This window comes from Lysinibacillus sp. OL1 (assembly GCF_004332175.1).
Classification (GTDB): Bacteria; Bacillota; Bacilli; order Bacillales_A; family Planococcaceae; genus Lysinibacillus; species Lysinibacillus capsici.
In genome coordinates, this window is sequence record NZ_SJDS01000001.1 from 403,700 (window position 1) to 634,385 (window position 230,686).

Below are 230,686 nucleotides of genomic sequence, written 5' to 3' on the forward strand. Positions count from 1 at the left end.
TATTTTCTTTGCGCCATTGGACATAGCGTAAAATTTGACCTGCTCCACCAACCCAAGAACCAACTACGACTAATGTAAGACCTAAATAGAAAATCCAATGTGCCTTTAATGGTGCATAGAATGTATAAAGAACAGTTGCTTTATTCAATAACACCATCGTTGCGGCAGCAGCTGTACCGATCGTCATTAACCAGAAACCAATCCAGCCAAGTCTTCTCTGAGTATCAGTGAATGTACCAGAAGTTCGACTTACACTTGCAATTTGGAAGCCGTAAATAAAGAATGTAGTTAATATAAGACCGAGTAATACACCATGAACTGTTAATACTTGATAATAACCAATGCCTGCTGGTAAAGTAAATTGACCAGAACGTACAAAAACCTGTAATAAACCTGCAAGACCACCTAATAACAATGCGATAAATGCCACGTAAATGTGTGCCATTGCTAGCTTTGCATCTCGACGATCCACTTTTGTCATTGAATTAGTGTGACTCATTTGAATCCACCACCTTTAGCATAGAGTGCATCATCGTATGTCCTGTACCACAATACTCATTACATACGATTAAAAACTCGCCGACCTTATTGACTTCTGTTACATATTCCGAAATATAGCCAGGCTCAAGCATCATATTGATATTCGTACCTGCAACCTCAAAACCATGCATAACATCCTCGCTTGTCGCGATAAATTTCACTTTCGCACCAAGTGGAACCTCAATTTGTGGAGGATTATAATTGAATGCAGAAGCAACTACTACCACTTCGTAATCCCAATCTTTACCTTCAACCTTATGGACACCTGGATTATCAAAAGGCGCTGTCTCTTTCACTTTCTCGTAATCTAGTGTTTTTTTACCATTGTTTGGATGGGAGCCTTGATGAAATGCTCCGATACCGAGAATGATCAGGAATGCCACTAAAGTGGTAACTCCAAACACAAGCCAGTATTTCTCATACTTATGTATGTGCATATATTTCTGTCCCTTCTTCGTAGATTAAAACCGTCCAATGAACAAATCGAAGCAGTACACCCAAAGTAAAATGATGATAATACCTACTCCAAAAACTGCATAGAGTGAACCTTTTAAATTTTCATCTGACTTCTTTTTATTTGCCATTTTTGCTCCTCCTACGCTTTTTTATTGTTGTGTTTCTTACTGTCATCATATAAAAATCCCCTACATTTTGATGTGAAAAAAATCACACTTCTAGGGGAATTATGTGAAAAAAGTGTGAAGAATTTAAGAGAGAAAAAAAACAAGCCATCTCAAAAGTCATTGAGATGGCTTGTTTAATGATTATAATAAACTTTTTTTAATAAAAATAGTAGATTTTAAGGAAGGAGAACAGTCCTTCTTATTCCTTTTGAGCGAACGGCAAATCTTACAAATAAATGCTGAATGTCTTGCATATAATGTCTTATTTGTAACAGACTAAAACCTACTAAGCGCTATTCCGCTTCTTCTTCAATTGTTAATAGAACTGTTAGGGCACCGACGCTTGGGACCGAAACTGGGAGTGCAAATGCCTTTTCAAAGCCATATAATTTTGTATTGCCCACCATCACCGTTGGCGGAGTGATATCAATTTCTAAGCTTTCTTGCCCAACAGCTGTACATAAATTTCCTGCAATCATGTTACCAAATTCCCCTGTAAAAGATTCTAGCATTTCTCCTTCAAGCGGCATACCAAACATGGTACTACCGATCCCGCTGAACACTTCGGGAGAGGAGTCAATGATGACGCGTCCCTTTAAATCTCCGATTAAGCCAATTAATACGCCCATTTGTTGCTGTTGAAAGGGTTCAGAAATAATACTAGGCGACTTTACTTCTATATCCATAGGAAGAATGGTTTTTAAAGCGTGAATTGTCCCGTTTAAAATAGTTTGAAAGTACTTCGAATTACTCATCATTACCGCATCCTTTTTCCGACTTTTCTACATCTTACCATGTAAAAAGGGTAAGATGAAAGTATGTCTTGACGAATTCACATGAAATTTATAATATATTAATGAGAATGATTTTCAAATTCAATGTAAACGTCTGAAAACTTAACGAAAAATAACTAAGAAGGAGCGGTTCGCAATGACTTTCGTATTAATTGGAGCAGCTGTAGTGATCTATATTGGAGTTGGAAAATACGTCATGAACCAGGCAACTGCACATTTGAAATAAGAGCTAATACTTGATAAACATGTTTAGGCATGGTCCGAATATTCGGACCATGTTTTTTTGTATTTCTAGGAATGCAGCGCTAGATTAAATATTCTTTCAGAATAATTTAATTAAGAGGAATTTTTATTTTTTTCTGAAAACTATTGAAATAACTAAGTTTTTTCTGTTAAGATTTTAAAAAATGGAATCGCGTTTCATATTTTGGAACGGAGGGGGAAATGAGTTTGAATATTTTAGAAGTAAGCGATTTGAAAATAGGTATTCAACAAAATAAAAAAGATATTGCCATTGTGAATGGAGTATCATTTCAACTTGAAAAAGGAAAAACTTTGGGGATTGTAGGGGAATCAGGGTGTGGAAAAAGCATGACATCACTTTCACTTATGGGATTGTTACCTGCTGGGGTTAACTGGCAAGGTGGAGAAGTTTACATAGATCAAAAACAAATTAATAAAAAATCGAATAAGGAATGGCGAAAGATTCGTGGGAAAAAAATTTCTATGATTTTTCAAGAACCAATGAGTTCGCTCAATCCAGTATATAAGGTTGGTTCACAAATTATGGAAATGATTCATAGTCATGAAAAAATTTCAAGGAAAGAAGCTCATGAACGTGCCGTTGATATGCTTCGTCTCGTAGGTATTCCTCGACCAGATAAAGTAGTAAATGAATATCCTCATCAATTATCAGGAGGAATGCGACAAAGGGTTATGATCGCCATGGCATTGGCTTGTGGACCAGAAATATTAATTGCAGATGAGCCTACTACAGCATTAGATGTGACAATCCAGGCTCAGATTTTAGATTTAATGAGAGACATACAAGAAAAATTAAATATGTCCATCATTTTAATTACCCATGATCTTGGTGTAGTAGCAGAAATATGTGAGAAAGTAATTGTGATGTATGCTGGTGAAATTGTTGAAGAGGCAACAGTGCTAGATTTGTTTAATTATCCGCTGCATCCATATACAAAGGGGTTATTAAATTCATTGCCTGACATTGAATCAGAACAAGAGTACCTTCCATCAATTGAAGGGGTGGTGCCATCACCATCCGATATGCCTTCAGGTTGTAGATTTTTCGATCGCTGCGAATTTGCAACAGATCAATGTAAAAAGAAGCCTGATCTATATACAACCTCTATGGGTACCAAAGTTAGATGTTGGCTGTACGAAGAGAACGAAGTAGGAGGGGGAATTGTCAATGGGCAGTCCATTGTTAGAAGTTAAACATTTAAAGAAATATTTTTCAGTTAAAGGATCACGTTCAGGTCATTTAAAAGCAGTAGATGATGTTTCATTTTTTGTAAATGAGGGTGAGGTTTTAGGAATTGTCGGAGAGTCTGGGTGCGGGAAGTCCACTATGGGTAAAACATTAATTCAACTTCTAACACCTACTGAGGGTGAAATTTTACTGAATGGAGAAAATATTGCCACTCTTAGCCCAAAAGAGGTACGTCAAAAGCGCCGTGATATGCAAATCATCTTTCAAGATCCTTTTTCTTCCCTTAATCCTCGTATGAAGGTGTTTAAAATAATCGAAGAACCTTTGGTGAATTTTGGAATAGGTACAAAGGAAGAGAGAAAACAACGCGTTTATGAAGTAGCCAAACAGGTTGGACTTACACAAAAGCAGTTAGAACGTTTTCCACATGAATTTTCGGGTGGTCAAAGACAACGGATTGGAATTGCTAGAGCATTAGTGTCCAATCCAAAATTGATTGTTGCAGATGAACCAGTATCTGCTCTGGATGTTTCCATTCAATCTCAAGTATTAAATATTATGAAAGATTTAAAAAAGGAAATGAACCTTACCTACATTTTCATATCACATGATTTAAGTGTAGTGCATCATTTTTGTGACCGCATAGGGGTAATGTACTTAGGTAAGTTAGTGGAAATGGCAGATAAACACGAATTATTTAATAATCCTAAACATCCATACACAAAAGCTTTACTATCGGCATTACCAAAATCTCATCCTTCAAAAATAAAGGAGCGAATTGTGCTAAGTGGAGATGTTCCCAATCCTGCTAATCCACCATCGGGCTGTACATTCCATACACGATGCCCAAACTGCATGGAAATATGTAAAGTGACACCTCCAAAATTAAAAAAAATTGGCGATAAGCATGAAGTTTCCTGTTTACTTTATGAAGAGCAAATGGAGCGATTAACATGAGCAAAACATTGGAAAAAGGTATTAATATTTTAACGTTATTTACTGAAGAAAAACCTTCTTGGCGGTTAGACGAGCTAGCGATCGAAACAGATATTCCTAAACCGACTTTACATAGGTTTTTAAAAACATTTACAGATTTAGGCGTATTAAAACGTCCTTACGTTCAAAGCGGTGGACAGTTAGTATTGAGTGATCATTATCTACTTGGGAATAAACTCATTGAATTAGGTGCAATTGCTGCAAATTCAATTGAAATTCGTTCTTTGGCTATACCATATATGAAGATGTTGCAACAGAAGTTTGACTTGGCTGTTCAACTAAGCATACTGGATGAAACAGATGGTCTTTATATCGAAAAAATCGAAAGTTTAAAACCAGTTTTATTATATACACGGGTGGGGAGAAGAGCACCTCTTTATGCAGGCGCTTGTTCACGAATACTTTTATCCTTTCAATCAGAAGAAAAAATTAGTGAGGTACTTCAAAAAACTCGTAAAAAATATGCTAGTGGAACACCTGTTACTGATGAAGAGATATTCGAACTAATTGAATTTGGAAAAAAAAATGGCTATGCCTACAGCGTGTCAGAATTGGAAGAAGGCACTGTATCAATAGCCGTACCGATTTTCAATAGCGAACGCAAAGTAGAATACTCGATTAGTATAGCGGGCATAGAGACACTCATACCAAAAGAAAAAATAAATGCATTTTTAGAAGGTCTGTGGGAAACGGCAGCTTCAATATCTGCTGAACTAGGTTATTCGATGCCATATCCTTATGGCGTATAGATAGCACAAATACAAAAGGGGATGAACAATGTATGAAGAAACAAAAATGGATTGCGCTATTACTTGTTTGTATGATGGTTGTTTTAACAGCATGTAGTGGCGGTACATCATCAAAAGACGAAAGTAAAAATAGTAGCAAATCATCTGGTGATAATCCAGCAGCAACACGTGGAAATGAATTAGTTATTCGTGTGGCAGGAGACCCACAAAACTGGGACCCAATTGATACATTTTTACTTGCTTGGAGTACAGTAGCAACATCGATATTTGAAGGATTAGTAAGTCGTTCTTTAGATTTAGAAATTCAACCAGGGTTAGCGGAATCATGGGAATATATAGATGATAAAACGATTGTGTTTAAATTACGACAAGGTGTTACCTTCCATAATGGCGAACCGTTTAATGCGGAAGCAGTTAAATTTACATTTGATCGTCTACTAGGAGAAGAAGGTCAACAAGGACCGCAATATTCAAACTATACGTCGATTGACAATGTTGAAGTGACAGGTGACTATGAAGTCACTATGCACCTAAATGCCATTGACCCAGTATTATTGACTAAACTTTCAGGATATGGTGCTGTCATCGTACCACCTAAATATATCCAAGAACAGGGTGCAGAGAATTTTGACATGAAGCCGGTTGGTACGGGTCCATTTAAAATGACTGATTATCAACGTGATAAACAAGTAGTTATTGAGCGATATGAAGATTATTGGAATAAAGATGCTATTAAACTAGATAAAGTAACATTTAAAGTGATTCCAGAAACAGCGACGGCACTGGCAGAATTACAAACAGGAAATATTGATATTATGACACGTTTAGAGGTTTCGCAAGCAGCAACAGCAGAAGGAACTGATTTCATTGAATTAAAGGATGTGTCCACTCCTACAGCGTATTCAATTCGTTTTGATACAGCACAAAAGCCTGTAGATGATGTACGTGTTCGTCAAGCGATTAACTATGCCATTGATAAGGAAACAATAGTGAAAGAAATTTTAGGTGGCTATGGCAACCTCATTAGTTCGTTCCAAAGTAATCTATCTTTTGGCTATAACAAAGATTTAGAGCCATATCCATATGATCCAGAAAAAGCAAAAAAATTACTTGCCGAAGCTAAGGTTCCTGAAGGTACTACTCTTGAATTCTTTATTCCAGGTACGGATGGAACTTTTAAAGAAATAGCCCAAGCAGTAGCATTTTATTTACAAGAAGTGGGATTAAAAGTTTCTATTAATAGTGTGGAAAATACTACATTCCAATCAGAGTTAATACCACAAGGGAAAGCTGGTCAAATGTATAAAAATGGCTGGGGTGGTTGGACTTTAGATTTTGATAATACAGCTTATTTAATGTATCACGAAGGGGAATTCTGGAATCCATCCTATAAAAATGAAAAAGTTGAACAATTATTAACGGCAGAGCGAGCAACGATTAATAATGAGGAGCGTCAAAAAATCTTTAAAGAGCTGACAGAAGTGTTATATGAAGATGCTACAGAAGTTAATTTATATTCTGAGGTTGAAATATACGCAGTGAATAAACGAATAAAAGATTTCCAACCACCTCATGATGGCCGCTTTAGATTTGAAGGTGTCACTGTCGAGTAAGTAAAAAATTATGAGATAGTATGCTTGTCATACTATCTCTTTCATTTCAAATTAGGAGGATGGAATTATGCTTTCCTATATACTACGACGTATATCGCATACAGTGTTGGTGATAATAGCTGTCTCATTAATTATATTTTTCGCCATTCGTTTAACGGGGGATCCCGTAAGCATCATGTTCGGTGCTGGGGAACCTTCACAACAAGCAGTAGAGGAACTGACAGCAAAGTTGGGTTTAGATAAACCTATTTGGGAGCAATATATCATATTCATGAAAGATTTAGTAACGCTTGATTTTGGTACATCGTATCGTTCGAATAGTCCTGTTTTGGAAATGTTGTTAGAACGAGCATGGCCAACACTAGCACTTGCTTTAGGGGGGATGACTGTAGCATTGTTAATCGCTATTCCTATCGGTATCCTATCTGCAGTTTATAAAGGCAAGTCCATTGATATTTTTGGTCGTATTTTTTCTTTATTAGGTATCTCTTTCCCTAATTTTTGGTTAGCGTTTATGCTAATCTTGATCTTTGCTGTTCAGTTAAAATGGTTACCTGTATCGGGCTTTGATGGGTTTAGCTCATTGATCCTTCCATCCATTGCATTGGGTCTGATTTTATCTGGTATTTTAGTTCGATTAATTCGTACCTCTATGCTTGAAGTGCTTAAAATGCAATATGTGACAACTGCTCGAGCAAAAGGAATTAGAGAATGGCTTGTCATTATTCGACATGCCTTTCGCAATGCCTTATTGCCAACTGTGACGTTTGTTGGGTTACAGTTCGGTGGACTCTTAGGGGGGGCTGTTATTGTAGAGCAAGTATTTTCTTGGCCAGGAATCGGAAGATTAATTGTTGATTCTATTAATCAACGAGATTATCCAGTCGTACAGGGTGGGGTAATTCTCCTAGCTCTTATCATGATTGCTGTCAATCTAATTGTTGATTTATGTTATTCATTAATTAACCCAAAAATACGCACTGGAAGAGGTGACAATTAATGACACAGATAATGGAAGCAGAAACAGTCGAAATAAAAAAGGTTAGTAGAATAATAAGTATTTTAAAGTTTATTAAAAATAATCCAACTGGGATAATCGGTCTATTATTAGTTGTCACGACTATTCTATGTGCGATATTTGCCCCTTATATTGCTCCACATGATCCAGGAGCAGCTAGCTTAGGACATCGTCTAGATTTGCCTAAATGGTTAGATGATACTGGTAAATCACAATATTTACTGGGGGGAGACCAAGTGGGACGGGATTTACTCAGTAGGATTATATATGGTGCTCGTATTTCCCTTTTGGTAGGTATTTGTGGTGTGCTCATTTCGTTAGTCCTTGGAACATTTCTTGGAATTGTGTCAGGGTATTTTGGGAAATGGATGGACGATTTAATTATGAGGTTAGCTGAAGTTCAATTAGGTCTGCCATTTATTTTACTAGCAATTGTCATTATGAGTGTATTTGGAACAGGGATTGAAAAAATCATTATTATTCTTGGACTTACATATTGGGTTAGTTTTGCTAGGCTAATTCGAGGGGAGATTTTAGCTCTAAAGGAACAAGAATATATACAGGCTGCAAAGGCAATCGGAGGCACACATTTTAAAATTATCCTTAAGCACATTTTACCAAATGTTGCTTCTTCGATTTTAGTGTTAGCAACGATGTGTATCGCAGAGTTTATTTTATTAGAGGCTTCACTAACATTTTTAGGGTTAGGTGTTGAACCGACAGTACCTTCGTGGGGCGGAATGTTAGCAGACAGTCGGAATTATATGACGTCAGCTTGGTGGATTTCCGTATTTCCAGGTATTGCAATTATGTTAACTGTACTAGGCTTTAATTTACTAGGAGATTGGCTACGAGATCGCTTAGATCCAAATATGAAAGTTTAGGTGATATTGTGAACTCTAAAATATTTTCAATTTTATTTAATAAGAATGAAACCATAAAAAAGCCTTCTTTATTTATAAACTTACCTAAAAATCTTGTTCCAATCGGATTGATTAATTTTTGTGCGAGGTTAGGCTTAGAGTCAAATGAAATAGATTTTGATTTATTTCAAGCGTCTAATCAGCAGTACTCAATGGAATTTTTACAACATAGTAGTACATTTATTTCACAGAATGGGTCTATCTTTACACTCTATTATGAGACTGAGTCTTCGCTGTCAACGTTGTTAAGTACGATAGCAAGTGAAGGAGTGGCCGAAACCCATACGGATATTCCATCCTCTTATTATGAAAGTTTAAGTCATCTGTGGTCAGCCTATGGAACTGGTGAGAAGGACGAGGCACATCCACAACAGCATTTAAGTGTGAAAATTAATTTACAACAAGAAATAATGTCAAACGCCATTATAAAAGAAGTTTGCTATCTTGCATTACGTTTAGGACTGTATGCTACCTCTGTTTCTTTACCAGTTGTTACAGAAGAACATCGACATTTCACGATTGATATCAAGCAAGGAACTGCAAATTTAATGGAGTTAAGTTCTAGAAACGTTATTCAAATTTGTGGTACAAAAGATTGCTTACCGACTGTCCTACATTCCATAGCAAAAGAAAAGCATGTGTCTGAAGGTGGCTTATTTGGTGTTTGGGAGCTAAACGAAAAACAAGTGAATATAGCAGATTTATTGTATGAAACAACATGGGAAGATGAATCGGAAGCATCGTATATTTTAAATGCTTTGCAAGATGAACCAAATAAAATGCTTGATGCTGAAATCTATCTTACAGCTTCTAAAAAAAATCGAGATGAATATAGTGTAGATTTGTATAAGAAATTTTCAAATTTAAAAACAATTACAGTTCGCTCTGCATTTAAAACAGGGTTATACTGGATATTAGAGGAAGTACTTCCATCTATTTCGGGTCATTTTGAACAAGTAAAAATAATATGTAAAGATGGGGTTAATAAAAATGGGTTAGAACAACATAATCGCTGGATTATGGAACTTTACCCTGTGGATGAATTGATTGAAATGCAATATGGTATACCGAAAGAACATGTACAATTTGAGCTTTCAAGCACACAGCAGCACATCTATAGTGTCTATGTTGATGATCTATTAATTGCTGAATTAAATCCGCTGATTAGTGAATTGGATTATGTTGATGGTCAGAGAAAAGTCTATCCAACTACAGCTGGATATAGGTTATTTGAAGATGGAAAACTGGTTCAAGAAAATGCAATATTGTCAGATCGCGAGCGTTTCTATAAAACGTATATCAATGAGTTACTTCCTCAGATAGTAGGAGAATTAAATATTGATGTAACAAATCGTGATCAAGGACAATTGTTCCCTTTATTTGATCGCATCGAAATTGACTTTACTTCATCTGGAATTGAAGAAGAACTAAACGTGAAGCAAGAAGCAAACTCGTCCTTTGAAGCGTTATACGAAGACCTTTATTTTAACACGCTTGATTATTTTAATGAGCTCGGTCGCCGATTAGTTAATCAACCTTATCAAGCTCCTGGTGGTATTATTCCCTTTATTCATATAGAGGAAAATATTTATAAGCCTATTAAAAGTGTAATACGCGCATACAAATGGCATGAAAAAACCAATTTAGTTCCAGTTACAAAAAGAATTTTATTTAACCAAGAGGGGCAATTTGAAACAGTAGAAATGTATTTAGGTAATTATCTGAAAGTAATGGAAATGAATGATAATTTAAAATACAATATTAAAAATGTTTATCAACTATCCACTCGGTATCAAAATTATTCTGAGGTCAAACTAAATTATGGGGATATATCTTACAAAGGGAATGTCATTCCATTTTTTGAAGTAACTGAGCCTATTACTAGTGACTTTTATTCAGGACTTAAAAAATCGGATGAAAAGCATACGATTGTCTTTGAAGCTGGCCATCATCCAAACGAAGTATCTAGTACACCTGCAATATTAGAGCTTATGGAAGATATTATTTGTCACCATCCTGAAATCTTAAAAAAGATTAATATAATCATTATTCCGCTATCAAATCCAGATGGTTATGAAATAATGGAGAGCTTGACAAAAGAACATCCAAAATGGAAACATCATGCTGCAAGATTTAATGCGGTAGGTTTAGAGTTTGCCTATGTCAAATTCCAAGAAAGTGTATTTGGTGAAGCAAATGTTTTACCACTCATCTTAAAAAAATGGGCACCTGATATAGTGATTGATGATCATGGTATCCCTGCTCGTGAATGGGTTCAACCATTCGCAGGATATGCATGTCCACCTATTTTCCCTGTTTCTTACACGCTTCCAAGTGCCAAGATCTACGGAATTGGTCGTTATGCGGATTATGATACGAGGGAAGTCCAGGCTACAAATCTAGAACAAGTAGCTGAAAAAGTGAATATGATTTTTGAGGGTACAATATTTGCCCAAGAAAATACTTATTGGCGTGAACGCTACTATAAATATGGCACAAAGTGGGATCCGCAAAAGTACCCCATTGAAGAAATGGGAAATATAAATTTTTATCGAAGTATGGAAGTTACGCCAACATACGCATCTGTAAGTATATTACGCTACCCGCAGTGGGTGGCTTTAGATATCATTTCTGAAGTGTCTGATGAAATTGTTTACGATGAAGAATTAACTTCTTGTATTGAAGCACATAAATTATTTAATCAAGCTATTATTGAAGCAGCACTTTCTACTAAAGTAACTAAAATTAAACAATTTGGACGCTACTTTAAAAAACGTCCGATAGAAATCAGGTGACAAATATGACAAAAATATTAGTAACAGGGTTTGAGCCATTTCTTGATTATAAAATAAATCCAACAATGCAAATTGTGGAAGCATTAAATGGAAAGAAGATAGATCGCTATGATATCGTCGGACGAATTCTATCTGTAGATTTTCAGCAATCAGCGGAGCAATTAAAACAACATATAGAAGAAGTGAAACCACAAATCATCATTTCATTAGGGTTAGCAGGAGGTCGTTTTAAAGTAACACCAGAGCGCATTGCCATTAATGTGAAGGACGGAGAGCCTGATAATAATGGCTATACACCAGTTGATGAGCGTATCTATGAGGAGGGGGCAGATGCTTATCTAACAAACTTACCGATTCGCAGTATGGTAAATCGTTTGCAGGCTGAAGGATATCCAGCGGAAATCTCCAATACAGCGGGTACATACTTGTGTAATAACATTATGTATGAGGGGCTTGCTTATGCACAGCAACATAAAGGGGTTCGTGCAGGCTTTATTCATATTCCAGCATCATTTGAGCTGGCCATCCAACATGGCAAAATTCCCGGCTGGAGTATTAGAGATTTAGTAGCTGCGGTACAGCTTTGTATTGAGGAGACGGCACGTGCAACCAATCATTGATTTTCCGCATTCAATGTGGATTAGTCAACATACTATTCGTTTTGCATTCAAAGAGGAAATCTCCCACTCAAACTTTCATGCGGTCCAAACGTTTAATCGTTTTCTGAAACTGCAGCTACGACATAACCTAGTTGAAAGTGTTGCAAGCTACCATACAGTAACAGCTTATATTAAACAAAAAATAGATGTTGAACATTTAGAAATGCAGTGGCTTGAGATGCAAGCCTCCACAACAATTGATAAAGGAACGAATCGATTTTTAAAAATACCCGTCTGCTATGATGAGGAATTTGCCTTAGATTCAAAGCGCGTCATGAAATTCACAGGTTTACCTTTTGAGGACATTAAAACATTGCATATGTCCAAAAGCTATTATGTGTATTTAATCGGCTTTTTACCTGGCTTTCCTTACTTAGGCGAGCTTGATTCTAAATTATTTGTGCCACGCTTACAGAAACCAAGGGCATCTGTATCGGCAAGCTCTGTTGGGGTTGGGGGTGGACAAACAGGAATCTATCCTGTCGATTCACCTGGTGGCTGGAATATTATAGGGAAAACACCTTTGGATTTATTTGATGTTCATGGCAAAGAGCCATTTTTATTTGAACTTGGTGATGAAGTTCAGTTTTATGAAATAACCAAACAGCAATTTTGGGAAATGAAAAGCAAAGGAGTGTAGCGTTTGAAGCCACTTCTGATCGTAACAAAACAAGGGGTTTATGGTAGCTTACAAGACAAAGGAAGGTACGGCTATCGGGCATTTGGTATTCCGTTATCTGGTCCAATGGATCATCGATCGTTTAATGCAGCTCAAAGAATCTTACATCATCACCATGATCAAACGTCTTTTGAAATGTTTGTTGGTGGTTTTGAATTTGAGGCGCTTGCTGATGGTGTCTATGTATTAACAGGGGGGCATAGTACATGCTTGGTTAATCATGTACCAATCGAAATGTGGAAAACATTCCATTTAACGAGGGGAGATAGATTATCTATCAAGGGTGTCCATCAAGGCTCTATTGTTTACTTAACTCCATTAGGAGGTTTTCATACAACCGATGAGCTTGGTAGCCAATCTTGCCTCCCCCTTGGCAATTTGGGAACACGGATTACAAAAGGAAGTATTTTGTATGGGCAGGTATCATCGTCTTTAAAATATAATAGAGGGCTATATCCATCCTATCGTCCACATTTTGACAGTTCTATTACGGTTCGATTGTTTAAAGGACCACACTTTCATTTATTTACAAAAAAGAGTCAGCAACAATTTTTACAAAATCCTTTTCAATTTATCGGCGGCAATCGTATGGGCTACTACATAAAAGGACCTGCCTTACAACTTCAGGAAATGAAGGATATTCTGTCAGAAGCTACACAGTTCGGAACAATCCAAGTGCCGCAAAGTGGTGATCCCATTATCCTAATGGCTGATGCTCAAACAGTAGGAGGCTATCCTATTATTGCAACAGTTCATGAAGAAGATTTACATAAAGTAGCGCAAATGCGTATGTTTAACACAATTCACTTTGTACTGGAGGAAACATGATGTCAATTGATATCAATTGTGATCTAGGTGAAAGCTTAGATGCTTTTATCACGGGTAAGGATGAAGAATTATTAGACTATGTAACTTCCATCAACATTGCATGCGGCTATCATGCGGGTCATCATTCAATTATGCATCAAATTGTACGCAGCGCCATTCGTAAAAACGTTCACATTGGTGCGCATCCAGGCTATCCAGATCGAGAGGGGTTTGGTCGCCGTAACATGGAATGTAGCCCAGGTGAAATTTACGATATGATGGTTTATCAAATTGGTGCCTTACAAGCATTTGTGCAGATTGAAAATGGTACGCTTCATCATGTTAAACCACATGGCGCACTTTATAATCAATGCGCGAACGACCGTGAAAAAGCGTTGGCTGTAGTCCATGCAGTGTATGATTTTAATCCACACCTTATTTTATATGCCTTATCTGGTAGCCTCATCGTAGAGATTGCTAGAGACATAGGGCTTCAAGTATATGAGGAGGTTTTTTCGGATCGACGCTATAACGATAATGGCACATTAGTGAACAGACAGGAACCAAATGCCTTAATACAATCGGAAGAAGAAATGCTAGTGCATGTAAAAGGTATTTTGACTGCTAATGAAGTGTTGTCGGTCGAGTCCCAAAAAATTAAAGTTGCGGTGCAAACCTTATGTATTCACGGAGATGGCCCACGTGCGATAGATTACGCCAAAAAAATTGCAGGTCTCAGAAAGCAATTACAATAAAATGGATGCCCTAAACAAGGCATCCATTTTATTTAGATTGTTGTCACTAGCTCCACAGCTTCGAGCACAATTGGCGTACCAGCAGAAAGTGTACCTGTGACAGTATTAAACGTTATTTCAGTTGTAGAAACTGTATAGGCACCACCCTCCTGAAGAACACCATTGATATATAAGTTATAGTAACCATTTGCGACTTCTGGGAATGCTGTTGCGGCTGTACCGCTATCATTTAAAAACGTTGTTGCAGCGACTGTTGTGCCATCTGCAATGACAAGGGGTGCAGCTAAGACGTTAAAAAACCTTGTAGAACTACCTGTTACATTGACGTGAATATTAATAATGGAAAGTGCCACCCAATTCACCTCCTTTCATTTCCTTTATTTCGTTGTAAAGCCTAGCGATTCAATAATAATGGGTGTTCCTCTATACAATGTCGCATTATAAGGTACGATTGTCAGGGAGGCTGGCGTTACCGAATAAATACCGCCTTCCTGCATTACTGCATTAATATAAAGGTTAACGTAACCATTAGGTGAAAAAATTGTAAACTCAGTAACAGAATTTGCTTCATCATTCCAAAAGAGATTGGCTGGAAGAGTTGCCCCATTCGATAGATCAAGATCAGCTGTAACGATATAAAAATATCGCTGGATCGTTGGTATAATCATACCTTCAGGGACTACTTCAGGAGGAACCATGGGTATTCCGTTTGTTGCTTTTATACGGGGCCAGATAAATCGATCCTCACAGTTACATGAACAATATTTTTCAATGATTTGATGAGACTTAGGATTTATCATATGGCATCACACTCCCTTCATAAAAAATATAACTTTGCCCCGAATATGCTTACTATAAAATATGAAGTAAATATAAAAAGAACTAGTTGACCATCTATCATTTGGCATAGATTTTTTGTATAAACATGTTTTTGTAAGGATGGAAACGTTGGCATATATGCTTTAAATTAGTGTTATACTTTGCTAGTTGAATAAGGTAGAATACTAATTATGAATAATTAATGAAAAAGGGGTTACTGGTTTCATGAAAGATTTTGAACAACAATTGGAGGGGCTATTAAAGCAAGCCTCTTTGCAATACATAATTTATCAGCATAATGGTGATACAGAGCGCATGGATAAAACATCACTTTTTGCTCGAAAAATTCAGCAAAAAGAGTATGTGATTGGCTTTGCAGGCCATTTCTCTGCAGGGAAGTCCAGTATGATTAATGCGCTGTCTGGTGAAAATCTACTGGCATCTAGTCCAATTCCAACAAGTGCGAACATCGTCAAAGTTCATAAATCAGAGGAAGACTATGCAATTGTTTATATGCACAATGAAAAGCCCGTAAAATTTGAGGCTGGCTATGATTTTAAAACAGTAAAAGAGCTAAGTAAAAATGGGGATTTAGTGTCACAGATTGAGATTGGACACAGTGCCTCTACATTACCACTAGGTGTTACTGTAATGGATACGCCAGGGGTAGACTCCACAGATGATGCACACCGCATGTCAACGGAATCAGCATTACATATTGCCGATATCGTATTTTATACAATGGACTACAACCATGTGCAGTCGGAATTAAATTTCCAATTCACAAAGCAATTAATGAAATATAATCCAAATGTTTATTTAATTGTCAATATGATTGATAAGCATAAGGATAATGAATTGAGCTTCGAAGAATTTAAAGCAACTGTTCATCAGTCCTTTGCAGCATGGGGTGTTGTACCGAAGGGTGTTTTCTTTACATCATTAAGAGAGCCAGAGCATCCACATAATGATTTTGAGGCAGTAAAGAAAATCGTGATGGACAGTATGAATGACTGGCAGGAGCAGCTTGTCCAAACAGCTACGAATACATTGCGTTTATTGCAAAGCGAGCATGACAATTATTTAATGGAAGAAAGACAGGATCGTTTAGCCATTGATGAAGAAATTTTAAGTGCGGATGACTGGGCACACCATCAAGATATATTAGAGCAATACAATAAATTAAATCGTCAGGTTGAATTATTTTCAGTAGAAGCTTGGAACGAAACGTTTGAGGAGCAACGTAAGGAGTTGCTCGCGAATGCTGCAATTATGCCAGCTGATTTACGCGATCACTTACGCCTTTATTTAGAAAGCATGCAGGAAGGCTTTAAAGTTGGAGGGCTCTTTACTGCAAAGAAAAAAACAGAGGAAGAGCGAAACAGACGTAAAGAAAATGCGTATAGTGCCTATCAAAATGTGGTCCATGCACAAATCACGGGGCATTTAAAAGGTCTTATGAAAAAGGTATTGAAGGACGTTGGTGCATTAAATGAGGAACGTGCCGCTGCTATTGATGCCTATGAATTTGACTTACCTTTTTCATTGATTGAGCAGCAAGTTCAAACAGGCGCTATTTTAACAGGTGATGCTGTGTTAAACTTCGCTAACCGTATCGCAGAAGCAACAAAGCGCTACTTTATTCAGGAGACAGATAGTTGGAAAAATGCGCAAGCGACAACTCTTGAAGCTGTAGCAACAGAAACTGCCGCACCATCAAAATTAAAAATGGCGGGTATGCAGGACAAAGTAGATGCCATTAATGCGGTCCTTGAAATTGAAGGCTATCAGCAATATAGTGCAAGCACTATGCATCAAGCGAGCAATGAAATTCGTAAAGTTGCCAATCAACAGCTTACAAATTGGGAACAATCATTTAAGCAAGATTTAGCAGAAATTCGTCTATTTGACGAGTCCATGCTGCAGCCAAAAGAGCAAATCATCCAACAAGAGGAAGCTCAGCAAGCTACTACTGCAACGATTCTACCAATCGATGGTGTGATTAACCGTGCACTTCATACTGCTAATGCAGTCAAAGAGGTGCAAGGCTTTGCCGAAGTAGCCCAATACCTTGAAAATAAAGTAGAACGACTACAGAAAAAAGATTTTACCATTGCATTGTTTGGCGCATTTAGTGCTGGTAAATCTTCCTTTTCAAACGCTTTAATGGGAGCCAAGGTGTTACCTGTTTCACCAAATCCAACAACTGCGGCCATCAATAAAATTCGTCCAGTTACACCTGAGCACCCACATGAAACAGCTGATGTACAGCTTAAAACTGCGGAACAAATGCTAGAGGATATTCAAGGCTCCTATGCGGCGATTGGTTTGTCTGTATCGACATTGGAGGAAGCCTATAATCGTGCTGATGAAGGGCTTGGAGTTCAGTTAACGGACGAACGCTTAAATGTTCATAAATCATTTATTCGTGCCTATAAAGAAGGCTACCCAACCTTTAAGTCTGAATTTGGTTCTATCCTCCGCGTAGACCGTGAGGAGTTTGAAAAATTTGTAGCACAAGAAAATAAATCTTGCTTTGTTGACAATATCGACTTCTATTATGATAGTCCATTAACACGTATGGGCGTGACACTTGTTGACACGCCAGGAGCGGACTCTATTAATGCCCGCCATACAGGTGTAGCATTTGAATATATTCGTAATGCTGATGCCATCCTATTTATTACGTACTATAACCATGCCTTTGCCAAAGCTGACCGCGAGTTTTTAATTCAGCTTGGTCGTGTGAAGGATGCATTTGAGCTTGATAAAATGTTCTTTATTGTCAATGCAATTGATTTGGCAACAACGGATGAAGAACAGGAAGATGTAAAAGGCTATGTACGCTCAGAGTTACAACGCTTTGGCATTCGCTTCCCAAGACTATATGGGGTATCTAGTCTTTTAGCGTTGAAGGAAAAGGTAGAAGGTGCGGATTTAACATCAGGGATGCCACCGTTTGAAAGCGACTTCCATACATTCTTAAATGATGAATTGAGTGCATTAGCCGTTCAAGCTCTTGCAGAGGAAGTTGATAAAACAGAGCAACGTTTGGCGGATTTAATTGCCCAAACAGAGGAAAACTTAAAACGTAAAGATGAGCGACTAGAGGAATTAACAACACTTGAACAACATATTCAATCGAAGTACAGTGTACTGAATACGAGCATGTTAGAGAGTGAAACAAAGCAGGAGCTTGATGAGCTACTCTATTATGTTCTTCAGCGTGTTTATTATCGTTACCCTGAGTTCTTTAAGGAAGGCTACAATCCTTCTACCTTTGCTGCAATGCCAGCGCAACAAGCATTGGAGCATGCATTAAAAGAAGTAATGCAAAGCTTGCGTTTTGATTTTACTCAAGAAATGCGTGTAACAAACTTCCGTTTATCGCAGTTCATTAGCAAAAAGATGCAACAACGTTTTAAAGATGAAGTACGCGAATTGAAAGAGTTAAATCGAAGCTTCTCATTCCTAGCCTTTGAATCTTCTGAGCCAAATTTATTGGATTTTGAAGGACCGTTTGCGGATATTTCCAAATATGCTAGCGTAAAATCTCATTTCCGCAATCAAAAAGCTTTCTTTGAAAAGAATGAAAAAGTGAAGCTGAGTGAGGCACTAGAAGCTATCACAAAACCAGATGCACAAGATTATTTAGATGCACAGAAAGTTTCCCTCATGACATGGGCGATTACGTTTATAGCAGAGGAAGCCGAAAAATTACGTTACTATATTTATCATCAAGCGCTTGAACAAATTGACACAGAAAGATTAGCCTTACAAGAAGAGAGCCGTTTAGCTTCTTGGAAAGCGATTTACGCACAATTACAATACGCATGAGGTGATTCTAATGGGAAAAGTATTCAAATCAGTGGATGAAATTCAGTTTGATGGCGTCCGTTTTATCGATGCTCGTTTCGATCTTCAGGACAAAGAGGCTGGCAAAAAAGCATTCGAGGAAGGTCATGCTACTGGTGCTATCTATATTGATTTAGAACAGCAGTTATCGGATATGGACAGCAAAGAAGGTCGTCATCCAATGCCAAGCAAAGAAAAATTGGCATCCGTTTTTCAAGAACTAGGATTACGGTATGAAGATCAGATTGTAGTTTATGACCAAGGAGCAGCTCCATTTGCCCCACGCGCCTGGTGGATGCTAACATATGCTGGTTTCCCAAATGTAGTGATTGTCAACGGAGGTGCCCCTGCGCTAGAGGCAAAAATTCCTTTTACCAAGGATATTATTAAATATCCTCCAACTATCATTGAGTTTGATTGGAAAGATGAGCTTTATGCACCACGCCAAGCCGTAAAAGCCATTGTAGATGGAGAGGTAAAAGCTACTTTACTCGATGCGCGCGCTGCTGAAAGGTATCGAGGAGAAGTAGAGCCTTTGGATAAAGTAGCAGGTCATATCCCAACTGCGAAAAACTTTGACTGGGAGCAATTGAAGTCAAATGGTCAACTAAAGGCAAACGATGCATTACGTCAAAAAGTTGCAGCTGATGAACCGGTTGTGGTTTACTGTGGCAGCGGCGTAACCGCCTCTCCACTTTATGCTGTGTTAGCAGATGAAGGCTATGACAACATCCAATTATATGTAGGTAGCTTCAGTGATTGGATTACAGAATATGACGTGGAAAAAGGCACAAACGAATAAAAAGAAACGCTCACTTCGGTGGGCGTTTTTTTTATAGTGCGGTGGATAGAGCGTAAAGTAGAGGTTAGAATTTAATGTAGTGGATAACCTCTTCAGATTGGCGGATACGGAAGAAAAAGTGGAGGATAGAACGTTCAAAGTGACGGATAAAATTTAATGTAGCGGATAACCTGTTCAAAGTGGCGGATAAAAATGAAAAAGTGAAGGATAGCCCTTTTAAAGTAGGAGATAGAATTTTATACTTGATCAAAAAATCCATCAAAGTGGAGAGAGCATAGCATGCTCAGGTAGTAATACATAAAATGAGGAAATTTCTGTTTTGCAAAGCTAAATTGCATAGTTTAAAAGTCTAATAGAAAAAGGGGGGTGAGCGGGTGGTGGCTCAGGTATTGCAGCTTAAATTAGGGACGACGAAAATCATGTTGTATCGTGCATTAAAAAAATTAAAGCAGGCACTGGAACAGGAGGAGCAAGGGTGAACGATCTAAAAAAGCAGATGGATCAAATAGACATTCCAGAATCGTTACATCAGCGTAGTCTACAAGGTATTGAACAAGCAACAAAAGAGCAGCATAAGCCTTTGCACGGGGTATCTAAAGTCTTGACTGTTGCTGTAACACTTGCAACGGGTGGATTTGTGGCATTCATGGTAGGGAAGCAACACTTTGATAATGATCGGGCTAGTGCGTTAATGTCACAATTAGATCATTTATCTTCGCCAATGTACTGGATTTTGGCTATTTTGTGCGTATGCATCATACTATACATCTCTAGGAAAAAGCTTAAAGTTGGCGCTGACCAGAAAAAGACGATTGGTGTTGCCGTAGTTTTAATTTTACTGATCGGTAACAGTACGATTTTTTTACAACATCAATTCATAAAACCGATAGTGGTTCCTACTGTAATTGAAGTTACAGATAGCTTACAGAATGCTTTAGAGATACGCTATATTACAAACAAAGATGACCATCGATATGTGAAATATTTGCAGGCAGAAGATGTGCAATTACCAATAGTATATGATCAAACAGAGCAAGCAAATCTAGTCAATGGCTTTTATTACCCATTGGATACTTCTCAAGATTTACGCTATCAAAATATTCGTTTAGCTTTTTTTCAGCTTGATTTAAACACGATGAAAAAAGTGATGGCAAGTAAAACTATTTATCTTGTATTAAATGACGGGGTGAAATTACCTGCCCCAATTCATTTTACGAGGGAAACCTTCATTGATGAAAATCAGATCATGAATAATAGCTATAGTCAGTCACAAAATGATTCGGAACAAATCATATCATTTACCCTTCAGCAGGATGCAGTTTTTGATGCATTTTATGTTCCAGCTACATTAGAGGATAAAATACTGTTGAAAGAATGGCGATTAAATGATCAGCGCTACACAGCAAGTGATTTTCCTTTTTCAGTGACGAAAGGTCAACGCTTGGAGCTGACTATTCAATTGAAAGAAGCCCCCTTAGATATCAATACGTCCATAGGCTTTAGTGGCCCCGATGGTTATTTAACTAAAAGAGTATATTCGCAAGCGTATTTTACGTCGAATTTGGTGAAAAAGGTGCGTGAAAACAATGAGTGAATCTAAACAACAGGTAAAACTTTTACAATGGTTTGCAGTGGCGCTCTTCTTTCAATTTATCTATTTAAATGTTTTTAAATACGCTAATCTTCTACAAGATATCCTTGTTTATGGGGCCTATTTAAAAAGTCTTTCGTTCTATAAAGAAAAAACACCTATCAGCAAATATATGGCTTGCGCTATGATTCTTGCCTTGATGAGTACTTTCTTTTCTTCACATCTTCTCTTCTATTGGAGTACGGTTTTAATTCAAGGAATTAAATTGCTGATCATAATGGAATTTGGAAAAATTTTATTAAGCATTGAACAAAAACACGATATACAGGGTTCCACTACAAGAGTGATGAAAAAATATATAGCGATTGCCTTTGCTGTCATTATAAGTTGGACGCTGTTAATGAATGTTACAAGTGATTGGCAGATGGGATTATTGTTCCTAGGCGCATTGCTTTTATTGGCAGTAAATATACGGTTATTTGTTCATGTGTTAGCACTTCGAAAACATGTAAAAAATAAATCCTTTGTTGTTACCTACTTACAAAAATGACTCACCATTCATTTTATGCTACACTTTTTGTACAAGGGGCAAAGGGGGAGCAGGATGTTTAAACGGGAGAAAAGTATCGAGATTCAGCAGCATCGCGGTGTACAATGTGCGCATGGGAAAGTTGCGGTGCAGGGGATTGGTATGAGTGTGTACAGCTTTTTTGTGGATGGGTTACTGATTGATACGGGTTCCTACTCACTGTCGCAGGAATTTCAATCCTTTTTTAAGGATATACCGATAGAGCAATTGGCATTAACACATTCACATGAGGATCATGCAGGAAATGCAGCGTGGATTCAACACCATAAGAATGTACCTATTTATATTCATCGTGATTCAGTCGATCTTTGTGCTGAGGATGGAGACTATCCATTCTATCGTCAGGCATTGTGGGGGGAACGACCAGCATTTGTTGCCCAACCATTAGGTCAAACATTACAAACGAATGCAGCAACGTGGGATGTTATTGAAACACCTGGGCATACTACAGATCATCTCTCTTTTTACAATCGGGAAACAGGCGCTATGTTTACAGGTGATTTGTTTATCCAACCCAAGACAAAGGTTGTGCTTGATGAAGAAAATATTGTCCATACCTTGGCGTCTTTGAGGAAAATAGTAAACTATGATTTCGATGTCGTCTATTGCTGTCATGCAGGCTTTATAGAGGATGGTCGAACGAAAATACAAGAAAAAATTGCTTATTTGGAAAACATGCAAGGAAAAGTGAAACAATTATTTATGCAAGGTTATTCTGTTGAAGAAATCACCAAAACAATTTTTCCTCGTGACTATCCGATTACAAAAGTTTCGGGAGAGCAATGGTCTTCCAAGCATATCATCACGGCCTTTATGAATCATTTTACCGAAGAGTCCTTTATATAGGGCTCTTTTTTTGCTTGTTAAGATTTTCACAAATACTTTGATCTATATAATAAAAAACTTTGTGAAAAAATGTGAATAAATTGTGACGAAGTCAATGAAGACAATGGATACGCTTACAAAAGTTTGTGAAAAAATTCTCATTTACATAAGAAAAATACTATGTGAAAAGTTGAACAGGCTAAATGGCTCTATGTGTACACTTTTTAATGTGTCAACAATCACATTAATTATCTTAAAAAAATTGTTTGTGAAATGTTTAATTTGACAGAAAAATGTAATGAAAGTCATTAAACCTTGAATTTTTGAAGTTTAAAATAAATTGACAGAAAATTCGTTGACTATATTTTCACAAAGTATTATGATTCTGAAATATAATAAAAAACCAAAGGGAAAAGGATGGGATGGAATGGACGTAATGAAAAAGGCATTAGAAATGCATGCACACTATAGTGGGAAATTAGAGGTGAGCTCAAAGGTACCTGTACAAGATTCCTATGATCTTAGCTTGGCTTATTCACCGGGGGTAGCAGCGCCATGCGTGGAGATTGAAAAAAATCCTTCGCTTGTGTACGACTATACAATGAAGGGTAATATGGTAGCAGTTGTATCGGATGGGACAGCAGTTTTAGGATTAGGAGATATTGGTCCGAAAGCGGCATTACCTGTAATGGAAGGGAAGGCGATTTTACTAAAGCGTTTTGCCAATGTTGATGCTTTTCCAATATGCTTAGATACAAAAAATACGGATGAAATCGTCAGCATTGTGAAGGCGCTTGCCCCGACATTTGGTGCGGTAAACTTAGAGGATATTTCAGCACCAAGATGCTTTGAAATTGAAGATCGCCTACGTCAAGAATGTGATATTCCAGTTTTTCATGATGATCAACATGGAACAGCGATTGTTGTAGGAGCAGCGATGATTAATGCCAATCGTATTGTGAAAAAGGATGTTGCAACGATGAAAGTTGTGATTAACGGTGCTGGTGCTGCAGGCATTGCAATCTTGCGTATACTTGTACAAATGGGCTATAAGAATATTTATATGTGCGATACAAAAGGTATTATTTATGAGGGTCGTACAGAGGGGATGAACCCGATTAAAGAAGCGGTTGCTCATTTGACGAATCCAGAGAAGCAACATGGTACACTAGAGGATGCACTAACAGGTGCAGATGTCTTTATTGGCGTTTCTGTAGCTAATCTATTGACAGAGGCACATATTGCGTCCATGAATGAAAATCCAGTTGTCTTTGCCTTAGCCAATCCAAATCCAGAGATCACGTATGAAAATGCCAAAGCATGGGGTGTACGTGTTATGGGAACGGGCCGTTCAGATTATCCAAATCAAATTAATAATGTTCTCGCATTCCCTGGTATTTTCCGGGGAGCTTTAGATGTGCGTGCTACGGATATTAATGAGTCGATGAAGCTAGCTGCTGTAGAAGCCATTGCCTCCCTTGTAAGTGATAAGGAACTAAAGGAAGAATATATTGTTCCTAAGTCGTTAGACGAACGCGTAGTGGCCATCGTCTCACGCGCAGTAAGTGGGGCAGCTGTAGAATCTGGCGTATCTGAGCTATTCCAGCAAAGTACCGCACTATCTGTCTAATAAAATAAAACAAGCAGATAGAAAAAAGTTACAGGCTTTTTCTCTATCTGCTTTTTTAGCTGTGTCGAGTTAACAAAGGCTTTATCTCAAGTTTTTAGACCATGCCAACACCAATAATTCCAATGAGTATGACAAAGAAAAGAACAAATAATACGATGAAGATAATAATGGCTGGAATAAAGATGGTGAAGAAAGCCATCCAGTTCGAAATTTGGTGTGCTTCAGCGACTACACCTACAGAAATAACAAATGACCAAATCGTCACAATGATGCTTACTAAAATAGTTGGCCAAAAAATCCACGGTAATGAACCCATAAAATTAGGATCCAATAATGAATCGGGTGAAGTCATTAACCAAATAATATAAAGTGGAACCAGCACAATATATGGGATTGCTGTTAAGCTTAACCCCTTAAATAAGTCCGAGTAAGTCCCAGTACCTTTAAATAATTTCCCGAATAGCCATGAGATGAGTGCAGAAATAGCTGTGCCGATCACACCTGCGATCGGAGCAAAAATGACACATAATAGGACTAAAAGCCATGGAGAAAAATCAGGAAGAAATTCTGAATCAATTAATCCAGACATAAGGGAGCCAATATAACCAATAGACAAAACCAAAATTGCAAAGCCGATAGATTTTTCATTAATCATATAACGAGTTGTTTGCTTTGGATGCATCCAAACCGATAAAAATGGATTTAGTTTTGACCTTTCTTCTTTCGATGTCTCATTCAAATTTTCCATCAAACTACCTCCAAAATAATAGAATAATTGCTTGTTACATATAGTTAATATACGAGTGAAGTAAAGAAAAGTTTCATGGAAAATAAAAATAAGCCCACACATAAAAAAAGAGTCGTAAATGCCGACTCTTTTAAGGTTGTTTCTATTATTCAGCTAACATAATTTTCTCAAGTTCTAATGGTTCAATATATTGCTCACCTTTGTAAGCACGCATATTACCGCCTGAAATTTCATCGATTAATAAAATTTCATTCGTTTTCGCATCGCGGCCGAATTCTAATTTAATGTCATAAAGCGTTAAGCCTTTTTTAGCAAGCTCTCCCGCTACAAATTTGGAGATTTCAATTGTACGTTGTTTCAAAATGGCGTATTCTTCATGAGTTAACAGGTTTAACATCGCTAAAGCATCTTCGGAAATCGGAGGATCTAAACGATCATCATCTTTGATTGTCACTTCTACAAAAGAGTCTAAATCTTGTCCTTCTTTTACATAGGCACCATAGCGGCGCAGGAATGAACCAACGGCCTTAAAGCGGCAAATCACTTCTAAGCCATTACCGAAAACAGTTGCTGGTTTTACTGTCATTGTTGCATCTTCGAAGTTAGCATCAACGAAATGAGTAGGAACTCCTTGTTCGTTTAATTTTGAATAAAAATAAGAAGTTAAACGTAAACCAGCCAAGCCAGCCCCATCAATTGTTAAACCAACAGTATTTGCACCTGGATCAAACACGCCGTTTTCTCCTGTAACATCGTCTTTAAATTTTAATAAATAATGACCATCTTCTAATTTGAACACATTTTTTGTTTTACCTGTATACAATAATTCCACAAAAAACCCTCCAATATTTTTCATAGTACTCTAAAATTATAACACGAATGTTTTAAATATTTAACGCTAAAAATGTTCGTTTAAAACGTTTATTTTTATGTTTTATAACGGGATTGTAAATAAAAAATAAGGTGATAACGAATGTTCGTTACCACCTTGGTTGAGATTAAGAATATTCCGAAATCAAATCCTAGGAAACATTGAAAATAGAATGTTATTAATAAACGCCTTCAGTAAGCATTCCATCTGCTACTTTGATAAAGCCAGCAATGTTTGCACCAATTACTAGGTTACCTGGGAAGCCATATTTTTCTGCTGCTGCTTTGCTGTCTGTATAAATATTTTTCATAATTTGATGAAGTTTCGCATCTACTTCTTCAAATGACCAAAATACGCGGCTAGAATCTTGTGCCATTTCAAGAGCAGATACCGCAACTCCACCAGCATTCGCTGCTTTTGCAGGACCAAATAATACGCCTGCCTCTAGGAATTCATTGATTGCTTCAAGATCTGATGGCATATTAGCACCTTCACCGATGGCTTTCACACCATTCGAAATTAATGTACGAGCTGACTCACCGTTAATTTCATTTTGCGTAGCACATGGTAGAGCAATATCACAAGGAATCGTCCAAATTCCTGTACAACCTTCTGTAAAAGTAGCATTTGGTCGATAATTAACGTAAGTTGAGATACGGTCACCTTTTACTTCTTTAATTTCTTTAATGGCATCTAAATCTAAGCCCTCTGGGTCGTAGATATAGCCTGAAGAGTCTGAGCAAGCAACCACTTTAGCCCCATACTGTTGCGCTTTTTCAATCGCATACGTAGATACATTACCAGATCCAGAAACAACGACTGTTTTTCCTTCGAATGAGTCATTTGCATCCTTCAGCATTTCGTTCACAAAGTAAACAGTACCGTAACCAGTTGCTTCTTTACGTGCTAAAGAGCCACCATAGCCTGGAGTCTTACCAGTTAATACACCTGATTCATTTGCTTTTGTTAAACGCTTATATTGGCCCCATAAATAACCTACTTCACGAGCACCTACGCCAATATCACCAGCAGGAACATCGACATCTGGACCAATATGACGGTATAATTCAGTCATGAATGCTTGGCAGAAACGCATAATTTCTGAATCTGATTTACCTTTTGGATCGAAGTTTGAACCACCTTTACCACCACCGATAGGTTGCCCTGTTAAAGCGTTTTTAAAGATTTGCTCAAAGCCTAGGAACTTAATGATGGATTCGTTTACAGAAGGGTGGAAGCGAAGACCGCCTTTATATGGGCCCATGACATTGCTATATTGTACACGATAGCCACGATTCACTTGGACTTGATTGTTATCATCTTGCCATGCTACACGGAAAGAAATAATACGATCTGGCTCCACAATACGGGATAAAATATTGGCCTTAATATATTCAGGATGTTGTGCGAATACAGGTACTAATGAGATGAAAATTTCTTCAGCAGCTTGTAAAAATTCCGCTTGATGACTATTCTGTTGTTTAAGTTGCTCAAATACGCCATCTACGTATTCTTTTGCTAATTGTTCATTGCTAACAGTTGTAATTGTCATAAATAAAACCCCCATTTAGTTGATAGGTGTATCGTATATCTATTTTTCAAACTATTCAATAAAATACTTTTAAAGTTTGTGAAAAATTGAGCAAGAGAGGTTGTTTTAAAATTATATTGAAATAATTTAGTTCTAAGTGATTCATCTAATTACGAGAAAGGAATGATGCTTTATTGTGAAGGTTCTTATAGACGCTGATGCCTGTCCAGTAGTGGATTTAGCGCTATCTATATCATCTGAGTTTGAGATAGAAACTATCTTGTTTTGCGATACATCGCATCGTGTTGAACGTGATAATGTAATAACAATTATTGTACCTAAAGGTCCAGATTCGGTTGATTTTACGCTAGTGAACGCGCTTTCAAAACACGATATTGTTATTACACAGGATTATGGATTAGCAGCCATGGTTTTAGCGCGAGGGGGGTATCCGATTGATCAAAATGGACGAGAAATGTCTAATGAAAACATCGAACGTTTGCTCGATATGCGGCATGTTGGTCAAAAAATTAGAAGGGCAGGTGGGCGAACAAAGGGACCTAAAAAAAGAACACAAGAAAACAATATTTCGTTTGAAATGAAATTTCGACAAATTTGTGAACGAGCGATTTTAGCCCATAAACTGGAGGAATCTACAGGTGAAAAATGAACATAAACACGAACTATTCGAACAATATCCGCAGTTGAACGAACTAGCAAAAAAGGTTACTGTATTGTGGGAAAATACAAATTGGATGAAAAATCCTGAAACAACGCTCTTTACTATGGCTGAAGTGGATGATGCAGAAGCAACATTACAACGTTTCTCTTCTTATTTAAAAGTAGCATTTCCAGAGCTTCTAGAAAGTGATGGTTTAATTGAATCAACGATCAAGGAAATTCCTGCAATGAAAAGTGCTATTGAACAAGCATATGGTGTGGCGATTCCTGGCCAATTGCTTTTAAAATGTGATCATGCATTACCGATCTCTGGCTCGATCAAAGCACGTGGAGGAATTTATGAGGTATTAAAACATGCAGAAAGACTAGCTTTGGCAAGTGGAAGACTTAAAGAAGTGGATGATTATGCAATTTTAGCAACAGAGGAATTTCAGTCGTTCTTCCAACAATATACGATTGCAGTAGGCTCTACGGGGAATTTAGGATTAAGTATCGGCATTATGGGCAAGAAGCTCGGCTTTAATGTCGTTGTACATATGTCGAGTGATGCAAAGGAGTGGAAAAAAGCCTTACTGCGTGAAAAGGGTGCGACAGTGATTGAATATGAGGCTGATTACAGTGTAGCTGTTGAGCAGGGGAGACAGGAAGCTGAGCAAGATCCAAAATGTCATTTTATTGATGATGAAAATTCAAAGGATTTATTTGCTGGCTATGCCGTAGCTGCCAAGCGTTTGAAGGAACAGCTAGAAAGGACGAATATTTTAGTGGATGAAGCACATCCATTGTTCGTCTATTTACCATGTGGCGTAGGTGGAGGACCCGGTGGTGTTGCCTATGGATTAAAAGAAATTTACGGTGAGCATGTGCATATTTTCTTTGCAGAACCTGTCGCTTCTCCTTGTATGACGATCGGGCTGATGACAGGCTTACATGACGCAATTAGTGTAGAAGATATTGGTCTTGACAATCGAACAGAAGCGGATGGGTTAGCCGTTGGTCGCGCCTCCAAATTTGTAGGAAAAGTGATGGAGACGTATATAAGTGGTTGCTATACAGTATCAGATGAAGAGCTGTTTACATCTCTAGGATTAGCGATGGAAAGTGAAGGTTTATTTTTAGAGCCATCTGCACACGCAGGAATGTATGGAGCCATTCGTTTATTACAACAAGGTCAATCCTATCTAGAAAAGAACGCATTAGTAAACCATCTACCACAAGCCACACATCTTGTATGGGCAACTGGCGGTAGTATGGTCCCACCTACAATGCGAGCTGCTTATTTAGCAAAGGTCAAGGAATTTAATTAAAGATGATGTGAGCTATGTTTGGATGGAAGCTTGACCTCTATTAGTTATTTCCCGTTCAAGCATGGGGGAAGGCATTCGAATAGTGAGATGCCCCGCTCCAATAGGAGTCCAAAGCGCTCGTAAAATGTGTGGACCCGCTCAACCAGGAGTTTAAAGCGCTAACAAAGTGAAGAAACCCGCACAGATTGCATCCACAAACGATCAAACGCAACTTCAAGTTTAGTAGAACAAATTAAAAAACAGGTGGAGTCATTTTTCTCCACCTGTTTTTGCTGTTTAACGTTGTAGTGCTTTACGTTGTGCGGCTAAGTATACTTCTTGTGCGGCAAGGATGCCTGCTCCTGGTTCGAAATCATAGGAGAAGTCTTGTAGGGCAGCCTCAAGTAGGGAAACGGCTTGTAAAATGTCACTTGGGAAACAATAGCCCATATGACCGAATCTAAAAATTTTACCCTGTAGATGACCTAGACCGCCTGCGAAATCTAAATGATAGTGTTGCTTAAGGTGCGTCAAAAATTCACCAAGATCAATTCCTTGAGGTGTTTTAATTGCTGTAATAGTTGGAGAAGCGTATTGATCTTCAGTTAATAGCTCCATGTGTAATGCTTTCATTGCATTTCGCACCATGTTTTTCATGAGGTCATGGCGGGCAACTGTTTGCGTAAAGCCACCTTCCTGTTCGATTAACTTACACACCTCATGCAGTCCATAAATCAGTGTAATAGCAGGTGTATTAGGAGTCATGCCCTTTTCCGCCCAGCTACGATAGCTTTGAAGATTTAAGTAATAAGCAGGTGTTTGATTTTCTTCAATGACTTCCCAAGCTCTTTCGCTTACGCTGATAAGAGAGAGTCCAGGTGGGAGCATCATGGCTTTTTGAGAGCCTGTCACCAGAATATCAATGCCCCAAGCATCCATTTCAGCAGGAGCGCCACCAATACAGCTTACACCATCAACGATAACGAGGGCATCTGTTTCTTCACGGATCACCTGGGCTAGTTCAGCAACAGGGTTTAAAATACCTGTGGATGTTTCATTGTACGTCACAAAAACGGCTTTAATAGTTTGTAATGGCTGTAAAAATGCTCGAAGCTCTTCGGCTGTACAAGCCTGTCCCCATTCTTTTTCGAGCTTATGTACATGGAAGCCATATTGCTCACAGATTGAAACGAAATAGTCGCCAAAAGCTCCAACTGTGATGACGACAACCTCTTCACCAGCAGATACAGTATTAACAGCTGCAGCCTCAAGCGCGGCTGTCCCACCCGAAGGTAAAAGTAAGATGTCCTGTGTCGTACCGAAAACAGGCTTTACTAATTCAATTGTTTCTCGGTATAATTCTACAAATTCCTGACTACGATGACTAAAAATATCCTGATTCATCGCAAGTTGTACCTTTTTTGGAATCGGTGTTGGCCCTGGATGTCTTAAAATATTTTCATACATATTCATTTATCCCCTTTGCTAGAAATTCAAAATTTTCTAACTATAATAATAGCATATTTATGGTGCTAGCTAACTACTTTTTTGAAAAATGATGGAAGAGATTGTCATTGTGGTACAATTTTTAAAAAGGAGGCAGTGCGAATGGAAACATCCATGCATTATCCATTTATCTATTTCTTCTACGACACAAACCAGGTGCTAGTATATAGAATTCAAGCGTTAGAGTATATCACAATAGCAGAGGTGATGAGAGAGGGGGAATGGCAGGGGTATGAGCTTGAGCCATCTGAATCTTTTACAGCATTTCATCATGAACAAAGCACACCTCAGCAGGGATGGTCTTTCTTTATGGGGCAGGAAGAGCTCTATCAGTTGGTAGAAATTATTAATGATTATATTCAACAGGTCATAACCACTACTTCAGCACAAATAGTACATATTGTTTGCTCGGAATCTGCAGCAGGCTCCTTACGAGCGACACTTGCTCCACCGAAATATGTGATCGGGTTTCCAGAGGATTTGTCGATTGGACCATTGTGGAAACTCGATGAAAAAAGAGGACAGGCATTCCGTGATGAGTGGCTAAGAGAAAATATTAATGATGGAATGGATGATTTTATAAATCGAAATAAATTAATGAACACAATCAGAGAGATACAGGATATTCCAAGCAACCTGCTGATTTACATTTGGTGTGGGTACAATGCAGAAGAACAGTGTGGTCTTAGATTCCTACTCTATTTATTACGTAATAAAACCAATGAAGTTGTTCTTATCAACACAGGTGAACAGCGGGCTATCAACCATCAATGGAACATGGAAATGTATGATATAAAGCGAATGTCCGCAAAGGAGCGTCTAATTTTTCAGCAACAGTGGGAAAGTTTAGCACAGACAAAGGATGTTTGTCGACTATGGCTACATCGACAAATTCAAGCAGTCCAAGAGAATTATTATGATAATTTGATTATGTCAACGATTGAACAACTTCATAAGGAGCAAGGGGGTACTGATTTTATACAAACAGGTGAATTCATCTCAGAGCTATTAACAAGAATGGATGCCCCACCAAATATCTTCTTTTTAGAATATAGAATTCGCTATTTAATATATAGCGGGGTTTTTGAATTAAAGGGAATTCCTAAATCCATGCACCATTACTCTGTGAAATTACGTAAAAAACCTCTTTAGCCTAAGGGCATAAAGAGGTTTTAAACAATTAAGCAACGAAAGGTCTGTTCATACGCATTAAGCCGTAGATGGCAAAGAACAATCCACCTGTTATTACCATTAAGATTGTGTATAATACTGCCTTACCTGTTTCGCCACACCAGCGGTAGAATAGGCGATACGTGAAATACAGTGTAAAGCCTGCCGCTCCTAAAGAAGCCAGAATACCGATAAATGGAATAAACGAAACAATGATCAAGCCTGCATAAATAAGGGTATTTTTTAAAGCTGTTGCACGTATTGTTTCTCGAGTATCCCCACCAGCTGTCAGCAGGAAGAGACTATATACATTAATAATGGGAATCCAAGCAATATAGGCTACATCTCCAAAACCATTTGTTTTAGATGTCATAAAATAAATAAGTGCACTAATAATGTAGGCAATTAAACCAATAGCAAGAGCGGCTAGTATAAAGATAAAAAATAAACCACCCATGGCTGCATCTAAATCTGAGTAATAATAAGAATCATTATAGTCATAATTCATCAGAAAAACCTCCCTTCATATGAAAATACCTCCTAATCATAACAATCCTCAAATGTTAAAGCTACAACAATTTAGATGTAATATTTAGTAGAAATCGCACAAATGTACTAGAATGAAGTGGATTATTTAAGGCTTTAATGATGATTTTTTGAGTGCCTTATGATAAAAATGCAAAAAATATCCTTGGAAACATTATTATGCTAGTTTTTGAGAATCATTTTCCGTTTTATTAATTTCAAAAATTACGTACAAAAACATTACTATCCTATGATGGTAGATGCACAAGAAATGCCACAAAAAATAAAAATAGCCATCTTAACTACATTGTAAGATGACTATTTTCACGTGTATTAAATGAATTTGGCGATGTGCTCAAGTTCAATGCGGGAAGAATTGTAAGCAGGTGCGGCTGCCTTACCAATGGCAATTAAAATAACTGGGACGATATGGTCAGCTAATTCAAAGCGTTGAGCAAAGGCTTCTTTATTAAATCCACCCATTGGCACTGTATCATAGCCCATGTCTTTAGCTAGTAGCATGATTTGCATGGAAATTAGACCAGCATCAAATGTAACGATATTTTTTAACACTTCTTGGGGAAGTTGAGAATATAGATTGATTGAGTTGTTAATCATTAAATCTTTTGTTGCCTCATTGATATAGCCAAGATCGAAGTTCTTTGTATAGATAGCCTCGGCATTTTCGTACATCTTTGTATCACCTAAAACGGCAATAATTGCTGAGGAAGTTTCTACTTGTTCTTGGTTATTGGCAATAGCACGTAGCTCTTTTTTGACCGCTTCATCCTGAATTACTAAAAAGCGCCAAGGCTGTAGGTTACTAGACGATGGAGCAGACGTCGCTTCTACAAGTAATTCTTCTAATTGTTGCTGCGGGATTTTAAAGTTTTCATCGTATTTACGAACGGATTTACGCTCGTGCATAACTTTAGTTAAAGAACTTTTTGTCACTGTCATTATTTTGTCTCCTTCTTGGTATGATGCGTTTTTTACTATACGATAAATGAATTCATTTTCCAAGTAAATTGCTCGAATTAAAGAGTCTCGAATATAGGATTTAAAAGTTACAAAAAAAACATATTTTTGTAGGTATAATCCATTTATACTAGAGATGGAATAGAGCAATAATAATAGATATGGAGTGAAGGTGAATGAAAAAGCTATTAGGAAATTTAAATATTATGGCAAAAATCGCAATGCTTATTCCTGTCATCACTGTTTTTTTAGGTGGTATGACCTTCCTTAACTATTTGAACGTATCCAATGAACTTGAAAGCTCTATTGAAAATGAAATGTCTATACTCGCGGATGATGTTGCAGGTTCCGTTGAGGGCAAATTGCATGCACACATTCAGCTCATAAATAGTGCAAAGACAACAATAGAATCGGCTGACAGTATGATGACCAGAGAGCAATTTATTCGCTACGTACAGCAGCTATTGCCTTTCAATAAGGAAACGTATGGTATGGGATTATGGCTAGAGGAGGGTGTGGCAAAGGGAGAAATTTTCGGGCCTTATGCCTATAAGGAAGAAGAAAAAATTGTCTCTACGGATGCTTATGAAGATCCTGCCTATCATTTTCACGAGCAAGAATGGTATCGCAATAGTATCCAATCTAATAAGGTAGTTCATACTGCACCTTATTTTGATGAAGCTCTGGGGGAAATGTTTATCTCATTTGGTACACAAATTGTCAAAGATTCTAAGCCCATTGGCGTTATTACAGGGGATTATGTATTAGATTCAATTCAATCCATTGTTTCTGACGTGAAAATTCGAGAGAGTGGTTATGCATTTATAATTGATGATAGTGGCAAAATTTTAACGCACCCTGATGTAAATAAAGTGAATAAAGAAACGATCCAGCAGTTGTTGAACATGCCTGTGGAGCAGATTTCTGATCAAAAAAAGTTAATACATACAAGCAGTCAGGGTAGTGATTTTACCTTACAATTTATGCAAATACAAGATATGCCATGGAAGTTAGTGTTACTGGTTCCGACAACGGAGCTTTATGGCGAAATACAGGCCATGCTTCAACAGCAAATCGTGATGAGTGTCGTTCTAATTTTACTTATCGCAATTAGTATTTATTTCCTTGCTCGTTATATCCGTGGGGAAGTGAAAACGATGAATACTCATTTAGGCTATCTTGCTACGGGTGATTTAACGCAACAAATGGCCATTCATACAAAGGATGAATTTGGTGAAATGGCGCAATATTATAATGACTCTGTGGAAGCATTAGGTTCGATGATGCACCGCATTGTAGCTGAAACTGAGACAGTTGCTTCTACTGCAGAGGAATTAACGGCAAGTGTGCAAGAGGTCAATAAAACTGTCACAGAAGTTGCGATTTCTATGCAAGAGGTGGCAGAAAATACGAGTTCACAACAACAGGTGAGTGGGGCGTTAGAGGGTGTAACAACACAACTAGGTGGGAATATGAAGACCGCCATGGACGATTTACATGAAGCAGTCCAACAATCACAAAAAACCTCTGAACTCGCTACTGGCGGATCACAAAAAATACATGGTTTCGTAAATGATATTGTCCACCTACATGCACAGGTTGACAGTAGTGCCAATCTGGTGAATGGCTTGAAGGAGCATTCGATTCAAATCGAGCAGATGAGTCAGCTCATTTCGGCTATTACCGACCAAACTAATTTACTATCTCTTAATGCTGCCATTGAGGCAGCACGAGCAGGGGAAGCAGGGAAAGGCTTTGCCGTTGTTGCAGGAGAGGTGAAAGCACTAGCTGAACAAACTAGCCGTGCTTCGTTAGATATTGCAAAGGTTGTGCAGACGATTCAGGAACAAATGAATGATGCAGTAGAGATGATGGAGCAAAGTCGAAAAATAGCTCATCAAGGCATTGGCTCTGTTCAACAAGCAGGCATGACCTTCGATACAATTGCCAGTGCAACTGAAGGTCTCCAAAACACCATGCAAAAGACAAGCAAAACGACATCTGATGCTTTTGAAAAGTTGCAGGCAGTAACCGAAAAAGTACAGGCAATTAGCAAACAGGCACTTGCAACAAATGATCATACATTAAATGTATCGGCCATCACGGAGGAGCAGGCATCGACAATGAATGAGATGTCTGTAGCCTCAGAGCAATTAGCGCAACTTGCTCAAAATCTGCAAGAAGAAGCAACTAAATTCACGATTTAGTGCTAAGGTGTACATCTAGATTTAGGTGTACACCTTTTTAAGATCTAAATGAAAAAGCTTCCCATTTTACATTTTTCTTAGGTGCAGCCGATTTGAAATGCTTGATCATTTTTTCTGGTCCACATATATAAATACTAGTTTGTGGAGAAACGGATAACTCATTAACAGAGAGTCTATTGCGCTGTGTTGTATCAATAAATGTGACAGTAAAATGGTCATTTGCTTGTGCATAATCCTCTAAAAAATCTTTGTAGATGACATTGTCTTGCCCGTGAAAAGAATAATATAAGTCAATTTTCTTATCAGGCTGCGTGTGTAAATAGGCAAGAAATGGGGTGATGCCCATACCACCTGCAATCCATAGCTGCTGTGCATTCCCGTTGCCGAAGTCAAAATGACCATAGGGGCCATCTACAGCAACCTCTGTATGAACCTGAATAAGGTTGTAGACCTGTTTGGTATAATCTCCAATAGCTTTCATTGTAAGATTGATTTGTTGTCCACACCCTCCAGAAATAGAGAAGGGATGCGGTGCTTTTTCGATACCCTCTTGAAAGACTTTCAGAAAGAGAAATTGTCCTGGTCGATAATCCAGCTGTTTTGTAAGCTTCAACTTAATTTCCAATATCTCAGGAGTCAGCCTTTGAATGGATGAAATCTGACCTTTATAGGGAAAGAACATATCCTGATACATTGTCAGCATATAAAGGGCTGACATAAATCCAATCGTAGTTGTTAATGCTGTAAAAATCCCTAAAGCTGAGGGTTGTAATAAATCATAGTGGCTAGAAAAATAAGCATGATAAATACCCAGTGTATAGGGCACAAGTAATAATCGATGAAGCCAGCGCCAATGCTCGTACTTCAGGAATTTTGCAATAAAGGCAAGAATGATTAGGAAGATAAAGCCGTATTGAGCAAGCTCGCCAAGATCTTTTGCGAATTCGTTGAGTGGTGTTTGTTGTGTTAGCTCTTCATCAGGAATCATTTTTTGTAATTGCCCGTGAATAAGAATCAATACAAGTGAAAGGATTGCTAGTAATTTATGATAAAAATAGACATGCGCTAGACCACTAAACCAACGCTCCAACTTTTTTATTCTTGTAGCTAATAAGAATACAAGAAATAAACAAGTTATGGCTAAGCCTCCAATGACATGACTTAGTGTGTTTAACGGATGGATCGGTGCCATGGGTTTGCTAAAATACCAAAGCAAAGCACTACCACACAAAATGATGAAAATAAAAAGTATTCCTTTATAGGCTCTCATATTTAACCTCCATCCCTATGTTTATCCATAATTTAACTAGCTATACAATCAGATAGGAAAAAAGTTTCGAGCGTACGTTCGGAATGTACGTTCCCTTTTGTGTCGAATTATGTTACATTAAGAAGGAAAAATAAGAGAAAAGGAGTGGAAGTAATTTATGCAAGGGAATACCCATATCGTAGGGGGCATTACAGCAAGTCTTGCCTTTGCACAGTTTTCAAATGATAACCCACTTGTCTTAGTTGGTGCAGGGGTTATTGGTGCGTTACTTCCAGATATTTGTCATAGAGGTAGTAAAATAGGTCGAACATTTCCCCTCATCGCGAAGCTAGTAAATACAGTATTTGGACATCGTTCCTTTACACATAGTTTGTTGTTTTTAATAAGCATGATGGTGTTATTACATATGTTGATTCCTTATCGAGCGATATCTATTGGAATAATTATCGGGATGGCTAGTCATATCATACTTGATATGTGTACAAAAAAAGGGGTTAAACTATTTTTCCCTGCGACTGTCTCCATTCGTTTTCCGCTGACAACGAAAACTGGTAGCAAGGTAGAAGGTGTCGTACTGATGTTGTTATCGATGCTATCCATCTATTTGAGCTATGAATTAATTGTAAGATTTATTGATGCGATATAAATAAGATAAGCCCCAGTAATCGTTTACTGGGGCTTTTGATGTTAGTCTGCCTGTACCTCTTCAACAGTTTGCTCTACCTCGGCACGAGTCATTTTTTCTCGCCCTTCTTGCATTGCCTTTAGTGTTTTGTGGGCTAAGGCAAGTGGTAGGCGACAGAACAGCAGAATAGTACGTTTGTTGATATCCTTCATATATAAATCTGCTTTGGCTAAATTTTCTTCTGCATACGCAAATAAATCCTCGCGTGTCCATCCCTCTGGTACGAAACTTACACCACGTTCATCTAAATCCTCATGCTGATTACGTAAAATGTTGACAGCCTGCAATCCACGGCCATAGCCTATTGCTAGCTCGCGATCCGTTTGAACGCCTGCACCCCATGCCCAAAGCTCAGACAGCATCGTCCCTACAAGCCCAGCCACGTAGTATGTATAATCGTCTAAATCCTCACGTGTGCGGACCTGCCAATTCGCCTTTGCCCATTTTGCCATCCCAAAAGCCATTTCACTTGTGGAAGCCTGTACAATTTTTCTGGATTCCTCAGGGCAAAATGTCAGCCAATCTGCTAAACGAAGGGATACTTCAGGTAATAGCTCTGCATAAGGTGCAAGTAATGACTGATAGGCTTCGTTATTGAAATTGTCCTTTAGTAATTCACTCGTAGCTGACAGTAAATCAAATTTTACATCATTAGAAAGTTCTTCATGGTCTTCAATTTCATCAATGGCACGCATTGCTAAATAGGCTGCAGCTACTGATATCTTTAAATCATTTTTTAAAAATGTAATAGGTATATAAAACGTGCGGCTTGTATCTTTCAAAACCTGCATCGCTTCTTTGTAAAGTCTTTTTTGCTCGTTCACTTGTATTCCTCCGTTCAAATGGTTCCACATCTATAGTATATCGTATCGTAAAAATAGGGAAAGATAAAACAGATTGTTCATATTTAGAGAGATATTCTTTGAAAACGTTTACTAAAAGTGATATAGTTTAATAGTAAACTATTTAAACCTATACTTTCATTGTGGACGAAAGTATAAGTTAAACCACATTTCAGAAGAGAGGAAGTTTAGAAAAATGGGACGTTTAGATAATAAAATTGCGATGATTACTGGTGGCGCATCTGGTATGGGTGCAGCAATGGCGAAATTGTTTGCACAAGAGGGTGCTACGGTAATTGCAGCTGATATTAATGAAGATAACCTAGCAAAAATTTCGGAGCTTGATCATGTAGAGGGGATGAAATTAGATGTTTCCTCTGACGAAAACTGGGCAGAAGTGACGAAAGCCATTGTGGAGAAATATGGTCGCATTGATATTTTAATTAACAATGCTGGTATATCATCCGAAAAAGGACCAGATCAAATTACACAAGCGGATTGGTCAATCATGCATAATATCAATGCTTTTGGACCTTTCTTGGGCATTAAACATGTCTCTAACTATATGAAAGAAGCTGGAAAAGGCTCTATCGTTAATACATCCTCTTATACAGCGATTATTGGTGCAGGCTTTAATGCCTATACAGCTTCTAAAGGCTCTTTACGTGCGATTGCTCGTGCAGCGGCATCTGAGCTTGGTGCTTTCAATGTTCGTGTTAATACAGTATTCCCTGGTGTCATTGAAACACCAATGACTGCTAAATTATCAGAAGCAAAAGAAGCAATGGATATGTTAGTAAGAACAACACCAATGGGCCGCCTTGGTCAACCAGAAGAAGTAGCGAATGCTATTTTATTTTTAGCATCTGATGAAGCTTCTTACATTACAGGTGCTGAGCTTGTCATTGATGGTGGCTATTCAGCACGCTAATTAATCGTTTTAGGAAAGTGAAAGTGCCTGCTCAAGCAGTGCATTTTCACTTTTTTTTGCATTTCAAGATTTAAATAGTGGAACGTCCAATTTGGACACTCCCATCATTATTTCACGAGCCATCCCAAACGCCTTGCATTTTATTTAGGAATACAATTTTCCCAATATGATAGGCATCGTGCATAGTTAAACTCCTCCTTTCATGCACTAGTAAGCGTTCTCCTGGAATCTGCCTATATAAATCTTCGTTAAATTTCAAAAACAGCATTATACTTTAACAAAGCTTTATTTTTTTAGTAGAATGATGATAAAGCTTTAGATATGCAATAGAACATTCAGCTACCCAATAGAAAAAATTTGATATTTTCCATGATTTTTTCATGAAAGTTTACGAAGTTATTGCACAATCATTTCAACAGCGTTAAAGTTTAGAAAGGGCGAAAATGTCATTATACAATTTGGGGGATTGTACGGAGCGTTTTGCTTTTGTACAAACAAATTAATTGGTCAGGATTTTGGCACACAAAACTCCTTGCAAAATCCTTCGTACCAAAGAGGGCATGTACTTTAAAAGTTGCCTTAATCATCGCGTAAACTGCAAATATGACAAAGTTGCGTAATAAAAACAAAGGAGAATTGTATGCCAAAGGCTATAGGTATTGATGCAGGCGGCACATTGACAAAGGTTGCATATTTAGATCAACACAATGAACTTGTTTTAACAACCTTTCCGTCTAATGATTTACAGTCTGTAAAAAAATGGATTATTGATCATCCAGATATTGAGGATATTGGTGTTACGGGGGGACGTACAGAGCAATTACTTGATGTCATTAAAACAATGAAATCGATTCATTATATAGTGGAATTTGAAGCAACATTAAAGGGTGTCCGATTTTTATTAAATAAAGAAGGCTACTTTTTTGAGCGTAGCATGATTACCAATATTGGGACAGGCACTTCCATTCATTACATGGAGGGCAATACCCATATTCGCGTTGGCGGGACAGGCGTTGGTGGAGGGACATTAATTGGATTGTCAGCGCTTACAACAGGGATTACAGATTACAATGAGATACGAGAAATGGCTGACAATGGTCATCGAGAGAGCATTGATTTATTAGTTAAGGACATTTATCAGGGAATGGATACACCTATTGATGGTCATTTAACTGCAAGTAATTTTGGGAAAGTGGGCATTACACGGTCCATGAAACATCCAGCAGAGGATATTATAGCGACGGTTCAGGGTCTAGTAGGCGAAGTAATTACAACACTTAGCATTCAATATGCGGAGGAAAAAAAGGCACAGCATATTGTTTATATTGGATCAACTCTTAGTAATAATGCTCATCTTGCCCGTGTGATTGCAAATTATACACGCACAAAGAAGCACACACCTGTTTTTATTAACGATCATGGTTTTTCAGGTGCTGTTGGAGCATTGCTGAACATTACAGAATATACAATTGTCTAAGGATAATGAACATGACTAATGCACATTAGTCATGTTCATTTTTTTACAATTTGCGAAGAAACTGATCTACATAGTAACGCCTCTATTTGAACAAATTATGTACAGGAGGTGATGTTACGTGGGGAAACGTAATAATCGAAATAACAGTAAAACCATGAATATGCGAACACATAATCCTTTTGGGACATACAAAAGCAAGGATCTTGATCGAAGTAATAGCAATAATAACAATCCGAATGACAACTTAAATGAAGAATTCGCAGCAGAATTTGATGCGAAAGCTAAAAATAAAAACAATAAAACGAATCATGATAAAAACCAGCAGTTCAATAAAACGAAATAGTGGAGGTACAAATCATGGCAAAAAAGAGAAAAACAAGCTTTAAAAAGAAAAAGAAGGAAGATACACATAAAAAGAATGATCGTGAGGAGTACTCAGCAGAGTTTAACCAAGTCATTCATAATAATCCTCAACAACCAAAGCAATAAAGACAAGCTGCTCCAAAGCTTTTTGGAGCGCTTATTTTTTTAAAGGAGTGATTCGAGTGAGGAAGTTGTATTTATTTGGGGTTGTGCTTGTTTGTCTTACTGTGTTCATACAAACAGCAATGGTCGCAAATGCACAACAAGAAACACCCGCCTATGCCAAATGGGGACAACTGGCCATCAAAGAGGTAAAGGCAAAATATCCTTCAGCCAAAATTATCGATTATTTGCATGAGGGTAAAGAAGTACATGGGGCGTCAACAATCGAAAAGTTTAAGCTTTGGCTCAAGCAACCCGATAAGGAATTTGGTGTCTATGTAAGAATTAGTTATCAAAGTGCCACACAAAAGGTAGAAAAAATTGAATTACAAGAAAGCACGTCATGAAAAAAAGGATGCCCAGAAAAGGCATCCTCATTCATTTAACCTTCAAGCTTTTGAATAAATGCACGCATCAAGCCTGGTAAATCAGGCCATGCATGTCCACTTACTAAATTGCCATCTGTATGAAGATTGGCATCAATATAAGTAGCGCCAGCCACTTGCACCTCTGGCTTGCAAGCAATATAGGCTGTCAGCTCACGTCCTTTTAGCACTTCAGGAATCGTTGCGAAAATTTGTGCTGCGTGGCAAACGGCTGCAATCGGTTTATTCGTTTCAAAAAAGTGAGATACGAGTGGTGGTACATGCTCATTTAAACGAATGTATTCTGGCGCACGACCACCAGGAATAATCAATCCATCAAAATGGGTTGGATCAACATCAGCAAAAGAAGCATGTGCCTCTAAACCATAGGCAGGTCGCTCGATGTATGTATCGACGCCATCTACAAAATCGTGTAGTACAGTTTGTAATTTCTTAGCTGACGGTGCTGCGATTGTGACATCATAGCCTGCCTCAAGACAACGATAATAAGGATAAAAAATCTCTAAAGCCTCTACTGCATCTCCTGCAAGTATTAAAACTTTTTTCCCCATGATTCCATCTCCTTTACATTGAAAGTTTATTAACTTTTATTCGACACATGCAAAAAATTTCCTGCTGCTGGTCAAGCCATCTTGCCAAATTACTTCCTTTACAAAGAAAAAAATGAAGCGTATAGTATTTATTTAGCTAGGTAAATAATTTTAGGAGGTAGATAGTGATGAATCCAATTTTCCATGCTTTATTCCAAAAAAATCGCTATTTAACTAATTGCTTAAATGAAGTGCTGAAGCAGCATCATTTATATAGTTCTCAGTGGACCATTTTATATTGCTTACATAAAAATGGACCGATGACATTGACGCAAATTTGGAAATATTTAAATGTGGAAGCGCCAAGTATCACCAGGGCGATTACAAGGCTTGAGGCATTGGGCTGGGTACAACGATTAGATGGTGAGGATAAACGAGAAAAGATAGTGACTTTATCCACACAAGCAGAGGAGCGCCTACCAGCCATTACAGCGACTATTCGAGCGTTTGAGGAGGAAATGGTAGGTTCTTTAACTGCTGAAGAACAAGAGCAATTTCTGAAGCTATTGGAAAAAATGAAAGGTTGATGGACATGCAGCAAGAAGAGAATACACAAATATGGACGAAGCGTTTCATTAGTCTATTTTTAACGAATATCTCAGTTTTTTTTGTATTTTATGGACTTGTAACGACTTTGCCGCTTTATGCAATAGGGGAGCTACATCAGACAGATAAAGAGGCAGGGCTTCTGTTGTCTGGCTTTTTATTGTCAGCTATCATTGTACGCCCGTTTTCAGGAAAACTGTTGGATGTATTCGGGAAGAAAAAACTGTTAGTCCTCTCAATCATGGGCTATTTTATATGTACCGTCTTATATTTATTTATTCATCCATTCGGACTTTTACTTGGTCTACGTTTTATACAAGGGATTTTCTTTAGTATTATTACAACAGCTGCAGGATCTTTAGCAGCTGATATCGTTCCAGCTAAACGAAAAGGAGCAGGCCTTGGCTATTTCACGATGTCTACAAATCTAGCTGTCGTTATTGGTCCATTTATCGGACTATTATTAATACAATATAGTACCTTTAACGTATTGTTCATCGTTATGAGTATCTGTATTCTAGCAGGAGGAATTCTAGCGTTAACGGTCAATACTGATGATTTACCGAAACCTGCACATGAAGGAAAACTAACCTTTAAATTTGATGATTTGTTTGAGCGAAAAGCGTTACCTGTTGCTGCGATTGCTAGTTTAGTAGCCTTTTCGTATGCCAGTGTTTTATCCTTTTTATCGGTCTACGCACAGCAAAAGGATTTAATGGCTGTGGCCAGTCTTTTTTATGCGGTGTTTGCTGCATCCATGCTAATTACGCGTCCGTACACAGGTAAACTGTATGATACGAAGGGCCCGCAATTCGTTATTATTCCTGGCATTATTTCCTTCGCCATCGGGCTCGTTATGCTCGCTTTTGTAGAAGGGCCCGTATTATTTTTGAGTGCTGCTATTTTTGTAGGCTTCGGCTATGGTGGTGTGACGACAAGCTTGCAAGCATTAGCCGTTCAATCCACAGCCATCCAGCGAAGTGGTTATGCTACAGCAACCTATTTTACGATGTTTGACCTTGGGATTGCACTAGGTTCCTATATTTTAGGAATGATAGCCGTGCAGGCAGGCTATGCTTCAGTCTACTTGTCAGGTGCAGGCTTACTAGGAGTTGTCTTTATTATTTATCTATTACGACTTGCAAAGATGAAACCGAAAAAAGTAGTGAATATATAGTAAAACAGTTGGGTCTGTCCCAACTGTTTTTATGATTATAGGCAATCAGGTAGCGTGGCTGTTTTTGACCAAAATAAGAGAGTAACTAGATAGAGGTTTCATGGGCGGTTGGCACAATTTTAACCTATCTCATTCAACTTATGGAAGAGAAAGGAGTTGATGCCTTTGACTATTTTTGAAGCAATAATGGTTGCGATAAGTCTTTCAACACTTATTGTTTCTGTCCTTGCATTGTCATTTACTTTTACACAAAAAAAGTAAACCGCCCCTGCCTCGCCAGCATGTGAGATGGTTTACTTTTATCACTTTGCAAATCGCCTTTGAAGCGATTCGTCTTGTTACTAGGACCATTGGTGTTCCAGCACCAATGGTCTTATTTACTTATATACATCTTCACTAAGGATTATAACATGGATAAACAGTTTTTTTCAAATAATGTAAATTTAATTGTCATGGACTACAATGATTTTTAGGAAACAAAATATATGGAGCCTAAATGGATTAAGTTGGTAAAACAACTACAATCAATTGCATAGGCAGGACTAACTTATTCGAAGGATATTTATGACTTGGAAAGGTTTGAATCATTAAGAGAAATAAGCGTTGCTATTATAGCACACCATACAGAGAGCGATAAGACAGTTATACGTGATTTATTTGCTCATGAGACGGGTTATGCGACCCCAAAAATAGATATTCGGGCGGTGGTTTTTAGGGACAATAAAATAGGAATGGTTAAAGAAAAAATGGATGGTGATGGTCATTACCAGGTGGCTGGGGCGACATCGGCTTTACACCTAGTGAAGTAGCCATCAAAGAAACGAAAGAAGAATCAGGATTTGATGTAAAAGCAATCAAACTCATAAGTGTATTAGATAAGAAGTGCCACCCTCATCCACCATCTCTCTACCATGTCTATAAAATGTTTATCCAATGTGAAATCATTGAAGGACGGGCAGAAGAAAGCATGGAAACTAACGCTGTTGCGTTCTTTGCTGAAAATGAACTACCCTCTCTATCAATGGCTAGAAATACCGAATCACAAGTAAAATTAGCTTTTTGTCATTTAAATAATCTACATTTACCTACCTATTTTGATGGATATCTCAAGCTGAATAATATGAATTGTCTATTTGACGATTAAAGGAGAGCCGCTCAAACCAGCTCTCCATTTTTTATTGTATTCGTCGATTTTTTCGAATTTGTATTTGACATAAAGTGTGCATAAAGGAAAACACTAAGAAAATCTTAAGAATTGATGTCTGAGTTTGTTAAGATTTAATTAGTATTATATCCTTATACGAATCCTATAGGGGTGATTGACATGAACCTAAAGCGGTGGAGGAGTGAATGTAGTTGAACATTTTGATTTGTGATGATGATAAAGAAATTGTTAGGGCGATTAGCATTTATTTAGAAAATGAGGGCTATCAAGTATTCAAAGCTTACAATGGGATAGAGGCAATCGATCTTATTCGAGATCACATTATTCATCTTATTATTATGGACATTATGATGCCCAAAATGGATGGGATTACGGCGACGATGAAGATTCGGCAAGATAATATGATTCCATTAATTATGCTTTCTGCTAAATCAGAGGATTATGATAAAATACTGGGATTAAATATCGGAGCGGATGATTATATGGCCAAGCCGTTTAACCCATTAGAACTTGTGGCTAGAGTGAAATCGCAGCTCAGAAGGTATACGACCTTTGGAAGTCTTGAGAGGAGTAGTGCTGTATTTCAAACGGGTGGTCTTGTGATTGATGATGAACAGAAAATCATTACTGTTGATAAACAAGAGGTTCATTTGACACCAGTGCAATATAAAATCTTAAAGCTTCTCACAGCCAATGCTGGAAGAGTATTCACGATTGAAGAAATTTATGAAAAGGTATGGAATGTCAGGGCTATTAATCCTGAAAATACGGTTTCGGTTCATATTCGAAAGATTCGAGAAAAAATTGAAATTAATCCAAAAGAGCCGAAGTATTTAAAAGTTGTATGGGGAGTTGGGTATAAGGTTGAGAAAGTTGAGAAGTATTAGTCATGCACTTATTACGAAAGTAGTTGTGTTTCTAATTGCTGTCGCTTGTTTAACTGGTATAGCGAGAGTAATGTTTAACATGGAATTTAATGAGATTCATCTTAGTAGTATAAATCAAGATAACTATTTTGAAAGCCGAGCATTCGCTGATGAAAGTTACAGCATTATTGCTCCTTTAGCGCAATTAATTGGAAAATACAAAAGTGAAGAATATATTTTAAGTGGTAAGACACTAACAGGGGAGGATAGTAGAAGAATCGAAGAGGAATTATATTATGATTTCCGCAATTCTTACAGATATAATCCTAATTTGAGTGAAGAGGAAAATAAGCACATCTATCAAGAAAAATATGCAAAAGACATTGCTAGAACAAAAGAAGAAAGTATGACAGAACAGGTAAGAAATTTTTATCAATTACGTAGTACGCTCGAAGCCTATGAAGGAATTGTTTTTTATGCGAGTGACGGTGAACATAAGTTCTCCAATAGTGATCTCACAAAGAAAGAGCAATTTGAATCCTTTGATGCCTATATGTTATTTGAAGATTATCAACAAAAGCTTTACCCAAATGAAGTGAAAGAAAGTCAATACTTGGATTACTTTACACACGAAGTTAACATGTTGAACCCACAAACAGATGTTATTTATGTGGCCTTTAAAGATTCTTACCTACAGCAAAAAATATCGGAATGGGAAAAAGATAAAGCGGCTGCCCAAGGTTTTCTGAATGAATGGATAGTATTTCTAGCAGGGTTTATTTTAAGTTTTGTGTATTTAATCATAGTTATTGGAAGAACGCCATTGGATAAAGAAGAAATTCATTTCCATGTCATAGATAAACTTTATAATGACCTTAATATTGTGCTTATCGGTTGCTTAACAGCGATGTGGATCGCCATGATTGTTGAAGTCTTCCGTGATATGTACATGTTCTTCACCGTGCCTATATTTATCATTGGCTTACTATTGATTTTATCACTCGTAAAGCATATTAAAAACAGAACGTTATTTCAGCATACACTCCTCTATCAACTTTTCAAAAAGCTATTTATTTTGCTGAAACATGTTTTTGACAGTGGCAGTACAGGCGTCAAAATTGTGCTGCTAATTATTGGCTATCCATTAGTAGTGGCGGCTACGTTTTTTATGTTTCCTATTACGATGGGGATTGCTGCCTGGTTGGCAATGAGAAAGGTGAAGTCGTTTAACCGCATTAAAGAGGGCGTAGAGCAAATTAAAAATGGAGATCTTCATCATCGAATTGAAGTTGACGGAAAAGGGGAGTTTAATCAACTTGCAGAAAATATTAACCGTATTACTGATGGGTTAAAAAAGGCAGTGGATAGTGAAATCAAGAGTGAGCGTTTAAAAACAGAACTTATTACGAATGTTTCGCATGATATTAGAACGCCTTTAACGTCAATTATTACGTATGTTGATTTATTGAAATTAGAAAACGATCCTAAAATGATTGAAGAATATGTAGATGTGTTAGATCAAAAATCGAAAAGACTCAAGCTTTTAACGGATGATTTATTTGAAGCGGCTAAAGCATCAAGTGGTAGTATACCTGTTCAGTTAGAACGGATTGATATCGTCTCATTACTAACGCAAGGAATTGGAGAAATGGATGAAAAAATTGAAGCCTCGTCATTAGATTTTAAGTTAGCCCATCCAACAGAAAAAGTGTATGTGAAGGCTGATGGTAAACTCCTATGGCGTTCCATCGAAAACTTATTCTCGAATATTTTTAAATACGCACTGCCTACATCAAGGGTATATATTGGTGTTGAAGATGTAGGGAATGAAATACTTGTGACATTTAAAAATATTTCAGCATATGAATTAAATATTTCAGTTGATGAGTTAATGGAACGCTTTAAACGAGGTGACGAATCAAGATCAAGTCAAGGTAGCGGATTAGGGTTGTCGATTGCTGAAAGCCTTATTCACATCCAGAATGGCAAATTCTTAGTTCAAGTAGATGGTGATTTATTTAAGGTCATGATTTATCTACCTAAATTTCCAAATGAATAATGTAATAAAGGAATAGGATACATGCGAGTCCTATTCCTTTTGTGTACGTAAAGAAGATAAAAAAAGAGAGCGGCATAAGCCAACTCTCCCTTAACTTAGTTAAAATTCTTTTGTAAAAATGCCTTTGTACGGTCGTTTTGAGGGTTTGTAAAGAAGTTGTCTGGATGATCGGATTCGATAATTTGACCACCATCCATAAAGACGACCTTATTTGCTACCTCTCGTGCAAAGCCCATTTCGTGTGTTACCACAATCATCGTCATCTGATCCTCTGCTAGGCTTTTCATAACCTTTAATACTTCGCCTGTCAGCTCAGGATCTAAGGCAGAGGTAGGCTCATCAAATAATAAAATTTGAGGATTCATCATAAGGGCACGTGCAATTGCTACCCGCTGTTTTTGACCACCAGAAAGATTGGCTGGATAAGCCTTGGCCTTGTCGGCAAGACCAATTTTTTGTAGTAAATCTTGACAGCGTTTTGTAATGGCTTCTGTCGATTCTGTTTTTAATAAGCTCGGTGCCATTTCAAGGTTTTGCTGAACGGTTAAATGGGGGAACAGGTTAAAGTGTTGAAAGACCATCCCCATTTTAGCTGTGATTGCTTTGATGTCTTGTGGCTTTGTATATCGACCATCTTGCACTAAATAATCGCCATCTACTACAATACTGCCACCATCGATTTCTTCTAAATGTATTAAGCTTCGAAGCATTGTACTTTTCCCAGATCCAGAGGGACCGATAACTGCAATGACATCATTCTTCTCTACTGAAAATGTAATTTGTTTCAGAACCTCCACCTGATCGAAAGATTTCTTCAAATTTGTTACTTCCATTAATGCCATATGTGTCACCTCTATTCGAATTTAAAGCGTTTTTCTAGCCATTTAAAGAACACCGTCAAGACAAGGGTCATGACTAAGTAAATTGCACCAGCAATAAAGAACGGTGTAATTGTGAAGTCCCGATTGACAGCCGTTTGCGCAAAATGTAGTAATTCGGGAACAGCAACTGCATAAAGTAGGGCTGTATCCTTAATTAGTGTAACGGATTCATTTGATAATGCGGGTAAGGCGACACGAAACATTTGTGGCAAAATAACACGTGTCGTCGTTTGCCATTTGGATAAGCCGAGTACCTGGGCTGCCTCATATTGTCCTTTATCGATGGCAAGAAGACCACCACGGAATATTTCTGCAAAGTAGGCAGCATAATTTAAAATAAAGCCAAGACAAGCGGCCACAAAACGATCCAATACTAAATATTCACCGATTACTGGCAGCATAGGTAAACCAAAGCAAATTAATAATAATTGTAGTAATAGTGGTGTACCACGCATGATATAAATATACGTATGTGCAAGCCAAGCGAGTGGTTTTATCCGACTTTTTACGGCGAGTGTTAGTAAAAAGCCAAATGGAATCGATACCAGAATGGCAATGAAGAACAGTAAAACTGTCATTTTTGCCCCTTCTAGCATCGGTAATATCATAGTTTGCCAGTAATCCGCCATAACGATGTCCCTCCAAAAAGAGTAAGAGTTCCGCTAAGGAAACTCTTACAGTTGATGTATCCTGTCATTATTTTAATACTTTATCTTCACCGAACCATTTTGTTGAAATGTCAGCCGCAGTACCGTCTTCATTCATTTTGTCTAATGCGGCTTGTAGTTTTTCTAATAAGGCTTCATTTCCTGGTTTCACACCAATACCGTATTGCTCAGGTGCGAGTGATTCCTCTAATAATTTGAATGTGTCAGGCTCTTGTGTCATGTAATATTCTGCAACTACAGCATCAATTACCACAGCATCAACACGGCCTGTTTTTAAGTCTGATAATGCTAAAACATTATCCGCAAATTCTGTAATTTTTTTCACTTCTTTGTGAATTGGGTTACCGTTTAATGCATCTGCTGCAGAAGAAAGGGATTGAATACCTACTTCTTGTCCAGCTAAATCACTTAGCTTCGTAATCTTTGAATCTGCCTTTGTTATTACAACTTGAGAGTTTTCAAGATAAGGCTTTGTAAATAAAACCTTTTCCTTACGTTCATCTGTAATGGTATAACCGTTCCAAATTAAATCAATACGTCCACTTAATAATTCAGCCTCTTTTGTTTTCCAATCGATTGGCTGGAATTCTGCTTCAACGCCCATATGCTCTGCTGCAGCGCGAGCTAAATCAATATCGAATCCAACGATTTCGTTTTTATCATCGCGGAAGCCCATTGGTGCAAATTTATCGTCAATTCCAATAATAATTTTTTCTTGATCTGCTGCTGTTTCGTCTTTTTCTGCTGTCTTTTCTTTTGAAGTCCCGCATGCTGCTAAAACGATGACAGCTGTCAGCATCATAAATAAAGTCAATACACGTTTCATTTTAGTTTCCCCCTATAATCTAACGCTTTCGTTTGCTAAACTACTAATGTGTTAAAGGATAACATCGTACTCTAGCAATGTCAATATCGTTTTGGATTAATCAGAAAATGAGCGGCGTTTTCTAGCATTTTTTGAATATCATAAAATAATAAAATTTGGGGATAGTAAGTAACTAAAGAATAGGGAAAAGAAAAAGGGACTGCTCCTATAGAACAGTCCTGTGAAATGAGGCTAACTATTTTTACTTTGGATTGCTTTTCGTGCCAAGGCATCGGCCGCTTTGTTTTGTGAGTCGGGCACCCATTTGATAAAGAATAAATCAAAGCTAGTAGCAAGCGCTAAAGCTTTTTCTAAATAAGGTTTAAATTCCTCATTTTTCACATATTCTTTTTCCATAGAAGCAACAACGATTTTGGAATCTGAACGCACCGAGACAAGAGGGGAGCCTAGCTTTTGTGCTTCTTCAAGACCACGAACCAATGCCGAAAATTCAGCAATATGGTTGTTTGTTTCCCCAATATACTCGCTAATTTGGATCTGGTGACCTTCACCTTTAATAAATATTCCTATACCACTTGGCCCAGGATTTCCTGCACTGGCAGCATCTATATAAACCTCTAACATATCATCCCTACTTTGTGATTTGACTTCTCTATAATTGTACAACAAGGCTATGGGCAAAGCATCCTTGTGGGGCAAATCGTGTTTGAAAAAAATACGTAGGAAGTAAACAAAATAGTTGCTTGTTGAAATTGAACGCTTCATAATAGTAGGAAGTGAATTTTGGACGTGAAAGGAGCGAGAGTTCAACATGGATAAAGTGACGGTTATGAAGGATATTGATGAACTGCATGATACGTATTGTTCGGATTGCTTAGTGATTAAGCAATTACGTAAAGAACGTGGTAAACCAGGGGCTCATCGTTTCTGCATTGAAGCCTGTTCAGTTGGAGAAAAGCTACAGTTCCTAGGGGAAGAACTTTTAAAAGTTTATAGCAAATAAACACATGAGAAAAAGCTACATGTATTAGCAAAATGCTAGTACATGTAGCTTCTTTAATTGTCAAGATTATTTCGTTTCAGCATAGCTGCTTAGATCTTGATAATACTTTGTAAGAGAGGAAGCCGAAATATCAAATGTCGCAGCGATTTCTTTTACCGTCATAGAAAGGGACTCAAACAGCTCCTTTTCCTGACCATAACGAATCGCACCAGCTGCAATGGCCGCTTCTTTACGCGCAGTCGGTTGACCTTCGATTAAATAGTCTTCTAAAAGCTCAAGCATCGGTGCTGTTTCACGCTCATTTTGCTCTAGGAAGTCTTTTACTTGTGTCAGGACATTGCTCTCAAAGTTTGAGAATTCCTCACCTTTATAGCCATTTGATACTAATAACTCCCAAAATGCTAGGTGCTCTTCTTTTAAGAAGGAGCCAACCTTCTTCTCTGAAGCCTCAAAGCGCTTCTTAAATTCTTCAAAGACCTTCGCATGATCCTCTGGGAAGAAAATCAGTGTAGACACAGCTAAATAATGAGCCGATTTCTTTGTGCCATCTGGTAAAATGAAGGCAAATACATGCATACCTTCAGGAATCGGTTTGTTATTTTCACGTCGAATATAAAGCTCATCATTTGTAAGTATATGATTAGCCTTGAAATATTTTTCCTCAACAACAGACACCGTACCAATAAATAAAGTAGGCTGAGACCAATCTTCAAGTACTTTGACTGTAGAAGGTCTTACCGCTTTTTTCTTCGTTTTCTTCAAATAATTTTTCCAAATAGATGGCTCTTGATGGAAGAAAAAGTCGTCTAAAGCAATGGCTTCAATAAGCTCTCGCTGTAAAACGCTCTCTAATTTAGGCTGCCATGTGCCCACATGCTCAATATAGGCACGAACATCTTTACGTTCTGGATATTCTAAGTAAAATGTTTGTAGCACACGCTCTAATTCTTCGATTTGTACTGCTTCCACTGTTACTTGTTGTTTGCCTTCACAACATTTTTTATATTTTTTGCCGCTACCGCATGGGCATGGATCATTACGTTTTACCATAATTAGAACACTTCCTTTAATCATTGTTAATCGTATATTGCTAAATAATTTGCGTACTCTTAATAATAACGGTACTTTTGTATGAAGAAAAATAATTGTCTATTTTGAAATATCTAAAAAATATAGAGGGACGCCCTGATTCTAGTATATGTACGTATTTTTCTACTTAGAACTAAAAAAAGAAAACGATCTATACCTTGAATAGGCAGGACCGTTTTCTAGTTAAATTATTGCTGAACCGCTTCGATTTCCACTGTTAGACGTTCAAGCTCATCAATTAAATGGCCAATGTAGGCAATTGTATCACGAAGTGGTTGGTCAGTCGTAATATCAACACCAGCCATTTGCGCTAACTCCACTGGTGATTTTGTACCGCCAGCCCGAAGAACTGCTAACCAATCTTCAACAGCTGGAGCGCCCTCTTTTAAAATACGTTGAGACACTTGTGTGGAGATGGTTAACCCTGCACTATATGTGTATGGATAAAGGCCCATATAATAGTGCGGCTGACGCATCCATGTGAGTTCAGCACCTTCAGAAATAGCGACTGTATCGCCCCAGAAATCTTCCAACACGGAACGTTTTAATTGATTGAGGATGGTTGCATTAACTGCTTCTCCAGCATCAATTAATTCATATACTTTGCGTTGATAGGCAGCTTCTAGTAAATGTGTAACAAAGTTATGATAATATGTTTTCGCTACAATATTGGAAATTACCCAACGTTTAAAGCGTAGATCTTCATTATGTGTTAGTAAATAATTTGCTAACAGCATTTCATTCATTGTCGATGGCGCTTCAATAAAGTATAGAGATGGACGACTATTAAGATATGATTGATGTTCATACGTATTTGCAAAATGCCCAGCATGACCAAGCTCATGAATAAGTGTAAAGACTTCATTCATTTGTTCATTCCAGGACATTAAAATATAAGGATGGCTACCATACGGGCTTGAACAAAATGCCCCTGTAGATTTTCCTTTGTTTGGCGCATAGTCTATCCAACGTTCATTAAAGGCTCTCTCCATTAATTGATTATAGTCATTCCCCATAACGGCTAAAGCCTTTTCAACATATTCTTTTGCCTCAGCCATCGATAATCTTGGATCATAATCAGGGTCAAGTGCAATTTTTAAATCTGCAAATGTCATTTGGTCGATTCCGTTGGCTTTTTGAATTAACGTTGCATAGCGACGCATATGTGGGGCAAGCTCTTTAGTGATTAAATCAATTTGACGATTATAGAGTGAACGATCGACATCCTGATCAAATAGTAAATAGTCAATGACAGAATGAAAGCCTCTTAGGTCAGCCATTGTTTTTTCTTGTTGAATATGTGTGTTATATACTTGTGCCGTTGTATGCTGGTAATCGCGTAGCTTGCTTGAAAAGGCTTGAAAGGCAGCACGGCGTACATCTGTATTTGCTTCAAACTCCCAGTCATTTTCGTACAGCACAAAGCTAAGAGGATGCTTTTCGCCATTGGCTTCAAATTCGCCAAAATCCATGTCCACTAATTTTGTCGTATTGTACGTTTTATATGGCGCATCAAATGTGGCACTGAAGGCTGCCAGCGCTTTTTCCACTTCATGATGGAGCTGGTGTGGTTTTCGTTTTAATAATTCCTCTAGATATCGTTTGTAAAGAGGGCTTAATGTCGCTGCTTCTTGTAAAACAGCTTCATCCAATGCCAGTAACTCGCTGCGCACGAAGGATAGTGCACTGCTGACTTTTCCGATAGCTGTACCAAACTTTGCCGCACGCATTTGTGCTACATCATTTGTGCGATCTGTCTCAAGATTTAAGCTTGCATATGTGCCAATCGGAACAAACTTTTTTTGTAGCTCTTCAAAGGCTGTTAACACGTCGATTACTTTTTGTGCATTTGTAATCGTACCTTTGTATTGTTGCTCGAAGCTAAGTGCATCTTCCACTAATTGTGCTAAGGTAGGTTCAAAATCAGCCTCATTGCTCAATAAATCTGTTAAATCCCAAGTTTCCTCTACTGCAACATCTTTTCGTAATGGTAAAACTTTCATTTATGGACACCCCTTTACATATAAGTGATTTCATTATAACGAAACTATTTCGGAAAGTGAAATAATTTCATAGAATAGTTGAAATATTCTTACTCTAAATCGTTTCTCATGAAGGATGTTTGAAATATTGTCGGTCGGGAACAATGAGTGTATAGCCAACATCTTTTATGACTCATACTAATGGCTAGAACAAGACATATTGGAGGAGAAATTGATTATGACACAAAACTTAAACAAACAATTAAATAAGCTAGTGGCGACGTGGTCTGTGCTTTATACAAAGCTACACAATTATCATTGGTATGTCACAGGTCCAGCCTTCTTTACACTGCATGCAAAATTTGAAGAGCTATATAATGAAACAACATTGAATTTAGATGAAATAGCAGAGCGTATTTTATCAAAGGATGGCAAGCCAGTGGCAACATTAAAAGAGCATCTAGAGCTATCCTATGTAGATGAAGCAACAGGTGAAGAAACGACAGAGGACATGGTTGCAACGACAATCTCAGATTTCCAAAAGCTGATGAAAGCTTTAAATTCTACAATGGAGCTAGCTGCAGAAGAAGGAGACGACCGTACAGAGGATTTACTCAATGCCATGTATCAGTCTCTTGAAAAGCATACATGGATGTTAAAGGCCTTTCTTGACAAGTAAAAATTGACAATTTGCATGCTGAAGAAGAAATTCTCTCCAGCATGCTTTTTTTCTGCCCTAAACTTATTATGTCAAATCAGCAACGTAGTTTAAGGCAATTTAACAATTATTACAGTTTAGTAAATTGGGTTTGTTTGTGTGTAGTGCGGGTAATTACCTAGTAAGCCATACAACATAGGAGGAATTGAACATGATGAATGAACAAAATCCAAAAATTGAGGTGGCCCATACAAGGGATGAAATGCTTCACATTTTAGAGAATATGCGAATGGAAGGTTATCACCAAGACGATATTCATATTATTGCGAGAGATCCCCAACAGTTTGAGGATGTAAAATGGGATGCCGATGTGCAAACGCATGAGGCTGGAAATTGGGTAGATCAATTTAAATCTTGGTTTACAGGCGACTCAGCCGTTACAGAGGGTTTAAAACGATTTAATCTGTCAGAGGGACAAATCGCTTACTATGCGCATCTTGTAGAACAAGGAAGTATTGTCTTATATGCAGAACATGAGGATGATGTTGATACACTCCAAACATATCCAGAGACAGCTGAAGAGCAAGAGGAGCGTTTAAGAAATCAACAGCGTATGGCAGAGGCAGAGCAATATAGAAGATTTTTATAATGAATCAAACTAACGAGATATGACTATTCCTCGCTAGTTTGAATATAGACAAAGTCGATTGTTTCGACTTTGTCTATTATTTTATCTAGCATTTCTTGAAAAGAAGGGCTATTTTTTAAATGCCATCTTTATATTTAGAAATGTTATTTTTCGCATTTAGTATTGAGAGAATAGGATCACTTGTTTTCTTTTTAAAAGGTTGCGAAAGCAGGTCTTGTAAATTAGTAGATTCTCTAATATCAAGGCTTTGTTTGGTTTCCATGAGGAGAACCCTTTGTCCTGTTGGTTTGACAAGGTATTGACGTACATAGCCATTTTCGTATCTGACCTCAGTTTTCGATTTGTTCTTTTTTTCGTCTTCCTCTTCACGGCCACCGACATGTCTCATTAAATCCAGTAGGTTTTGTGTTTGAATTGGTTGATTATCCTTGTTTGGTAAATAATATGACGTATGTAAGGTTTGAAATTGCATGTATGAATCTCCTTTATTTTCGTACCTGTAAAAATTAGTCTATTTTACATGCAATCGTGCTATAAAATCAATACATAGTAAAAGGAAGCTTGAGAAATAACGCTCAGCTTCCTTTTTTATTCATATGCACTATATTATTGTATGACTTTTTCCTGTGCATCCTTTTTCATAAAACGTAATACATGGAAATGCTCTAATTGTGCTACTAAATTCCCTATAAGAATGAAGCTGCCACCAATCATTAATTTCATTGTTATGCCTTCTCCGATAAACATCATGGCAAACATAGCGGCAAAAATTGGTTCTAAGGAGAATATAAGACCTGTATGTGTAGCAGAAGTATACTGTTGTGCAACAGTTTGACCCACAAAGCAAAACGCACTACAGATGATGCCAAGCCCTAAAATTGCAATCCAGGATATTGCTGAATTTGGCATTGTCGGTGTTTCGAATAGAAAGGTTAACACAAGTGCATAAATACCAGCAAAGCCAAGCTGATAAATTCCGTATGAAATGGACTCTACATTTCGTGTGAATGAGCTATTTAAAAGTAAATAAATTGAATAACATAACGCAGCAATTGCTACTAATAAATCACCTTTATGGAATGTGAATGAGCCGTGTGCTGTTAAAACGGTAATACCAATCATGGTACAAATGATCGCAAAGCTAACTGCTCGAGAAGGTAATTTTTTTTCAATAAAGCTGCTAAAAATCGGCACTAACACGACCGTTAGGCTCAAGATGAAGCCAGCATTTGAAACAGAAGTAGATTGTAAACCAAATAAACTTAACGCGAACACAATGAATAATAAAAATCCTTGAATAGCCGCATATTTTAATGTTTTACCATTTACTTTGATCATCCGTTTGTAAAAAATAAGTCCTGCTACGAAAAATGCGATGATACAACGTAATGCCACCACATTATAAACTGCCAACGTTTCTAGCCCCATGACCATAAAGGTATAAGAGAGCCCCCAAAACATTGTGACAATAACCATCAATACATTTGCTTTTCCTTGGATACTCATTATGTTCACCTACCATCTGTGTACTAAAACAGTTTTATACTAAAAATTACTATATATCTTGTGTTGTGATTAGTAAAACGAATGTTTATAATGAATAGGATTAAAAAAATTCATGTATATAGAGGGATTGCGGATGAGCTTAGTGAAATATGAGATTTTAACAAAGGTGGCAGAGGTGGCAAGCTTTACAAAAGCAGCTGATGCGCTAGGGTTAACACAATCTGCTGTGAGTCATGCCGTGTCGAGTTTAGAAAAAGAGTTTGGCTTTGCGCTCATTCATCGAAGTCGTGTGGGTGTGACATTAACGAGTGAGGGACAAACAATGCTAAGGGCAATGCGTCAGGTTTTGGATGCTCAAGAATTATTGCAACAGGAAGCAGCTCACATTCATGGCGTGACACGAGGTAAGGTTCGAATTGGTGTGATATCGAGTATTTCTTCCAATTGGATGCCAGAGATTGTTCGAATTATGGATAATCAATTTCCAGGGATACAGGTGGAGTTACGAGAGGGAGATTACTATGAAATTGAACAATGGCTTTTAAGTGGTGAAGTAGAAGCAGGATTTTTGAATGGTCAAAAGTCAGAGCAATATCAGTTCACTGAGCTCCAACAAGACCCATTATTATGTATTGTTTCGGATAAAAGTCCATTGTTTGATAAGACAGAAATTGATATCGTAGATTTAGAGGATATGCCATTTATTATGACTTCCTATAAAGGGACAAATGATGTCAAGGTGCTATTAGAGCAATATCATGTTAAGCCGAATATCCGCTTTGAGCTTTCCGAGGAGGTAGGGATTCTTTCCATGATTTCCCATCATTTAGGGATCAGTATTTTACCTCAGTTGGTTATTCAAAATTTACCGCCAACATTGAGAGCGATTCCATTAAAGCAAGGTGGCTACCGAACAATTGGTATTGCCATGAAACACCATGCTTCGCCCGTCACAAAGAAATTTGCAGAGATATTAAGTGCTTGGCTAAAAGAACAAAACAGCTCCCTAAAATAGTGGCTATTGAAGCCTATCCTTACATTACGTTAAAATAGTATTTGTATATATTTCAGAAAATAGGTGAGTGTATGGGGACATTACAGGGCAAAACCGTACTCATTACAAGTGGGGGAACACTTGAAAAATGGGATCGTGTACGAGGTCATACGAATTTATCAAAAGGCACAATGGGGTGTTATTTAGCAGAGGCGGCGCTGGCTGCTGGCGCTAACGTAGTATACATGCATGGTTACTTTGCACAGCTCCCAGAAAACCAAAATGATATGACATTGATTCAATTTGAAGGCATAGAGGATTTAGGACAAAAGGTGCGTCATGCAGTTCAACAACAACATGTCGATATCGTCATTATGGCGGCTGCGGGCTCTGATTGGGTCATTGACAAAGTATATGATCAATCAGGTAATTTAATGGAGGAAACGGGGAAAATGCCTTCTGACGAACCACCTATTATTCATTTTAAAAAAGCACCAAAAGTATTAGGTCAAATTAAGGGATGGCAACCGAATGTAACGTTAGTAGGCTTTAAGCTCGAAGCAACGAATGATGAGGAATTCTTGTTAGCTCGTGCCAGACTGCGTATGGAAACAGCCAATGCACAATTTATGGTAGCAAATAGCTCTCAGTCTTTATATGGGGGGGATGAACCTCATTGGATTGTACCTGCTGATGGACAGCCTCTTAAAGTAATGGGCAAGCAAAAAACAGCAGAAGCTTTAATGATGTATTTACAAAATCAATAAATATGAACTGTGTAGAGAAATATTTCTACGCAGTTTTTTCTTGTCTAAAAGGTTAGCATCCTATAATATTTACTTAACGGTCGGTAAAAAAGGAGGGTAATAATGGGAAATAAAGAACAAACTTTTCAAAAGATTATAGAAATTGCTTATGGGATGTTTGCGGAAAATGGATTTGAAAAAACAAGCTTAGCAATGATTGCTACAGAGGTCGGTATTTCAAAACCAGCCATTTACTATTATTTTCAATCAAAAGATCAATTAATCGCTTTCATATTTGATGAATTGTATAAAGAAATTCAACATGATGTCGCTGTGGAGTATAAAGAGCTTTCTTCTGCTAATTTTAAGGAGGAATTACTTAAGCTAGGCTATAAATCTATTGAGGCACAGGACAAGGACCCTTATTTTAATAAAATATTTAATCAATATGTACTATTAGCGGCCCGCGATGAAAACTATAAAAGACAATTAGTAGAGCTAGAAACAAGCTTTTTAACGAGCTTTGTTGCTATCCTACGATATGGCGTACAGCTAGGCGTGCTAGAGGATACTCCCCATATAGAAGCGAAGGCACAGATGCTAGCCCTCGTCTATGATAATATCGGTAATTTCATGTTAACAGGCAACCAATTGAACTATAGGGCTATTTGGAAGGAGGCAGTGAATAGCGTTATCCAAGGGGGCAAAGATGACAAAAAGAAATGATGATCGGCGCATTGAAGGTCTTGATTTTGCAAGAGCTCTCGCCATGCTTGGCATGTTCATTGTCAATTTTGGCGTCATAACAGGTTCTACAACGAATGGTTCAACATGGTTAATGGCCTTCCAACATCTTTTCGAGGGACGTGCTTCGGCCGTATTTGTCATGCTAGCAGGAATAGGGACAGCCTTAATGACTCGTCAGGCTAGAGAGAGTAAGGACCCAATCCTTCTTCGTCAAAATCGACTTACTTTGTGGAAGAGGGCGCTTTTGTTATTTACGATAGGGATTATATTATATGCAATCGGCTGGACAGGAGATATCTTACATTATTATGGCGTGTATATGTTTGTTGCTGCTTGTTTGATTGCCCAATCCAAGAAAATGATGATCTTCATAATTGGTGCCATCCTTATCCTTTCACAATGGCTTCAAATTCAATTTAGTTACCTTGCTGGTTGGCATCCAACATATGTGCTACTAGAGTATCTTGATTTTTGGACACCAGCTGGATTTATAAGAAATTTGATGTTTAATGGCTATCATCCACTATTCCCCTGGATTTGCTTCTTTCTGATAGGGATGGTAATGGGCACATTAGATTTAACAAATCATACATTAAGAAAAAACTTACTGGTGATAGGCTTATTGCTAGTCATCGTGACTGAGACTTGTTCAACGTTATTCATTAAGATGACAACCATTCATTTATTAGATGTAGAGAGTGCATTGTATTTATTTGATACAGGACCGATTCCACCGAATATGATGTATGTCCTCTCTAATTCGGCTTCGGCTATTGTTATCATTGTTGGCTCCATCTATCTTGTAGAGACATGTAAAAATAAAGTTATTCAATCTTTCATATTAACTGGACAAATGTCTTTAACGCATTATGTTGGCCATGTTGTTATAGGCATTGGAATACTAATTATTTGCCAAAAGCTGGAGAACCAAACACTTGCTTTTTCCATGCTGTATGCCTGCTGTTATTTTTTAGGATGTGTCGTGGTTTCTGTATGGTGGAGGACTAAACATCATCGAGGCCCACTTGAATTCATGATGAGGAAATGGAGCTTGTAATAAATTAATGGATTGCCATCTATTTCTCACTGACTAGGCATAAAATACTTTAGGTATAGGGAGTCTTTTAATCTAAACGACATATTGCATAGTATTCAACTAGGTTTTCTAATATTTTGTATTGACATTCCTATAGCAGAATTATAGAATTATTTTCAAGAAACGCAGTACTCTTATCAAGAGAGGTGGAGGGACTTGGCCCAATGAAGCCTCGGCAACCGAACAACAGGTGCCAAATCCAACAGATGGTGTCTGAGAGATAGGAGGGGCTATCAATCAGTTTGATGCGTTGGCCTCTTTATGAACAATAAGGATAAAAAAGAAGGGGTGTATCGTATGGCTCAGTCAGTAAAAGTAGATGATAAGAAACTAGAGGCAATTGCGAAGGCGATTCAAAATCTTGAATTTGGTGAAGTGCATATTACGATTCAAGATGGTGTGATTGTGCAAATTAATAGGCTTGAAAAGCAGAGATTTCCGCAGAAAAAATAACAATGATTTCAGTAGAACTTATGTCAAACGGCCACCTATAAGCATGAAGGATTTCCTGTGCTTACAAGTGGCCCTTTTTTTGTGTAAAGGCTAGCTATAAAAGCTTTTTGGTATGGGACCGATATGACGGCGATGATAAAGCAAAGGCTCTTTTTGAGCATTTGTAATGTCTACGACCTGCCCAATAAAAATGGTATGGTCGCCAGCATCGATTTGCTGAAATGTTTTACATTGTAAATTAGCTGCTGTATCATGTAAAATCGGTAGTCCTAAAGAGGAAGTTGACCATTTTGCTTGTGCAAAGCGATCAGGGATTTTACTGGCAAATAGTGTACATAAATGCTCTTGATCACTCGCTAAAATATTGACCGCAAAATTTGGCGAAGTCGTGAAATAAGGATGGAGCTGAGATTTTTTATCGAGTGACCACAAAATAAGGAGCGGGTCGATTGAAACAGATGCAAAGGAATTGACGGTTAAGCCAATCGGTTTTGTGTCATGACATGTCGTGACAACTGTTACGCCTGTAGGATAATTACCTAATGCCAATTTAAAAGCAGCTACTAAATCTGTCATTCAAATCACCTCTTTATGAAATTAGTGAACGGAGTTTGTAGGTAAACGAAACTTTTTTTCATATCCTACTAGTAACTCCTTTTCTTGAGTAAATTTTAAACTAATCAAACATACAGGTAAAGGTAATGGGGAAAGAAAGGGGAATGGCCATGACTTTATATTTTGATCATTTGGTTCATCAAGTGGAATCACCAGAAAATATAAAGGTTTTCTTCAATAAACGAAATGTCCATACAGTGAATGGTGGGCAGCACACGATGTGGGGGACTTATAATACGTTAAGCTACTTTGGCTTAAGCTATATTGAACAAATTGCTATCTATGATCGTGATTTATTTGAGCAAGCGGCACAATACCCATATTCCCTACATTATACGTTTAAACGTGATCAAGAGCGCCAGGGATTTTCTCGAATTGCTCTGCGCACAAAAAATATTGAGGAAGAGGGTCGACGCTTGCGAGCATTGGGCTATGAAGTATATGGACCAGATGCATGTAGCAGAACAAGACCAGATGGCACTGTGGTAGAATGGAAGCTATTGCATTTTGGTAAGCCAGATCTGCCAATTGATTTTCCATTTTTGATTGAATGGGCGGAGGCAGATGAAGAGCGTTTGGTTCAATTAAAGGCAAGTGGTGCCATTGATGTCAAACAGGCTATAACCATGGAATCCGTCCAATTCTACGTCAAGGACATGCAGGCAACAGTACAACTGTGGCAAGAGGTGTTACAGCTACCAGTGCCTACGCAATATGAGCAGTATATGTCACTACAGCTACCGAATATGCGTTTAGATTTCTATGAGGAAGAGAGCGCGATGACAATGACACTTGGTCATGTCAAAGAGGGACCATTTGGTGTGACATTAAAGGATTCTAAACGAACAAAGGAAACTTTAGTTTGCCCTGGTGCTTTTTATTGGATAAATCGATAAGGAGAAAAGGCTGGAACATCACTAACAGGGACCTTCATTAAGCCGAATAATCTTTACATTAACAAACATGATAACTAGAAAAACCGAACTATTCCGAAACACTTCGTAAGCGTTTTAGTGGATAGCTCGGTATTTTTATGGGCTGAAACACTTTTGCTCTCGCCTTTTTACATAAGTATTGAAAAACAAAACCATCAATAGAATTTATTATGCTGGCTACTTGCTTTCCTGTGGATTTAGCGTTATAGAGGAGACCCTGGAGCGAAATCACCCCCTCACCTTGCTAAAAAGTTTTAGCAGTGACATGATCTTTAATTCAACAATATGGAAAAATCCACTTCATCAGAGAAGTGGATTTTCGTTGCCAATTATTATTCAATTGTCATTTTTTTCGGTGTTTCTGTACCTGTATACCAATCAAATTCAATTTCAAATGAATGCTTGTCGCCCTTTTTTGTATAGGAGTATTCGATTTTGAGCTGTTCACTTGGGCTGACAACTGTTGGCTCTGTGTCTTGAACAAAAGTGAATTCACCATTTTCTTTAAGCTTTTTTGCAATCGTTTCCAGTGTTGCTGCAAATTCTGCTACACTTTGTCGTTCTTTATGCTTCAAAATAACTTCAGTCATGGGTTTATTTTGTTTTTGCATCGAGATCCCTCCTTACGTATTGTTACTTCTATTATAACATGGAGGGGGCATTCAGCTTATAAAACAATACAAAAAGCGGATGAAGGAAACGATGCATTTCCTAATCTGCTGCTAATCTGGAACTACATGGATAGCCCCATTATGCTTATAGTTTTACAACATTTGATGCTTGGGGTCCACGATTGCCTTCCACAACATCAAATGAAACCTTTTGACCTTCTTCAAGTGTACGGAAGCCTTCCTCCTGGATGCCCGTAAAATGAACAAATACATCTTCGCCATCATCACATTCAATAAAGCCATAACCTTTTTCATTATTGAACCACTTTACGATCCCCTGTTGCATAAGCATTCGCCTCCAATGCGCTTGAATGTAAAATAAAGTTAAATAAATGGTGCACTCATTGAGAAAATGTGAAAAAATTGCATTTTCTCTTAGAACATACAGGAATTGAACAAAGATGTCAATTGATTGACGAAATGCTTGCATATCTGGCTTTCTTTTTTTTCACAATTAAGACTATAATGGAAATGAACAACATAGAAAGTAGGATGCCAAATGACAACGAAAAATCAACCATTATCAGATTTAGAAATCGCTAGTCAAGCAGTGATCAAACCTATTACGGAAATTGCCAATGCTGCGGGTATTCCAGAGGATGCTCTTGAACAGTATGGCCGCTACAAAGCAAAGATCGACCCATTAAAAATTACTGCTCAGGGCGAGGATGCAAAGGTAGTATTAGTATCAGCTATTAGTCCAACCCCAGCTGGTGAAGGAAAGTCGACTGTGACTGTTGGACTAGCAGATGCCCTTCATCAATTAGATAAGAAGGTGATGGTCGCATTACGTGAACCATCATTAGGTCCAGTTATGGGCGTAAAAGGTGGCGCAACTGGCGGAGGTTACGCACAAGTTATACCAATGGAGGATATTAATTTACATTTTACTGGCGACCTTCATGCGATTACAACAGCTAACAATGCTTTATCCGCATTTATTGATAATCATATCCACCAAGGTAATACACTTAACATTGATCCACGACGCATTATTTGGAAGCGTGTCATGGACTTAAATGATCGTGCCCTTCGTAAGGTAGTGGTGGGATTAGGTGGTCCTGTTCAAGGCATGCCGCGTGAGGATGGCTTTGATATTACGGTTGCCTCTGAAATTATGGCAGTATTCTGTTTAGCAACAAGCATTGAGGATTTACGTGAGCGAATCGCTAGTATCGTGATTGGCTATACTTTCGAGCGTGAGCCTGTCTTTGTGCGTGATTTACAGGTAGAGGGTGCCTTAACACTATTATTAAAAGATGCCTTTAAGCCAAACCTAGTTCAAACATTAGAGGGAACACCTGCTATTATCCATGGTGGTCCATTTGCGAATATTGCTCACGGCTGTAATTCCATTATGGCGACACAAACCGCTCGTAAGCTAGCTGATATTGTGGTGACAGAAGCGGGCTTCGGCTCTGATTTAGGTGCTGAAAAATTCATGAACATTAAAGCTCGTAAGGGAGGCTTTAAACCAAGCGCAGTTGTCATTGTAGCGACAATTCGTGCCTTAAAAATGCATGGAGGTGTACCGAAAACAGCGCTTGTAGGCGAAAATGTGGAAGCACTTCTACAAGGGATTGAGAATTTAGCTAAACATGTAGATACAGTTCGTACATTTGGCGTTGAACCAATTATTGCGTTAAATCGTTTTATCACGGACACAGAGGCTGAGCTAGAAGCCGTTCTAAACTGGTGTCAAGAAAATCATGTTCGCATTGCCCGTACAAATGTCTGGGAAGAGGGCGGTAAAGGTGGTCTAGCCTTAGCTGAGCAAGTACTAGCTGTGCTAGAGGAAGAAAACAACTTCTCTCCTTTATATGATATAACGGAGTCGATTGAAGAAAAGGTACGTACGATTGTGCAAAAGGTATATGGCGGGAAAGATGTACAATTTACAGACCAAGCCAAAAAACAAATTGCCCAAATCGAAAAATTTGGTTGGGACTCCCTTCCAATTTGTATGGCGAAAACCCAGTATTCTTTATCAGACCAACCAAGTTTACTTGGTCGTCCAGAAGGCTTTACCATCACAATTCGTGAAGTTATTCCAAAGCTTGGTGCAGGCTTCTTAGTTTGTCTAACTGGCGATATTATGACAATGCCAGGACTTCCAAAAGCACCAGCTGCTCTACGCATGAATGTCGACAACGAAGGACATGCGGTAGGATTGTTCTAAATGATATTAAAAGCTGCCTACTTAAATCGGCAGCTTTTTTTTATTGATAATTTTGGTAAATTTGGTTCGTTGGAAGTGACCTAACTCATCGACTATCTACAATGCAAACATGGTATAAAAGTGAAATTTCGGATGCTTCCTGCCTCTACTCCTTGAGTGAAAATTCGCAAAAATTAATTTTTTTAAGTGATTTTAAGATTCTAGTGAAAACTAGGATCTTTTTTATGTTGCACAAAAATCACGAGAACTTTCCTTATATAAATGTATTTGGTATTTTTTATCAATAGTTCTCTGATATTGGAAAGATAGAGCGGGTTTTTACAACGAAGGACAATTGTCAAATGAATTTTTATTTAAAAAATACATTGAATTTTCTTTTTCTTTTAAATATAATTTATTTAATTCTAATTCGGAACACTGTACCGATTATAGGAACACGGAGGGATGAAGTCTTGAAAATCGCAACAGATATTGGCGGTACTTTTACTGACCTAGTTTTCACAGATGAAAAAGGAAATCTTCATTTTGATAAGGGACATACGACACCTGGTCACTTTGAGGATGGCATATTAAATGTATTAGGACGACATGTAACGGAAGATTCTTTCATTGAATCATTTATTCATGGATCGACGGTTATCATCAATACATTAACGGAAAGAAAAGGGGGCGTAGTTGGGTTAATTACAACAAAAGGTTTCCGTGATGTTATAGAAATTGCTCGTGGAAATCGACCAGACTTATATAACTTTAAATATAAAAAGCCAGAACCATTTGTAGAGCGTTATTTACGTCAAGAAATTGATGAGCGAATTGATTTTAAAGGAAATATTATGAAAGCGCTTAATACCGAGGAAGTTGACGAGATCGTATATAAATTTAAGGAATTAGGTGTTGAGGCGATTGCCATTTCCTTGATACACGGCTATAAAAATCCAATTCATGAACAACAGTTAAAAGAAGCCATTTTAAAAATTTGGCCCGACGTATATATCACACTTTCAAGTGAAACGATTAAAGAATACCGTGAGTATGAAAGAACAAACACAACAGTCCTTAATTCTTATGTAAAGCCAATTGCACATGCCTACTTAAAAAGCCTAAAAGAGAAATTAAGCACAATTGGCATTACAGACCATTTAAAAATTATGCAATCGAATGGCGGGACTACAAGCTTTGATAAAGCAATGGAGCTACCAATCAACCTCGTTGAATCTGGACCTGTAGCAGGGATGTTTGGGGCAGCTAAATTAGGTCAACTTTTAAATGAATCGAATATCATAGCTTTTGATGTTGGTGGGACGACAGCAAAATGTTCGCTTATTACAGATGGCAAAGTCAATGTTACAACAGATTACTATATTGAAAGAAATGAAAAATTTGCGGGCTATCCAATTAAAACACCTGTAGTGGATATTGTGGAAATAGGAAATGGCGGTGGCTCTATCGCACGTGTAGATCAGTTTGGCTCATTAAAGGTTGGACCAGATTCTGCTGGGGCAAAGCCAGGGCCTGTAGCATACGGCTTAGGGAATACACAGCCAACAATTACAGATGCCAATGTTTATTTAGGAAGATTATCCTTAGCAAACTTTGATAACCCAGTATCCATTGACAAAGTGGAGGAGGCTCTTGTTGAAGCAATTGCGAAACCATTTAATGTGTCAGCAGAAGAAGCAGCACAAGGTATTTTAGATATTGCAAACTCCAATATGTTAAATGCACTGAAGCTGATCTCTATTCGTAAAGGCTACGATCCTGAAGACTTTACAATGGTGGCATTTGGTGGTGGTGGTCCACTACATGCGATTAATTTAGCAGAAGAGCTTGGTATGAAAAAAGTCATTATTCCTTATGGCTCGTCCGTCTTCTCAGCATTAGGAATGATGATGACCGAATATCGACAAGATTACATTCAAACAAGTTTAATGAACTTTGACAAAGTCCATCTTGCGGCTATTCAAGAAAATATTGATCAAGTCATTGCCAATGCCTATGCAGATGCACCATTATCAAAGGATCATTATTATTTTGAAATTAATTATGATTTACGCTACAAAGGTCAAGAGCATGCTGTTAAATTAAACGCATCAGCTATTACGCTTGATGAAGAGGGGCTACTTGCATTAGCTGAAGCCTTCCACATCAAACATAAACAAGAGTTTTCTTTTGAATTACCAGCCACACCAATTGAGTTAGTCAACTTACATCTTACAATCTACGGGAAAGATGAGGCGGTTCAATTTAAAGAGCTAGACTTCTCTCATATCGACAATTCTACATGTATCAAGGCACAACGCAATTTATATGTGAAGGGAACAGGTTGGATAGAGGTCAATGTCTATGACCAACAAAAATTAGTACCTGGCTATGTCATTACAGGACCTGCAATTGTAGAAAATCCAACGTCTACGGTCGTAATCAATAATAATCAATCAATTGAAATTGATAAATACGGCAATTTAATAGTAGAGATGGAGGGGAAATAAAACATGAAAAAAGATGTTTTTGCAATAGAAATTATTCAAGATTCATTGCTAGCGATAGGCGATGAGATGTTTATAGCTCTAGCACGCTCTTCTATGAGTCCAGTTATCTATGAAGTATTAGACTATGCTTGTGGTTTAACAGATGCCAAGGGTAACTTAATTAGTCAAGGAAACGGTGTAACGAGCTTTATTGGGATGTTAAGTCCAATGGTACAGCGTGTAATTGAAAAGTTTGATAATGGGAAAAAACTACACGAAGGTGATGTCATTATTATCAATGACCCTTATGTTGGAGGTGGCTCGCATTTATCGGATGTGGGCTTAGTTCTCCCTATTTTCTACAACGGTGAAATTATTGCGTACTCTGCGAATAAAGCACACTGGACAGAGGTAGGTGGCATGGACCCTGGTTCGTTTACAAGTAATTCTAATGAAATCTATCAGGAAGGTTTACAGCTACCAGGTGTCAAACTTTATCATCAAGGTGAGTTGAACGATGCAGTCTATGAAATCATTTCTACGAATGTTCGTTTACCAGAGCTTTCAATCGGTGATATGTTTGCACAAGTAGCCGCCTTAAAAACAGGTGAAAAACGAATCGCAGAGCTTTGTCAGAAGTTTGGAGCGGAATCGGTGAAATTGTCCATTCAAAAATTATTGGACAAGGGTGAGAAAATAGTAGAGTATGAGCTTCAACACCTACCTAAAGGTGAATTTTATGCGGAGGACTATATTGAAGGGGACCCATTAAAGGGTGGACCTTATCCAATAAAAGTGAAAGTCACAATTAGTGATGAGGCGTTTATTTGTGACTTCAGAGGCTCACATCCTGCAGTCAATGTGCCAATGAACTGTTCTCAGTTTGGTTTAATGGCAAGTGTGCGCGTTATGTTCCTAGCATTACTTGGCGATATTGACGTAATTAACGAAGGTGTCTTTAAACGCTTAACGATTATCACAGATGATAATTCGATTGTTTCAGCTAAACGTCCACATCCTGTGTCGATGAATTTTGAGGCACGTATTGGGGCAGCTGATCTAATTTGGAAAGCTCTTGCGCCGCATTTACCAGAACGCTTATCTGCAGGGCATTTACAATCTGTTTGTACGTTTATTCTCACAGGAAAAAATCCTGAAAATGATGAGTCATTCCTAATTGTTGAGCCATCTGTTGGTGGCTGGGGAGCAGCGAATGACGAGGATGGGCAAAGCGGGCAATATTGTATGGGAGATGGTGAAACATATAATCTTCCAGTTGAAATTGCAGAAACAAAATACGGTATTCAAATTGATGAATATAGCTTAAATTGTGACGGTGCTGGTGCTGGTCAATTTAGAGGTGGCTTAGGTGTTCGCCGCGTTTATACAGTCAATCATGATGGTCAAAGGGTTTCTGTGAACTTAGGTAGACATCAATTCGCGCCATTCGGCTTAAATGGTGGTGGAGAAGGCTCTCACAACTATTTAATCATTCATAAAAAGGATGGAACAAAAATTGGACCAGTGGGCGTACTTGCCAATTATGAATTGCAAAAAGGCGATCGTATTGAGCTTGTGACAGCTACTGGTGGTGGTTATGGTCCTCCACATGAACGAAGCTCAGAGGCCATTGAACGTGATCTATTAAATGAATATATTTCTGTAGATGTAGCGAAAGAGCGATACGGTTATCAAAACGCTTAAAGGGAGAAATAGATGACTGTCAAGACATTAAAAAACTCATTGGATATACTAGAATGCTTTGCAACGACAGAAAATGCATTAGGTGTTCGTGAAATTTCACGCATGATGAAACTGCCGACAAGTGTCGTGCAAAGAACCATTAATACATTTACAGAAGCGGGTTATTTAATACAGGATGAACACACGAAAAAATATAAATTAGGTTATAAAATGTACCTTTTTTATGATGTGTTATCGAATTCAAAAGACCCTCACTCGACCATTTATGAATTGATGCAAAATCTTGCCAGTGAAATCAATGAATCAGTATTTCTTACTTATATGGACAATGAATACGGTGTCACAACGAAAATAGCCGAAAGCAATAAAAATGTAAAGTATGCGGTGTCTTTAGGAACAAAGACACCCCTTTACATCGGTGCTTCCTGTAAGGTCATGTTTGCTTATTTAGACGAGGACAGGCAACTGGAATTAATGGCCTTCTTTCATGAGGAACAATCGAAGGAAGAGCAGGTTTCTTTCCTAGCGTCATTAAAGGAAGAGCTTCAACAAATTCGCCAAAACAACTGGTGTGTTACCATCGGGGAGTATAATGAACATGCATTTGGCATTAGTGTACCGTTATTTAACTATAAAAAGGAAATCACTGCATCTCTTACAATTTCTGGGTTAGTATATGATTTAGATGATCAAAGGGAGAAAAATATGCTTGAACAGTTAGTGAAAGTAGCTCAGCAAATACAATCACACATTTCAAAATTATAACAACAATAGGGGAGCTGACACTATGAATAATAAAGTATTACATCCAAGGGCTTTAGAGCCTGTAACTCTACTAATGATCGTCTTAACATCTGTTGTGGGGGCAATTATTGGGATACAGCTGATTACGACTTTAGGGATTTCTGCCAATACATCAATCGTTGGGGCAATATTTGCGATGATTCTTGGAAGAATACCGATTGGCAAGCTAATTGCCTTTAAATCTGTACACAGACAAAATATTATTCAAACTGCCATTTCGGCAGCAACGTTCAGTGCAGCAAGTAGTTTAATGTTGCCAATTGGTATTCCATATGTATTAGGCTATGAAAATTTAGTATTACCATTGTTTATCGGTGTTATTTTAGCGATGTTTGTTGATGCTTTATTATTATATAAATTTTTCGATACAAAGATTTTCCCAGCAGCAGGTACTTGGCCACCAGGGATTGCAACAGCTGAAGCCATTAAGGCGGGCGATAAAGGCGGTAAGAATGCAAAGGTATTAATTGGTGGCGTGTTAATTGGTATCGTGGGATCTGTTTTGAAAATTCCAATGTCAGCTTTTGGGGTAGCGTTCATCGGTAATATTTGGGCACTGACGATGTTTGGGATTGGGCTTTTATTAAGAGGCTATTCTGTTCAATTATTTAATGTTGACTTAAATGCTTACTATATTCCACATGGCGTTATGATTGGTGCTGGGATTGTAGCACTTTTCCAAGTAGCTTTTGCCTTATTGAATAAAAAGTCGGCTAAAAAGTCAGAAGAGTTAAGCTATTCAAAAGATGCAAAAGAAATTCGACAAGCATTTGGTGTTGGGTTTATAGCATATTTAGCCATTGCTCTATTAATCGCTATTTTAGGCGGTATTATTTCACACATGTCTTTCGGTATGTTAATAGGATTCATCATCTTTGCAACGATTGCTGCATTTGTCCATGAGCTAATTGTAGGTATCGCAGCGATGCATGCGGGTTGGTTCCCTGCATTTGCAGTGGCATTTATTACACTGATTGTTGGTATTTTAATTGGTTTCCCCGCTCCAGCACTTGCATTACTAGCAGGGTATAGTGCTGCTACAGGGGTAGCATTTGCGGATATGGGCTATGACTTAAAAACAGGTTTCATTTTACGTGGTAATGGTAGTGATGTTGCATTAGAAAAAGAAGGTCGCAAGCAACAATTGATTGCTGGTATGCTAGCTTTTGCAATTTCCGCAGTTGTAGTATTGCTATCCTATAAATCTTATTTTGCACAGGATTTAGTAGCACCTGTTAACCATGTGTATGCAGCAACAATTCAATCAGGCGTTACAGGCGATGTAGCGAAACAATTAATGATTTGGGCGATTCCAGGTGCATTAATTCAGCTAATTGGTGGTTCAAAACGTCAAATGGGTATCTTATTTGCAACAGGTCTATTACTTGTCAATCCAATTGCTGGTTGGGCTGTCCTAGTGGGTATCTTACTACGTGTTATTTTCACATATGTGACGAAAGGTAAGAGAGAATCTGAAATGACAGTATTTGCAGCAGGTGTTATTGCTGGAGATGCTTTATATAGCTTCTTCACTTCTATTATCAAAATAGGGAAATAGAAAGGAGTCATGCTGAATGGCGAAAGGATTATCGTATGAGGATGGGATTGCGGCCGTTTATGGAGGAGCAATCCTTGGCGGAGGCGGCGGTGGTCTCCTAGAGGAAGGACTCAAGCTAGTGGAGGAAATCTTTGCAGCAGGCGAACCTCAAATCGTGGATATTACTGAATTAGACCAAGAAGATTTAGTTGCCTGTGTGGCAATGGTAGGTGCGCCATCAGCGGCCGATCAATATATTTCAAATGAACAGCTTTGTTGGAGCTATCGCAGTATGAACAACCATGTCAATCAACGTCTAAAGGGCATCATTACAAATGAAAATGGTGCCATCACGACGATCAATGGCTGGTTGCAGTCAGTCTTATTACAAGTACCTGTTGTGGATGCTCCCTGTAATGGACGAGCACATCCAACGGGCATCATGGGTTCTTTAAATCTCCATGAACAACAGGAATACCAATCTGTACAATTTTATGCAGGAGGAAAAGATGACTTCGCCGTCCAAGGCTTTGTGGAAGGGAATTTACACAGCACTGCAAAGACAGCACGCCAAGCTTCTATTTTAGCAGGCGGGCTAGTCGGGGTCACTCGAAATCCTGTAACGATTGACTATTTACAAAAACATGGCGCACCAAAAGCGATCACTATGGCCATAGAGCTTGGCTATCGCTTCTTAAATGGGCAAACCTTTGAAGAAAAGCTAGCCCAAGTGTTGCAGTATTTGAATGGCATGCACATCGTATCAGGCGCTGTCACAAATTATTCGTTAACAAAGGAAAATGGCTTCGATGTAGGGGAATTATCAGTGGGTGATTACCATCTGACGTTCTGGAATGAGTACATGACATTAGCGAAGGAAGGGCAGGTACAATCCAAATTCCCAGACCTCATCATGACGTTCGATATAGAAAAAATGATGCCAGTGCCAAGTGCAAGTATTAAAGAGGGGATGCATGTCGCAGTGATTCATGTAGACCAGTCTAACTTAAAATTAAGTACAACTATGCAAAACGAAGCACTATTGCGGGAAATTGATGAAGTGATCAAAGGCGTTCTATAAAGTAAGAAAATAAAACAGTAAAAGCTGCCATCATCTACTTGAATGTAAGATGGGCAGCTTTTATTTGTCCTTCAGCGGGATGGTAATACATTTTATCACAATCGTTCCTACTTCCTTTTTCACTTCATACATTGATGGCTTAAATGAATTTCTTACTGATTTGCACAACTCATCGAACGTGGTATTCACAAGCTGTAAGCAATTATCGTGTACGATTTTCATTAAAGGGAGGAGCTACGTTCATACATAATCAAGGTATTGACTAGAAGAAGGTAACAACCAGTAATGAAAAAACAATGCACTTCTGCTACAACTGGCGAAATCCTTTTGGTCATGCAACAAACTAACTTGTTGTTCACATTTTCGGCATGTACAGTTGGCTATGCGGGTTAAACAAAGAATTTCTAAGGGAAAGTGTTCACTTTTATTTGTTTAGATGATAGGTTTTCAATACGCACGTCATCTTTTAAACAGGTTATTCAATTGTAAGCCCGCTGAAGTTAATGTTAAATCTGTTAAACACACAGCTGTTGTACATTGCTGAAAAATATGAGGTACAGAACAAATAGCTGTTCTGTACGTTTATCATACAATATTCTGAAAAATTAGTCAATTGAAATGGATTTGATTTTTAATTTTTCTAGATTACCTCTTATGTAATAAAATACAGTATAATTTTGTAGGAAAGGAATGAGTAGACTATGAATCATTTAATGAATAAAGTACGTGAAATATATGAGCAATTTGATGCTAGTCATGATTTTCAACATATTGAACGTGTCTATCAAAATGCATTAGCTATCCTACATAGCGAGCCAACAGCAGATGAAGAAGTTGTGAAAATAGCGGTACTTTTACATGATGTCAGTGACAAAAAGTATACCGATAGCAAGGAAAAGGAAGAACAGCTTATTGCGGAATTACCTGTTAGTGAGGGTAAAAAGCAGCATATTCGAGATTGCATTGCTCAGGTGTCATTTAATGGTGGGAATGAGCTAGAAGCAACATCATTGGAAGCAAAAATCGTCCGAGATGCAGATCGTTTAGATGCGATTGGTGCTATTGGCATTGCCAGAACATTTGCTTATGGTGGCGCAAAAGGTCGCAAGCTTTATGATAAGGAAGAAGAAGCACGCACAAATATGTCAGAGTCAGAATATCGTCAAAACAATACCGCGTCTGTTACTCATTTTTATGAGAAATTATTACTGCTAAAAGATTTAATGGTGACGGAAAAGGGCAAGCAAATGGCACTTGAACGTCATCAATTTATGGAAAGTTTTTTAAAGCAACTCCAGCACGAAATCGGTCAATAGCACATAGCACAAAAACCGCCTTTTCAATTTGAAGGGCGGTTTTTGTGCTTCATTCGGCTATGGTCTTCGTAGTACAAAAATAATGAAGCGTGCATTTCCTATGGCAAGTAGCATTTTAGTTTTGTAGTGAATTATTGGAGGCGCAACAAATGAGGAATCCTTCATCATGCTACTCCATTACCATTTAATAGCTTAGATGGATTCATTAAAATAGGAGGATATCGCTGTTGTTAATGCTTCCCAAATGATTGTCAGGTCTGCTTGGGAAGTACGCCAATTACTGAAAGCCGCACGAATAGCTGGCATACCTTTGTAGACAGTTGGCGTCATGTATACTTTGCCTTGTTGATTTAAAGTTGTTAAAAATTGTTGGTTCATTTCAGCTGTCAGTGCCTCATGATTGACGGCGAAGCACACGATATTCAGTCGAACAGGTGCTAGCAATGTAAAGTAGGGACTGTCATCTATTTTTTGACCAAGCTGTTGTGCGAGTAATATATTTTCTTCTATTAATTGTTGGTAGCCCAATTTACCATAGGCCTGTAAAGAAAACCAAGCAGGTAGCGCACGAAAACGACGTGAATTTTCAGGTGTAAGATCACAGAAATCTGGATTTTCAAGGGAACTACCAAGATAGGCAGCATTATTTTGAAAAACGGTTGCTTGCAACGATTGATGACGGGTAAATTGCATAGCGGCATCATAAGGGACGTTCAGCCATTTATGTGCGTCAATTGTAATAGAATCTGCATAATTCATGCCCTCGACAAAGTGACGATACTTTGGTGAACAGGCTGCAAAGCCACCAAAAGCCGCATCGATATGAAGCCAGAAAGGGTACCGCCTTTTTAGCTCGCCAATTGCTTGTAAATCATCAAAGTCAACCGTATTGACGGTTCCAGCATTTGCTACAACAATACAAGGTTCATGTGGATTTGCTTCAAGAAACTGCTGTAATTTTGTGATGTCAATGGCTTCTCGCTGTTCTAGGCATAGGATAGTATGAATGGAATTTCTCCCCATGCCAAGCATAGAAGTTGCTTTGACAATACTTGAGTGGGGCGTTCCGCTCACAATCTTTATTGGAGGGATACCATAAAGACCATCCAGCGCAGTGTTTTTTCCATAGTGTTGTGCAATCCATTCCCTTGCTTGAGCAAGTCCTACAAAATTAGCCATCGTAGCTCCACTGACAAATGTTCCTCGATAATCATCGCTTAATAGCAATAACTCCTTAAGCATGTCAATTGTTGCAAGCTCCATTGAACCTGCAATAGAGCCCTTAGAATGGGATAAATTTTGATCGTAAACACTTACTAACCAATCTCCGACAATCGAAGCAGGGGTAGATCCACCTGTGACAAAACCTAAGTACCTTGAGCCTACACTACTATTTAAGCCTTCAGCAAATTGCTTTGTAAAATATTGAAGTGTTGCCTGAGCACCCTCGCCCACTTCTGGAAGTGTCGGAGTAGGAAGGCTAGAGGAATGGTTCGTTACAGCTCTATGCTCCAGATTAGTAAAAAAATTGGCTGCATGGTCAACTACCTCCATTAAAAGCGTTTTTATTTTTTCCTGATCTTGCTTCATGTTCATCATGTATCATCATTTCCCTTCTTTTTAACTTAGCTATTTCTGCCTCTACACTATATAGTGATATATATAACAGTCAAATGAAGACTATAACAGTTGGAGGTCCAATGGAAATAAAGCTGAATCGTCAGTCCGATCAATCTTTAATTGATCAAATTTCAACTATCCTTGCAGAAAAAATAAGATCAGAATTTTTACAGGAAGGGAGTCAATTACCTTCTATTCGGAGCTTTTCAAAAGAAAATCAAGTGAGCCCTGTCACGGTCAGTAAGGCATATGCCTTATTAGAAAGAAATGGTTATATTGAAGTGATACATGGCAAGGGGGCGTTTGTTCGAAACAAAGAACAAAGAAGCACAAATGAGAGCCGTAGTGATTATAATTGGCAACTAACCATTCCTGATTACATTCAACGTTCACAATCTATGTTAAATAAAAGAATGGAGTATGCGATCAAATTCTCAAGTGCTACCATCCACCCTGGGTTATTACCCTCTGTTTATTTGGTAAATGAAATTGTAGAAATATTACAGACAGATCCTCAGATTGTCGCTCGTTATGGAACGGTACAGGGGGATGAAGATGCACGAAAGGCAATTCGAGACTATGTACAAGCATATAGTAATATTGCCACAACACCAGAGGAAATTATTGTGACAAACGGTGTGCAACAAGGTATAGATATAGTGGCTAAAACATTTATTGGACCTGGAGATATTGTCATTACCGAAGCCCCTACATATACAGCAGCAATCGATGTCTTTAGAAATCGGGGGGCCCACATTATTCCCATACCAGTAGACGAGGAAGGAATGCAGACAACTCTTCTAGCGACACTCTGCCTAAGCAAACAACCAAAGCTTATCTATACAAATCCAACCTTTCACAATCCTACAGGCACAGTTTTAAGTGAAGTGAGAAGGAGCGAGTTACTGGATCTTGCCCAACAATATGGCTTTCTTATCGTAGAGGACGATTCATGGAATGAAATCTATTTTGACGATAACCCACCACCACCACCTCTGAAAGCTTTAGATACAAGGGGTCATGTTATTTATTTAAAAGGCTTTAGTAAGACGTTGGCCCCGAGCTGTAGAATCGGCGCTATCCTTTCAAAAGGTACCGTTCATCAACGACTTTTATCTGCCAAATCCAGTGCCGATTCGGGTAACCCCTTATTAACACAAAAGGCACTGATTCCATTTTTACGTTCAGACCGAATGCATGCCCATTTAGAAAAACTGCGCATTGCACTAGAGATAAGAAGGGATCAGACCATTGCATTGTTGAATAAGCATGCACCAAAGGGCGTTACGTGGATCGAGCCAAAAGGTGGACTTAATATTTGGGTGTCTTTACCTAGTAATGGCAATACGGATGAGCTGTTATGGAAGGCTCAACAAGCCCAAATTACCTTTTTACCAAGCTCAGCTTGTTATCCAGGAGAGCCACAATATCACCATCTAAGAATTAGTTACTCTTATCCTGAACCCCACGACTTAACACAAGGAATCATCAAGCTTTGTCAGCTTATGGAATCCTATTTACAGGACATGCCACCAGTTCGTTGATAGTTTGTTGTTCTTTGTTTACCTGCGGTTTGGTGTTATGATGAATAGTGGATATCAATAATCGTCTACATAAAAATCGTGTGGGCATGAACAATACCTAACATGAAAGAGATGGAATAGTGGAATGAGTCATTTAATTGTACAAAATTTAACCAAAACAGTGGGCGATAAAACGCTTTTTCAAAATATTGAATTTACCATTTATGAGGGAGAGCGGGCAGGCTTAATCGGTATAAATGGAACGGGAAAATCAACCCTGTTATCCATTTTAGCTGGGGACATGGAAGCGGATTCGATGACAGTAGATCGTCCGAATAAATACCGTGTCGCTTATTTACCACAGGAGCCTACATTTCAGGCAGGTGAAACAGTTTTACAAGCTGTCTTTTCAGGCGATTCGCCCATTTTACAGCTGAATCGTCAATATGAGGAAACGGTTGCTGCTCTAGCAAGTAACCCAACATCCGAAAGTTTACAAAAGACGTTATTTAGTCTGCAACAGCGCATGGATGAAGAGCAGGCATGGGATGTCAATGCCCTTGCAAAGACGGCCTTAACAAAGCTTGGGATTGAAACTTTTGAAAAAGAGGTACTAACGCTATCAGGCGGTCAGCAAAAACGTGTTGCATTAGCGAAGGTGTTAATTGAACCAGCGGATCTTTACTTATTAGATGAGCCCACCAACCATTTAGATGTACAGTCTACAGAATGGCTTCAAGAGATGGTCTTACGATTAAAGGGTGCAGTGATTTTCATCACCCACGATCGTTATTTCTTAGATGAATTATCAACACATATTTACGAGTTAGCAAATCAAACCTTGTATCGTCATACAGGGAATTACGGTGATTATTTAGAGGCTAGAGCTATTCGTGAGGAGATGCAAGCTGCTTCTGCACAGAAGGATCGCAATCGTTATCGTTCAGAATTAAAATGGATACGTCGTGGTGCGAAGGCGCGTTCAACTAAGCAAAAGGCTCGTATTCAACGCTTTGAAAAGCTAGAAGAAAACCTAGAACGCAAAACAGAAGATGTTTCCTTGGATATGGGGCTTGCGACAACACGTCTTGGACGTAAAGTGCTGGAGGCTGAGAAAATTTCGAAAGCCTTTGGCCAGCAAAAAATCCTTGAAAACTTCTCATTTCTACTACAGCAAGGTGATCGAATTGGCATTATCGGCGCGAACGGTGTAGGAAAATCAACTTTGTTGAACATGCTAGCAGGAGAGCTGACACCCGATCAAGGTGAAATTCTTGTTGGGTCAACGGTCAAGCTGGCACATTTCAAGCAAACATTGCCGAAAATGAATGAAAATGAGCGCATGATTGAATATATACGTGAGGCTTCAAATGATATTACCGATGCAGAGGGTGTCCGTTACTCAGCTGCTCAAATGCTGGAGCGCTTTTTATTCCCGTTGCATGCTCATGGTACTCCAATTGGAAAATTATCGGGCGGTGAGCGCAAGCGTCTTCATTTATTACGTTTATTGATGGAGCAACCAAACGTCTTATTATTGGACGAGCCAACGAATGATTTAGATATTGAAACATTAGGTGTGCTAGAGGATTTCATCGAGCATTTCCCAGGCGTGGTTATCACGATTTCCCATGATCGTTTCTTCCTCGACCGTATTGCGAAAAAGCTATGGATACTAGATGGTCAGGGACAAGTAGAGGAAACACTGGATTTATACAGTGAGTATCTGGAGAAACGTGAGCAGACAGCTGCTGTCAAAGTAGAAACGCCAAAAGTAGAAAAGCCAAAAACAGAAAAGCCAAAATCAGACAAAAAAAAGCTATCGTTTAAAGAGCAAAAAGAATGGGAAACGATTGCAGACGAGATAGAGAAAACAGAAACTGCTATTATGGAGACCGAAGAAGGAATCGCCAATGCAGGCTCAGATTTTACCAAGCTACAGGAATTAACAGCTAAGTTGGATGAGCTAAATGCACAGTATGAGCATCTAATTGAAAGATGGTCGTATTTAGATGAAATAGTTAACGGATAAGGAGCGATAGACATGAAGATTATTACCATTGAACCGACGCCAAGTCCCAATTCTATGAAGATTGTTGTTGATACAGAGCTACCATTCGGGAAGAGCTATAATTTTACAAAGGATAATAAAGACGAAGCAACAGGTGAGGCAGCTGCTATTTTAGCGATTGAAGGAGTAAAGGGCGTTTACCATGTAGCCGATTTCTTTGCTGTTGAGCGCAATGCCAAATATGCATGGGAAGGCATTCTAGCAAGTATTCGTCAAGTGTTAGGGGAAGATGTCCAAACACAAGAAGAAACGGTTATGGCCAATGAATTTTATGGAGAGGTTTATGTCCATGTACAGTTTTACAAGCAGGTACCTTTACAAGTAAAAGTTTTTGATAACCAACGCGAATATCGTATGAGCTGTGGAGACCGTTTTGTGGATGCTTTTAATCAAATTATTGAGTCAGCAGTAGATGAAAACTATATTTTCCAACGTAAGTGGATTGATTATGGGGTTCGCTACGGTGAGCTGGAGGAAATTGCTGAAACAGTCAAACAGGAGATTGATGTTACTTATTCTGCAGACCGTTTAGCGGAAATTGTTACAGCGATCAATAATGATGGTGAAAAAGCCGCTGTGAAAACGGACAAACTCAAAGTGACAGTAGAGCAATTCAAGCAACCTGAATGGGAGAAACGCTTCCAATTGCTCGATCAAATGGCTGATCCTGAGCTAGACGATCTACCGCTATTAGATTTAGCCTTACAGGATGAACAAATGTCTATCCGTCGACTAGCGACGGTGTACTTAGGCATGATTGAGGATGTGGCAGTTGTCCCTTATTTAGAAAAAGCCCTACAAGATAAAAGTGCAGCAGTACGCCGAACAGCAGGTGACTGCATGAGTGACCTTGGCTTTGTAGAATTTGAAGAAGCCATGCTGCAAGCCTTACAGGACAAAAACAAATTGGTTCGCTGGCGTGCAGCCATGTATTTATATGAGGTCGGCACAGAACAGTCCTTACCAGCATTAAAGGCTGCCGAGGATGACAAAGAATTCGAAGTGAAGCTACAAGTGAAAATGGCCATTGCCCGTATCGAACAAGGCGAAGAAGCAAAAGGCTCGGTTTGGAAGCAAATGACCGAATCCCGTCAACAATAATCAGGAAAAACCAGCAAATGCTGGTTTTTTCTATTTTGTAATGGTTGGCGTTTGCTCTAATAAGTGAATGAGGTTGCTCCTGAATAGTGATAGGTCCTCTCCAAGAAGTGAGCGAACCACTCCAAAGAAGTGGGAACCCGCTCCAAATAAAAGTAATTCCGCTCAAAAAAAGAATTGCCCTCTTCCAAACTAAAAATCTCTAACTACCTCAAAATTCAAAAATAATACTCTCATTCATTCGATAGATTGATCGAAAAACCGTGTAAAACAGAAAAAAATGTATTTTTCTAGTGATTTATTGCTAAACAAAAAGTTAAAGGCGTTCTTTGAATCATTAACATATTGTCTAGTTTCATAGAGAAAGGACAATGTTAAAATAACATAAATTCAGAATATTCTTTAAAAATAGGAGGGTCCTTTGCATGACAGTAACTAGTTTAAAGACAACAAAATCGTATGTGCGAGATCGTGAGACGGTCATCGCCTTAACACAGAAGCTCGTGCGCATTGAAAGCGTTTACCGTGAGAACGATCCGAAGGGCAATGAGCAAGAGGTGGCAACTTTTGTAGCGGCGTATTTACGAGATATTGGCATCGAGACGCATATCGAGGAGGTTGTGCCAGGGCGACCAAATGTCATTGGTATTATTGATTCGGGCAAGCCTGGGAAAACATTACTTTTCGAAGGACATACGGATGTGGTGACAGAGGGCAATCGAGAGGCTTGGGCCTATGATCCATTTGGAGCAGAAATTGTAGATGGGCGTATGTATGGCAGGGGAACGAATGATACAAAAGGGAATCTTGCTTGTATGATTACAGCTTGTCAGTCATTGCTACTAGATCAAGAGGCGTTTACGGGCAAAATTATTTTATGTATTCCATGTGATGAAGAAGGGCTTATGCTAGGCATTAAGCATTTTATTAAAAATGGCTGGGCCGATGGTGTGGATGGTGCGATTATTTGTGAGCCACAGGAAAATAATGTGTGTATTGCACAACGCGGGGCTATTCGTTTACAGGTAGATATTTTCGGTAAAATGGCGCATGGTGCGATTTCGTGGAGTGGCATCAATCCTAACTGGCGTATGGCACGTTTCATCGTAGAGCTTGAAAAGCTGGAAAAAGAGGAGCAAGCACGATTAGGGCGTGATCCAATGCTGAATTGGCCATCTATTACACCAACCATTTTACGAGCGCCTGTGAAGGGAGATGCGCAAATCAATGTCATTCCTGATCACTGTATGACAACACTCGATATTCGTACGGTGCCTGCGCAGGACCATGATGAACTGCTGGGTAAGATTGAAGCGATTATTAAACGATTACAAGCGGATGATCCTGATTTCAAAGTAGAACTGACGGTTCTTGATAACCGACCTGCAACAGCAACAGCAAAGGAAGACCCTGTTGTACAGGCTATTTATGAAGCTGTGGGAGAGGTAACAGAAAAGGAACCAAAATATAACGGTGTTCCAGGCGCGACAGATGGTACGTTTCTTCATGTGCATGGAATTCCGATTGTAACGGTTGGTGCAGGAGATCGAGAAATCCCTCATCAAATCAATGAGTATGTGGATATTGAAGAATTGGCAGAAACAACGGCCATTTACCGTTTAGCAGCATTAAAATTTTTGGCGGGTGATGCACAATGACGGCTATTAAAATAGCAGTAATACCAGGAGATGGCATAGGAAAAGAGGTTATGCAGGAAGCGTTAAAAGTTTTAAATTGTTTGCAAGAACAACATAGCTCCTTACAAATTGAAACAACCATCTTTCCTTGGAGCTCCGATTACTACGTGCAGCATGGCTGTATGATGCCTAATGATGCACTAGCAACACTTCAAACATATGATGCGATTTTATTTGGGGCTATTGGCGATGCTCGTGTGCCCGATGATGTTACTGTTTGGGAATTAATTATGCCCATTCGAAAACATTTTCAGCAATATGTGAATTTCCGTCCTATTAAATCGCTGCCTGGAATAGCGTCGCCCTTAGCTAACGGCAAAGAAATTGACTTTGTGATCTTCCGTGAAAATGCAGAGGGTGAATATTCGGACAGTGGTGGTCGACTGTACCAACAGCAGCCGCAGGAAATGACGATTCAAAATACAATCATGACGCGAATTGGGATTGAAAAAATTGTCCATGCTGCCTGTGATTATGCGAAGCAACATGGTAAAACCAAAATAACAAGTGCGACAAAATCGAATGCCATTATTCATTCGATGAAATTCTGGGACGAGCATACAGGCAAAACGGTGAAGCAAAGTTCACCAGCACTACAGCTCGAATCCATTTATATCGATGCACTCGTCGCCTATTTCGTAGAACGACCACAGAATTTTGAAGTGGTGGTAGCGTCGAATTTGTTTGGCGATATTTTATCCGATTTAGGCTCTGCTATTGTTGGAGGACTTGGTCTATCTCCATCAGCCAACCTGAACCCCGAAAAGGATTTTCCATCGATGTTTGAGCCTGTTCATGGCTCAGCACCAGATATTGCAGGCAAGGGCATTGCCAATCCAATCGCTCAAATTTGGTCGCTTGCCTTACTGCTTGGCCATCAAGGCAGACCAGATTTAGAACAGCTCATTGTTAAAGCCATTACAGCTGTGCTGCAAGAAGGCGTTGTGAAAACAGCAGATATTGGTGGACAAGCGACAACAGCACAAATGGGCGATGCGATTTGTCAGGAAATTATTAATAGAACTTTAACAGCAGGAGGTGTTTAGCATGGCAGTTGAGCAAAAGGTGGTTGTGGTTACTGGTGCAGGAGGCGGTATGGGAAAGGCCATTATTCACGAGCAATTAAAGCTGGGCAATCGAGTTATTGGACTTGATCTATCCATAGATGCCTTATCAGATATTACACAGGATGCCCTTCAATGCTTTGAAGTCAATGTGTTACAGGAGGAACGTGTACAAGACATCTGCCAGCAGGTTTTTGATAAGTATGGCAGAATAGATGGCCTTGTTAATGCACTGGGAATTGCCCAGTCAGCTACACCGATTGAAGAGGTCACTATGGATGAATGGAATCGTTTAATGGATGTTAATGTGAAAAGTTTATTTATCACAACAAAGGCCGTTGTCCCTTTTATGAAAAAACAGCAAAGGGGTTCTATTATTACAATTGCCTCAATTTCAGCAGTGAGACCAAGACCAGGCTTACAGGCTTATATTGCCTCAAAGGGTGCAGCAGAGAGCTTTACGAGAGGATTGGCAATTGAATTAGCATCTAGTCAAATTCGGGTTAATACGATTCATCCAGGACCAGCCGACACACAAATGCTTGGTCAATTTGCCGCACAGGGTGCTGATGTAGAGCAGACGAAGCAGAGTGTCTTTGTGCAATCTGTCCCATTAGGGCGATTGGTGAAGCCAGCAGATATTGCAGGAGCTGTTAGTTATTTACTCTCAGATGCAGCAAGCATGGTCACAGGGACGACATTACATGTAGATGGTGGCCGTGGATTATAGGAGGGGTACAATGAAAAAAATTCCTATGTTGATAGATGGTGAGTGGGTTCACGGTGATGCACAGACATACCTCGATGTTAAGAATCCCTCAACAGGTGAAGTGATTGCACAAATTAGCAACGCGAGTAAAGAACATGTAGAAGAGGCAGTACGTGCAGCCCGTGTAGCCTTTGAACGAGAGGACTGGCGTCAATGGAAAGCCTATGAACGTGGGCAGTTATTGATCGAATTTGCTCATTATATTCGTAAGCATGCAGAGGAATGGAGTTTACTAGAATGTCGGGATGTAGGAAAGCCCTTATCACAGGCAAGAGCAGATATTGAAGCAGCGGCTCGCTATTTTGAATTTTATGGCGGTGCAGCGGATAAGGTAATGGGAGATACAATTCCGATTGAAGATGGACTATTAAATGCAGTAGTGCTAGAGCCAGTGGGCATTACGGTACATATTGTGCCATGGAATTATCCGATTCAAATTACGGCAAGAAGTGTAGCAGCCGCTATAGCAACTGGTAATGCAGTCATTGTGAAAAGTGCGGAGGATACACCGCTAACAACACATGCCATTGCAGAATGGTTCGCCGATAAGTTGCCGAAAGGGATTTTCCAGCATATTACGGGCTTGGGACGAGAAGTTGGTCCTTATTTAACTTCACATCCCGATATTAATCATATTACGTTTACAGGTTCTGTTCCCACAGGAATTGCGGTGATGAAGGCGGCTGCTGAAAATGTTGTGCCTGTGACATTAGAGCTTGGTGGTAAATCTCCTAATATTGTTTTTGCGGATGCTAATATGGAGCAGGCATTAGAGGGAGTCGTACGTGCAATTATTCAAAATGCTGGTCAAACTTGTTCAGCAGGGGCACGTTTACTCATTGAGGAACGTATAAAAGAGTCCTTCATTTCCCGATTAGCCCAAAGGTTCCAAGTGATCCAAGTAGGACCAGGTGAAGCAGATATGGAGATGGGACCGTTACTGAATGAACAACAATATACAAAAATCACTGCATTATTACAGCAAGCAAAGGTAGATGGCTATGTTGTGACAGGTGGGGAACCATTGACATTGGCAGGCTATGAGAACGGCTTTTATGTTCAGCCAACTATACTTGATGGTGTTGATCCAAATGATCCATTAGCTCAGGAGGAAATTTTCGGTCCAGTGTTAACCGTCTTGACATTTTCCACTGTAGAGGAGGCCATCGCATTAGCCAATAGTACGGACTATGGTCTAGTGGCGGGCATTTGGTCACAAAATATCGATACGGCTCACTATGTGGCAAGTCGTGTGCAGGCGGGACAAGTATTTGTCAATAATTATGGGGCTGCTGGAGGCATTCAAATGCCATTTGGAGGCTATAAAAAAAGCGGAATTGGTCGAGAGAAGGGCTTTGTTGCACTGCGAAACTATACGCAAATGAAAAATATCGCTATACGCTATGCACCACCTAATCAACACTGAGATGGAGGGACGCATATGGAACAGCCAAAAGAAAAAGATGTGCTTTTAGAGGTCAATCACTTATCAATTAAATTCCATTTAAAAAATGGCAAAGAGGCAAAAGTTGTGGAAGATGTGAATTTTACGATTCATAAAGGAGAAACCGTTGCACTGGTTGGTGAATCGGGAAGTGGCAAAAGTATTACATCCTTAGCCATTATGCGGCTGCTGCCTATACCTCCAGGAGAAATTACGTCAGGTTCTATCACTTTAAACGGTAAAAATCTACTTACCTATAAAAATAAAGAAATGAGCCGTATACGAGGCAATGAAATTAGTATGATTTTTCAAGAGCCCATGACCTCTTTAGATCCCGTTTTTACGATTGGCAATCAAATGATTGAAGGCATACGAAGACACCAAAAGGTATCGAAAAAAGAGGCATGGAATAAAGCGCTACAGCTTTTAAAAGAAGTCGGGATTGCGAATGCAGAAAAGGTCATCGCTGAATATCCTCACCAACTTTCAGGCGGGATGCGACAACGCGTTATGATTGCCATCGCAATGTCAAATAATCCGCAGCTATTGATTGCGGATGAGCCAACAACTGCACTTGATGTCACGGTTCAGGCACAGATTTTAAAGCTGATGCTAAAAATGAAGGAAGAGCATCGATCAGCCATTTTATTCATTACCCATGATATGAGCGTTGTTGCAGAGACAGCTGACCGCGTTATGGTGATGTATGCGGGACAGATTGTCGAGGAAGCCCCAGTAAGAGAGCTCTTTTTAAATCCACAGCATCCTTATACAACAGCGCTTTTAAAGACGATGCCAAGCCTTGAAACAGATGTCAAAAGGCTACCATCGATTCCTGGTACTGTGCCACCTGCGTATGCATTACCTGACGGCTGTCGCTTTGCGCCACGTTGTCCCCATGCGCTGGCACATTGTCATCAGGAGCAACCTGCTGTTCATCACATTCAGGAGGCACATAAGGTACGCTGTCATTTATTCACGGAGAAAGGAGAGCTGGCTCATGACAGAGAAAGAAGTTTTGCTGGAAATTAATCATTTAAAAGCCTACTTTCCTGTGAAGCGTAAATCGATGAAGGAAGAGAAAAAGGTCATAAAAGCGGTTGATGATATTTCGATTGAGATTTATAGAGGGGAAACACTTGGAATTGTTGGTGAATCAGGCTCAGGAAAATCCACCTTTGGGCGAACAATTTTAAAGCTCGTTGAACCAACAGCAGGAGAAGTGCTATATAAAGGACAACCCATCCAGCATTTAAAGGGGAATAAGCTACAAAGTTACCGTAATCAAATGCAAATGATTTTTCAAGATCCCTTTGCCTCTCTCAATCCTCGAATGCGAATCGGTTCTATAATCGAAGAGCCGATGAAGCTACAATTAACCTTGACGAAGGAGCAACGCAAAGAGCGTGTGAAGGAGCTATTACAAAAGGTAGGGCTACCTGAGGATGCCATGCATAAATTTCCACATGAATTTTCTGGTGGGCAGCGGCAGCGTATTGGAATTGCACGGGCATTAGCGATTCATCCAGAATTCATTATAGCCGATGAGCCCGTTTCAGCATTGGATGTGTCGGTGCAATCACAAGTGCTCAATCTCATGATGGATTTACAGGATGAATTTCAATTAACCTATTTATTTATCTCACATGATTTAAGCGTTGTGAAGCATATTAGTGACCGTGTGGCAGTGCTGTATTTAGGTAGAGTAGTGGAGATTGGGACAAAGAAGGAGCTATATGCCAATCCGTTGCATCCCTATACACAAGCATTACTATCTGCAATACCAGTTGTTAATTTTGATGAGCCTAAGCAAGAAATACTTTTACAGGGCGAGTTACCAAGTCCGATGAATCCACCTGTTGGCTGTGTCTTTCATACACGTTGCCCGCATGTGATGGAAAGATGCCATCAGGAGAGACCGAAGCTTCACAATGAAAATGATCATCAACGAGTAGCCTGTTTTTTATATGATAAAAAATCAGAAAATTATAATTATTTAAAAAGTGAGGTGTGAAGAATGTTTGGCAATATAACGGATGTGCCAGGTGTTAAGGTAGGACATCGCGAGAACAAGGAGGGCATCACGGGCTGTACGGTGCTAGTAGTGGAAAACGGAGCAGTTTGTGGAGTGGATGTTCGAGGCTCTGCACCAGGTACTCGTGAAACAGATGCGTTAGATCCCATCAATGAAATTGACCGAGTTCATGCTATTTGTTTAGCTGGGGGTAGTGCGTTTGGGTTAGATGCTGCTACAGGCGTCATGCAATTTTTAGAGGAGCAAGGGATTGGGGTAGATGCAGGAGTAGCAAAAATACCGATTGTACCAAGTGCTGTACTCTTTGACTTGTTTATCGGTGATCCACATGCACGACCTACAGCACTAATGGGCTATGAAGCGGCACAAGCGGCACAAGTTGGCTCATTTCCAAATGGCAATGTAGGCGCAGGCTACGGAGCAACTGTAGGCAAATTAGCTGGTCCAGAATTTGCTATGAAGGGTGGACTTGGTAGTGCTTCCTATGCGGGAAAAGATGGTCTTGTAGCAGGTGCTATCGTGGCTGTCAATGCAGTTGGAGATGTCAAGGACCCTACAACGAGGAAAATTTTAGCTGGAGCAAGAGATACGCATTCTGGTCAATGGGTGGATTGCTGTGCCTATTTAGAGCAACATGCGCAATCAGAGGCTTTAGCGGGTACAAATACAACCATTGGTGTTGTGGCAATGAATGCCAAGCTAACGAAGGCTGAGGCTAAAAAGATTGCGCAGCTTACGCAAAATGCCTTAGCACGCACGATTTATCCTGTTCATACGATGCTGGATGGCGATACGATTTTTGTGCTTGGTACAGGGAATCAATCCTATGCACTTGATTATTTAGGCCAACTAGCGACAAAGGTGATGGAGGAAGCAATTCTGGCTGGCATTAAAGCCGCTGAACGATTGGCGGATGTTGAGAGTTATACAAGCATTCAAAAGACAAGCACTTAGAAAAAGGGGGAACAGCCATGCAGTGGAAAAAAAGCGGATTAATACTACTAACAGTGTTAATGGCAATCGTTATGGCAGCGTGTTCAAGTGATGGAGAGAAAACGACGACTACTTCAGGTACTACAGATGGTCAAGCGGCAACAGATGCTCCACAGGAAATTGTTGTACGTGTGAATGATGATCCAGATTTTTTAGATCCACATAAAGCGACAGCGTCCATTTCTTATCAAATGATTCTAAATATCTTTGAGGGGCTAATGGCTCCTGAAACGGATGGCTCCTTAAAGGAGGGACTTGCTGAAAGCTATGAAATTTCTGAGGACGGCTTAACCTATACGTTTAAAATTCGCCAAGGTGTGAAGTTTCATAATGGTGATGATTTAACGATGGAGGATATTCAATATTCCTTTGACCGTTTAATGGGGAAAAATGGTGGGGAAAAAATGTCCAATAGCTTTGATAATGTAGCATCTACAGAGGCGCCTGATGCAAGTACATTTGTGATTAAGCTAAAAGAGCCAAATTCAAATTTCTTGTATTCATTAACAGGCAGACAATCAGCTATTATTCCAAAGAGCAATGATGGGAAGCATAATGAAAATCCAATTGGTACAGGTCCATTTGCCTTTGTGAAATATGCACCAGGTACAAATTTAGAGCTTAAGAAAAATGAACAGTATTGGCAAGAAGGATTACCTTATTTGAATAAAGTAACCTTTGCCTTCCAATCAGATGATCAGGCAGCCATTATGAGCTTAATGGCAAACGAAGTTGATTTAACGAGTGTTCCTTGGCACCGTGTGAGCGAGGTAGAGGGAAGCTATAATTTATCACACCAAAATAATAACTCTTCTCTTATTGTTACATTTAACGAAACAAAGGCACCATTTGACAATGTGAAGGTTCGTCAAGCAATCAATTACGCCATTAGTAAAGCCGATATTATTGACTCTGTGTTTGCAGGCTATGCTGTGCCACTTGGCTCTAATATGAGTCCAGCGATGGGCGATTTCCAAAAGAAGGGCTTAGAAAGCATGTATGAGCGAGATGTGGAAAAAGCGAAGGCGTTATTAGCAGAAGCAGGATATCCGGATGGCTTTAAAACAAAAATTACAGTGTCTTCACACAATGATATTTACTCAAATATTGCCCAAATTGTCGTAGCTAATCTACAAGAGATCGGAATTGATGTAGAAATTGAAGTAGTGGAATGGGGAATTTGGCTAGATCGCGTTTACTTTGGTCGTGACTATGCAATGACAACGATTGACTTAACAGGTCGTGCATCTGCTTTTGAAGTGTTGAATGATTACATTTCTACAAACGATAGTGAAAACTTCTTCTTATTTAAAAATGAAGAATACGACAAAATTATGGCTGATGTTTTAAAGGAAACCGACCAAGCCAAGCAAATAGCGTACTATCATCGTGCACAGGAAATATTAGCTGAGCAGGCAACAGCAGTGTATATTGCGGATTATCAAATCGTTTGGGGATCTGACAAACAGGTGACGGGGCTCAAGAGCTATCCATTCTGGTTCCACGATATGTCAGAGGTCAAGTTTTCAAACTAGAAAGGGATGAGTGCTTATGATGTATATCCTACGTCGAATCATCCTGTTAATAACAACCATCCTTCTAGTATCCATTATTACATTTGGTGTTTTTCAAATTTTACCTGGTGATCCAGTTCGCACAATGCTAGGAACAGAGGCGGATCCCACTCAAATTGAAAATTTACGATCTGAGCTTGGCTTGGATCGTCCTCTTTATGAACAATATATGGATTGGATGAAGGGCTTATTGACAGGGCAATTAGGGAATTCCATTCGATTTTCCATGCCAGTAAAAGAATTACTATTTGATCGACTTCCTGTCACCATGTCATTAGCAGGACTCACCCTTATCATTGTCTTAATCATCTCATTACCTTTAGGGATGTTTGCAGCAAGAAGACAAAATAAATTAAGTGATGTGTCATTATCGACTGTAACCCAGATCGGTATGGCAGTGCCTTCCTTTTGGTTAGGGATGATGCTTATTCTTTACATTGGCCTACAGTTCAGCTTCTTTAAAATAAGTGGCTATATACCTTGGACACAAAGTGTAGCAGGGGCGCTCAGTACCCTAATACTTCCTGCCTTAACGATTGCGATTCCCCAAATTGCGGTGAATTTTCGTTATGTTCGTACAGCCATTTTGGAGCAGGTCCAGCTCGATTATGTCCGTACGATACGCAGTAAAGGGATGTCTGAACAAAATGTAATGTATAAGCATGTTTTGAAAAATTCCATGATTCCGATATTGACGGTTTTTGGGTTGATTATGGCGGAGGTTGTGGCAGGAACGATTATTGTGGAGCAGGTGTTTTCATTGCCAGGGATTGGTCAGTTATTGATTACGGCTATCAGTAATCGTGATTTTCCACTCGTACAAGGGATCGTAATGTATATTACAGTAGCTGTCGTCATGATTAATTTTATCGTGGATGTTTTATATTCTGTGTTGGACCCTAGAATTCGATTACGTTAAGAGGTGACTACCATGAAACAATTACAGCGCTATACTAAAAAAATCAATTTAGTCATTGGTCTCCTCGTCATTGTTGGCTTTCTGCTCGTCATGATTGTTAGCTTTTTTTATACACCCCATGATGTCAACGCGATGAATATACCTGAAAAATTGCGTGGTCCAGGTGGTGCCTATATGTTTGGAACAGATGAATTTGGGCGAGATATTTTTAGTCGCATTATGAAGGGGACACAAACAGCCTTTGCGGTGGGTCTATTAACGGTTGCGATTGGAACGATATTTGGTATTCTCATAGGCGGAATTGCAGGCTATGTTGGTGGCTGGGTCGATGAAATATTTATGCGTACGATGGACGCTTTAATGGCCTTTCCAGGAATCATCTTAGCATTAATGCTTGTAGCAGTATTCGGCCCAGGAATAACGAATACAGCGATAGCGCTGGGGATTATCGCGATACCTGCTATTGCGAGGATTGCCCGCAGTGGCTTTGTGCAACAACGTGACTCGGAATATGTGCTGGCAGCGAAATTAATTGGTGTTAAGCCTTATAGCATCATGTTTCGTCATATTTTGCCAAACATTTCGTCGCAAATTATTGTGGCAGCAACCGTGACTTTTGCGACAGCAATGTTAGCCGAGGCAGCACTGAGCTATTTAGGGCTTGGGGTACAGCCACCAAACCCTAGCTGGGGTAGAATGTTAAAAGATTCACAAGCCTATTTAATCGGTGCCCCTTGGTATACGTATGCCCCTGGAGGAGCCATTACGATTCTTGTTTTAGGCTTATATATGCTCAGTAATGCTTTACGAGATTTTATGGACCCGCGTTCAAAATCGTAATAGATCAGGTGCTGTCTTTTGCAACAGTTCATATGCCTTAACAGCCATCTCAATATTGAGGCGATGGGGAGCTTGTAAAAAATCAGCACCTAGTATACTTTCTAAGCGTTCTATTCGTTTGTAAAGTGTTTGACGGACAATAAACAGCTGTTCTGCAGTATCATTTTTAGCTCCATTACAGGACAGATAAACAGCTAATGTTTGAAATAAATCATGGCTACTTTTTTGGTCTAATACTAAAATTTCCTGTAAATAATCTTTTACAAATTGTAAGAGAGCTGTTTGATCCTGCTGTAATAACAATCGATAAACACCTAAATCCTTATAATAGATGGAGCTCGTCAATTGATGATGCTGCATTTGGATGGCTGATTTGGCTTCCTTATAGCCCAGATGAACACTTTCGATCGTTTGATAGACATTGCTAATACCATAGCTAAGGGTAAGTTGCTCAAAAAATTGTGCTGCTTTTCTTGCAATGATTTGTGAAATGGCTTGATCAAAAGCGTCGCGATTGTCTTTCATATAATCTGCGGCAATGAAAAAGGCTAAAATAATTATCTCGTGCTGTCTTACTGAAACAGTAGGGAAAAAGCCAAGCTTTTTCAGAATCGAACGAACATACATGGCATTTTGTAGCTGGATTTCCTGCCATTCTTCTTCAGGCACAGTATTGGCTTCATCATGTAGATTGAACACGATGACTCGGTAAAATAAATTACGACTTTCGATTGGTAAATAGCTTTGGTAGTATTGAATATCTACTGGCTGACCTTGAATTAAGGCTAGTATGAATTCATCTTCCCGGCTTTGCTGTCGCTCCTGAAGCATGCGGTTACGCATTAAAATATGGGCAATCGACATAGTTGCTCGTTCAAGATTTAACAAGGTGTAATCACTCTGCTTTGGCAGTTCAGAATGCATACATAAATAGCCCCACACTTGTCCAAGTCCATTAACAGGAATAATGACAAAATGGTCTTTACCCAAGGATAGAAGGTGCAAGGGCTCTTGTAGTTCTAACTGCTGACAATGCTCCTCCATGACACGTAAATATTTTTTAGCCTCCATAGGATAATAAAAGCTTTTTGTATCTTCTGAAACAAATAGAAAGGGAGCATTTGTATCTTGATGGAGCACTTGTAATATTTTTAAAATACCATTTGGCATTAATGATAATTCCATAAACGTTTTGGATAGTGTATCTAGCTGTGTAAGTGCCTGCTGGTGTTGATTAATTATGTACGTGTGCAAATCTTGCGTAATATCAATAAATCGTACAATTTCCTCAAAGATGATGATAGGGAAATGATGGGCATTTGCCATGGCAATCAATTCTACGGGAACATGGTCAAAATAGTCGCCAATTTCTATACAAAGACCAGCTGCCTCATTACGAATAAGGTTTTGTAAGTAGGCTATTTGTGTTTCTCGTTCTAGCTGTAAACCGACACCCGTGGTTAAAATTAATTCACCACCATTGATTAAGGTTTCAAAATCTTTAATTTCTAATATATGTGTCCACAATACTTGGCGATCTAGGCCGTGCTGCCCTGCAATAAGCTTCGCCGATTCAAAATGCTTGCGCTTGAGGACATCACGTACGAGTAGAGGATGTTTCGACATCAATTAGCACCTGCCCTTCGAATGTACAATGTCTATTTCATTATGTTAGAGAAATCAGAAAATTTCAATATTAACTAGCTTAATAGGGAAAATGGTGATAGACAAAAAGACACCGATGATACACGATTGGAGGTCATGATATGGAGCGAAACGATCAGTTTACACATACTTTACAGCAAAAAGATCATGAAAACATTTGGCATCACATGTCTATCTATAACGACAAAGCACCTCCCATTATTGAGCAGGGAGAAGGGGCATGGATTACAGATAGTTTAGGCAATCGCTTTTTAGATGGCATGTCAGGCTTATGGGCAGTGAATGTAGGGTATGGGCGTGAGCGTCTTGCTAGGGTTGCGTATGAGCAGCTAAAAAAGCTTTGCTATGCTCCTTTAACACAAAGCCATGAACCTGCCATCAGGCTCGCTGAAAAAATAAACAGCTTACTTGATGATGACTATATGATGTTTTATTCCACTAGTGGCTCAGATGCGAATGAAGTAGCGTTTAAGTTAATACGTCAATACCATCAACAAAATGGGGAAGGGAACCGCTACAAAATCATTGCTCGTTATCGGGGCTATCATGGCAGTTCACTTGGGGCATTAGCAGCTACAGGTCAGGCATTACGTAAATTTAAGTACGAGCCGCTGACACCAGGCTTCTTACATGTTGCTCCACCTGATCACTATCGTCGTCCAAAAGGGCAGTCAATTGAGGCATACAGCCTAGCACTTGCCCGAGAATTGGAAGAAAAAATTATTTGGGAGCAAAAAGAAACCATTGCGGCTGTCATTATGGAGCCACTCATCACAGGTGGTGGAGTGCTTATTCCACATCCAACTTATGTCAAAGAAGTCGAGCGCATTTGTAGAAAGCATGGAGTATTACTCATCATGGATGAAGTCATTTGTGGCTTCGGACGGACAGGTAAGCTATTTGGCCATCAGCATTTTGATATTCGACCAGATGTCATTACCATGGCGAAAGGATTAACGAGTGCCTACCTACCACTATCCATTACAGCTATACGGAAAGACATTTATGAAAAATTTAAAGAGACGGACGGCTATAGTCATTTTCGCCATATCAATACGTTTGGGGGCAATCCAGCAGCTTGTGCAGTGGCCTTAGAAAATATAAAAATCATGGAGGAGGAAGGACTTGTGCAGCGAGCAAGAGATTTGGGTATTCAATTCCTACATGATTTGCAAGACCTATTAGAGCTGCCTTTCGTTGGCGATATTCGTGGGCTTGGGTTACTCATTGGCATCGAGCTGGTTGAAGATAAACAATCTCAAACACCTGCTAAGCCTGAGCTAATCGCGAAAATCATGGCTGATTGTCAAGCAAATGGCTTAATTATTGGAAGAAATGGTGATACAGTTGAAGGCTTCAATAATATCATTACGTTAAGTCCACCGCTGTGCTGTACAGACGAGGACTTTGATTTTATGGTTGCTGTATTAAAACGAGTATTTGCAGCCAATGTCTAGCCTAAGGCGATTCCAAATGTGCGAAAAACACGAGGAATCGCCTTTAATACTGTCGTTTATGCCCTTTCTTCACCTCTTCCCAGTCAATTTCGATGTTATGCAACACGCGTGTTAGTAGACTGTGAATGCTGTTCATCTCCTCATTGGAAAACCCCTCAAGCGCACGGGCATTGGAATATTCGCCCTCCCGTTTTAAAAAAGGATAGATGTCCATGCTTTTAGCTGTAGGAAAAAGTAATTTATTTTTCTTATTACCTTGTTCAATTCGTTTTTCAATAAAGCCTTTGGTCTCCAATTTTTGAATAGCTCGTGAAGCCGTTGTACGGTCTACCTTTAATAGCTCTGCGACTTTCTCTTGAATAATACCTGGATGTTCACAAATACGGATGACATATAAATATTGCCCCTTTGTCAAATCCAATTCCTTGAATTCAATATTGCTTATCGAGTCTAATGCCCGTGCTATGGCACCTATTTCACGTAAGATTTCTTTCATGTTCGATCCTCCTGAGATTTTTGTTGTAATTGCAATAAAAATCATTCTATACTAATACTATCATCTTCAAAGTGAAATTGCACCTAGAGAAGATGATAAGGCAGGAGAAACTAGGAGGAATAGTAATGACTATAAAAAAAGTGACAACTGAAGCAGAATTACAAACAGCGTTTGATTTTAGACGAAGCGTTTTTATTGAAGAGCAGCAAGTCCCTGAGGAAGAAGAATATGATGAATTTGATGCACTGGATGCTCCATGCGCTCATATTTTGGTGTATTACAATGAGCAACCTGTTGGAACAGGGAGACTTCGAGTTGTAGAGGACTATGGCAAATTGGAGCGTATTTGTATATTAGAAGAATACCGCAAATATGGCCTTGGTAAGGAAGTTATTGTGGGCCTAGAGCAAATTGCTCGAGATAAAGGGCTAACAAAAGCAAAATTAAATGCTCAGTCCTATGCAGAAGGCTTTTATGAAAAATTAGGCTATCAGCGTGAAGGTGAAGAATTTATGGATTGTGGCATACCCCATATTTTAATGAAGAAATACTGGTAGCAGACGAAATTCACACGATTATAGAACATGCCAGACTTAGCGTCATACTTTGTAACTTTTTAATCGTTGCTTGGGTCTACTGCTGAAAGGGGGGATGTTGTTGAAGAAATGGATATGTCTTTGTATCATGTGTTTGTTGTTACTGACTGCTTGCGGTAGTCAAGTCATCATCGAATGGGTTGATTTAATCAAATGGGATGGTAAGCAATATGAAGCTGTATATGAAGTAGCGTTAGCCGATCGTTCATTCATTGATAAGGAAATAGGGGAAGTTGATTTTAAAGTGGCAGATCATATCAAAAGAACTTCCTATCGCTTTAAGGATGGCGATGCAGCCTTCCATGAGAAGGGAACAAAGCTTTATGCGATAAAGGGTCTGGACGATGCCATTGCGGTAGAGGATCAGTCGGTTATTAATGGCTATCGAATTTATATGATAAGAGCTGAAGCTCCGCCGCGACGGAATTTTGATCAGGTTCCATTAGAAGAAGTGAAGAAAATAGAATTTTACTCATCTACGGAAGAAGGCAATCGGAAAACGGCTAGCTATACAAACCAGTCTGACATGGCAGATATAAAGGCAATTTTAGTCAATAGTAAACCAGCCCCATCCTTTGAGCCAAACGGGGATACGAACCGTTATGATGTACTCCTTTATACAGACGATGCCATTGCTTTTCAATATGGCATACAATTTGATGGTACTACTTATTTTTGGTTTCCGTCAGAAAACGCGATTTTATCGAATGATATACAGCAGTTTATTTCCAAAGATTAGCATACTTCTCTAAAGAGAATTCCATGCTACTTTCTGTAATGGTTAGGCGATCAGGAAGATTCACACTTTAGCAAAATGCTCCAATTAAAGAAAGCTGCCCAAACGATAAGGCAGCTTTCCTTCATTTTTTCTTTACAACCGTACCTGCAAAGCTATCATGAGGAAGACGTTGACCATGCTGCTGCTCGAAGGCTTGGCGATCTTTTAGATAATCGAACGTACTGATAGTGTCTCGATAAGCCATGCGTTTAATAATTTGACCTTCTGATAATGGACGACCATCTTCATTTTCGAGTGTCAATCCCATTGCTTTGTAGCCAATCGTTTGTCCGTTTTTACGGAGTTGTGCATATTCTAGCGCCCACAATACCACAGTTGGCGTAACGAGTGCATGAACAGCCTCATTTTTTACTTTTTTTCGTAGGAAGTATTCAACCCCAAACGTGACAGCTGTTGAAACAGCTGTATCGATTAAAAATGCAGCTGTGCGTTTTTTTGTCATCGATTCCATATAAGCCCTCCTTTAATGACCTGTCACTAGTACATACGAACAATAAGGACAAAAAGTTTCGATTTATCCTAGATTCATATCTAATGAAAGTACAGGATAGGATGGAATTGCCCCATGCTTTGTTGTTGAAATGCCCGCATATCTGTTTGCAAAAGATAGCAGAGACATTGCATACTGTTCACAATGAGCTACCACTTGATCTACTGTTAGTTGATGATGAAGAAATTGACTTAAAATCGCGCCAATAAAAGCATCACCAGCCCCAGTTGTATCAACGGTTTGTACCTTGTTAGCAGGAGCCTTCACATGATGCTTTTTCGTATATAAGGCAGCCCCAGCAGCACCATGTGTAATGATAATAACTTCTACATATCCCTTGAATAACGTTTGAACAGCTTCCTGTTCATCTTCTAGAGTTGTTAAAAACAACAGTTCTTCCTCTGAAAGCTTGACAATATGGGCTTTTGGTAAAAAGGCTAAAATGGTTTCACAACACGCCGTCTTATCCTGCCATAAAGGAAGGCGCACATTCGGATCGAAGGATATAAGGCTTCCTGCTTGATGTGCCTGTTCAATAAGGGCAAGATGTGCTTGTTTCATAGGACTCTCTACAAGATTAACAGAGCAAAAGTGAACGATATCGTGCGCTGTTAATAGCTGCGAGGGGAGGTATTCCTGTTTGTATAAGAGATCTGCAGCATGTCGGCGATAAAATTGAAAATCTCGTTCGCCATGTTCATTTAATGAAACAAAGGCAAGACTTGTTTCACCATCTGTTGATTGACGAATAAACTGTGTATCTACACCTGCTTGCTGCAACGTTTTGATTAGGAAGTCACCAAAGGCATCCTGACCGACTTGTGTGAGAAGGGCCGCCTGCTGTCCTAGCTTTGCACAGACAGCGGCTACATTGGCAGGTGCCCCTCCTGCATGTTTAGTAAAATGTTCAATGTTGGCTAGGGAGCCGTGCTGCTGTGTCGGTGTAAAGTCAATTAATAATTCTCCAATTGTGAAGAGCTTGCCCATTATGAGACCTCCTGTGGTAGTCGCTTTTTCTTAGGAACATAAATGGTATAAAAAATACCAGCGAAAATGAGAAGGATCCCCATCGTTTGCGTAAAGCTTGGCATAAAATCAAGCAATAGCATATCTAGTAAAATGGCGACAACAGGGTCGACAAAAACCAATACGGAGACAAGAATCGTAGACAGGCTACGAATACTATCAAAAAATAAATAGTAAACAAATCCTGTATGAATAAAGCCTGTGCCGAGTATATAAAACCAATTGGTTGACGTTAATCCATCAAACAGCGAGAGGTCGATAAAAGGCAGTAGTATCACGATTCCAACTGTTGTTTGAATATAGGTTAACGCATACGAGCTAAGCTTCGTGATGGTTTTGCTTGTTAGCATTGTAAGGGCATAAAATACCGCTGACAGTAAGGCCCAGATAAAGCCAGAATGCATAAATTCTGAGAACGACACAAAATTATTGAGACCGATGATAAAAATACTACCGATAAAGCAAGTGATTGTTGCAACAAGTGCCTGAATGGTCATTTTTTCCTTCAAAAAGATAGCGCCTAAAATTAACACAAATATGGGGGCTAAATTATAGATGGAAATGGCAATTGAAATGGACATTTCCTCAAAGGCTTTAAATAAAAATACCCAGTTTAACACAATAAAGACACCGCAAATAAGCGTTTGAAAAATTTCTTTCTTATCCCATACCTCTGTTTTATGTCCACCAGTGATGAGCCACATACCACCTAGAAAGAGGGTTGCGCAAATGCATCTAACAAAGACAAGCTCTGTAGCGGGAACACCAGTGTGAACGGTAAAAAAGCCGATGGAACCAAACAGTGCCATGGAGACGGTTAGTTTAATGATTGCTGAGATGTTCATCCGAAACCTTCCTTCTATTATTTTAGTAAACTATAAGTAGTAAATACAGCTATTCACGAATTTGGCCGTTGCCATGAATAACATATTTTGTTGATGTTAATGCAGGCAAGCCCATTGGTCCACGGGCATGTAGCTTTTGTGTACTAATACCGATTTCTGCACCATAGCCAAATTCAAAGCCGTCTGTGAAGCGGGTTGAGGCATTATGATACACTGCTGCTGCATCAACATTGTTTAAGAACGTCTCGGCGGTTAATTGATCTTCTGTAATGATGGCCTCAGAATGATTTGTGCCAAAGTATTGAATATGCTCAATCGCTTCATAGACATTTTCCACCAATTTAACGCTTATTTTTAAATCAAGGAACTCTGTCGCATAATCTTCCGCCGTAGCTGGAAGAGCAGCTGCAAATTGCTGACATATTTGCTCATCACCGATGATGGCTACACCTGCATGATGAAGGGACGTTAAAAGCTGGACGCCATGTTCTTGAAACCAAGTAGGATGAATGAGTAAGCTTTCTGCTGCATTACAAACAGAAGGACGCTGTGTTTTAGCATTTAGACAGATTTTCTCTGCTTTTATGTAATCCGCCATTTCATCCACGTAAATGTGGCAGTTGCCTGCACCTGTTTCCAGTACAGGAACAGTCGCTTCATTGACAACTAAATCGATCAGCGCTTTGCCACCACGAGGAATGAGCACATCCAAGTACTCTTTTAAATGGAAGAGTTCTTTGGCTGTTTCGCGGCTTGTATCCTCAATTAATTGAACAGCATCGGTAGGGATGGATGTTTTAGCAAGCGCGCGATGAATACTTGCAACAAGAGCCATATTAGAAAACTTAGCAGAGGAGCTTCCGCGCAAAATAACTGCATTGCCTGTTTTTAGAGAGAGTGTTGCTGCATCGATCGTGACATTTGGTCGAGCTTCATAGATCATACCAATAACACCAAGTGGCACAATTCGTTTTTCAATGCGGAGCCCATTGTCTTTTTCAATACGTTCAACAATTGTACCTACTGGATCGTTTAAGGAGACGAGTAAATGAATGGCATCGGCCATTGCTGCAATCCGTTCTTCATTGAGCATGATGCGATCCAATGTAGACGCAGGGATACCTTGCTGCTCCCCTTGTGCCAAATCCTTTGCATTTTCAGCCATAATGTCAGATTGATCGATTAATAGCTGTTCTGCAATTTTTTTCAGTGCCTCATTTTTCTCGCAGGTTGTTTTAATATTTAACATGTAGCTTGCGGCTTTTGCGCGTTGTCCTTTTTCTTGAATTTCACTTGTCATTTGTCATTCCTCCTTAATTCGTTTGAATTTTCAGCCATTTGTCTCGATGAATTACCTCAATAGGGCTTTTCAGCAATGTATCAGTCCGTTTTCCCATGGCAGAGAGAAGCTCTTGGGAAGAGTACAGTACTTCGCCACGTCCTAGTAAGTCCTTCTCACTATAGACTTCTACAACATCACCATTGACAAACTCACCTTCTACACGATAGACGCCAGCAGGCAATAGACTCTTACCATTATTCATTAAGGCCTGTTCTGCACCACTGTCTATAAAAATTTTACCAGAAATTTCCGTGAGTGCAATCCACTGTTTATGATTTGTTAACACTGCGAGCTCATCATGCTCCACATAAGTGCCATCACCATGTCCTGCTAAAATATCGACGAGCTTCTGTGCACCATGACCTGTACCGATAAATACCTTCACACCTGCACGTAGCGCTGTTCGTGCTGCCAGCAGCTTAGAGGTCATGCCACCTGTGCCAACCTTTGATCCTGTTCCATCCGCAAAGCGTAGCAAATCGTCTGTAATAGCAGCTAGTCGATCAATGCGCTCTGCCTGAGGGTTTTTATTGGGATTGGCATTATAAAGGCCATTGATATCTGTTAAAATGATGAGCTGATCTGCATGGACAAGTCCACTGACGAGTGCTGAAAGCATGTCGTTATCTCCAAAGGTTAATTCACTAATTGACACTGTATCGTTTTCATTAATAATCGGTAGCATGGATCGCTCTAACAATTCCTCGAAAGTCGCATAGGCATTTTTATAGCATTCTTTTTTAGAAAAATCTGTTCGTGTCAATAATATCTGTGCAGGCATGATATCGTAAATACTAAATAAGGCACTGTACGTTTGAATAAGTAGGCTCTGTCCTACAGCAGCAGCTGCCTGCTTTCCTTTCACTGTCACAGGGCGAGCAGGGTAGCCAAGTTGTTTAAAACCCGCCGCTACAGCACCTGAAGAGACAAGTAACACTTCATGTCCCAATTTCTTCAACTCGGCGATTGCCTGTACATGGTCCATTAAGCGAACTTTATCGATTTCACCCTTCGCATTCGTTAAAGAGCTACTACCAATCTTAACAACAATTCTTTTTCTCTCCATCTCACGACCTCCATCATTGCTGAATCAAGATAAAAAAAGCCTTTTCATCCTAAAAATTAGGACGAAAAGACTTGCCTTCCGTGGTACCACCTACATTGAATATCATGCGACATTCCACTTTTCTCATAACGCTCGAGACTGCGCCTAGTTTGGCTAGGACGTTTCACGAAGTAGGTTTCATTAGTCTTTCTTGTACAATGCCTTCCAGCCGATGGGCATCGCTCTCTTTTCAAGCAGTGGCTAACTACTGGTCTTCGTTCGTTTTCTCATCTATTGACTAAAGGATGCACTACTTCTATAAGTCTGTCAAGCTGAATGGATAAATTACTTGAAAGTTTTGATAAATTAAGAAAGGGATGCGCTAAAACGCTAAAGAGGTCGCTTATTCAATTATTTAAACCACCAAATCGCAATGAAAAGGGGAAGCATAGCCAGCACAATGACAAAGAAACTCCAAATGACTTGTTTCCCTGAAGACATATTTTTGGGTTTAATGCTCATTTGTTCATACAGCTGGTTAATGGCCCGTTGCTCTTTCGCATAAAGCATTGCTTGAAATTCTTCGTAATCTTGTATATAGCTAGATGGGGCACGTGGACTGAAGCGTAAATTTCGAATGGAATCTGTAATCTCTTTGTCAGCCATCCAATACGTGATGACAGGTGCTAAGCCTGCGTTTTGTGTGGCCTTTACCTCAATGTCATGGGATTTCATTTTATAGTAAACCTGTCCATGCTCATCCTCATATTGCGTGACAATATCACTTACTGCCATTAACAATCACCTCTTATGGAAGTTATCTGGTTTATCATGAGTTTCTACTATTATAATGGATTAGGGAAGAAAAGTATCGCTTGAGCGAGCATAAATTGTGAAACCGAAATTTGAAAAAAATTTTTGGATAAAGTCATAAACTTACATCTAGTGAGAACAACGTCATGTAGTATAATGTATATAGTTTTTTAAAAGAAGTTGAAGGAAGGGAAAGTTTTGGACATCTCAACGTTATTTGCGTTTTTAGGGGCTGCGATGATTTTAACCATTATGCCAGGGCCCGATAATTTATTTGTGCTTGCCCAAAGTATTACACAAGATAAAAAAGCGGGTATTGCCACATCTCTTGGATTGTGTACAGGGCTACTTGTTCATATTAGTGCAGCAGTACTTGGTATTTCTGCGATAATTTATCAATCGACCATTATTTTTACCATCGTCAAATTTGCAGGAGCAGCGTATTTATTATATCTAGCTTGGCAATCATTTCGTGCTAAAGGAGACCCTTTTACGTTGCAACAGCAAAATACGCAAGCCTATATTAAATTATATAAAAAAGGAATATTAATGAATATTTTAAATCCTAAAGTATCGTTATTTTTCCTAGCGCTGTTACCACAGTTTGTTAATCCATCGCAAGGACATGTGGCGTTTCAAATGCTTATTTTGGGTATTGTATTTTTAATACAAGCGCTTGTATTATTTTCATTGTTTAGTATATTTGCAGGGAAAGTTAGACAAGTCATTATTGGTAAACCTGCGATTGCTAAACGACTAAATACAGTTCAAGGTATTCTATTCACATTTATCGGGATACAGATTGCCATCAGCAAACAGTAGGGAGGAATGGACATGGCTATTTTACATATTACCTTTAGCTTAGCAACGCAGGGTTCTATGAAACTTGCAATTCGTCAACATCGTTTGCAGCGAAATGAATCAGTTCTAAGTGTCCATGATGATCTCTCGATTGGACCTCTTCAAAACTTTGAAGAACGTAAAACTTGGTTAGCCACGCATATTTTAGATGATGATGACCAGCAATTGTATGATGAGATGTATGAAAACTGGAGGAAAAAAATCGCTAATTTACCTTGTGATGTGGATGTGTGGATTTGGTATAGTCACAACACACATGAACAGATAGGACTGCGCTATGTGATGAGTGAGTTAATTCATAAATGCAGTATGGTGTATGGTATTGATGCAACGGAGAATCTGAAGAGTATTCACCCCAATTTAGACATTCGCCATACAGGCGAGCTTTCCTCGGAAATGCTAATGAAGCTTCGCCCTAGTGCAAAACGATTCTCTGTGCAAGAATGTCAGCAACTCGCTAAGGAATGGGAAAACATCAAAGAACAGCCAAGTACATTACGGTTATGGAAAAGTGAACTATTGCATGTAGAGGAAGATGCAATGGATGCATACATTATCGCCAGTGCAAAAAATTTGCATTTACAGCAAAATGAAGAGTGGCTAATGCCTACGCATATTTTGGCACAGACATTTGAAACATTTGTCCATTATGTAGGAAATGATTTTGTAGAGTATCGCTTACTGACGCTCGTCGAACAGGGAGTATTTGCAATGAAAGGCGATACAACGGATATTTTTTCCTATCAGGTTAAATTACTGTAGCATAAAAAAGATCAGGGCTGCCAAAGCCTTGATCTTTTTTATATTATTTATTGTCATAAAAATCAAAGACAAATTGTTTAAACTGACGTGCAGATGGCGGTAAATAACGATTTTCTATCCAAGCCATGCCGATAATTCGTTCACATACCATATCCTCAACATGGATTTTAACAATTTTTTTCGGGTTTAAATCCTCATCATCGGGTAGTAAGGAAACGCCAAGCCCCGCACCAACAAACCCAGCGATTGTCGATACTTCATCACCTTCATAAGAAATTTTAGGCTTAATGCCCGCAGCATTTAATAAGCGATCAGCTGAGCGGCGTAATGCATAGCCTTTTTTCATTAAGACAAAACTTTCATGCTCCAATTCTTTCATTTTGATGCTTTTACGATGGGCTAATGGATGGTCAATTGGGACCATTATAAAGAGCTCATCTCGCCATAACTCCTTCCAACAAACTGGTGGCTCTGTATCGATCGCAGCTAGTAGGCACAGGTCTAACTCACCTGCCAGTAATTGTTTTAACTGTGAATGGGAGTAGTTTTGTGTGAAATGAAAACGGATATGGGGATGTTTTTGACGGAAGGCACGAATCAAGTCGGGTACAATACTCGTTCCAAGTGTATGTAAAAAACCGAGTGATACATCTCCGAGTTCGGGATTATTAAGCTCCTGTAACTCTAAAACAGCCTTTTCATATTCTTTACGCATGCGCTGGACACGATATAAAAATAGCTCTCCATATCGGTTTAGCATAATCGAGCGCCCTTGTCTGTCGAAAAGCGGTACACCTAATTCTTCCTCCAGCTTTGAAATTGAACGACTAAGTGCTGGCTGTGAAATCGCTAATGCTTCGGCAGCCCGTGTCATATGCTCTAACTTTGCAACGGTTACAAAATATTCTAATTGTTGCCACTCCATTTTTTTCACCTCTTTTCTTGTGATTTTTAAGTTATCTGCATTATAACGGGAAACAGACGGGAAGTATAGGTAGCAAAAATTTTTTAAAAGGACGTTGCAATTATTTAGCAGAATGGAAAAGTTAAGTAGCAGAAAGTGTGATAGTACAGCCGTTAAGTTGACATCATTCATGCACAATACACATTGATTTGATAAAAACTATAAATTGTACATTATGAATAAAGGGTGTTAAGATAGACACATAAAATACACAATTATTAATTTCCGTGAAGGGGATATCATAAAATGAAGTTAACAAAGCCACAACCTCTAACAATCGAGGGAGGCAATAAAGCCGTACTATTACTGCATGGATTCACAGGTAGCACAAAAGATGTGAAAAAGCTAGGAGAATTTTTATCTCAACGAGGTTACACTGTGCATGCACCAATTTATAGTGGGCATGGCGTAGAACCAGAAGCATTATTAGAAACAAAACCAGAAGATTGGTGGAACGATGTAGTAGAAGGTTATAACTTCCTACAAAAGAAAGGCTATGAAGAAATCGCTGTTGTTGGGATTTCACTTGGAGGTGTCTTTTCATTAAAGGTAGCAGAGACATTCCCAGTGAAAGCATGTGTAGCGATGTGTGCACCGATTACACGTGATAATTCAAAAGGCTTATTTACACGTTTGTACCACTATGCTCGTTTATATAAACACTTTGAAAATAAATCAAAAGATCAAATTATTTCAGAATTACATGAATTACGTATTTCACCGAAGGATTCATTGGACGGCGTAACACGTTTAACAACAGAAACGCGTGAAGAATTATCAACGATCAAAGCACCAACTCTTGTGTTACAAGGCTCACTAGATGATGACCTCTATCAAGAAAGCGCACCTTTTATTTTAAATACTGTGGAAACAGACGACAAAGAAATCATTTGGTATGAAAACTCTGGCCACATTATTACATTGGATAAAGAACGCGATAAAGTGTATGAAGATGTTTATAAATTTTTAGATCATATTGAATGGTCAGTTGCAAACTAAGAAGGGGCTGTCAGTAGACAGCTCTTTTTTTGTTGAATCTCACTGGATAAACGAAAAAACTATTGTAATTATAATAAATGCTTGATAACATGATGAAATTGTAGTGAAAAATCATTCGATTAAAATAATTTGCTATAGTCTAAAACTTCTAAGGAGCACATCAATTATGCAACAAAAAATACCTTTTTCAACTTACGCAGTCATTGGTACCATGTTATTTGGACTGTATTTTGGAGCAGGGAACCTAATTTTTCCTATTCAAATGGGTCAATTTGCAGGGACTAATTTTTGGTTTGGATTAATCGGATTTTTAGTGACTGCTATCGGCTTACCATTCCTCGGAATTTTGGCAATTGGCTTATCAGGTAGTAATGGTTTACGTGATCTAGCCAATCGTGTTCATCCTATATTTGGTATTATTTTTTCATTGGCACTGTACTTAACAATCGGACCATTCTTTGCCATCCCACGTACAGCAACTGTACCATTTGTAGTAGGGTTTGAGCCATATATTCAAGCACAGCATGCAACACTGCTACTAGCTGTATTTAGCTTTATATTTTTTGCCATTGTCTACTATTTTTCTTTAAATCCAGCGAAAATAATGGATTATATCGGTAAATATTTAACGCCTGCATTTTTAGTTGTTTTATTTATTTTAATTATTACAAGCATTACGAAGCCAATGGGCCATTTCCAGCAGCCAATTGGTGCATATATGGATGCCGCCTTTATGACAGGCTTTAAAGAAGGCTATAATACGATGGACGCCCTTGCCTCACTAGCCTTCGGGATTGTTGTCATTAATGCAATTAAAAGTGCAGGGATTACAGATCGTAAGGAAATTGCCAAGGCTACATGGACATCAGGTATTTTTGCGATGGCTTTAATGACGCTGATTTATGGTCTCATAACATATATGGGCGCTTCCAGTATTAATGCTGTCGGGACTTTTGATAATGGTGGTTTAATCTTTGCGGCAGTGGCCGATCATTATTTCGGCTCATTTGGAGCTATTTTATTGGCGGTCATCATCGTGCTCGCTTGCTTAAAAACAAGTATCGGCTTAATTACATCTTGTAGTGAGTTTTTCCATGAGGTATTTCCAAAAATTAGTTACAAATGGTTTGTGTTTCTGTTGTGTGCTGTATCCTTTACGATTGCGAATTTTGGTTTAAACAATATTATCAAATATGCTATTCCAGTTTTAATGTTCTTATATCCATTAGCAATCGTCCTAATCTTGCTCGCTCTAAGCTCATCCTTCTTTAAGAATAAGCAAACAGTGTATGCCATAGCGATGATTTTTACATTTTTCATTAGCCTGATTGACGGCTATAAAGCGCTGGTAGAAAGTGTGCCAGATGCGAAGTTAGGTATATTGGATGCAGTAGAGAAATACTATTCTGCGATGCTACCTTTTTATGATATTGGCTTAGGATGGATACTGCCAGCGTTAATAGGGGCAGTAATTGGAAGCATGATTCCGTCTCGAAAAGTTATATAATGAAAGAAACACGCACAGAAAATGTCTCTGTGCGTGTTTCCTTATGGATTAGTAAGCTGTCCAGCCACCATCAACCGCAATAACTTGTCCATTCACAAAGCTAGCCTCATCTGAGCCTAGGAAGATCGCTAATTGAGCGATTTCTTCTGGCTGACCAGCCCGCGGATTGATGGATAGTCCTAGTGCTTGTCGTGTAGCACCCGTTTGGCTCATGTTTGTCATGGAAGAGGCGATATTGGTCATCACTGCTCCTGGCGCAATACCATTACAGCGAATATTTTTATCAGCATACATAAAGGCTGTATTTTTTGTTAAACCAACTACCGCATGTTTTGAAGCTGTATAAGCAGCCCCAGCCCGTGCCCCATATAAGCCACCAGCAGAAATATTATTGACAAAGACACCATGTCCTTGCGCAAGGAAAATTTCTGTAGCCATACGCATAGAGCGCATAACAGCTGTTGTGTTCACAGCAAATACTTTTTCCCATCGTTCATCAGAAATTTCTCCAACTGGCTCCATACCATCCATAATACCTGCATTGTTGACTAATATATCTAATTGACCATAGTTCGTTTTTGTTTCATCAAATAAACGTTGTAAGTCTTCTGTTGATGCGACATTGGTCTGAATGGCAAATGCTGTTCCTCCAGCCGCTTGAATACCTTCCACAACCGCTTGGGCACCCTCTAAATTTAAGTCTGAAACGGCAACCTTAGCGCCTTCTTTTGCATATCCTTCTGCAATGGCTTTCCCCATACCTGAAGCTGCACCTGTCACAATGGCTACTTTACCTTCTAATCTCATCTCAAAGACCTCCTCATCGTAATTTCTTTATTTATTGAACATCTGTTCATTAAAATCATATAATAAAGATGAAAGCGATTTCAATATGCAAAAAAACGGGATGTGTTGAGTAATCAACACATTTGGACAATCTGTTTATTAAGGAGCTGAAAAAATTGCGTACTACGGATTTACGGATTATTAAAACGAAGCAAGCTCTCCACGATGCTTTATTGACCTTGCTTAGCCAAAAACCATTGGAGCAAATCTCCATTGCTGAAATTTGTAGAGAAGCAAAGGTCAATAGAGGAACCTTCTATTTACACTACGAGCAAAAAGAGGGGCTCTTTGAAGAATACTTTCAGGAGATAATGGAGGATTTATATCAATCCTATGAAGAACCCTATCGTGCCGTCACGACATTGGACACAAATCAATTAGATCCCAATACCATCCGTATTTTTCATCATATTGAACGCTTTAAAATGTTTTACCGTATCGTCTTTTCTAAAAATGTCCCGCTGACCTACTATTACATGCTTTTTGATGGCATTTATTCCCTACTAAAACGTGATATTACCACACAGCACATACATCAAATGGGGGATCATATCTCGATCGACTATTATAGTGCCTATCAAGCAAACGCCATCATCGGGCTCATCATCCAATGGTATCGTGGCGATTTCAGCGATAGCGTGACCATGTTAAATCAACAGCTAGCAGCTATTTTAAAGAATGTGAGGAGTGGGGGATAGAACGCTTGAATTGAAGGATAGAAGAGAAAAAGTGGCGGATAGAACGCTCAATTTGAAGGAGAGAGTAAGAAGCAATGGATAGGACGCCAAAATTGAAGGATAGAAGAGAAAAAGTAGCGGATAGAACGCTCAATTTGAAGGATAGAGTAAGAAGCAGTGGATAGGACGCCCGAATTGAAGGATAGTATAGGAAAAGTAGCGGATAGCCAGCTCAAAGTGAAGGATAGAAGAGAAAGAGTAGCGGATAATCACTCAAAGAGAAGGTCTACATCAACTTGTAGACCTTCTCTTTTCTATTAAATCATCGGGCTGGAGCTGGCTTAAATGTGACGATTAACGTAGCGATGGCTAGTGTCACGAAGATGATGATGGCCAAGGAGCTACTGTTTTGCAGGAGATTATCAGAACTACCACCAAAGATGATTGTGTAGTAGCCATCTGCTCCATACGAGGCAGGTAGCATGGCAGCGACCTGTTTGTATCCTTCAGATAGCATGGTTTTTGGAACAAGTACACCTGATGTTACTAATTGGAGTGAGAGAGCACAAATATTAAATATCATCCCCATATTCCCAAAGGCAATTACAAATACTTGGGCCAAGCTAAGGAAAGCAAGATACATTACAGATTGGAAGAGATAAATCGACAACAGGCTTTCTTGACTATCGATATTAAAAAGGTGCATCAAACCAATTGTTATGAATGGCAATGTAAAGGCTACGCCCACATTGATTAGCTGTCGTGCGAGAAACAATTGCCATTTTGATAGGCTGTCTTGAACGAGTTGTGCTGCTTGCTGGTGTTGCATAATCATAACCATCGCTCCCACAAAGGAGGAGATGATGACCATAAGTGGGACAAAGTTTGCAGCAAATCCCTTTACATCATTGGTTTTTACAATCGTACCATCGACGGCATGGTCTTTGACATTCATTACAGTCGTTTTGACAGAAGTGGTAATTTGTTGAGCAGTGTGTTGCTCGAAGGGAAGCTGAGCAAATTGTTGAGCAAAGACTGCAACGGCTTGATTTTGTTGCATTGGATAGAGGGCTTGATTGATTTCTTCTGTTAATTGCTTTGCTACACCCTCCATCATATTTTTCGCTACACTTGCATTGGCTTGATTAATCGCATAAATAATTTCAGCCTCTTTCCCTGCTTGAATTTGATTTGTAAAATCGGGTGGAATTTGCATAATCATATTAATTTGTCGTTCGTTTAATGCGCGCTCAGCTTCCTTCATCGAAGAATAGTCCTTCATTGCAAAGGGGATGGAGCCTTTGATGTTCTGTGCTACCTGTTGACCCATTTCAGAATCTTCCACAACAATACCAATGCTTAACTGTTCCGCTCTTTCATTGACACCATCATAGGCAGTCATCCAAATTGTAAAGAATATTAATTGGAAGGCAATGGTTGCAACAATGCCGATATAGGTTTCACGAACTCGCAATAGTGCTTGTAAACCTGTCATTTTTTATTCCCCCTAAAATTAAGTAAGTACTTACTTGCATTGATTAGAAAAATTTTTTCTAGGAAACGAGTCCCCTAGAAAAAATAGCAACACTAGTTTGTAAAAGTTCTTCAGTTGGTAAGTCAGACACGATAGTTCCAAGGCGAGCACGTGACATAAAATGACCAAAATTCAAAGCTATAAGCGATAACGCTGCTGCTTCAAAATCAACTTCTCTTATTTTTCCTTGTTGATGCATCTCTTGAAAATAGTGAATGAGCTCCTTTTTTATGAGGAGCGGGAGATTGGCGATTTCCTCACTAATTTCAGGAAATTGAATAGATTCCTTAAAGCCGATCATGACAAAATCTTTAATCGACATTAAAAAATGAAAATGCTTCAGTGAGAAATTTAATAAATCCTTTTCTAATTCCCACGTTACATTTTGATTGATCTCCTGCTGTAGAAGAGGATAATAAGAAAATTGCTCAATAATGGCTTTTAATAAACCACGTTTGTTGCCAAAGTGACGAAAAAGAGTGACCTCATTGACACCTGCTAATTCTGCAATGGTTTTGGTAGTTGCAGCTGTATAGCCTTTTTCACTAATCAATTGTAGAGCAGCTTCGATAATTCGTTGCGCAGTTCCTTTCGTTGTCAAGAACATACTTCCTTCCATGCAAGTAATTACTTACATCCTAGCATAGTGTACGAGGATCTGCAACACTGTGAATGAGCGTTGACAATTATATCGACTGCTGATATATTTTAAGTATATCGACTGGCGATATATTGATGGACGATATAAAGGAGGATTTGTATGACACAGGAGCATCCGCCATTAACAGAGGGCGTTTATTATATTTTATTAGCATTATTTGAGTCGAGGCATGGCTATGGCATTATGCAATTGGTGGAAGAAATGAGCAATGGAAGAGTGCGCTTAGGGGCCGGAACCATATATGGTGCGATTAAAACATTGTTGGAACGAGGATGGATAGAGGCACTTGATGGAGATGGCAGAAAGAAAGAATATATTATTACTGAAACTGGAAAAACAGTGGTGGAATATGAAATTTTACGATTAAGGGAACTTTTTGACAATGGTATCCGTATAACGAGAGGAGTTGAATAATATGCATAAATATCGATTGATGATTAATCCCTATGCAATAGAGAAGTGGGTCAATGACATGGCTAGTCAGGGCTGGCACTTAAAAAAATTTACATGGATTCGTTTTACGTTTGAGCGTGGAGAACCAAACAGCTATATTTATCGCCATGATGAATTAGAGCGATTCGGTACGCACTATGAAGAGGAATTTCTCGAATTTCTCAAATCCTCTGACATTGAACAAGTAGACCGCTCTGGAAATTTTGTATTTTTTAGAAAAGCAGCACAGGAAGATCCATTTGAGCTGTATACAGATAAAAAAACGAAAATTGGTAACCTGTCAAAAAAGATGAGGATCCTGCTTTCTCTTATTCTACTTAATTTGTTCATTGGACTGATCGGTTTAATTGGCGATTTTTCGGAGCAAACAACAGACTGGGTTGGTTTTGCGTTAAATACGCTGAATCTTGTGGTTGTTGTAGTATTTGCCCTCCCATTCTATAAGCTTATGCGTATACGTAATCGATTAAAGAGAGAATTAAATGTATTTTCGGATTAACGAAGCGTCTATTATTTTCCGGGAAATCAGAAAATAATGAAAAAGGAAGCATGATTTTATAGTAGGAGTGATGCAAAATGAAAAAAAGAATGTATCGTTTTTTTATTGATTACGAAAAGGAAGAACGCTGGGTCAATGACATGGCAGATCGGGGGTGGAATCTTAAAAAGACAGTAGTAGGCTACTTTGTTTTTGAAAAAGGGACACCAGGTCAATATATTTATCGAAATGAATTTATCAATAGAAAGTCGAAGGATTATTTTGAGTTTCTAGACGAAATGCATATCGAGTGTGTGTCTAAGTTTGGTGGGTGGGCCTATTATCGAAAACCAAAATCGGAGGGCCCTTTTGAGATATTTTCAGATGCTTCCTCGAAAATAAAATATATTAAATCCATGAATCGCATTTTTATATTCGTGCTACTGTTAAATTTAATCATTGGTATTTATAATCTATCGCTAGGTTTACGGGAATTCGTTGTAGGATCTATGAATACAAGTGTGGGGTGCATGAATTTGATTGTCGCCTTACTGCTATTCATTCCTATAGTAAAAAATGAAAATCGTAAAAAGGGCTTGAAACAAGACTTACATATATTTGAAGGATAAGGAGGAAGACAACATGACATTACAGTTACAGCATGTCACAAAGAAGTACAAGGATTTTACAGCTGTAGATGATTTAAATTTTACCATTGAAAAAGGGGAAATTTTCGGTCTAATTGGTCAAAATGGTGCAGGAAAAACAACGACATTCCGAATGATTTTAGATTTACAGGAGACGACAGCGGGGACGATTACTTGGGATGGGCAGCCAGTTAATGCCATTAACCGAGATGTCCTTGGTTATTTACCAGAGGAGCGTGGTATTTTCCCAACAATGAAGGTAGAGGAGCAGCTTTACTTTTTTGGTGAGCTACGTGGCATGAAACGAGCAGAGCTGAAAAAGGAAATAGATTTTTGGATTCAACGCTTTGAACTGGAGGAAAAACGCAAGGATAAGGCAGAAACACTGTCAAAGGGGAATCAGCAAAAGGTACAGCTAATTGCAAGCTTTATCCATAAACCTGCGTTTTTAATTTTAGATGAGCCGTTCAGTGGGCTAGATCCCGTCAATAAAGATTTACTAAAGGATGCTATTTTACTATTGAAAGAGCAAGGCACGACGATTTTGTTCTCCAGTCACCAAATGGACAATGTCGAGGAGCTTTGTGATCATTTGTGTTTATTAAAACGAGGTGTTTCTTTATTTTCTGGAAGCTTACTAGATTTAAAGAAACAATATGGTAAAACAAAGCTTGCTGTCCGTACGGATTGGTCAACAACACAATTATTGGCACTTGAGGGTGTCAAGGATGTGCGTGTAGAGAAGGAGCAAACAGTGCTTACATTAGTGGACGAAAGCTTTGCTCAAGGTATCTTTGAGCAGCTATCCAATGGGAAGTATATTGAAAAATTCAGCTTAGATTATTTATCGTTAGATGAAATCTTTAAAGATAAGGTAGGTGGCCATGTTGTCGAAGTTTAGTTTATTAATGAAGCAATTATATAAAGCTAAAATTAAATCAAAATCCTTTATCTTAATGACTTGTTTATATGTAATTGTCATGTCAGTGGCTGTCTTCTGGTCAGAAATTAAGGAATTATTCACAGGTGATGATGAAGCACAGCAAATCGCGATTATTAATAAAACCTCTGCTGATCTAAGTGGTATTTTTGTCTCGAATGGAGATATGAATTTTATTCAAGATGAGCAAGATGTATCGACCCTTGAAAAAAGAGTAAAGGCTGGCAAGCTGGATGCGATTGTGACGATTAACGACCAAAATGGTCAATTACATGCGGAAATTGCTACGTTTACACCACTGAAATTAAACGATCAATCTACATTATCATCCTTATTACAATATGCAGGACAACACTATGCCGTACAACAATTATCGCTTTCACCTGAGCAAGCGGCACAAATCATGGCAGCTCAAACAACAATTTCCACGAAAAACTTAAATGAGGCATCAACAGGTGGAAAAAGTGAAGAAGAAAAGCAATCAGGGCTAGTAGTTTCCTATGCGGTAGGGATTTTAATCTATTTCTTCATTTCTACATTCCTATCGATGATTACGACTGAAATAGCCTCTGAAAAAGGCTCACGCGCAATGGAAATGCTTTTAGTTAGTGTCAAACCTGGGACACATTTTAAAGCAAAAATCGCTGGAGTTTTATTGCTCGCTTTAACACAGATGGGTATTATTGCGATTGTGTTCCTTATCTATGCGAAGTTTATCAAAGGTGGAATGGTTTGGGATGCAGCTGCTAGCATTGTCAAGGAATTGTCCGTTGGCTATGTCATCTATGCTATCGTATTCCTACTGTTAACAGTTATCCTTTATCTTATTATCGGTGCATTATTTGGCTCTTTAGTATCGAAAGTAGAAGAGGCGGGTCAAGTATTAATGCCTGCGATGATTATTACGATTATTGGCTTCTATGTTATGCTGACAGGCATGGGGAATCCAGATACAATTATCATTAAAATATTCTCTTATATCCCACTAACTTCTGGAATGATCATGCCAATGCGTATTGGCGCTACAGATATCGGTGGCATTGTACCATTACTTTCTTTAGGAATTTTAGTCGTAACGATTGTTGTCGTATACCTATTCAGTTTATCGTTCTATAAACGTAGTGTATTGACATATAGCTCTGGCGGCGTCATTCAAAAAATTAAAACGGTATTAAAGGTAACAACATAACATAATGGCAGCTACATGGATAATGTAGCTGCTTTTTTGGTGTTATGGTGCCATTGTTAGCAAACAATGTAAAGGAATTTACGGAATCAGTCGAATTTTGGCTAGAAAGAAGCTATAATTTATAAAAGGGGATGGGATGATGTTAGCTAAATCAGAGGTGGAGGCAATTCTTGACCGATCATCAAATCAGCGTTTAGCAACAATCGAAGAAAAAGCGCAGCTCTTTCAAAAGCTTCAACAGCTGTGTCCTACTAGTAAAGAAATAGCAGAAATTCTTCACTATTGCACTGAAGTGGAAATTTTTGTTGATAATGCTCACCCTAATCAATATAGTTTGCAATATAAGGTACATCAGAATGGCTATTGTATAGCAGATTCGTATTTTTTCATCCTATAGAAAATGAAACTTTTTTACATGGTAATCGTAAGTAATTAGTAGAGATAAATTGCAGGGGGTAAAACATATGTCTGAATTCAACAATGATCTTTTAAAATCCAAGGACCCATTCGCTTCAGAAAATCCTTTATTACAGCCAAATCCACTTTTACAGCAAACAGCTGAGCAAAAGCCAGTACTTGTATCTGAGCAGGAACTATCACAAATCGCTCAAAACCAGCTAATGTTAAAGCAGGATCCAGAGGTTCATACACTTGCACAAAAAATTGATGTCAAAGATCAAATTGCCATGCTAGAGCTCGGTAAAGAAACGGCAAGTGGCATTTCAACCTTTTCTGATAAAATGCTCGCAACGATGAAAGCTAGTAAGCTGGAAGAATCGAGTGTGCTTTTAAATAACCTGAATAAAATTATGGATAAATTTGATCCACAGGATTTTGCGGAAGAGAAAAAGGGCGGTTTCATCTCCAAGCTCTTTAACAAAGGAAAAGAACAATTGGAAAGGTTCTTATCTAAGTATGACAGCATGAATAAAGAAGTGGATGTCATTTACCGTGAAATCCAAAAATATGAAGGGGAAATGAAGCGTAATACCATTGACCTTGAAAATTTGTATGATCAAAACTTAAACTACTTCCAATCATTAAGTAAATTTGTTGCAGCTATTGAAGTGAAAACAGAAGAGGTTCGTGCGTCTTTACCAGCACTTGAACAAAAGGCTCAAAGTGGTGATCAATTGGCAGCTATGGAATATGAAACAATGCTACGCGCTGTGGAATTATTAGAACAACGTCGCTATGATTTAGAAATGGCACAACAAGTATCATTCCAATCAGCACCACAAATTCGCTTAATGCAGCAAGGGAACAATCATCTAATTGCCAAGATTAATTCTGCCTTTGTCACAACGATTCCGATCTTTAAGCAGGGGCTTATTCACGCAGTGACATTGAAGCGTCAAAAGTTGATTTCTGATTCTATGGTGGAACTAGATCGCCGTACGAATGAAATGCTTGTGCGTAATGCAGAAAATATTAGTAAGAACAGTGTGAATATCGCTCGTCAAGCTGGTAGCCCAAGCATTAAAATCGAAACCATTGAAACAACATGGCAAACAATTATGGCTGGTATTCAAGAAACAAAGCAAATTCAAGCAGAAACAGCAAGAAACCGTGAAGAAGGTCGTAAACGTATTGAGCGTTTGCAATTGGAGTATGAGAAACTGAAAAAAATGTAAGGCTAAAGCTTCTTGCAGCTATTGTTGCAAGAGGCTTTTTTTATGGAAAGGGTAGGCAGATAGAGGCTCCTTCCACACAAGTGAAATGATCTTTGACAAAAAGTAAAATAGTGATTATGATAATGTTAAATGAGAATGATTATCAAATAGAAAAGGAAGCGGAAAGATGCTACACAAAGGTATTCGATTACATGTAATTATTCGTGGAGGAGTGAAAAAATAAATGGCAAATAAAATAAATCCCTCTACGTTGTCGTATGAGCCGTTTAAAGATGGAACGCTTGCTCTATACACGACAGATAGCTTAATGATTGTACCGCAAAGTCGCTATCTAGAGCTTTTGCATATGGAAGAGTTATATAATGCTATGTATAAGGATTTAGATAACAAGCAAAATGGTTTAGAACGAGAACGAAAAATGCTAAAAAAACAAAATGCACAGCTAACAGAGGATCTACAAAAGTTAAAGCAGCAAAACACGGTCTTGCAGAAAAAGGTCACTGAATATAATTGTGTGGTGGAGGAGATGAAGGTGCTCCGTCAACAAAATACAGATCTTCTCATTGAACTGAGTAAATATACAGCGATGTCAAGAGAGTCATTGACGGGGCCCTTGAAGTCGATGATTCGAGATATGCGTGAGCAAGGGGTTGGAATTAAAGAAATCCATATTCGCATCAAGCGCCAAATCAATCCAGAGATTAGCTATAGTACTGTACGCAAGTATATTTCTGAGCTAGAGTCGGAACAAAAAGGTTAACAGCTTTTAAAAGGAACTAGAAATTTGGCATTTACAGCAGCTACTCAAAGTCCTATAATGAGTCTATTCTTTAACTAGTTTAAGATTATAGGAAATCGTTAACCGATTTCAGTAAGAGTAGGAGCGTTAATATCATGTCAAATGAGAAAAAAGGAGTTTTGGCAGCCTTTTTTGCCTATGCCTTTTGGGGAGCATTCCCTCTATATTGGAAATTACTTGAGCATGTACCAAGTATGGAGATTTTATTATCCCGTGTCATTTGGTCCTTTGTCTTTACGGTGCTGGCAGTACTCGTATTTCGAATGCGTCAGGATCTCGTAGCAGATTTAAAATATTTATGGTCACATCAAAAGCATTTCTGGCAGCTTGCGGGTGCATCCTTTGTCATTTCAATGAACTGGTATTTATATATTTGGGCAGTGACGCATAATCATCTCATTGAAACGAGCTTAGGTTATTATATTAATCCGCTATTGTCTGTAATTTTCGGGGTGATTTTCTTTAAAGAATCGCTGAGTCGTGCACAATGGGTAGCAACAGGAATTGCTTTTATTGCGGTGATTATTTTAACGATCAATTACGGCTCAGTACCTTGGGTAGCTTTATTGATTGCCCTATCTTTTGCTATTTATGGTGTGCTGAAAAAGAAAATTACACTGGATGCTACAAGAGGCCTAGCCATTGAAACGTTATTGATTTTACCCTTTGCATTAGGCTATTATGTCTATCTTTTTGCTACACATCAAGCCTCGTTTTTACATGTCAATGTTAAAACAGATATTTTGATGATCTTTAGTGGTTTAGTAACAGCCGTCCCGCTTATTTTATTTGCGAAGGGGGCACAAAATATTCCTTTATATTTACTAGGATTTATCCAATATGTATCGCCAACGATTGTCTTGATTTTAGGCATTGTGCTTTACAAAGAGCCATTTAGTCAGGTTGAGCTCCTTGCATTCAGCATTATTTGGGCTGCTTTACTTTTATTTTCTGGTTCGAAAATTATAGAAACAAGAAAAGCCCATCATAAATCAGTTTCGTAAAAGACTTGTAGATTTTTCTACAGGTCTTTTTTTGTAACTTTTACCACTTCGCTTTGTAATGCACAAAACTTTTTTATTCCTTATCGGATTGGGCTGCTAGATTGTCTGCTATTTTGTTTAATCGTATCCGAAAGATCGATAAAATTCCTCCACTAACATGGTGAAAAATATAGGTAGCTTATTGAGATGAAGTGACTGTTTGAGCACTATTAAAATCGCTAGAGCGAATGGCAGAACGATTACAACACTGCGGGGTTTTTCAGCTCATGCTTTTGCCTTCTAAAAAATAACCAACAAATAATGGTAGCCATTAAGAGTGCACTGAGTAGGATGAGGCTAACAATGAATAACTCATTAACGGCAGCTTTATACTACGCTAAATGCAAGACTGCATAATGAAAGCCCATAGCGTTTATTTCACCACTCACAGTTGATGTGGCAGAGGCTGTAGGGATTATAAAAATAAATAAGAAAATGAAGGTAAACAGGCAATGGGGAGTCTTTTGTTGCATTTGGGTACTCCCTCCAAATAGAGTCTTTTTGATAGATTCGACAAAATAGGAGAAAACCTTTTGAAGGTAGGGACCTTTACTTTCCTGTTAGCATATAGTAAAATGTCAATAATTAGATAACAATGATCAATTAATGAGAGGTGCTTTTTGTGAGTGCGGTAGGTTCTAACTAGGTAAAAATTGAATGAAATAGTGGCGATGACGACAGCAGGGGATACATGTTATAAACACCCCTTATTTTGTCATGGATCTATTTCAACAACCTATGTAGATACCTACAATACTTTATTAAGCGTGGCAGATAGGATAGATACTTCAATTAGCTGAAGTGTTATTTGTGATGCCAGGAAAACGCGCCTTTTAAAGATAGTGCTGTGGGGATTCCTCACAGCTTTTTTATTTTGTTTAAACCATCATTGCTATCTATTATTGGGTAGGTATCTTCATGTATGATAAAACATTACAATGAGGAGCAAAAAGAAATGAATAATACTACACTTGAAAAATTACAATATCATGAATTAAAGGACATCGTTAAATCCTATTGTGTCAGCGGGTTAGGCAAACAGCTTTTAGATAAATTAATGCCAAGCTCAAACTTAGCAGTGGTAAAAAATCGGTTGAATGAAACAACAGAAGCTCGTGCAATATTGGATGCAGAGGGGCATGTTCCGTTTTTAGGGGTATCGAATATTGAGCATATTATGACAAAGCTTGAAAAGGGAATGCTTCTAGATCCCAGTGAGCTAGTGAGTATCTCTGATTTTTTAAGAGGCTGCCGCAACATCAAAAAATTTATGTTAGATAAGGCATTTTTTGCGCCTGTTCTTTCCTCTTACGCTCATTCTATGGCTGAATTTAAAAGCGTGGAGGAAGAAATTAATTTTGCGATCAAAGCCAATCGTGTAGATTCGGCTGCTAGTCGTGAATTAAAACGCATCCGACATCATATGGAAACGACAGAGGAAAAAATTAAAGAACGTTTAACGAAATTTTTAAATAACAGTGCCAATAAACCGTATATTCAGGAATTTTTTATTAGTCAAAAGGATGATCGCTATACGATTCCGATTAAGGCGACCTATAAAAATCATGTACAGGGTATGGTCGTTGAAATTTCCTCAAAAGGGGCAACCGTTTTTATGGAGCCAAGTGTTGTCGCTAAATTAAATGTAGAATTAGCTACCTTAAAGGCTGAGGAAGCCGTGGAGGAATACCAGATTTTAGCTTCTTTATCAGGGCTATTGATGGAACATCTTCATGCCATCACCATTAACATGGAGTTGATTAGTCAATACGATATGGTTTTTGCCAAAGCGAAGTTCAGTAGACAAATTGGTGGTAGGGAGCCACGTATAAATGATTACGGTTATATTCAACTAATCAATGGTAAGCATCCATTACTACCAGGAAATGCGGTACCCCTTCAATTTTCCATCGCGAAAGACTACCGTAGCTTAATTATTACAGGTCCAAACGCTGGTGGGAAAACAGTTGTGTTGAAAACCATTGGCCTTTTAACATTAGCTACGATGTCGGGCTTCCATATTGTAGCGGACGAAGGAACGGAAATGGCTGTATTTGATCATATCTTTGTTGATATTGGCGATAATCAAAGTATAGAGAATGCACTTAGTACGTTTTCTTCTCATATGAAAAATCTTTCCGATATTATGAGAGCTGCTAATAATCATACACTCTTACTATTTGATGAAATTGGCAGTGGAACAGAGCCAAATGAAGGAGCTGCACTAGCCATTGCGATATTAGAAGAATTTTATCAAATGGGCTGTATAACTGTGGCAACTACACATTATGGTGAAATTAAACGATTTTCTGAAATGCATCCTGATTTTATGAATGCGGCAATGCGCTTCCATGCTGAAACATTAGAGCCTTTGTACCAATTACTCATCGGCACCTCTGGAGAAAGCAATGCCTTATGGATTTCTAAAAAAATGAATGTCCGAGAAGCTGTTTTACAAAGAGCAAAGGATTATATAAATAATAAACAATATCAACTGACGATCGTTCAGGACAGTAAAATTCGAAAGCCTAAAGAAGAGAAAAAAAGCTTGGCAGCGGCTTATACATTTGCAAAGGGGGATCGTGTGAAATTATTGGACTATGATGATGTGGGATTGGTATATGAAGAAATGAATCCGTACAATAATGTCAGCGTATTCTATCAGGGGCAAATACTAGAGGTGAATGTAAAGAGGCTTGCCCTTGAATTACCTGCAACAGATTTATACCCTGAAGGATATGATCTAGAGACATTATTTGTAGACTATCAGGATCGGAAGCTTCAGCACGATATCGAACGTGGGTCGAAAAAAGCGTTACGCAAGATCCATAAACAAATAAAGAGTGATCGTCAGCAATAAAAACAAGGGATTGCACAGCCTCGTGCAATCCCTTTACTAATTAAGTTATGGAATCAATCTGTGCCTTAATCGTTCGATAGACTTCCTCAATTTTTCGTTTATAGGGCAAATCCACTAAATCCAGTGAATCTGTATAGGCCATTTTTGCAATTTCATAGGCTGTTGTTAGCTCACCAAAATGTGCATAGCAAAGGGCTTTATAGGAAAAGCATTCATTTAAGCTTAAAATATCATATGGATGATTAATATAGATCGGTCTGTGTTTATACTGTTCGAATGCAGCCTTCGCCTCCTCATATTGTCCTAGTAAATATAAGGATTTTCCTTTTTCAGCATAGTAAAAGTTTGGATCTAGCTTGTCTAAATAATCATCGTGTCTAAGCTGATAAAAACGTTCTATTTCCATCAGAGCCTGCTCATAATTATTGCTGTAATTATTACAATAATGTGCCTTCAATACAAAAATAAAAGCATCAACCTCAACACGTTCAGCAAATGCCTGATATTGCTCCAGTTTCATAAACATATGGTTGGTTTGTTCAAAATCACGATCAATCATGGCACAATAGGCACCAATTCTGTACATATTATCAATCTGATAGAACAGTTGGTTTTTATGAGCATTGGCAATCGTCTCTTGAATTAATTTTTTCCCTTCCTCATGCTCACCAATTGCAAGTTGGAAAATACTTGTATAATAAGTCATTAATAAGGCATCACGAGAATCGAGCTGATAGTCCTCTTGTTCGATAATTTCCTTTGCCTGTAAGATACGATCGTACGCCAATGTATATTGACGTTTTGCTGCTAAAATAGCCATCTCGAGGATAAAGGTTTTGAACCAATGGCTGAGTAAATTAATTTCCTTAAAAATAGTGCGGGCTTGCTGAAGCGGGACTTCCCATGTTGTTAATCCAGCTTCATACTGGGCATCTGCGTAAATATACAATAAACGGCCAGCTTCATAACTTTGAGGCAGGCCCTTCACAGACGGCTTAATTAAATCGACAATTTCTTGATGATGATGAGCATCACCACGTTTTACCTCTGCAAATAAACTTTCCACCTGCTCTAATAGCTGGCGTATGGAGGATGGGGTTACTTCTTCCAGTAATTCACTAGCTTTTACACCTAAACGTTCAGCAATATAGTCAAGGCTTTCCATAGAAGGCTTAGCCTTATCATTTTCTATTTGGCTTAACATTCCTTTAGTTAGACGATCACCGGCAAGTGCCTCTAATGTTAATTTTTGTTCTTTCCTTAATTTGCGAATTCGTGTGCCTAAAGAGTCCACTGCCTCGCCTCCTTTTGTTTAATTATATTAAACTTTCTCTTGCGTGAAAAGAGGGAGTTGTGGTATATTTTGTTTAACATAATTAAACTTTTTAATTTAGTTAAATAATGGGGGGGATTTAGATGAATGAAGCGGAAAAATTAAAAAAGGCAACCTATCACTTATGGACGTTCACGGTGAGTAAAATGATTGCCATGTTGGGTGCAAACGTCATGGCATTCGGTATTAGCTTGTATATTTTAGCGATGACTGGGTCGGCAATGAGCTTCGCTACCAATATGATTTGTTCAGTATTACCACGCGCACTTGTGGCACCCTTAGCAGGCTATGTCGCAGATAATTTTTCAAAAAAACGTACAATATTAATAGCACAGGCAGGAACCATTTTGACAGTAGGGGGATTACTGCTTTATACAGAAACAGTAGGAATGTCCGTTTATGCTATATACATAGCTACTGTTTTTAATACTATTTGCTCAGCCTTTTCTGGTGTAACGTTTTCATCAGCAATTGCCACACTTGTCAATCCAGAGAGATTACAACGTGCGATGTCATTTAACCAAATGTCAATGTCCGTAGCTGCAATTGGAGGACCAGTCATTGGTGGTATGATGTATGGATTTTTTAATATGGATGTATTTTTAATGGTGAATATGGTGGCCTATGCGATTGCCTTTTGTTTAGAGGCAACAATGGATTTTAACCTTTATAGTACAAGAGGGGAAGATACGAAAAAAGAAAAGATGTGGGAAGGGCTGAAAAGTGGTTTTCATTATATCAAGCAACGTAACGTCATTAAGACCATTATGTGGGTGGCATTGTGGATCAACCTATTCTTTTCTGCCATTGCTGTTGGAGGAACGTACATCATTATTGAATTGCTAAAAGTAGAATCCACACACTTTGGCTTTATTGAAGCGTCTGGTGCATTAGGTATGCTCTTAGCATCCCTTTATTTCGCAACAAGATCTGAAGTAAAGGTACCTTTACGCTTTTCGAAAATCAGCTTATTACTATTGGCGGGAAGTGTTGGCTTAGCAGTCATCCCTTTAGTTACTGATTTTTCCTATATAGCTATTGTGATCTTCTATCTCATCATTTACTTTATTTTCGCAATTTTCGAAATGGGGATTAATATGCCCATCGGGGTGTATATGCAAAAAATCATTGCGGAAGAGTACCGTGGGCGTGTTTTTGGGCTAATGGAGACGATGGCGATGTCCATGATGCCGATTGGTATGGTAGTCTATGGCATGTTATATGATACATTACCAGCAACTATTATTTTACCAGTAACGAGTGTCATTATTATTATCATTTCACTTGTGATGCTGCGCTCATCTATTTTAAAAGAGGCACATCCAGAGTATTATGAAAAAGCAGCTCTCCCAGAAGGTGTTGCGAACACAACAACTTAAAAGAACAGGCATGCGGTGAAATGCATGCCTGTTCTTTTACTGATCATCAATAACAATATAGGTTGCTTGAATAGGGCCATGGACACCAACGATAAGAATCATTTCGATATCGGCTGAGTTACTTGGTCCCGTAACAAAGTTGATACAGGAAGCAATTTTTTCACCCTGACGGATTTTTTCACTAATCCAACGAGCTGCCTGTGTCATACGAGGCACAATTGTACTTTTAGGAATGATAATGATCGACTTTTCAGGTAAAAAGCTAATGCTTCTCCCTCTATCTTTGCTACTAAAAAGCACGGCAGTCCCCGATTCTGCTAACGTCATTTCACTAATTGTCACGCCAATATTTGCTTTTTCAGCTTGACGGATATTTTCCTCAGGTTGCTGTGAATCCCATTCATAAAGCTGAATATTGGCTTGTGGCCATCGTTCGTTCATAAGTGCAGATAATCCGTAGTCCTGGAACCGTTTATCCTTCCATGTAATAACAGACTGACCTCCATACTTGTCAACAACGTCCTGTAAATCCTCTGGAAGTGTCGCAGTATTAGAAATGACAATATTGGTATGGATGTTGGCACACTGCTTAATTAATATTTCCACCAATTCATCCTTTGTCGCATCTTTGAGCACACGATCTTGTGGCTGATACTGCCAAGTTGGTCGTGGTAGTTCTGTCTTAGGCGAACGTCCGAGCTGCTTCGCAATATTTGCTAAAAAGGTTTCTCGACGCTGAATCATACCAGTCATTATTGCCCGCCTCCTTTTGGACGATGCTTCATCCAGTCTCTAAAGCTGTCTTTACTTGGTGCAGGGAAATCCCTTGCCTCAGTCCATGCTTTTAATGGGCCTGGCCCATTAGAAATAGTTTTGTTTTTGGTAAATGGAGACATGGCAGGTGCAGCCATTTTTGTCGCCATTTTATAAAGGGTAGGGGAGGAAGCCCCTAGTCCAAATGCCTTCATTAAAAGCTTTTCAGAGATAGGTGCCTTGCCCTCATTTTCAACAATGACCTGACGATGGCGGTGAATGAGCTGATGTAATGGAATTTTAACAGGGCATGCATCTGTACAAGCACCGCACAATGTAGAAGCATAGGGCAGTTCTTTAAAATCATCGTAGCCTCCTAAAAGTGGAGAGAGCACAACACCTACAGGTCCAGAGTAGATAGAGCCATACGTATGCCCACCAACATGACGATAGACAGGGCAAGCATTAACACAGGCAGCACAGCGAATGCATTGTAAAATAGGCTGGAATTCACTACCTAAAATAGCCGAGCGTCCATTATCAACAATAACTAAATGAAATTCCTCTGGTCCATCCGTATCCTCTTCGTCCTTTACGCCTGTTAACGTTGTAATATAGCTCGTTAGCTTTTGACCGACAGCACTTCTTGTTAATAAACTAACAAGGACCTCCATTTCTTCAAATGTAGGAACTATTCTTTCCATTCCCATAACTGTAATTTGTGTTTTTGGTAGCGCTGTTACTAAATCAGCATTGCCCTCATTCGTAACGAGTGTAATCGATCCACTTTCAGCAATAGCAAAATTACAGCCTGTAATACCAATATCGGCTGTTAAATATTCCTGTCTTAATTTTTCACGTACATAAAGGGCAAGTTCCTCTGGTTTTTCTGTTTGACTGTAGCCTTGTTTTTCCTTAAAAACATCTCGAATTTGCTCCTTATTTTTATGCAAGGCTGGGGCCACAATATGCGAAGGGGGCTCGTGATCTGCCACCTGCAAAATATATTCACCTAGGTCTGTCTCAATCACTTCACAACCAAGCGCTTCTAAAGCCGTATTTAAGTTAATTTCTTCTGTCACCATTGATTTGGATTTCACAATTTTTGCCGCATTTTTCTTTTTAGCAATGCTTTGAATATAGTCGGTTGCTTCCTGTGCAGTTTGCGCAAAGAACACATGCCCACCTCGTTTGGCAACATTTTCACTTAATTGATAAAGGTAATAATCAAGATTTGCTAAAACATGCTTGCGAATTTCCTCTCCATGAGAACGCCATTCTTCCCAATGTCCTAATTCCTCTGCTTGTTGAAGGCGACGTGTTTGAAAACGTTCTTGGGCACTCGAAACCGCACGACGCATAAACTGATTATCTAGCTCTTTCGTGACACGTTGTTGAAACCGATCATCACTTGTTTTCATGGCCATGTTTATTTCCCCCTTTTATCGGCAATTTAACACTTCTGCAATATGCATCACTTTAATTGGCTTACCCTGACGTTGAATGCGACCACCGATATTCAATAAGCAGCCTGCGTCAGCTCCTATCAAAATGTCAGCGCCTGTTTCTTCCACATTCAGTACTTTTTCATTGACCATTTCTCCAGAAATATTGCCCATTTTAACTGAAAATGTACCACCAAATCCGCAGCATCGATCCTTACCAGGGAGATCCACATAATGCAAGCCCTTGACGTTCTTTAATAATTGGAAGGGTGCCTCTGTTACACCAAGTAATCTTGTCATATGGCATGACGTATGATAAGTAGCTTTACCTTCTAGATACGCTCCTACATCTTCTATCTTTAATACGTTGACAATAAACTCTGTGAATTCATAGGTTTTAGCTGCTAATGCTTGCGCTTTTGGCTCCCATATGGGGTCTCCTTTAAAAACTTCTGGATATTCCTTCAACATATAAGCGCAGGAACCAGAGGGAGAGACTACATATTCAGCATGCTCAAAGGCTGTGATCATTTTTTTCATCGCATTTTTCGATTCTTCGACATAGCCGCTATTGTAAGCAGGCTGTCCACAGCAAATTTGATCCTCTGGAAAGTCGATGTCACAGCCAAGTCTTTCTAATACTTCAACAACTGCTTTTCCCACATCCCCTTGAAACATATCCACTAAGCAAGTGGCGAATAGTGTGACTTTCATATTTCATCGCTCCTTTTATAAACAACTGGTCATCAGATGACTTTTTGATAATTTAATCTTACAACAAATTTGAAAAAGTGAAAACGTTTTTTTTATGAATTTTCAGAAAAGAAAAACTACCTAGCTTGTACTAGGTAGTTTTTAGTGTGAATTGGATTCTGTTGTTTCGAAATATTGTAATAGCACTTTTTCAACGTTGCTTAAATGAGATGCCATTGCATGTTTGGCTAGCTCTTCGTTTTGCTGTTTAATCGCGAGGAAAATCTGCATATGTTCATCATATAATTGTTCGCTCGTTGTTTTTTGTGAATACAACCAAATTCGCCGTGTCTCTTTCATCGTTTCGATCATTAAACCAGAAATTTGATCTAAAATTGTAGTGAGTAGGGGGTTTTGAGAGGCATTGGAAATAGCTGCATGAAATTGATAATCTGCTTTTTCACCAAGCTCGCCATCACCATGTGCCTGCTTCATATCCTCTAAAATTTGTACCATTGCCTGAATATCCTGATCTGTACGTTGGAGGGCTGCACGTCCTGCTGCTCCCACTTCAATAATTTTGCGCACTTCTAGTAAATGAGCAATATCCTGTCTATTCGTTAACATAGCGGTGGATAAAGGAAAGTCAAGCTGATGGGCTGGCACACTTTTGACAAACGTTCCAGAGCCTTGTTTGATTTCAATCAATCCCATTGCTTTTAATGCAGATAATGCCTCCCGTACAGCAGAACGACTCACTTGTAATTGCTCCGCAAGCTGCTCAACTGAGTCAAGCCGATCACCTGGCTTTAGGACACCAGCTCGTATTTTTTCATGTAAGATTTCGGATACTTCTTCATAGATCTTTTTTGGTCTAATCTTTCTTAATTCCAAGGGCTACACCTCTTTTTTCGCTCATTTGCTATCATCATTATACATGAAAATAAGTCATTTACTCATGGTTTACCATGAACACTTTGTGTAGAGTAGAGGACTATCGAAATTTAAAGAAATCATAATGGAAACATATAAACATATAATAAGGTCATCTGATGACTGTATATCCAGATGATTTAAAAGATGAGTGTAAAATAAATAGTTTCTTACTATAACATGGGCGTGATAGTGTCTATGAAAAACAGAAGCTTCTTTCAACATTAATGACAAGTAATCGACACTGTCAAGAAAAAGGTAGAAAAATTAGCTATACTCCTTTTGAAAAAGGGGGAAGATTGGCGGATTTTGTTGACAGAAAATCAACAGGAGCGCATAATGCAGAAGTAGCTTGGTGGGACTTCTCAGAAATCTCATCATTTTGCCATGAAACGTTCACAAACTAGAAGGGCGCTTTTTATTTTGTTTTTTGGTACGATGGATGCAGTAACTGTAAGGAGCGAATAAAAAATATGGGATCTGATATTAACGTATTTTTAGCTTTTGGTGCAGGGTTCTTAAGTTTTATTTCACCATGTACTCTTCCACTATATCCAGCATTTTTATCGTACATAACGGGTATGACATTAGATGAGCTAAAATCAGAAAAAGGTATGCTACAAAAACGTGCCATTTTCCACACACTATTCTTTTTACTAGGCTTTTCCATTATCTTTATCATTATTGGACTAAGTGCTTCATATGCAGCAGAATTCTTCCTGAATTATCAAACATTATTACGACAGGTTGGGGCTATTTTAATCGTCGTATTCGGTCTAATGATTGTCGGATTATTGCAGATAGACTTCTTAATGAAGGATCGAAAGTTCCAATTTAAAAATAGACCATCTGGCTATTTTGGGTCTGTCTTAATTGGTATTGCCTTTGCGGCAGGCTGGACACCATGTACAGGACCAATCCTTGCATCGATTATCATGTTAGCAAGTACAAACCCAGGTGCGGGCTTTAGCTATATGTTTGCGTATTATTTAGGATTCGCCATTCCATTCTTCGTGCTATCTTTCTTCATTTCACGAATGACTTGGATTCGTACACACAGCCAGAAAATTGTAAAAATCGGCGGTTACATCATGATTGCCGTTGGGATTTTATTATTCTTTGATGGCTTAACGTATATTACACGCGTTTTACAGCCTATTTTCGGTGGATTTACAGGGTTTTAATTTGTTAAACTAAAGAGGCATACCGAACTTTAACGTGGAGGGAGATGAACATGTGCCTACAGTTTTAGTAGTAGATGATACGCTATTTATGCGTGTTGCAATCAGTAATATGTTTACAGAATGGGGCTATGAGGTAGTCGGTAAGGCAGTAAATGGTAAGGAAGCTGTGGCGATGTATCGTGAGTTACAACCAGATTTAGTCACAATGGATGTAACGATGCCCGTTATGACAGGTATTGCAGCCGTAAAAAAAATCATCCCAGAATTTCCAGATGCAAAAATCATTATGGTAACAGCATTAGGGCAGCAAAAATTAATCGTAGAAGCGATTGAGAGTGGGGCAAAGGATTTTATTACAAAGCCTTTCGAGCCAGAACGATTAAAGGCTGTTGCTGATCAATTACTTGGACAAAATTGTTAATTAGACATTAGAGGAGGATTTTTTTATGTTAAGCAGCATCCCTTCTCACTATTATGTTATAGGGTCGACCATTATGGCCATTCTTATGGGGAGCTTTGTGATGGTCATACGAATGAGAGCTTCCAAAATGCCGACAAATGAGAAGAAAATTATTATTCCACCAATAGCGATGTCCTCAGGTGCACTGATGTTTTTATTCGAGCAATTCCGTGTACCACCGATGCAAATCTTAGAGGCGGCAGCTGTAGGAATGGTATTCTCGACAATATTAATTGCTACTTCTAAATTTGAAGTAAAGGGTCGAGATATTTATTTAAAACGTTCAAAAGCATTCGCTTTTATATTAATCGGATTGTTAATATTCCGAGTGGTGGCGAAAATGATTTTAAGTAGCTCCATCGATGTCGGTGAATTAGCAGGTATGTTCTGGATATTAGCCTTTGCCATGTTAGTACCTTGGCGTATCGCAATGCTAATCCAGTTTAAACGCGTCAAAAAAACAATTCCAAAACTACACTAGTGCTGAAGCTAGTGTAGTTTTTTTATGCATTTAAGCGCTGGAGGAACAGGATAGCCTCATAAAAGTGGCGGATAAAATCTCAAAAGTAGAGGATAGAGCAGCAAAGCGCGGTTAGAAGTCCAAAAAAAGAGGATAAAGCTAGCAAAGTGCAGGATAGCTTCATAAAAGTGGCGGATAGAACCTCAAAAGTAGAGGATAGAGCAGCAAAGCGCGGTTAGAAGTCCAAAAAAAGAGGATAAAGCTAGGAAAGTGCAGGATAGCCTCATAAAAGTGGTGGATAAAAACTCAAAAGTAGAGGATAGAGCAGCAAAGCATGGATAGAGGTCCAACTAAAGAGGATAAAGCTAGCAAAGTGCCGGATAGCTTCTTAAAAACACAGGTTAGGACAATAATCCCATAGTTAAGTAAAAACGCTGCACAAAGATTTGTGCAGCGTTTACTCATTCGAATAGATGTTCGTAGGGGGAGATGTCAATTTGCATTTGCTCTAATTTTTTGCGTAAAAATTTGTGATCGCGTTTTGGTGTTGCTTGGATATAGCCGCGAATAATGAGGTCATTGTTAATGGCAGCTGCTTTTTCTTCTAATGCGAGCTCGCCAATTTTTCCTGCAATTTTTTCCTTCGCCACTTGTCTAAAAAGCTCAGGGACGGGGCTTACGAGTTCATAGAGTAATTCTTTTTCAGCTTGTCCCCACAAGTGAACAGTTTTATCTAAATAATATTCTTGCCAATCTAAATCAGATTTTCCATCCTGCTTTGGGAGTGCCTTTAAAAATTTGCGGAACATGAAGAATCCGCCAATAGCCATCAATGAAATGAGGACGACAACCCAAAATAAAATAAACCATAAAAACCAACCTTGTAACAAATCGTTCACCTCTTTGCCTTCTCTCACTCTATTATAAAAGCTTCCGAAAAAAAATTCATCCTTAATGTCCCTTTTTTAGCAATTCGCCTTTATATAGTGTGCAGAAGGGAGGTGATGCTACATGGCTAATGTTAACTTTGTGAATGCTACACTGCGTCTCAAGTATGTGGATGGCTATGATGAGAACAATGAACCTACGTTCACCACGAAATCGTATCGAAATATTAACAACACACATAGCGCGGACGATTTGTTAGCTGTTGCTTATGCTATTGCTAGTCTTTCATCACAATCACTGGCTGGCATTGCGAAACAGGAAACACACGATTTATCTTAAGGAGGGACCACAGAATGACACAAGTTCTAGAATTGCAATTTGCCACAACTGATGGGAAAACGACAACCCTTTCGATTGATGCACCGAAGCCGAATATCACGGTGACTGACATTCAGCAGGCAATGACAACGATTATGGCTAAAAATGTTTTTACCGGGCAAGGTGGTGCACTGTCAGCCATCAAGGGAGCTCGTATTGTAGATCGTCAAGTCACAGAATTTGAAGTAGTAACAGAATAATTCAACAATGGTCTTTGCTACGAGAAGTGCAAAGACCATTTTTAACGTGAGAGAGGAGGAGAAGGATGGAACAGTGGTTGAACATGATATCCGATATCGGTTTTCCGATTTTAGTGTCATTTTATTTATTGCACCGCGTCGAAGTAAAGCTTGATGCGATTCATGCTGCACTCGTTTCATTAAAATGAAATGGATTTCACAAAGATGTACGAAAGCTGTCACTTAGAAGTTCTTGTCAACGCTTACAACCTACGTTAGGATGGGGATAGTGTAGGTTAGGGAGAGTGTTGACATGAAACGTAAATTAATAGGGCTAGTGCTGCTGTTAGCCTGTGCATCTGTGCTAGGCGCATGTGGAAACTCAAAATTTAAAGCAGATTATAGTCTAGAAATACCCGATTTTGAACATGTTAATCAACGTGGTGAAACGGTTTCGCTTGAAAGCTTAAAAGGTAAGCCTTGGATTGGTATGTATATTTTCACAAACTGTGTGTCCATCTGCCCGCCCATGTCATTAAACATGGCACAAGTCCAAGAAAAGCTTCAGAAAAAAGGAGTAGAGGACTATAACATCGTTGCCTTTTCAGTAGATCCAGATGTTGATCAACCAGATGTGTTAGCGGATTATCTTAGTAAATACAATGTTCCAGATGAATCTAAATGGAACCTTCTTACAGGGTATTCACAGAAATATATCGAACAATTTGCGGTGAAAAATACAAAGATTTTAGTGAAAAACGACCCTAACAGTGACCAAGTCATTCATGGCAATCAATTTTTCTTAGTCGATAAAGATGGTGTCCTCGTCAAAATGTATAATGGTTATGCTGAAAACATTGAAGATGTACCGATTGATACGATAGCTTCTGATATCGAAACATATATTGATGAAAATTTATAAAGTAACAGTAAACCGTCTCAAATGGTTGAGGCGGTTTTTTTATGTATTTTTCTATCTGGAAAAATAATCTTTTTCTGGTTGTGAGTCGTTTATAGTGTAGAAGGAGGATGATGGCGTGTCAGATCATGAAAATTTCAAGCAGTTAATGGCTATACATACGGAGCAATTGTTTCGAATTGCTTATTACTATACAAAGGATTTACAAATAGCCGAGGATATTGTACAGGATGTGTTTATTAAGTTCTATCATCAAAAACAATATGAGGAACGAGGAGAAATGAAGGCATACTTAGCCCGCATGACAATCAATAAATGCAAAGATTATTTAAAAAGCTGGGCATACAGAAAAATAACATTTCAGCATAAATTTTTTACCAAACAAAAATCAACATTGCCGGACACACTGATTCGTCAAGATGAACAAGCACTGTTAGATGATGCCATTTTAAGCTTACCTCTCAAACCACGAGAAGCAATTGTCTATTTTTACTTGGAGGAGATGACGATTAAAGAGATTGCGGAGCTACTTGCGATTCCTGAAGGTACTGTGAAATCACGTTTAAAGAAAGGAAAGGAGCTATTAAAAATAGAGTTACAACATATTGAATGGGAGGTGCTTTTCCATGGATAAGCATACAATGCAGGTACTACAAGATGTTTCAGCACATAAGGAAGCCATTATTCATAAGGTTCGACAACAAATTCAGCAAGAGCCTGTTATGCCCAAGCCAAGATGGACATATCGTGCCGTTACGATAATGATTACCTGCTCTATTTTATTATTCATTGCCTGGCAAGCTGCAAAACCGATGGGCGAGTTGGCTACACAGGATGAAGGAGAAACACCTACATTCACGGATTTATTTCAAACAGAAGTGGAGGGAAAAGCCACAGCATTCAGTAATTTTCTTCCACTTGCTAATTATTTAAGTCAGGCAAAACATATCCAATATTATGCACCACTTCAAGGTTTAGAGGCGATGCAATCAGTAGCAACATCACTGGAGGATGTCGTTCATCTCACTGATCCTGAAAATTTACCATTTCAACCAAATATACATGAGGTCTATGCAATTTCAGCAAAAATGGAGGATGGTAGCCAACAAACGCAATTTCAATTTAGCTATAAAGAAAAATCCTCCACTGGGGTGGATTTACAATTTATTAATTTTACCGTGACAAATGTAAAGTATAATCCCTTAGCGAGCTATGTGAAGTCTAAAAATATGGAAGAATCTTTAGGGATGAAAGTTTCGAATATAGGCTTAAATTTTATGAATCCCCTGTTTTATCGGGAGATGTCACCAGAACGAGGTTATGTATATACTTATTATAATTATGATGAGACGGATAAGCGAATCTTTCAAATGACTACTAGAGCCAATGAGTTTTATTCTTACTATAACGGCTATGTCTATCATATCGGGTATCAACTTGATGGAGACCCACAGGAGGTTCAAGAAAAAATGGCGATCCTTGCAAGAGATTTTATTCTTGGCGAATAAGTCATGAGACATTTCAATTGAGCTATAATAGAATGATAGAAAAGAGGGGATGGAGGTTCGACTATGACAATTGCACAAACCTATTTACAAGTTGTTCAGAAAAGATTTCAAAGTGTGAAAGAGCTAGGGGATAAAACACTTGCCCAAATGGAAGAGGCACAATTGCACTGGGCATACAATGAAGAATCCAATAGTATTGCAGTAATTGTAAAGCATATAAGTGGAAATATGGTTTCCCGCTGGACAGATTTTTTAACGACAGATGGAGAAAAGCCAACGAGAAATCGAGATGATGAGTTTGAGGATAGTCTTCACACCAAAGAAGCAATCATCTCAGCTTGGGACAAGGGGTGGCAAGTGTTTTTAGAGGCCTTGGCGAGTTTAACAGAATCCGATTTACAGGGACATGTCACGATTAGAGGAGAGCGGCTAGCAGTCATTGATGCTATTGAAAGACAAATGGCACACTATGCACAGCACGTCGGTCAAATCATTTATATCGCCAAATTGGTAAAGGGCTCTGATTGGCAAACACTCAGTATTCCTAAAGGACAGTCACAAGCTTTTACTGAAGCCATGCTAGATAAACATCAACGCTAAAGAAGAAAGATCGTAGCCAAGTAGTAGGTGCTACGATCTTTTTTCTGCTAAATAGAGCTTGTATAAGGCTGTTTCTAGGTCGGTCGCTTGAGCGAGTTCAAATGCCTCCTGCTGACTTCTATGATTTGTGATTATCTCATAGAAAAAGTGAATTAGAAACATGAGATTAGCATTACCCTCAATATAATCATCAGGTGCTAGGTAGGAATGACAGCCACTCTCTAAAAAGGCTGTCGCTAGCTGCTGCCAGCCTAATGTACAGCCTGCCGCAATGACCTTGACACCCTGTAGCTGACAATAGGTTAAGACATCTTGAGGTTCAAAATAGATACTCCTTGGTTCATTTTCTTCATATACCTCTTCTCCTAGCTCAGGCAGACAAAATCGCCCCTCATCGCCGTGAAAGTTTAATAGCAAATAATCCATTTTGTGAGGAAGATCATTTCCAGATAAAATATCAATTAAATCATTTGGTCTGCCAATTAAATCGAGTGTCACTCCTGCACCAAAGGATTCCAGTGCTGCTCGAATGGCCATGGATTCAAAATCACAGTCAGGACCAACTACTAAATGTACGTATAATTCTGGTCTACTCATATATCATCACCTCTATTTAAGTATAGCTGAAACTTATTAGATTAGTAAATCGTATATGACAATAATTACTATAAATGTAAAGTGGTAAAGGAGGTGATAAAGTGTACAAGAGTGGTTATATTCATACACTTATTCTGGGCATTGTTCTAAGTATAAGCACACTACTACTCTTCATTTACAATGAAAGGCAGCGGGAGGAGCTAGTGCCGCTGCATACTCCCATTCAATCAATTAAAGAGGCTTGGTATTTGTCTGGAAGTAATGGCAAGGAGCAATATTTATATCCATTAAAGCAAGTATTCTACGTCGACCGCTATGAGGTGAAAGATACAGATCGCCTTCAGCAAGTTTTACAAACTAAAAAGGACCTTAGCAGTCGACCAGCAGACCATGAAGCAGTAAGTGATTTATACATACACTTCCATAATGGCAAGGAAACGGCCTTGAAAGTAATAGTCGAGGATGAACGATTCTTCCTAATGGATCAAAAAACAGGATTGTATTATGTACTGCAAGCACAAGAAGCTGAGGATTATTTTCATTTGTTAAATGAGAAAAGCAAAATGTCGTGGCTATTATTTATTGTTTATACAATTTTATTTTTTGGTCTTGTCTATATGCTTGTAAAGAAACTAATAGCCGCTAAATCCACAGAGAAAGAAAGCATTCCCTCCAATACGAGGGAAAAAAGATCACTAGCAGATTCTATTTATCCAGCCATCCTGCCCTTGGTCATCACATTCTCTATGCAGATTTATGGGGCTCAACATAGCTTACTATTACTGAGTGCGATGATGCTGACTTCAGGCATTCGAGAGTTTTTAGAAAAAAGAGGTCATTTTCTGAAAATGCTCCTACTTCTTCCGCTCTTTTGGTGTTATCTCTATGGTTTCCAAATGATTACTTCCTATTTCAACTAGTAAAATAGTGGATATTATTGTCAATAGATTAGATGCGAAATTCTCATTATTGTTAAATTTTAGCGATAGTTTAGGAGGATGAGCATAGATTTTATAGGCTAATAGGTTTAGGTAGGCTATACTCAAGTGGATTATAGAAGAATAGAGGGAATCATATGAGACTAACTGTGGAACGGAAATTGCAATTTGCTTTTGGTATTGTCCTCATCTTTTTACTGCTTATATCAGGGATTGCTATGTACTACTTGAATAATAATAATCAGACATTAGCAGAAATCGAAGACAATACGGAATTAATCCATTTATATCAAGATATCTCGTTCCAAACCGTACGAGCGAATGCGGCTATTCGTGGGTATATGTTATATGGCAAGGAAGAAATGCTCAACAATCATCATGAAATCCGAAATACCTTACATACGTCGATTAATCGACTTCAAGAAGTAGGCGATAGTAATCAAGATTTTGATCAATTTTTATCGCAGCTTGACGACTGGGAAAAGGCTATAGATGGGCAGATAGTGCCTCTTTATCAGCGAGGGGATCATCAGCAGGCACAACAAATGGCTTTACCGATTTTAGGTGAGGGCTCTCAGAAATTGGTTGTCTTTGGAAAAACGATGGCAACAGCTCAGCAAGAAGATATGCAGGCTCATATTGAGGCTACCAAGCAAAAAGGAGAAAGAAGTGGCCTGGAAATTATGATTCTAGTGGCTATTTCTCTACTTATAAGCATTATCATTGCAACACTATTTGGTAGACGGATCGCAAAAAATATTCAACAAACAGTAGTTGAAATGGATAAGTTTTCGGAAGGGAATTTGCATACATATTTACAATTTAAAACCAAGGATGAGTTTGCACACTTAGCCGATTCCTTCAATAGTATGTCAGAAAAGCTTCGACTGATGATGAAACAAGTCGGAAACTCCTCTGAGCAAGTTGCCGCAACATCCGAACAGCTAACAGCAAGTAGCATGGAGGTTACACAGGCGACAGAGGTGGTAACAGAATCTATTCATGATATTGCACAAGGTATTGATCAGCAGGATACATTAACAAGTGATGTACGAAATTTATCTGCCCATATCTTGAAGAAAATGAATGATATTTCTACAAGCATACAAAGCGTGAATCAAGCAACAGTCAACACGAAAAATATGGCACAAACAGGTCGTTCTTCGGTACATGATGTTACAGCGCAAATGAATGAAATCTCTACTAACACAAGTGAGCTAAATACACGTGTACAAGATTTAGATGACAATACAGCGGCGATTGTATCAGCAGTAAATGTCATTAAGAGTATAGCGACACAGACCAATTTACTAGCAATCAATGCCTCTATTGAAGCCGCAAGGAGCGGGGAGCATGGGAAAGGCTTTGCGGTAGTGGCAGAGGAAGTCCGCAAGCTAGCAGATGAGTCAAATCTTGCTGCAGTCGATATTGAAAAAGTAGTGGCCCAAATTACAGATAGCACGAGGATTATCGAGGAAGATATGGTTAATAGTAATGATTCTGTCCATGTAGGTCGTGAAAAGGTTAATGTGGCAAGGGATAACTTTATACAAATTGATGATGCCATTAATGATGTACAAGCACAGACCGAGCTAGTAACGGCAGCCATTCAAGCAATTCATCAAGATATTGAAAAGTTAGTGCAGGAAATGGACTATATGAGTGAAGTGTCGATAAAATCAAGCCATCATGTGCAAAGTGTTGCAGCCTCTTCAGAGGAACAAAATGCAGCTATGGAGGAGGTAGCAGCAGCCTCTACCCATCTAGCAAAGATGGCAATAGACCTGCAAGAATCCATTCAATCGTTTAAATACTAAATTCAATTGACCCCTGTCTAGTTACAGGGGTTTTATTTGTCGGTAAAGCCTGAATAATATGAAAATCTTAAAAATGTTAGAAAAAATTTTTTTCGTCCGATAAAAGCTTTGGGAGAAATGTTAAGCAGATAAAGAGAGGGAGAGGTTTAGAAAAAATCAAAAGGAGATTGATATATGAAGAAACTATTTAGCAGTTTTAAGGGCAAGCTTTATACGCTATTCGCGCTAGTATTACTTATCCCTGTCATATCTGTTGGGAGTTTGTCTTATTTATCTGCAAAAGACTCGATTGAAGAAGAAATTTTATTTAGTGCCAATGAAAGTGTAGGCATTTTAAATAAGCTCATTGACAAAACAATTAGTGAGAAAATGAGTGACATCAATGTATTTAGTAGTGAAATAGATACGCGTCAATATGAAGAAGCACAAGCTTCGATTGTGGCTAAATTTCAGCAATATACAAAGCTTAATGCAGATGTATTGAGTGTTTATATTGGCATGAATGACGGTCGATTTACACAGGAGCCAAAATTGAATGGTGCAGACTATAATCCATTAGATCGAGATTGGTATAAAGAGGCGACAGCTTTAAAAGGTGAAACCTTAATCACCAACCCTTACAAGGATGCGGGGACGGGTGATATGGTGGTAACAGTTGCTAAGCAGACGAAGGATCATGCTGGAGTTGTGGCAATCGATATTAAATTAACCGATCTTCAAAAAATTGCTGATTCAATTCGAATCGGAAAAAATGGGTATCCTTCAATTTTTGGAGAAGACAAGATGGTCATTTCACATCCTACACTTGAAGCGGGAGGAGAACTGAAAGAAAGTTTCCTTGATAAAATGTACGAAAGTCCATCAGGTACGTATGAATATGTCTTTAATGGTGATGATCGTCTATTATTCTATACGACAAATGAACTGACAAATTGGAAAATAACAGGAACGATTTTTGCTGAAGAAATTGATGAGTCTGCTTCCTCGATTTTATACCATACGATTCTAGTCCTCATAGCAGCAATTATCATCAGTTCCATCATTTTTTATTTTGTAATGAGGGCTGTCATTAAACCAATTAAAGCCTTAAAGGATAGTGCGGTTACGATCAGCAAAGGGGATCTCACGGAAATGGTAACGATTACGTCAAAAGATGAGATTGGCCAATTAGGACAAGCCTTTAATGATATGCAAGAAAGCTTACGGACACTAATACAAAAAATTGAACAAAATGCAGAGGAGGTTGCTTCTTCAGCAGAAGAGCTAACTGCCAATGCCAATCAGACAAGCATTGCAACAGAAAAAGTGGCGATTTCCATTCAGGATGTTGCAACAAGTGCTGATTCTCAAACGATTAGTGCCAATAAAAATGCAGCTTCTTTACATGAGCTTTCTACTGCCATTCTGCATATTGCTGAAATCTCCTCCGCTGTGACGGACCTTTCACAGCATGCGACATTACAGGCGGATGAAGGCGGACAAGCTGTTCAAAATACAAAAAATCAAATGCAATCCATTCATTTATCCGTAGCAGACTCCAATGCGAAAATCCAGACATTGCATGAACGCTCTCAGCAAATTACATCCATTTTAGATGTGATTACAAGCATTGCAGATCAAACAAATTTACTAGCTTTAAATGCAGCTATCGAAGCAGCGAGAGCAGGAGAGCATGGGAAAGGCTTTGCAGTCGTGGCAGACGAAGTGCGTAAGCTTGCAGAGCAATCACAGGAATCAGCTAAACAAATATTTGAGCTTATCCGAGGGATTCAGCAAGAAACGGAGCAATCTGTCAGTATTATGGCGAAGGTTACAGAGGATGTGCAAAGTGGATTGCATATTTCCGATGAAGCCATTGCAAAATTCCAAGTCATTATGACAAGTATGAATGAGATTACCCCTAAAATGGAGGAGGTCTCCTCAGCCTCTGAACAGATGTCTGCAGGTGTTCAAGAGGTAGCGGCAGTAACAGAAGATTTGGCATTCTCCGCGAAAGGCAATGCAGCGGCGTCTGAGGATGTAGCGGCATCAACAGAGGAGCAATTAGCCTCAATGGAGGAAATCAATGCCTCTGCGCAAGCACTCGCACATATGGCGGATGAATTAAAGCTACTGATTAGTCAGTTTAAATATTAAAGCACAACGCCACTCCAAAATTTTGGGGTGGCGTTAAGTGTTGATTACTAGTAGAGCAAAGTAACCGTTTTTTATAAAATTACCATTTATTTAAATATCGAAAAAACGCCACTCTAATTTTAGAAGTGGCGTTCAGTACTTTATCGATCTTCTTCTTCCCAACAGTCTGTATTTTTTAAGGTTGGGATTGATTTTGCATAGAAGACAGGATTTTTTCCTGCTCTACGTTGCTCAGTAAAGTCGTCTAGCACGAGGAAGGCAATTTTACCGAGCATCATAATGATGGCGATATTGATAAGCGCCATCAGCCCCATAAAGAGGTCAGCGAGATTCCATACAAGCTGTACCTGTGCGATGGAGCCGAACATGACCATAACTAACACTAAAATTCGATAGCAAAACATCCAAGCTTTATGGGCATCCATAAATTCAATATTGGATTCACCATAATAATAATTACCAATAATCGAACTAAAAGCGAAGAAAATGATGGAGATGGCAATAAAATAAGGAGCCCAATCACCAACATGAACAGCTAAAGAATTTTGCGTCAAAATAATACCATCACTCTCACCTTTATCATATAAGCCCGCTAAAATAATGATAAAGGCAGTGGCTGTACAAATCATAATCGTATCAAAAAAGACACCTAAGCTTTGTACAAGTCCTTGCTTAGCAGGATGCGAAGTATTAGCAGTCGCAGCAGCATTCGGTACACTCCCCATCCCTGCTTCATTGGAAAATAAACCGCGACGTACGCCCTGCATGATTGCTGCCCCAATTGCGCCACCAGCAGCTTCCTGTAGGCCAAATGCATGAGTGAAAATTAATGAAAAAACATGTGGGATTTCCGATAAATTAGTCACCACTACAAAAAGAGCTACAAGTAAATAGAAGATGGCCATAACTGGAACAAGAACTTGTGTCACCTTTACAATTCGATGGACACCACCAAAAATAATTAATCCAGTTAAAATGACAAGTATAGCCCCGATAATCTTTGGATTTACATCGAAGGCTTCGCCGACTGAAGTGGCAATTGTGTTGGATTGCACAGCATTAAAAATAAAGCCAAAGCTTAATGTTAATAGAATACTAAAAATAATGCCAAGCTTTCGCTGACCTAATGCTTTCTCCATATAGTAGGCGGGCCCACCACGGAATGTATCGCCATCCTTCACTTTATAGACCTGTGCTAAGGTACTTTCAATGAAGGCAGTGGCCATCCCTAAAATCGCGATTATCCACATCCAAAATACTGCACCAGGACCGCCTACACCAATGGCTAAGGCTACCCCTGTAATATTTCCTGTGCCGACACGTGAAGCAGCACTAATGGTAAAGGCTTGGAACGGAGAAACCCCCGAATCGCCCTCTCTTTTTTCTACAATTAAACGAAACATTTCAGGAAAAAGACGAATTTGTACAAACTTCGTACCGAATGAAAAATATAGTCCTGCTGCTAAAAGTAAGATAATGAGGATATATGTCCATAAAATATTATTTCCACTGTCAACTATTGTTGAGATCCATTCCATAAGTTGTCCTCCTTTCACAATACGCTTTAGTCTACACTGTTTTTTTATTAAAAATCAACTTTTCTAAAATAATGAATTATACTAAAATTTTGATATTTATAATTTATTAATTGAGAAAACTCATTTTATCTACTATTTTCCAATCATTGTATATTATTTTTGGAAAATTCTCTTATTTTTGTGTGAGGGAGGCGTATAATAATAGAAAAAGGAGTGATGTAGACATGAAAACAATCGGCTTAATCGGTGGGATGAGCTGGGAGTCATCTGCTGAATATTACAGACTTATCAATGAACAGGTTAAACATAGGCTAGGGGGCCTACACTCTGCGAAATGTATTTTGTTTAGTGTAGATTTCCAGCAAATTGAGCATTTTCAAGCTAACGGGGAGTGGGACAAAGCAGGTGAGGTTCTAGCTCAAGCTGCACAAGCACTGGAGCGGGCAGGCGCAGACCTAGTCATCATTTGTACCAATACAATGCATAAGGTCATTGATGTTATCGAGCCTGCTATAACCATTCCTATTTTACATATTGCGGATGCCACAGCTAAGCAAATCAAAGAAGCGGGGCTACAGAAAATAGCGCTTCTTGGTACAAAGTACACAATGGAGCAAGCGTTTTATAAGGCAAGGGTAGAAAGCTTTGCCATAGAGGTGATCGTGCCTGACAGCAACGACCGAATGGAAGTCAACCGAATTATTTACAATGAATTGTGTCTTGGTACCATTGTACCAGCATCTAAAAGGTACTATAGCCAAGTGATCGAGGAGCTTGTACATGCGGGGGCACAAGGGGTAATTTTGGGCTGCACGGAAATCGGCTTACTGATTCAGCAGGAGGATGTTAGCATTCCAGTGTTTGATACAACTGCTATCCATGCACAGGCTGCTGTGTTAATGGCGATTGAGGAGGATGCATAATATGCAGGGAAAAGTAAGACAATTGGGCATTGAAATTGGTGTGTTACCAGTTGGTCAGAAAAACTGCATCACCGATGTAGAAGGAGTTCAAGTGGGGCATGTGACATTGGATGAGCCATTAGATCAGAATGGGGCCTATGCGTGTACAGGCGTTACAGCCATTTTACCGCATGGAGGCAATGTATTTCAGCAAAAGGTGACAGCGGCAAGCTATGTACTAAATGGCTTTGGAAAAACAACGGGACTTGTGCAAGTGAATGAACTAGGTGTACTGGAATCGCCCATTATGTTAACCAATACTTTTGGCGTACCAGCTGTGACACAAGGTACATTAAGCTATATGCTTGATAGGAATGAAGACATTGGACTGACAACAGGAACCATTAATCTCGTTGTGGGCGAGTGTAATGATAGTTATCTTAATTCGATTCGAGCTTGTCCAGTGACACCTGCGCATGCCATAGAAGCCATTCGTCAAGCCTCTACAAAGACGGCACAGGAAGGCGCTGTTGGTGCAGGAAAGGGGATGATGTGTTTCGGCTACAAAGGAGGAATTGGTTCTTCCTCTCGCATCGTCAAAGTAGAATCAAATGAAGTGAACTATACAGTAGGCTGCCTAGTTCTTAGTAACTTTGGACAAGACAGGGAGTTTTTAGCCGAGCATTACAAAGTCTCAACTATGCAAAACCAATCTACTCTATCACCAACAGATGGCTCCATTATCATTGTCCTTGCGACAGATGCCCCGCTAAGTAGTCGACAATTAACACGTGTCATTAAGCGCTGTGGTATTGGTTTAGGACGGACAGGCAGTCATTTTTCACATGGTAGTGGTGACATTGTGATTGGCTTCACGACGGCACATTGTATTCCTCATACCACTGATCAGCTTATTGAGACTAGAAGTCAGCTTCGTGAGGATCATCCCATCATGAATCAATTGTTTACAGCCGCAGCGGAAGCGACTGAGGAAGCGATACTAAATTCATTATCCCAAGCTAAGACAACAACTGGCCGCAATGGTCATACAGTGCAAGCTTATTCCTTTCAACAGGCATAAAAGAAAAGGCTATTGAAACAGCAATTGTGTTTCAATGGCTTTTTTTGAGCACCAAAACAGGTTTCGTTAATTTTTTAGCATGAGCGAGCTATAAGATGAATAAAATCCTTAATTAGAGGATATAAGTGGTTTTTCGATCCGTCAATTGCTGGAATATGTATCATTATAAGAGTTTATCCATTATTTTGTAATTATTCTTTTTTTATCTAGTCAATGATAGAGAGATGTGATAACATTCAACTTAAAAAACTGAATTATCTAACTATTTAAAGGGGGGTTCTGTTATTATGAACCTTTTTCAACCGATAGCACCCTCTCTAAATGGAAGCCCCTCGCCATCACCAGTTGTCTGTGAAAACAATGAGCCGCTTATCCAGCTTACAGGTGCTCATCCTAGGATATTTATGGAGCCCATCTACTATCAGCAACAGATTTCTAATAGTTTACGAGTTATTTATGTAAGAGAAGGTGTCTATGAGCGTTTGCAACAGGCGTTAACATTATTACCTCAAGAGTATTGCTTATTACTTTATGATGGCTATCGCCCATTTCAAGTACAGCAGCATTTGTTTAGCCATTTTTCTCAGCAATTAGCAAAAAGGATGCCGCAGCTAACATCACAAGAGATTGTGCAGGCGACCAAAAAATATGTAGCATTTCCAAGTAAAGATGTAGCCCATTTAGCCCCCCATTTAACAGGGGGTGCCATCGATGTAACACTTGCAGATGTTCATGGTAAAGCCCTCGATCTTGGGACTGCATTTGATGAAATGAATGAAAAATCGGCGACCCGTTATTTTGAACAGCAAACGCATGAAAATCCACTTGCCTGTCAGCACCGACGTTTGCTGTATAACTGTATGACACTTGCTGGATTTACGAACTATGAGGAGGAATGGTGGCATTACGATTATGGCAATGTGGCATGGGCTAGACGTGTTCAAGCACAGGTAGCTCATTACGGAGCAGTACACGCAACAATTCAAAATCATAATGTAGAGGAGTTTCGATTTCTATGAAAATTTATATTAGTGCAGATATTGAAGGAATTACAGGTACAACTTCGTGGAGTGAAACCGAGTTAAATGCACCTGACTATCAGTTTTTCCAAAGACAAATGACACGAGAAGTAGAAGCTGCCATTGAAGGAGCGATAGCGGGGGGCGCAACCGAAATTTTAGTAAAGGACGCACATGATTCAGCCCGCAATCTAGACATTTCCAATTTACCAATCAACTGTAAAGTTATCCGTGGCTGGACATACGACCCTATGTGTATGGTAGCGGGTCTCGATAAAAGCTTCGATCGTGCTATTTTTATCGGCTATCACAGCAAGGGTGGCAGTGAACGTAACCCACTAGCCCACACACTTTGCACATACGCAGATGTCAAAATCAATGGCGAATATGCGAGCGAATTTCTCATCAACACGTATGCAGCAGCCTTACACGATGTGCCCGTTTCCTTTGTAAGTGGGGATGTGGGGTTGACAGAAGAGATTCAGGCCGTAAATGAACACATTGTCACGTTTGCTACAAAGGAAGGCATTGGCAATGCGACGATTAGTGTCAGTCCACAACTAACTATCATGGAAACTAAGCGACTGGTGGAGTCTTCTATGAAGGTTCCACGTGCCGCATTACAGGTAACGTTGCCAGAACACTTTAGGGTAGAAATTATTTATCGTGACCATACACGAGCCTATCGTAATTCATTTTATCCAAATGCCAAATTCAAACCGCATAATACCGTGGAGTTCATGACCCATGATTTTTATGAGGTGCTGCGTGTCCTGCAATTTTTAACATGATGGTAAGGTTTAGTGGGAGCTTTTATATCAAGTGAGGATTCTAATTCATGAAAGGTGAGAAGTCATCAAAAAGTGGTGGACCCGCTCAAAAGTTTGCTAGACCTGCTCAAAATGCAGTGGGACACGCTGTCTGAGTGGTTTGGTAGAACTGACAATTTAATCTCATAACCGTGACAACGAGTATGTACCGTTGTTTATTTCATCGATAGATGGTCGATTTAGACAGACCTAGCTTATGTTTGAATGATCCTATTGAAGATGCAATCCTACCAATAGGATTTTCATTATAAAAAGATGACTAGGGGGATGCTTGTGAGAAAATATTGGTTGCTGTTCGTATGTCTGATCGTATTATTTTGTGTAGCCTGTAATGACAAGTCAGCGAGTGAAAAAGCATCGGAATATCGAGTGGTGTATTCAGGGGAAATTAAAACGTTAAATTATTTAAAGACGTCAGAAACAAATGAATTTGCGGTAGCTGCGAATATGGTGGATGGGCTCATTGAATATGACAACTATGGGGTGGTCCAGCCAGGATTAGCGAAAGAGTGGTCTGCGAATGAGGATGCTACAGTGTGGACATTCAAATTGCGTGATGATGCAAAATGGGTGACACATGAGGGCAAGGAATATGCAGATGTTGTGGCACAAGACTTTGTGGATGGCTTACACTATGTGCTTGATGCTAAAAATGAATCGTCGACAGCTTGGATTGCGACGGTGGTGAAAAATGGGGAAGCCTTCTATAATGGCGAGATGAACGATTTCAAGGAGGTAGGCATAAAGGCGCTAGATGAACATACAGTAGAATATACTTTAGAGGCGCCGACACCCTATTTTCTTTCTATGTTGAATTATGTTTGTTTCTTCCCTGTGAATGGCAAGTTCATTGCGGAAAAGGGAGAGGATTTTGGCACAACACGTGAAAACTTCCTCTATAACGGTGCCTATATTTTAGATAAATTTGAGCCACAAAATGAACGCGTTCTTGTGAAAAATGAAACGTACTGGGATAAAGACAAGGTGCTGATTGACCGTATTCGCTATAAATACAATAAAGAAGCGGCAACTGTGGCGCCTGAGCTCTTTTTACGTGGCGAAATCGATTCGGCTAGTATCCCGACCTCCATCATTGATGAATGGTTTAAAGATGAAAAGAAAAAATCTCAGGTTCGTCAAACACAAAATAACTTCTATACCTACTTTTATGCACTCAACTTCAACCCACAATTTGACGCACAATACGAACCTGATAACTGGAAAATCGCCGTCAATAATAAAGATTTCCGCAAATCCTTATTCCATGCGCTTGACCGTGTCTCCGCGATGCTAACGGTTGAGCCATATAATCCAGCAGATTTGCTGAGCAATACCATTACACCGAAAAACTTTGTTGATGTGGAAGGAGTGGATTATACACAACTAGCACCCCTTACATCCATTTCCAATGAGGATTCCTTCAATAAAGAGCTGGCCCTAGAGTATAAAGAAAAGGCAAAAACAGCGTTAGCAGGTAAGGCCACATTCCCTGTAAAGGTTTTAATGCCTTATAACGCTGGTATGCCAGATTGGGCTAATCGCTCTCAAGTAGTCGAGCAGCAAATGGAAAAACTACTAGGGACAGATTATGTCGACATTATTGTAGAGGCTGGTCCATCGACAGGCTTCTTATCAGAGGTACGTCGTCCAGGTAAATTTGCACTCTTAGAGGCGAACTGGGGTCCTGATTTTGCAGATCCATCTACGTATACAGATCCTTTCACAGTCGATGGTACTTACAATAAACCAGAATTAGCAGAGGGCTATAAAGAGGCGAATGGTAAAACAACTTATCAAAATCTTGTGGATCAAGCGAAAGAAACAATTGACACAGCCAAACGCTATGAGCTATTTGCGAAGGCAGAAGCGTTTTTAATTGAGGAAGCCTTTGTTATTCCATATTCAGTTGGTGGTAGTGGCTATATGGCATCTAAATTAAATCCATTCGAGGCGCAATATTCGCCATTTGGTGTAACGGCAGAGAAATTTAAAGGCCAGCAAGTGCTAGAAAAGCCAATGAGTAATGAAGAATTTAAAAAAGCGCTTGCTGAGTGGGAGCAAGAACGTGCGGAAGCACTAGCCAATGCTGAAAAGTAGTAGAATTTCGTAGATGAAAAGGAGATACCGAAAAGAATAGTCGGCATCTCCTTTCGTCTTTTTGACAAAGGAGGATGGCGCGATGTTGCAGTATATAGGAAAACGACTCTTACAATCCGTTTTAACCCTTTTTATTATCATCACCATTGTCTTTTCATTATTACGGCTAATGCCAGAGGAAGGCTATTTAGGAGCGGCAGCTGATAAAATGTCACCTGCTCAGCAGGAAATTTACTTAACAAGTCTAGGCTTGCGGGACCCAATCCTTGTCCAACTAGGGAATTTTTACAAGAATTTACTGCAGGGGGATTTGGGTAAATCAGTGACTTATCGTACCGATGTCCCAGTAGTGACGATTATTGCAGATAAAATCACGTATTCTCTGCTCTTTGGTTTAGGAGCAGTCGCTATATCACTCCTGATTGGTGTGCCGCTAGGAATAATGATGGCCTATCGTAAGGGACGTTGGTTGGATCGACTTGGGACAGGCTATATCGTATTTGTTGTTGCAGTCCCTGCGGCTGTTTATTACTTAGTTATTCAAATGTATATTACAGAACTCTTTCACTTACCGATGCTGTTTGATGAATACAGACCGATTACTTGGATTCTTCCACTTACGTCAATGGCATTGGCTCCAACTGCCTCCTACGCGATGTGGATGCGACGCTATATGGTCGATGAACTGAACAAGGACTATATTAAGCTGGCTAGGGCAAAGGGCGTAAAGGAGCGGACACTGATGTTCAAACATGTATTACGTAATGCCTTTATTCCCATGGCACAATATTTACCTGCAACGATTCTGTTTACGATTACAGGCTCGATTTATATAGAGTCGTTGTATTCCATTCCAGGGATGGGGGGCTTACTTGTGGATGCTATTCAGCGACAGGATAATACGATTGTGCAAGGCCTAGTGTTAGTGTTCTCTTCCCTTGGTATCATTGGCCTTATTTTAGGGGATATTGCTATGGCACTTGTCGACCCTCGTATTAAATTAGGCAAGGGAGGGGGTGTGCGTTAATGGGGATGTATACAGATGAAATCAATAATATTTCAAATAAATCATGTGAAACCCTATTTGAATTTGCCGAAGTGGACGCAAAACAGGCGGAGGAAACGGGCTATTCAAATTATTCTTATTGGCGGTCTACATGGCAATCCTTTTTGAAAAATCGACTGGCCGTTTTTTTATTAGTTGGGGTGATCATCATTGTTGGCTTTACGATTCTACAGCCCTATTTACCTGCGCAAAAATCACCAACTGAAATTTACTTGGATGAACAAACAGGGATGCAGGCACGTAATATTGCACCTAGTGCAGAATTTTGGTTTGGCACGAATTCAATCGGTCAGGATTTATGGTCTCGTATTTGGGCGGGGACGAGAACCTCACTCTTTATTGGCTGTGTTGTCGCCTTAGTGGAGGCAGTGGTGGGCATTACAATTGGCACGCTATGGGGCTTTTCACGGAAATTAGAAGCGCCTATAACACAGCTTTATAATGTTGTCGATAATATCCCCACAACCATTGTGCTCATTTTAATGTCCTATATCTTACGGCCAAGTATTTCAACAATTATTATTGCCATGTGTATTACGGGATGGGTGGAAATGGCGAGGTTTATCCGCAATCAAATTGTTATTTTGCGTGACCGCGAATACAATCTAGCCTCAAAGTGCTTAGGCACACCTGATTATCGTATTATCCTAAAAAATCTATTACCTTATTTAATTTCTGTCATTATGCTCCGCATGAGCTTAGCGATACCCTTTGCAATTGGGGCCGAAGTCTTTTTGACGTATATTGGCTTAGGGCTTCCGATCAGTGAGCCATCCTTAGGAAATTTAATTAATGAAGGACGTGTCCTTATGATGTCACCAGATCTAAGGTATCAGCTTATTTTCCCAAGTATTGTGCTAAGCGTTATTACGATCGCATTTTATATTATTGGTAATTCCTTTGCAGATGCAGCAGATCCGAAAAACCATGTATAAGGAGAGGAAGCGAGTGACATTGAAAAAATCAAGCATATTAGGCATCCAAAATTTAGTGATTCAGTTTACGCTACGTGGTCGAATTTTAACAGCGATTCGCGGTATTTCACTCGACCTTTACAAGGGAGAGAGCTTAGCCATTGTGGGTGAATCAGGTTCGGGTAAATCCGTGCTGATGAAATCCATTATGGGCTTGCTCGATAAAAATGGTCGTATTAAGCAGGGGCAAATTATTTACAATGCACAGGATTTAGGAAAGTTCACAACAGAGCAAGAATGGCTAGGGATTCGTGGTAAGGAAATAGCGATGGTGACACAGGATCCGATGACATCGTTAAACCCGCTCAAAACCATTGGAAAGCAAATTGAAGAATGTGTGGTTATGCATCAAGGCTTAAGAGGTAAGGAAGCCTATGCAGAAACACTAAAACTGTTAACGGATGTCGGCATTACTGATGTGCAAAAGCGCTATAAGCAATACCCGCATGAATTTTCAGGAGGGATGCGCCAACGCATCGTTATTGCGATTGCCATTGCGTGTAAGCCGAATATTTTAATATGTGATGAGCCCACGACAGCTTTGGATGTAACCATTCAGGCACAAATTTTACAGCTCTTAAAAAGTCTTCAGCAAAAATACGGCTTAACAATCGTCTATATTACGCACGATTTAGGCGTAGTCGCAAAAGTGGCTGACCGTATTGCCGTGATGTACGCGGGCGATGTCATCGAGGTTGGGGAAACACATGAAATTTTCTTTCATAGTAAGCATCCTTATACGTGGGCGCTTATTTCCTCTTTACCACAGCTTGGCTCAAAAGGGGAACAATTGTATTCCATCAAGGGCACACCTCCGAATCTTTTTCAGGAAATAAAGGGAGATGCCTTTGCCCCACGAAATCCATATGCATTGAAAATTGACTTTATCGAGCGGCCACCTTTTTTTCAGGTCAGTGATACCCACTATGCTCGTACATGGTTATTAGACCCACTTGCACCAAAGGTAGAGCCTCCAGCAGCCTTACAAGCATTTTTTGCAGAGGGGAGGCAGTATGCGAATGACTGATAAAGAGGTGCTTGTAGATGTAAAAAATTTATCTGTTGTTTTTGGCAAAGGGAAAAATAAGTTTACAGCCATTGATGATGTCAGCTTTCAAATTTTTAAAGGCGAAACATTTGGCATTGTAGGTGAGTCAGGCTCAGGGAAGACAACGATTGGTCGAGCGATTATGCGCATCAATGAGGTCACAGAGGGACAAATTTTGTACCATGGCAAAAGTATTCAGGGGAAAATCCCTAAAGATTGGGATAGAGAAATTACGCAAAAAATCCAAATGATATTCCAGGACCCTATGGCATCTCTAAATGAACGAGCAAAAGTAGATTATATTGTCTCAGAGGGCTTATACCCTTCGAAAAAATATAAAGATGAGGCAGATCGACAACAAAAGGTGCGCGATGCGTTATTGAACGTTGGGCTACTTCCAGAGTTCTCAAGCCGCTTTCCGCATGAGTTTTCAGGAGGTCAACGCCAACGTATTGGCATTGCTCGTGCGTTAGTGATGGAGCCAGAGTTTATCATTGCAGATGAGCCAATATCCGCCTTAGACGTATCCATTCGAGCGCAAGTATTAAATTTATTAGCAAGCCTTCAACAGCGAAATCATTTAACGTATTTATTTATTGCCCATGATTTATCGATTGTCCGTTTTATTACGGATCGTACGGCGGTCATTTATAAGGGGAAGATTGTGGAGCTAGCGGAAACAGAAAAGCTTTTTGCTCATCCGCTGCATCCATATACAAGGGCTTTGTTATCAGCAGTACCAGAGCCGAATCCCTATAAAGAGCGGGAGAAAGTTGTAGAAGTGTATGATCCGTCACAGCATCGCTATGAGGAAAATCCCCCCTCATTTGTTGAAATAGAGGAAGGTCATTTTATTTTAGCCAATGAAGAGGAACTGACCCATTATCGTACTTCACTGAAAAGGGAGGAAAAGATATGATTTGTCCAAAGGCATTGAAAAAGGGTGACACAATTGGTCTTATTAGTGCTTCTGGAGCAACGCCACCCGAAAAGCTGCAACCTACTATTGCTAGTATCGAAAAGCTAGGGCTCAATGTGGTCGTTGGGGAGACCTGTCACGCAAGACATGGCTATTTAGCAGGCACAGATGAATTACGGGTAGCAGATGTTCATCGTATGTTTGATGATCCAATGATTGATGGTATTTTTTGTATACGTGGGGGCTATGGTGCGACGAAAATTTTAGCCCAATTAGACTTTGACTTGATAAGTGCCAATCCCAAAGTATTTGCTGGCTATAGTGATGTGACCGCTCTACATATAGCTTTTCATCAGCTATGTGGCTTTGTAACCTATCATACGCCGATGCCATCTACAGAATTTATTAGACAGGAGATGGATGACTATACTTGGCAGTCGTTCATTCAGCTGATTATGGAGAATGAAAGAAAGGCGTATTACTTAAAAAATCCCTCTCACCAGCCCATGTCTACACTGGTTCCTGGGAGCGCTTCAGGTCAACTCATCGGTGGCAATTTAACATTAGTGACAGCTTCACTTGGCACACCCTATGAAATTGATACACGAGGTAAAATTCTGTTTTTAGAAGATATCGATGAAACGGAGCAACGGGTGGATCGTATGCTGACACAATTAAAACTGGCAGGAAAGCTAGATGACGTGGCAGGCATTTTATTGGGCGCTTGGACAAATTGCGAACCTGAAAATCCCGAAAAGCCAGCTCATAGCTTATCATTACAAACTATTTTTCAAGAAATTCTAGTGCCTTTAGGGAAGCCTATGATTGCAGATTTGGCATGTGGTCATTGTTTACCAACGATGTCGCTTCCTTTAGGAAGAAGCGTCAGGATGGATGCGGACAATCAGCGTATCCATGTAGTTGGCTAGGTGGTCTATGGAGCAGAGAATTACTACACTTATTCAAGAATCGCCCTACAACATACATTTGTTTATTAAAAATCTAACAACGAATCAGTTGCTCATCAGTCATCAGCTAGAGACTTCATTTTCAAGTGCAAGTTTAATCAAAGTGCCGATTCTGTTAGCCTTGCTCTCATATATAGAAAAAAACAAATTATCACTTAATTCTACGCTTACGATTTCACCAACTGATTGGGTGGATTTTAGTGTGATTAGTGAACAAAGACTTACACAAAGCACTTTCTATGAGCTGCTAGTGTGGATGATTATTACTAGCGATAATACAGCTACGAACGTCTTAATCGATGTAGTTGGCATGGAATATTTGAATGACTATTTTCAGCATATCGGTTTACAGGACACACTGCTACAGCGAAAAATGATGGATGTGGAGCGGCTAGCAAAGGGCATAGATAATCGCACATCAGCAAGGGATATGGCGCATCTTTATACGCGTATCTATCAGCAAGAGCTTTTAACGCCTACCTACAATAAACTAGTCATTAATATTTTAAGCCGTCAGCGTATACATGACTCCCTAAAGCGCTATCTAGTAGAGGATGTGAGGCTGGCACATAAAACAGGCGGACTGAATACAGTCGATCATGATGTGGGGATATTTTACACGAATGCAGTCGATTATAGTATGGGTGTTTTTATAACAAATGTAACGGACAATGATCAGGCGCGCCAACTCATTGGTCGTCTATCAAAAGTTGTCTATGACCAGTTGGTGAAGCGGAAGGGGGAGAAGGATGAAGGCTATCGTTACAGCCATGATTGCTAGCTTGCATGCCATGCCAGATAAAGATTCTGAACTAGTCGATGAAGTGCTTTATGGGATGACCGTAGAGATCATCAGGGATGTCAATGACGCTTGGGTTTCTATTCAAACGGCCTATCGTTACGAGGGTTATTGTCAGAAGGCAGACTTACTGCAAGAGGAAGCACTTGCATCTACATGGCAACAAGATGCACAGTATGTAGTTTGTCAAAGCTTTGCAGATGTTTTGCAACAGCCACGTATTCAAAGTACAAAGCTGCTAACGCTTGTAAGAGGCTCTTCCATTCGTGTGATGTCAGACGAAGCAGTACCTGAAGAATGGTCAGCTGTACAGCTAGTGTCAGGACAAATAGGGTATGTTCGAACAAAATGGCTACAACCAAAAATAACAGCACATTCATTATCGGAGCAGCAGTTCCGAGAAAATGTGGTGGACACAGCGCTCAGCTACTTAACGGCCCCTTATCGCTGGGGTGGCAAATCGCCACTAGGTATTGATTGCTCTGGTTTATGTTCAATGGCTTATATGTTAAACGGTGTCTATATTTATCGTGATGCCCGAATAGTAGAGGGCTTCCCTATCGTTAACATAGAGCAAGCCCGAATGCAGAAGGGTGATTTAATCTATTTTCCAGGTCATATTGCTCTATACATGGGTGATGATTTGTATGTCCATTCATCGTTAGGTGGTAATGAAGTAACGATTAATAGTCTAGATGCCAAACATCCCCTCTATCGACAGGATTTAGCCACGACCATACTAGCAGTAGGTACTTTATATAACTCACAGAAGACTAGTTAAGCTTTTTTAAAGGTCAGTCCCATCTTGAGGATGATAAACGTACTGAGATGGATTAGTGCTAACACGATAAACTGCCAGAGCCCAATTAAAAATGTACTCATGCATAAATCAAACACTGCTTCACCTGGGGGCATATCTGGATAGGGCTCTAGTTGCCCATAATGCCACACAAAATAACAGGCGATAGAGGTGCCTTGTCCCACATAGACAAAGGTCCAATGGATAGAGGCTGCTACTCTTTGCCGACTACAACATAGTAAAAGGTTCGATAAAATAATAAGAGCGGGGAAAATAATAAGATAAAAGGAACCCTCTGCTATTTTTGTTGTGAAATATAGGTTGTAGCTAAGCTGAATCAATGGCAATAGCATAAGGTTAACGGCGAGAAGACTGAGCAATTGTGTACGCTTCACTGTGTTCCTATCCTTTCCGCATTTTTACACTAAGACGTTTAGACAAACGAATAAGTTTCATGAGAAAAAACGTCCATACTCCTTGATGAGTCATGGACGTTTTATGTTAATAATGATAAATATTAAGTTGCTGGCCTGCTTCAAGACGTTCTGTTCGAAGCTGATTCCACTGCTTAAGTGATGTCACCTTCACATTATAGGCTTCGGCAATCTTCATAAGTGAATCTCCATCAGCCACCGTGATGGTTTTCTTATCTTTTACAGGGCTATCATATTGCTGAAGGTCATATTTTGCGATCAATGTATTTAATTTTTCATTGTAAGCCGAATCAGTTGCATAGGAGCCTGTTAAAAACTTGGTCGCATCTGTATAGGTAGTTGTGTTGCTTTTGAAAACGCCTGCGTAAAAATCTTTATTCCATGACACGCCATTACGCATTAATTTTACATAATCCTGCATGGATGCTTCATAGGAAGGGTATTTGCGGAAGTCAGCCATGATGGTAGAAAGGTTGCCTGACCCATCATCCTCTGTGGTTTCGAGTGTGACGGAATTATTTTGGTAGCTGCCTTTCATTCCAAAAAGATTATAATTAGGGGCAGAGCCAAGTCCACTTTGCCCATGCTCACTTTCTAGAATCGCCTGAGCAATCATCACGGATGCATATAAGTCATTGTCAGCACCAAGATCTCGTGCGGTCTCTGCAATCTCACCGATAAACTCTTCCACACTTGGACGATCATCAATAACCACAGACTCTTCTCTTTCAGTCGTATTAAATAACTGTGTCACCATATAAAACGAAATACAAATAACAACAACGGCAATCATAAGTCCTTTAAAAAAGTTTAGCACGTATTTCATTGTAGCTGGATGTTGGTCGTGACCACATCTCCCTCCCTTCTATTAAAAGTTTAGTTATCTCTCATTATTACAGAGAGTGAAAGAGATGTATAGTTGAATAGACTTCATCATTAATAGAACGTTTCTTGCCTTAATTAGTTCCTAAATCTATCTTAAAATTCTGAGACATAAATTGTTTGAATCTCTCAAAATATCGCTCGGACGCTTCCCATTGAATCGTGTTTAAATAAGATAGCTCTTGTCGACCAAAAACGTTAGGAGGCTGATAGTGGCGAGCAACATAGGATTGATTTTCGAGCGTATAAAAATAATACGCTTCATCAGGCGTCATAATTTCAATGCGAGCATGTATCCTATCGCCTTCATCATCCAAATAGGTTTGACGGAAGCTATAGCATTTGGAACCATCCCACAATCCATCATGTTCATCGTCTAAATCCAGAATCGCAGGATGCTGAAGAATTTGTTGTACATCTCGCACCTCGATACTGTGCAAGTAAAGTTCTGCTACATTGATGCAGGTTAACAACATCAGCCAGTGCTGTTGTAAATCCACTAAATCCTCCTGGGGGGATGCTGTAATATCCCACCATTCAGCTTCTTCATCTAGTGTTTTTGTCAAGAGAGAGACGGATTGATCCTCATTAAGCCAAATAAAATAATGACACTGCGAGGTCAATATATAAATACTATCATTGCGTACATCTCCATCAGCATTGGTATGTGCGCGTTGGATCATAAAATAAACATCCTGTTCCGTCAAATCGAAAGAAGGTTTGTCAGGTGTCATCAGAATACATGAAGTCAGTTTCAGTATGTTTTCCGCATTGATCGAATGGTGCGTGAAATAAATAGGAGCTGCTATTGTCCTTTGAGGAACGCTTGTAAATTGAGTGAGTGCAGAACGCCCTTGTTTTAGAATTTCCACGAGTGAAGTGAAGGAAAAGCCGATGTCATCCTCATCCTCAGGTAAAAATATCTCGTCTACTAATACATCTTCAATACGGATAGGGAGTTCATGAAAAACGCCATCTCCGTGCCATATATTTACGATACAAGGAATCGACTTCTGACCCTTTACGTTGATGCGATACTCATCATCTTGAACCAAAATTGCTGCCTGAAGATTGCCATTAACGATCGTTTCGCCATGATTGTAGGAGCCACATAATATATTCTCGACTGTCAGATGCCCGTGCACATAGATTTCCTGACCACCTACAGCTATATTTTTAGAAAGTACATTGCCCATCACTATCAGCCCAATTGCCCCATCTGTCTCTAAATTATAGAGGGTGTCTACGGTTAGATGACCATTGATGAAAATGAGAATGGTCTTGTCCTGTTGTGGGAATGGCATATCCCAGTCCAAATCAAGAGAGGGAAGTGTTAAATCCCCCTCATAGTACGCTACTAGATCATCCTCACTAAAATCCTTGTAAAACTTTGCCCACCAAGAGTCTGCTGGAAACCTTTTTGCTAGTTGTGAAATCGCCAAAAACTGAAAGCCATTATGCATAGGTCACGACCTCTCTACTACAATTTTTATTATTTTCTCACAGCTAGTAATTGGCAGTCAATTTCATAGAATGGTAGAGACAAGATTAATTTCATAGAAAATGGTATTATTAACCTTTAAAACAATGAGTTGAAAGGGCGTTTTGATTGAATACAATTTTTAATGTGACACAAAAACAGCTATATGATTTTCTGCTGAATGTAGCGACAATAAGACCAGTTTTTATTTGGGGAGCACCTGGCATTGGGAAATCAGCGATTGTTGAAAATTTTGCTAGTGAATTAGGGCTACATTGTGTATCGTTATTGGGCAGTCAGCTAGCACCTGAGGATATTATTGGTGTTCCGCAGATTAAGGATGGCTACAGTGTTTTTTGTCCACCCAAAATGATTGCACGCGATGAACCTTATTGCCTTTTTTTAGATGAATTAAATGCTTGCTCACAGGAAGTACAAAAAGCGTTTTATAGTCTTATTCATGAACGCAGAATTGGAGAGTTTACATTGCCAGAGGGTACGATTGTTATTGGTGCAGGCAATCGGGCTCAGGATAACGCGATTGTTAAGCCGATGTCCTCTGCATTAATCAATCGGATGGTTCATGTTCAGCTTAGGGCATCGCATAAAGATTGGCTTGAATGGGCCTATGCACATGAAATACATCCATATGTGATTGAGTATATTCAAATGCGTCCCGATCATTTATGGAACGAACCTCCGAAAACAGAAGAACCCTTCTCCACGCCTCGTTCATGGCATATGTTAAGTGATTGTTTGTATGCATATGGCAATAGCTTACAAGAACAAACAATTGATCTATTAGCAAGTAGCTGCCTATCCGCGCATACTGCCAGTCAATTTAAAGCCTTTATCAAGCAAGTGCAGAGTAAATATGATCTTGCTAAAATTATTCAAGGAGAATTACGTTGGCCCGATCAACCTGATGAAAGAGATTTGCTTTATTTCATGGCACAATCCTTCCGTGCTCAGTTACTGAAGGAGCTTCCGAACGAGCATACGACATTGAAGGGCAATCAACGGCAATTAGCCTTTCGAGCCAAAGACTTGATCAAGGACTTATCATCCATCAGCTTAGAAATTGCACAGATGGTTGTATCAGAGCAAAAGGGTGAAGCATTGCCTGCCTGGTTTATGCTGGAGGTTATCCGAGATTTACCTCGTTTAGTAGCCAAAAAGGAAGGGTAGCTTATGGCCAAAAAGAAGAAAGCATCACAGCAGGAGCATAAAAATGAGAAAGCCATCGCACGTGGGCATGACATTGTCTGTACACATCCCCTGTTCGAGGCGTTGTGTCATGCTGTTTACATGCAATACGAAAGTATGCCCCAAAAGGATTGGGCTTACATTACAAGCGCAGGTGTTATTTATGTGAATCAGGATAAAAAAGGTCAGCCAAATGAATGGGCTTATGTGATAGCGCATTGCTTGCTACACCTTGGCTTACATCATCATCAATCAAAAGAGCAGCAGGAGCTGTGGAATATTGCCTGTGACTGCTATATAACAAAATTTTTAGCAGAGCTAAAATTTGGTCAAGCACCAAAGGAAATGAGTAATCCTCTTTTTGAGGCCATTAGCTCTGAGGAAAAATTATATGAAAGATTTTTACGCGAAGGTGTGCCAGATGATTTGAAAGGCTATAGTACAATGCCAGGTCAAGGGGACTTTGTTATATCACAAAATCAAACAGGCTATTTTTATCGAGGGAATAGTAATTTCGCTGCATTATTTGCACAAGGTTTATCGAAAGCCGTACAAAGTGCCATACGAGTAGCGGGAGGGGTAGAAAATACATTGGGAGGCACAACGAGGGTAACACAAGCACAGCGCGCAAAGGCTTGGTTTATGAGCTCCTATCCCTTATTTGGTGCTTTGGCAGCAGATTTTACGATCATTGAAGACCCACTTATTTGCACAAGAATGGATATTTCGGTCGCAGCCATTGCAGTTGAAACAAAGGAAATTTATTTGAATACGGCGGTGGGAATGACCGATGAGGAAATGCGGTTTCTCATGGCACACGAATTGCTTCATGCAGGTTTGAGCCATGCGACCCGCAGACAAGGACGTGATCCTTACTTATGGAATGTTGCTTGTGATTATGTTATCAATGGCTGGCTCATCGATATGCAAATCGGCGAGATGCCAGCATTTGGCGGGCTATATGATCCAGCATTAAAAGGACTTTCAGCCGAATCTATTTATGATCGTATAGTTACAGACATTAGGATGTATCGCAAATTAAGAACCTTTCGAGGGCAGGGCATAGGAGATATGATCGAAACGAATCCACCAGATTTTTGGGAAGGCAAGGTTGGCGTGGATTTAGATGCTTTTTATAGAAGGGCATTGAGTCAAGGGTTAAGCTATCATATGACCCAAGAGAGAGGATATTTGCCACAAGGGCTCATTGAGGAAATTCGTAGCCTAGCACAGCCTCCTATTGCCTGGGATGTGGCATTAGCCAAATGGTTTGATCGGATGTTTCAACCGATAGAGAAAGTTAGAACGTATACCCGCCCCAGTAGAAGGCAAGCATCGACACCTGATATAGCTAGACCAAGATGGATTCATCAAAGCGGTGAGGAAGATGGACGTACTTTCGCAGTCCTTATTGATACATCAGGCTCCATGGACCGTCTCTTACTAGGAAAAGCACTCGGCACAATAGCGAGCTATAGCATCGCTAGAGATGTCCCCTTTGTTCGCGTTATATTTTGTGATGCTGTTGCCTATGACGCGGGCTATCTAGCCCCTGAAGAACTATTAACGAAAGTGAAGGTAAGAGGTAGAGGAGGCACAGTGTTACAGCCTGGTATACAGCTACTTGAAGCAGCACAGGATTTTCCAAAGGATGGTCCTATTCTGATTATTACAGATGGACAATGTGATCGTTTAGCCATTAAAAGACAGCATGCCTTCGTACTACCACAGGGGGCCAAGCTACCGTTTGTGCCCAAAGGCGAGGTATTTAGAATGAAATAGTTGCAGCTATCTACAAATGTTTGAAATGATTTTTGTTGGTGAAATATAAAAAGTGAACGCATTTCATGAGCACAATTTAAAGGAGATGACAGATGATTACATTTGACAATGTCTCAAAACAATATGATAACAACCAAATAGCTGTCAAAGCGCTAAATGTAGAAATTAAAAAGGGTGAATTCTTTGTTATTATTGGCCCTAGTGGATGCGGCAAAACTACTTTGTTGAAGATGATTAATCGATTAATACCCTTAACAGCAGGCACCATCTGGATCAATGATAAAAGAATTAGCGATTATAATATCCATGAGCTGCGTTGGAGTATTGGCTATGTACTACAGCAAATCGCCCTATTTCCGCATATGACAATAGAGGAAAATATTGCGGTTGTACCAGAACTGAAGAAATGGAGTAAAACGAAAATCCATCAGCGTGTAGACGAACTATTAGCGTTGGTGGGTCTGGAGCCAGCGAAATATCGTCAGCGTAAGCCAAAGGAGCTGTCAGGAGGCGAACAGCAAAGGGTTGGCGTTGTTCGTGCCTTGGCAGCTGACCCAGAAATTATTTTAATGGATGAGCCCTTTAGTGCGCTAGACCCTATTAGTCGCACCAAACTACAGGATGATCTACTAGAGATGCAGCGTACCATCCAGAAAACCATTGTATTTGTATCACATGATATGCAGGAAGCACTGAAATTAGGAGATCGTCTCTGTATTATGAAAGATGGCGAAATTGTTCAGATAGGTACTCCACAGCAATTGCTACAAAACCCTGTAAATGATTTTGTCCAACAGTTTATTGGAGGTAAGCAGTCGGATCAATTGTTTACGATCCATGATGTGTTACAGCCAATCACAGTGACAAACGACTTTGGGCATACCATTCCTGTTGATGCCCCATTTCCGACGATTCTTGAAAAATTAGCCGAGCATGACTTGTTAGGTGTCGAAGAGAATGGCAAGCTCATTGGCATGGTGACAAGAGCTTCCACGCTTCGTTATTTAGCAGCGGATTCTAAGAAAAGAGGGCATGTGCATGGTGGCTAATGTGGTAGATGTATTTCAGGAACGGAAGGCACAGCTGCTGGCTGCATTACTAGAGCATATCCAAATCTCTTTTATTGCGCTATTTTTTGCTGTCCTCATCGCTATTCCCCTAGGTATCTATTTAACCAATAAAAAGAAAATAGCCGAGAGTATTATTGGAATCAGTGCTGTGCTGCAAACGATTCCTTCCTTAGCGTTGCTCGGCTTATTAATCCCTTTATTCGGTATTGGTAAAGTTCCCGCAATTATTGCGTTAGTCGTCTATGCGCTGTTGCCTATTCTACGAAACACCTACACGGGCATCAATGAGGTTGACCCATCACTGAAAGAAGCGGCATTAGCTATGGGAATGAATCGATCAAAGCGTTTAGTAAAGGTTGAGCTACCACTTGCTATGCCTGTTATGATGGCTGGTATTCGGACAGCAATGGTGCTGATTGTGGGGACAGCAACATTAGCCGCTTTAATTGGTGCAGGAGGCTTAGGAGATATTATATTACTTGGGATTGACCGAAATAACACGGCACTCATTCTTATAGGAGCCATTCCCGCTGCTATTTTAGCCCTGATTTTTGATGTGGCGCTTAAAAAGTTAGAATCTCTGTCCTTTAAAAAAACAATAACGACGTTGAGTCTCATTAGTTTAGCGGCACTGGTAATGATTTTCTTCCCGCTCCTAAGCAGTAAACAGCAAGATGAAATAGTCATTGCAGGAAAGCTTGGTGCGGAGCCTGAGATTCTCATCAATATGTATAAATTATTAATTGAGCAGGAGACCGATTTAACGGTGACATTAAAGCCAGGGCTTGGTAAAACTTCATTTGTATTTAATGCATTGAAATCGGGCAGCATTGATATTTACCCTGAATTTACAGGCACCGCTATTTCGGAGTTTTTAAAGGAAGAAGCCATTAATAATAACCAAGAGGACGTCTATCTTCAGGCAAAAGAGGGGATGCAGGAGCAATTTGATATGGTCATGCTAAGCCCCATGAACTATAACAATACGTATGCACTCGCTGTATCAGAGGAGCTGGCTGAGAGCTATCAACTGCAAAAAATCTCTGATCTTAAACCGATAGAGCAGAAGGTGAAAGCAGGCTTTACATTAGAATTTAATGACCGTGAGGATGGCTATGTTGGCATACAAAAACGGTATGGGATAGCCTTTACGACACTTGCAACGATGGAGCCAAAGCTTCGCTATCAGGCAATACAATCAGGTGATATTAATTTGCTAGATGCTTATTCAACGGATAGTGAAATTCGTCAATACAAGCTACGTGTATTGGAGGACGATCAAGCATTATTCCCACCATACCAGGGAGCGCCTTTACTAAGGAAAGAAACGCTGATTGACTATCCAGAGATTGGAGAAGCGTTAAATCAACTAGCTGATCACATTACAGATGATGAAATGCGAGAAATGAATTATCAGGTGAATGTAGAAGGAAAGCTTGCAGCAGAAGTAGCAAAAGAATATTTAGTAAAGATAGGATTATTAAAATAAACCCTCTACCTTTAGAGGGTTTATTTTTATCAATAATTTATTAATGATAAACATTAAAAAATTATTGATAGAGATAAAAGGGGATGTATAATAGAGAGAAAGGAGGGAGAGGTTGATAATGGGGCAAACAATTCAAAGTAAAGAATTTCGATGGATGACAAAGGGGCTTCGTACCTCTTTTACCATCATCATGGTGATGATGATTTTTGTCTTGACGATGCTCGCGATTTTTATGGTGGGAGCAATGGTGGTATCAGAGCAACAAGTGAATCATTTATTAGCAAAGGGCAGTGTGACCGCTGCCGTTCAGTTAGAAGGATTGGAAATGAAGCTGGCAGACCATGTGACAAGGGACATTCACTATTCAAAAAAAGATGTCATGACCTTTCTATTTACTGCTACAATATACATAGCTATTTTATTAATGATTATTGTACAAGTGAGGAATATATTAAGTAACTTATCAAGAGGTATTGTATTTTCACTCGCTAATAGTAAAAAAATGGAGAGAATTGCCTACTGTGTGATTGTATTGAGCTTGACAGTAAATGCATTTCGTACATATACCGTCTATCTGATTATGCAACAATTCCAATTGGAGTCCCGATTTGTAGAGACGGGTTTGATCAAGGGGATTAGCTATCATTTTACAGGCGTTCACTGGACTCTTTTACTATGTGGTGTGGTGATTTGGACCTTTGCACGTATTTTCCGATACGGTGCATTCCTTCAGGATGAATATGATGCAACAGCTTAGGAAGTGAAAACATGACCATAATTATTCGATTAGATCGTATGCTAGCGGATCGTAAAATGCAGCTGAGTGAACTTGCAGAGAGGGTAGATGTTTCGATTGTCAATCTCTCTAATTTAAAAACAGGCAAAGTAAGAGCCGTACGTTTTTCTACATTAAATGCCATTTGTAAAGCTTTGGGCTGCCAGCCAGGAGATATATTGGAGTATGTAGAGGAAGAAGATGACATCTAGAAGCAAAGCAGAAAGGATTTTTTGAATGACGGCTTTTAGTTTTTTAATGCTCGCTATCATAGCAGAGGTTTTTGCCAGTTCCTTGCTCAAGCGTACGGAGGGCTTCACACGAATTGGGCCATCAATTGGCGTAGTAGTAGGCTATGGAACGGCATTTTATTGTTTAGCCTTAACATTAAAAGTGATTCCTATTGGCACAGCCTATGCAATTTGGGCAGGTTTAGGGACAGCGTTAACCGCTATTGTGGGAGTTGTCCTCTATAAGGAACGATTTAATCGCAAGAAGGTATTAGGGATTTTATGCATTATCTTGGGTGTTGTGGTACTCAATCTTGCTGGTGGTCATTAGGAGGCTGAACAGGATGAAAGGCTATTTATTTTTAACACTATCGATTATAAGCGAGGTCTTTGCAACAACCATGCTGAAGTTCTCAGACGGCTTTACTGTTCTCGTTCCATCCTTGACGGTAGCAATTGGCTATGGTATTTCGTTTTATAGCCTATCCCTCTGCTTAAAAACCATGCCATTAAGCTTGGCCTACGCTATCTGGTCAGGTGTCGGCACAGCTTTAACCGTTCTGGTAGGCATTGTCATTTGGCACGATATTTTTACTGTTTATTCTGCGATCGGTATTGTCCTCATTATAGGAGGCGTTATCTTGTTGAATCAGGGGAATAAAGGTAAAGAAGTGGTGGAAAAGGGTCAGATCTGTGAGGATAGGCGGATAGAAATGCGAAAGTAGCGGATAGCGGGTCTAAATTGATGGATAGGATTAGCAAAGTAATGGATAGGATTAGAAAATCGACGGATAGGTCTGCCAAAACCTAGGCTTAGTTCAGTGCAAACCAATAGAATGGGGAGAATTTGATGATAAAAGCTCTAATTTTTGATTTTGACGGTACAATCATTGATACGGAAACAGCATGGTATAACGTTTTTAAAGATGCCTATGCACAATATGGTGTTGAATTATCGTTAGCAACCTATGCTAAGTGCCTTGGGACCAATCTTCAAACCTTTAATCCCTATACATATCTTGTTAAACATCATCACATACAACTGGATGTGGAGGCTTTTCAAACATCCATTCAGCAACGCCATGCACAATGGATGGAAACGGAAACGCTAAGATCTGGTATTTTAACATTGCTACAGCAGGCAAAGGAAGCGGGTTTGAAGATTGGACTTGCTAGTAGCTCCAGTCGTCAATGGATTGATGTGTATATGGATCGGCTGGGTATCCGACATTACTTTGATTGCTTTTGTAGCGCTGACACGGTGACAAATGTTAAGCCTGATCCAGAGCTTTACTTGCAGGCGCTTGAACAATTAGGAGTAGAGGCCGATGAGGCCATGGCAATTGAGGATTCACCGAATGGCGCACAAGCCGCTGTAGCAGCGGGGCTTTATACAGTGGTCATTCCGAACGAGATTACCAAGCAATTACCATTCAATACAAAACACCATACCGTTACGGCATTAGAACAATATACAATACATGATCTCCTCGCAACATAAGCTTTTGCAAAAGCCTCCCCCTCATTGGTGGAGGTTTTTTTAGTTTCTTTAGGAAGAAGTCGCCATATTTTTTGTCGCAACATATGATAACGAGAGGGCAACTTACACGGATCAAATCGTATAGTCAAACTAAGAGAGGGGGCTACGAATTGAATAGTGATAAGAAAAGAAATCACTTTTTATGTGAAGCTTTAAGTGATTTAAAGGATCTTCAGGATATTATGATGAATTTTCATTCTAAATATTTTGGTCAGCTACTTATTAAAATTGTCGGGAGTGATACGATTCCATTTTTTTTAATTACACATAGTGGTGCTCATTTAAGCTTATTGGATACAGTGAAACAGTTTGAGACAGAGTTTTTCCGCATTGAGGCTGTTGATAGAGAGCGTTGCCGTGGCACAGTATCATTGTTGCGTGCTTTTGATTATGAAGGAAACGATACAAATTCGATTGCAGATGTGGTGAGGTTAGAAAAAACAAGTACAAAGAAATCTATTGAACTCAGTGGTATATCGGCCATTCAGCTCTTAAAGCCAGACATGTTGAAGGGGAAATTTATCATAGAGCCGAAATGGTAGTACCATATTAAACTACTAAAGCTAGAGCATCTGTCTATATGCAAGGGATACAAAGTGAATGTAATAGAGAGAGAATCTAATGAAAGGAAGTTTAGCTATGACGATTATTGGTATGCTGCATCATCGACTTGATCCAACAACAGTGCTCAAGTCCTATGCCTTTGCAGCAGTTGCGAAAGCTGAAGGCGCAACATTTTTTTACTTCACACCTAAAAGTGTGGACTTTGCCAAACGTTCTATTCGAGCAAAGGTCTATGAGAATGGACAATGGCAAGAGAAAACAATGCCCTTTCCTGATGTTATCTATAATGCAGGAAGCCCTGAGAAATTATCTGTCTCGAAGGAGATTATTGACCGTTTAAAAGAGGAGATTCCATTCACAACCCATTCAATCGGGAACAAATGGAATGTGATGAAACGATTAAAGGAAGCGAAGGAATTTGAACAGTATTTGATTCCCTCTGAAATTGTAAAGGATGCCGATTTATTTCATAAGTTCGTTAATTATTATAAACGAGTGGTGTTTAAGCCAATTGATGGACGAAAAGGGAAGGGTATTTATTTTATAACGAAGGCGGGAGCCAAATATTTTGAGGTGCGAAAGGATAGCACCACGACAACCTATACAAAGCCACAATTGGATGCATTGATAAAGGAGCAACTTGCGTCTGGCACCTTTATTATGCAGCCGTATATTCAATCTGTTACAAAATCTGGTCAGGTCTATGATTTCCGCCTACATGTTCAAAAAAATGGAGAAGGTAAATGGGTAGTGACAACGGTGTATCCACGCATTGCACCGAATGGCTCCATCATACCGAATATTAATAATGGTGGCTATACCAATTATTTAGATCCTTTTTTGGAGCAGGAGTTTAAGGAAGAGGCCTATAATATTCGGCGAATGCTTGAGCATTTTTCACTGGCGCTGGCACATCATCTGGATGAAATTCAAATGGCGAAATTTGGGGAAGTTATTGATGAAATTGGCATTGATGTAGGGTTAGATCAAAATCAAAAAATTTGGATGTATGAGGTCAATTGGCGCCCAGGCTGTCCTCCTGCCTTTTACTTGGAATTAGATGTGGTCATCCATTCCATCCGTTATGCGATGTATCTTGCCAAAAATCAAAAACCGCTGAAAAAGAAAATTGTCCAACAAAAAACGAAGCAGGTGGAGGCAAAGAAAACCTTACCTATTATTGCGATTACAGGAAGTGCAGGGAAAACCACGACAAAGGCATTTGTGGGTTCGATCTTATCGAAAAAGTGGAATATATTTGAATCAAAGGATTATTGGAATACGACGGAGCATACGAAAAAGCATAAGGAAGAAATCAATGATACACATCAGGCTGTTGTATTAGAGTATGGTATGGCTTACCCAGGCATTATTACCAATCACTGTAGCATCATCCAGCCGAATATTAGTATTGTAACGAATATAGGCTTAGCCCATGTTGGGAACTTTGATGGAGATGTAAGGGGTGTTGCCAAGGCAAAATCGGAATTGATTCATGGTATGGATCAACAGGGATTACTCATTGTCAATCAAGATGATGACAATTCAAGATACTTAGAGACACAGCAATTTAAAGGGAAAATCATCACGGTAGGCATTAAAAAAGAAGCGGATTACCGTGCATATGATTTGCAATATAAAGATGTCGGCATGTCCTTTAAAATGAAGCTGCATGGGCAAGAAATAGAATTATATATTCCTATTTTAGGAGAACATCATGTATACAACGCATTGAATGCAGTGGCAGTGGCTGATCTTTTAGGATTTAGTCCACTTGATATTCAGGCAGGGCTCAACTTTAAAAAACCACCAAGACGTTTAACGATTTATAATTGCCGCGATGATATAACGGTTATTGATGATACAGTACACTCTCATCCGCAGGGGGTTCGTGCTGCGCTCGATGTACTGAAGAATATCGCGACAAATCGCAAGGTAGCCATTATTGGGCAAATGCGAGAACTTGGTGTCTTGAGGGAAGAGGAATATCGTAAGGTTGGAGAGTACGTGTATGAGATAGGCATCGATGAATTTATTACCTATGGCTTTAGGACAGATGAAATGAGTAATGCTGCCATCGCGAAGGGCATGGACCCATCCAGAGTACATCATTTTATTAATAAAGATCAATTGCATGCCCTCCTTGAAAAGCTCATTAAGCCCCATGATACCATTCTTGTGAAGGGTGCAAGTAAAACCAATATGTTTGAAACCGTGAAGTTTTTAGATCAAACGTTTAAAGAAGAATAATTGTTTACGACTGATGAAGATAAAAAAGCCCGAGTAACTGTCCACTGGCAAGCGGCAATTATTCGGGTTATTTTTTTCAAACTCTCAAAATGAATTTTATTTCCTTCGCTGCAGTGATTGCGTGATTTCTTGCTTCCTTCAAGGTTGCTCCCTCTGCAATGACATAGGCGTAACGATGACCCATCGATAAAGGTGGGGTGAGGAGGGTGCCTCTTCTCGGTTTGACATATACTTCAACGACGCCAGTTGATCTTGTCGCTCTTGCCTTGCCAATAACCTTTTCTAAAATTCCTCTACTTTCCACAATGACATATTTTGTATACACAAATTTTTTATGTCTTGGTTGCAGATTAGGCTGTTCTCCTAGCAAAATCTTCAGTGTTTCTTCTACTAAACTAAAACCTAGAGCTGCTTGTAGCATATTATTCATAGCGCCACCTGAAATTCGAGGATTGATCTCGATAAGTTTCCAACCATTTTGGGTTAATCGAAGCTCTAAGTGAAGAGCCCCATTCTCAATACCAAAGGCTTTCACGATGGAATGGAGTACCTCCTCGATGCCTGATTGGATGTCTTTAGGGGCTTTCACTAGAACACCATAGCCAGTAATGATAAATCGTTTTCCTTGCGTAATTTCTTGCTCAATTATACCAATGACATGTGGTTGTTGTTGATAAACAACCGCCTCTACTAAATATTGAGGGCCATCTAGATATTCTTCAATCATGATGGTTTCATAGGGATTTTTACTGCGTAGTGCTTTGAGGTGGTTATTGAGCTGGTCGGCATCCGTTGCTAGTAAGACATCTTTTGAGCCAGTTGATTTAGGAGATTTTACGATTAATGGAAAGGTTAAATTTTTAGCTATAGGTTCGTTCGGTTTCATGAGCGAAAATTTTGGTGAGTATGGTTGATCTTGTAAAAACTTTCTTGTTTTTTCTTTATCCTCCATAGTTTCAATGGCACTGGAGGATGTATAGTTCTGACAAAATTCATCACATAGTATTGAAGCAATATGGACAAATGGATCAACAAAACTAACGATACTTTTAATATTTAATCCAGCTTTTCCTAGTTTCTCAATTTCATCTTTCATGCTCTCGATATCAAAAGTATCAATGAGTATCATTTTATGGATGTCGGGGTAGGCTCTGCGCTGCTGAAGTTGTTTTTCATTATTTGTGAAAAGTACTGTGAAGTAGCCTAATTTTTCTGCTGCCCTTGTTGCTTCACGACTAGACCCAGATTTGTTTGTACCGATAAATACAATGGCTTTCAGGTATATCACTCCTTCTATTGGTACTTAGATACTTAATCACCTTTATATATATGCAATGAAATAGATTTCCTCTAGTTATGTATCTTGTCTACATCCAAGCAACTTTTAAAAGGTTACATATACTAGAAAAGAAAGGAGGGAGAAAAGATATGAAGCCTCTTTCGGTGAAAAATTTAGCAATGATTACGGCAGGCTATCTAGTGCACGGGTCAGAGGATACACTGATTCAGCATGGGGCTTATCGATTAAAGCAAGTGAAAAAGTCCAATACGGCCCTTTTTACAAGTAAACGTATTGTTAATTGGAAAAATCTTGAGCCACTTTCTCCTCTAGTGCTAGTGACCGATAGAGCTTATCGGCCAACTGACATTCCCAATCATGTCATTATGATACAGGTAGCGAATGCAGAAGAGGCCTATTGGAAATTTGTCCATTTTTATCGCAGCCAGTTTCATATTCCGATTGTCGCGATCACAGGTACATCAGGCAAAACAACGACAAAAGAGATGATTAAACATATTCTTTCGGCTGATCGGAAAGTGACTGCGACGACATTGAGCAGCAATTCTAGAACGGCTTCTTTGCAATATTTACTGGGCATTGAGGATGAAACCGAGGCTGCCGTTTTTGAAACAGCAGTGGGCTCACCTGGAGACGTTACGAATGCAGGGAGATATTTCAAACCGACAATCGGTATTATTACGAATATCGGAGCCCATCATTTAAATTATTGCAAAACATTAGAAGGCTATATTCAAGCAAAGGGAGAAATGCTAGATATCATTCATCCAAAAGGTACATTAATTATCAATGCTGAAGATATGAATACGAAAAAAATAGATGTTTCGAGATTTCGTGGGCGTTTGATTAGGGTAGGAAAGCATGACTCCTGTGATTTTCGCGCAAGCCATATCCATTACTATCAAAAAGGGATGAAATTTATTCTGCATCATGATAGAAAAAGCTATGACATACTTGTACCAGGGTTTGGAGAGCATCAGGTTTATAATGCTCTTGCTGCCATTGCCGCGGTCCATGATATGGGGATCCCTATTCCAGTCGCAGCACAACAGCTTCAATCATTCCGTCAATTAAAAAAACAACTGCAACTCTTTGAGGGCATTAATCATTCCATGTTATTGGATGATACATGGAGTATTACAACCACTTCCTTAGAGGCTGCCTTAAAAGTGTTGAATGAATTAGGTGACGGCAAGAAAAAGATTGCGGTTATTGGTACGATTACCGATTTAGGTTCATGGGGCTACATTATTCACGAACAGGCGGGTGAATTAATTCAACGGATTGGCGTGGATGTCCTGATTACCATTGGAGAACACGCAGGGATTATGGCTGATCATGCAGTAAAGCTAGGATTTAGCGCGCCTGTTTATACATTTAAAAATAGTACGCTAGTCTATCCGTTATTGCAGAAGATTGTGGATGAAAATACCATCATTCTCATAAAGGGAGATATGTATAGCAAACAGGTCTCTAAACTAGCAACGGAGCTAAAGCTAAAGCCTCCACCACCTGCTGATTAGCTTCTTTCCATATAGGATATTGACTGTGCCACATAGAAGAGCTTTCTAATAAGGTATAGTAATTGATCAAAAAGCAGCACGCTAGATCAAGAGAAGAAATAAGTCATCTACAAGATTGATAAAGAGAGGAGGCGTAGTACACTTGCAATCCATTAGTGTGCAGAAACTTAGAAATGTCCTACAGGGAAAGCTCATTCACGGATCTGAACAATGGTCTGTTAAGCAGGCGATCTACTATAATCGGCATGATTTAACAAAGAGCCATTCGCTCCTGTTTGTTAGTCGAAACGATCAAATCAATTGGCAAGAGATTGATCGGAAAGGTCCGTCTCTTATCATATCCGATAAATCGTCTACAGAGTTAAAAAATGCACTGGAAAATACAACCGTTTTACAAGTGAAAAGTGTTGCACAGGCATATTGGACATTTATCGAGTATTATCGTGGGCTCTTTGAAATTCCCGTTGTGGCTTTAACAGGAACTTGTGGGAAAACAACGACAAAAGAGATGTTAAAACATATTGCTAGTCAGCATTGGCAAGTGCAAGCATCCATCAGTAGTAAAAACGAGCCAAGGCAATCATTACCTTATTTAACGGGCATTGACGATAAAACACAAGCTGCTATCTTTGAATTAGGCTTAGGGAATACGGGGAATATTAAACATCAATGTATGATCTATCAGCCAACTATTGGGATCATTACAAACATTGGTGTGCATCATCTAGATGGCTGTCTCAATTTGGAGGGCTATATTAAGGCTAAGGCAGAAATTGTGGAAGGCATTAAAGAAGATGGCACGTTAATCATTAATGCTGATGATGCCAATACTAAAAAAATCTCATTGAAAAGATTTAAAGGGAAGATTATCAAGTTTGGCTTACAGGATACGGCAGATTACAAGGCTTCGAAAGTGGAGTTTGCCAATACGGGCATGAAGTTTGTTTTAGAGGTAGCGGATGAAACATACAATGTGTTTGTCCCAGGGTATGGAGAGCATCAGGTCTATAATGCCTTAGCCGCGATTGCAGCGAGCCATGAAATGGGGCTGACCATTCGTCAGGCAATCGCAGGACTAAGAACATTTAAACAGATGGCAAGACATTTAGAGTTTACGACAGGACTTGGTGACAGTACGATTATTGATGATACATGGACAAATAACCCAACATCTGTAGAGGCAGCCTTAAAAGTGCTAGATACGGTGGGAAAAGACAAAAAGGTCATTCTTGTTTTAGGGGATATAAAGCGATTAGGCAATTTTGAAGAAAAATATCATCGCGAAATCGGCTCCATGGTAGCAGTAAGAAAGATCGATACATTGATTACCATCGGCAAAAGGGCAGAGAAGATTGCCGATCAAGCGCAAAAGGATGGAACCAGCGCAGAGGTTCATACGTTTAAAGAGGTAGCAGGCGTTTTAGAATTATTGAAACCAAAGCTAGATGCGGACACGATAGTTTTAATTAAGGGACCGATGTCTAGTAGATCCATGATCGAATTTGCCAATAAACTAAAAAACGCATAGAAAAAGGGTGTCTCAACATGATTGAGACACCCCTATCCTCATTTATTTTAAGACGCGTCGAGCGCTTACAAAATTCTTTTGTGCCCACGTCGAAGAAATGTTTTGTTTTACAATATTATTAGTTGTCATACTAATATATTGGTTATTGCCTATATAAATACCCGTTTGTGTGATTTCTTGTCCACCATTATTCGTAGAGAAGAACAGTAGATCCCCTTTTTGTAATTGTGATTTTTGAATACGTGTCCCTACTAAAGCCTGTTTACTTGCTAGTTTATCTTTTAAATCAATACCATGCTTTTTAAAGACATAATAAGTAAAGCCCGCACTTGTAAAAGTCAGTGCACTCTCATTGTACGTATAGCCGAATTTTGCTTTGCTTGCTAAGCCAGTAGCAGTTGCAATAATTTTATCGGCAGATGTACTTGCTGAAGGTGCACTTACGCTGGGCGTAGAGGTGCTACCAGAGAAAACGCGCTTCGCTGTAATATAATGTTCAGTATAGTAATCTACAAATAATACTCTTGTCATTACACCATCTGAATTAGGGATGATGATACGGTGATCTCCTGCGTAAATCCCGACAAGTGAAGGTGTTTTAGAACCTTTGACACTATTAAAGAAAACTAGGTCACCTTTCTTTAAGTTAGCACGTGCCACAGTGGATCCTTGGTTCATTAATTGGTTTAATGAAGTTGCGCCGAGTGTCACACCACTTTTACGATAGATAAAATCAACGAAAGTTGGAGCTGTAAAGCGTAAGCTAGCCTCATTTGTTGTGGAACTAATCGTTACTTTGTTTTTATAGGATAGAGCATTCTCTACAATTTTATCGCCTTTTGTAGCAGGGTTGGCAGATAGCAGAGTAGGTAATACTCTACGTGCAGATACATAGTTTTCCGTATAATACGGCTTACTATTTAAATCAGAGATAACTATATTTTGTTTGGTATCAGCCATATGGATGATTTTATTGTCGCCAATATACATGCCGACATGATCGGGATCAGTTCCTGTTTTTTTACTTTTAAAGAACACTAAATCGCCTTTTTGTAATTGGTTTCTCGCTACATAAGTCCCTTGCTGAATCATATAATTTTCATTATACGTACCAAGGTCTACCCCGTTTTTCTCGAAGATGTACATTAAAAATGAAGCACAAGAAAATTTGTATGGGTATGTAGGCTTGTAAACTGAATTGCTGTATGTTGCTTGCCCCATTAAGCTTTTACCAGTCTGAATTAATTGGTCTGCTTTTGCAGCTACCGCCTGTGCGTTGTTCTGAGCATTTGTAGTCGCAGCCTCTACTTGTATTGGCTGGATCGCTGTTTGCACCATTCCAAATGAACTAAATCCAATTGTTAATGCAAGTGTTGTAGATAAAAATCGTTTATTCATGTTGCGTAACCTCCTAAAGCATCTAGTAGGATTTCTCCTGTATACCTTTGCCATGGAAATAATCGTAGCATGAAAAAGTAGGGCTTCTGGGCGGTAAATGTTACCAGGGTAACTGAAGGGAGGGCTTCAACACTTGCTATAGAAGGCTTTGTCAAGGGAATTTACAGTTTTATTACAAATGTTTCAGTAAGATGTAATATGGAACAATTCCATGAAAAAAGCTGCCCCAAAACGAGGCAGCCTACACGATTTTCTGTATCATTTCTACACGATTACCAAAGGGATCACGGAATTCAAAACGCTCGTAATGAGGAATAGGCACAGGATCGAGTATCTTGATTTGATGAGCTGCGAGTTTCTTCCGCCAATACTGAATATCCGCTACTTGATATGCAATATGCGCCTTTGTGGTCAAACGATCTAAGCCATCCTCTGTCCCTACATGGACCTCCTGTTGACCAAGCTGTAACCAAAATCCCCCACGTCCTTTAAGGGAATCAGGCTTCTCTAATTCTTGAAGTCCTAAGACATGACAATAAAAATCCTTCCCTTGCTCCTCACAACCTTTCGGAATTGTAATTTGCACATGATGTAAACCCATTATCATCTCAGACCGCCCCCTTTTTTTCTTAATTATAGAGTAATTTCTAAATATTTGAAATGGATGGGAGGATAGAATTTTAAAAGTAGGGGATAGAATTCTAAATCATCAACTGGAAGGATAGAGTTTAAACTGGTGGATAGAACTTCAAAAGTGGAGGATAGAATTCTAAAACTGGCGGATAGAACTTCAAAAGTGGCGGATAGAATTCAAAAACTGGCGGATAGAATCATCAACTGGAAGGATAGAGTTTAAACTGGCGGATAGAACTTCAAAAGTGGAGGATAGAATTCAAAAACTGGCGGATAGAACTTCAAAAATGGCGGATAGAATCATCAAATGGAAGGATAGAATTTAAACTGGCGGTTAGAACTTCAAAAGTGGAGGATAGCGCTTCAAATTTAGTGGATAAAACCTCGAAAGAGAGGGATAGAGCTCTAAATCTAATCTTTAGAACTTCAAAAGACCAACATTTCTATTCTGTTAAGATTTAATACTATGGTATAATAATAAAAACGGAATAATAGGATAGAGGTACAAATTAGATTTTTTAATTTGTTTAAAAGGGAAGATCGGTGTGAATCCGACGCTGTCCCGCAACTGTAAATGGGAGCACATTTCAAAAGGCCACTGTTACGAGTCGTAATGGGAAGGTGAAAGGTGTGATGAACATAAGCCAGGAGACCTGCCTTTATCTAGTACAGCCAAAAAACCTACGCGGATAGGGGGTGTTGAGTGTGACTAGAGAATTTCTCCTGCATGCTCATAGTACGATGATTGCTAAAAAGGGTGCTTCTATGTTTAATAGAAAGCTTCTTTCCATCTGGCAATCACCGTATTATGTCGTGTATTTGTCATAGTAGACATCTTTCTGATGAGGGAAAGATGTTTTTTTATGGAAAAAATTAAAGGAGCGGTCCACATGAATCCACAAGTTGTTGAGTACTATGAAAGCTTATTCAAATTTGAAATTATGCAAGAGCCTAAACCCTTAAAGGAGCTTGTCGAACAATATGTTGGGCATGATGCTTCACATGAGCAATCTATTTTAGCAGCATACGCAAATGTTTTGAAAGAATTAAGAGGATAGAATATGTTTGGCTACTTCGAAAAACGAAGTAGCCATTTTTATGAGTAAATAACATAATACCAATTGGAATACATTTGTTTGTCATAAAACTGCCTTTAGGACTTCATTCATATTTCACTTTTTATTTATATAATTAATCTGCTATAAATAGAGAGATTGGAGATTAAATATGAAAAATTTGCTTTATTCTAGATTTTGGCGGCTACATTTTTTCGCAGCACTTTTTATTACGCCTTTATTGCTGTCTCTCACATTAAGTGGGATTGGTTATTTGTTTTTTACAGATGTAGAAAATCGCTTATATGACGATTATTTCTTTGGTGAGAGCCATAAGGAAGAGGTCTTAACAATTGATGAGGCCGTGGAAAAAGCGGAGGCGGCATTTTCAGGATACTCTACTACGAAAGTGATTATGTTAGAGGAGCCTTATAATACGCGTTTAACTTTATCAAATGGCACTAAACAAAAGTACGTATTTTTAGACGATCACAATCAAATGGTTGGTAGTCAGGACGCCGATTATACATTTTCAAATATTATGCGAAATACCCATAGCTCTCTCTTTATTGGTGGTACCTTTGTAAATTATTTAGTAGAGCTGGCAGCTTGTTGGACGATCTTTTTATTACTGTCAGGGCTTTATATGACATTCAAAGGAAATCTCCTAAAGAAGGGCAAGTCGGAGAATAAGAGACAAAAAAGTAAGAGGTTGCATGCACTTGTTGGGACAATCATTACGATTCCGATGGTGATGTTCATTTCGACTGGGCTATTATGGTCTGCTTTTCAAGGTTCCATGCTTGCAGATATAGCGTCAGAAAATCCTACTTTTGGGTATCCATTACTCCAACAAAAGCCACCAACATCTGATGTCTCTGAAATACCATGGGCGACTCGTCAATTAGAGGCACCGACATCAGAAGGAGAACATGCCCAACATCATGGCGGTGGAGCTGTCCGTTATACGAACGATAGCCAAATGACGATTGCTCAGCTTGAAAAAGAAATCAATTCGATGAACATTGCTAAGCCTTACTCTATAATTTATCCGTCAAACGATGAGGGCGTCTATACAGTGGCGAAGGCTAGTAATTCTGGTGTAACAGGGCTAGATGTAAAACCCACAGCGGAAGCCACAATATATTTTGATCAGTATAGTGGCAAGTTTATCGATCAAGTGAATTATGACGATTATGGCCCATTAGCTAAATTCTTTACATGGGGAATACCATTACATGAGGGGCATTTATTCGGCTGGCCGAATAAGCTTTTAAACTTAGTGGTTTGTCTAGCCTTTTTAGCCGTAATCGTGTGGGGCATTCGCACTTGGATTTTACGTAGAAAAAAAGGGGAGCTGTCTGCACCACCGCAAATTTCTCATAAAATATCCATGCCATTCATTATTTTCCTTGTCATATTAGGGATTATGATGCCGCTATTTGGTGCGTCATTAATCGCTGTGGTAGTAATTGAATTTATCCTTTTAGGTTGGCAAACAAAGAAGAAGCTAAGAGCACAAGAAACTAAATAAAGCTAAGATGATACGGCACAGCGGGTTTGTGCCGTATCTTTTTTTTTGTTTATTTCATTTATAGGAACGCAATACTATACTGAAGCGGCAAAAATGTTTATAGATTTTTCAGCATGATTTTATAAAGTTTTAAGATTTGTATGGTACATTGCTAGTAGTTTCAGCTTATGGGGGTATGTAGATGTCAATAAAAACAAGGTTTTTGCTATCTTATGTGGGTGTCATCATCATTGCCATCACACTATTACTAGCAGCGGTATTTCTTTTTTCCTTTGCCATTACAGGTGATGTCAAAGCGATTGAGCATTTTTATAAAAAATCTTATGTCCAAAAGCCTTTGACGACAGTAGAGGAAAATGCGTTTCTAGATTTAAAATTACTAGCTAAAAAAAGTCCCCAGCAGCTTTTAGATCTCGAACAGCTTGAACAAATCAATGCGCCTTCGATAGAGATTGTGGTACGAAAAGATCATCAAATCGTGTATTCAACACAGAAAGAGCATAAACAATTATTGCTTCAAAGCTTACCTAGCTTTGAAGCGACCAATATTAATTCTCGTGACACCATCATGATAAATCGAGCCTTTTATACGTATGTTAAATTTGATTTTTATTTTCCAGATCAAACAGAGGGCAGTATTTTCGTATTGAGAGAGGTTAGTTCCCATGCAGAGGTAACGAGGGAACTGCTACCGATTCTTTTAGGTATTTTATTTGTCCTGTTTATGATGATTATTGGCTTTTTAAATTATTTAGTATCAAGAAGTATTATTAAACCGATATCGGCATTAAAGGAAGGGGCAGAACGAATTAAATCGGGCGACTTGGATTTTGAAATTGCGACCCACTCGAAGGATGAAATTGGTCAGCTGAATCGGTCATTCGAGGAAATGAGAGTCAAATTAAAAGAATCCATCCAGCTTCAGCTTCAATATGAGGAAAATCGAAAGGAGCTCATCTCCAATATCTCCCATGATTTAAAAACGCCGATGACTTCCATTATCGGCTATGTGGAGGGCATTAAAGATGGTGTGGCAAATACAGAGGAAAAGATGGATAAATATTTAACGACTATCTATACAAAGGCAAAGGATATGGATGTATTAATTGATGAGCTATTCTTATTTTCTAAATTGGATTTGAAAAAGATTCCCTTCCAGTTGGAAAGCATCAATCTCCAGCAATATATGCATGATTATGTAGAGGATGCAAGCTTTGATTTTATTGCACGAGATATTCATTTACAATATCTATCAGCAGGCTCGCCGCTTTTGGCAATGGTGGACCGAGATAAATTAAGACGTGTCCTGACGAACCTTTTAAGTAATAGCGAAAAATATATGGATAAGCCGTATAAGCAAATCATTATTTCCTTGCATGAGCGAGCAGAGGATGAGATTATTCAGGTAACAGATAATGGTGCAGGCATTGATCCTGTCGCATTGCCCTATATTTTTGATCGATTTTACCGTGCGGAGCCTTCACGTAATTCGCAAACAGGAGGCAGTGGCTTAGGGTTAGCCATTGCCAAACAAATCGTTGTTGAAATGGGTGGCGATATTTGGGCAAAGAGTGAATTAGCAAAGGGCACGAGCATATTCATTTCATTGAAAAAGGCTGAGGAGAAGGTGAATCATCATGAAAAAAATTCTGCTAATTGAAGACGAGGTGAGCATAGCTGAGCTTCAACGAGATTATTTAGAGATTAATGGCTTTACAGTAGATATCCAACATCATGGAGAGGATGGGCTACAGCAGGCACTTAAAGGTAATTATGATTTAATCATTTTGGATATTATGCTACCAGGGATAAGTGGCTTTGACATTTGTAAACAGATTCGAGCGGTACACAATATTCCCATTTTATTTGTTTCAGCTAAAAAGGAGGATATTGATAAAATTCGTGGTCTTGGACTAGGAGCGGATGATTATATTACAAAACCATTTAGTCCGAGTGAATTAGTGGCAAGGGTCAAGGCCCATTTGTCAAGATATGAGCGTCTGGCGAGCCATCAACAAACAAATCATATGATGTCCATTCATGGTATTACAATCGATACTTCGGCTAGAAAGGTGTTTGTTAATGGTGAGGAGATTGCCTTTACAACGAAGGAATTTGATTTACTTGTCTTTTTTGTTAGACACCCCAATCAAGTATTAAGTAAGGAACAGCTATATGAGCGAAACTGGGGCTATGAATCAGCTGCAGACGTTTCGACTGTCACTGTTCATATACGAAAGCTACGTGAAAAAATTGAACGAGAGCCAGCGCATCCCAAGTTTTTGGAAACAGTATGGGGTGCAGGCTATCGCTTCAATGTTTAAGTAAAACTACCTCGTCCTTGTGACGGGGTAGTTTTTTTAGACTTTTTTAAGAATTCGTTAATGGGCAATTTAGCATTACCGCTTACACTGAGGAAGGAAAGGCGGTGTATTAAAATTGAAAAAAAGGCAGGCAGTTATCATTGCATTAACATTTTTACTTCAAGGGTGTGCCTCAATTGATACAGAAACAATACAGCATGATAAAGGTGGGAGTGAAGTGGTGGGAACAGAATGGGCGAGTGAGTTGCTCAAGGCAGCTGAAAGGGGAGATATCGATGGGCTTCAATATGCTTTGAAACAAAAAGGGGACATCAATGTACAAGATTCAAATAATCGAACAGCTTTGATGATAGCTACCTATAATCAGGATATAGAGGCAGTTAAATTATTAATAGATGCAGGAGCAGATGTTAATATTCAGGATAATCAGCAAAATACGCCATTTCTCTATGCAGGTGCGGAGGGCTATCTGGCTATTTTAAAGATGACCATTCAAGCTGGTGCTGATCCGACTATTTTAAATCGATATGGGGGGACAGCACTCATACCAGCAGCAGAGCATGGTCATGTGGAGGTCATCGAGGAGCTATTGAGCAATACCGATATTGACGTCAATCATGTGAATCATTTAGGCTGGACAGCCCTGATGGAGGCGATTGTCTTAAATAACGGCAATCCAACACAGCAAACCGTAATACAACGACTAATTGAACATGGTGCTGATGTAAATATTCCCGATCAAAATAACGTGACACCTCTGCAACATGCAAAACAACGAGGATTTAAAGCAATCGAACAAATTCTACTTGCAGCAGGCGCAAAGTAACCCAAACTGTAGAGATGGCTCTCTACAGTTTTCTAAGTGTTGAAAAACAAAACAGTCAATTGAAAGGTAGAAATGGATTTCCGTTGCAGGCTACTTGCTTTCCTGTGGGCGAGCGCCGAATCACTTCCTCCGCTACCGCTCCATTTAGAGTTTCGCCTGTCTTGCTATCCCACGGGAGTCAAGCAGCCTTCCACTTCAACCCACTAACTTATTAGCAAAGGTTTTCAAATAAAGTGAAGGTGTTCACTACTCTTTATGAAGAGGTGTTGTCATGCATCACTTCTCCACATTGAAAATAACAACTTATCCCCTCTAAGAATACAGTTAATGGACGATTTGATCGCTATGTTACTATAAAAAAAAGTAAAGACACTTTGCAGAATGATTGATTGGAGTGGAGCCAGCGTCACTCCTAGGGGATTTAGCGTCACAGAGGAGACCCTGGAGCGAACGTAAGTGAGTGAAGCGGCTCATCGGATGCCCCCTGGAAAGGACGCTGGTGTAACGGAAATCAACCCCTCGACTTGCAAAGTTGCTTTTTCTGGCGTTGACATCATCTTTTTTCAACAACATGCAAACTGTAGAGACAGCTCTCTACAGTTTTTTGTTCTTAAATTATTTTTCCTATTTTTTAATTCTTTTTTAATAGTTTATTTAGTAGCAGTTTAGATATGGACTTTATGATAAATTTTGTCAACCAAATTACACCATAAAGGAGAGTTCAACAAATGAAATTAAGAAAACGTATTGTCCCAGCAGCATTGGCTTTATCCGTAGTATCAGCAGGTCTAGTAACCATAGGCGAGCCATTAAATGCAGATGCGGCAAGCAATAAAGCAGTAGTAGCGGAAAACGAGCAAGTAGCTAAAATTACAAACATCAAGCCATTAAATACAATGACACTACAAATTACATTTAATCAGCCATTAGCAGCAGCTGATGTAGACCTAAATCATTTAGATGCTATAAAAAAACATTTTACGTTTAATGGAGATTTAGAGATTGTCAATGTGCCACGCTTAATGACAGGCTCTAAGAGTACATATATTGTACCAACAACATTCCAAGAAGATGATTTTATCTATACATTGAGCTATAAAGAGCAACGCAATAAAGTTTTTGAGGGCACAGATGAAAAGGTATATGTACGCAATGTGGAGCAAGTTACAAATGATACATTTACATTGGAATCCTTTCAGGAGGATGGCGTAGTAGATTATGCTAATATTATTGAAGCCTATCGCGCAGGCCGTGGAGATTTAGCATTTAGCTTAGATGGTCATAATCGAGATGCTAGCGGCAAACGCTTTGATGTTATTTCTTCCTTACGTGATCGCTATGTGACGGTGAGAACAAGTGAGGGAGAAGAGTTTGTTGCTAATTATGTACCATTTACACAAGCAGCTGATGGCAGACAGGCTCCTCAATTTAGACTCCCTGCTGGCAAGGTTTTAAAACCTGGTGTGACTTACCGTGTGTACGCACAATGGGCGGAAATAGATGTAAGGAGCTTTGTAGCGAAAGAAATCGCGCCAATCACTCTGCAAACAGCGAAAGCCATGGATGAAAAATCCTTTGAATTACAATTAAGAAACGATCCGCAATCTGATTTACTTGCTGGCCGAAGTGTAGCGTTAAAAGGCAGTGATGGGAGTACATTGCAAGCACAATATCGTTATTCATCACGTAAAGGTACTGTTGGCATTTTTGATCTAACGAATGGTGGTACGTTGAAAGCAAATGTCAGCTATACTGTAATCCCATTAAACAACTGGGCTATAGCAACAGATTTAGTTCTACAAGGAAAATAAACGTTCTTTTGCTTAATAAAATAATGAATCTGTCATTTGAAGCTTAAATAAATGGAACGTATTTTATGCTAACAATGTAAAAATCTCGTCACAGCTGTGGCGAGATTTTTTTATAGCCAGCCTTTTTCACCTGCTACCTGAGCGGCTTGCTGTCTAGATTCAACTTGTAGCTTTTGAATAGAGGTAGATAAATAATTGCGAATCGTGCCCTTCGTTAAAAATAACTGCTTACTGATTTCGTTTGTGGTCAAGCCTTTTTTGACTAGCTGAAGCACCGCAATTTCTCGTTCATTTAAAGGGTTTTGCTCCTTCATAAATAAGGAGGCGGCTAAATCCTTGCTGACCACCTTTTCTCCTTGCATGATTTTTCGAATAGTAGCAATTAAATAATCGATGGGTTCATCTTTCAATAGATAGCCGTGTACCTCGCAATCCATTGCCTTTTGCAAATAACCAGGGCGTGCAAAGGTTGTTACAATCATTACCTTGCAAGGGAGGTTGGCCTGTTTAATTTTTTCAGCAAGCTCAAGCCCTGATAGATGGGGCATTTCAATATCAACTAGGCAAATATCTGGTGGCTCCTGCTGGATCAATTCCCATGCTTGTTGTCCATCTGCCACCTCAGCTATGACCTCAATATCAGGCTCAAACGCTAGTAGCGAAGTTAGGGCACCACGTAACATTTGTTGGTCTTCTGCTAGTAATACACGTATCATGTTAGAGGCTCCTTTCCATCTTGAATTGGTAGAGTGAGGGTGACGCTGGTGCCTACTGGTGTGTCACTTTCAATCAGGGCAAAGCCTTGCAGCATATGCATTCTTTCTTTTATGGAGTGGATGCCATTCCCACGTCCTTGTGACTGTAAACCGATGCCATCGTCTTTCATCACAAGTGTATAGTGTCCAGCACAACATTGAATGGCGAAATGACATTTTTTTGCCTGACTATGCTTGAGAATATTCGTAGTCGTCTCTCGTACACATAGAGCAAGCATCGTTTCCTCCACACTAGAAAGTACGATTTGAGGACATTGATTGTCAAGGGTTGTCGTAATATTCGCGCTTTGTAAAAGCTGTTGGCAATGGATAAGCTCCGTTTGCAAAGAAATAAAATTCATATCAGACACAAGCTCACGTACTTGTTTTAAGGCGGTACGGGTAGTGGCTAATATGTCATGTAGCTCAGGCTTCACGCTTGAAGGATCTCGGTCAATCAGTTTGGTCGTTAGTTCGGTTTTTACTTTAATCATTGTGAGCGTATGGCCAATTGTATCATGAAGGTCTCTAGCGATCCGTTGTCGTTCCTCTTGCTGAACAAGCTGTGTATTTACGTCTGCCAGCTCAGCCTGCAGATTTTTCGACTTTTCCACAAAATAAATGAGAATCGGGAGCACCAGTTGAAACATCATTATCGGTACTAGTACCTGTGATTCCTTTGGTAAAAGGGAATCTGTTGTCATGTACAAAACCGTCAAAAACATGACAGCGATGGCTACAATCCCACAGGCAATATGCCATTTTGATTTTGCACGTCCTAGTAAGTCGGCAAAGGTAAAGCCAAAAATAAGCATAAAAGGATCGACAATTATGCTAAGTAAGGTGATAAGGACAAAGGCTACTAGAGATGCAGTAAGAAGCCTCCAATCTCGATGCCATAAAGCAATGTAGAAGGCTATTAGGTATAAAAGGAGCACTGTTATTTTCATAGCTAAGGGAAGGGAATGAGACCCTAATACTAATGCGAATAGGAAAATGACAGAAGCTGCATCAATGATTAAATAATGCTTAATTTGTTCTCTAGGATATATTTTTATTACTAGCACCATCCTTTGTTGCTGATTACTGTGTCATCGCTTGAAGGGCTTTTTTACGAATCCATTCCATAGGGCCCATTTGAAATTTCTGTAACCAAGCGAACGCTATAACAAGTTGTAAGATTGATAGAGATAGCCAAATACCAATGACAGTGAAGCTATTGACTTGCCCACCTAAGCCAAGCCCCCAGCCATAAAAAATAATCGACGCAAGCACGTTTTGGAGGACATAGCAGCTTAAAGACATTTTACCAACATGAGCAAAGCGCTGCCAAAGCCAGTCTAGCCTCTTATATTCTACCAGTTTACCTAAAATTCCAATATAGCCAATGGATAGAAGAGGGGCACAAAGATAGCGAACAGGTAAATCAAAAAGCCCACCAGGAATAAAAATAAGCAGATTGATAGGAAAGCCAACGAATACACCGATATTAAAGAGCTTTTGTCGAGTTTGACGTCCATTGTCTGTTGGTGAAAATACCTCATTACGCATGAACTTCACGCCAAGTAAAAATAAAAAGACATTCATCGGGATAATAAATATAGCTTCTGAGCGATAAAATAAAAAGTTTGTGAGACGATGCTGCACCTGCGCAAACCATGTGCCATGTTCATAGAGCTCAGAAACGGATGCCATACCATTTAATGAAACACCAGCTCCTTGTAAGGTACTGATAAAAATAAGCAGAATCATTAGGATGTGAAAGCCACCAAAAAAATAAAAGGCTCCCGTCATGACCTTATCACCCAAACGTACAATAAAAGCGACGATGAATGCTGTGACAGCATAGCTCATTAAAATATCATACTCCATCACAAGCGTGTAGTGCAGTAGCCCCTCTAACCCTAAGAAGACGATAGTCCACAAGTACACTCCTGGCCAGGCTGTACCTCTCCGTAAGGCTTGCTGATATTTTAATTGCAGGCCTACTCCAAACATAATTGTTAACAACCCAAGCAGCTTGCCATTAACGAAAAATAATACGACCATACGTAAAAAATCATTGAAGGACCACCAACCAGAATAATCACTTGTTGTTATATACGATAAATCACCAAGATAAGCAAAAATCCAAATATTTGTGCCAAGCGTTCCTAAGACGGCAAAGCCTCTTAACATGTCGATAAAGGGAAGTCTTTGTTGTGTTTGCATAAGTTCGATCACTCTTTCTTTGTTTTCTTACCTTAAGGATAAGAAAATTTCAAGAGAAAACCTATTCACACCAGTCAAAGAATCTTGATGACAGGTGTCATAAAGTATGCTGAGACAGCACAAAAACCAGCAACGCTTTTGCTGCCGGCTCATTATTTTGTACAGGTATAGATGCGATAGTCTAAAATGTCTTCGTATTTTTCATTCATGGCAATATGCTGATCCATGATTTTATAGAATTCGGATTCCATATCTGTGGAAACTTGAAATTCAGGCTTGGATGAGATGAATTTGTTTTTTTGTATACGGATATCATAAAAACCAGCCTGTTGCAGTAGTCTTACCCAATCCTTTTTCCTGAGGAGAGACTGAAAGCCGTAAAATTGTTGGAGGTCGTCTGCAAGTTCGGTACGAAGTGTTTGAGGAATGGTAAATTCGATAGCAATGAAGCGGCCACCTTTTTTCAATAAACGATAAATTTCCTGCAAAGCCTGCTGCAAATTAACAAAGGCCAGAACCGACTCAGCTAGAATCAAGTCAAATGTCTCGTTCGCTAACGAGGTTTGTTCAATAGAGCCTTGTAGAAGTTTAACAGGTAGACGCGCTTTATGCATTCGCTGACGAGCCTTTTCTATCATGATGGGCTGAATATCGAGACCTGTGACGTTTGCTTGATAGGAAGATGCTAAATAAGCAGCCGTTTGCCCTGTACCACATCCCACATCTAAAATATGTGTGTTTTGCTCGATCTTCTCCGCTTGCAAAACAGCCTTTGATAGATTAATACCCCCAGGATGTGCGCCTCCGACCCCGAACTTAGCTAAAAAGGTAAGATAATGAGAGTCTTGAATAGTACCACCTTCTTTTTTCTTATAGTATGACAGGGAAACTAGTATGGTTCCCTTATTATTTTTAACCTCTTCTTCAAAAGTCTAATTCGCTATAAAAATTTTTACATATACTAGTGAGAAGCTTTCAGATAGGGGGTGTATAAATGCCATATTTTCAGCCGAATGCTAGAAGAGGTCCATATCCGCCAAACAATAGGCAATATTTTGGCCCACCTTTTCGAGGTAGGATGGTGCAACCATACTATTCTCCCAATCAACAACAGCAAGGTCCTAGATTAGGAAATTTACCAGATCATTTAAATACAATTATGGGGCATGCTGGGACGATTACAAATGGAGTAAATATGTTGAGACAGATGGGAGCGTTATTAAGTTTATTTAGATAAAAACTAGAAACCCTCTTAAGATCAGACTCTTAAGAGGGTTATATTTAGGTTTAATGGGCTGGTGCAAATTGCTTTTCGATAATAGAGCGATTTTTCTCTTTAAATAGCTCATTATGCGAGGACACCATGCCATGACGATAGGCAGTTGGTTCTAAATACGTTTTAATAGAATTGACTGCATTGGCGGCATCTTGGAATGTGCCAAGTAGCAAATTAATTTTTCCATCAAATGATAAAATATCACCTGCTGCAAAAATACCTGGCTGTGCTGTTTCACCTGTTGCCTTTCCTTCAACATAATAATCATCCTTTTTCGGAATGGCAATGGCCTCATCAAATGCAAGAGACGCCTCACGATTATAGCCATGACTGACGATTACCTCATCGATTTGACGCGTATAACTTTGCTTCGTTATCGTATTCTCACATGTGACTAATTGAATAGCGGTTTTATCAATATTTGCGGAAAGCTTTGTAATCGTTGTATTACACTCAATGCGCACACCTGCATCCAGTGCTTCCTGTACAGTGGCTTCGTGTGCTGATAGATTCTCTTTGCGGTAAACAACCGTTACGCTTTTGGCAATCGGACTTAATTCAACAGCCCAATCGATGGCTGCATTACCACCGCCTGAGATCATGATATCCTTATCGACAAAACGTTTATACGATTGCACAGTGTAATGTAGATTGGACATTTCATATTTTTCAGCGCCCTCAAGTGTTAGCTTTTGAGGGCTAATAATGCCGCCACCTACAGCTAACAGTACCGTTTTAGAATAATGCTTTTCACCAGCTGCTGTATGAATGACAAAAATATCATTGTGACGTTCAATTAAATCTACTTTTGTACCTGTCAAAATTGTAGGATCAAATGTTTTGGCTTGCTCGATTAATTGTTTAACAAATTGTTCACCCAAAACGGGAGGATGTCCCCCAATATCCCATATCAGCTTTTCAGGATAAAGTAATACTTTACCGCCAAGCTGTGGTTGACTTTCTAATAATTTTGTTTTTAAACCCCGTAAACCACTATAAAAGGCACTATATAAGCCAGCTGGGCCACCGCCAATAATTGTCACATCATACACATGCTGCATTTTTATTGCCACATCCTTAACAAATAGTAAAAAAGTAATTGACAAAATCTTATCAGGTAACTAGACTAATTCTAGTGATAATGATTATCATTTTTAGCTTTGAATATCATAGCATGGAAAGAAGTAAAAAGAAAGTGAGGGTCCGATTTGCGTTTAGAAGTTGAATCGATTCGTGTTGGTTATGAGAATAAAACGATTGTGCATGACTTATCGCTGCAAATTCCTGATGGCAAAATCACGACAATCATTGGTTCAAATGGTTGTGGAAAATCAACCTTGTTAAAAGCTATCACACGGATTTTAAAGCATGAGAGTGGACAGGTCATATTAGATGGTCAAAATATTTCCAAGATGAAAACAAAAGAATTAGCAAAAGAACTGGCAATCTTACCACAGAGTCCAGAAAGTGCACATGGTTTAACAGTGGAAGAGCTTGTATCCTACGGTCGATTTCCTTATCAAAAGGGCTTCGGGAATTTATCACAAAAAGATAAAGATGTTATTGGCTGGGCTTTACAGGTAACCAAAACAGAAGAATTCCGTTTACAATCTGTAGATGCTTTATCTGGTGGACAACGTCAGCGCGTATGGATTGCGATGGCCTTGGCCCAAGAAACCGACATTATCTTTTTAGATGAACCGACAACTTATTTAGATATGGCTCATCAGCTAGAAGTTTTAGAGCTACTTTACAGGCTGAATGAAGAACAGGGGCGCACGATTGTCATGGTCCTCCATGATTTAAATCAAGCGGCACGTTTTTCAGATTATATTGTAGCGCTTTCACAAGGTGAGCTTGTAAAATTCGGAACGGCTGAAGAAGTGATGGTTCCAGAAGTATTGAAAAAAGTATTTAATATAGATGCAGTTATTGGCAAAGATCCACGAACGAACAAACCAATGTGCATTACATATGACTTATTACAAACCATTTAAAAGGAGAATAACAATGAAAAAGTGGCTATTACCAATGTTTATGATGCTTGTGCTAGTACTTGCAGCATGTGGCAGTAAGGAAGAAAAAACAGAGAAGGCTGATGAAGGCTCAAAAGAGGAAGCTTCAACAGAAACAATCACATATCAATCAGAGTCAGGTCCTGTAGAAGTACCAGCAAATCCGAAACGTGTTGTTGTACTATCTTCTTTTGTAGGAAGCTTATTACAGCTTGATGTAAATGTTGTTGGTGTGGATGCATGGGCAGCAAAAAATCCCAACTTCGAAGATGCGATTAAAGATGCTGTTGTAGTTGAAAATACAGATATTGAAAAAATTCTTGAGCTAGAACCAGATTTAATTATTGGCTTAAATGGTATTGAAAATGCTGATAAATTAGCAGAAATCGCGCCAACTGTATTATTTACGTATGGTAAAGTAGACTATTTACAGCAGTTCATCGAAATCGGTAAAGTGGTGAATAAAGAAAAAGAAGCAACTGCTTGGGTAGAAGATTTTAAAACACGTGCAGCAGAAGCTGGTAAAAAGATTAAAGAAAAAATCGGTGAAGATGCGACTGTAACAGTAGCAGAGAACTTTAATAAACAGTTCTATATTTATGGCGATAACTGGGGTCGTGGAACAGAGATTTTATATCAAGAAATGGGCTTGAAAATGCCTGAGAAAGTAAAAGAAACAGCGTTAGAGCCTGGCTACTATGCTATTTCTCAAGAAGTTTTAGGGGAATATGCAGGTGACTATGTGATCTTCAGTATGTTCCAAGATCAAGATAATTCCTTTACAGATGCAGCATGGTTTAAAGATTTAGAAGCAGTGAAAAATGGTCATTTATTTGAAGTGAATGCAAATGCCTTCTATTTCAATGACCCTATCACATTAGAACATCAACTGAAGTTCTTTGAAGAGAAATTTTTACAATAATTAGTAGAGAGTAGCGAAGGCGAATGACAAAGTTTCGAAAGCTTCCATTTTGGCTTCAGGTATTGCTTGCATTGCTTGTATTAATTGGTACTGCCAGTATCTCGCTGTGCTTAGGGGCAGCGAATACAAGCATTCAAGATGTCTTTCAAGCAATTGTCGGACAAAGTGGAGGTAAACATTACACGATTTTACGTGAAATTCGATTTCCTCGTATCATTGCAGCTATTTTTGTTGGGAGTGCCCTCGCAGTCGCTGGGGCGATTATGCAAGGGGTTACACGGAACCCATTAGCTGATCCAGGGCTGCTTGGTTTAACGGCAGGGGCAAATGCTGCCCTTGCTTTAACAATGGCATTTATCCCTAAATTCTCGTATTATACGTTAATTTTAGCCTGCTTTGTTGGGGCGGGAATCGGTATGATGTTAGTTTATGGGATTGGTGCTTCTACTAAAAAAGGCTTTTCCCCTTTAAAGCTTGTTTTAGCTGGTGCGGCTGTCACAGCATTATTACAGGCAATCGCTGAAGGGACGGGCATTTTATTTCAAATTTCCAAAGATGTTTCGATGTGGACAAGTGGCGGTTTCATTGGCTCAACATGGCAGGCATTATTGATCGTACCCGTTATTATTATTGGCTTAGTGCTTTCATTTGCTTTTAGTCGTCAATTAACGATTTTAAGCTTAAATGAAGAAGTAGCAGTGGGTGTCGGACAAAATACTACGCTCGTAAAGGGTGTAATGATGTTCGTTGTGGTTATTCTGGCTGGCTCTGCTGTGGCCCTAGTCGGAAATCTAGCTTTCGTTGGCTTAATGGTACCGCATATTGTCCGCGCGTTTGTTGGGACAGACTATCGTTTTGTCTTACCAATGAGTGCCATTGTTGGTGGCTGGTTTATGGTGTTGGCTGATTTCGCAGGGCGCATGATTAACGCACCTTATGAAACGCCAGTTGTCGCTATTATTTCGATTTTAGGTCTTCCATTCTTCCTATTATTAGTGCGGAAGGGAGGACGTCAATTTGTTTAAAGAAGGTCGCAAAAAACAGCGTAAATGGTTACTCATATGGCTTGTGGTAACCTTGTTCATTTTTATTTTAGGGATTTCATTAGGTGCTGCTTCGGTTTCTATTGACCGAATTCTTCCAACCTTACTGGGCGATGGTAGTTTTAAAGAGTCCTTTGTACTCTTTTCAGTCCGTTTACCTAGAATGTTTGTGCTAGCGGCTGCAGGTATGGCATTAGCACTGGCAGGGGCCGTATTACAGGGCGTAACCCGCAATGATTTAGCAGACCCAGGAATTATAGGTATCAGTGCTGGCGCAGGTGTTGGGATTACTGTCTTTTATTTGCTAGTAGATGGCGACCTTCCTCACTTTGCCTATATTTTACCGATTGTCGGCTTTTGTAGTGCCTTAGTGACAGCACTGGGTATTTACTTTTTCTCTTATCAGCGTAATAAGGGTGTCCATCCCGTACAGTTTATTTTAGTAGGGGTAGGCGTAGCATCAGCCTTATCAGGGGTCATGATGGTATTAATATCCTCTGCTGAGCGGAGCGATGTACAATTTATTGCACAATGGCTAGCCGGAAATGTATGGGGCACAGATTGGCCATTTTTCTGGGCGCTAATGCCTTGGCTTGTACTGGGCATCCCTTACATTTTCTATAAAGCCAACGTTTTAAATGTCTTAGCCATGACGGAGCAAACAGCAGTCGGACTTGGTATGAACATTGGGCGAGAACGTTTCCGATTATTAATTGTTGCGGTTGCACTAGCGGCTGCCGCGGTATCCGTAACAGGGGGAGTAGCCTTCATCGGTTTGATGGCTCCCCATATTGCAAAACAGCTCGTTGGTCCACGCTACCAATTCTTTTTACCACTGACGCTATTCATTGGCGCAAGCTTGCTAATGCTTGCTGATACCATTGGACGTGTTGCTATTGCAAGTGCAACGGTTCCTGCTGGGATTGTTGTTGCATTTATTGGCGCACCTTATTTTCTATATTTATTGCGCAAAAATGTGTAGAAATGTATTAGTTATTGCTCACAAAAACAGTCTTTCGATTTAATAAAAATAGTGAAAAAAAGAGTTTACATCATCTGCCTTTCAAGTTTTTGAGAACCTCATTTATTGAGGTTCTTTTTTTTGTATAATTAGAACAGGAGGTGAATACATGATTCTATTAGCACGACAACCATCGGGTTCGCAAAAAATACTAGAGGTGGTGCTCCGTAGATTGCCACAGACGCATAATAACTACGCCTATTATGGTGAACGTTTGAGCCGTGTCCAAGCAGGTCTTGCGGGGGAACAGCGTGTTGATGCAGAATGGCTCGAAATCGATTTACCAACCCCACATTATTTTCTACATGATTTTCAAACCACAAATAGCTACGGATCTACCCATCAAATGGATACCATCTTTCTCTGCCCTCATTTTTTACTTATTCTTGAAATCAAAAATATAACAGGAAATCTCTCATATGATGTCCCTTTTGCGCAGTTTACACGGACGACATTGGATGGCACGGTGGAAGGAATGACTGATCCATTTGTTCAGCTGGATCGACATGTCATATGGATGAAAAAGCTTCTACTGCGAGAACGTATCGAATTACCTGTTGTCCATGCGGTAGTGCTGGCAACGAAAAATGGAATTTTAACAAAGGGTTTTGAGGGGCAACCGATATTTCATGTGAAAGGGTTACGATTTCATCTACAAAAGTGGATAGAGCATTATCAACCTAGAGAAAGAGTTGATCTTTTACAAGTAGCCAACCTTCTATTATCCCTGCACACAAAGTTGAAAAAAGAGGTAGAGGTGCCTCTTAAGGAGATGGTGAAGGGTGTGTTATGTCCACAATGTGTTAACGGGCAGCGATTATCGTATCACTATAAAAAATGGACGTGCCCACGCTGTGGATTGGAGGACGATGATGCATTGGTTCGAACATTAGAGGACTACAGGTTACTAGTCGGGCAGCAGGTAACCAATCGAAGCTTCCGCGAATTCTTTGGCATTGACTCTCCCGATTTAGCGTACAAGTTGATGCAACAACTCCCTTTGAAAGCGGAGGGTGTCAAAAAGCATCGGAAATATTGGATTAAGGAATAGCGAACTAAGCGTTACAATTCAAGCGGTCTGAATTGTAGCTTTTAGTGCTGTAGAGAGAAAGGGCGCTTGAAGTAGGTGGATAGAATGCTGAAAGTGACGGATAAGATAGAGAAAGTAGCGGATAGGCCGCGAGAAGTGATGGATAGAACAGAGAAAGTGGAGGATACGCTTCGTGTAAGTGGATAGAGTGCTGAAAGTGACGGATAGAACAAGGAAAGTAGCGGATAGAACGCGCAAAGTGATGGATAGAACAGAGAAAGTGGAGGATACGCTTCGTTTAAGTGGATAGAGCAGGATACCACTCACTCCCAAGAACGATGTTTCGCTTATTTCCTACTAGACAAATAGAGTTTTTAGGTATATAGTTAGCTAGGCTAACTAATATAAAAGGAAGTGATAGTGTGACAATTGAACAGGAATTTTTTAATCAGTACCGCTTAATGTATCGGCCGTTTATTAATCAGTTGAATGTGCAGCTTGAACCCTATCAGTTATATAGCTCACAGTGGGCAGTGCTTCGTTTCTTGAATGATAAGGGTCCACATTCATTTGTAGATATCGCGAATTTCATGTCTATAGAGAAGCCAAGTGTCACGAAGCTTGTACATAAACTTGTGGAGCTAGGCTATGTGGAAACGATGACGGGCAAGGATAAGCGTGAAAAGCTGGTACACCTATCAAAGCATGGGGAAGAGCTTGTGCTGGAAATAAAGTCGCATCTAAATCCATTTTTTGAGCAGGCTTTGGCAGGCGTGCCAAAACAAGATATTGACATTGCGACACAGGTTTTAGCAAGAATTTGTATGAATATTAATCAATAGGGAGAGCAACGTGGAAGCAGCCAGAAAGAAACTATGGACAAAAGATTTTTTAATTGTCTCACTTATTAATTTTACCATTACGTTAATCTTTTATTTATTAATGGTTACGATAGCAGCATATGCGGTGGAGCATTTTAATGCCTCTACAAGTACAGCGGGGCTTGTATCGAGTATTTTTATTATCGGGACACTATTAGGTCGTCTTGGGACAGGGCGTATTATTGGAGACTGGGGTAGCAAAAAAACATTATTTTGTGGACTATTATTATTTATGTTATCAACAATGTCTTATTTTATAGCAGGCAATTTACCGCTGCTGATGATCAATCGTTTAGTACAGGGGATTGCACTAGGGATTGCCAGTACAGCAACAGGTACCATTATTGCACAAATTTTACCAGCTGAGCGTCGTGGAGAAGGGATTGGTTATTATAGCTTAAGCGCTATTCTAGCCACAGCCATTGGCCCATTTATTGGAATATTATTAACACAGCTATTTGCAGATTATCGTATGATTTTTGCAGTAGATTCTGTGTTAGCGATTATTTGTTTCTTTATGTATTACATTGTGACCGTGCCAGATGCACCGAAAAAAGCAAAGGATACAGCTGTAAAGGCTGGGTTTAAAGTGACGAACTTTATTGAAATGCGTGCAGTACCGATTGCCTTTGTGGCACTTGTGATTGGCTTTGCTTATTCAGGTGTGATGTCGTTTATGACGTTTTATGCAAAGGAGTTAGATTTAGTATCAGCAGGTAGCTACTTCTTTATTATCTATGCTATTGTCATTTTGGCTACACGTCCATTTACAGGGAAATTGCTTGATACAAGAGGGGCAAATATCATTATCTATCCATGCTTAGTGTTGTTTGCAATAGGCATGTATGCCTTTAGCTCAGCAACAACTACGATTGCCTTTTTAATCGCTGCCGCTTGTATCGGGATTGGCTATGGGAACTTCAACTCGGTGGCACAGGCAATTGCCATCAAAGTAACACCAAATGAGCGTTTAGGACTTGCGACATCTACGTATTTTATTTTTTATGATTTAGGCTTAGGTGTCGGGCCTTATTTCTTAGGCTTATTTGTACCATCTATGGGCTACAGCTCGATTTTCTTCTCGATGGTCTTTGTTATTTTAGTGTCGATTGTGCTTTATTACCTTTTACATGGAAAACATGAAAATTTGAAACAAGCAAAAATTTTGTAGATTAGAATCATTATATTGTAGAAAAAACGTCTTTTTTCTAGTTGTTCGTAAAGAATAACTGAAAAATGACGTTTTTTTCTATTTACAAAAATAGTTGTTGCAATAGATGATGATAATCATTATCATCACAATATAAAACAAATTCGGAAGTAGGTACGAAGTATGAAAAACAAATCATTTTTGTCGGTATTAGTAGCAGGAGGCATTTTAATGGCTGGCTGTGGCAATACAGAAGAAGTAAAAAAAGAAGATAAGCCAGCAACAGAACAGGCGGAGCAAGGTACAAAAGAGGTGGATTTATCTTCTGAATTATCAGCCTATCAACAATTTGCGTTAGAGCAAATGGATCAATTTTTACTAGATACAGAGAAATTTGTGAACCTATTCAAAGCAGGCGATATTGAAGGGGCAAAGGCAGCGTATGCGCCAGCACGTATGTATTTTGAACGCTCTGAGCCAATTGCGGAAAGCTTCGGTGATCTTGACCCTCGCATCGATGGACGTTTAGCAGATATTCAAGAAGAAGGTAAGGGTGAGGAAGAATGGTCAGGCTACCATAAGCTTGAGTATGCGCTTTGGGAAGAAAATACAACAAAAGGTTATGAGGCTGTAGCAGATCAGCTTCTTGCAGATGCGAAGGAATTGCATGCACTTGTGCAAACAGTGGAAGTGACACCTGACTTAATGATTACAGGTGCAGTAGATTTATTAAATGAAGTATCAACATCTAAAATTACAGGTGAGGAAGAAATTTACTCTCATACAGACCTTTATGATTTTAAAGCGAATATTGAAGGCGCAGAAAAAATCTTTGAGATTTTACGCTCAAAATTAGAAGCAAAAGATTCTACATTAGTGGCAACACTTGATGAAAAATTCAAAGCAGTAGACGATTTATTAGCACAGCATACAACGGCTGATGGTGGCTATATATCTTACGAAGAATTAACGGAGGAAAACACAAAAGCACTGGCAGCAGCGGTGAATCAGCTTGGAGAACCATTAAGTCAAATGGGTATCATTTTGGAGTGAACATAAACAATGACAACGTCAAACGAGGAAAAATTTATAAATAAAAAAATTTCTAGACGTGATATGTTAAAGCTAACAGGTATCGGTGTGGCAGGTGTTGCCATCGGTGCCTCTGGCTTGGGTGGTGTCATGAAAGCAATGGGCTATGATGTCTTTGAGCCAGTAGCAGATAGCACGACGGCTAGCAATAAGGTCAATTTCTATGGCAAGCATCAGTCAGGTATTGTGACACCTGTACAGACGAATATTTATTTTGCTTCTTTAGATGTATTAGTGACATCAAAGAAGGAACTACAAGCGTTGTTCCAGCAATGGACACCCCTTGTTGTGCGTTTAATGAATGGTGAAGTCATGGTCGATGTATCGACAAATACAAGAGTGCCAACTGGCGATACTGGAGAGGCAGAGGGTTTAGATGCATCTAATCTATCCATTACCATTGGTGTCGGGCCTTCATTATTCGATAAACTGGGCATCCAGCATTTAAAACCAGCGGAGCTAAAGGATTTACCACATTTCCCCAAAGATCAGCTACAGAAAGAATACACAGGTGGTGATTTGTGTATTCAGGCTTGTGCAGATGATCCGCAGGTGGCCTTCCATGCTGTTCGTAATCTAGTACGAGCTGCTTCAGGTAAAGTAGCAATAAAATGGTCACAGGCGGGCTTTAACTCGTTTCCAGCTAGTGGAGGGACACCACGAAACCTCTTCGCCTTTAAGGACGGTACTGTAAATCCAGCCATTACGGATGAAAAAGACTTAAATGAGGTCGTGTGGGTGGATAAAGGCTGGTTAAAGGGTGGCTCTTATTTAATTGCACGTAAAGTTCAAATGCATCTTGAAACTTGGGATCGTACATCATTGAAAGATCAAGAGGCAACATTTGGCCGTTACCGCGACAGTGGGGCACCTTTTGGCAAAACAAAGGAATTCGATGATTTTGATGTAGAGGCAAAGGATGATAAGGGCAATTATATTATGCCTGATACATCACATGTCCATTTGGCGCGGAAATCAGGTGCGCGTATTTTGCGACGCTCTTATTCTTATGCGTCAGGCGTGATGTCGAATACAGGGACCCATGATGCGGGGCTAATCTTTATTTCTTTTCAAAAAGACCCAGCCCAATTTACAACCATCCAAAATAGCTTAGGGCGTATGGATAAAATGAATGAGTACATTACCCATCGAGGCAGTGCCGTGTTTGCTTGCTTCCCTGGTGTACAAAAGGGGAGTTATTTAGGTGAAGCACTTTTTAACGCGCTGTAGTATCGTGTTTGCCCTTATGCTGACTTTAGCTTTACCTGTGCAAGCTGCGCAGTCCTATAGTCATCTCTATATTGCGATTAGTGATGCACTGATGAATACAAAGCAGGATAAAGAGGCGGAGGCCGAGCAGGCACTTGAACAATTTGCTATTGATTGGGCTAAAGTATCTTCAGAGCAGAAAGAGGCAAAAGCAAAGGTTGATGAAATCCTTGCACAGGCTACTGAGGCAACGTCCAAGGATGAGCGTTTAGAGGCGCTATCCGCACTATCCAATGCATTGCGTGCATTAGAAAAGCTTGAAAATCCAGTGGATGAAGCGGCACAGCGAGCAGAGTTTGGACAAAAATTTAAGCCGATAATGGCAGACTTTGAAAAAGCTTTAGCAAGTGGTGATATTCAGGCCATTGATGAAGCCTACAAAGATTTTAATAGTAAATGGAATAAAAATGAGCGACCTGTGCGTGAACAAAGTATCGCAATGTACGGGCAAATCGAAACACAAATGGCATTTCTTCGTATCTCTATTTCTGCTGAGGAGCCTGATGTAGCGCTTATGCAATCTCAATTTGCTGCTTTAAAGCAAACGATTGAGGATTTTGTAGCTGGTAAAGAAACAGCCGAAGTGGTAGAGGGGGAGTATTCATTAGCGACATTAATTGCCTATATAGATGAGGCCAATGATTTTGTCAATGCTGGTGATTACCAGGCGGCTTCAAATAAAATACGTGAGTTTATTACCATTTGGCCAAGCGTAGAAATTGAAATCTCCACACGTAATGGTAGTCTTTACACGAAAATTGAAAGTGATATGCCGATTATCGCGAGTGATTTATTAAAATCCAACGTCGATCAGCAAGCTATTACCAAACAATTAAATACATTCCGTACTGAAATTGAGCTAATTCAAGGGGATACCGATTACACCATTTGGGACGCTGCGTTAATTTTATTACGCGAAGGACTAGAGGCATTACTGATTATTTTAGCCTTAGTGTCATTCCTTAATAAATCAGGACAAAACAAGATGCGCAAATGGATTTATGTCGGAGCGTTTGTCGGCGTTCTATTATCCGCCGTAGCTGCCATCCTTATGTCGACGATTTTAAATTCGGCAACGATTGATACGAATCGCGAGTTAATGGAAGGCTATGTAGGGTTAATTGCTGCAGCGATGATGATCGGTGTGGGTATTTGGCTGCATAGTAAATCAAGCGTGGTCAGTTGGAATCGCTATATTTCCAAACAAATGGGTAATGCCATTTCGAGTGGCTCTATTTTTGCAATGGCTATGATTAGCTTTTTATCGGTCTTCCGTGAAGGTGCAGAAACACTAGTCTTTTATGCGGGGATTGCACCTAAAATGGAAACGTCGCAGTTTATACTTGGAATTGTGGTGGCACTGCTCATTCTTGCTGTACTTGCAGTTGTGTTATTTAAAGCAAGTGGCAAAATTCCAATTCACAAATTTTTTGCAGTAGCAACTATTTTAATTTATGTGCTAGCCTTTAAAATTATTGGTGTCAGTCTGCATACTTTGCAGCTGACAGATAATCTGTCCACAACGATTGTTGATGGCTTACCTGTTATTAGCTTGATTGGCTTCTATCCAACGGTGGAAACAATCATAGGACAGTCTATTTTACTTGTGTTAGTGGCGGCTACTGTGCTTTATAAAAAGAAACAAGCCTAATGAAAAAGGGTAGATGAGCGTAAAACGCCATCTACCTTTTTTTATTGCCAATGAGCAGGTCGTTTTATATAGGAAGGTAATTTAGTCGAACGATCCCCCTGTGCGGCGTTGATTTGCATTTGGGTTAAAAACAGACTTGTTGAAAGATCAGCACCGCGTAAATTGGTATCTCGCAAATCAGCCCCGATGAAATCTACTCCCTGTAAATTCGCATCTTGAAGATTAGCTGCTATTAAATAACTCCCCCTTAGATCAGTCGCTCGTAAATCCTTGCCTTTTAAATTTTTGCCCATCCAATTAGCCCCACGCTGATTCAAGTTTCTAGAAGCCTTTCCCTTCACACTTTGCTGGCGAATTTGTTCGCTAGTTTGGAGCAATAGTGCATTGATCGGCATACGAATAGCTACCATATCCAATGCTAATAAGGTATCTGCATCCTGAGCTATTGTCTGCTGTAGGTGCTTCAATTGAGCAATTAGCTGTTCATAAAGCATATTATCCACCTGATAGGACAAAGCCTCCGCCACATATGCAATCATTTCGTAAAGCTGTTCCATAATAGGAAAAACACGAAACATCTTGTCAGCATGCTCACGAGATTGTCGCCAATCCTGTCCATGAAATGTCACCTGTGAAACCTGTTGACCTGCGCCTAGGCAATCAAAAACGGTACAGCCCTTAAAACCTGTCTCTCGTAGCTGACTATGTATGTGACAGCTATAGTTATCCTGCAAATTAGGACATGGCGTGCCTGCGGGTTTATTGATCGCAAAATCACTAGAAGCCACAATATTTAAAGCGGTACAGCACAAGCCAAAACAGCTTTGACAATCTGCCTGTAGACTGTGTCGGATTTTTGTACCAATGGTTTTTGTCTGATTAGACATCCTCATTTTCCTCTCTGATCTTATCCATTTAGTTACTATTTTAACACTAACAAGCTACCAGTTAAAATAGAGAGCAAACTGTATTTTGAAAGATAGTAGGGGATATGGTATTCTTCTTCAAAAGAGTTGTAAAGAAAAGTGGTGGTGGAACATGGGGTAACGGTCAATGAATTATTACAATTGCCATCTTTTCGTGGCGCAGAGGTGTTAACAGGGCGAGATAATCTGCACCGTACCGTATCATCTCTATCTGTATTAGAGGTATCGAATGTTGATTTTTATTCGAAAATTATTAACCGTGTACAGGAGGAATGGTATGCAGAGGAGCTTGTCATTAGCTCCTTTTACTCCATTCGAGATAGTGTGGAGCAGCAATGTGAAACGATTCAGCATTTACATGATTTAGGAGAGCTGGGGCTTATTTTATATTATGTCGGTATTGTATTGCCTGATATTCCAGAAGAAGTGCTTGCGTTAGCGGAGGCACAAGGCTTTATTATCATTTGTATGCCGCGAAATGATTATTCACTGCGCTATAACGAGGTTATCTATGAGGTTATGGAAGCGATTGTTAGTAATCAAGGCGTTAATGATCATTTTGTCAAAGAGACATTAGAAAAGGTATCGTTACTACCTGAGCATTTAAGAAGTGTTGAAATTACACTGAAAATGCTTTCAGATCGTTTAAAGGCGAATATTGTGCTCACCAATAGTCATTTTGACATTGTGAACCAAGTGATGTGGCCACGAAATTCATCATTAGATGTAGCGAATGTCATTGAAGAATGCTCCCAATCCAATTTTCAGAGGGAAGCAGGCAAGCTCGAGCTGCTAAGAAGTGATGTCGCCTGTGTCGTAGACTATAAAAGAGTACATCAAAAAAATGGCGAGCCGCTATTTTTATTTCTGATTAAAGAAAATACAAAATTACCTGCTAAGACAATTGAAAAAGTAAGTGAGGTTGTGCAAGTAGCCATAAATTTATGGGGAGACAAGCATGATGAGGTTAGTGAATATGCCTTAGTTAAAGCTATTATCAATGACGAAGGGGAGAAAATGAGAAGATTAGCCAATCTTCTTCATATTGATGTTTCCGCCATTCAAATGATGTGGCTTGTCTACATGCATGATTTAGCAGACGAAAAAAGAATTCGCGATGAATTAGAAGAGCAACTGTCCAAATATTATCAAACAAGAGTCATCCAATGCATTGACCATTGTATGATTGTACTGGTAGGCAATTGCTTTTATAAGTATCATGAGTTTGAGATTGCCATTGAATATAGTGAAACTACTCAGTATGATGCCCAAATCGCAGAAATTGTTTATGCACCTAAAATGAGAAATACAAAGTCTGTTCGTCAAATGTATCAATTGGTCAATCAGGTGGGGGACAAAGCCCATACGATTTATCCGATGCGAAAATTGTTTACTGCAGCGGAAGTGCGCTCCATGAAAAGGGCAATTGATGTCAGTAAGCAGGGCGAGGAAATGATTGAAGAATATTTGTCTGTAATTGAACCCATTATACGTGACCATGATTCCTTGCAGACATTGATAACCTTTTTATTAGATGCAAATGCTAGTGTGGAGCGCTGTGCAGAGCTCCTCTATATCCATAAAAACACGGTGAAATACCGCATCAAAAAAATTAGTGAGCTGATTGGCACAGATGTTACCGTATATTCGGAATTTTATGATGCCTACATGGCTTGCATGCTATATCGATTGATTAATGATTAGAATAATCTGAAATTTTGTCATTTTGAACAAAATTTCAGATTATTTTTTTCATTTGCGCAAAAGACTCAACTCTTACCTATCTTCTATAATTAAAAACATTAATCCATCACCAAATAAGGAGGGAGTCACATGCAAAATGAAAATAAAGGTCAATCTTGGTATAGCTTAGGCATTATTTGGGCTGGTGCCATGATTTGTATTCCTAGTTTATTAGTCGGTAACGCACTGATTACCAATATGAGTTTATCAAAGGCACTGGCTGTTGCTTTTGTAGGCTATGCTATTGTCGTGATTATCATGATTTTGCAAGGCATGCAAAGCAGTGATTTAGGAAAGCCCACTGTCCATATAGCAGGACAAGTGTTTGGAAAAAAGGGCTCTCGTACAATATTATCCATTATCTTAGCTATTGCTTGCTTAGGGTGGTTTGGCATTCAGGCCAATGTGTGTGGCGTAGCCTTAGCAAACTTATTAGCAATCTATCATTTGAATATACCCATTCCAATCGCTTCATTCATTAGTGGTATGGTCATGGTCGTATCCGCACTTTATGGGATGAAGGTGTTGCGTATTTTAAGCTATATTGCCGTACCATTGCTCGTCATCATTTGTCTGTATGGTTTAGGTCAAATATTAACTGGTGAGCAACTACAGCTCGTTCGGGATTATCAGCCGCAGGGCAATATGAGCTTTATGGATGGTTTAGCTGTAACGATTGGGTCCTTTGCATTAGGGGCTGTTATAGCGGGTGATTATTCGCAATTTTCGAAAAAGCGTTCAGACGTTTTCAAAGCCGCTACATTAGGGATTATTCCTGCAGGGGTGCTAATGATTGCTGTGGGAGCTGTCTTAACGATTGCCTATCAAACAAGTGATATTACAGCAGTCTTTCTGCATATCGCAACACCCTTTATTGGTGGAGTGGGTCTGATTTTAGCAACATGGAAAACCAATTTGGTCAATGCAATTTCAGGTGGTATTGCCTTAATTAATGTATTTGATGTTGCTAAAAACAAAGAACGATTAGCCATAGGTGTGGCGGGTACAATTGGCACAATCTTAGCCGTTGTAGGGATTTTAAATTATTTTACACCTATCATGTCAATTTTATCGGCGATGATTCCGCCTGTTGCAGGGGTGATGATTGCTTCCTACTGGGTCATTCATAAAGGCAAAACAGATAGCTGGCAGGAAGTTGAAGGGGTCAATCGATTAGGTGTATTTTCTTGGCTAGTAGGTGCTGTAATTGCCTGTATGCCAGTGGTATTTTCCTTATTCCCTGCATTGCCAGCGCTACCAAACCAACCGATGATTGGCATCATTATTTCATTCGTGATTTATTATGTTGGGTATCGTGTATCTGTACAAAAAACGGTCATATTGGAGGAACATAGATGAGATATTTAGATCAGGCAGCTATTGAACATATTGCCATAGGGGCAGCATTTTTAGGAACAGGTGGGGGAGGAGATCCCTATATTGGAAAATTAATGGCGCTTTCTGCTATCGAAAAAAATGGCCCTGTAAAGTTGTATTCAGTGGATGAAATTGCGGATGATGATTTTTTCATTCCAGCCGCAATGATGGGGGCGCCATCGGTTTTAGTAGAAAAATTCCCACGTGGCGATGAGTTTGTTAAGGTTTTCCAAAAGCTCGCGCAATATTTGGGAAAAGAAAAAATTGCAGGCACCTATCCAATGGAAGCAGGTGGGGTCAATTCGATGATTCCTATTGTAGTAGCAGCACAGCTTGGCTTACCATTGATTGATTGTGATGGCATGGGGCGCGCATTTCCGGAATTACAAATGGTGACATTCCACTTAGATGGGATTTCGGCAACGCCAATGGCCATCACTGATGAAAAAGGGAATATTGGTATTTTTGAAACGATTGATAATAAATGGACCGAGCGTATCGCCCGAACAGCAACAGTAGAAATGGGCGCTAGTTCTTTAGTGAGCCTCTACCCAACAACGGGTGCGCAAATTAAACAAAGCGGTGTTCATCATATAGTGACGCTTTCTGAAAAAATTGGTGAAATTATTGCCTCGAAAGACCAAGAGGTGAACGATAAGCTACAAAGCCTTTTAAAGCTTACGGATGGATATGAGCTTTTCCAAGGAAAAATAGTGGATGTTATTCGTGAAACGAAGGGTGGCTTTAACCTAGGTAAAATGAATCTTGAAGGTATTGAATCTTATAAAAATGATCAAATGAAGGTTCATTTCCAAAATGAAAACTTATTAGCTGAGAAAAACGAGCAGGTTATAGCGATGACACCAGACTTAATTTGTTTGGTGGATTATGAAACTTTATTGCCTGTTACAACAGAGAGCTTAAAATATGGTAAACGTGTGCGTGTGATTGGCTTACCAGCACATGAAAAATGGCGTACAGCAAAAGGTATTGAAACAGCTGGACCCAAATACTTTGGCTATGAATATGAGTATACGCCAATTGAGGAATTGGTGAAAAAGGAGGTAGCAGAGCATGTATAAAATTGGAATCGATGTAGGTGGAACAAACACAGATGCCATCCTTTTAGACCATAATAGCCAGCTTATTTACAGTGTGAAATCACCAACAAGCTTAGATATTAAAACAGGGATTGAAAAGTCACTGCAACAATTACTAGAGGGTGCAAATATTGACAAGACAAAAATTACTCATGCGATGTTAGGGACAACACAATGCACCAATGCCATTGTTGAACGTAAAAAGCTAGCAAAGGTTGGTGTCATTCGACTAGGTTATCCAGCGACGGCTTCCGTACTCCCTTATACAGCTTGGCCAGCAGATATGATTGATAAATTATCTGGTAATTATGCCATTGCCCATGGTGGTTATGAATATGACGGCCAATTATTGAGTGCGCTTGATCAACAGGAAATTACAAAACTACTGGAGGAATGGCGTGGTCAAGTAGAATCCATTGCGATTGTTGGTGTCTTTTCCTCTATTAAAAATGATCAAGAATTGCAGGTTCGTGAATGGATTCAAGAAGTCTATGGCGAGGAATTTCCAATTTCCTGCTCCTCATTAATAGGTTCAGTCGGGTTAATAGAACGTGAAAATGCTACAATTCTAAATGCTGCATTATGTAAGGTGATTGAGACAACAACACAGGGCTTTGTACAGGCGTTACAAGCGGAAGGCATTTTTGATGTAGAGGTGTATCTATGCCAGAATGACGGTACATTAATGTCTATCGACTACGCCAAGCAATTCCCAATTTTAACAATTGCCTGTGGACCAACAAATAGTATCCGTGGAGCATCGTATTTATCTCAAATTCAAAACACAATGGTATTGGATGTTGGTGGTACCACTTCAGATATCGGTGTATTACAGGATGGTTTCCCGCGAGAATCCTCGGTCGCAGTTGAAGTGGGAGACATTCGGACAAACTTTAGGATGCCAGATATTATTTCAGTCGGACTTGGCGGGGGAAGTATTGTTCGTGTGAACGGCAACAAAATTACAGTTGGGCCGGATAGTGTAGGCTATAAAATCAGTGAGGAGGCCCTTGTTTTCGGTGGCTCGACCTTAACGACAACAGATATCGCTGTCCGTTTAGGCTTAGCAGATGTAGGTGATTCCACGTTAGTGGCACATATTGATGAAGCCTTTGCCAAAGCCGTTCAAGAAGAAATTTCTTCGTTACTAGAACAGGCGATTGATAAGATGAAAACTTCCTCAGAGGATGTGTCACTAGTCTTAGTAGGGGGTGGTGGTATCATTGTGCCAGAAAAGATTCGGGGCGTTTCCACAATTGTAAAATCTGAATACGGTGGTGTTGCGAATGCCATCGGAGCCTCGATTGCACAAATTAGTGGTCAATATGAGCAAATTTATATTTATTCCAAAGAACCGCGTGAGGAATCCTTAAAGGATGCACAAAACAAGGCTGTGAAACAAGCCGTATTAGCAGGTGCTCTTGAGGATACCATTGAGCTAGTGGAAGTAGAAGAAACACCTCTCGCGTATCATCCAGAAAATGCAACAAGATTGAAGGTAAAAGTAGTAGGGAAAATGGTGTAACAGTCAAAGGAAGAGTCCTAGTTAAACAGGGCTCTTCCTTTTATTAATTGCTCAAATGAATGAATCACTGCATCAGGTTTAATGTCAGTAGGATTCGTGAGCCGATGAGGATTGTACCATATGCCCTTCATCCTTGCTTGCTGACAACCAGCAATATCTTTTGCTAAGTCATCCCCAACGAATAAGGCTTCATTTGGCTGAACTTGGAGCTGATGTAGAGCTAATTCAAATATGCGTTTGTCAGGCTTAGTTAAGCCTACTTCCTCAGAAATAAGAATAACATCAAAATAGCTAGCTAAACCTGTATGTGTAATTTTAGCCTTTTGTCGCAGTGTAGAGCCGTTTGTGATAATGCCAACTTGTACTTGCTTCTTAATCGTTTGGAGAACCTTCAACATATGTTGATCGATAGAAAAGCAATATGGAAACTGCTGATCCCAAAAATCTTGCATGTCATGGCGATGCAATTGAAAGGTTGATGGAAACGCATCAAAAAACGATGATAAAACATTGGTTTTATCGGCAATCCCATAGTCTCTTTTATCGTATTCCTTAAATTTTTCCAGCATGTCCTTTTTGAGCATACCCTGAATAGCACCATAGTATTTTTCCAAAATAATATAAAACAGGTTATCGACAGCATGATCTCGATTAAGTAAGGTATCATCTAAATCAAATAGTATCGCTTTCAACGAGCTTCATGTCCTTTCTTGCTCATCAAAAGGTTTACGTTTATGTTTTTCATCAATAATTTTTTTGTTTAGGATCTTTACCTTGCCAACCATGAGCAACCTCATATCTTCCACAATATACTTAGCTAGCTCTTCGTCCGATATGTCATCTCGATCAATATCAAGGCGAAAATCCTGCCCTTGTATGCCACCACCATTGGTAAATTCAATTTCAAAATCAAAGACAACTCTTTTATCCATTCAAGTACCACCTTACGCTTAGTGTTAGAGTGCTATCCATATATTCTGTGTTTAATAGGTGAATACCTTCTTTGAGCATAAGCGTAATTGTTGAGTAAACAAAATTTCCTTTTTCTTGTATTTGCCACTTGCCAACAAAAAAGTCATAGTGTAATATGTAACTAGTACACTATGACACGAGGTGTTGTGATTGAAAAGCTTTACAGGACTTTTAAAAAAAGAATGGGTACTTTATCGCTCATGGTTTCTAGTAGGGATATTTATGGGACTTATGCTATCTTGGATCGTTCCCTATATCTTACATCAGTATGTCGATCTCTTTGCACATGAGCATCAACTAGCATTTGCATTTACGATGCTCGTCCTTTTTCTAGGTGGATTCTATTCTATCTTACAATTTTTAGCATCGATGCGTTTGGATATTAAAGCAAAGGAGAGCTGGCTCCATTCAACAAGCTCTATCACAAAGCTTATCGGAGCAAAATTGGTTTGCTCATTAGTAGGTTATGTCCTCTTCACTATCCTTTTCACGAGTATAGCCATTTTCAATATTAAGGATGAGCTGATCGCGAGCGCTGGACAAATTTTATTAGTTTTAGTAATAATTGTTATTATATTGATGATTTTCCAATTAATGCTATTTATCGTTCTTTTATTCTTTTTAGCTTTTTATTTGCAATTGAAGCGCATAATAGGTCGTTTTTCAATTGTGCTGACAATGATTGTGTTTTATGTAACCACAGCTGGTTGGGCGCGGGTAACGGAGAGTCAGCTGTATCGAGCGATCTTCCTCCATGGGGAAGTTTCGCTTCAAAACATCGAACACTATCTACCAAAAGCGAAAGAAATGACGATGGAATGGATGCTTGGCTCGATATATGTCGTTGAGGAAATAGCCATTACGTTATTATTACTACTGCTGTTTTTAGCAGCATCGAAGTGGCTTGAAAGGGTGGTTTTACGATGACGATGGATTTTTCGCGTGACAAACCCATTTATAGCCAGCTTGTCGATCGAATTTGTGGAGACATTTTGAAGGGGAAGTTGGAGCTAGGTGATCGACTTCCCTCCGTTCGAGAATATGCAGTAGAAACAGGTGTCAATGTCAATACGGTGCAACGTGTATACAAGGAGTTAGAGGCAATGAATATAACGGAAACCAAACGAGGACAGGGTACATTTATTACGAGCAATGAGGAGCGCATTGAGTTATTGCGAGAAGAGATGAAAAATCAGCTGGCTGAAAATTTTTTAACATCGATTGAGGCATTAGGCTTTTCGAAGGAAGAGATGCTTGTGGTTTTGAAAAATAAAGCGTGAGGTGAAGGGATGTTACAGCTATCAAATGTATCTTTTCAATATAAGAAAAAGCCAGTTTTACAGGATCTATCCTTCTCCTTTCCGATTGGACAAATCATTGGACTAGTTGGAGAAAATGGTAGTGGTAAATCTACGCTTATGAAAGTTTTAGCTGGTTTACTGCGACCCACTGCTGGTGAGATCACACTAGAGGGTAAGCCAGTCACACGTAGAAGTGCTGACAAAATTGCTTATTTACCAGATACAGATTTGTTTTTTGAGTACTACACGGGTGAACAGCTTTTCCAGCATTATGCTTCGCAATTTGAAGATTTTTCCTATGACAAAGCCTGTATCGTCGCACAATTTTTACAGGTAGATACGCGCACAAAGCTACGCCAATTATCAAAGGGTAATCGTGGTCGTATGAAAATGGCTGCCACCCTTGGACGAGAGGTTCCTTATTATGTCATGGACGAACCATTTGCTGGGCTAGACCCAATTGTGAGAGAGCAGTTGATTAAAGGCTTAATTCAATTTACGGACATCGAAAATCAAACGATTTTGCTATCCACACATGAATTATATGAGGTAGAGCCTATTTTAGATCAAATTATTTTATTGCAGGCAGGATCAATCATGGCCTACGAGAATGTGGAAACATTACGCGATGTGGCTAATAAGGATGCAGTTGAGTGGATGAAAGGGTTTTATCGTCCTTCAGTAAAAGACAGCTAAAGGTGAAGAAAGAATCGTCAATAAAGCAATGTTGTCGTGCCAGACTGCATAATGCTCAGGCGAAATAGATTAGAAAGGGTGAAAAATATGACAGAACCGATTGTACAATTGCAAAATTTATCGAAAACTATTCGAGGAAAGCAATTAATTCAACAGTTAAACATTGATTTATATCCAGGCCAAATTACAGGATTTTTAGGACCGAATGGAGCGGGGAAAACAACAACAATCCGAATGATGACAGGGCTTATGCATCCAACAGAGGGCAATGTCATCATCGACGGGCTTTCACTGAAGGAGCATTACGAGGAAGCCATTAGTAAGGTTGGTGTGATTGTTGAAAATCCAGAAATGTATAAATTTATGTCAGGCTATAAAAATTTACTACATTTTGCACGTATGCATAAAAATGTAACAAAGGAACGAATTCAGGAAGTCATTCAACAAGTTGGGCTCGAAAATCGTATACATGAAAAGGTCTCTACGTATTCACTTGGTATGAGACAACGACTAGGATTAGCCCAGGCGTTATTGCACAGACCGAAATTTTTGATTTTAGATGAGCCGACGAATGGCTTAGACCCTGCTGGTATTCGTGAGTTTCGTATGTACCTGCGTAAGATTGCTTCAGAAGAGGGCGTATCCGTCTTTGTCTCAAGTCACTTGTTATCAGAAATTGAATTGATGTGTGATCGAGTGGCTGTGATTCAAAATGGGCAGCTGATTGATCTGCGCGATATTCATAATGAAAGCTCATCGTTTTATTATGTGGAGGCACAGCCAAAAGAGCAGGTGTCTGCTTATCTGGAACAGTGTGACTTTAACTTTGTAGCAGAGAATCAAGGCTATGTGGTGGAAATGAAGAAAGAGGATGTCCCAGCTATGACTACACAACTAGTCCAAGCGGGTATTCAATTATTTGCTGTACAGCCACATCAAAAAACATTAGAGGATCAATTCTTAGAAATGACTGGAGGCGGACAAATTGCTGAAGCTAATTCAAAATGAGTGGATGAAATTATGGCATAAAAAAGGAACATGGGCAATGGTGGCCATGCTGATTCTTGTCATTCTTGTTCCTGCTGGAATCACCAAATATTATGAAGTAAAATCCCCGACGGAAGGCTCTTGGCAGGACATAGAGCAGGATGCCATTCAATCTTATAAAGAGACGCTAGCAGGTGAAGATTTAACGGAGGAAGATAAGGCATACTTTCAAGAGCAGATGGCAATTTCTGAATATCGTTTAGCGAATGATGCACCAAGTCAAAAAGATAGTAGTCTTGCAAGCTTTATGTCCTTTACAAGCGGTATGCTTACACTTGTTACTTTATTTACAGTCATTACCGCAGCTAGTATTGTATCGAGCGAATTTTCAACAGGGACGATTAAAATGCTCTTAACGCGCCCAATGTCTCGTGCAAAAGTGTTAACGTCTAAATTACTAACAACATTCCTTTTTGGTTTGTTATTGTATGTGGTCAATGTTGTGGTAAGTGCCCTTATCGGCTTAGTCTTGTTCGGCATGGGAACAGGTGTGGAATTAGAAATGGTCAATGGACAGGTCGTTGAAAAGGCTGTATGGAGCGATTTAGCCTATCATTACCTATTATCTAGTGGCGATTTTGTGATGTCTACATTATTTGCCTTTTTGATTGGCTCAGTATTCCGCTCAAGCTCATTAGCAATCGGTTTAACGATGTTCCTTTCTTTTACAGGCGGCATGATAGTTATGTTCTTAAGCCGATACGACATCGTCAAATATATTTGGCTCACACATTCTGATTTAACACAGTATGAGCATGGTGGTGGCTCCATGATTGCTGATGTGACGTTGCCCTTCTCATTAACAGTACTTGCTATATACGCAGTAGTTTTCCTTGTCATTAGTTATTCAACCTTTATGAAACGTGATGTCACGGCATAAGCTAAAGAAGAACTGTGCCCTAATTTTGGATTAGGGTGCGGTTTTTTTGTTTAACATCACGAAATATTAAAAAAGTATTTATTTTTTTTTGAATTGCGCCTATAATAATAGCAACTTAGTGAAAACGCTTTTTTTTTTACTAAAGTGGTCTAGACAACTATACCAAAGGGGGATAATGAATGTTTGCTTTCTTACAAAAAATCGGTAAGTCGCTCATGTTTCCAATCGCAACATTACCAGCAGCAGCATTACTATTGCGTTTAGGTTCAGCGGATATGCTTGGGGCCGTACCGAATGAAGCCATCCAGTACATTGCTAGTATTATGGCCGCTTCTGGTAATGCTATACTAGGGAATTTACCAATTATTTTTGCTATCGGTATTGCGATGGGGTTTGCACATGATAGCAGTGGTGGCGCAGCTCTAGCAGGTGCGATTGCGCATCTTGTTTTAGTCGCCGTTTTAGGGACTGTTAACGAAGAATTAAATATGGGTGTGTTTGGTGGTATTATTGCCGGTATTACGGCAGGCTTATTATATAACAAATATTATAATGTGAAATTTCCAGAATGGTTATCATTCTTCGGTGGACGGCGCTTTGTACCGATTATTACGTCCATCACCATGGCAATTTTAGGTAGTATTTTAGCAATTGTTTGGGGACCAATTCAAGGTGGTATTGATGCTGTCGGTAATTGGATGATTGGTGCAGGATCACTTGGTGTAGGGATGTATGGCTTCTTCAACCGTCTATTAATTCCAGTGGGTCTCCACCATGTAATCAATACAATTATTTGGTTTGATTTCGGTGAATTTACAAATGCTGCAGGCGAAATCGTGAAAGGGGATATCAACCGCTTCCTAGCAGGAGACACGACAGCTGGACATTTCCAAGCTGGTTTCTTCCCAATTATGATGTTTGGCTTACCAGCAGCCTGTCTAGCAATGTATTTTGCAGCGAAAAAAGAAAAGCGTCCAATCGTTGGAGGGATGTTCGTTTCCATCGCTTTAACAGCCTTTTTAACGGGTGTTACAGAGCCTATTGAATTTTCCTTTATGTTCTTATCACCAGTTCTTTATGGTATTCATGCTGTATTAACAGGTATTTCATTGGCGGTGGCCTATCTCGTTGGATTCCGTGACGGCTTTGGGTTCTCTGCAGGCTTAATTGACTACTTACTCAACCTTGGTCTGGCAGATAAACCATGGCTCTTATTACCTTTAGGTTTAGGCTTTGGGGCGATTTACTTTGTGGTATTCTATTTCTTAATCAAAAAATTAGACTTAAAAACACCAGGACGTGAAGACGATGAGGATGAAGATGGCGAAGTAAATGCTATTGCTGATGATGTCGATTTACGTGCATATTATACAATTGAAGCATTAGGTGGAAAAGACAATATTAAGCAAGTGGATTATTGTACAACTCGCCTACGATTATTAGTACAGGATTCTGCTAGCGTCGATGAAAAAACATTGAAGCAAACAGGTGCAAGAGGAGTTATGCGTATTAGTAAAACCAATGTCCAAGTAATCATTGGGACATCTGTTGAGTTTTTAGCTGAAGCCATAAAAGAACGTTTGAAAAAAGGCAATCCAGCACCAGCCGATGTAGGACTTCCATCAGCTCAGCCTGTCATGGAAGAAAAGGTGAAGAATGACACGATGACATTCCGTGATTTTGAAATGCCAATGACGGGTGATTTATTGCCTTTAACAGAAGTGCCTGATGAGGCATTTTCAGCAGGCTTGATGGGCCAAGGTTTCGGGATACGTCCGACAGATGGAGCAGTCTATGCACCATTTGATGGTCAAGTAGTGATGGTGTTCCCCACAAAGCATGCAATTGGCTTAAAATCTGATACGGGCATTGAAGTATTAATTCATGTTGGCTTAGATACGGTCAAACTAAATGGTGATGGTTTTGATCTGCTCGTTACAGATGGTCAAAAAGTTAAGCGTGGGGATGCGTTATTAAAAGCAGACCTTGTACAGATTGAAGGGCAAGTACCTTCTGTCATCACACCAGTTGTCTTTACAAGCTTAATGGGGCAAGAGATTACACTTGAAAAGACTGGCTATCAACGAGCAGGCTCAACGAATATTATTACAATGAAGAAGTAACAACTAATGGGGCTGTTAGCGAAGGTATACAGAGGCAATGAGCTATTGCACACAGATGCCTTTTCGACAGCCCTTGTTCAAGAAGGAGATGTTTTTCTTGAGTTTACTCATTCGAAATATCACAGTAGTGAATGGCAATGGACGAGATGAACAGGTAGATGTATGGATGAAGGATGGTAAAATTGCGCAAATTGCTCCTCAGCTTGATATCCACGATGTAGAACAGCTTGATGGTTCAGGGAAATTTTTATTGCCAGGATTTATTGATATGCACATTCATGGATCCGCTCAAATGGATACGATGGATGCTTCTGATGAAGGGCTTCATACGATGGCTCAATCCCTTTTAAAAGAAGGAACGACAAGCTTTTTAGCTACAACGATGACACAAAGCTATGACAACATTGAACGAGCTATTGAAAATGTAGCACAGTTCCAGCCACAGCCAGATGAAGCAGAGGTACTAGGTATTCATATCGAAGGGCCATTTGTTTCAAAGCAGCGAGCAGGGGCACAGCCTCTTGAATATATTGTCGAGCTAGATTTAGATATATGGACAAAATGGCAGCAACTAAGTGGCCATAAAATTAAGCAAATTACGCTAGCACCAGAAGAACCGAATGGCATGGCAGCTGTGCAAAGTATTTCTGCTAGCGGTGTCATTGTTTCAATTGGTCATTCGGATGCTACCTTTGAGCAAATGCAACAAGCGGCTCAATTAGGTGCCACACAGGGGACACACTTATACAACCAAATGCGTCCATTCCACCATCGAGATCCAGGTGTAGTTGGCGGTGTCCTGCTGCTAGATGCGATTAAGGCAGAACTGATTGTTGATTTTATCCATATGCATGAAGGCGCTGTGGAAATGGCCTATCGCTTAAAGGGAGCAGACGGGCTTATTTTAATTACAGATGCCATGCGCGCAAAGGGAATGCCCTACGGAGCATATGATTTAGGCGGTCAAACAGTTCATGTGACAGAAGCAGGTGCCCATTTGTCAAATGGATCGTTAGCAGGCAGTATTTTAAAAATGGATGAGGCTGTACGGAATATGCATCACATTACGAATTGTACGCTGGAGGAGCTTGTCAAAATGTCCAGCTTTAATGCTGCCGAACAATTGAAGCTAGGTAATAAGGGTCAGCTTATACAAGGCTTTGATGCGGATGCAGTGATTTTAGATGAACAATTAAAGCTCCACCAAACGATTAAGGCGGGCAAGGTCTTATATGATGCAAATTCAAGTGGACAATAGTTACTAATATGCAGCAGGTATACAAACATCTTGCATGAAACGATGGAAATGAAAAGGTGATAGAACATGAATACCTATTTTCAACAAGTAAATCGATATTTAACAATGGTGGCACAGCAGGAAAGCAACCAACTTATGCATATTGCCAAGCAAATTGTTAAACGTCTCACAAAGGGAGGCATTATCCAGCTCTTTGGCTCTGGTCATTCCATGCTACTAGCACAGGAATGTTACTATAGAGCAGGTGGCTTAGTGCCTGTCAAACCGATACACATAGAATCGTTAATGCTACATCAGGGTGCACGGCAATCCTCACAAAATGAAAAAAAACAGGCTTTTTTAGCCACCTATAAGGATCAGCTGCAATTTGATGACCAAGATGTTTGTATCATCATTTCAACCTCTGCCAATAATCCAGTGCCCATTGATATGGCTATCTATGCAAAGGAAGCGGGCGCTTTGACTATTTCACTCCAATCACTGGAATATCAGCACCAGCCGTCGCGCCATCCGTCAGGCAAGCGTTTAGAGCAAGTAGTAGATGAAGTTTTGAATACGCATGTGCCATTAGGTGATGGTGTGTTAACCGTTGACCAATTGCAATATGCCCCTGTATCAACGGTGTTAGGTGCGACTTTATTAAATGCTTTATTCGCTCAAATCATTGAACTTATGCATGCACAGGGCGCTAGTGTACCAGTGTTTGGTAGCAGTAATTTAGGGGAAAATAATAACGATGCGCTCATTGATCAGTATGGTCAGCGTATTCATTTCTAGGATACAAAGGAGGATATGTGGTGAAAGTAAAAAGATTTTCCTCAATGGATGATTTATATTCACATGCAGTAGCGACCATCGTTGAAGCCAAAAATAATGGTGCCACAACGTTCGGGTTAGCTACTGGTGGAACAATGGAACCACTATATGCTAAAATCTGTAAAACAGATATTGATTTTTCACATTGTATTAGCTTTAATTTGGATGAGTATGTTGGACTTGAGGCAACTCATCAGCAAAGCTACGCCTATTATATGAACAAACATTTATTTAACCAAAAACCATTTTTAGCATCGTATTTACCAGATGGATTAGCAGTAGATCCTTTAGTGGAAACAGCTCGCTATGAAGGATTACTGCAACAATATCCCTTAGATTTCCAACTGCTTGGTATCGGTCAAAATGGTCATATCGGCTTCAATGAGCCTGGTACGTCATTTGCTTCTTTAACACATCTTGTAACACTCGAAGAATCTACTCGTCAAGCTAACGCGCGTTACTTTTCATCCATTGACGAAGTGCCGACACAGGCATACACGATGGGTATTCAATCGATTATGCGGGCAAAATGCATTTTGTTACTCGCAGTGGGAGAAGCTAAGCGTGAGGTGTTAGAGCGTTTACTGGCATCTGATTATACAGAAGACGTACCTGCAACTGCTTTATCGAAACATCCAAATGTAATGGTTTTAACAGACTTACAAGAAGAGGAGAATAAATTATGAAAACACAACAATTTACAGTAGTCGATCCTTTAGGTATTCATGCACGACCAGCGAGCCAGCTTGTGGCAAAAGCAACACCATTTGCTTCATCTATAGAAATACGAACAGAAGAAAAAGCAGCTAACTTGAAATCAATCTTAGGTGTGATGGGATTAGCCTTAAAGCAAGGTTCACAATTTACACTTGTTGTAGAGGGGGAAGACGAAGAGCAAGCATTAGCAGCACTAACGACACTCATCACGGAAATGGGGCTTGCACAATGACACGACTCACTGGTATTGCCGCTTCAGACGGCATTGCCATTGCGAAAGCATATCGTTTCGTCCAACCAGATTTAACATTCGCTAAAACAACTGTTCATGATATCGAGGCAGAGCAGAAACGTTTAGCAGCCGCTCTTGCCAAAGCAGAGCAAGAACTGATTGTCATTCGACAGCAAACATTAGAAAAATTTAGTGCAGAAGAAGCCGCAATTTTTGAGGCACATTTATTAGTGGTTCATGATCCCGAATTAATTGGGCCTATCAATCAAAAAATTGCAGACGAAGCGGTAAATGCGGAGTATGCATTGCATGAAGTAACCTCTATGTTTGTGGCATTATTTGAAGGTATGGATGACGAATACATGAGTGCCCGTGCATCAGATATTAAGGATGTGACAAATCGCATATTAGCACATTTACTCGGAGTACATATTCCAAATCCAAGCAATATTAACGAACAGGTAATTATCGTAGCGAATGATTTGACACCTTCAGAGACAGCCCAATTAGATCGCAACTATGTTCTCGGTTTTATTACCGATATTGGTGGGCGTACATCCCATTCAGCCATCATGGCTCGTAGCTTAGAAATCCCAGCAGTCGTAGGGGCAGGGGTTGCTACGACAACAATTCAGGATGGCGATACTATAATTGTTGACGGTTTGACGGGTCAAGTCCTAGTGAATCCAAGTGCCGATGTGATTGCAGACTATCAGGAAAAGGCACAAAAATATCGGGTACAGCAGGCGGAATGGTCTACTTTAGTGAATGAGCAAACCGTTTCTAAAGATGGCGTGCATGTTGAGCTAGCGGCTAATATTGGATCGCCAAATGATTTGGATGGTGTATTGCGTCATGGAGCAGAGGGAATTGGCTTATATCGAACAGAGTTTTTATATATGGGCAGAGAAAATTTACCCTCTGAGGAAGAACAATTTACAGCGTATAAAACAGTCTTGGAAGGAATGAAGGGCAAGCCAGTTGTTATTCGAACACTGGATATTGGTGGCGACAAGCACCTGCCATATTTACCTTTGCAAGAAGAAATGAATCCATTCCTTGGTCACCGTGCCATTCGTCTATGTCTTGACCAGCAGGAGTTATTCCGCACACAATTGCGAGCACTACTGCGAGCATCTGTCTACGGAAACTTAAAAATTATGTTCCCCATGATAGCGACCATTCAAGAATTCCGTGCGGCTAAAGCCATTTTGCTTGAGGAAAAGGAAAAGCTGATAGCTGGAGGGATTGCAGTAGGCTCTTCCATCGAGGTCGGGATGATGGTTGAAATTCCCTCGACAGCCGTAATGGCAGATATTTTTGCCAAAGAAGTGGATTTCTTCTCCATCGGGACAAATGATTTAATTCAATATACAATGGCGGCAGATCGGATGAATGAAAAAGTTTCCTATTTATATCAACCATATAACCCAGCCATATTACGTTTAATTCAAATGGTCATTAAAGCTGCCCATCAAGAACAGAAATGGGTAGGAATGTGTGGAGAAATGGCTGGCGATGAACATGCTGTTCCACTATTGCTAGGCTTAGGCTTAGATGAGTTCTCTATGAGTGCTACGTCAATTTTAAAAACGAGGGCCTTGCTAAAGCAATTATCTGTCCCAGAGATGCAGACTTTAGCAACAGAGGCATTACAGCTAGCAACAGCTGAAGAAGTGCTGGAAAAAGTAAAGCAAGCTGTGAAATAGGATAAAACAAAAACCCATCTACCAACAAGTAGATGGGTTATTTATTATTGGCTGAAAGAGTCAATGAATATCGGTATTTCTAATAAATCCTCCACGATGGCATCCGCTTGAACATGTTGCCATTGTTTATCTTTTTTCCAAATGCCCTTCATTCCCACATGTTGAGCACCTTTGACATCATTCACAGGATGGTCGCCGATAAAAACACATTCATGAGGAAGGACATTCAGCTTTTCGATGGCATTTAAAAACAGTTGAGGATCGGGTTTTTTCATTCCTGCCCATTCCGAAACTAAAATGACATCAAAATAATGTTCAATTGCTAATGCCTTTATATTGTCCATCTGAAAATGCCCATAGCCATTCGTAATCATGCCTAAAGCCAACTGATCCCTTTTCAATTGTTCTAGCATAGGGATAAGGTTAGGAAAAGGGACACAGCTATATTTAAATTCGTTTAGGTAATCTTGAAGAAGTTCTTCCCACGTAATATGAACAAGATGAAATTCTTCTACTAATTGCTGGTAGACGCAATCCTTCCAAACGTAGCCTCGCTTATCTAGTTGGATAAAGCGAGTTATATACTGTTCTTTTGAAATACTACCTAATACCGACTTTAATCGCTCATATTGCTGCTCAATGAAGAATTCGATAGATGCATCTCTATTTAATAATGTTCCGTCTAAATCAAATAATGCTGCTTTCATCACATCTTTTTCGCCCTCCTATTTGATCATAAAAAAAGTAGCTGAAGTTAGGCTTCAACTACTTTTTAGTTCATTAGGCATGTTTTGAAATGATTTGCTGAAGCTTTGCTTGTAGTGTCGGTAGGTCATGCATCGTAACCGTTGTGCGAACATAGCTTTCATCCATATCTAATGCTTCAGCAAAAAAGCTACCAATGCCTTTTACTTTGCGATCAATTTGCATGAAAATCTCTGCAGAATGGTTGGATTGAGAAAGGAAAACTAATTCAAGCTCATCTAAATGGCCTCTATATTGTCCAGTGGGTACAAATTCAAATTCCTGGACAAATGGATAGTAGCCGCGGAAGCGTGAAGGAGCTTGTTCACATTCAGCTTCACGTAAACGGAAACCTAATCCACGAATCGCATCTAATATATGACCTGCTAGTGCTGTTGGCTCGACACGAATATAATCCTTATCACTCGGATCGACCGCATTTTTAATATCAAGACCAGTTTGAATCCATACCTGTGTTTTACCTGCACTAATCGGTGTTTCAAATGGCAATGTTAATGAAATAGGGAAGATTTTTTCCTCGCCGGCGCCCAGTGTGAAAGGCTCTGTTACTTTGACCTTCTGCAGTGCGGCAACCTCTGTATGTTTGTGATCATTCGACTCACGGATATAGGTCGTATTGACGGATAGGTAAATCGTGTCGACCTGTTGCTCAACTTGACCGCCACGCACAATGATTTCACCCTGCATGACCTCTCCAGCACGATAAGTATCCTTCTCCAATCTTGTATCCACTGTCGCTGAACCTATACCAATACTTGCTAATGCTTTATGAAAAAAAGACATCTTTCATTCCTCCTACTGACATCGTTAGCTATACATACGCTTATGTTGAAAAAAGGTTTCAAGACTTACAAATTTTTCGTTATACTAGTTGAAAACGAAAGAGGGATGGCGATGGAGACAGAGTGGCTACGCACATTTATAGTGGCAGCACAAACTGAAAACTTTCGAGAAACAGCTGAAAAACGATTTATTACACAATCGACTGTAACGAAGCATATCCAGCATTTAGAAATGGCATTGCAAACCCCATTATTTGATCGACAGAGCAAACAGGTGACGTTAAATCAGCAGGGTGCTTATTTTCGTCTGCAGGCACAAAAAATCCTGTCCGCTTTAGATGAAGGGCTACAACAAATGGATTCCTTCGTAAAAGGCTACACCGCTAAGCTTACGATTGGCGTTGCTCCGCAAATAGCGAATTCAACATTACCAGCTATTATCACAGCATTCCAGCATCGAAAGCCCTCTACTCAGGTAGTGATAGAACTTTTAAAATCCAATGAAATTGGGGAAGCGGTATTTACTGATGTAATCGATATTGGCTTATCCAAATTAACCTCAACTCGTGAGCTTCACACAGTGATGCTCGCACAAGAACCATTGCATTTAATTGCTCCTATTGCTAAAAAGGAATATGATGCTTTCACCCTTTTACAGCAGGAAACGCTTTTCACACATGAATATGCGCCCTATTGGCAGGAAGTACAACAGGTGCTACAGCAATTTACTAGCCATCAAACAATGCATATTAATCAAACAGAGGTAATCAAGCATTTCGTCAAGCATGGTCTTGGTATTGCCTTGCTGCCTAAGAGTGTAATTGAACCAGATTGTCAGCAAAATCTTCTACATAGCTATTCAGTAAAAGAATTTTCTCATATTGTATCGGATACTTACTTGCTTACAAAGTATGTCTCGGCTGATTATGATGATTTTTTAGTAGCGTGTAATAGCGTGTATGGGTAAAGCCGTTTTCTGCACTGTTTATTCATAATGTTCCTTTATACTATTTTAGTATAAATAATAGATAGAGGGTGTTTAGATGTATAGTATATTGTCCACCATTAGTCAGTTTATTAGTGAACCGCTTACGCAATTTGTACAGGGCTATGAGCATTCTGCACTGATGATGGCCATTCTTCTTGGCTTGATAGGCGCCTTTGCTCCATGTCAGTTAACAGGTAATATGAGTGCCATTACATTTTACGGCAATCGAACACTTCAAAAGAGCAGTAATTGGCAAGAAATTATGTTTTTTATAGTGGGGAAAGTGTTTGTTTTTAGTGTGCTTGGCTTTTGTGCTTGGCTTTTTGGGCAATCATTTGAAACAAAGATGACCGTTTATTTTCCAATCTTTCGTCAGGCTATTGGGCCGATGATGCTGCTAACAGGGCTGGTGCTAATCGGTTTATTCAAATTAACCTTTCTACAACGTTTAACATCGCTGCTGCCGCCTGTAGTAAAAGAGGGGAAATTTGGCTCGTTCTTAATGGGCGCTAGTTTTTCTATTGCCTTTTGTCCCACTATGTTTGTTCTATTTTTTGTATGGTTAATGCCCCTTGTGGCAAGCACTTCCTATGGGTTGCTTCTACCTAGTATTTTTGGCGTAGCGACCGCTGTACCGCTCATCATCATGCTTCTGTTGATCTATGTCTTTGATGCCAAGCGTATTATCCTACGAAAAAGCATGAAGATGGGAAGAGCTATTCAACTAACAGCAGGTATCCTATTAATTTTAATCGGAATAACGGACACCATTACATATTGGAGTATGTAAGACATGTATAATAGAGTGAAAATGAGAAAGAGAGATACAGTATGATCGCTATATTATTATTTATTCTTGCAGGAATTGGTGAAATAGGTGGGGGCTATTTAATTTGGCTTTGGTTACGAGAGGGTAAACCATTTTATTGGGGCATTATTGGCGGTATTGCACTTGCTCTGTACGGTGTTGTTGCAACATTCCAGTCCTTCCCTACCTTTGGCAGAGTTTATGCAGCCTATGGTGGGGTATTCATCGTGTTATCTATTTTATGGGGGTGGGGCATTGATGGCAAAAAGCCCGATCATTTAGACTTTATTGGCGCAGGGATATGCTTAATAGGCGTCATTGTAATATTGCTGCCTCGCTCTTAGCATTGAAAAAAGGTTACTACAACAGAATAGTAACCTTTTGTAATCTATTTTTTACGAGCAATAAAGCGCAGACGATAATAATCAATGACCCATTCATTCTGTTGGAAACAAGTTGGCTTTAATAATTCCTCACATGTCGCATAAACCTGCTCTTTCTCATCAGCCTTTAAGTGCTGTAGAAGATTTTCACTAAACATGACCAACCAGTTGCGAAGCCCATCCTGCCCTTGAAGTGGTGTAGGGCGTTTATAGAGTGTGATATTCTCGACCTGAAAGCCTGCCTTTTCTAATTTTGATTGATATTCCTCGACGCTTGGAAAATACCAAGGGAAATAGTGGTCGATATAGGGAAATTGTAAAGTTTCCATACTTTTTTGCAGAGCCCAAATGATAGATGCAATATTGCCTTGTCCACCCATTTCAGCAACAAAGCGTCCACCGTTCTTCAGTGCACCATAGACATTTTCAATAACTACATCAGGTTCCTTCATCCAATGAAGTGCGGCATTGGAGAAAACGGCATCAAATTGCTGAGAAAAGTGCATCGCTGTAGCTTCCATCGTTTGAAAGTTAATGGCAGGATATTTTTGCTGAGCAGCTAAAATCATTGTAGCCGACGCATCTACTCCGAGCACAGAAGCTCCAAGTGCTGATATGTCATTAGCCAAATCTCCTGTACCACAACCCACATCTAAAATATGTTCATTTTTTTGCGGCGCTAGTAGATCGACTAAGCTTGTACCCAATTTTGACACGAAATCATGCTTTTCATCATATAAATGAGCATTCCATTTTGTTTTTGTTGTCATCCTATTTCATCTCCTTTAGTAGAGCATAGCAAAGGAGGTCATCCAACAGAAATGCGAAAAATCATGAATTTTGATTCCAAATTGGAATGATAGCTTTCTCTCCAACAGCTAGCTTTACACGCTATCAAATTTCCGATCCGATAAGGGATTAAAATTATTTTATACAACACATAGTCAAGGTAGTAAGAAATGGTGTTTCCATAAAAATTTTGAGTAAAATAAAAAGGTAGCTGGTGTTTTTTCAGCTACCTTTTGCTATGGTTAAAGCTTTGTTAATGTTTTGCCACTCCAGCCAAACAAGATCGTAAGAATTGGTCCAAGTAAACAGAAGAAGGTGAATGGTAGGTAATCCAGTGTGGAAATACCTAGAACACTTGCGATAAAAATACCACAAACACTCCAAGGCACAAGAGGGTTGACAACCGTACCTGCATCCTCCATGACGCGTGAAAGGTTTTTTGGTGCAAGCCCAACCTTTGCAAATTGTGCCTTAAAGGCCTCACCAGTTAATAGAATGGATAAGTACTGTTCACCGATCAATGTATTAACACCGATGCCGGTGATGGCAGCGCCTGTAATAACAGAACCAGCACTTTTAAATAAGCTTTCGACCTTCGCTAAAATGCTTTGAATAATGCCTAGTGTGAATAAAAGGCCACCCATTGTTAAGGCAAGTAAGACAAGCGCGATTGTAAATAGCATACTATTCATCCCACCACGAGTGAGCAAGGCATCTACCTCTTTATTACCAGTTTGAGAGACATAGCCATCAAACAGAATTTTGAAGACATCTGAAGCGGGAACTGGGTCAAGTAAAGAGCCAAGACCTACTCCAATAATGGACACAACAGCCAATGTAATGACTGCAGGTGCCTTGTAAAAAGTCATGATTACGAGAACAACAATTGGCAATAATGTATACCAATGAATAAGTCCTGTAGACAGTAAACCCCCTTTAAATTGCTCCACTGTCTCAAAGGATGTAGCAGCTCCTGTTGGGGAGATAATAGCATAGAGCACAAAGGAGATAAGAAAAGCAGGGATGGTTGTCCAGCCCATATTTTTAATATGCTCAAAAAGGTCTACACCAACTGTACCAGAAGCAAGATTGGTTGTATCGGATAATGGAGACATTTTATCACCAAAGAAGGCCCCAGAAACAATCGCTCCAGCTGTAATGGTTAGCGAGATATCCATAGCTCCGGCAATGCCCATAAATGCTACACCAACCGTTGCTACAGTTGTCAGAGAGCTTCCAATTGAAATACCAACGATACTACAAATTAAAAACACGATAGCAAAGAAAAAGTTTGGCGACACAGTTAAAAAGCCATAATAGATAAGGGTTGGGATCGTTCCACCCATAATCCAGCTGGAAATTAAAATGCCAATAAAAAAGAAAATAAAAACGGCGCCAAGTCCAGCGCTAGCACCAGCAATCATACCACCCTCAAGATCGCGAAAGGGTACTTTTTTCAGTAATCCATAAGCCAGTAAAAGGGCAATCACAAGAAAAATCGGGATATGCGGCGTAGCCTTTAAATAGCCAATACTATAAGCCATTATGGCGATAATTAAAATAGTGATAAAGCTTGCCTCAAGAAATCGAGGGTTACTCTTTGCTTCTATTCGAAACATGTGAATCCTCCTAATAAATACTTCTGCGCTTCAATGCGGTGAAGCCCAAAAGTATTATAGCACGCTAATATTTTTTGTCAATTGACTGAAAATTGGCGGTCTCAATGAAAGAAATAATCCCAGGCATTTTTCAAAATCAATAAACATGTCATGACAATAAAGATGACACGCATCATGCTCGTTCCACGCTTCAGCGCAAATTTGGATCCAAGGATTGCCCCAAAGATCATGACAAAGCCCATCGAAAAACCATAGAGAAAATGAACTTCTCCTAAAACTAAAAACATGATTAATGCCGCTAAATTTGAGGTGAAATTAAAAGCTTTCGCATTACCAGCAGCTTGGAGAAAATCATAACCCATCATTAATAGAATAAAAATAAAAAATGAACCCGTACCTGGTCCAAAAAAGCCATCGTAAAAACCAATAGCCGCAAATGCACCTATATAGGCTAAATGTTTGGCTGTACTAAGTACACGCTCTTGATATTGCTGTCCCCAATCTTTTTTAAACATTGTATAAGCAGCTACAAGGACGAGCATAACAAGCATAAGTGGTTTTAAAATAGCAGGGGACACAAGATGGACAGTAAAGGCACCGAGTAAAGACCCTACAAAGATAAAGGGGAGGATTTTTCCGATTTTCTTGATATCAACTTTACCTGCACGTAAAAAAGTTAGCATACTTGTACCATTACTAATGGTATTGGCCAGTTTATTTGTGGCAATGGCTGTACTTGGAGGTAAACCAACAGCCATTAATGCAGGTAAGGAGATGAGCCCACCACCTCCAACAATCGCATTTAAAAAAGATGCGATAAAAGCAAGTAGTAATAATATTGTGAGTGAAAGTAAATCAATATCCATAAATATGCTCCCATCTTTCCTCATTGCGTTTTAACATAGCGTACTGCGGAAGTCAAAAAATAACAATGAAATTCCAGCATTTTCATGTAAATTTCGTTTACAATTCCTTAACATTTCACAAGACAAACAAATAAGCAGAAAAAAGTTTATTTCAAGTATTTTTATAAAAATAAAAGAAAAAATGGTCATTTTTAAAGAAAAAATAGTGATTTTTAATATTTGATTTCCAACGTTTACAACTTGCGAAATAGCTTAAAAATAAATGTGGCAAATTTTATATTACAGTTTTGTAAAATCAACATCTTAGTGTTTAAAATTTTGTAGAATTGTGTAAATGTTTTGTTATGATGGTTCAGAAATTGACAATATTTTTTCAACAGGAGGAACAGGATGTTCAACTCAAATAAGCAAGATCCATTTTTTCAGTCACTATTAAAAATCGCGAAAAACGTGAATGAGGGTATCTATTATGCTCATAATGCCCGTATTCAAGATATAGATGCGCTAAAAGAAATTGCAGATACAATGAAGCAATACGAAACAAGTGGCGATAAATTAATCCATGAGCTAATCGTTATGCTGAATAAATCCTTTATGACGCCAATTGAGCGTGAAGATATTTTAGCATTAGCCAATAAATTAGATGATGTGATTGATGGAATGGAAGGCTGTATTGCGCACTTCAATATGTACAACCTAACAGAAGTAACAGAGCCAATGCGTCAATTCCTCACATATATTGCGAAAAGCACGGATGAAATGGTACAAGCCATGGAACTGTTAAATAGTAAAAAGCTTGTGGAAATGCGTAAACATGCTATTCAAATTAAGGATAATGAACGTGAATGTGATGAAATTTTCCGTTCTTCGATGAAGCAATTATTCATCCAAGAAAAAGACCCAATGCGTTTGATTGTTTTCAAGGATATTTATGAGCAATTTGAAGACATTGCGGACAGCTGTCAAACAGTAGCAAACACAATTGAAACAATAATTATGCGTAATGCATAAGATGGAGTGTACGAAATGGATACGATCTTATTAATCACCATATTAGTCGTTATTTTCGCACTTGTGTTCGACTTTATTAACGGCTTCCATGATACAGCCAATGCGATTGCTACCTCTGTATCGACCCGTGCCTTAAAGCCACGTACTGCGGTTTATATGGCAGCAGTAATGAACTTCGTCGGAGCGATTACATTCGTTGGGGTAGCCAAAGCCCTAACAAAAGATATTGTGGACCCATTTTCTTTAAATGCCTATGATGGCGATATTACAGGTTCTGTTGTGATTTTAGCAGCCTTATTATCTGCCATTACATGGAATTTATTAACATGGTATTTTGGGATTCCATCAAGTTCTTCTCATACATTAATAGGTTCTGTTGCAGGGGCAGCTATTGCCGCAGCAGGATTTGATATTTTGAACTATGCTGGGTTTATTAAAATTCTTCAAGCACTTATTTTTTCACCATTACTAGCGTTCGCAGCTGGTTTCCTGATGATGACATTATTAAAAGTCATCTTCAAAGATATGAATTTATATCGAACGAATAAAGGCTTCCGTACAATGCAAATTGGGACAGCAGCCTTACAATCCTTTACACACGGGACAAATGATGCGCAGAAGGCAATGGGTATTATTACCTTGGCGCTAATCGCCGGCGGCCTACACCAAGGAGATGATATTCCTTTCTGGGTACGTTTTGCTGCAGCAACTGCGATGGGTCTTGGTACATCTGTCGGAGGCTATAAAATTATCAAAACGGTTGGCGGTAAAATCATGAAAATCCGCCCAGTAAATGGGGTAGCAGCAGACTTAGCTTCTGCATCGATTATCTTTGGTGCCACATTAATCCATTTACCAGTTTCTACAACACATGTAATTTCTTCATCCATCATGGGTGTCGGAACAGCACACCGTGTTAAAGGCGTTAAATGGGGGATGGCACGTAAAATCGTTACAACATGGGTCATCACGATGCCAATCTCTGCTGTCATGGCAGCATTGATTTACTATATTCTAAGTTTATTTTTCTAGTTCGCTAAGGAATGCACAATCACAGTGCATTCCTTTTTTAAATGGATAAAAATGAAGGATGTAGCGGATAGAACCGGCAAAGTGGCGGATAGCCCGGTTAAAGTAGTGGATAGAACCGGCAAAGCTGAAGGATAGCCCGGTTAAAGTAGTGGATAGGAACGGCAAAGTGAAGGATAGCCACACAAAATTGGCGGATAGCCCGGGCAGGAAGAAAACTGCTTCGATGAAATCGGTAGCCTCCTCCCCTTGTATAAAGTGCGGATACGCTCTAAGGTAATTATAAAGAAAGTGTAAAGTTCGGAGAAAATCGTTTTTTCCGTAGTAAGGTGAATGCAGGAGGAAAATGATGAAGGAAAAATTACTACTGATTGAGGATGATACAGCGATTGGGCGCATTGTGAAGGATACGCTAGAACAGGAGGGCTATTGTGTGACATGGGCTACTACGGGCCTTGAGGGACTGGAAGATTTTCAAACGCAACCTTTCGATTTAGTGCTAGTGGATTGGATGCTGCCAGAAATGGATGGGTTAACGGTTTGTCAAAATATCCGTTGGGAGAGTGATGTGCCAATCCTAATGATGAGTGCCCGCAAGGAAGATGCGGATAAGGTGGAGGGCTTGCAGGGGGCAGACGATTATATCGCTAAACCATTTAGCTTAGAAGAATTAAAGGCACGAGTTGCCTCTCATCTTAGACGCTGGCGACGCTACCACAAACAAGACGTGATAGAAGAGCATACTGCCTATGCGAATGGTTTAACAATAGATTGGCAACGACAAATAGTATGTGTTTATCAGCAAGAAATTGCATTAACTCAAAAGGAGTTTGCCCTTGTTAGGCTGCTAGCTAAAAATCCGAGTCAAACCTTTACAAAAGAAGAACTGTATCAGCATATTTGGCAGCAAGCAACGTTAGAGGACACTCATACTGTCACAGTGCATATCAAGGCATTGCGCGAAAAGCTCAAGGATTCTGTGAAAAACCCAAATTTCATTCAAACTGTGTGGGGTAAGGGCTACCGTTTTATTGGTGAACCATTATGAAAATAAAAGCGTGGTTACTAATTATGTTTTTTATTGTAATGGTCATACCCATAGTAGGAGCTTATAGCCTTTATGTGTGGATTAATGCTTATTACCAAGATAAAAATGTGGCGGAGTACTTTGACAAGTGGACAGAGCTAAATCAGGTAAAAGATGTCGTTGACAATCCAGTGCTTTATCAAAAAAATGCCGATTTTGAGGAGATAGAGGAACTTACCAATGAGAAGCTGGCGATTACCCTCTATACGAAATCTGGCTATGTTTTATATTCCTCCAACCCTTTGCTAACGGGCTATGTAGGGAAAGAGCGTATGTTAAATGGTTTATATGATTTACAGCAAGCATACAACGCCTTTACATACAAGGAGCCTGTATATCTAAAAGGTGATTTGCTTGGCATCTATGAAATTCAATTAATACGAACAGATTGGGTAAAGGGTGTAGAAAAGCGTTCATGGCTTGTCATCGCAAGCACGATCCTGTTGTTTCTTATCATTTATTTAACTGTCATCTTGTTGCTTCATCGGAAACTGAATCGGCCATTAGGTGAACTGATGCAGCACATGCGTCATTTTGCGAAAGGTCAGCATGTTAAATCAACTCTAAGCGTAAGAAAAGATGAGATTGGGGCACTCGCCAAAACATTTGAGGCGATGCAGGTTGAAATTGAAAAGACTCGGGCTTCCTTAAAAGCGGAACAACAGCAAAAAGAAATGATGATTGCAAGTATTTCCCATGATTTGAAAACACCCCTTACAGCCATCCAAGCCTATGCGGAATCTTTACAAAATAAAGGCTTATCAGAACAGCAGGTGGCAGAATATCAGCAGGTCATCGTTACGAAGGCAGATCGGATGAAGCATATGCTAGAGGATTTAATGATGTTTACCTTACTTCAATCAACGAACTATACATTAGAGCTCATTGCTGTGGATGGAGAAGAATTTTTTGACATGGCCTTGTCTGACTATGAACCGTTATGTGAGGAAGAAGGATTTACATTAAAAGTCTTCTGTGCCGTGGATGGACTCTATGCTGTGCATCCTAAACAACTTCAGCGTGTCATTGATAATTTATTGAGCAACGCCTGGCGTTATGGGGAAAAGGGGACAACAATAGGCTTAGCGGCAGTCAATGCTGGAAATGATCCCGAATGGGGCTTTGATTTCTTGAAGTCTGCTTTAAACAAGCAAGAAGGTATGTATATAATTGTGCAAAATCACGGAAGAGGCATACCACAACAGGACATTGTTAAATTATTCGAGCCAATGTATCAAGCAGATTATGCGAGATCAAAGGCTGGTGAACGAGGAACAGGACTAGGCTTAAATATTACAAAACAAATTATTGAAAAACATGGGGGTACTGTCGAACTGCTTTCTAGAGAGAACATTGGAACAGCGGTAATTTGCTGGCTACCACCTTATAAAGGAGTAAATGAATGATGAATTGGAAAAGATCTTGCCGAGCAGCAGGCTTAATTGCTGTTATGACATTTAGCTTGGTGGGCTGTAATTCAGAGGCAACTTATACACCTCAGGAAATTATCGACCAAGCCCTTCAAGAATCGAAAGAGCCACTCACTTATTATGGCGAATATACGTTAGATATGGGAGAGCTAGGTGGTAAAGCTCAAGTGAAGGAATGGGTAAAGGATAGCAATAGACGGATAGAAATGACAGGCGATAATGGTGAACATGTTATCACAGTCAAAAATGATGCTAAAGTGATTAGCTATGATGTCACTGAAAAAACAGCCTACACAATGGATTATTCACAACCCGAATTAGACAGCTTGCAATCACCTAAAGATCAGGTACAGCTTATTTTTAATATGGTTAAAGATACGCATGATATTAAGATAGCAGGAGAAGAGAAGGTTGCAGGTAGAGATACCTATAAAATCGTCGCAAAAACGAAGAATACGGAATCGTTATTCGGCGATATTGAAGCTTGGATTGATAAAAAGACTTGGCTGACATTAAAAATGAAGACAGATAGTGCAGGGACTCATATGCTCACTGAATATTCTAAGATTAATTTTGGTGAAAAAATAGATGCTCAACAATTTACACTAGATCTACCAAAGGATGTAACGATTCAGGAAATTAGCGGACAGGATACTTCTGAATCCGTTTCATTGGACGACGTAAAGCAGCAGCTTGAAAAGTTTTTATTAGTACCAGAAGTAAATGGTCTAACGTTAGACAACATATCCATGGTTAAAGGGATAGAGGAACGACCAGAATACTCTTTCGATTATGTTTTAGATGGAGAGCTAGCCTTTTTTGTCACGATTTTTAAAGCAGATGCTAGTGTTGCAGATATTGGTCCCATTTTAAATGAAAAAGAAATAGATATTCGAGGACAAAAAGGCACTGTTATGGATGGTGAAAATTTCCGTTCCCTTGCTTGGCAAGAAAACGGCTACCAATATAGTATGGTTGGGCAAAATCCAGAATTAACAGTTGAGGATCTTTTAAGCTATGCGCAACAAATGACCGTTGTACAATGAGGTGATACTATGAAAAAAGCGCAAGGACTAAAATGTCTGGCATTATTTTTATTTACCACTATTTTCTTATATGGGGTAGGAGAAACATATGAGGTGTCTTGGCTACAATTTCACTTTACGGGACAATATCAGGATGTAGGCTTTTATTTCAGTTTTACATCCCTCATTCCAATATTAATTGGATTGTTAATGGTGGGTCTATATGAATCATTGTTAAAAAGATTCATCTAAATAATTAGGAGCAGGATCAGAGTGGAGGATCCTGCTTTTTTATGGTAGAAATAGAATTAGTATATTACAATATTTATATAAAGAGGATATAATAGGAGGTTTCTTCAGTGGCTACATTTCTACATGGCTTTGCTCAACAACTCATTTTCCCCTTGTTTATGATTTTATGCTTTTATTTCACATTAACTTATTTTCATCATCTAAAGACAGGTGATGATCGTGGTATTAAGAACACAAAATGGGCTGCAGTGGTATGTTTAGCTTTCGCTTTGGTTGCACCAGCGCTTTATAATGTGATTACGTTTATGGTCATGATGAGGTAAAGTGATAATTTTGGCACAATACGTACATAATGTAAGGTAACAGGTTTAGTCCTTCTAAAATGAGGGAATATACATTCATCCTAGGATATTGTAGGTGGTACATATGTTTGACAATTTACTATTTCAGTTACCTTTTATTATTTTTATCGGTTTGTTTTCACAGTGGTTAGCATGGCGTTTTCGCATGCCTGCCATTGTCATTATGAGTATCGCTGGGCTAATTATTGGTCCATTTACAGGGTTAGTGTCTCCTAAAGAGACATTTGGCCCTATTTTTCATACCATTATTTCTCTGGC

General features: G+C 39.3%; 228 protein-coding genes, 1 pseudogene and 2 riboswitches (2 of these 231 cut by a window edge). Of the genes and pseudogenes, 163 read left to right on the forward strand and 66 right to left on the reverse strand.

Going from position 1 to position 230,686, the window contains the following annotated elements; translation table 11 throughout:
- From EW028_RS02035 to EW028_RS02045, 4 genes are all read right to left on the reverse strand, one after another.
- Nucleotides 1-499: the beginning of a b(o/a)3-type cytochrome-c oxidase subunit 1 gene (locus EW028_RS02035; protein WP_066037680.1), read on the reverse strand. The gene continues 1,163 nt to the left of window position 1, outside the view; the window shows 499 of its 1,662 coding nt (coding positions 1-499); its start codon is at nucleotides 497-499; its stop codon lies off the left edge, out of view.
- Nucleotides 486-977: a cupredoxin domain-containing protein gene (locus EW028_RS02040; protein ID WP_004269330.1), complete on the reverse strand. Its 492-nt coding sequence runs from the start codon at nucleotides 975-977 to the stop codon at nucleotides 486-488. Before EW028_RS02040 ends, EW028_RS02035 begins: the two co-directional genes overlap by 14 nt.
- Before the next feature lie 24 nt (nucleotides 978-1,001).
- Entirely contained in the window at nucleotides 1,002-1,124 is a 123-nt protein-coding gene (locus EW028_RS25770) for a hypothetical protein (RefSeq protein WP_009370491.1), read from the reverse strand.
- 332 nt (nucleotides 1,125-1,456) lie between these two features.
- Nucleotides 1,457-1,918 (reverse strand): chemotaxis protein CheX, encoded by a 462-nt coding sequence (locus EW028_RS02045; RefSeq protein ID WP_004269332.1) that lies wholly within the window; start codon nucleotides 1,916-1,918, stop codon nucleotides 1,457-1,459.
- A gap of 483 nt (nucleotides 1,919-2,401) precedes the next feature.
- Here EW028_RS02045 and EW028_RS02050 point away from each other — a divergent pair, with 483 nt between their 5' ends.
- From EW028_RS02050 to EW028_RS02100, 11 genes are all read left to right on the forward strand, one after another.
- Nucleotides 2,402-3,415 carry an ABC transporter ATP-binding protein gene (locus tag EW028_RS02050; protein ID WP_193767300.1) on the forward strand — a complete coding sequence of 338 codons (1,014 nt, stop codon included), beginning with the start codon at nucleotides 2,402-2,404 and terminating at the stop codon, nucleotides 3,413-3,415.
- Nucleotides 3,390-4,367 carry an ABC transporter ATP-binding protein gene (locus tag EW028_RS02055; protein ID WP_066037682.1) on the forward strand — a complete coding sequence of 326 codons (978 nt, stop codon included), beginning with the start codon at nucleotides 3,390-3,392 and terminating at the stop codon, nucleotides 4,365-4,367. The genes EW028_RS02050 and EW028_RS02055 overlap by 26 nt, the downstream gene beginning before the upstream one ends.
- Nucleotides 4,364-5,155, forward strand: coding sequence for an IclR family transcriptional regulator (locus tag EW028_RS02060; RefSeq protein ID WP_066037683.1), 792 nt, complete (start codon nucleotides 4,364-4,366; stop codon nucleotides 5,153-5,155). The genes EW028_RS02055 and EW028_RS02060 overlap by 4 nt, the downstream gene beginning before the upstream one ends.
- Nucleotides 5,156-5,187: 32 nt before the next feature.
- Nucleotides 5,188-6,768, forward strand: a complete 1,581-nt coding sequence (locus tag EW028_RS02065; RefSeq protein ID WP_066037684.1) for an ABC transporter substrate-binding protein — start codon at nucleotides 5,188-5,190, stop codon at nucleotides 6,766-6,768.
- A 67-nt stretch (nucleotides 6,769-6,835) separates the two neighbouring features.
- Nucleotides 6,836-7,768: a nickel ABC transporter permease gene (gene nikB, locus EW028_RS02070; protein ID WP_066037685.1), complete on the forward strand. Its 933-nt coding sequence runs from the start codon at nucleotides 6,836-6,838 to the stop codon at nucleotides 7,766-7,768.
- Entirely contained in the window at nucleotides 7,768-8,670 is a 903-nt protein-coding gene (locus EW028_RS02075) for an ABC transporter permease (RefSeq protein WP_016991918.1), read from the forward strand. Before nikB ends, EW028_RS02075 begins: the two co-directional genes overlap by 1 nt.
- Nucleotides 8,671-8,861: 191 nt before the next feature.
- Nucleotides 8,862-11,504: a M14 family metallopeptidase gene (locus EW028_RS02080; RefSeq protein WP_227744830.1), complete on the forward strand. Its 2,643-nt coding sequence runs from the start codon at nucleotides 8,862-8,864 to the stop codon at nucleotides 11,502-11,504.
- Nucleotides 11,505-11,509: 5 nt separating this feature from the next.
- Nucleotides 11,510-12,124 (forward strand): pyroglutamyl-peptidase I, encoded by a 615-nt coding sequence (pcp, locus tag EW028_RS02085; protein ID WP_131519742.1) that lies wholly within the window; start codon nucleotides 11,510-11,512, stop codon nucleotides 12,122-12,124.
- Complete coding sequence (gene pxpB / locus EW028_RS02090; protein ID WP_131519743.1) at nucleotides 12,108-12,803, forward strand: 5-oxoprolinase subunit PxpB; 696 nt, start codon at nucleotides 12,108-12,110, stop codon at nucleotides 12,801-12,803. The genes pcp and pxpB overlap by 17 nt, the downstream gene beginning before the upstream one ends.
- A gap of 3 nt (nucleotides 12,804-12,806) precedes the next feature.
- Nucleotides 12,807-13,670 carry a 5-oxoprolinase subunit C family protein gene (locus EW028_RS02095; RefSeq protein WP_066037688.1) on the forward strand — a complete coding sequence of 288 codons (864 nt, stop codon included), beginning with the start codon at nucleotides 12,807-12,809 and terminating at the stop codon, nucleotides 13,668-13,670.
- On the forward strand, nucleotides 13,670-14,404 hold the full coding sequence (locus tag EW028_RS02100; protein WP_131519744.1) for a 5-oxoprolinase subunit PxpA: 735 nt from the start codon (nucleotides 13,670-13,672) through the stop codon (nucleotides 14,402-14,404). Before EW028_RS02095 ends, EW028_RS02100 begins: the two co-directional genes overlap by 1 nt.
- 32 nt (nucleotides 14,405-14,436) lie before the next feature.
- On the opposite strand, the gene EW028_RS02105 is transcribed toward EW028_RS02100, so the two are convergent.
- Nucleotides 14,437-14,757 (reverse strand): DUF4183 domain-containing protein, encoded by a 321-nt coding sequence (locus EW028_RS02105; RefSeq protein WP_048390025.1) that lies wholly within the window; start codon nucleotides 14,755-14,757, stop codon nucleotides 14,437-14,439.
- A 24-nt stretch (nucleotides 14,758-14,781) separates the two neighbouring features.
- Complete coding sequence (locus EW028_RS02110; protein ID WP_066037690.1) at nucleotides 14,782-15,204, reverse strand: DUF4183 domain-containing protein; 423 nt, start codon at nucleotides 15,202-15,204, stop codon at nucleotides 14,782-14,784.
- 244 nt (nucleotides 15,205-15,448) lie between these two features.
- Between EW028_RS02110 and EW028_RS02115 the strand changes: the two genes are divergently transcribed.
- From EW028_RS02115 to EW028_RS02140, 6 genes are all read left to right on the forward strand, one after another.
- On the forward strand, nucleotides 15,449-19,060 hold the full coding sequence (locus EW028_RS02115) for a dynamin family protein (RefSeq protein WP_131519745.1): 3,612 nt from the start codon (nucleotides 15,449-15,451) through the stop codon (nucleotides 19,058-19,060).
- 10 nt (nucleotides 19,061-19,070) lie between these two features.
- The gene (locus EW028_RS02120; RefSeq protein ID WP_131519746.1) at nucleotides 19,071-19,880 is read left to right on the forward strand and encodes a sulfurtransferase; all 810 of its coding nucleotides are present in this window, start codon (nucleotides 19,071-19,073) and stop codon (nucleotides 19,878-19,880) included.
- A 475-nt stretch (nucleotides 19,881-20,355) separates the two neighbouring features.
- The gene (locus EW028_RS25495; protein ID WP_227744831.1) at nucleotides 20,356-21,474 is read left to right on the forward strand and encodes a hypothetical protein; all 1,119 of its coding nucleotides are present in this window, start codon (nucleotides 20,356-20,358) and stop codon (nucleotides 21,472-21,474) included.
- On the forward strand, nucleotides 21,467-22,021 hold the full coding sequence (locus EW028_RS02130; RefSeq protein WP_131519747.1) for a hypothetical protein: 555 nt from the start codon (nucleotides 21,467-21,469) through the stop codon (nucleotides 22,019-22,021). The genes EW028_RS25495 and EW028_RS02130 overlap by 8 nt, the downstream gene beginning before the upstream one ends.
- A 54-nt stretch (nucleotides 22,022-22,075) precedes the next feature.
- Nucleotides 22,076-22,906 carry an MBL fold metallo-hydrolase gene (locus EW028_RS02135; RefSeq protein ID WP_131519748.1) on the forward strand — a complete coding sequence of 277 codons (831 nt, stop codon included), beginning with the start codon at nucleotides 22,076-22,078 and terminating at the stop codon, nucleotides 22,904-22,906.
- A gap of 406 nt (nucleotides 22,907-23,312) precedes the next feature.
- The gene (locus EW028_RS02140) at nucleotides 23,313-24,515 is read left to right on the forward strand and encodes an NAD(P)-dependent malic enzyme (RefSeq protein ID WP_004269353.1); all 1,203 of its coding nucleotides are present in this window, start codon (nucleotides 23,313-23,315) and stop codon (nucleotides 24,513-24,515) included.
- 94 nt (nucleotides 24,516-24,609) lie between these two features.
- On the opposite strand, the gene EW028_RS02145 is transcribed toward EW028_RS02140, so the two are convergent.
- From EW028_RS02145 to gdhA, 3 genes are all read right to left on the reverse strand, one after another.
- The gene (locus EW028_RS02145) at nucleotides 24,610-25,263 is read right to left on the reverse strand and encodes a Yip1 family protein (protein ID WP_016995151.1); all 654 of its coding nucleotides are present in this window, start codon (nucleotides 25,261-25,263) and stop codon (nucleotides 24,610-24,612) included.
- Nucleotides 25,264-25,408: 145 nt separating this feature from the next.
- On the reverse strand, nucleotides 25,409-26,095 hold the full coding sequence (locus tag EW028_RS02150; RefSeq protein WP_131519749.1) for a phosphoribosylaminoimidazolesuccinocarboxamide synthase: 687 nt from the start codon (nucleotides 26,093-26,095) through the stop codon (nucleotides 25,409-25,411).
- Nucleotides 26,096-26,312: 217 nt separating this feature from the next.
- Nucleotides 26,313-27,686 carry an NADP-specific glutamate dehydrogenase gene (gene gdhA, locus EW028_RS02155; RefSeq protein WP_131519750.1) on the reverse strand — a complete coding sequence of 458 codons (1,374 nt, stop codon included), beginning with the start codon at nucleotides 27,684-27,686 and terminating at the stop codon, nucleotides 26,313-26,315.
- 175 nt (nucleotides 27,687-27,861) lie between these two features.
- Here gdhA and EW028_RS02160 point away from each other — a divergent pair, with 175 nt between their 5' ends.
- Complete coding sequence (locus EW028_RS02160) at nucleotides 27,862-28,335, forward strand: YaiI/YqxD family protein (protein ID WP_004269357.1); 474 nt, start codon at nucleotides 27,862-27,864, stop codon at nucleotides 28,333-28,335.
- Nucleotides 28,325-29,653, forward strand: coding sequence for a D-serine ammonia-lyase (locus EW028_RS02165; protein ID WP_131519751.1), 1,329 nt, complete (start codon nucleotides 28,325-28,327; stop codon nucleotides 29,651-29,653). The genes EW028_RS02160 and EW028_RS02165 overlap by 11 nt, the downstream gene beginning before the upstream one ends.
- A 276-nt stretch (nucleotides 29,654-29,929) precedes the next feature.
- On the opposite strand, the gene EW028_RS02170 is transcribed toward EW028_RS02165, so the two are convergent.
- Nucleotides 29,930-31,099 (reverse strand): pyridoxal-phosphate-dependent aminotransferase family protein, encoded by a 1,170-nt coding sequence (locus EW028_RS02170; RefSeq protein ID WP_131519752.1) that lies wholly within the window; start codon nucleotides 31,097-31,099, stop codon nucleotides 29,930-29,932.
- Between the two features lie 141 nt (nucleotides 31,100-31,240).
- Here EW028_RS02170 and EW028_RS02175 point away from each other — a divergent pair, with 141 nt between their 5' ends.
- Complete coding sequence (locus EW028_RS02175; protein ID WP_131519753.1) at nucleotides 31,241-32,290, forward strand: DUF1835 domain-containing protein; 1,050 nt, start codon at nucleotides 31,241-31,243, stop codon at nucleotides 32,288-32,290.
- 28 nt (nucleotides 32,291-32,318) lie between these two features.
- Here EW028_RS02175 and EW028_RS02180 read toward each other — a convergent pair whose 3' ends face one another.
- Both EW028_RS02180 and EW028_RS02185 read right to left on the reverse strand, forming a co-directional pair.
- Entirely contained in the window at nucleotides 32,319-32,816 is a 498-nt protein-coding gene (locus EW028_RS02180; RefSeq protein WP_004269361.1) for a hypothetical protein, read from the reverse strand.
- A 350-nt stretch (nucleotides 32,817-33,166) separates the two neighbouring features.
- Nucleotides 33,167-33,793: a nitroreductase family protein gene (locus EW028_RS02185; protein WP_131519754.1), complete on the reverse strand. Its 627-nt coding sequence runs from the start codon at nucleotides 33,791-33,793 to the stop codon at nucleotides 33,167-33,169.
- A gap of 194 nt (nucleotides 33,794-33,987) precedes the next feature.
- Here EW028_RS02185 and EW028_RS02190 point away from each other — a divergent pair, with 194 nt between their 5' ends.
- Nucleotides 33,988-36,018: a methyl-accepting chemotaxis protein gene (locus EW028_RS02190; RefSeq protein ID WP_131519755.1), complete on the forward strand. Its 2,031-nt coding sequence runs from the start codon at nucleotides 33,988-33,990 to the stop codon at nucleotides 36,016-36,018.
- 37 nt (nucleotides 36,019-36,055) lie between these two features.
- On the opposite strand, the gene EW028_RS02195 is transcribed toward EW028_RS02190, so the two are convergent.
- Nucleotides 36,056-37,288, reverse strand: coding sequence for a ferredoxin reductase family protein (locus EW028_RS02195; RefSeq protein ID WP_131519756.1), 1,233 nt, complete (start codon nucleotides 37,286-37,288; stop codon nucleotides 36,056-36,058).
- Between the two features lie 157 nt (nucleotides 37,289-37,445).
- Between EW028_RS02195 and EW028_RS02200 the strand changes: the two genes are divergently transcribed.
- The gene (locus tag EW028_RS02200) at nucleotides 37,446-37,934 is read left to right on the forward strand and encodes a metal-dependent hydrolase (RefSeq protein WP_131519757.1); all 489 of its coding nucleotides are present in this window, start codon (nucleotides 37,446-37,448) and stop codon (nucleotides 37,932-37,934) included.
- Nucleotides 37,935-37,975: 41 nt separating this feature from the next.
- Here the strand turns inward: EW028_RS02200 and EW028_RS02205 are convergent, their stop codons facing one another.
- Nucleotides 37,976-38,797 (reverse strand): squalene/phytoene synthase family protein, encoded by an 822-nt coding sequence (locus EW028_RS02205; RefSeq protein WP_082148098.1) that lies wholly within the window; start codon nucleotides 38,795-38,797, stop codon nucleotides 37,976-37,978.
- 214 nt (nucleotides 38,798-39,011) lie between these two features.
- Here EW028_RS02205 and EW028_RS02210 point away from each other — a divergent pair, with 214 nt between their 5' ends.
- The 5 genes from EW028_RS02210 to EW028_RS02225 all read left to right on the forward strand — a co-directional run bounded on the left by EW028_RS02210 (nucleotide 39,012) and on the right by EW028_RS02225 (nucleotide 42,095).
- Nucleotides 39,012-39,746: an SDR family NAD(P)-dependent oxidoreductase gene (locus tag EW028_RS02210; RefSeq protein WP_131519758.1), complete on the forward strand. Its 735-nt coding sequence runs from the start codon at nucleotides 39,012-39,014 to the stop codon at nucleotides 39,744-39,746.
- A gap of 640 nt (nucleotides 39,747-40,386) precedes the next feature.
- Nucleotides 40,387-41,223: a type II pantothenate kinase gene (gene coaW / locus EW028_RS02215; protein ID WP_131519759.1), complete on the forward strand. Its 837-nt coding sequence runs from the start codon at nucleotides 40,387-40,389 to the stop codon at nucleotides 41,221-41,223.
- Between the two features lie 118 nt (nucleotides 41,224-41,341).
- Nucleotides 41,342-41,566 carry a hypothetical protein gene (locus EW028_RS02220; protein ID WP_131519760.1) on the forward strand — a complete coding sequence of 75 codons (225 nt, stop codon included), beginning with the start codon at nucleotides 41,342-41,344 and terminating at the stop codon, nucleotides 41,564-41,566.
- A 14-nt stretch (nucleotides 41,567-41,580) separates the two neighbouring features.
- Complete coding sequence (locus tag EW028_RS25775; protein WP_004269370.1) at nucleotides 41,581-41,712, forward strand: hypothetical protein; 132 nt, start codon at nucleotides 41,581-41,583, stop codon at nucleotides 41,710-41,712.
- A gap of 56 nt (nucleotides 41,713-41,768) precedes the next feature.
- Nucleotides 41,769-42,095: a DUF3889 domain-containing protein gene (locus EW028_RS02225; protein WP_131519761.1), complete on the forward strand. Its 327-nt coding sequence runs from the start codon at nucleotides 41,769-41,771 to the stop codon at nucleotides 42,093-42,095.
- A gap of 35 nt (nucleotides 42,096-42,130) precedes the next feature.
- On the opposite strand, the gene EW028_RS02230 is transcribed toward EW028_RS02225, so the two are convergent.
- Nucleotides 42,131-42,685 (reverse strand): DJ-1/PfpI family protein, encoded by a 555-nt coding sequence (locus tag EW028_RS02230; RefSeq protein WP_131519762.1) that lies wholly within the window; start codon nucleotides 42,683-42,685, stop codon nucleotides 42,131-42,133.
- A gap of 167 nt (nucleotides 42,686-42,852) precedes the next feature.
- Between EW028_RS02230 and EW028_RS02235 the strand changes: the two genes are divergently transcribed.
- The 5 genes and pseudogenes from EW028_RS02235 to EW028_RS02255 all read left to right on the forward strand — a co-directional run bounded on the left by EW028_RS02235 (nucleotide 42,853) and on the right by EW028_RS02255 (nucleotide 48,537).
- Nucleotides 42,853-43,251: a MarR family winged helix-turn-helix transcriptional regulator gene (locus tag EW028_RS02235; protein WP_004269373.1), complete on the forward strand. Its 399-nt coding sequence runs from the start codon at nucleotides 42,853-42,855 to the stop codon at nucleotides 43,249-43,251.
- Nucleotides 43,252-43,256: 5 nt separating this feature from the next.
- The gene (locus EW028_RS02240; protein ID WP_373564988.1) at nucleotides 43,257-44,447 is read left to right on the forward strand and encodes an MFS transporter; all 1,191 of its coding nucleotides are present in this window, start codon (nucleotides 43,257-43,259) and stop codon (nucleotides 44,445-44,447) included.
- Nucleotides 44,448-44,932: 485 nt separating this feature from the next.
- Nucleotides 44,933-45,591 (forward strand): annotated as a pseudogene (locus EW028_RS02245) (NUDIX hydrolase).
- A gap of 212 nt (nucleotides 45,592-45,803) precedes the next feature.
- Nucleotides 45,804-46,499 carry a response regulator transcription factor gene (locus EW028_RS02250; RefSeq protein ID WP_048390068.1) on the forward strand — a complete coding sequence of 232 codons (696 nt, stop codon included), beginning with the start codon at nucleotides 45,804-45,806 and terminating at the stop codon, nucleotides 46,497-46,499.
- Nucleotides 46,477-48,537 carry a HAMP domain-containing sensor histidine kinase gene (locus tag EW028_RS02255; RefSeq protein WP_131519764.1) on the forward strand — a complete coding sequence of 687 codons (2,061 nt, stop codon included), beginning with the start codon at nucleotides 46,477-46,479 and terminating at the stop codon, nucleotides 48,535-48,537. Before EW028_RS02250 ends, EW028_RS02255 begins: the two co-directional genes overlap by 23 nt.
- 95 nt (nucleotides 48,538-48,632) lie before the next feature.
- Here the strand turns inward: EW028_RS02255 and EW028_RS02260 are convergent, their stop codons facing one another.
- The 4 genes from EW028_RS02260 to EW028_RS02275 form a co-directional block, all read right to left on the reverse strand.
- Entirely contained in the window at nucleotides 48,633-49,379 is a 747-nt protein-coding gene (locus tag EW028_RS02260) for an amino acid ABC transporter ATP-binding protein (protein ID WP_048390072.1), read from the reverse strand.
- 11 nt (nucleotides 49,380-49,390) lie between these two features.
- Nucleotides 49,391-50,047, reverse strand: a complete 657-nt coding sequence (locus tag EW028_RS02265; RefSeq protein WP_004269380.1) for an amino acid ABC transporter permease — start codon at nucleotides 50,045-50,047, stop codon at nucleotides 49,391-49,393.
- Between the two features lie 67 nt (nucleotides 50,048-50,114).
- Nucleotides 50,115-50,912 carry an amino acid ABC transporter substrate-binding protein gene (locus tag EW028_RS02270; protein WP_131519765.1) on the reverse strand — a complete coding sequence of 266 codons (798 nt, stop codon included), beginning with the start codon at nucleotides 50,910-50,912 and terminating at the stop codon, nucleotides 50,115-50,117.
- A gap of 231 nt (nucleotides 50,913-51,143) precedes the next feature.
- Entirely contained in the window at nucleotides 51,144-51,536 is a 393-nt protein-coding gene (locus EW028_RS02275) for a ribonuclease HI family protein (protein WP_131519766.1), read from the reverse strand.
- A gap of 187 nt (nucleotides 51,537-51,723) precedes the next feature.
- Here EW028_RS02275 and EW028_RS02280 point away from each other — a divergent pair, with 187 nt between their 5' ends.
- The gene (locus EW028_RS02280; RefSeq protein WP_004269383.1) at nucleotides 51,724-51,915 is read left to right on the forward strand and encodes a zinc-finger domain-containing protein; all 192 of its coding nucleotides are present in this window, start codon (nucleotides 51,724-51,726) and stop codon (nucleotides 51,913-51,915) included.
- A gap of 66 nt (nucleotides 51,916-51,981) precedes the next feature.
- On the opposite strand, the gene EW028_RS02285 is transcribed toward EW028_RS02280, so the two are convergent.
- Nucleotides 51,982-52,965, reverse strand: a complete 984-nt coding sequence (locus EW028_RS02285; protein ID WP_004269384.1) for an SEC-C domain-containing protein — start codon at nucleotides 52,963-52,965, stop codon at nucleotides 51,982-51,984.
- Between the two features lie 227 nt (nucleotides 52,966-53,192).
- The gene (gene pepF / locus EW028_RS02290) at nucleotides 53,193-55,007 is read right to left on the reverse strand and encodes an oligoendopeptidase F (protein ID WP_131519767.1); all 1,815 of its coding nucleotides are present in this window, start codon (nucleotides 55,005-55,007) and stop codon (nucleotides 53,193-53,195) included.
- Between the two features lie 217 nt (nucleotides 55,008-55,224).
- Here pepF and EW028_RS02295 point away from each other — a divergent pair, with 217 nt between their 5' ends.
- Together EW028_RS02295 and EW028_RS02300 are read left to right on the forward strand one after the other, a co-directional pair.
- Nucleotides 55,225-55,665 carry a Dps family protein gene (locus EW028_RS02295; protein ID WP_054550810.1) on the forward strand — a complete coding sequence of 147 codons (441 nt, stop codon included), beginning with the start codon at nucleotides 55,225-55,227 and terminating at the stop codon, nucleotides 55,663-55,665.
- 190 nt (nucleotides 55,666-55,855) lie between these two features.
- Complete coding sequence (locus EW028_RS02300) at nucleotides 55,856-56,293, forward strand: general stress protein (protein ID WP_048390084.1); 438 nt, start codon at nucleotides 55,856-55,858, stop codon at nucleotides 56,291-56,293.
- 115 nt (nucleotides 56,294-56,408) lie between these two features.
- On the opposite strand, the gene EW028_RS02305 is transcribed toward EW028_RS02300, so the two are convergent.
- Both EW028_RS02305 and EW028_RS02310 read right to left on the reverse strand, forming a co-directional pair.
- Nucleotides 56,409-56,765 (reverse strand): hypothetical protein, encoded by a 357-nt coding sequence (locus EW028_RS02305; RefSeq protein WP_131519768.1) that lies wholly within the window; start codon nucleotides 56,763-56,765, stop codon nucleotides 56,409-56,411.
- A gap of 134 nt (nucleotides 56,766-56,899) precedes the next feature.
- Nucleotides 56,900-57,799 carry a DMT family transporter gene (locus EW028_RS02310; RefSeq protein ID WP_004269389.1) on the reverse strand — a complete coding sequence of 300 codons (900 nt, stop codon included), beginning with the start codon at nucleotides 57,797-57,799 and terminating at the stop codon, nucleotides 56,900-56,902.
- Nucleotides 57,800-57,932: 133 nt separating this feature from the next.
- Between EW028_RS02310 and EW028_RS02315 the strand changes: the two genes are divergently transcribed.
- From EW028_RS02315 to EW028_RS02335, 5 genes are all read left to right on the forward strand, one after another.
- On the forward strand, nucleotides 57,933-58,814 hold the full coding sequence (locus EW028_RS02315; protein ID WP_048390089.1) for a LysR family transcriptional regulator: 882 nt from the start codon (nucleotides 57,933-57,935) through the stop codon (nucleotides 58,812-58,814).
- 71 nt (nucleotides 58,815-58,885) lie between these two features.
- Complete coding sequence (locus EW028_RS02320; RefSeq protein WP_048390090.1) at nucleotides 58,886-59,560, forward strand: phosphopantothenoylcysteine decarboxylase domain-containing protein; 675 nt, start codon at nucleotides 58,886-58,888, stop codon at nucleotides 59,558-59,560.
- A 102-nt stretch (nucleotides 59,561-59,662) separates the two neighbouring features.
- Nucleotides 59,663-60,265 (forward strand): TetR/AcrR family transcriptional regulator, encoded by a 603-nt coding sequence (locus EW028_RS02325; RefSeq protein ID WP_131519769.1) that lies wholly within the window; start codon nucleotides 59,663-59,665, stop codon nucleotides 60,263-60,265.
- The gene (locus EW028_RS02330; RefSeq protein ID WP_131519770.1) at nucleotides 60,249-61,343 is read left to right on the forward strand and encodes a DUF418 domain-containing protein; all 1,095 of its coding nucleotides are present in this window, start codon (nucleotides 60,249-60,251) and stop codon (nucleotides 61,341-61,343) included. The genes EW028_RS02325 and EW028_RS02330 overlap by 17 nt, the downstream gene beginning before the upstream one ends.
- Before the next feature lie 170 nt (nucleotides 61,344-61,513).
- Nucleotides 61,514-61,609: riboswitch (SAM riboswitch) on the forward strand.
- Between the two features lie 34 nt (nucleotides 61,610-61,643).
- Nucleotides 61,644-61,835 carry a YezD family protein gene (locus EW028_RS02335; protein ID WP_036218773.1) on the forward strand — a complete coding sequence of 64 codons (192 nt, stop codon included), beginning with the start codon at nucleotides 61,644-61,646 and terminating at the stop codon, nucleotides 61,833-61,835.
- Nucleotides 61,836-61,925: 90 nt separating this feature from the next.
- Here EW028_RS02335 and EW028_RS02340 read toward each other — a convergent pair whose 3' ends face one another.
- Entirely contained in the window at nucleotides 61,926-62,411 is a 486-nt protein-coding gene (locus tag EW028_RS02340; protein ID WP_131519771.1) for a flavin reductase family protein, read from the reverse strand.
- Nucleotides 62,412-62,560: 149 nt separating this feature from the next.
- On the opposite strand from EW028_RS02340, the gene EW028_RS02345 reads away from it, so the two are divergent.
- Complete coding sequence (locus tag EW028_RS02345; protein ID WP_131519772.1) at nucleotides 62,561-63,346, forward strand: VOC family protein; 786 nt, start codon at nucleotides 62,561-62,563, stop codon at nucleotides 63,344-63,346.
- Nucleotides 63,347-63,717: 371 nt separating this feature from the next.
- On the opposite strand, the gene EW028_RS02350 is transcribed toward EW028_RS02345, so the two are convergent.
- Entirely contained in the window at nucleotides 63,718-63,996 is a 279-nt protein-coding gene (locus EW028_RS02350) for an amphi-Trp domain-containing protein (RefSeq protein ID WP_048390101.1), read from the reverse strand.
- 145 nt (nucleotides 63,997-64,141) lie between these two features.
- Nucleotides 64,142-64,342, reverse strand: a complete 201-nt coding sequence (locus tag EW028_RS02355) for a cold-shock protein (protein ID WP_004269397.1) — start codon at nucleotides 64,340-64,342, stop codon at nucleotides 64,142-64,144.
- Between the two features lie 213 nt (nucleotides 64,343-64,555).
- On the opposite strand from EW028_RS02355, the gene EW028_RS02360 reads away from it, so the two are divergent.
- From EW028_RS02360 to EW028_RS02390, 7 genes are all read left to right on the forward strand, one after another.
- Nucleotides 64,556-66,235, forward strand: a complete 1,680-nt coding sequence (locus EW028_RS02360) for a formate--tetrahydrofolate ligase (protein WP_131519773.1) — start codon at nucleotides 64,556-64,558, stop codon at nucleotides 66,233-66,235.
- 452 nt (nucleotides 66,236-66,687) lie between these two features.
- Nucleotides 66,688-68,724, forward strand: coding sequence for a hydantoinase/oxoprolinase family protein (locus EW028_RS02365; RefSeq protein WP_131519774.1), 2,037 nt, complete (start codon nucleotides 66,688-66,690; stop codon nucleotides 68,722-68,724).
- A gap of 3 nt (nucleotides 68,725-68,727) precedes the next feature.
- Entirely contained in the window at nucleotides 68,728-70,407 is a 1,680-nt protein-coding gene (locus EW028_RS02370; RefSeq protein WP_131519775.1) for a hydantoinase B/oxoprolinase family protein, read from the forward strand.
- Between the two features lie 12 nt (nucleotides 70,408-70,419).
- Nucleotides 70,420-71,172, forward strand: coding sequence for an IclR family transcriptional regulator (locus tag EW028_RS02375; protein ID WP_054550817.1), 753 nt, complete (start codon nucleotides 70,420-70,422; stop codon nucleotides 71,170-71,172).
- A 22-nt stretch (nucleotides 71,173-71,194) separates the two neighbouring features.
- Nucleotides 71,195-72,769 carry an OPT/YSL family transporter gene (locus EW028_RS02380; protein ID WP_004269402.1) on the forward strand — a complete coding sequence of 525 codons (1,575 nt, stop codon included), beginning with the start codon at nucleotides 71,195-71,197 and terminating at the stop codon, nucleotides 72,767-72,769.
- A gap of 16 nt (nucleotides 72,770-72,785) precedes the next feature.
- Nucleotides 72,786-73,829 (forward strand): S-methyl thiohydantoin desulfurase domain-containing protein, encoded by a 1,044-nt coding sequence (locus tag EW028_RS02385; RefSeq protein WP_131519776.1) that lies wholly within the window; start codon nucleotides 72,786-72,788, stop codon nucleotides 73,827-73,829.
- A 701-nt stretch (nucleotides 73,830-74,530) separates the two neighbouring features.
- Nucleotides 74,531-75,145: an HD domain-containing protein gene (locus tag EW028_RS02390; protein ID WP_112117768.1), complete on the forward strand. Its 615-nt coding sequence runs from the start codon at nucleotides 74,531-74,533 to the stop codon at nucleotides 75,143-75,145.
- A gap of 192 nt (nucleotides 75,146-75,337) precedes the next feature.
- On the opposite strand, the gene EW028_RS02395 is transcribed toward EW028_RS02390, so the two are convergent.
- The gene (locus EW028_RS02395; RefSeq protein WP_131519777.1) at nucleotides 75,338-76,744 is read right to left on the reverse strand and encodes a pyridoxal phosphate-dependent decarboxylase family protein; all 1,407 of its coding nucleotides are present in this window, start codon (nucleotides 76,742-76,744) and stop codon (nucleotides 75,338-75,340) included.
- Nucleotides 76,745-76,845: 101 nt separating this feature from the next.
- Here EW028_RS02395 and pdxR point away from each other — a divergent pair, with 101 nt between their 5' ends.
- The 13 genes from pdxR (at nucleotide 76,846) to EW028_RS02460 (ending at nucleotide 92,792) form a co-directional block, all read left to right on the forward strand.
- The gene (gene pdxR / locus EW028_RS02400; protein ID WP_131519778.1) at nucleotides 76,846-78,309 is read left to right on the forward strand and encodes a MocR-like pyridoxine biosynthesis transcription factor PdxR; all 1,464 of its coding nucleotides are present in this window, start codon (nucleotides 76,846-76,848) and stop codon (nucleotides 78,307-78,309) included.
- A gap of 124 nt (nucleotides 78,310-78,433) precedes the next feature.
- The gene (locus EW028_RS02405; RefSeq protein WP_131519779.1) at nucleotides 78,434-80,320 is read left to right on the forward strand and encodes an ABC-F family ATP-binding cassette domain-containing protein; all 1,887 of its coding nucleotides are present in this window, start codon (nucleotides 78,434-78,436) and stop codon (nucleotides 80,318-80,320) included.
- Nucleotides 80,321-80,332: 12 nt separating this feature from the next.
- Entirely contained in the window at nucleotides 80,333-81,460 is a 1,128-nt protein-coding gene (locus EW028_RS02410; protein ID WP_131519780.1) for a conserved virulence factor C family protein, read from the forward strand.
- 422 nt (nucleotides 81,461-81,882) lie between these two features.
- Nucleotides 81,883-83,115, forward strand: a complete 1,233-nt coding sequence (locus tag EW028_RS02415; RefSeq protein WP_131519781.1) for a M20 family metallopeptidase — start codon at nucleotides 81,883-81,885, stop codon at nucleotides 83,113-83,115.
- Complete coding sequence (locus EW028_RS02420; RefSeq protein ID WP_131519782.1) at nucleotides 83,112-84,200, forward strand: tartrate dehydrogenase; 1,089 nt, start codon at nucleotides 83,112-83,114, stop codon at nucleotides 84,198-84,200. The genes EW028_RS02415 and EW028_RS02420 overlap by 4 nt, the downstream gene beginning before the upstream one ends.
- Nucleotide 84,201: 1 nt before the next feature.
- Nucleotides 84,202-84,948: an SDR family NAD(P)-dependent oxidoreductase gene (locus tag EW028_RS02425; protein ID WP_131519783.1), complete on the forward strand. Its 747-nt coding sequence runs from the start codon at nucleotides 84,202-84,204 to the stop codon at nucleotides 84,946-84,948.
- A gap of 10 nt (nucleotides 84,949-84,958) precedes the next feature.
- On the forward strand, nucleotides 84,959-86,413 hold the full coding sequence (locus tag EW028_RS02430) for an aldehyde dehydrogenase family protein (protein ID WP_048390125.1): 1,455 nt from the start codon (nucleotides 84,959-84,961) through the stop codon (nucleotides 86,411-86,413).
- 15 nt (nucleotides 86,414-86,428) lie between these two features.
- Nucleotides 86,429-87,463 (forward strand): ABC transporter ATP-binding protein, encoded by a 1,035-nt coding sequence (locus EW028_RS02435; protein ID WP_004229594.1) that lies wholly within the window; start codon nucleotides 86,429-86,431, stop codon nucleotides 87,461-87,463.
- A complete protein-coding gene (locus EW028_RS02440; RefSeq protein ID WP_066037719.1) occupies nucleotides 87,432-88,445 on the forward strand; it encodes an ABC transporter ATP-binding protein in 1,014 nt (337 codons plus the stop codon). The genes EW028_RS02435 and EW028_RS02440 overlap by 32 nt, the downstream gene beginning before the upstream one ends.
- 3 nt (nucleotides 88,446-88,448) lie before the next feature.
- Complete coding sequence (locus EW028_RS02445; protein ID WP_131519784.1) at nucleotides 88,449-89,420, forward strand: P1 family peptidase; 972 nt, start codon at nucleotides 88,449-88,451, stop codon at nucleotides 89,418-89,420.
- A gap of 17 nt (nucleotides 89,421-89,437) precedes the next feature.
- Entirely contained in the window at nucleotides 89,438-90,994 is a 1,557-nt protein-coding gene (locus tag EW028_RS02450) for an ABC transporter substrate-binding protein (protein ID WP_131519785.1), read from the forward strand.
- Nucleotides 90,995-91,010: 16 nt separating this feature from the next.
- The gene (locus EW028_RS02455) at nucleotides 91,011-91,952 is read left to right on the forward strand and encodes an ABC transporter permease (RefSeq protein ID WP_131519786.1); all 942 of its coding nucleotides are present in this window, start codon (nucleotides 91,011-91,013) and stop codon (nucleotides 91,950-91,952) included.
- A 12-nt stretch (nucleotides 91,953-91,964) separates the two neighbouring features.
- On the forward strand, nucleotides 91,965-92,792 hold the full coding sequence (locus tag EW028_RS02460) for an ABC transporter permease (RefSeq protein WP_004229583.1): 828 nt from the start codon (nucleotides 91,965-91,967) through the stop codon (nucleotides 92,790-92,792).
- On the opposite strand, the gene EW028_RS02465 is transcribed toward EW028_RS02460, so the two are convergent.
- The gene (locus EW028_RS02465; protein WP_131519787.1) at nucleotides 92,781-94,418 is read right to left on the reverse strand and encodes a PucR family transcriptional regulator; all 1,638 of its coding nucleotides are present in this window, start codon (nucleotides 94,416-94,418) and stop codon (nucleotides 92,781-92,783) included. The two genes, EW028_RS02460 and EW028_RS02465, sit on opposite strands and share 12 nt — an antisense overlap.
- 140 nt (nucleotides 94,419-94,558) lie before the next feature.
- Between EW028_RS02465 and EW028_RS02470 the strand changes: the two genes are divergently transcribed.
- A complete protein-coding gene (locus tag EW028_RS02470) occupies nucleotides 94,559-95,914 on the forward strand; it encodes an aspartate aminotransferase family protein (protein ID WP_131519788.1) in 1,356 nt (451 codons plus the stop codon).
- Nucleotides 95,915-95,957: 43 nt separating this feature from the next.
- Here the strand turns inward: EW028_RS02470 and EW028_RS02475 are convergent, their stop codons facing one another.
- Entirely contained in the window at nucleotides 95,958-96,410 is a 453-nt protein-coding gene (locus EW028_RS02475; protein ID WP_131519789.1) for a MarR family winged helix-turn-helix transcriptional regulator, read from the reverse strand.
- Between the two features lie 125 nt (nucleotides 96,411-96,535).
- On the opposite strand from EW028_RS02475, the gene EW028_RS02480 reads away from it, so the two are divergent.
- The gene (locus EW028_RS02480; protein WP_131519790.1) at nucleotides 96,536-96,967 is read left to right on the forward strand and encodes a GNAT family N-acetyltransferase; all 432 of its coding nucleotides are present in this window, start codon (nucleotides 96,536-96,538) and stop codon (nucleotides 96,965-96,967) included.
- 94 nt (nucleotides 96,968-97,061) lie between these two features.
- Complete coding sequence (locus tag EW028_RS02485; protein ID WP_227744832.1) at nucleotides 97,062-97,745, forward strand: hypothetical protein; 684 nt, start codon at nucleotides 97,062-97,064, stop codon at nucleotides 97,743-97,745.
- A gap of 121 nt (nucleotides 97,746-97,866) precedes the next feature.
- On the opposite strand, the gene EW028_RS02490 is transcribed toward EW028_RS02485, so the two are convergent.
- The 6 genes from EW028_RS02490 to EW028_RS02515 form a co-directional block, all read right to left on the reverse strand.
- The gene (locus EW028_RS02490) at nucleotides 97,867-98,256 is read right to left on the reverse strand and encodes an RDD family protein (protein WP_131519791.1); all 390 of its coding nucleotides are present in this window, start codon (nucleotides 98,254-98,256) and stop codon (nucleotides 97,867-97,869) included.
- Nucleotides 98,257-98,319: 63 nt separating this feature from the next.
- Nucleotides 98,320-99,282: a carbohydrate kinase family protein gene (locus EW028_RS02495; protein WP_131519792.1), complete on the reverse strand. Its 963-nt coding sequence runs from the start codon at nucleotides 99,280-99,282 to the stop codon at nucleotides 98,320-98,322.
- On the reverse strand, nucleotides 99,282-100,166 hold the full coding sequence (locus EW028_RS02500; protein ID WP_131519793.1) for a DMT family transporter: 885 nt from the start codon (nucleotides 100,164-100,166) through the stop codon (nucleotides 99,282-99,284). The genes EW028_RS02495 and EW028_RS02500 overlap by 1 nt, the downstream gene beginning before the upstream one ends.
- A gap of 49 nt (nucleotides 100,167-100,215) precedes the next feature.
- Entirely contained in the window at nucleotides 100,216-101,466 is a 1,251-nt protein-coding gene (locus tag EW028_RS02505; RefSeq protein WP_131519794.1) for a glutamate-5-semialdehyde dehydrogenase, read from the reverse strand.
- 13 nt (nucleotides 101,467-101,479) lie between these two features.
- Nucleotides 101,480-102,574, reverse strand: a complete 1,095-nt coding sequence (gene proB / locus EW028_RS02510; protein ID WP_131519795.1) for a glutamate 5-kinase — start codon at nucleotides 102,572-102,574, stop codon at nucleotides 101,480-101,482.
- A gap of 390 nt (nucleotides 102,575-102,964) precedes the next feature.
- Nucleotides 102,965-103,348 (reverse strand): hypothetical protein, encoded by a 384-nt coding sequence (locus EW028_RS02515; protein WP_004229554.1) that lies wholly within the window; start codon nucleotides 103,346-103,348, stop codon nucleotides 102,965-102,967.
- 216 nt (nucleotides 103,349-103,564) lie between these two features.
- On the opposite strand from EW028_RS02515, the gene EW028_RS02520 reads away from it, so the two are divergent.
- Together EW028_RS02520 and EW028_RS02525 are read left to right on the forward strand one after the other, a co-directional pair.
- Nucleotides 103,565-104,188 carry a LysE family translocator gene (locus EW028_RS02520; protein WP_048390149.1) on the forward strand — a complete coding sequence of 208 codons (624 nt, stop codon included), beginning with the start codon at nucleotides 103,565-103,567 and terminating at the stop codon, nucleotides 104,186-104,188.
- 12 nt (nucleotides 104,189-104,200) lie between these two features.
- Nucleotides 104,201-104,989 (forward strand): DUF1835 domain-containing protein, encoded by a 789-nt coding sequence (locus EW028_RS02525; protein ID WP_048390151.1) that lies wholly within the window; start codon nucleotides 104,201-104,203, stop codon nucleotides 104,987-104,989.
- 43 nt (nucleotides 104,990-105,032) lie between these two features.
- Here EW028_RS02525 and EW028_RS02530 read toward each other — a convergent pair whose 3' ends face one another.
- Nucleotides 105,033-105,914 (reverse strand): LysR family transcriptional regulator, encoded by an 882-nt coding sequence (locus EW028_RS02530; RefSeq protein ID WP_016994379.1) that lies wholly within the window; start codon nucleotides 105,912-105,914, stop codon nucleotides 105,033-105,035.
- 285 nt (nucleotides 105,915-106,199) lie between these two features.
- Between EW028_RS02530 and EW028_RS02535 the strand changes: the two genes are divergently transcribed.
- Entirely contained in the window at nucleotides 106,200-106,952 is a 753-nt protein-coding gene (locus EW028_RS02535) for an alpha/beta hydrolase (RefSeq protein WP_131519796.1), read from the forward strand.
- 166 nt (nucleotides 106,953-107,118) lie between these two features.
- Entirely contained in the window at nucleotides 107,119-108,459 is a 1,341-nt protein-coding gene (gene brnQ, locus EW028_RS02540) for a branched-chain amino acid transport system II carrier protein (protein ID WP_131519797.1), read from the forward strand.
- Between the two features lie 48 nt (nucleotides 108,460-108,507).
- Here the strand turns inward: brnQ and EW028_RS02545 are convergent, their stop codons facing one another.
- Nucleotides 108,508-109,266, reverse strand: a complete 759-nt coding sequence (locus EW028_RS02545) for an SDR family oxidoreductase (protein WP_131519798.1) — start codon at nucleotides 109,264-109,266, stop codon at nucleotides 108,508-108,510.
- A 155-nt stretch (nucleotides 109,267-109,421) separates the two neighbouring features.
- Between EW028_RS02545 and EW028_RS02550 the strand changes: the two genes are divergently transcribed.
- Complete coding sequence (locus tag EW028_RS02550) at nucleotides 109,422-110,003, forward strand: TetR/AcrR family transcriptional regulator (RefSeq protein WP_131519799.1); 582 nt, start codon at nucleotides 109,422-109,424, stop codon at nucleotides 110,001-110,003.
- Nucleotides 110,004-110,304: 301 nt separating this feature from the next.
- Here the strand turns inward: EW028_RS02550 and EW028_RS02555 are convergent, their stop codons facing one another.
- The gene (locus tag EW028_RS02555; protein WP_131519800.1) at nucleotides 110,305-111,477 is read right to left on the reverse strand and encodes a YhgE/Pip domain-containing protein; all 1,173 of its coding nucleotides are present in this window, start codon (nucleotides 111,475-111,477) and stop codon (nucleotides 110,305-110,307) included.
- Nucleotides 111,478-111,535: 58 nt separating this feature from the next.
- Entirely contained in the window at nucleotides 111,536-112,123 is a 588-nt protein-coding gene (locus EW028_RS02560; RefSeq protein WP_227744833.1) for a TetR/AcrR family transcriptional regulator, read from the reverse strand.
- A 153-nt stretch (nucleotides 112,124-112,276) separates the two neighbouring features.
- Here EW028_RS02560 and EW028_RS02565 point away from each other — a divergent pair, with 153 nt between their 5' ends.
- The 10 genes from EW028_RS02565 (at nucleotide 112,277) to EW028_RS02610 (ending at nucleotide 122,220) form a co-directional block, all read left to right on the forward strand.
- Nucleotides 112,277-112,591, forward strand: coding sequence for a PadR family transcriptional regulator (locus EW028_RS02565; protein WP_131519801.1), 315 nt, complete (start codon nucleotides 112,277-112,279; stop codon nucleotides 112,589-112,591).
- A 1-nt stretch (nucleotide 112,592) separates the two neighbouring features.
- The gene (locus EW028_RS02570; RefSeq protein WP_131519802.1) at nucleotides 112,593-113,129 is read left to right on the forward strand and encodes a DUF2812 domain-containing protein; all 537 of its coding nucleotides are present in this window, start codon (nucleotides 112,593-112,595) and stop codon (nucleotides 113,127-113,129) included.
- A gap of 77 nt (nucleotides 113,130-113,206) precedes the next feature.
- Complete coding sequence (locus tag EW028_RS02575) at nucleotides 113,207-113,737, forward strand: DUF2812 domain-containing protein (RefSeq protein ID WP_131519803.1); 531 nt, start codon at nucleotides 113,207-113,209, stop codon at nucleotides 113,735-113,737.
- A gap of 13 nt (nucleotides 113,738-113,750) precedes the next feature.
- Nucleotides 113,751-114,656 carry an ABC transporter ATP-binding protein gene (locus tag EW028_RS02580; RefSeq protein ID WP_048390175.1) on the forward strand — a complete coding sequence of 302 codons (906 nt, stop codon included), beginning with the start codon at nucleotides 113,751-113,753 and terminating at the stop codon, nucleotides 114,654-114,656.
- Complete coding sequence (locus EW028_RS02585) at nucleotides 114,640-115,884, forward strand: ABC transporter permease (RefSeq protein ID WP_131519804.1); 1,245 nt, start codon at nucleotides 114,640-114,642, stop codon at nucleotides 115,882-115,884. Before EW028_RS02580 ends, EW028_RS02585 begins: the two co-directional genes overlap by 17 nt.
- A 139-nt stretch (nucleotides 115,885-116,023) precedes the next feature.
- Nucleotides 116,024-116,281 carry a hypothetical protein gene (locus EW028_RS02590; protein WP_048390179.1) on the forward strand — a complete coding sequence of 86 codons (258 nt, stop codon included), beginning with the start codon at nucleotides 116,024-116,026 and terminating at the stop codon, nucleotides 116,279-116,281.
- Nucleotides 116,282-116,348: 67 nt separating this feature from the next.
- Entirely contained in the window at nucleotides 116,349-117,518 is a 1,170-nt protein-coding gene (locus EW028_RS02595) for a toxic anion resistance protein (RefSeq protein ID WP_048390185.1), read from the forward strand.
- 223 nt (nucleotides 117,519-117,741) lie between these two features.
- Nucleotides 117,742-118,278 carry a hypothetical protein gene (locus EW028_RS02600; protein ID WP_048390186.1) on the forward strand — a complete coding sequence of 179 codons (537 nt, stop codon included), beginning with the start codon at nucleotides 117,742-117,744 and terminating at the stop codon, nucleotides 118,276-118,278.
- Between the two features lie 134 nt (nucleotides 118,279-118,412).
- The gene (gene rarD, locus EW028_RS02605) at nucleotides 118,413-119,321 is read left to right on the forward strand and encodes an EamA family transporter RarD (protein WP_131519805.1); all 909 of its coding nucleotides are present in this window, start codon (nucleotides 118,413-118,415) and stop codon (nucleotides 119,319-119,321) included.
- A gap of 994 nt (nucleotides 119,322-120,315) precedes the next feature.
- Nucleotides 120,316-122,220 (forward strand): endonuclease MutS2, encoded by a 1,905-nt coding sequence (locus tag EW028_RS02610; protein ID WP_131519806.1) that lies wholly within the window; start codon nucleotides 120,316-120,318, stop codon nucleotides 122,218-122,220.
- Between the two features lie 40 nt (nucleotides 122,221-122,260).
- Here the strand turns inward: EW028_RS02610 and EW028_RS02615 are convergent, their stop codons facing one another.
- On the reverse strand, nucleotides 122,261-123,514 hold the full coding sequence (locus EW028_RS02615; protein WP_131519807.1) for a helix-turn-helix domain-containing protein: 1,254 nt from the start codon (nucleotides 123,512-123,514) through the stop codon (nucleotides 122,261-122,263).
- Nucleotides 123,515-123,636: 122 nt separating this feature from the next.
- Between EW028_RS02615 and EW028_RS02620 the strand changes: the two genes are divergently transcribed.
- Nucleotides 123,637-124,932 (forward strand): MFS transporter, encoded by a 1,296-nt coding sequence (locus tag EW028_RS02620; RefSeq protein ID WP_131519808.1) that lies wholly within the window; start codon nucleotides 123,637-123,639, stop codon nucleotides 124,930-124,932.
- Nucleotides 124,933-124,968: 36 nt separating this feature from the next.
- Here the strand turns inward: EW028_RS02620 and EW028_RS02625 are convergent, their stop codons facing one another.
- The 4 genes from EW028_RS02625 to EW028_RS02640 form a co-directional block, all read right to left on the reverse strand.
- Entirely contained in the window at nucleotides 124,969-125,685 is a 717-nt protein-coding gene (locus EW028_RS02625; RefSeq protein WP_054550844.1) for a LutC/YkgG family protein, read from the reverse strand.
- Nucleotides 125,685-127,112, reverse strand: coding sequence for a LutB/LldF family L-lactate oxidation iron-sulfur protein (locus EW028_RS02630; RefSeq protein ID WP_131519809.1), 1,428 nt, complete (start codon nucleotides 127,110-127,112; stop codon nucleotides 125,685-125,687). Before EW028_RS02630 ends, EW028_RS02625 begins: the two co-directional genes overlap by 1 nt.
- Before the next feature lie 15 nt (nucleotides 127,113-127,127).
- Nucleotides 127,128-127,844: a (Fe-S)-binding protein gene (locus EW028_RS02635; RefSeq protein WP_115673934.1), complete on the reverse strand. Its 717-nt coding sequence runs from the start codon at nucleotides 127,842-127,844 to the stop codon at nucleotides 127,128-127,130.
- A gap of 141 nt (nucleotides 127,845-127,985) precedes the next feature.
- Nucleotides 127,986-128,717, reverse strand: a complete 732-nt coding sequence (locus tag EW028_RS02640) for a FadR/GntR family transcriptional regulator (RefSeq protein ID WP_131519810.1) — start codon at nucleotides 128,715-128,717, stop codon at nucleotides 127,986-127,988.
- A gap of 266 nt (nucleotides 128,718-128,983) precedes the next feature.
- Here EW028_RS02640 and EW028_RS25065 point away from each other — a divergent pair, with 266 nt between their 5' ends.
- The 4 genes from EW028_RS25065 (at nucleotide 128,984) to EW028_RS02655 (ending at nucleotide 130,881) form a co-directional block, all read left to right on the forward strand.
- Nucleotides 128,984-129,163 (forward strand): hypothetical protein, encoded by a 180-nt coding sequence (locus EW028_RS25065; RefSeq protein WP_193767301.1) that lies wholly within the window; start codon nucleotides 128,984-128,986, stop codon nucleotides 129,161-129,163.
- Between the two features lie 66 nt (nucleotides 129,164-129,229).
- Nucleotides 129,230-129,940: a cytochrome c biogenesis CcdA family protein gene (locus EW028_RS02645; protein ID WP_016995208.1), complete on the forward strand. Its 711-nt coding sequence runs from the start codon at nucleotides 129,230-129,232 to the stop codon at nucleotides 129,938-129,940.
- 34 nt (nucleotides 129,941-129,974) lie between these two features.
- Nucleotides 129,975-130,361: a response regulator gene (locus tag EW028_RS02650; RefSeq protein WP_004229473.1), complete on the forward strand. Its 387-nt coding sequence runs from the start codon at nucleotides 129,975-129,977 to the stop codon at nucleotides 130,359-130,361.
- 25 nt (nucleotides 130,362-130,386) lie between these two features.
- Complete coding sequence (locus EW028_RS02655) at nucleotides 130,387-130,881, forward strand: CcdC family protein (protein WP_004229470.1); 495 nt, start codon at nucleotides 130,387-130,389, stop codon at nucleotides 130,879-130,881.
- Between the two features lie 440 nt (nucleotides 130,882-131,321).
- Here EW028_RS02655 and EW028_RS02660 read toward each other — a convergent pair whose 3' ends face one another.
- Nucleotides 131,322-131,750, reverse strand: coding sequence for a DUF2621 domain-containing protein (locus EW028_RS02660; RefSeq protein ID WP_004229468.1), 429 nt, complete (start codon nucleotides 131,748-131,750; stop codon nucleotides 131,322-131,324).
- A 121-nt stretch (nucleotides 131,751-131,871) separates the two neighbouring features.
- Here EW028_RS02660 and EW028_RS02665 point away from each other — a divergent pair, with 121 nt between their 5' ends.
- The 7 genes from EW028_RS02665 (at nucleotide 131,872) to EW028_RS02695 (ending at nucleotide 135,332) form a co-directional block, all read left to right on the forward strand.
- Nucleotides 131,872-132,087: a DUF1659 domain-containing protein gene (locus EW028_RS02665; protein ID WP_004229465.1), complete on the forward strand. Its 216-nt coding sequence runs from the start codon at nucleotides 131,872-131,874 to the stop codon at nucleotides 132,085-132,087.
- A 14-nt stretch (nucleotides 132,088-132,101) separates the two neighbouring features.
- Nucleotides 132,102-132,326, forward strand: coding sequence for a DUF2922 domain-containing protein (locus tag EW028_RS02670; RefSeq protein WP_131519811.1), 225 nt, complete (start codon nucleotides 132,102-132,104; stop codon nucleotides 132,324-132,326).
- Between the two features lie 65 nt (nucleotides 132,327-132,391).
- The gene (locus tag EW028_RS02675) at nucleotides 132,392-132,514 is read left to right on the forward strand and encodes a YvrJ family protein (RefSeq protein ID WP_004229459.1); all 123 of its coding nucleotides are present in this window, start codon (nucleotides 132,392-132,394) and stop codon (nucleotides 132,512-132,514) included.
- 104 nt (nucleotides 132,515-132,618) lie between these two features.
- Nucleotides 132,619-133,227, forward strand: coding sequence for an SCO family protein (locus EW028_RS02680; RefSeq protein WP_054550847.1), 609 nt, complete (start codon nucleotides 132,619-132,621; stop codon nucleotides 133,225-133,227).
- 115 nt (nucleotides 133,228-133,342) lie between these two features.
- The gene (locus EW028_RS02685) at nucleotides 133,343-133,858 is read left to right on the forward strand and encodes an RNA polymerase sigma factor (RefSeq protein WP_131519812.1); all 516 of its coding nucleotides are present in this window, start codon (nucleotides 133,343-133,345) and stop codon (nucleotides 133,856-133,858) included.
- Complete coding sequence (locus EW028_RS02690) at nucleotides 133,851-134,732, forward strand: hypothetical protein (RefSeq protein WP_131519813.1); 882 nt, start codon at nucleotides 133,851-133,853, stop codon at nucleotides 134,730-134,732. The genes EW028_RS02685 and EW028_RS02690 overlap by 8 nt, the downstream gene beginning before the upstream one ends.
- A gap of 63 nt (nucleotides 134,733-134,795) precedes the next feature.
- Entirely contained in the window at nucleotides 134,796-135,332 is a 537-nt protein-coding gene (locus EW028_RS02695) for a DUF1572 family protein (RefSeq protein WP_016992030.1), read from the forward strand.
- A gap of 30 nt (nucleotides 135,333-135,362) precedes the next feature.
- On the opposite strand, the gene EW028_RS02700 is transcribed toward EW028_RS02695, so the two are convergent.
- Nucleotides 135,363-135,929, reverse strand: coding sequence for a hypothetical protein (locus tag EW028_RS02700; RefSeq protein WP_054550850.1), 567 nt, complete (start codon nucleotides 135,927-135,929; stop codon nucleotides 135,363-135,365).
- A gap of 101 nt (nucleotides 135,930-136,030) precedes the next feature.
- Here EW028_RS02700 and EW028_RS02705 point away from each other — a divergent pair, with 101 nt between their 5' ends.
- The 3 genes from EW028_RS02705 to EW028_RS02715 all read left to right on the forward strand — a co-directional run bounded on the left by EW028_RS02705 (nucleotide 136,031) and on the right by EW028_RS02715 (nucleotide 140,820).
- Complete coding sequence (locus EW028_RS02705) at nucleotides 136,031-136,849, forward strand: hypothetical protein (protein ID WP_054550851.1); 819 nt, start codon at nucleotides 136,031-136,033, stop codon at nucleotides 136,847-136,849.
- A 155-nt stretch (nucleotides 136,850-137,004) separates the two neighbouring features.
- On the forward strand, nucleotides 137,005-138,684 hold the full coding sequence (locus EW028_RS02710; protein WP_131519814.1) for a methyl-accepting chemotaxis protein: 1,680 nt from the start codon (nucleotides 137,005-137,007) through the stop codon (nucleotides 138,682-138,684).
- 174 nt (nucleotides 138,685-138,858) lie between these two features.
- On the forward strand, nucleotides 138,859-140,820 hold the full coding sequence (locus EW028_RS02715) for a methyl-accepting chemotaxis protein (RefSeq protein ID WP_131519815.1): 1,962 nt from the start codon (nucleotides 138,859-138,861) through the stop codon (nucleotides 140,818-140,820).
- A gap of 140 nt (nucleotides 140,821-140,960) precedes the next feature.
- Here EW028_RS02715 and EW028_RS02720 read toward each other — a convergent pair whose 3' ends face one another.
- A complete protein-coding gene (locus tag EW028_RS02720; protein WP_048390221.1) occupies nucleotides 140,961-142,358 on the reverse strand; it encodes an alanine/glycine:cation symporter family protein in 1,398 nt (465 codons plus the stop codon).
- Between the two features lie 224 nt (nucleotides 142,359-142,582).
- Here EW028_RS02720 and EW028_RS02725 point away from each other — a divergent pair, with 224 nt between their 5' ends.
- The 12 genes from EW028_RS02725 to EW028_RS02780 all read left to right on the forward strand — a co-directional run bounded on the left by EW028_RS02725 (nucleotide 142,583) and on the right by EW028_RS02780 (nucleotide 154,842).
- On the forward strand, nucleotides 142,583-143,281 hold the full coding sequence (locus tag EW028_RS02725; protein WP_131519816.1) for an aspartate/glutamate racemase family protein: 699 nt from the start codon (nucleotides 142,583-142,585) through the stop codon (nucleotides 143,279-143,281).
- 1 nt (nucleotide 143,282) lies between these two features.
- The gene (locus EW028_RS02730) at nucleotides 143,283-144,341 is read left to right on the forward strand and encodes a DmpA family aminopeptidase (RefSeq protein WP_131519817.1); all 1,059 of its coding nucleotides are present in this window, start codon (nucleotides 143,283-143,285) and stop codon (nucleotides 144,339-144,341) included.
- Between the two features lie 287 nt (nucleotides 144,342-144,628).
- Nucleotides 144,629-145,360: a M15 family metallopeptidase gene (locus EW028_RS02735; protein WP_227744834.1), complete on the forward strand. Its 732-nt coding sequence runs from the start codon at nucleotides 144,629-144,631 to the stop codon at nucleotides 145,358-145,360.
- On the forward strand, nucleotides 145,357-146,151 hold the full coding sequence (locus EW028_RS02740; RefSeq protein WP_131519818.1) for a M55 family metallopeptidase: 795 nt from the start codon (nucleotides 145,357-145,359) through the stop codon (nucleotides 146,149-146,151). Before EW028_RS02735 ends, EW028_RS02740 begins: the two co-directional genes overlap by 4 nt.
- Before the next feature lie 306 nt (nucleotides 146,152-146,457).
- On the forward strand, nucleotides 146,458-148,287 hold the full coding sequence (locus EW028_RS02745; protein WP_227744835.1) for a peptide ABC transporter substrate-binding protein: 1,830 nt from the start codon (nucleotides 146,458-146,460) through the stop codon (nucleotides 148,285-148,287).
- 82 nt (nucleotides 148,288-148,369) lie between these two features.
- Nucleotides 148,370-149,314 (forward strand): ABC transporter permease, encoded by a 945-nt coding sequence (locus EW028_RS02750; RefSeq protein WP_131519820.1) that lies wholly within the window; start codon nucleotides 148,370-148,372, stop codon nucleotides 149,312-149,314.
- Nucleotides 149,314-150,288: an ABC transporter permease gene (locus tag EW028_RS02755; protein WP_131519821.1), complete on the forward strand. Its 975-nt coding sequence runs from the start codon at nucleotides 149,314-149,316 to the stop codon at nucleotides 150,286-150,288. The genes EW028_RS02750 and EW028_RS02755 overlap by 1 nt, the downstream gene beginning before the upstream one ends.
- A complete protein-coding gene (locus EW028_RS02760) occupies nucleotides 150,281-151,354 on the forward strand; it encodes an ABC transporter ATP-binding protein (protein WP_131519822.1) in 1,074 nt (357 codons plus the stop codon). The genes EW028_RS02755 and EW028_RS02760 overlap by 8 nt, the downstream gene beginning before the upstream one ends.
- Nucleotides 151,347-152,294, forward strand: a complete 948-nt coding sequence (locus EW028_RS02765; protein WP_131519823.1) for an ATP-binding cassette domain-containing protein — start codon at nucleotides 151,347-151,349, stop codon at nucleotides 152,292-152,294. Before EW028_RS02760 ends, EW028_RS02765 begins: the two co-directional genes overlap by 8 nt.
- Complete coding sequence (locus EW028_RS02770; protein WP_131519824.1) at nucleotides 152,291-153,223, forward strand: S66 peptidase family protein; 933 nt, start codon at nucleotides 152,291-152,293, stop codon at nucleotides 153,221-153,223. The genes EW028_RS02765 and EW028_RS02770 overlap by 4 nt, the downstream gene beginning before the upstream one ends.
- Nucleotides 153,224-153,230: 7 nt before the next feature.
- Nucleotides 153,231-154,043 carry a serine hydrolase gene (locus EW028_RS02775; RefSeq protein WP_131519825.1) on the forward strand — a complete coding sequence of 271 codons (813 nt, stop codon included), beginning with the start codon at nucleotides 153,231-153,233 and terminating at the stop codon, nucleotides 154,041-154,043.
- Entirely contained in the window at nucleotides 154,012-154,842 is an 831-nt protein-coding gene (locus EW028_RS02780; RefSeq protein WP_131519826.1) for a C40 family peptidase, read from the forward strand. The genes EW028_RS02775 and EW028_RS02780 overlap by 32 nt, the downstream gene beginning before the upstream one ends.
- Here the strand turns inward: EW028_RS02780 and EW028_RS02785 are convergent.
- The 3 genes from EW028_RS02785 to EW028_RS02795 all read right to left on the reverse strand — a co-directional run bounded on the left by EW028_RS02785 (nucleotide 154,839) and on the right by EW028_RS02795 (nucleotide 157,639).
- A complete protein-coding gene (locus EW028_RS02785) occupies nucleotides 154,839-155,255 on the reverse strand; it encodes a hypothetical protein (RefSeq protein WP_103117827.1) in 417 nt (138 codons plus the stop codon). The two genes, EW028_RS02780 and EW028_RS02785, sit on opposite strands and share 4 nt — an antisense overlap.
- Before the next feature lie 106 nt (nucleotides 155,256-155,361).
- The gene (locus EW028_RS02790) at nucleotides 155,362-156,120 is read right to left on the reverse strand and encodes a glucosaminidase domain-containing protein (protein WP_048390248.1); all 759 of its coding nucleotides are present in this window, start codon (nucleotides 156,118-156,120) and stop codon (nucleotides 155,362-155,364) included.
- Nucleotides 156,121-156,250: 130 nt separating this feature from the next.
- The gene (locus EW028_RS02795) at nucleotides 156,251-157,639 is read right to left on the reverse strand and encodes a hypothetical protein (RefSeq protein ID WP_131519827.1); all 1,389 of its coding nucleotides are present in this window, start codon (nucleotides 157,637-157,639) and stop codon (nucleotides 156,251-156,253) included.
- 146 nt (nucleotides 157,640-157,785) lie between these two features.
- On the opposite strand from EW028_RS02795, the gene EW028_RS02800 reads away from it, so the two are divergent.
- The 11 genes from EW028_RS02800 to EW028_RS02850 all read left to right on the forward strand — a co-directional run bounded on the left by EW028_RS02800 (nucleotide 157,786) and on the right by EW028_RS02850 (nucleotide 168,562).
- On the forward strand, nucleotides 157,786-158,844 hold the full coding sequence (locus EW028_RS02800; RefSeq protein WP_048390252.1) for an AAA family ATPase: 1,059 nt from the start codon (nucleotides 157,786-157,788) through the stop codon (nucleotides 158,842-158,844).
- Between the two features lie 3 nt (nucleotides 158,845-158,847).
- Nucleotides 158,848-160,644, forward strand: coding sequence for a vWA domain-containing protein (locus EW028_RS02805; RefSeq protein WP_131519828.1), 1,797 nt, complete (start codon nucleotides 158,848-158,850; stop codon nucleotides 160,642-160,644).
- A gap of 92 nt (nucleotides 160,645-160,736) precedes the next feature.
- Nucleotides 160,737-161,693, forward strand: a complete 957-nt coding sequence (locus EW028_RS02810; protein ID WP_048390257.1) for an ABC transporter ATP-binding protein — start codon at nucleotides 160,737-160,739, stop codon at nucleotides 161,691-161,693.
- The gene (gene opuFB, locus EW028_RS02815; RefSeq protein WP_054550867.1) at nucleotides 161,683-163,203 is read left to right on the forward strand and encodes an osmoprotectant update ABC transporter permease/substrate-binding subunit OpuFB; all 1,521 of its coding nucleotides are present in this window, start codon (nucleotides 161,683-161,685) and stop codon (nucleotides 163,201-163,203) included. The genes EW028_RS02810 and opuFB overlap by 11 nt, the downstream gene beginning before the upstream one ends.
- A gap of 118 nt (nucleotides 163,204-163,321) precedes the next feature.
- Nucleotides 163,322-163,960, forward strand: a complete 639-nt coding sequence (locus EW028_RS02820) for a DUF2975 domain-containing protein (RefSeq protein WP_131519829.1) — start codon at nucleotides 163,322-163,324, stop codon at nucleotides 163,958-163,960.
- An 11-nt stretch (nucleotides 163,961-163,971) separates the two neighbouring features.
- Nucleotides 163,972-164,190 carry a helix-turn-helix domain-containing protein gene (locus EW028_RS02825; RefSeq protein ID WP_004229412.1) on the forward strand — a complete coding sequence of 73 codons (219 nt, stop codon included), beginning with the start codon at nucleotides 163,972-163,974 and terminating at the stop codon, nucleotides 164,188-164,190.
- A 25-nt stretch (nucleotides 164,191-164,215) separates the two neighbouring features.
- Entirely contained in the window at nucleotides 164,216-164,539 is a 324-nt protein-coding gene (locus tag EW028_RS02830; protein WP_048390263.1) for a DMT family transporter, read from the forward strand.
- Nucleotides 164,540-164,552: 13 nt separating this feature from the next.
- Complete coding sequence (locus EW028_RS02835) at nucleotides 164,553-164,933, forward strand: DMT family transporter (RefSeq protein WP_131519830.1); 381 nt, start codon at nucleotides 164,553-164,555, stop codon at nucleotides 164,931-164,933.
- A 125-nt stretch (nucleotides 164,934-165,058) separates the two neighbouring features.
- Nucleotides 165,059-165,709 (forward strand): HAD family hydrolase, encoded by a 651-nt coding sequence (locus EW028_RS02840; RefSeq protein ID WP_131519831.1) that lies wholly within the window; start codon nucleotides 165,059-165,061, stop codon nucleotides 165,707-165,709.
- Between the two features lie 149 nt (nucleotides 165,710-165,858).
- Entirely contained in the window at nucleotides 165,859-166,290 is a 432-nt protein-coding gene (locus EW028_RS02845; protein WP_036081468.1) for a hypothetical protein, read from the forward strand.
- Nucleotides 166,291-166,369: 79 nt separating this feature from the next.
- Entirely contained in the window at nucleotides 166,370-168,562 is a 2,193-nt protein-coding gene (locus EW028_RS02850) for a YheC/YheD family protein (RefSeq protein WP_131519832.1), read from the forward strand.
- A gap of 76 nt (nucleotides 168,563-168,638) precedes the next feature.
- Here EW028_RS02850 and EW028_RS02855 read toward each other — a convergent pair whose 3' ends face one another.
- The gene (locus tag EW028_RS02855; protein WP_131519833.1) at nucleotides 168,639-169,850 is read right to left on the reverse strand and encodes an ATP-grasp domain-containing protein; all 1,212 of its coding nucleotides are present in this window, start codon (nucleotides 169,848-169,850) and stop codon (nucleotides 168,639-168,641) included.
- A gap of 140 nt (nucleotides 169,851-169,990) precedes the next feature.
- On the opposite strand from EW028_RS02855, the gene EW028_RS02860 reads away from it, so the two are divergent.
- Together EW028_RS02860 and EW028_RS02865 are read left to right on the forward strand one after the other, a co-directional pair.
- Nucleotides 169,991-171,385: a Mur ligase family protein gene (locus EW028_RS02860; protein WP_131519834.1), complete on the forward strand. Its 1,395-nt coding sequence runs from the start codon at nucleotides 169,991-169,993 to the stop codon at nucleotides 171,383-171,385.
- A gap of 157 nt (nucleotides 171,386-171,542) precedes the next feature.
- Nucleotides 171,543-172,913, forward strand: coding sequence for a UDP-N-acetylmuramoyl-tripeptide--D-alanyl-D-alanine ligase (locus EW028_RS02865; RefSeq protein ID WP_227744837.1), 1,371 nt, complete (start codon nucleotides 171,543-171,545; stop codon nucleotides 172,911-172,913).
- Between the two features lie 42 nt (nucleotides 172,914-172,955).
- Here EW028_RS02865 and EW028_RS02870 read toward each other — a convergent pair whose 3' ends face one another.
- Complete coding sequence (locus tag EW028_RS02870) at nucleotides 172,956-174,311, reverse strand: C40 family peptidase (protein WP_131519836.1); 1,356 nt, start codon at nucleotides 174,309-174,311, stop codon at nucleotides 172,956-172,958.
- A 241-nt stretch (nucleotides 174,312-174,552) separates the two neighbouring features.
- Nucleotides 174,553-174,918, reverse strand: a complete 366-nt coding sequence (locus EW028_RS02875; RefSeq protein ID WP_131519837.1) for a VOC family protein — start codon at nucleotides 174,916-174,918, stop codon at nucleotides 174,553-174,555.
- Nucleotides 174,919-175,427: 509 nt separating this feature from the next.
- A riboswitch (cobalamin riboswitch) is annotated at nucleotides 175,428-175,619 on the forward strand.
- Between the two features lie 30 nt (nucleotides 175,620-175,649).
- Here EW028_RS02875 and EW028_RS25780 point away from each other — a divergent pair.
- From EW028_RS25780 to EW028_RS02905, 7 genes are all read left to right on the forward strand, one after another.
- Nucleotides 175,650-175,772: a hypothetical protein gene (locus tag EW028_RS25780; RefSeq protein ID WP_004229388.1), complete on the forward strand. Its 123-nt coding sequence runs from the start codon at nucleotides 175,650-175,652 to the stop codon at nucleotides 175,770-175,772.
- Nucleotides 175,773-175,807: 35 nt separating this feature from the next.
- The gene (locus EW028_RS25070) at nucleotides 175,808-176,002 is read left to right on the forward strand and encodes a hypothetical protein (RefSeq protein WP_112117820.1); all 195 of its coding nucleotides are present in this window, start codon (nucleotides 175,808-175,810) and stop codon (nucleotides 176,000-176,002) included.
- Between the two features lie 169 nt (nucleotides 176,003-176,171).
- Nucleotides 176,172-177,533 carry a PepSY-associated TM helix domain-containing protein gene (locus EW028_RS02880; protein WP_131519838.1) on the forward strand — a complete coding sequence of 454 codons (1,362 nt, stop codon included), beginning with the start codon at nucleotides 176,172-176,174 and terminating at the stop codon, nucleotides 177,531-177,533.
- Between the two features lie 181 nt (nucleotides 177,534-177,714).
- Nucleotides 177,715-179,193, forward strand: coding sequence for a sensor histidine kinase (locus EW028_RS02885; RefSeq protein ID WP_131519839.1), 1,479 nt, complete (start codon nucleotides 177,715-177,717; stop codon nucleotides 179,191-179,193).
- Complete coding sequence (locus tag EW028_RS02890) at nucleotides 179,171-179,857, forward strand: response regulator transcription factor (protein WP_112117822.1); 687 nt, start codon at nucleotides 179,171-179,173, stop codon at nucleotides 179,855-179,857. Before EW028_RS02885 ends, EW028_RS02890 begins: the two co-directional genes overlap by 23 nt.
- 115 nt (nucleotides 179,858-179,972) lie before the next feature.
- Nucleotides 179,973-180,683, forward strand: a complete 711-nt coding sequence (locus tag EW028_RS02895; RefSeq protein ID WP_131519840.1) for an ankyrin repeat domain-containing protein — start codon at nucleotides 179,973-179,975, stop codon at nucleotides 180,681-180,683.
- Between the two features lie 728 nt (nucleotides 180,684-181,411).
- Entirely contained in the window at nucleotides 181,412-182,494 is a 1,083-nt protein-coding gene (locus EW028_RS02905; protein WP_131519841.1) for a hypothetical protein, read from the forward strand.
- 110 nt (nucleotides 182,495-182,604) lie between these two features.
- Here the strand turns inward: EW028_RS02905 and EW028_RS02910 are convergent, their stop codons facing one another.
- From EW028_RS02910 to EW028_RS02925, 4 genes are all read right to left on the reverse strand, one after another.
- A complete protein-coding gene (locus EW028_RS02910; RefSeq protein ID WP_004229368.1) occupies nucleotides 182,605-183,210 on the reverse strand; it encodes a response regulator transcription factor in 606 nt (201 codons plus the stop codon).
- Entirely contained in the window at nucleotides 183,207-184,319 is a 1,113-nt protein-coding gene (locus EW028_RS02915; RefSeq protein ID WP_131519842.1) for a sensor histidine kinase, read from the reverse strand. The genes EW028_RS02910 and EW028_RS02915 overlap by 4 nt, the downstream gene beginning before the upstream one ends.
- Before the next feature lie 13 nt (nucleotides 184,320-184,332).
- Nucleotides 184,333-185,460, reverse strand: a complete 1,128-nt coding sequence (locus EW028_RS02920; RefSeq protein WP_131519843.1) for a DUF418 domain-containing protein — start codon at nucleotides 185,458-185,460, stop codon at nucleotides 184,333-184,335.
- A 152-nt stretch (nucleotides 185,461-185,612) separates the two neighbouring features.
- Entirely contained in the window at nucleotides 185,613-186,224 is a 612-nt protein-coding gene (locus EW028_RS02925) for a class I SAM-dependent methyltransferase (protein ID WP_131519844.1), read from the reverse strand.
- A gap of 230 nt (nucleotides 186,225-186,454) precedes the next feature.
- Here EW028_RS02925 and EW028_RS02930 point away from each other — a divergent pair, with 230 nt between their 5' ends.
- Nucleotides 186,455-186,697, forward strand: a complete 243-nt coding sequence (locus EW028_RS02930; RefSeq protein WP_004229360.1) for a hypothetical protein — start codon at nucleotides 186,455-186,457, stop codon at nucleotides 186,695-186,697.
- Nucleotides 186,698-186,747: 50 nt separating this feature from the next.
- Here EW028_RS02930 and EW028_RS02935 read toward each other — a convergent pair whose 3' ends face one another.
- Nucleotides 186,748-187,797 carry an NAD(P)/FAD-dependent oxidoreductase gene (locus EW028_RS02935; protein WP_131519845.1) on the reverse strand — a complete coding sequence of 350 codons (1,050 nt, stop codon included), beginning with the start codon at nucleotides 187,795-187,797 and terminating at the stop codon, nucleotides 186,748-186,750.
- Nucleotides 187,798-187,944: 147 nt separating this feature from the next.
- Between EW028_RS02935 and EW028_RS02940 the strand changes: the two genes are divergently transcribed.
- The 10 genes from EW028_RS02940 (at nucleotide 187,945) to EW028_RS02985 (ending at nucleotide 198,810) form a co-directional block, all read left to right on the forward strand.
- The gene (locus tag EW028_RS02940; RefSeq protein WP_048390300.1) at nucleotides 187,945-188,733 is read left to right on the forward strand and encodes an ABC transporter ATP-binding protein; all 789 of its coding nucleotides are present in this window, start codon (nucleotides 187,945-187,947) and stop codon (nucleotides 188,731-188,733) included.
- Between the two features lie 13 nt (nucleotides 188,734-188,746).
- Complete coding sequence (locus EW028_RS02945; RefSeq protein ID WP_048390303.1) at nucleotides 188,747-189,673, forward strand: iron-hydroxamate ABC transporter substrate-binding protein; 927 nt, start codon at nucleotides 188,747-188,749, stop codon at nucleotides 189,671-189,673.
- Nucleotides 189,674-189,696: 23 nt separating this feature from the next.
- Complete coding sequence (locus EW028_RS02950) at nucleotides 189,697-190,698, forward strand: FecCD family ABC transporter permease (RefSeq protein WP_131519846.1); 1,002 nt, start codon at nucleotides 189,697-189,699, stop codon at nucleotides 190,696-190,698.
- Nucleotides 190,691-191,698: a FecCD family ABC transporter permease gene (locus EW028_RS02955; protein WP_048390307.1), complete on the forward strand. Its 1,008-nt coding sequence runs from the start codon at nucleotides 190,691-190,693 to the stop codon at nucleotides 191,696-191,698. The genes EW028_RS02950 and EW028_RS02955 overlap by 8 nt, the downstream gene beginning before the upstream one ends.
- A 148-nt stretch (nucleotides 191,699-191,846) precedes the next feature.
- Nucleotides 191,847-192,788, forward strand: a complete 942-nt coding sequence (locus tag EW028_RS02960; RefSeq protein WP_103117846.1) for a nuclease-related domain-containing protein — start codon at nucleotides 191,847-191,849, stop codon at nucleotides 192,786-192,788.
- Between the two features lie 401 nt (nucleotides 192,789-193,189).
- Nucleotides 193,190-193,609: a MarR family winged helix-turn-helix transcriptional regulator gene (locus EW028_RS02965; protein ID WP_054550884.1), complete on the forward strand. Its 420-nt coding sequence runs from the start codon at nucleotides 193,190-193,192 to the stop codon at nucleotides 193,607-193,609.
- A gap of 10 nt (nucleotides 193,610-193,619) precedes the next feature.
- A complete protein-coding gene (locus EW028_RS02970) occupies nucleotides 193,620-194,819 on the forward strand; it encodes an MFS transporter (RefSeq protein WP_131519847.1) in 1,200 nt (399 codons plus the stop codon).
- Nucleotides 194,820-194,981: 162 nt separating this feature from the next.
- Nucleotides 194,982-195,851, forward strand: a complete 870-nt coding sequence (gene efeO, locus EW028_RS02975) for an iron uptake system protein EfeO (protein ID WP_103117847.1) — start codon at nucleotides 194,982-194,984, stop codon at nucleotides 195,849-195,851.
- A 9-nt stretch (nucleotides 195,852-195,860) separates the two neighbouring features.
- Complete coding sequence (gene efeB, locus EW028_RS02980) at nucleotides 195,861-197,120, forward strand: iron uptake transporter deferrochelatase/peroxidase subunit (protein ID WP_131519848.1); 1,260 nt, start codon at nucleotides 195,861-195,863, stop codon at nucleotides 197,118-197,120.
- The gene (locus EW028_RS02985; protein WP_131519849.1) at nucleotides 197,095-198,810 is read left to right on the forward strand and encodes an FTR1 family iron permease; all 1,716 of its coding nucleotides are present in this window, start codon (nucleotides 197,095-197,097) and stop codon (nucleotides 198,808-198,810) included. The genes efeB and EW028_RS02985 overlap by 26 nt, the downstream gene beginning before the upstream one ends.
- A 41-nt stretch (nucleotides 198,811-198,851) precedes the next feature.
- On the opposite strand, the gene EW028_RS02990 is transcribed toward EW028_RS02985, so the two are convergent.
- The gene (locus EW028_RS02990) at nucleotides 198,852-199,697 is read right to left on the reverse strand and encodes a pentapeptide repeat-containing protein (protein WP_115673965.1); all 846 of its coding nucleotides are present in this window, start codon (nucleotides 199,695-199,697) and stop codon (nucleotides 198,852-198,854) included.
- Nucleotides 199,698-199,835: 138 nt separating this feature from the next.
- Here EW028_RS02990 and EW028_RS02995 point away from each other — a divergent pair, with 138 nt between their 5' ends.
- The 4 genes from EW028_RS02995 to EW028_RS03010 all read left to right on the forward strand — a co-directional run bounded on the left by EW028_RS02995 (nucleotide 199,836) and on the right by EW028_RS03010 (nucleotide 205,481).
- Entirely contained in the window at nucleotides 199,836-201,440 is a 1,605-nt protein-coding gene (locus EW028_RS02995) for a PucR family transcriptional regulator (RefSeq protein ID WP_066037435.1), read from the forward strand.
- 129 nt (nucleotides 201,441-201,569) lie between these two features.
- Complete coding sequence (locus tag EW028_RS03000) at nucleotides 201,570-202,838, forward strand: cytosine permease (RefSeq protein WP_112117837.1); 1,269 nt, start codon at nucleotides 201,570-201,572, stop codon at nucleotides 202,836-202,838.
- Nucleotides 202,835-203,938, forward strand: a complete 1,104-nt coding sequence (locus EW028_RS03005; RefSeq protein WP_103117851.1) for an S-methyl thiohydantoin desulfurase family protein — start codon at nucleotides 202,835-202,837, stop codon at nucleotides 203,936-203,938. The genes EW028_RS03000 and EW028_RS03005 overlap by 4 nt, the downstream gene beginning before the upstream one ends.
- Nucleotides 203,931-205,481 (forward strand): hydantoinase/oxoprolinase N-terminal domain-containing protein, encoded by a 1,551-nt coding sequence (locus EW028_RS03010; protein WP_054550891.1) that lies wholly within the window; start codon nucleotides 203,931-203,933, stop codon nucleotides 205,479-205,481. Before EW028_RS03005 ends, EW028_RS03010 begins: the two co-directional genes overlap by 8 nt.
- 17 nt (nucleotides 205,482-205,498) lie before the next feature.
- Here EW028_RS03010 and EW028_RS03015 read toward each other — a convergent pair whose 3' ends face one another.
- Both EW028_RS03015 and EW028_RS03020 read right to left on the reverse strand, forming a co-directional pair.
- On the reverse strand, nucleotides 205,499-206,173 hold the full coding sequence (locus EW028_RS03015) for an HAD family hydrolase (protein WP_131519850.1): 675 nt from the start codon (nucleotides 206,171-206,173) through the stop codon (nucleotides 205,499-205,501).
- A gap of 6 nt (nucleotides 206,174-206,179) precedes the next feature.
- Nucleotides 206,180-206,413 (reverse strand): cyclase, encoded by a 234-nt coding sequence (locus EW028_RS03020; RefSeq protein WP_131519851.1) that lies wholly within the window; start codon nucleotides 206,411-206,413, stop codon nucleotides 206,180-206,182.
- A 190-nt stretch (nucleotides 206,414-206,603) separates the two neighbouring features.
- Here EW028_RS03020 and EW028_RS03025 point away from each other — a divergent pair, with 190 nt between their 5' ends.
- The 11 genes from EW028_RS03025 (at nucleotide 206,604) to ptsP (ending at nucleotide 217,232) form a co-directional block, all read left to right on the forward strand.
- On the forward strand, nucleotides 206,604-207,380 hold the full coding sequence (locus tag EW028_RS03025) for a hypothetical protein (protein ID WP_131519852.1): 777 nt from the start codon (nucleotides 206,604-206,606) through the stop codon (nucleotides 207,378-207,380).
- Nucleotides 207,377-207,733, forward strand: a complete 357-nt coding sequence (locus EW028_RS03030; protein WP_048390347.1) for a GntR family transcriptional regulator — start codon at nucleotides 207,377-207,379, stop codon at nucleotides 207,731-207,733. Before EW028_RS03025 ends, EW028_RS03030 begins: the two co-directional genes overlap by 4 nt.
- Nucleotides 207,734-207,742: 9 nt before the next feature.
- Nucleotides 207,743-208,450: an ABC transporter ATP-binding protein gene (locus EW028_RS03035; RefSeq protein WP_066037440.1), complete on the forward strand. Its 708-nt coding sequence runs from the start codon at nucleotides 207,743-207,745 to the stop codon at nucleotides 208,448-208,450.
- An 87-nt stretch (nucleotides 208,451-208,537) separates the two neighbouring features.
- The gene (locus tag EW028_RS03040) at nucleotides 208,538-209,458 is read left to right on the forward strand and encodes an ABC transporter ATP-binding protein (RefSeq protein ID WP_009370928.1); all 921 of its coding nucleotides are present in this window, start codon (nucleotides 208,538-208,540) and stop codon (nucleotides 209,456-209,458) included.
- Complete coding sequence (locus EW028_RS03045) at nucleotides 209,436-210,377, forward strand: ABC transporter permease (RefSeq protein ID WP_131519853.1); 942 nt, start codon at nucleotides 209,436-209,438, stop codon at nucleotides 210,375-210,377. The genes EW028_RS03040 and EW028_RS03045 overlap by 23 nt, the downstream gene beginning before the upstream one ends.
- Nucleotides 210,378-210,556: 179 nt before the next feature.
- Nucleotides 210,557-212,500: an N-acetylglucosamine-specific PTS transporter subunit IIBC gene (gene nagE / locus EW028_RS03050; RefSeq protein WP_131519854.1), complete on the forward strand. Its 1,944-nt coding sequence runs from the start codon at nucleotides 210,557-210,559 to the stop codon at nucleotides 212,498-212,500.
- A gap of 97 nt (nucleotides 212,501-212,597) precedes the next feature.
- Complete coding sequence (nagA, locus tag EW028_RS03055; RefSeq protein WP_131519855.1) at nucleotides 212,598-213,758, forward strand: N-acetylglucosamine-6-phosphate deacetylase; 1,161 nt, start codon at nucleotides 212,598-212,600, stop codon at nucleotides 213,756-213,758.
- A 66-nt stretch (nucleotides 213,759-213,824) separates the two neighbouring features.
- Nucleotides 213,825-214,535: a sugar isomerase domain-containing protein gene (locus EW028_RS03060; protein ID WP_066037443.1), complete on the forward strand. Its 711-nt coding sequence runs from the start codon at nucleotides 213,825-213,827 to the stop codon at nucleotides 214,533-214,535.
- 20 nt (nucleotides 214,536-214,555) lie between these two features.
- Nucleotides 214,556-215,260, forward strand: coding sequence for a glucosamine-6-phosphate deaminase (locus EW028_RS03065; protein ID WP_131519856.1), 705 nt, complete (start codon nucleotides 214,556-214,558; stop codon nucleotides 215,258-215,260).
- The gene (locus EW028_RS03070; protein ID WP_004229305.1) at nucleotides 215,257-215,523 is read left to right on the forward strand and encodes an HPr family phosphocarrier protein; all 267 of its coding nucleotides are present in this window, start codon (nucleotides 215,257-215,259) and stop codon (nucleotides 215,521-215,523) included. Before EW028_RS03065 ends, EW028_RS03070 begins: the two co-directional genes overlap by 4 nt.
- The gene (gene ptsP / locus EW028_RS03075; protein ID WP_131519857.1) at nucleotides 215,520-217,232 is read left to right on the forward strand and encodes a phosphoenolpyruvate--protein phosphotransferase; all 1,713 of its coding nucleotides are present in this window, start codon (nucleotides 215,520-215,522) and stop codon (nucleotides 217,230-217,232) included. The genes EW028_RS03070 and ptsP overlap by 4 nt, the downstream gene beginning before the upstream one ends.
- A gap of 44 nt (nucleotides 217,233-217,276) precedes the next feature.
- On the opposite strand, the gene EW028_RS03080 is transcribed toward ptsP, so the two are convergent.
- A complete protein-coding gene (locus tag EW028_RS03080) occupies nucleotides 217,277-217,942 on the reverse strand; it encodes an HAD family hydrolase (RefSeq protein ID WP_131519858.1) in 666 nt (221 codons plus the stop codon).
- A 70-nt stretch (nucleotides 217,943-218,012) separates the two neighbouring features.
- Entirely contained in the window at nucleotides 218,013-218,780 is a 768-nt protein-coding gene (locus EW028_RS03085) for a sporulation protein (RefSeq protein WP_054550900.1), read from the reverse strand.
- Nucleotides 218,781-218,891: 111 nt separating this feature from the next.
- On the opposite strand from EW028_RS03085, the gene EW028_RS03090 reads away from it, so the two are divergent.
- The 3 genes from EW028_RS03090 (at nucleotide 218,892) to EW028_RS03100 (ending at nucleotide 220,919) form a co-directional block, all read left to right on the forward strand.
- Complete coding sequence (locus EW028_RS03090) at nucleotides 218,892-219,746, forward strand: LysR family transcriptional regulator (RefSeq protein ID WP_131519859.1); 855 nt, start codon at nucleotides 218,892-218,894, stop codon at nucleotides 219,744-219,746.
- 76 nt (nucleotides 219,747-219,822) lie between these two features.
- Nucleotides 219,823-220,557: an urease accessory protein UreH domain-containing protein gene (locus EW028_RS03095; RefSeq protein WP_131519860.1), complete on the forward strand. Its 735-nt coding sequence runs from the start codon at nucleotides 219,823-219,825 to the stop codon at nucleotides 220,555-220,557.
- 41 nt (nucleotides 220,558-220,598) lie between these two features.
- Entirely contained in the window at nucleotides 220,599-220,919 is a 321-nt protein-coding gene (locus tag EW028_RS03100) for a YnfA family protein (RefSeq protein WP_004229297.1), read from the forward strand.
- Between the two features lie 44 nt (nucleotides 220,920-220,963).
- Here the strand turns inward: EW028_RS03100 and EW028_RS03105 are convergent, their stop codons facing one another.
- From EW028_RS03105 to EW028_RS03115, 3 genes are all read right to left on the reverse strand, one after another.
- Entirely contained in the window at nucleotides 220,964-221,728 is a 765-nt protein-coding gene (locus EW028_RS03105; protein WP_131519861.1) for a class I SAM-dependent methyltransferase, read from the reverse strand.
- Nucleotides 221,729-221,989: 261 nt separating this feature from the next.
- Nucleotides 221,990-223,366, reverse strand: coding sequence for a Na+/H+ antiporter NhaC (gene nhaC, locus EW028_RS03110; RefSeq protein ID WP_131519862.1), 1,377 nt, complete (start codon nucleotides 223,364-223,366; stop codon nucleotides 221,990-221,992).
- Between the two features lie 101 nt (nucleotides 223,367-223,467).
- Entirely contained in the window at nucleotides 223,468-224,232 is a 765-nt protein-coding gene (locus EW028_RS03115) for a sulfite exporter TauE/SafE family protein (RefSeq protein ID WP_066037452.1), read from the reverse strand.
- A gap of 390 nt (nucleotides 224,233-224,622) precedes the next feature.
- Between EW028_RS03115 and EW028_RS03120 the strand changes: the two genes are divergently transcribed.
- The 8 genes from EW028_RS03120 to EW028_RS03155 form a co-directional block, all read left to right on the forward strand.
- Nucleotides 224,623-225,243, forward strand: coding sequence for a DUF47 domain-containing protein (locus tag EW028_RS03120; protein ID WP_004229078.1), 621 nt, complete (start codon nucleotides 224,623-224,625; stop codon nucleotides 225,241-225,243).
- 15 nt (nucleotides 225,244-225,258) lie between these two features.
- Nucleotides 225,259-226,275, forward strand: coding sequence for an inorganic phosphate transporter (locus tag EW028_RS03125; RefSeq protein ID WP_004229076.1), 1,017 nt, complete (start codon nucleotides 225,259-225,261; stop codon nucleotides 226,273-226,275).
- Between the two features lie 346 nt (nucleotides 226,276-226,621).
- Complete coding sequence (locus tag EW028_RS03130; RefSeq protein ID WP_054550906.1) at nucleotides 226,622-227,320, forward strand: response regulator transcription factor; 699 nt, start codon at nucleotides 226,622-226,624, stop codon at nucleotides 227,318-227,320.
- Nucleotides 227,317-228,765, forward strand: coding sequence for a HAMP domain-containing sensor histidine kinase (locus EW028_RS03135; RefSeq protein ID WP_054550907.1), 1,449 nt, complete (start codon nucleotides 227,317-227,319; stop codon nucleotides 228,763-228,765). Before EW028_RS03130 ends, EW028_RS03135 begins: the two co-directional genes overlap by 4 nt.
- Nucleotides 228,765-229,835, forward strand: coding sequence for a LolA family protein (locus tag EW028_RS03140; RefSeq protein ID WP_131519863.1), 1,071 nt, complete (start codon nucleotides 228,765-228,767; stop codon nucleotides 229,833-229,835). Before EW028_RS03135 ends, EW028_RS03140 begins: the two co-directional genes overlap by 1 nt.
- Before the next feature lie 9 nt (nucleotides 229,836-229,844).
- Complete coding sequence (locus EW028_RS03145; protein ID WP_004229062.1) at nucleotides 229,845-230,066, forward strand: hypothetical protein; 222 nt, start codon at nucleotides 229,845-229,847, stop codon at nucleotides 230,064-230,066.
- A gap of 107 nt (nucleotides 230,067-230,173) precedes the next feature.
- Complete coding sequence (locus EW028_RS03150; protein ID WP_048390387.1) at nucleotides 230,174-230,389, forward strand: hypothetical protein; 216 nt, start codon at nucleotides 230,174-230,176, stop codon at nucleotides 230,387-230,389.
- A gap of 103 nt (nucleotides 230,390-230,492) precedes the next feature.
- Nucleotides 230,493-230,686 carry the 5' end (the start) of a cation:proton antiporter gene (locus EW028_RS03155; RefSeq protein ID WP_054550908.1) on the forward strand. 1,582 nt of this gene lie beyond the right edge of the window, so 194 of the gene's 1,776 nt are visible here — the first part of the coding sequence; it begins with the start codon at nucleotides 230,493-230,495; the stop codon falls past the right edge of the window.

Excerpts from the sequence above, each read along its gene's own strand:
- EW028_RS02935 (WP_131519845.1), bottom strand. The coding sequence starts at position 187,797 with ATGCAGCATGTGTATGATGTGACAATTATTGGCGGTGGCCCAGCTGGC.
- EW028_RS02565 (WP_131519801.1), top strand. The coding sequence starts at position 112,277 with ATGACACAGGAGCATCCGCCATTAACAGAGGGCGTTTATTATATTTTA.
- proB (WP_131519795.1), bottom strand. The coding sequence starts at position 102,574 with ATGGAGAGAAAAAGAATTGTTGTTAAGATTGGTAGTAGCTCTTTAACG.
- EW028_RS25770 (WP_009370491.1), bottom strand. The coding sequence starts at position 1,124 with ATGGCAAATAAAAAGAAGTCAGATGAAAATTTAAAAGGTTCACTCTAT.
- EW028_RS02060 (WP_066037683.1), top strand. The coding sequence starts at position 4,364 with ATGAGCAAAACATTGGAAAAAGGTATTAATATTTTAACGTTATTTACT.
- EW028_RS02265 (WP_004269380.1), bottom strand. The coding sequence starts at position 50,047 with ATGGCGGATTACTGGCAAACTATGATATTACCGATGCTAGAAGGGGCA.
- EW028_RS02080 (WP_227744830.1), top strand. The coding sequence starts at position 8,862 with ATGGAATTTTTACAACATAGTAGTACATTTATTTCACAGAATGGGTCT.
- pdxR (WP_131519778.1), top strand. The coding sequence starts at position 76,846 with ATGGAAATAAAGCTGAATCGTCAGTCCGATCAATCTTTAATTGATCAA.
- EW028_RS02415 (WP_131519781.1), top strand. The coding sequence starts at position 81,883 with ATGACAGTAACTAGTTTAAAGACAACAAAATCGTATGTGCGAGATCGT.
- EW028_RS02435 (WP_004229594.1), top strand. The coding sequence starts at position 86,429 with ATGGAACAGCCAAAAGAAAAAGATGTGCTTTTAGAGGTCAATCACTTA.
- EW028_RS02240 (WP_373564988.1), top strand. The coding sequence starts at position 43,257 with ATGCAGCAAGAAGAGAATACACAAATATGGACGAAGCGTTTCATTAGT.
- EW028_RS02135 (WP_131519748.1), top strand. The coding sequence starts at position 22,076 with ATGTTTAAACGGGAGAAAAGTATCGAGATTCAGCAGCATCGCGGTGTA.
- EW028_RS02580 (WP_048390175.1), top strand. The coding sequence starts at position 113,751 with ATGACATTACAGTTACAGCATGTCACAAAGAAGTACAAGGATTTTACA.
- EW028_RS02285 (WP_004269384.1), bottom strand. The coding sequence starts at position 52,965 with ATGGTAAAACGTAATGATCCATGCCCATGCGGTAGCGGCAAAAAATAT.
- EW028_RS02065 (WP_066037684.1), top strand. The coding sequence starts at position 5,188 with ATGAAGAAACAAAAATGGATTGCGCTATTACTTGTTTGTATGATGGTT.
- EW028_RS02545 (WP_131519798.1), bottom strand. The coding sequence starts at position 109,266 with ATGAGATTAGAAGGTAAAGTAGCCATTGTGACAGGTGCAGCTTCAGGT.
- EW028_RS02145 (WP_016995151.1), bottom strand. The coding sequence starts at position 25,263 with ATGGAAAATTTGAATGAGACATCGAAAGAAGAAAGGTCAAAACTAAAT.
- EW028_RS02575 (WP_131519803.1), top strand. The coding sequence starts at position 113,207 with ATGAAAAAAAGAATGTATCGTTTTTTTATTGATTACGAAAAGGAAGAA.
- coaW (WP_131519759.1), top strand. The coding sequence starts at position 40,387 with ATGCCAAAGGCTATAGGTATTGATGCAGGCGGCACATTGACAAAGGTT.
- EW028_RS02045 (WP_004269332.1), bottom strand. The coding sequence starts at position 1,918 with ATGAGTAATTCGAAGTACTTTCAAACTATTTTAAACGGGACAATTCAC.
- EW028_RS03095 (WP_131519860.1), top strand. The coding sequence starts at position 219,823 with ATGTATAGTATATTGTCCACCATTAGTCAGTTTATTAGTGAACCGCTT.
- EW028_RS02825 (WP_004229412.1), top strand. The coding sequence starts at position 163,972 with ATGACCATAATTATTCGATTAGATCGTATGCTAGCGGATCGTAAAATG.
- EW028_RS02690 (WP_131519813.1), top strand. The coding sequence starts at position 133,851 with ATGGATAAGCATACAATGCAGGTACTACAAGATGTTTCAGCACATAAG.
- EW028_RS02960 (WP_103117846.1), top strand. The coding sequence starts at position 191,847 with ATGATTCTATTAGCACGACAACCATCGGGTTCGCAAAAAATACTAGAG.
- EW028_RS02885 (WP_131519839.1), top strand. The coding sequence starts at position 177,715 with ATGTCAATAAAAACAAGGTTTTTGCTATCTTATGTGGGTGTCATCATC.
- EW028_RS02360 (WP_131519773.1), top strand. The coding sequence starts at position 64,556 with ATGACAACGAAAAATCAACCATTATCAGATTTAGAAATCGCTAGTCAA.
- EW028_RS02730 (WP_131519817.1), top strand. The coding sequence starts at position 143,283 with ATGCAGGGAAAAGTAAGACAATTGGGCATTGAAATTGGTGTGTTACCA.
- EW028_RS03000 (WP_112117837.1), top strand. The coding sequence starts at position 201,570 with ATGCAAAATGAAAATAAAGGTCAATCTTGGTATAGCTTAGGCATTATT.
- EW028_RS02870 (WP_131519836.1), bottom strand. The coding sequence starts at position 174,311 with ATGAATAAACGATTTTTATCTACAACACTTGCATTAACAATTGGATTT.
- EW028_RS02115 (WP_131519745.1), top strand. The coding sequence starts at position 15,449 with ATGAAAGATTTTGAACAACAATTGGAGGGGCTATTAAAGCAAGCCTCT.
- EW028_RS02720 (WP_048390221.1), bottom strand. The coding sequence starts at position 142,358 with ATGGAATGGATCTCAACAATAGTTGACAGTGGAAATAATATTTTATGG.
- EW028_RS02665 (WP_004229465.1), top strand. The coding sequence starts at position 131,872 with ATGGCTAATGTTAACTTTGTGAATGCTACACTGCGTCTCAAGTATGTG.
- EW028_RS02585 (WP_131519804.1), top strand. The coding sequence starts at position 114,640 with ATGTTGTCGAAGTTTAGTTTATTAATGAAGCAATTATATAAAGCTAAA.
- EW028_RS03010 (WP_054550891.1), top strand. The coding sequence starts at position 203,931 with ATGTATAAAATTGGAATCGATGTAGGTGGAACAAACACAGATGCCATC.
- nagE (WP_131519854.1), top strand. The coding sequence starts at position 210,557 with ATGTTTGCTTTCTTACAAAAAATCGGTAAGTCGCTCATGTTTCCAATC.
- EW028_RS02595 (WP_048390185.1), top strand. The coding sequence starts at position 116,349 with ATGTCTGAATTCAACAATGATCTTTTAAAATCCAAGGACCCATTCGCT.
- EW028_RS02355 (WP_004269397.1), bottom strand. The coding sequence starts at position 64,342 with ATGCAACAGGGGATCGTAAAGTGGTTCAATAATGAAAAAGGTTATGGC.
- EW028_RS02235 (WP_004269373.1), top strand. The coding sequence starts at position 42,853 with ATGAATCCAATTTTCCATGCTTTATTCCAAAAAAATCGCTATTTAACT.
- EW028_RS02200 (WP_131519757.1), top strand. The coding sequence starts at position 37,446 with ATGCAAGGGAATACCCATATCGTAGGGGGCATTACAGCAAGTCTTGCC.
- EW028_RS02110 (WP_066037690.1), bottom strand. The coding sequence starts at position 15,204 with ATGATAAATCCTAAGTCTCATCAAATCATTGAAAAATATTGTTCATGT.
- EW028_RS02620 (WP_131519808.1), top strand. The coding sequence starts at position 123,637 with ATGAATGAAGCGGAAAAATTAAAAAAGGCAACCTATCACTTATGGACG.
- EW028_RS02390 (WP_112117768.1), top strand. The coding sequence starts at position 74,531 with ATGAATCATTTAATGAATAAAGTACGTGAAATATATGAGCAATTTGAT.
- EW028_RS02395 (WP_131519777.1), bottom strand. The coding sequence starts at position 76,744 with ATGATGAACATGAAGCAAGATCAGGAAAAAATAAAAACGCTTTTAATG.
- EW028_RS02320 (WP_048390090.1), top strand. The coding sequence starts at position 58,886 with ATGGGGACATTACAGGGCAAAACCGTACTCATTACAAGTGGGGGAACA.
- EW028_RS02405 (WP_131519779.1), top strand. The coding sequence starts at position 78,434 with ATGAGTCATTTAATTGTACAAAATTTAACCAAAACAGTGGGCGATAAA.
- EW028_RS02610 (WP_131519806.1), top strand. The coding sequence starts at position 120,316 with ATGAATAATACTACACTTGAAAAATTACAATATCATGAATTAAAGGAC.
- EW028_RS02775 (WP_131519825.1), top strand. The coding sequence starts at position 153,231 with ATGGAGCAGAGAATTACTACACTTATTCAAGAATCGCCCTACAACATA.
- EW028_RS02515 (WP_004229554.1), bottom strand. The coding sequence starts at position 103,348 with ATGGCAGTAAGTGATATTGTCACGCAATATGAGGATGAGCATGGACAG.
- EW028_RS02875 (WP_131519837.1), bottom strand. The coding sequence starts at position 174,918 with ATGATAATGGGTTTACATCATGTGCAAATTACAATTCCGAAAGGTTGT.
- EW028_RS03035 (WP_066037440.1), top strand. The coding sequence starts at position 207,743 with ATGTTACAGCTATCAAATGTATCTTTTCAATATAAGAAAAAGCCAGTT.
- EW028_RS02860 (WP_131519834.1), top strand. The coding sequence starts at position 169,991 with ATGAAGCCTCTTTCGGTGAAAAATTTAGCAATGATTACGGCAGGCTAT.
- EW028_RS02460 (WP_004229583.1), top strand. The coding sequence starts at position 91,965 with ATGAAACAATTACAGCGCTATACTAAAAAAATCAATTTAGTCATTGGT.
- EW028_RS02635 (WP_115673934.1), bottom strand. The coding sequence starts at position 127,844 with ATGAAAGTCACACTATTCGCCACTTGCTTAGTGGATATGTTTCAAGGG.
- EW028_RS02170 (WP_131519752.1), bottom strand. The coding sequence starts at position 31,099 with ATGTATGAAAATATTTTAAGACATCCAGGGCCAACACCGATTCCAAAA.
- EW028_RS02295 (WP_054550810.1), top strand. The coding sequence starts at position 55,225 with ATGACACAAAACTTAAACAAACAATTAAATAAGCTAGTGGCGACGTGG.
- EW028_RS03030 (WP_048390347.1), top strand. The coding sequence starts at position 207,377 with ATGACGATGGATTTTTCGCGTGACAAACCCATTTATAGCCAGCTTGTC.
- EW028_RS02495 (WP_131519792.1), bottom strand. The coding sequence starts at position 99,282 with ATGGGCAAGCTCTTCACAATTGGAGAATTATTAATTGACTTTACACCG.
- EW028_RS02040 (WP_004269330.1), bottom strand. The coding sequence starts at position 977 with ATGCACATACATAAGTATGAGAAATACTGGCTTGTGTTTGGAGTTACC.
- EW028_RS02810 (WP_048390257.1), top strand. The coding sequence starts at position 160,737 with ATGATTACATTTGACAATGTCTCAAAACAATATGATAACAACCAAATA.
- EW028_RS03135 (WP_054550907.1), top strand. The coding sequence starts at position 227,317 with ATGAAAATAAAAGCGTGGTTACTAATTATGTTTTTTATTGTAATGGTC.
- EW028_RS02945 (WP_048390303.1), top strand. The coding sequence starts at position 188,747 with ATGAAAAAGTGGCTATTACCAATGTTTATGATGCTTGTGCTAGTACTT.
- EW028_RS02750 (WP_131519820.1), top strand. The coding sequence starts at position 148,370 with ATGTTGCAGTATATAGGAAAACGACTCTTACAATCCGTTTTAACCCTT.
- EW028_RS02760 (WP_131519822.1), top strand. The coding sequence starts at position 150,281 with ATGTATAAGGAGAGGAAGCGAGTGACATTGAAAAAATCAAGCATATTA.
- EW028_RS02330 (WP_131519770.1), top strand. The coding sequence starts at position 60,249 with ATGACAAAAAGAAATGATGATCGGCGCATTGAAGGTCTTGATTTTGCA.
- EW028_RS02440 (WP_066037719.1), top strand. The coding sequence starts at position 87,432 with ATGACAGAGAAAGAAGTTTTGCTGGAAATTAATCATTTAAAAGCCTAC.
- EW028_RS02805 (WP_131519828.1), top strand. The coding sequence starts at position 158,848 with ATGGCCAAAAAGAAGAAAGCATCACAGCAGGAGCATAAAAATGAGAAA.
- EW028_RS02820 (WP_131519829.1), top strand. The coding sequence starts at position 163,322 with ATGGGGCAAACAATTCAAAGTAAAGAATTTCGATGGATGACAAAGGGG.
- EW028_RS02180 (WP_004269361.1), bottom strand. The coding sequence starts at position 32,816 with ATGAATTATGACTATAATGATTCTTATTATTACTCAGATTTAGATGCA.
- EW028_RS02075 (WP_016991918.1), top strand. The coding sequence starts at position 7,768 with ATGACACAGATAATGGAAGCAGAAACAGTCGAAATAAAAAAGGTTAGT.
- EW028_RS03120 (WP_004229078.1), top strand. The coding sequence starts at position 224,623 with ATGTTCAACTCAAATAAGCAAGATCCATTTTTTCAGTCACTATTAAAA.
- EW028_RS02190 (WP_131519755.1), top strand. The coding sequence starts at position 33,988 with ATGAAAAAGCTATTAGGAAATTTAAATATTATGGCAAAAATCGCAATG.
- EW028_RS02630 (WP_131519809.1), bottom strand. The coding sequence starts at position 127,112 with ATGGCCATGAAAACAAGTGATGATCGGTTTCAACAACGTGTCACGAAA.
- EW028_RS02300 (WP_048390084.1), top strand. The coding sequence starts at position 55,856 with ATGATGAATGAACAAAATCCAAAAATTGAGGTGGCCCATACAAGGGAT.
- EW028_RS02625 (WP_054550844.1), bottom strand. The coding sequence starts at position 125,685 with ATGACTGGTATGATTCAGCGTCGAGAAACCTTTTTAGCAAATATTGCG.
- EW028_RS02490 (WP_131519791.1), bottom strand. The coding sequence starts at position 98,256 with ATGGAATCGATGACAAAAAAACGCACAGCTGCATTTTTAATCGATACA.
- rarD (WP_131519805.1), top strand. The coding sequence starts at position 118,413 with ATGTCAAATGAGAAAAAAGGAGTTTTGGCAGCCTTTTTTGCCTATGCC.
- EW028_RS03085 (WP_054550900.1), bottom strand. The coding sequence starts at position 218,780 with ATGTCTTTTTTTCATAAAGCATTAGCAAGTATTGGTATAGGTTCAGCG.
- EW028_RS02740 (WP_131519818.1), top strand. The coding sequence starts at position 145,357 with ATGAAAATTTATATTAGTGCAGATATTGAAGGAATTACAGGTACAACT.
- EW028_RS02315 (WP_048390089.1), top strand. The coding sequence starts at position 57,933 with ATGAGCTTAGTGAAATATGAGATTTTAACAAAGGTGGCAGAGGTGGCA.
- EW028_RS02055 (WP_066037682.1), top strand. The coding sequence starts at position 3,390 with ATGGGCAGTCCATTGTTAGAAGTTAAACATTTAAAGAAATATTTTTCA.
- nikB (WP_066037685.1), top strand. The coding sequence starts at position 6,836 with ATGCTTTCCTATATACTACGACGTATATCGCATACAGTGTTGGTGATA.
- EW028_RS03090 (WP_131519859.1), top strand. The coding sequence starts at position 218,892 with ATGGAGACAGAGTGGCTACGCACATTTATAGTGGCAGCACAAACTGAA.
- EW028_RS02430 (WP_048390125.1), top strand. The coding sequence starts at position 84,959 with ATGAAAAAAATTCCTATGTTGATAGATGGTGAGTGGGTTCACGGTGAT.
- EW028_RS02230 (WP_131519762.1), bottom strand. The coding sequence starts at position 42,685 with ATGGGGAAAAAAGTTTTAATACTTGCAGGAGATGCAGTAGAGGCTTTA.
- EW028_RS03140 (WP_131519863.1), top strand. The coding sequence starts at position 228,765 with ATGAATTGGAAAAGATCTTGCCGAGCAGCAGGCTTAATTGCTGTTATG.
- EW028_RS02655 (WP_004229470.1), top strand. The coding sequence starts at position 130,387 with ATGTTAAGCAGCATCCCTTCTCACTATTATGTTATAGGGTCGACCATT.
- EW028_RS02920 (WP_131519843.1), bottom strand. The coding sequence starts at position 185,460 with ATGCAAACACAACAAAGACTTCCCTTTATCGACATGTTAAGAGGCTTT.
- EW028_RS02755 (WP_131519821.1), top strand. The coding sequence starts at position 149,314 with ATGGGGATGTATACAGATGAAATCAATAATATTTCAAATAAATCATGT.
- EW028_RS02570 (WP_131519802.1), top strand. The coding sequence starts at position 112,593 with ATGCATAAATATCGATTGATGATTAATCCCTATGCAATAGAGAAGTGG.
- EW028_RS02525 (WP_048390151.1), top strand. The coding sequence starts at position 104,201 with ATGGCTATTTTACATATTACCTTTAGCTTAGCAACGCAGGGTTCTATG.
- EW028_RS02325 (WP_131519769.1), top strand. The coding sequence starts at position 59,663 with ATGGGAAATAAAGAACAAACTTTTCAAAAGATTATAGAAATTGCTTAT.
- EW028_RS02270 (WP_131519765.1), bottom strand. The coding sequence starts at position 50,912 with ATGAAACGTGTATTGACTTTATTTATGATGCTGACAGCTGTCATCGTT.
- EW028_RS02260 (WP_048390072.1), bottom strand. The coding sequence starts at position 49,379 with ATGGCATTAATGGAAGTAACAAATTTGAAGAAATCTTTCGATCAGGTG.
- EW028_RS02890 (WP_112117822.1), top strand. The coding sequence starts at position 179,171 with ATGAAAAAAATTCTGCTAATTGAAGACGAGGTGAGCATAGCTGAGCTT.
- EW028_RS03125 (WP_004229076.1), top strand. The coding sequence starts at position 225,259 with ATGGATACGATCTTATTAATCACCATATTAGTCGTTATTTTCGCACTT.
- EW028_RS02745 (WP_227744835.1), top strand. The coding sequence starts at position 146,458 with ATGCTTGTGAGAAAATATTGGTTGCTGTTCGTATGTCTGATCGTATTA.
- EW028_RS03070 (WP_004229305.1), top strand. The coding sequence starts at position 215,257 with ATGAAAACACAACAATTTACAGTAGTCGATCCTTTAGGTATTCATGCA.
- EW028_RS02590 (WP_048390179.1), top strand. The coding sequence starts at position 116,024 with ATGTTAGCTAAATCAGAGGTGGAGGCAATTCTTGACCGATCATCAAAT.
- EW028_RS02670 (WP_131519811.1), top strand. The coding sequence starts at position 132,102 with ATGACACAAGTTCTAGAATTGCAATTTGCCACAACTGATGGGAAAACG.
- EW028_RS03145 (WP_004229062.1), top strand. The coding sequence starts at position 229,845 with ATGAAAAAAGCGCAAGGACTAAAATGTCTGGCATTATTTTTATTTACC.
- EW028_RS02790 (WP_048390248.1), bottom strand. The coding sequence starts at position 156,120 with ATGAAATACGTGCTAAACTTTTTTAAAGGACTTATGATTGCCGTTGTT.
- EW028_RS03130 (WP_054550906.1), top strand. The coding sequence starts at position 226,622 with ATGAAGGAAAAATTACTACTGATTGAGGATGATACAGCGATTGGGCGC.
- EW028_RS02680 (WP_054550847.1), top strand. The coding sequence starts at position 132,619 with ATGAAACGTAAATTAATAGGGCTAGTGCTGCTGTTAGCCTGTGCATCT.
- EW028_RS02835 (WP_131519830.1), top strand. The coding sequence starts at position 164,553 with ATGAAAGGCTATTTATTTTTAACACTATCGATTATAAGCGAGGTCTTT.
- EW028_RS02375 (WP_054550817.1), top strand. The coding sequence starts at position 70,420 with ATGACTGTCAAGACATTAAAAAACTCATTGGATATACTAGAATGCTTT.
- EW028_RS02100 (WP_131519744.1), top strand. The coding sequence starts at position 13,670 with ATGTCAATTGATATCAATTGTGATCTAGGTGAAAGCTTAGATGCTTTT.
- EW028_RS02990 (WP_115673965.1), bottom strand. The coding sequence starts at position 199,697 with ATGTCTAATCAGACAAAAACCATTGGTACAAAAATCCGACACAGTCTA.
- pepF (WP_131519767.1), bottom strand. The coding sequence starts at position 55,007 with ATGAAAGTTTTACCATTACGAAAAGATGTTGCAGTAGAGGAAACTTGG.
- EW028_RS02345 (WP_131519772.1), top strand. The coding sequence starts at position 62,561 with ATGACTTTATATTTTGATCATTTGGTTCATCAAGTGGAATCACCAGAA.
- EW028_RS02480 (WP_131519790.1), top strand. The coding sequence starts at position 96,536 with ATGACTATAAAAAAAGTGACAACTGAAGCAGAATTACAAACAGCGTTT.
- EW028_RS02645 (WP_016995208.1), top strand. The coding sequence starts at position 129,230 with ATGGGATCTGATATTAACGTATTTTTAGCTTTTGGTGCAGGGTTCTTA.
- EW028_RS02840 (WP_131519831.1), top strand. The coding sequence starts at position 165,059 with ATGATAAAAGCTCTAATTTTTGATTTTGACGGTACAATCATTGATACG.
- EW028_RS02710 (WP_131519814.1), top strand. The coding sequence starts at position 137,005 with ATGAGACTAACTGTGGAACGGAAATTGCAATTTGCTTTTGGTATTGTC.
- EW028_RS02830 (WP_048390263.1), top strand. The coding sequence starts at position 164,216 with ATGACGGCTTTTAGTTTTTTAATGCTCGCTATCATAGCAGAGGTTTTT.
- EW028_RS02910 (WP_004229368.1), bottom strand. The coding sequence starts at position 183,210 with ATGATACGTGTATTACTAGCAGAAGACCAACAAATGTTACGTGGTGCC.
- EW028_RS02950 (WP_131519846.1), top strand. The coding sequence starts at position 189,697 with ATGACAAAGTTTCGAAAGCTTCCATTTTGGCTTCAGGTATTGCTTGCA.
- EW028_RS02455 (WP_131519786.1), top strand. The coding sequence starts at position 91,011 with ATGATGTATATCCTACGTCGAATCATCCTGTTAATAACAACCATCCTT.
- EW028_RS02765 (WP_131519823.1), top strand. The coding sequence starts at position 151,347 with ATGACTGATAAAGAGGTGCTTGTAGATGTAAAAAATTTATCTGTTGTT.
- EW028_RS02350 (WP_048390101.1), bottom strand. The coding sequence starts at position 63,996 with ATGCAAAAACAAAATAAACCCATGACTGAAGTTATTTTGAAGCATAAA.
- EW028_RS02475 (WP_131519789.1), bottom strand. The coding sequence starts at position 96,410 with ATGAAAGAAATCTTACGTGAAATAGGTGCCATAGCACGGGCATTAGAC.
- gdhA (WP_131519750.1), bottom strand. The coding sequence starts at position 27,686 with ATGACAATTACAACTGTTAGCAATGAACAATTAGCAAAAGAATACGTA.
- brnQ (WP_131519797.1), top strand. The coding sequence starts at position 107,119 with ATGCAACAAAAAATACCTTTTTCAACTTACGCAGTCATTGGTACCATG.
- EW028_RS02675 (WP_004229459.1), top strand. The coding sequence starts at position 132,392 with ATGGAACAGTGGTTGAACATGATATCCGATATCGGTTTTCCGATTTTA.
- EW028_RS02275 (WP_131519766.1), bottom strand. The coding sequence starts at position 51,536 with ATGTTAGAGGTTTATATAGATGCTGCCAGTGCAGGAAATCCTGGGCCA.
- EW028_RS02465 (WP_131519787.1), bottom strand. The coding sequence starts at position 94,418 with ATGTCGAAACATCCTCTACTCGTACGTGATGTCCTCAAGCGCAAGCAT.
- EW028_RS03105 (WP_131519861.1), bottom strand. The coding sequence starts at position 221,728 with ATGACAACAAAAACAAAATGGAATGCTCATTTATATGATGAAAAGCAT.
- EW028_RS02420 (WP_131519782.1), top strand. The coding sequence starts at position 83,112 with ATGACGGCTATTAAAATAGCAGTAATACCAGGAGATGGCATAGGAAAA.
- EW028_RS02600 (WP_048390186.1), top strand. The coding sequence starts at position 117,742 with ATGGCAAATAAAATAAATCCCTCTACGTTGTCGTATGAGCCGTTTAAA.
- EW028_RS02850 (WP_131519832.1), top strand. The coding sequence starts at position 166,370 with ATGAAAGGAAGTTTAGCTATGACGATTATTGGTATGCTGCATCATCGA.
- EW028_RS02770 (WP_131519824.1), top strand. The coding sequence starts at position 152,291 with ATGATTTGTCCAAAGGCATTGAAAAAGGGTGACACAATTGGTCTTATT.
- EW028_RS02530 (WP_016994379.1), bottom strand. The coding sequence starts at position 105,914 with ATGGAGTGGCAACAATTAGAATATTTTGTAACCGTTGCAAAGTTAGAG.
- EW028_RS02485 (WP_227744832.1), top strand. The coding sequence starts at position 97,062 with ATGTTGTTGAAGAAATGGATATGTCTTTGTATCATGTGTTTGTTGTTA.
- EW028_RS03040 (WP_009370928.1), top strand. The coding sequence starts at position 208,538 with ATGACAGAACCGATTGTACAATTGCAAAATTTATCGAAAACTATTCGA.
- EW028_RS02930 (WP_004229360.1), top strand. The coding sequence starts at position 186,455 with ATGCCATATTTTCAGCCGAATGCTAGAAGAGGTCCATATCCGCCAAAC.
- EW028_RS25775 (WP_004269370.1), top strand. The coding sequence starts at position 41,581 with ATGGCAAAAAAGAGAAAAACAAGCTTTAAAAAGAAAAAGAAGGAAGAT.
- nhaC (WP_131519862.1), bottom strand. The coding sequence starts at position 223,366 with ATGTTTCGAATAGAAGCAAAGAGTAACCCTCGATTTCTTGAGGCAAGC.
- EW028_RS02370 (WP_131519775.1), top strand. The coding sequence starts at position 68,728 with ATGAAAAAAGATGTTTTTGCAATAGAAATTATTCAAGATTCATTGCTA.
- EW028_RS03060 (WP_066037443.1), top strand. The coding sequence starts at position 213,825 with ATGAATACCTATTTTCAACAAGTAAATCGATATTTAACAATGGTGGCA.
- efeB (WP_131519848.1), top strand. The coding sequence starts at position 195,861 with ATGACAACGTCAAACGAGGAAAAATTTATAAATAAAAAAATTTCTAGA.
- EW028_RS02715 (WP_131519815.1), top strand. The coding sequence starts at position 138,859 with ATGAAGAAACTATTTAGCAGTTTTAAGGGCAAGCTTTATACGCTATTC.
- ptsP (WP_131519857.1), top strand. The coding sequence starts at position 215,520 with ATGACACGACTCACTGGTATTGCCGCTTCAGACGGCATTGCCATTGCG.
- EW028_RS02185 (WP_131519754.1), bottom strand. The coding sequence starts at position 33,793 with ATGACAGTGACAAAAAGTTCTTTAACTAAAGTTATGCACGAGCGTAAA.
- EW028_RS02915 (WP_131519842.1), bottom strand. The coding sequence starts at position 184,319 with ATGGTGCTAGTAATAAAAATATATCCTAGAGAACAAATTAAGCATTAT.
- efeO (WP_103117847.1), top strand. The coding sequence starts at position 194,982 with ATGAAAAACAAATCATTTTTGTCGGTATTAGTAGCAGGAGGCATTTTA.
- EW028_RS02880 (WP_131519838.1), top strand. The coding sequence starts at position 176,172 with ATGAAAAATTTGCTTTATTCTAGATTTTGGCGGCTACATTTTTTCGCA.
- EW028_RS02505 (WP_131519794.1), bottom strand. The coding sequence starts at position 101,466 with ATGACAAGTGAAATTCAAGAAAAAGGACAACGCGCAAAAGCCGCAAGC.
- EW028_RS02385 (WP_131519776.1), top strand. The coding sequence starts at position 72,786 with ATGGCGAAAGGATTATCGTATGAGGATGGGATTGCGGCCGTTTATGGA.
- EW028_RS02410 (WP_131519780.1), top strand. The coding sequence starts at position 80,333 with ATGAAGATTATTACCATTGAACCGACGCCAAGTCCCAATTCTATGAAG.
- EW028_RS25070 (WP_112117820.1), top strand. The coding sequence starts at position 175,808 with ATGGAAAAAATTAAAGGAGCGGTCCACATGAATCCACAAGTTGTTGAG.
- EW028_RS02425 (WP_131519783.1), top strand. The coding sequence starts at position 84,202 with ATGGCAGTTGAGCAAAAGGTGGTTGTGGTTACTGGTGCAGGAGGCGGT.
- EW028_RS02175 (WP_131519753.1), top strand. The coding sequence starts at position 31,241 with ATGGAAACATCCATGCATTATCCATTTATCTATTTCTTCTACGACACA.
- EW028_RS02140 (WP_004269353.1), top strand. The coding sequence starts at position 23,313 with ATGGACGTAATGAAAAAGGCATTAGAAATGCATGCACACTATAGTGGG.
- pcp (WP_131519742.1), top strand. The coding sequence starts at position 11,510 with ATGACAAAAATATTAGTAACAGGGTTTGAGCCATTTCTTGATTATAAA.
- EW028_RS02335 (WP_036218773.1), top strand. The coding sequence starts at position 61,644 with ATGAACAATAAGGATAAAAAAGAAGGGGTGTATCGTATGGCTCAGTCA.
- EW028_RS02735 (WP_227744834.1), top strand. The coding sequence starts at position 144,629 with ATGAACCTTTTTCAACCGATAGCACCCTCTCTAAATGGAAGCCCCTCG.
- EW028_RS02130 (WP_131519747.1), top strand. The coding sequence starts at position 21,467 with ATGAGTGAATCTAAACAACAGGTAAAACTTTTACAATGGTTTGCAGTG.
- EW028_RS02470 (WP_131519788.1), top strand. The coding sequence starts at position 94,559 with ATGGAGCGAAACGATCAGTTTACACATACTTTACAGCAAAAAGATCAT.
- EW028_RS02305 (WP_131519768.1), bottom strand. The coding sequence starts at position 56,765 with ATGCAATTTCAAACCTTACATACGTCATATTATTTACCAAACAAGGAT.
- EW028_RS02380 (WP_004269402.1), top strand. The coding sequence starts at position 71,195 with ATGAATAATAAAGTATTACATCCAAGGGCTTTAGAGCCTGTAACTCTA.
- EW028_RS02340 (WP_131519771.1), bottom strand. The coding sequence starts at position 62,411 with ATGACAGATTTAGTAGCTGCTTTTAAATTGGCATTAGGTAATTATCCT.
- EW028_RS02500 (WP_131519793.1), bottom strand. The coding sequence starts at position 100,166 with ATGAACATCTCAGCAATCATTAAACTAACCGTCTCCATGGCACTGTTT.
- EW028_RS02560 (WP_227744833.1), bottom strand. The coding sequence starts at position 112,123 with ATGTTCTTGACAACGAAAGGAACTGCGCAACGAATTATCGAAGCTGCT.
- EW028_RS02795 (WP_131519827.1), bottom strand. The coding sequence starts at position 157,639 with ATGCATAATGGCTTTCAGTTTTTGGCGATTTCACAACTAGCAAAAAGG.
- EW028_RS02310 (WP_004269389.1), bottom strand. The coding sequence starts at position 57,799 with ATGAGTATCCAAGGAAAAGCAAATGTATTGATGGTTATTGTCACAATG.
- EW028_RS02195 (WP_131519756.1), bottom strand. The coding sequence starts at position 37,288 with ATGAGAGCCTATAAAGGAATACTTTTTATTTTCATCATTTTGTGTGGT.
- EW028_RS02780 (WP_131519826.1), top strand. The coding sequence starts at position 154,012 with ATGAAGGCTATCGTTACAGCCATGATTGCTAGCTTGCATGCCATGCCA.
- opuFB (WP_054550867.1), top strand. The coding sequence starts at position 161,683 with ATGGTGGCTAATGTGGTAGATGTATTTCAGGAACGGAAGGCACAGCTG.
- EW028_RS25065 (WP_193767301.1), top strand. The coding sequence starts at position 128,984 with ATGACAAGTAATCGACACTGTCAAGAAAAAGGTAGAAAAATTAGCTAT.
- EW028_RS02280 (WP_004269383.1), top strand. The coding sequence starts at position 51,724 with ATGGATAAAGTGACGGTTATGAAGGATATTGATGAACTGCATGATACG.
- EW028_RS02050 (WP_193767300.1), top strand. The coding sequence starts at position 2,402 with ATGAGTTTGAATATTTTAGAAGTAAGCGATTTGAAAATAGGTATTCAA.
- EW028_RS02210 (WP_131519758.1), top strand. The coding sequence starts at position 39,012 with ATGGGACGTTTAGATAATAAAATTGCGATGATTACTGGTGGCGCATCT.
- EW028_RS02535 (WP_131519796.1), top strand. The coding sequence starts at position 106,200 with ATGAAGTTAACAAAGCCACAACCTCTAACAATCGAGGGAGGCAATAAA.
- EW028_RS02695 (WP_016992030.1), top strand. The coding sequence starts at position 134,796 with ATGACAATTGCACAAACCTATTTACAAGTTGTTCAGAAAAGATTTCAA.
- EW028_RS03100 (WP_004229297.1), top strand. The coding sequence starts at position 220,599 with ATGATCGCTATATTATTATTTATTCTTGCAGGAATTGGTGAAATAGGT.
- EW028_RS02905 (WP_131519841.1), top strand. The coding sequence starts at position 181,412 with ATGAAATTAAGAAAACGTATTGTCCCAGCAGCATTGGCTTTATCCGTA.
- EW028_RS02445 (WP_131519784.1), top strand. The coding sequence starts at position 88,449 with ATGTTTGGCAATATAACGGATGTGCCAGGTGTTAAGGTAGGACATCGC.
- EW028_RS03020 (WP_131519851.1), bottom strand. The coding sequence starts at position 206,413 with ATGGATAAAAGAGTTGTCTTTGATTTTGAAATTGAATTTACCAATGGT.
- EW028_RS02120 (WP_131519746.1), top strand. The coding sequence starts at position 19,071 with ATGGGAAAAGTATTCAAATCAGTGGATGAAATTCAGTTTGATGGCGTC.
- EW028_RS03115 (WP_066037452.1), bottom strand. The coding sequence starts at position 224,232 with ATGGATATTGATTTACTTTCACTCACAATATTATTACTACTTGCTTTT.
- EW028_RS03005 (WP_103117851.1), top strand. The coding sequence starts at position 202,835 with ATGAGATATTTAGATCAGGCAGCTATTGAACATATTGCCATAGGGGCA.
- EW028_RS02450 (WP_131519785.1), top strand. The coding sequence starts at position 89,438 with ATGCAGTGGAAAAAAAGCGGATTAATACTACTAACAGTGTTAATGGCA.
- EW028_RS02700 (WP_054550850.1), bottom strand. The coding sequence starts at position 135,929 with ATGAGTAGACCAGAATTATACGTACATTTAGTAGTTGGTCCTGACTGT.
- EW028_RS02725 (WP_131519816.1), top strand. The coding sequence starts at position 142,583 with ATGAAAACAATCGGCTTAATCGGTGGGATGAGCTGGGAGTCATCTGCT.
- EW028_RS02555 (WP_131519800.1), bottom strand. The coding sequence starts at position 111,477 with ATGACAGGTTTACAAGCACTATTGCGAGTTCGTGAAACCTATATCGGC.